Origin of the sequence: Bacillus sp. FSL P2-0069 (assembly GCF_038593315.1) — a bacterium.
Taxonomy (GTDB): Bacteria; Bacillota; Bacilli; order Bacillales; family Bacillaceae; genus Bacillus; species Bacillus safensis.
Genome location: NZ_CP151984.1, coordinates 2932039 through 3162724, shown reverse-complemented (window position 1 = coordinate 3162724; position 230686 = coordinate 2932039). Strand labels below are relative to the sequence as shown.

At 41.9% G+C, this 230686-nt stretch carries 221 protein-coding genes, 1 tRNA gene, 1 other RNA gene, 1 riboswitch and 1 other annotated feature (2 of these 225 running past the window's edge); of the genes, 183 read left to right on the top strand and 40 right to left on the bottom strand.

What is annotated here, in order from left to right; translation table 11 throughout:
• The 14 genes from NSQ34_RS16260 to NSQ34_RS16195 form a co-directional block, all read left to right on the top strand.
• On the top strand, positions 1–527 hold the 3' end of the coding sequence (locus NSQ34_RS16260; protein ID WP_034281125.1) for a SpoIID/LytB domain-containing protein. 1582 nt of this gene lie to the left of the window's left edge; only the last 527 of its 2109 coding nucleotides appear in the window; the start codon falls outside the window, past its left edge; it ends in the stop codon at positions 525–527.
• Between the two features lie 23 nt (positions 528–550).
• A complete protein-coding gene (locus NSQ34_RS16255; protein WP_034281124.1) occupies positions 551–2041 on the top strand; it encodes an N-acetylmuramoyl-L-alanine amidase in 1491 nt (496 codons plus the stop codon).
• A gap of 118 nt (positions 2042–2159) precedes the next feature.
• Positions 2160–3656, top strand: a complete 1497-nt coding sequence (locus NSQ34_RS16250) for a cell wall-binding repeat-containing protein (RefSeq protein WP_268456208.1) — start codon at positions 2160–2162, stop codon at positions 3654–3656.
• A gap of 128 nt (positions 3657–3784) precedes the next feature.
• Positions 3785–4378 (top strand): hypothetical protein, encoded by a 594-nt coding sequence (locus NSQ34_RS16245; protein WP_240491048.1) that lies wholly within the window; start codon positions 3785–3787, stop codon positions 4376–4378.
• 199 nt (positions 4379–4577) lie between these two features.
• Positions 4578–5237, top strand: a complete 660-nt coding sequence (locus NSQ34_RS16240; protein WP_024423636.1) for an exopolysaccharide biosynthesis polyprenyl glycosylphosphotransferase — start codon at positions 4578–4580, stop codon at positions 5235–5237.
• Positions 5238–5255: 18 nt separating this feature from the next.
• The gene (locus tag NSQ34_RS16235; protein WP_081124908.1) at positions 5256–6707 is read left to right on the top strand and encodes an MOP flippase family protein; all 1452 of its coding nucleotides are present in this window, start codon (positions 5256–5258) and stop codon (positions 6705–6707) included.
• Entirely contained in the window at positions 6704–7888 is a 1185-nt protein-coding gene (locus NSQ34_RS16230; RefSeq protein WP_176967170.1) for a glycosyltransferase, read from the top strand. The genes NSQ34_RS16235 and NSQ34_RS16230 overlap by 4 nt, the downstream gene beginning before the upstream one ends.
• Before the next feature lie 79 nt (positions 7889–7967).
• On the top strand, positions 7968–9305 hold the full coding sequence (locus NSQ34_RS16225; RefSeq protein WP_176967171.1) for a UDP-glucose/GDP-mannose dehydrogenase family protein: 1338 nt from the start codon (positions 7968–7970) through the stop codon (positions 9303–9305).
• A gap of 14 nt (positions 9306–9319) precedes the next feature.
• On the top strand, positions 9320–10249 hold the full coding sequence (locus NSQ34_RS16220; protein ID WP_098677692.1) for an NAD-dependent epimerase/dehydratase family protein: 930 nt from the start codon (positions 9320–9322) through the stop codon (positions 10247–10249).
• 39 nt (positions 10250–10288) lie between these two features.
• The gene (locus NSQ34_RS16215) at positions 10289–11749 is read left to right on the top strand and encodes an O-antigen ligase family protein (RefSeq protein ID WP_268456207.1); all 1461 of its coding nucleotides are present in this window, start codon (positions 10289–10291) and stop codon (positions 11747–11749) included.
• 61 nt (positions 11750–11810) lie between these two features.
• A complete protein-coding gene (locus NSQ34_RS16210; RefSeq protein ID WP_024426261.1) occupies positions 11811–12488 on the top strand; it encodes a hypothetical protein in 678 nt (225 codons plus the stop codon).
• 24 nt (positions 12489–12512) lie between these two features.
• The gene (locus NSQ34_RS16205; protein ID WP_024423629.1) at positions 12513–13268 is read left to right on the top strand and encodes a glycosyltransferase family 2 protein; all 756 of its coding nucleotides are present in this window, start codon (positions 12513–12515) and stop codon (positions 13266–13268) included.
• A 19-nt stretch (positions 13269–13287) separates the two neighbouring features.
• On the top strand, positions 13288–14484 hold the full coding sequence (locus NSQ34_RS16200) for a glycosyltransferase (protein WP_041108506.1): 1197 nt from the start codon (positions 13288–13290) through the stop codon (positions 14482–14484).
• 134 nt (positions 14485–14618) lie between these two features.
• Positions 14619–15686: an MraY family glycosyltransferase gene (locus NSQ34_RS16195; RefSeq protein ID WP_024423627.1), complete on the top strand. Its 1068-nt coding sequence runs from the start codon at positions 14619–14621 to the stop codon at positions 15684–15686.
• A 35-nt stretch (positions 15687–15721) separates the two neighbouring features.
• Here NSQ34_RS16195 and NSQ34_RS16190 read toward each other — a convergent pair whose 3' ends face one another.
• On the bottom strand, positions 15722–16813 hold the full coding sequence (locus NSQ34_RS16190) for an LCP family protein (protein WP_024423626.1): 1092 nt from the start codon (positions 16811–16813) through the stop codon (positions 15722–15724).
• Positions 16798–17466, bottom strand: a complete 669-nt coding sequence (locus NSQ34_RS16185; protein WP_012011434.1) for a YigZ family protein — start codon at positions 17464–17466, stop codon at positions 16798–16800. The genes NSQ34_RS16190 and NSQ34_RS16185 overlap by 16 nt, the downstream gene beginning before the upstream one ends.
• A gap of 220 nt (positions 17467–17686) precedes the next feature.
• On the opposite strand from NSQ34_RS16185, the gene NSQ34_RS16180 reads away from it, so the two are divergent.
• The 24 genes from NSQ34_RS16180 (at position 17687) to NSQ34_RS16065 (ending at position 39786) form a co-directional block, all read left to right on the top strand.
• Positions 17687–18862 carry a sensor histidine kinase gene (locus NSQ34_RS16180; RefSeq protein ID WP_003213166.1) on the top strand — a complete coding sequence of 392 codons (1176 nt, stop codon included), beginning with the start codon at positions 17687–17689 and terminating at the stop codon, positions 18860–18862.
• Between the two features lie 64 nt (positions 18863–18926).
• Complete coding sequence (gene degU / locus NSQ34_RS16175; protein WP_008348273.1) at positions 18927–19616, top strand: two-component system response regulator DegU; 690 nt, start codon at positions 18927–18929, stop codon at positions 19614–19616.
• Between the two features lie 215 nt (positions 19617–19831).
• Positions 19832–20674, top strand: coding sequence for a DegV family protein (locus tag NSQ34_RS16170; RefSeq protein WP_024423625.1), 843 nt, complete (start codon positions 19832–19834; stop codon positions 20672–20674).
• Positions 20675–20794: 120 nt separating this feature from the next.
• Positions 20795–22192 carry a DEAD/DEAH box helicase gene (locus NSQ34_RS16165; RefSeq protein ID WP_342500965.1) on the top strand — a complete coding sequence of 466 codons (1398 nt, stop codon included), beginning with the start codon at positions 20795–20797 and terminating at the stop codon, positions 22190–22192.
• 48 nt (positions 22193–22240) lie between these two features.
• Positions 22241–22534, top strand: coding sequence for a competence protein ComFB (locus NSQ34_RS16160; RefSeq protein WP_024423623.1), 294 nt, complete (start codon positions 22241–22243; stop codon positions 22532–22534).
• A gap of 26 nt (positions 22535–22560) precedes the next feature.
• The gene (locus NSQ34_RS16155; RefSeq protein WP_251232415.1) at positions 22561–23217 is read left to right on the top strand and encodes a ComF family protein; all 657 of its coding nucleotides are present in this window, start codon (positions 22561–22563) and stop codon (positions 23215–23217) included.
• A 56-nt stretch (positions 23218–23273) separates the two neighbouring features.
• The gene (locus NSQ34_RS16150) at positions 23274–23693 is read left to right on the top strand and encodes a TIGR03826 family flagellar region protein (RefSeq protein ID WP_176967174.1); all 420 of its coding nucleotides are present in this window, start codon (positions 23274–23276) and stop codon (positions 23691–23693) included.
• A gap of 79 nt (positions 23694–23772) precedes the next feature.
• Entirely contained in the window at positions 23773–24036 is a 264-nt protein-coding gene (gene flgM, locus NSQ34_RS16145; RefSeq protein WP_024423620.1) for a flagellar biosynthesis anti-sigma factor FlgM, read from the top strand.
• Between the two features lie 18 nt (positions 24037–24054).
• Positions 24055–24537 carry a flagellar protein FlgN gene (locus NSQ34_RS16140; RefSeq protein WP_024423619.1) on the top strand — a complete coding sequence of 161 codons (483 nt, stop codon included), beginning with the start codon at positions 24055–24057 and terminating at the stop codon, positions 24535–24537.
• Between the two features lie 15 nt (positions 24538–24552).
• Positions 24553–26073 (top strand): flagellar hook-associated protein FlgK, encoded by a 1521-nt coding sequence (gene flgK, locus NSQ34_RS16135; protein WP_024423618.1) that lies wholly within the window; start codon positions 24553–24555, stop codon positions 26071–26073.
• A gap of 9 nt (positions 26074–26082) precedes the next feature.
• Positions 26083–26991, top strand: a complete 909-nt coding sequence (flgL, locus tag NSQ34_RS16130) for a flagellar hook-associated protein FlgL (RefSeq protein ID WP_034281095.1) — start codon at positions 26083–26085, stop codon at positions 26989–26991.
• 46 nt (positions 26992–27037) lie between these two features.
• Complete coding sequence (locus NSQ34_RS16125) at positions 27038–27616, top strand: DUF6470 family protein (protein WP_024426253.1); 579 nt, start codon at positions 27038–27040, stop codon at positions 27614–27616.
• A 28-nt stretch (positions 27617–27644) separates the two neighbouring features.
• Positions 27645–28079, top strand: a complete 435-nt coding sequence (gene fliW, locus NSQ34_RS16120) for a flagellar assembly protein FliW (protein ID WP_024423615.1) — start codon at positions 27645–27647, stop codon at positions 28077–28079.
• On the top strand, positions 28073–28297 hold the full coding sequence (gene csrA, locus NSQ34_RS16115) for a carbon storage regulator CsrA (protein WP_008360181.1): 225 nt from the start codon (positions 28073–28075) through the stop codon (positions 28295–28297). Before fliW ends, csrA begins: the two co-directional genes overlap by 7 nt.
• Positions 28298–28458: 161 nt before the next feature.
• A complete protein-coding gene (gene flaG / locus NSQ34_RS16110; RefSeq protein WP_034281093.1) occupies positions 28459–28800 on the top strand; it encodes a flagellar protein FlaG in 342 nt (113 codons plus the stop codon).
• Positions 28801–28820: 20 nt separating this feature from the next.
• A complete protein-coding gene (locus NSQ34_RS16105; protein WP_034281091.1) occupies positions 28821–30350 on the top strand; it encodes a flagellar hook-associated protein 2 in 1530 nt (509 codons plus the stop codon).
• Between the two features lie 17 nt (positions 30351–30367).
• A complete protein-coding gene (fliS, locus tag NSQ34_RS16100; RefSeq protein WP_024423612.1) occupies positions 30368–30772 on the top strand; it encodes a flagellar export chaperone FliS in 405 nt (134 codons plus the stop codon).
• Positions 30769–31110: a flagella biosynthesis regulatory protein FliT gene (fliT, locus tag NSQ34_RS16095; protein ID WP_046313066.1), complete on the top strand. Its 342-nt coding sequence runs from the start codon at positions 30769–30771 to the stop codon at positions 31108–31110. The genes fliS and fliT overlap by 4 nt, the downstream gene beginning before the upstream one ends.
• A gap of 13 nt (positions 31111–31123) precedes the next feature.
• Positions 31124–31504, top strand: a complete 381-nt coding sequence (locus NSQ34_RS16090) for a hypothetical protein (protein ID WP_041115576.1) — start codon at positions 31124–31126, stop codon at positions 31502–31504.
• A 33-nt stretch (positions 31505–31537) separates the two neighbouring features.
• Positions 31538–33223 carry a methyl-accepting chemotaxis protein gene (locus tag NSQ34_RS16085; RefSeq protein WP_061110141.1) on the top strand — a complete coding sequence of 562 codons (1686 nt, stop codon included), beginning with the start codon at positions 31538–31540 and terminating at the stop codon, positions 33221–33223.
• Positions 33224–33411: 188 nt separating this feature from the next.
• Entirely contained in the window at positions 33412–33975 is a 564-nt protein-coding gene (gene raiA, locus NSQ34_RS16080) for a ribosome-associated translation inhibitor RaiA (protein WP_024423608.1), read from the top strand.
• A gap of 198 nt (positions 33976–34173) precedes the next feature.
• Complete coding sequence (secA, locus tag NSQ34_RS16075) at positions 34174–36699, top strand: preprotein translocase subunit SecA (protein ID WP_034281086.1); 2526 nt, start codon at positions 34174–34176, stop codon at positions 36697–36699.
• Positions 36700–36766: 67 nt separating this feature from the next.
• Positions 36767–37868, top strand: a protein-coding gene (prfB, locus tag NSQ34_RS16070; protein ID WP_098677688.1) for a peptide chain release factor 2 whose coding sequence is annotated in 2 segments (ribosomal slippage) — positions 36767–36838 and positions 36840–37868 — 1101 coding nt in all. Because the reading frame shifts where the segments join, the coding sequence is not laid out codon by codon here.
• Positions 37869–37992: 124 nt separating this feature from the next.
• Positions 37993–39786 (top strand): M3 family oligoendopeptidase, encoded by a 1794-nt coding sequence (locus tag NSQ34_RS16065; protein WP_046313070.1) that lies wholly within the window; start codon positions 37993–37995, stop codon positions 39784–39786.
• Positions 39787–39803: 17 nt separating this feature from the next.
• Here NSQ34_RS16065 and NSQ34_RS16060 read toward each other — a convergent pair whose 3' ends face one another.
• Positions 39804–40538, bottom strand: a complete 735-nt coding sequence (locus NSQ34_RS16060; RefSeq protein WP_120207788.1) for an alpha/beta fold hydrolase — start codon at positions 40536–40538, stop codon at positions 39804–39806.
• 189 nt (positions 40539–40727) lie between these two features.
• Here NSQ34_RS16060 and NSQ34_RS16055 point away from each other — a divergent pair, with 189 nt between their 5' ends.
• From NSQ34_RS16055 to NSQ34_RS16035, 5 genes are all read left to right on the top strand, one after another.
• Positions 40728–41576, top strand: coding sequence for a YitT family protein (locus NSQ34_RS16055; RefSeq protein ID WP_024426245.1), 849 nt, complete (start codon positions 40728–40730; stop codon positions 41574–41576).
• A gap of 48 nt (positions 41577–41624) precedes the next feature.
• Positions 41625–41954, top strand: coding sequence for a cytochrome c551 (gene cccB, locus NSQ34_RS16050; RefSeq protein WP_024423602.1), 330 nt, complete (start codon positions 41625–41627; stop codon positions 41952–41954).
• Positions 41955–42337: 383 nt separating this feature from the next.
• On the top strand, positions 42338–43024 hold the full coding sequence (gene ftsE / locus NSQ34_RS16045) for a cell division ATP-binding protein FtsE (protein WP_024423601.1): 687 nt from the start codon (positions 42338–42340) through the stop codon (positions 43022–43024).
• Positions 43017–43907: a permease-like cell division protein FtsX gene (gene ftsX / locus NSQ34_RS16040; RefSeq protein ID WP_034281079.1), complete on the top strand. Its 891-nt coding sequence runs from the start codon at positions 43017–43019 to the stop codon at positions 43905–43907. Before ftsE ends, ftsX begins: the two co-directional genes overlap by 8 nt.
• A 110-nt stretch (positions 43908–44017) precedes the next feature.
• Complete coding sequence (locus tag NSQ34_RS16035; RefSeq protein WP_268456204.1) at positions 44018–45280, top strand: M23 family metallopeptidase; 1263 nt, start codon at positions 44018–44020, stop codon at positions 45278–45280.
• Between the two features lie 49 nt (positions 45281–45329).
• Here NSQ34_RS16035 and NSQ34_RS16030 read toward each other — a convergent pair whose 3' ends face one another.
• Positions 45330–46070 carry a sulfite exporter TauE/SafE family protein gene (locus NSQ34_RS16030; protein WP_024423598.1) on the bottom strand — a complete coding sequence of 247 codons (741 nt, stop codon included), beginning with the start codon at positions 46068–46070 and terminating at the stop codon, positions 45330–45332.
• Between the two features lie 153 nt (positions 46071–46223).
• Here NSQ34_RS16030 and NSQ34_RS16025 point away from each other — a divergent pair, with 153 nt between their 5' ends.
• From NSQ34_RS16025 to NSQ34_RS16015, 3 genes are all read left to right on the top strand, one after another.
• Positions 46224–47672 (top strand): S41 family peptidase, encoded by a 1449-nt coding sequence (locus tag NSQ34_RS16025; RefSeq protein ID WP_039181746.1) that lies wholly within the window; start codon positions 46224–46226, stop codon positions 47670–47672.
• 344 nt (positions 47673–48016) lie between these two features.
• The gene (locus tag NSQ34_RS16020) at positions 48017–48370 is read left to right on the top strand and encodes a swarming motility protein SwrAA (RefSeq protein WP_007500014.1); all 354 of its coding nucleotides are present in this window, start codon (positions 48017–48019) and stop codon (positions 48368–48370) included.
• Positions 48371–48438: 68 nt separating this feature from the next.
• Positions 48439–49626, top strand: a complete 1188-nt coding sequence (locus tag NSQ34_RS16015) for a PDZ domain-containing protein (protein ID WP_024426241.1) — start codon at positions 48439–48441, stop codon at positions 49624–49626.
• A gap of 9 nt (positions 49627–49635) precedes the next feature.
• Here the strand turns inward: NSQ34_RS16015 and NSQ34_RS16010 are convergent, their stop codons facing one another.
• Positions 49636–50001: a winged helix-turn-helix transcriptional regulator gene (locus NSQ34_RS16010; protein WP_024423595.1), complete on the bottom strand. Its 366-nt coding sequence runs from the start codon at positions 49999–50001 to the stop codon at positions 49636–49638.
• A 227-nt stretch (positions 50002–50228) separates the two neighbouring features.
• Between NSQ34_RS16010 and NSQ34_RS16005 the strand changes: the two genes are divergently transcribed.
• Both NSQ34_RS16005 and NSQ34_RS16000 read left to right on the top strand, forming a co-directional pair.
• A complete protein-coding gene (locus tag NSQ34_RS16005; RefSeq protein WP_120207786.1) occupies positions 50229–50903 on the top strand; it encodes an NAD(P)H-dependent oxidoreductase in 675 nt (224 codons plus the stop codon).
• An 89-nt stretch (positions 50904–50992) separates the two neighbouring features.
• Positions 50993–51218, top strand: a binding site (T-box leader).
• A 75-nt stretch (positions 51219–51293) separates the two neighbouring features.
• Positions 51294–52643 carry an amino acid permease gene (locus tag NSQ34_RS16000; RefSeq protein WP_034281072.1) on the top strand — a complete coding sequence of 450 codons (1350 nt, stop codon included), beginning with the start codon at positions 51294–51296 and terminating at the stop codon, positions 52641–52643.
• A gap of 193 nt (positions 52644–52836) precedes the next feature.
• On the opposite strand, the gene NSQ34_RS15995 is transcribed toward NSQ34_RS16000, so the two are convergent.
• From NSQ34_RS15995 to NSQ34_RS15970, 6 genes are all read right to left on the bottom strand, one after another.
• The gene (locus NSQ34_RS15995; protein WP_034281071.1) at positions 52837–54252 is read right to left on the bottom strand and encodes a HAMP domain-containing sensor histidine kinase; all 1416 of its coding nucleotides are present in this window, start codon (positions 54250–54252) and stop codon (positions 52837–52839) included.
• The gene (locus NSQ34_RS15990) at positions 54249–54935 is read right to left on the bottom strand and encodes a response regulator transcription factor (RefSeq protein ID WP_034281069.1); all 687 of its coding nucleotides are present in this window, start codon (positions 54933–54935) and stop codon (positions 54249–54251) included. The genes NSQ34_RS15995 and NSQ34_RS15990 overlap by 4 nt, the downstream gene beginning before the upstream one ends.
• Positions 54932–55915: a YncE family protein gene (locus NSQ34_RS15985; RefSeq protein WP_061110135.1), complete on the bottom strand. Its 984-nt coding sequence runs from the start codon at positions 55913–55915 to the stop codon at positions 54932–54934. The genes NSQ34_RS15990 and NSQ34_RS15985 overlap by 4 nt, the downstream gene beginning before the upstream one ends.
• 273 nt (positions 55916–56188) lie before the next feature.
• Positions 56189–57523, bottom strand: coding sequence for an MFS transporter (locus NSQ34_RS15980; RefSeq protein WP_034281064.1), 1335 nt, complete (start codon positions 57521–57523; stop codon positions 56189–56191).
• Between the two features lie 40 nt (positions 57524–57563).
• Positions 57564–58136 (bottom strand): TetR/AcrR family transcriptional regulator, encoded by a 573-nt coding sequence (locus NSQ34_RS15975; RefSeq protein WP_034281062.1) that lies wholly within the window; start codon positions 58134–58136, stop codon positions 57564–57566.
• A gap of 90 nt (positions 58137–58226) precedes the next feature.
• A complete protein-coding gene (locus tag NSQ34_RS15970; protein WP_061110134.1) occupies positions 58227–60758 on the bottom strand; it encodes a PEP/pyruvate-binding domain-containing protein in 2532 nt (843 codons plus the stop codon).
• A 281-nt stretch (positions 60759–61039) separates the two neighbouring features.
• Between NSQ34_RS15970 and NSQ34_RS15965 the strand changes: the two genes are divergently transcribed.
• The 3 genes from NSQ34_RS15965 (at position 61040) to uvrA (ending at position 66448) form a co-directional block, all read left to right on the top strand.
• The gene (locus NSQ34_RS15965) at positions 61040–61285 is read left to right on the top strand and encodes a CsbA family protein (RefSeq protein WP_034281059.1); all 246 of its coding nucleotides are present in this window, start codon (positions 61040–61042) and stop codon (positions 61283–61285) included.
• Between the two features lie 293 nt (positions 61286–61578).
• A complete protein-coding gene (gene uvrB / locus NSQ34_RS15960) occupies positions 61579–63564 on the top strand; it encodes an excinuclease ABC subunit UvrB (protein ID WP_024423583.1) in 1986 nt (661 codons plus the stop codon).
• A gap of 7 nt (positions 63565–63571) precedes the next feature.
• The gene (gene uvrA, locus NSQ34_RS15955) at positions 63572–66448 is read left to right on the top strand and encodes an excinuclease ABC subunit UvrA (RefSeq protein ID WP_025093988.1); all 2877 of its coding nucleotides are present in this window, start codon (positions 63572–63574) and stop codon (positions 66446–66448) included.
• A 30-nt stretch (positions 66449–66478) separates the two neighbouring features.
• Here uvrA and NSQ34_RS15950 read toward each other — a convergent pair whose 3' ends face one another.
• The gene (locus NSQ34_RS15950; RefSeq protein ID WP_034281058.1) at positions 66479–66709 is read right to left on the bottom strand and encodes a hypothetical protein; all 231 of its coding nucleotides are present in this window, start codon (positions 66707–66709) and stop codon (positions 66479–66481) included.
• Between the two features lie 197 nt (positions 66710–66906).
• On the opposite strand from NSQ34_RS15950, the gene NSQ34_RS15945 reads away from it, so the two are divergent.
• The 5 genes from NSQ34_RS15945 (at position 66907) to NSQ34_RS15925 (ending at position 72882) form a co-directional block, all read left to right on the top strand.
• Positions 66907–67242 carry a hypothetical protein gene (locus NSQ34_RS15945; protein ID WP_024427655.1) on the top strand — a complete coding sequence of 112 codons (336 nt, stop codon included), beginning with the start codon at positions 66907–66909 and terminating at the stop codon, positions 67240–67242.
• 11 nt (positions 67243–67253) lie between these two features.
• Complete coding sequence (locus tag NSQ34_RS15940; protein ID WP_024423579.1) at positions 67254–68345, top strand: DUF4097 domain-containing protein; 1092 nt, start codon at positions 67254–67256, stop codon at positions 68343–68345.
• A gap of 6 nt (positions 68346–68351) precedes the next feature.
• A complete protein-coding gene (locus NSQ34_RS15935) occupies positions 68352–68546 on the top strand; it encodes a PspC domain-containing protein (RefSeq protein ID WP_024423578.1) in 195 nt (64 codons plus the stop codon).
• Positions 68547–68933 carry a phage holin family protein gene (locus NSQ34_RS15930; protein WP_024423577.1) on the top strand — a complete coding sequence of 129 codons (387 nt, stop codon included), beginning with the start codon at positions 68547–68549 and terminating at the stop codon, positions 68931–68933.
• A gap of 94 nt (positions 68934–69027) precedes the next feature.
• Positions 69028–72882: a metallophosphoesterase gene (locus NSQ34_RS15925; RefSeq protein WP_268456203.1), complete on the top strand. Its 3855-nt coding sequence runs from the start codon at positions 69028–69030 to the stop codon at positions 72880–72882.
• Between the two features lie 30 nt (positions 72883–72912).
• On the opposite strand, the gene NSQ34_RS15920 is transcribed toward NSQ34_RS15925, so the two are convergent.
• Genes NSQ34_RS15920 through nagA form a run of 3 tightly spaced genes read right to left on the bottom strand, consistent with a single transcriptional unit; the run spans position 72913 to position 75572 of the window.
• Positions 72913–73638 (bottom strand): GntR family transcriptional regulator, encoded by a 726-nt coding sequence (locus NSQ34_RS15920; RefSeq protein ID WP_268456202.1) that lies wholly within the window; start codon positions 73636–73638, stop codon positions 72913–72915.
• Positions 73639–73656: 18 nt separating this feature from the next.
• Positions 73657–74382 carry a glucosamine-6-phosphate deaminase gene (nagB, locus tag NSQ34_RS15915; RefSeq protein ID WP_268456201.1) on the bottom strand — a complete coding sequence of 242 codons (726 nt, stop codon included), beginning with the start codon at positions 74380–74382 and terminating at the stop codon, positions 73657–73659.
• Positions 74382–75572, bottom strand: a complete 1191-nt coding sequence (gene nagA, locus NSQ34_RS15910; protein ID WP_268456200.1) for an N-acetylglucosamine-6-phosphate deacetylase — start codon at positions 75570–75572, stop codon at positions 74382–74384. The genes nagB and nagA overlap by 1 nt, the downstream gene beginning before the upstream one ends.
• Positions 75573–75749: 177 nt before the next feature.
• Here nagA and hprK point away from each other — a divergent pair, with 177 nt between their 5' ends.
• From hprK to NSQ34_RS15870, 8 genes are all read left to right on the top strand, one after another.
• Positions 75750–76682 carry an HPr(Ser) kinase/phosphatase gene (gene hprK / locus NSQ34_RS15905; protein ID WP_024423572.1) on the top strand — a complete coding sequence of 311 codons (933 nt, stop codon included), beginning with the start codon at positions 75750–75752 and terminating at the stop codon, positions 76680–76682.
• 11 nt (positions 76683–76693) lie between these two features.
• Positions 76694–77518: a prolipoprotein diacylglyceryl transferase gene (gene lgt / locus NSQ34_RS15900; RefSeq protein WP_268456199.1), complete on the top strand. Its 825-nt coding sequence runs from the start codon at positions 76694–76696 to the stop codon at positions 77516–77518.
• A gap of 20 nt (positions 77519–77538) precedes the next feature.
• Positions 77539–78483 (top strand): nucleoside recognition domain-containing protein, encoded by a 945-nt coding sequence (locus NSQ34_RS15895; protein WP_024423570.1) that lies wholly within the window; start codon positions 77539–77541, stop codon positions 78481–78483.
• Positions 78480–79130, top strand: coding sequence for a pyrophosphatase PpaX (gene ppaX, locus NSQ34_RS15890; protein ID WP_268456198.1), 651 nt, complete (start codon positions 78480–78482; stop codon positions 79128–79130). The genes NSQ34_RS15895 and ppaX overlap by 4 nt, the downstream gene beginning before the upstream one ends.
• 1 nt (position 79131) lies before the next feature.
• Positions 79132–79650: an acyltransferase gene (locus NSQ34_RS15885; protein ID WP_120207769.1), complete on the top strand. Its 519-nt coding sequence runs from the start codon at positions 79132–79134 to the stop codon at positions 79648–79650.
• 69 nt (positions 79651–79719) lie between these two features.
• A complete protein-coding gene (locus NSQ34_RS15880) occupies positions 79720–80148 on the top strand; it encodes an Rrf2 family transcriptional regulator (RefSeq protein ID WP_024423567.1) in 429 nt (142 codons plus the stop codon).
• An 87-nt stretch (positions 80149–80235) separates the two neighbouring features.
• Positions 80236–80877 carry an NAD(P)-dependent oxidoreductase gene (locus NSQ34_RS15875; RefSeq protein ID WP_061110127.1) on the top strand — a complete coding sequence of 214 codons (642 nt, stop codon included), beginning with the start codon at positions 80236–80238 and terminating at the stop codon, positions 80875–80877.
• A 45-nt stretch (positions 80878–80922) separates the two neighbouring features.
• Positions 80923–81555 carry a DsbA family protein gene (locus NSQ34_RS15870; protein WP_061110126.1) on the top strand — a complete coding sequence of 211 codons (633 nt, stop codon included), beginning with the start codon at positions 80923–80925 and terminating at the stop codon, positions 81553–81555.
• A gap of 41 nt (positions 81556–81596) precedes the next feature.
• On the opposite strand, the gene NSQ34_RS15865 is transcribed toward NSQ34_RS15870, so the two are convergent.
• On the bottom strand, positions 81597–82385 hold the full coding sequence (locus NSQ34_RS15865; protein WP_176967180.1) for a C39 family peptidase: 789 nt from the start codon (positions 82383–82385) through the stop codon (positions 81597–81599).
• Positions 82386–82618: 233 nt separating this feature from the next.
• Between NSQ34_RS15865 and NSQ34_RS15860 the strand changes: the two genes are divergently transcribed.
• From NSQ34_RS15860 to NSQ34_RS15780, 17 genes are all read left to right on the top strand, one after another.
• On the top strand, positions 82619–83794 hold the full coding sequence (locus tag NSQ34_RS15860; RefSeq protein WP_034281040.1) for an ATP phosphoribosyltransferase regulatory subunit: 1176 nt from the start codon (positions 82619–82621) through the stop codon (positions 83792–83794).
• The gene (gene hisG / locus NSQ34_RS15855; protein WP_065214810.1) at positions 83787–84434 is read left to right on the top strand and encodes an ATP phosphoribosyltransferase; all 648 of its coding nucleotides are present in this window, start codon (positions 83787–83789) and stop codon (positions 84432–84434) included. Before NSQ34_RS15860 ends, hisG begins: the two co-directional genes overlap by 8 nt.
• Complete coding sequence (gene hisD, locus NSQ34_RS15850) at positions 84431–85717, top strand: histidinol dehydrogenase (protein WP_176967181.1); 1287 nt, start codon at positions 84431–84433, stop codon at positions 85715–85717. The genes hisG and hisD overlap by 4 nt, the downstream gene beginning before the upstream one ends.
• Positions 85717–86301 (top strand): imidazoleglycerol-phosphate dehydratase HisB, encoded by a 585-nt coding sequence (hisB, locus tag NSQ34_RS15845; protein ID WP_034281037.1) that lies wholly within the window; start codon positions 85717–85719, stop codon positions 86299–86301. The genes hisD and hisB overlap by 1 nt, the downstream gene beginning before the upstream one ends.
• Positions 86301–86939: an imidazole glycerol phosphate synthase subunit HisH gene (gene hisH / locus NSQ34_RS15840; RefSeq protein WP_217008726.1), complete on the top strand. Its 639-nt coding sequence runs from the start codon at positions 86301–86303 to the stop codon at positions 86937–86939. The genes hisB and hisH overlap by 1 nt, the downstream gene beginning before the upstream one ends.
• Positions 86936–87673: a 1-(5-phosphoribosyl)-5-[(5-phosphoribosylamino)methylideneamino]imidazole-4-carboxamide isomerase gene (gene hisA / locus NSQ34_RS15835; RefSeq protein WP_061110122.1), complete on the top strand. Its 738-nt coding sequence runs from the start codon at positions 86936–86938 to the stop codon at positions 87671–87673. The genes hisH and hisA overlap by 4 nt, the downstream gene beginning before the upstream one ends.
• Complete coding sequence (gene hisF, locus NSQ34_RS15830; RefSeq protein WP_034281034.1) at positions 87670–88428, top strand: imidazole glycerol phosphate synthase subunit HisF; 759 nt, start codon at positions 87670–87672, stop codon at positions 88426–88428. The genes hisA and hisF overlap by 4 nt, the downstream gene beginning before the upstream one ends.
• Positions 88425–89054 carry a bifunctional phosphoribosyl-AMP cyclohydrolase/phosphoribosyl-ATP diphosphatase HisIE gene (gene hisIE, locus NSQ34_RS15825; RefSeq protein WP_041115607.1) on the top strand — a complete coding sequence of 210 codons (630 nt, stop codon included), beginning with the start codon at positions 88425–88427 and terminating at the stop codon, positions 89052–89054. Before hisF ends, hisIE begins: the two co-directional genes overlap by 4 nt.
• A 131-nt stretch (positions 89055–89185) precedes the next feature.
• On the top strand, positions 89186–90646 hold the full coding sequence (locus NSQ34_RS15820) for a tetratricopeptide repeat protein (protein WP_061110121.1): 1461 nt from the start codon (positions 89186–89188) through the stop codon (positions 90644–90646).
• A gap of 364 nt (positions 90647–91010) precedes the next feature.
• Positions 91011–92399 (top strand): NlpC/P60 family protein, encoded by a 1389-nt coding sequence (locus NSQ34_RS15815; RefSeq protein WP_217008727.1) that lies wholly within the window; start codon positions 91011–91013, stop codon positions 92397–92399.
• Positions 92400–92633: 234 nt separating this feature from the next.
• Positions 92634–93584 carry a thioredoxin-disulfide reductase gene (gene trxB / locus NSQ34_RS15810; RefSeq protein WP_024427675.1) on the top strand — a complete coding sequence of 317 codons (951 nt, stop codon included), beginning with the start codon at positions 92634–92636 and terminating at the stop codon, positions 93582–93584.
• 357 nt (positions 93585–93941) lie between these two features.
• The gene (locus NSQ34_RS15805) at positions 93942–94406 is read left to right on the top strand and encodes an 8-oxo-dGTP diphosphatase (RefSeq protein WP_034281027.1); all 465 of its coding nucleotides are present in this window, start codon (positions 93942–93944) and stop codon (positions 94404–94406) included.
• A 39-nt stretch (positions 94407–94445) separates the two neighbouring features.
• The gene (gene rapZ / locus NSQ34_RS15800) at positions 94446–95333 is read left to right on the top strand and encodes an RNase adapter RapZ (RefSeq protein ID WP_034281443.1); all 888 of its coding nucleotides are present in this window, start codon (positions 94446–94448) and stop codon (positions 95331–95333) included.
• Positions 95334–96293 carry a YvcK family protein gene (locus tag NSQ34_RS15795; protein ID WP_034281026.1) on the top strand — a complete coding sequence of 320 codons (960 nt, stop codon included), beginning with the start codon at positions 95334–95336 and terminating at the stop codon, positions 96291–96293.
• 17 nt (positions 96294–96310) lie between these two features.
• Positions 96311–97261, top strand: coding sequence for a DNA-binding protein WhiA (gene whiA, locus NSQ34_RS15790; protein WP_034281025.1), 951 nt, complete (start codon positions 96311–96313; stop codon positions 97259–97261).
• Positions 97262–97287: 26 nt separating this feature from the next.
• On the top strand, positions 97288–97545 hold the full coding sequence (locus NSQ34_RS15785; RefSeq protein WP_024423549.1) for an HPr family phosphocarrier protein: 258 nt from the start codon (positions 97288–97290) through the stop codon (positions 97543–97545).
• Positions 97546–97583: 38 nt separating this feature from the next.
• Positions 97584–98327, top strand: a complete 744-nt coding sequence (locus tag NSQ34_RS15780; RefSeq protein ID WP_034281024.1) for an arylamine N-acetyltransferase — start codon at positions 97584–97586, stop codon at positions 98325–98327.
• 50 nt (positions 98328–98377) lie between these two features.
• Here NSQ34_RS15780 and NSQ34_RS15775 read toward each other — a convergent pair whose 3' ends face one another.
• Together NSQ34_RS15775 and NSQ34_RS15770 are read right to left on the bottom strand one after the other, a co-directional pair.
• Positions 98378–98866 carry a ribonuclease gene (locus NSQ34_RS15775; RefSeq protein ID WP_024423547.1) on the bottom strand — a complete coding sequence of 163 codons (489 nt, stop codon included), beginning with the start codon at positions 98864–98866 and terminating at the stop codon, positions 98378–98380.
• Positions 98867–99242: 376 nt separating this feature from the next.
• Complete coding sequence (locus NSQ34_RS15770) at positions 99243–100220, bottom strand: D-glycerate dehydrogenase (RefSeq protein ID WP_034281023.1); 978 nt, start codon at positions 100218–100220, stop codon at positions 99243–99245.
• Positions 100221–100773: 553 nt separating this feature from the next.
• Between NSQ34_RS15770 and NSQ34_RS15765 the strand changes: the two genes are divergently transcribed.
• Together NSQ34_RS15765 and NSQ34_RS15760 are read left to right on the top strand one after the other, a co-directional pair.
• A complete protein-coding gene (locus tag NSQ34_RS15765) occupies positions 100774–101355 on the top strand; it encodes a carbonic anhydrase (RefSeq protein WP_061110363.1) in 582 nt (193 codons plus the stop codon).
• Between the two features lie 37 nt (positions 101356–101392).
• Positions 101393–103015: a SulP family inorganic anion transporter gene (locus NSQ34_RS15760; RefSeq protein ID WP_024423544.1), complete on the top strand. Its 1623-nt coding sequence runs from the start codon at positions 101393–101395 to the stop codon at positions 103013–103015.
• A 26-nt stretch (positions 103016–103041) separates the two neighbouring features.
• Here NSQ34_RS15760 and NSQ34_RS15755 read toward each other — a convergent pair whose 3' ends face one another.
• Complete coding sequence (locus tag NSQ34_RS15755) at positions 103042–103383, bottom strand: MazG-like family protein (RefSeq protein WP_034281021.1); 342 nt, start codon at positions 103381–103383, stop codon at positions 103042–103044.
• Positions 103384–103520: 137 nt separating this feature from the next.
• Here NSQ34_RS15755 and NSQ34_RS15750 point away from each other — a divergent pair, with 137 nt between their 5' ends.
• Positions 103521–104099 (top strand): TIGR00730 family Rossman fold protein, encoded by a 579-nt coding sequence (locus tag NSQ34_RS15750; protein ID WP_041107909.1) that lies wholly within the window; start codon positions 103521–103523, stop codon positions 104097–104099.
• Positions 104100–104153: 54 nt separating this feature from the next.
• On the opposite strand, the gene clpP is transcribed toward NSQ34_RS15750, so the two are convergent.
• On the bottom strand, positions 104154–104750 hold the full coding sequence (gene clpP / locus NSQ34_RS15745; RefSeq protein ID WP_024427684.1) for an ATP-dependent Clp endopeptidase proteolytic subunit ClpP: 597 nt from the start codon (positions 104748–104750) through the stop codon (positions 104154–104156).
• Between the two features lie 253 nt (positions 104751–105003).
• Between clpP and NSQ34_RS15740 the strand changes: the two genes are divergently transcribed.
• From NSQ34_RS15740 to abc-f, 8 genes are all read left to right on the top strand, one after another.
• Positions 105004–105079 (top strand) — tRNA-Arg (locus tag NSQ34_RS15740).
• Between the two features lie 637 nt (positions 105080–105716).
• The gene (locus tag NSQ34_RS15735; protein ID WP_176967184.1) at positions 105717–106886 is read left to right on the top strand and encodes a macrolide family glycosyltransferase; all 1170 of its coding nucleotides are present in this window, start codon (positions 105717–105719) and stop codon (positions 106884–106886) included.
• Between the two features lie 120 nt (positions 106887–107006).
• Positions 107007–108647: a nickel ABC transporter substrate-binding protein gene (gene nikA, locus NSQ34_RS15730; protein ID WP_176967185.1), complete on the top strand. Its 1641-nt coding sequence runs from the start codon at positions 107007–107009 to the stop codon at positions 108645–108647.
• Positions 108648–108662: 15 nt separating this feature from the next.
• Positions 108663–109592 carry a nickel/cobalt ABC transporter permease gene (opp1B, locus tag NSQ34_RS15725; RefSeq protein ID WP_061110116.1) on the top strand — a complete coding sequence of 310 codons (930 nt, stop codon included), beginning with the start codon at positions 108663–108665 and terminating at the stop codon, positions 109590–109592.
• 5 nt (positions 109593–109597) lie between these two features.
• Entirely contained in the window at positions 109598–110485 is an 888-nt protein-coding gene (gene opp1C / locus NSQ34_RS15720; RefSeq protein WP_024423538.1) for a nickel/cobalt ABC transporter permease, read from the top strand.
• On the top strand, positions 110448–111266 hold the full coding sequence (locus NSQ34_RS15715) for an ABC transporter ATP-binding protein (protein WP_268412607.1): 819 nt from the start codon (positions 110448–110450) through the stop codon (positions 111264–111266). The genes opp1C and NSQ34_RS15715 overlap by 38 nt, the downstream gene beginning before the upstream one ends.
• A complete protein-coding gene (locus tag NSQ34_RS15710; RefSeq protein WP_226015008.1) occupies positions 111260–112030 on the top strand; it encodes a dipeptide/oligopeptide/nickel ABC transporter ATP-binding protein in 771 nt (256 codons plus the stop codon). The genes NSQ34_RS15715 and NSQ34_RS15710 overlap by 7 nt, the downstream gene beginning before the upstream one ends.
• 330 nt (positions 112031–112360) lie before the next feature.
• Entirely contained in the window at positions 112361–113920 is a 1560-nt protein-coding gene (gene abc-f / locus NSQ34_RS15705) for an ABC-F type ribosomal protection protein (RefSeq protein WP_268412869.1), read from the top strand.
• Between the two features lie 216 nt (positions 113921–114136).
• Here the strand turns inward: abc-f and NSQ34_RS15700 are convergent, their stop codons facing one another.
• Positions 114137–115546, bottom strand: coding sequence for a polysaccharide deacetylase family protein (locus NSQ34_RS15700; protein ID WP_075623629.1), 1410 nt, complete (start codon positions 115544–115546; stop codon positions 114137–114139).
• Positions 115547–115869: 323 nt separating this feature from the next.
• Between NSQ34_RS15700 and NSQ34_RS15695 the strand changes: the two genes are divergently transcribed.
• The 4 genes from NSQ34_RS15695 (at position 115870) to NSQ34_RS15680 (ending at position 119182) form a co-directional block, all read left to right on the top strand.
• Positions 115870–116898 (top strand): iron ABC transporter permease, encoded by a 1029-nt coding sequence (locus tag NSQ34_RS15695; protein WP_081372098.1) that lies wholly within the window; start codon positions 115870–115872, stop codon positions 116896–116898.
• A complete protein-coding gene (locus NSQ34_RS15690; protein WP_024423532.1) occupies positions 116895–117896 on the top strand; it encodes an iron ABC transporter permease in 1002 nt (333 codons plus the stop codon). The genes NSQ34_RS15695 and NSQ34_RS15690 overlap by 4 nt, the downstream gene beginning before the upstream one ends.
• 17 nt (positions 117897–117913) lie before the next feature.
• Positions 117914–118813, top strand: a complete 900-nt coding sequence (locus tag NSQ34_RS15685) for an iron-hydroxamate ABC transporter substrate-binding protein (protein WP_169510663.1) — start codon at positions 117914–117916, stop codon at positions 118811–118813.
• A 144-nt stretch (positions 118814–118957) separates the two neighbouring features.
• Positions 118958–119182, top strand: a complete 225-nt coding sequence (locus NSQ34_RS15680) for a phage holin (RefSeq protein WP_024423530.1) — start codon at positions 118958–118960, stop codon at positions 119180–119182.
• Positions 119183–119268: 86 nt separating this feature from the next.
• Here NSQ34_RS15680 and NSQ34_RS15675 read toward each other — a convergent pair whose 3' ends face one another.
• Positions 119269–119739, bottom strand: coding sequence for a helix-turn-helix domain-containing protein (locus tag NSQ34_RS15675; protein WP_024426096.1), 471 nt, complete (start codon positions 119737–119739; stop codon positions 119269–119271).
• A gap of 257 nt (positions 119740–119996) precedes the next feature.
• Between NSQ34_RS15675 and NSQ34_RS15670 the strand changes: the two genes are divergently transcribed.
• The 19 genes from NSQ34_RS15670 to NSQ34_RS15580 all read left to right on the top strand — a co-directional run bounded on the left by NSQ34_RS15670 (position 119997) and on the right by NSQ34_RS15580 (position 140383).
• On the top strand, positions 119997–120728 hold the full coding sequence (locus NSQ34_RS15670; protein WP_024423528.1) for a Wzz/FepE/Etk N-terminal domain-containing protein: 732 nt from the start codon (positions 119997–119999) through the stop codon (positions 120726–120728).
• Entirely contained in the window at positions 120718–121401 is a 684-nt protein-coding gene (locus tag NSQ34_RS15665; RefSeq protein ID WP_024423527.1) for a CpsD/CapB family tyrosine-protein kinase, read from the top strand. The genes NSQ34_RS15670 and NSQ34_RS15665 overlap by 11 nt, the downstream gene beginning before the upstream one ends.
• 165 nt (positions 121402–121566) lie before the next feature.
• Positions 121567–123441, top strand: a complete 1875-nt coding sequence (locus tag NSQ34_RS15660; RefSeq protein ID WP_061110108.1) for a nucleoside-diphosphate sugar epimerase/dehydratase — start codon at positions 121567–121569, stop codon at positions 123439–123441.
• Complete coding sequence (locus NSQ34_RS15655; protein ID WP_268412610.1) at positions 123407–124555, top strand: glycosyltransferase family 4 protein; 1149 nt, start codon at positions 123407–123409, stop codon at positions 124553–124555. The genes NSQ34_RS15660 and NSQ34_RS15655 overlap by 35 nt, the downstream gene beginning before the upstream one ends.
• Entirely contained in the window at positions 124548–125387 is an 840-nt protein-coding gene (locus NSQ34_RS15650; protein ID WP_073207494.1) for a glycosyltransferase, read from the top strand. Before NSQ34_RS15655 ends, NSQ34_RS15650 begins: the two co-directional genes overlap by 8 nt.
• Complete coding sequence (locus NSQ34_RS15645) at positions 125380–126510, top strand: glycosyltransferase family 1 protein (protein ID WP_098677535.1); 1131 nt, start codon at positions 125380–125382, stop codon at positions 126508–126510. Before NSQ34_RS15650 ends, NSQ34_RS15645 begins: the two co-directional genes overlap by 8 nt.
• Before the next feature lie 14 nt (positions 126511–126524).
• A complete protein-coding gene (locus NSQ34_RS15640) occupies positions 126525–127628 on the top strand; it encodes an EpsG family protein (protein WP_025094022.1) in 1104 nt (367 codons plus the stop codon).
• 27 nt (positions 127629–127655) lie between these two features.
• Complete coding sequence (locus NSQ34_RS15635) at positions 127656–128678, top strand: glycosyltransferase (RefSeq protein ID WP_342500964.1); 1023 nt, start codon at positions 127656–127658, stop codon at positions 128676–128678.
• 5 nt (positions 128679–128683) lie between these two features.
• Positions 128684–129712 (top strand): polysaccharide pyruvyl transferase family protein, encoded by a 1029-nt coding sequence (locus tag NSQ34_RS15630; RefSeq protein WP_098677537.1) that lies wholly within the window; start codon positions 128684–128686, stop codon positions 129710–129712.
• A gap of 28 nt (positions 129713–129740) precedes the next feature.
• On the top strand, positions 129741–131255 hold the full coding sequence (locus NSQ34_RS15625) for an MATE family efflux transporter (protein ID WP_098677538.1): 1515 nt from the start codon (positions 129741–129743) through the stop codon (positions 131253–131255).
• 20 nt (positions 131256–131275) lie between these two features.
• Complete coding sequence (locus tag NSQ34_RS15620) at positions 131276–131869, top strand: sugar transferase (RefSeq protein WP_029707401.1); 594 nt, start codon at positions 131276–131278, stop codon at positions 131867–131869.
• Positions 131832–132518, top strand: coding sequence for an acetyltransferase (locus NSQ34_RS15615; protein WP_098677539.1), 687 nt, complete (start codon positions 131832–131834; stop codon positions 132516–132518). Before NSQ34_RS15620 ends, NSQ34_RS15615 begins: the two co-directional genes overlap by 38 nt.
• The gene (locus NSQ34_RS15610; protein ID WP_098677540.1) at positions 132518–133696 is read left to right on the top strand and encodes an aminotransferase class I/II-fold pyridoxal phosphate-dependent enzyme; all 1179 of its coding nucleotides are present in this window, start codon (positions 132518–132520) and stop codon (positions 133694–133696) included. Before NSQ34_RS15615 ends, NSQ34_RS15610 begins: the two co-directional genes overlap by 1 nt.
• 149 nt (positions 133697–133845) lie before the next feature.
• On the top strand, positions 133846–135468 hold the full coding sequence (nikA, locus tag NSQ34_RS15605; RefSeq protein ID WP_098677541.1) for a nickel ABC transporter substrate-binding protein: 1623 nt from the start codon (positions 133846–133848) through the stop codon (positions 135466–135468).
• 18 nt (positions 135469–135486) lie between these two features.
• Positions 135487–136431: a nickel ABC transporter permease subunit NikB gene (nikB, locus tag NSQ34_RS15600; RefSeq protein WP_095409600.1), complete on the top strand. Its 945-nt coding sequence runs from the start codon at positions 135487–135489 to the stop codon at positions 136429–136431.
• On the top strand, positions 136428–137261 hold the full coding sequence (gene nikC, locus NSQ34_RS15595; protein WP_098677542.1) for a nickel ABC transporter permease subunit NikC: 834 nt from the start codon (positions 136428–136430) through the stop codon (positions 137259–137261). The genes nikB and nikC overlap by 4 nt, the downstream gene beginning before the upstream one ends.
• A gap of 4 nt (positions 137262–137265) precedes the next feature.
• Positions 137266–138081 (top strand): nickel import ATP-binding protein NikD, encoded by an 816-nt coding sequence (nikD, locus tag NSQ34_RS15590; protein ID WP_176544472.1) that lies wholly within the window; start codon positions 137266–137268, stop codon positions 138079–138081.
• A gap of 13 nt (positions 138082–138094) precedes the next feature.
• Positions 138095–138910: a nickel import ATP-binding protein NikE gene (gene nikE, locus NSQ34_RS15585; protein WP_098677543.1), complete on the top strand. Its 816-nt coding sequence runs from the start codon at positions 138095–138097 to the stop codon at positions 138908–138910.
• A gap of 147 nt (positions 138911–139057) precedes the next feature.
• Entirely contained in the window at positions 139058–140383 is a 1326-nt protein-coding gene (locus tag NSQ34_RS15580) for an MATE family efflux transporter (protein ID WP_024426080.1), read from the top strand.
• A 21-nt stretch (positions 140384–140404) separates the two neighbouring features.
• Here the strand turns inward: NSQ34_RS15580 and yvfG are convergent, their stop codons facing one another.
• Positions 140405–140620 carry a protein YvfG gene (gene yvfG / locus NSQ34_RS15575; RefSeq protein ID WP_024423509.1) on the bottom strand — a complete coding sequence of 72 codons (216 nt, stop codon included), beginning with the start codon at positions 140618–140620 and terminating at the stop codon, positions 140405–140407.
• A 70-nt stretch (positions 140621–140690) separates the two neighbouring features.
• Between yvfG and rpoN the strand changes: the two genes are divergently transcribed.
• Together rpoN and NSQ34_RS15565 are read left to right on the top strand one after the other, a co-directional pair.
• Positions 140691–141989, top strand: a complete 1299-nt coding sequence (gene rpoN / locus NSQ34_RS15570; protein WP_024426079.1) for an RNA polymerase factor sigma-54 — start codon at positions 140691–140693, stop codon at positions 141987–141989.
• 171 nt (positions 141990–142160) lie between these two features.
• Entirely contained in the window at positions 142161–142898 is a 738-nt protein-coding gene (locus tag NSQ34_RS15565; protein ID WP_098677544.1) for a FadR/GntR family transcriptional regulator, read from the top strand.
• A 30-nt stretch (positions 142899–142928) separates the two neighbouring features.
• Here the strand turns inward: NSQ34_RS15565 and NSQ34_RS15560 are convergent, their stop codons facing one another.
• Entirely contained in the window at positions 142929–144365 is a 1437-nt protein-coding gene (locus NSQ34_RS15560) for a sigma 54-interacting transcriptional regulator (RefSeq protein WP_098677545.1), read from the bottom strand.
• Between the two features lie 209 nt (positions 144366–144574).
• On the opposite strand from NSQ34_RS15560, the gene NSQ34_RS15555 reads away from it, so the two are divergent.
• From NSQ34_RS15555 to NSQ34_RS15495, 13 genes are all read left to right on the top strand, one after another.
• The gene (locus tag NSQ34_RS15555; protein ID WP_034280960.1) at positions 144575–145768 is read left to right on the top strand and encodes an ornithine--oxo-acid transaminase; all 1194 of its coding nucleotides are present in this window, start codon (positions 144575–144577) and stop codon (positions 145766–145768) included.
• 139 nt (positions 145769–145907) lie between these two features.
• A complete protein-coding gene (locus NSQ34_RS15550) occupies positions 145908–147281 on the top strand; it encodes an amino acid permease (RefSeq protein ID WP_255290997.1) in 1374 nt (457 codons plus the stop codon).
• Positions 147282–147590: 309 nt separating this feature from the next.
• Positions 147591–148628 (top strand): sugar-binding transcriptional regulator, encoded by a 1038-nt coding sequence (locus NSQ34_RS15545; protein ID WP_024423502.1) that lies wholly within the window; start codon positions 147591–147593, stop codon positions 148626–148628.
• A gap of 31 nt (positions 148629–148659) precedes the next feature.
• Positions 148660–149667 carry a type I glyceraldehyde-3-phosphate dehydrogenase gene (gap, locus tag NSQ34_RS15540; protein WP_024423501.1) on the top strand — a complete coding sequence of 336 codons (1008 nt, stop codon included), beginning with the start codon at positions 148660–148662 and terminating at the stop codon, positions 149665–149667.
• A 212-nt stretch (positions 149668–149879) separates the two neighbouring features.
• Positions 149880–151064 (top strand): phosphoglycerate kinase, encoded by a 1185-nt coding sequence (locus NSQ34_RS15535; protein ID WP_024423500.1) that lies wholly within the window; start codon positions 149880–149882, stop codon positions 151062–151064.
• A gap of 30 nt (positions 151065–151094) precedes the next feature.
• Positions 151095–151856 carry a triose-phosphate isomerase gene (tpiA, locus tag NSQ34_RS15530; protein ID WP_017359213.1) on the top strand — a complete coding sequence of 254 codons (762 nt, stop codon included), beginning with the start codon at positions 151095–151097 and terminating at the stop codon, positions 151854–151856.
• Positions 151849–153384: a 2,3-bisphosphoglycerate-independent phosphoglycerate mutase gene (gene gpmI, locus NSQ34_RS15525; protein WP_024423499.1), complete on the top strand. Its 1536-nt coding sequence runs from the start codon at positions 151849–151851 to the stop codon at positions 153382–153384. Before tpiA ends, gpmI begins: the two co-directional genes overlap by 8 nt.
• A gap of 30 nt (positions 153385–153414) precedes the next feature.
• Complete coding sequence (gene eno, locus NSQ34_RS15520; RefSeq protein ID WP_003212752.1) at positions 153415–154707, top strand: phosphopyruvate hydratase; 1293 nt, start codon at positions 153415–153417, stop codon at positions 154705–154707.
• A gap of 257 nt (positions 154708–154964) precedes the next feature.
• A complete protein-coding gene (locus NSQ34_RS15515; protein ID WP_024423498.1) occupies positions 154965–155234 on the top strand; it encodes a hypothetical protein in 270 nt (89 codons plus the stop codon).
• 58 nt (positions 155235–155292) lie between these two features.
• A complete protein-coding gene (locus NSQ34_RS15510) occupies positions 155293–156060 on the top strand; it encodes an ABC transporter ATP-binding protein (RefSeq protein WP_024423497.1) in 768 nt (255 codons plus the stop codon).
• A complete protein-coding gene (locus NSQ34_RS15505; RefSeq protein WP_098677547.1) occupies positions 156032–157429 on the top strand; it encodes a hypothetical protein in 1398 nt (465 codons plus the stop codon). Before NSQ34_RS15510 ends, NSQ34_RS15505 begins: the two co-directional genes overlap by 29 nt.
• The gene (locus tag NSQ34_RS15500; protein ID WP_098677548.1) at positions 157426–157794 is read left to right on the top strand and encodes a hypothetical protein; all 369 of its coding nucleotides are present in this window, start codon (positions 157426–157428) and stop codon (positions 157792–157794) included. Before NSQ34_RS15505 ends, NSQ34_RS15500 begins: the two co-directional genes overlap by 4 nt.
• On the top strand, positions 157791–158072 hold the full coding sequence (locus NSQ34_RS15495; RefSeq protein WP_024426069.1) for a hypothetical protein: 282 nt from the start codon (positions 157791–157793) through the stop codon (positions 158070–158072). Before NSQ34_RS15500 ends, NSQ34_RS15495 begins: the two co-directional genes overlap by 4 nt.
• Before the next feature lie 31 nt (positions 158073–158103).
• Here the strand turns inward: NSQ34_RS15495 and NSQ34_RS15490 are convergent, their stop codons facing one another.
• Positions 158104–158559 carry a GNAT family N-acetyltransferase gene (locus NSQ34_RS15490; RefSeq protein ID WP_098677549.1) on the bottom strand — a complete coding sequence of 152 codons (456 nt, stop codon included), beginning with the start codon at positions 158557–158559 and terminating at the stop codon, positions 158104–158106.
• A 15-nt stretch (positions 158560–158574) separates the two neighbouring features.
• Complete coding sequence (locus NSQ34_RS15485) at positions 158575–159039, bottom strand: hypothetical protein (protein ID WP_098677550.1); 465 nt, start codon at positions 159037–159039, stop codon at positions 158575–158577.
• A 119-nt stretch (positions 159040–159158) separates the two neighbouring features.
• Between NSQ34_RS15485 and NSQ34_RS15480 the strand changes: the two genes are divergently transcribed.
• Complete coding sequence (locus NSQ34_RS15480) at positions 159159–159791, top strand: NAAT family transporter (RefSeq protein WP_098677551.1); 633 nt, start codon at positions 159159–159161, stop codon at positions 159789–159791.
• Positions 159792–159846: 55 nt separating this feature from the next.
• On the opposite strand, the gene NSQ34_RS15475 is transcribed toward NSQ34_RS15480, so the two are convergent.
• On the bottom strand, positions 159847–160383 hold the full coding sequence (locus NSQ34_RS15475) for a GbsR/MarR family transcriptional regulator (protein WP_024423490.1): 537 nt from the start codon (positions 160381–160383) through the stop codon (positions 159847–159849).
• A 268-nt stretch (positions 160384–160651) separates the two neighbouring features.
• Between NSQ34_RS15475 and NSQ34_RS15470 the strand changes: the two genes are divergently transcribed.
• Genes NSQ34_RS15470 through NSQ34_RS15455 form a run of 4 tightly spaced genes read left to right on the top strand, consistent with a single transcriptional unit; the run spans position 160652 to position 164109 of the window.
• Positions 160652–161800: a betaine/proline/choline family ABC transporter ATP-binding protein gene (locus NSQ34_RS15470; protein ID WP_025094044.1), complete on the top strand. Its 1149-nt coding sequence runs from the start codon at positions 160652–160654 to the stop codon at positions 161798–161800.
• Between the two features lie 13 nt (positions 161801–161813).
• A complete protein-coding gene (locus tag NSQ34_RS15465) occupies positions 161814–162467 on the top strand; it encodes an ABC transporter permease (RefSeq protein ID WP_024426063.1) in 654 nt (217 codons plus the stop codon).
• A 13-nt stretch (positions 162468–162480) separates the two neighbouring features.
• Positions 162481–163398, top strand: a complete 918-nt coding sequence (locus NSQ34_RS15460; RefSeq protein WP_342500963.1) for an osmoprotectant ABC transporter substrate-binding protein — start codon at positions 162481–162483, stop codon at positions 163396–163398.
• 21 nt (positions 163399–163419) lie between these two features.
• Positions 163420–164109 carry an ABC transporter permease gene (locus tag NSQ34_RS15455; RefSeq protein ID WP_024423486.1) on the top strand — a complete coding sequence of 230 codons (690 nt, stop codon included), beginning with the start codon at positions 163420–163422 and terminating at the stop codon, positions 164107–164109.
• An 80-nt stretch (positions 164110–164189) separates the two neighbouring features.
• Here NSQ34_RS15455 and NSQ34_RS15450 read toward each other — a convergent pair whose 3' ends face one another.
• The 3 genes from NSQ34_RS15450 to NSQ34_RS15440 all read right to left on the bottom strand — a co-directional run bounded on the left by NSQ34_RS15450 (position 164190) and on the right by NSQ34_RS15440 (position 165517).
• Positions 164190–164510 (bottom strand): helix-turn-helix domain-containing protein, encoded by a 321-nt coding sequence (locus tag NSQ34_RS15450; protein ID WP_024423485.1) that lies wholly within the window; start codon positions 164508–164510, stop codon positions 164190–164192.
• 70 nt (positions 164511–164580) lie between these two features.
• Positions 164581–164982, bottom strand: a complete 402-nt coding sequence (locus NSQ34_RS15445) for a transcriptional regulator (RefSeq protein ID WP_024426061.1) — start codon at positions 164980–164982, stop codon at positions 164581–164583.
• A 130-nt stretch (positions 164983–165112) separates the two neighbouring features.
• The gene (locus NSQ34_RS15440) at positions 165113–165517 is read right to left on the bottom strand and encodes a helix-turn-helix transcriptional regulator (protein ID WP_024426060.1); all 405 of its coding nucleotides are present in this window, start codon (positions 165515–165517) and stop codon (positions 165113–165115) included.
• A gap of 154 nt (positions 165518–165671) precedes the next feature.
• Between NSQ34_RS15440 and NSQ34_RS15435 the strand changes: the two genes are divergently transcribed.
• From NSQ34_RS15435 to NSQ34_RS15390, 10 genes are all read left to right on the top strand, one after another.
• Positions 165672–165905 (top strand): helix-turn-helix transcriptional regulator, encoded by a 234-nt coding sequence (locus NSQ34_RS15435; RefSeq protein ID WP_024426059.1) that lies wholly within the window; start codon positions 165672–165674, stop codon positions 165903–165905.
• Between the two features lie 29 nt (positions 165906–165934).
• Positions 165935–166225 (top strand): AbrB/MazE/SpoVT family DNA-binding domain-containing protein, encoded by a 291-nt coding sequence (locus NSQ34_RS15430; RefSeq protein ID WP_024426058.1) that lies wholly within the window; start codon positions 165935–165937, stop codon positions 166223–166225.
• A gap of 185 nt (positions 166226–166410) precedes the next feature.
• Positions 166411–166644 carry a preprotein translocase subunit SecG gene (gene secG / locus NSQ34_RS15425; RefSeq protein WP_003212746.1) on the top strand — a complete coding sequence of 78 codons (234 nt, stop codon included), beginning with the start codon at positions 166411–166413 and terminating at the stop codon, positions 166642–166644.
• A gap of 124 nt (positions 166645–166768) precedes the next feature.
• Positions 166769–167515, top strand: a complete 747-nt coding sequence (locus NSQ34_RS15420; protein ID WP_024423480.1) for a carboxylesterase — start codon at positions 166769–166771, stop codon at positions 167513–167515.
• 19 nt (positions 167516–167534) lie between these two features.
• Entirely contained in the window at positions 167535–169877 is a 2343-nt protein-coding gene (gene rnr, locus NSQ34_RS15415; protein ID WP_041107812.1) for a ribonuclease R, read from the top strand.
• Between the two features lie 139 nt (positions 169878–170016).
• Complete coding sequence (gene smpB / locus NSQ34_RS15410) at positions 170017–170487, top strand: SsrA-binding protein SmpB (protein WP_012011279.1); 471 nt, start codon at positions 170017–170019, stop codon at positions 170485–170487.
• A 174-nt stretch (positions 170488–170661) separates the two neighbouring features.
• Positions 170662–171025: a transfer-messenger RNA gene (ssrA, locus tag NSQ34_RS15405) on the top strand.
• A 284-nt stretch (positions 171026–171309) separates the two neighbouring features.
• A complete protein-coding gene (locus tag NSQ34_RS15400; protein ID WP_176967208.1) occupies positions 171310–173322 on the top strand; it encodes a class I SAM-dependent DNA methyltransferase in 2013 nt (670 codons plus the stop codon).
• Positions 173319–174602 (top strand): restriction endonuclease subunit S, encoded by a 1284-nt coding sequence (locus NSQ34_RS15395; protein ID WP_176967209.1) that lies wholly within the window; start codon positions 173319–173321, stop codon positions 174600–174602. The genes NSQ34_RS15400 and NSQ34_RS15395 overlap by 4 nt, the downstream gene beginning before the upstream one ends.
• A 6-nt stretch (positions 174603–174608) precedes the next feature.
• Positions 174609–177599, top strand: a complete 2991-nt coding sequence (locus NSQ34_RS15390) for a type I restriction endonuclease (protein WP_176967210.1) — start codon at positions 174609–174611, stop codon at positions 177597–177599.
• 685 nt (positions 177600–178284) lie between these two features.
• Here NSQ34_RS15390 and NSQ34_RS15385 read toward each other — a convergent pair.
• Positions 178285–178662: a hypothetical protein gene (locus NSQ34_RS15385; RefSeq protein WP_342500962.1), complete on the bottom strand. Its 378-nt coding sequence runs from the start codon at positions 178660–178662 to the stop codon at positions 178285–178287.
• 312 nt (positions 178663–178974) lie between these two features.
• Here NSQ34_RS15385 and NSQ34_RS15380 point away from each other — a divergent pair, with 312 nt between their 5' ends.
• The 10 genes from NSQ34_RS15380 (at position 178975) to NSQ34_RS15335 (ending at position 190102) form a co-directional block, all read left to right on the top strand.
• Positions 178975–180576 carry a histidine kinase N-terminal 7TM domain-containing protein gene (locus NSQ34_RS15380; RefSeq protein ID WP_111926738.1) on the top strand — a complete coding sequence of 534 codons (1602 nt, stop codon included), beginning with the start codon at positions 178975–178977 and terminating at the stop codon, positions 180574–180576.
• Between the two features lie 257 nt (positions 180577–180833).
• Complete coding sequence (locus NSQ34_RS15375) at positions 180834–181289, top strand: DUF6376 family protein (RefSeq protein ID WP_034280921.1); 456 nt, start codon at positions 180834–180836, stop codon at positions 181287–181289.
• A gap of 104 nt (positions 181290–181393) precedes the next feature.
• Positions 181394–181699 carry a metal-sensing transcriptional repressor gene (locus tag NSQ34_RS15370; RefSeq protein WP_012011272.1) on the top strand — a complete coding sequence of 102 codons (306 nt, stop codon included), beginning with the start codon at positions 181394–181396 and terminating at the stop codon, positions 181697–181699.
• A 72-nt stretch (positions 181700–181771) separates the two neighbouring features.
• Positions 181772–181978 (top strand): copper chaperone CopZ, encoded by a 207-nt coding sequence (gene copZ, locus NSQ34_RS15365; protein WP_024423475.1) that lies wholly within the window; start codon positions 181772–181774, stop codon positions 181976–181978.
• An 80-nt stretch (positions 181979–182058) separates the two neighbouring features.
• Positions 182059–184494, top strand: coding sequence for a heavy metal translocating P-type ATPase (locus tag NSQ34_RS15360; RefSeq protein WP_176967211.1), 2436 nt, complete (start codon positions 182059–182061; stop codon positions 184492–184494).
• The gene (locus tag NSQ34_RS15355) at positions 184491–184625 is read left to right on the top strand and encodes a hypothetical protein (protein ID WP_258011093.1); all 135 of its coding nucleotides are present in this window, start codon (positions 184491–184493) and stop codon (positions 184623–184625) included. The genes NSQ34_RS15360 and NSQ34_RS15355 overlap by 4 nt, the downstream gene beginning before the upstream one ends.
• A gap of 373 nt (positions 184626–184998) precedes the next feature.
• Entirely contained in the window at positions 184999–186276 is a 1278-nt protein-coding gene (locus NSQ34_RS15350) for a cation:dicarboxylase symporter family transporter (protein WP_024426051.1), read from the top strand.
• An 18-nt stretch (positions 186277–186294) separates the two neighbouring features.
• On the top strand, positions 186295–187740 hold the full coding sequence (gene aspA, locus NSQ34_RS15345; RefSeq protein ID WP_024426050.1) for an aspartate ammonia-lyase: 1446 nt from the start codon (positions 186295–186297) through the stop codon (positions 187738–187740).
• Between the two features lie 116 nt (positions 187741–187856).
• Complete coding sequence (locus tag NSQ34_RS15340) at positions 187857–189173, top strand: sensor histidine kinase (protein ID WP_034623877.1); 1317 nt, start codon at positions 187857–187859, stop codon at positions 189171–189173.
• Complete coding sequence (locus NSQ34_RS15335; RefSeq protein WP_034280916.1) at positions 189170–190102, top strand: response regulator; 933 nt, start codon at positions 189170–189172, stop codon at positions 190100–190102. Before NSQ34_RS15340 ends, NSQ34_RS15335 begins: the two co-directional genes overlap by 4 nt.
• Positions 190103–190121: 19 nt before the next feature.
• On the opposite strand, the gene NSQ34_RS15330 is transcribed toward NSQ34_RS15335, so the two are convergent.
• Complete coding sequence (locus NSQ34_RS15330; RefSeq protein WP_098677558.1) at positions 190122–190727, bottom strand: TetR/AcrR family transcriptional regulator; 606 nt, start codon at positions 190725–190727, stop codon at positions 190122–190124.
• Between the two features lie 88 nt (positions 190728–190815).
• Here NSQ34_RS15330 and NSQ34_RS15325 point away from each other — a divergent pair, with 88 nt between their 5' ends.
• Positions 190816–191364 (top strand): hypothetical protein, encoded by a 549-nt coding sequence (locus tag NSQ34_RS15325; protein WP_098677559.1) that lies wholly within the window; start codon positions 190816–190818, stop codon positions 191362–191364.
• Between the two features lie 37 nt (positions 191365–191401).
• Here the strand turns inward: NSQ34_RS15325 and NSQ34_RS15320 are convergent, their stop codons facing one another.
• From NSQ34_RS15320 to NSQ34_RS15310, 3 genes are read right to left on the bottom strand one after another with little or no spacing between them, the layout of a single operon-like run.
• Complete coding sequence (locus NSQ34_RS15320) at positions 191402–192340, bottom strand: metal ABC transporter substrate-binding protein (protein ID WP_041115667.1); 939 nt, start codon at positions 192338–192340, stop codon at positions 191402–191404.
• A gap of 13 nt (positions 192341–192353) precedes the next feature.
• A complete protein-coding gene (locus NSQ34_RS15315; RefSeq protein WP_024423468.1) occupies positions 192354–193226 on the bottom strand; it encodes a metal ABC transporter permease in 873 nt (290 codons plus the stop codon).
• On the bottom strand, positions 193226–193969 hold the full coding sequence (locus tag NSQ34_RS15310; protein WP_024426045.1) for a metal ABC transporter ATP-binding protein: 744 nt from the start codon (positions 193967–193969) through the stop codon (positions 193226–193228). Before NSQ34_RS15310 ends, NSQ34_RS15315 begins: the two co-directional genes overlap by 1 nt.
• 412 nt (positions 193970–194381) lie before the next feature.
• Here NSQ34_RS15310 and NSQ34_RS15305 point away from each other — a divergent pair, with 412 nt between their 5' ends.
• The 7 genes from NSQ34_RS15305 (at position 194382) to NSQ34_RS15275 (ending at position 202653) form a co-directional block, all read left to right on the top strand.
• Positions 194382–196481 (top strand): heavy metal translocating P-type ATPase, encoded by a 2100-nt coding sequence (locus NSQ34_RS15305; RefSeq protein ID WP_025094106.1) that lies wholly within the window; start codon positions 194382–194384, stop codon positions 196479–196481.
• 141 nt (positions 196482–196622) lie between these two features.
• Positions 196623–197309, top strand: coding sequence for a DsbA family protein (locus NSQ34_RS15300; protein WP_034280910.1), 687 nt, complete (start codon positions 196623–196625; stop codon positions 197307–197309).
• A complete protein-coding gene (locus tag NSQ34_RS15295) occupies positions 197306–197719 on the top strand; it encodes a disulfide oxidoreductase (protein WP_024423464.1) in 414 nt (137 codons plus the stop codon). Before NSQ34_RS15300 ends, NSQ34_RS15295 begins: the two co-directional genes overlap by 4 nt.
• Positions 197720–197868: 149 nt before the next feature.
• Positions 197869–198480: a trimeric intracellular cation channel family protein gene (locus tag NSQ34_RS15290; RefSeq protein ID WP_024423463.1), complete on the top strand. Its 612-nt coding sequence runs from the start codon at positions 197869–197871 to the stop codon at positions 198478–198480.
• Positions 198481–198790: 310 nt separating this feature from the next.
• Positions 198791–200806: a Na+/H+ antiporter gene (locus NSQ34_RS15285; protein ID WP_034280909.1), complete on the top strand. Its 2016-nt coding sequence runs from the start codon at positions 198791–198793 to the stop codon at positions 200804–200806.
• A 62-nt stretch (positions 200807–200868) separates the two neighbouring features.
• Positions 200869–201738, top strand: a complete 870-nt coding sequence (locus NSQ34_RS15280) for an ROK family protein (RefSeq protein WP_176967213.1) — start codon at positions 200869–200871, stop codon at positions 201736–201738.
• A gap of 69 nt (positions 201739–201807) precedes the next feature.
• A complete protein-coding gene (locus NSQ34_RS15275; RefSeq protein ID WP_065215166.1) occupies positions 201808–202653 on the top strand; it encodes an aldo/keto reductase in 846 nt (281 codons plus the stop codon).
• A gap of 39 nt (positions 202654–202692) precedes the next feature.
• On the opposite strand, the gene modB is transcribed toward NSQ34_RS15275, so the two are convergent.
• The 4 genes from modB to NSQ34_RS15255 all read right to left on the bottom strand — a co-directional run bounded on the left by modB (position 202693) and on the right by NSQ34_RS15255 (position 206712).
• Positions 202693–203358, bottom strand: a complete 666-nt coding sequence (gene modB / locus NSQ34_RS15270; RefSeq protein ID WP_176967214.1) for a molybdate ABC transporter permease subunit — start codon at positions 203356–203358, stop codon at positions 202693–202695.
• Positions 203358–204137 (bottom strand): molybdate ABC transporter substrate-binding protein, encoded by a 780-nt coding sequence (gene modA / locus NSQ34_RS15265; protein WP_176967215.1) that lies wholly within the window; start codon positions 204135–204137, stop codon positions 203358–203360. The genes modB and modA overlap by 1 nt, the downstream gene beginning before the upstream one ends.
• Before the next feature lie 115 nt (positions 204138–204252).
• Positions 204253–206103, bottom strand: a complete 1851-nt coding sequence (locus NSQ34_RS15260) for an LTA synthase family protein (protein ID WP_034280903.1) — start codon at positions 206101–206103, stop codon at positions 204253–204255.
• A gap of 123 nt (positions 206104–206226) precedes the next feature.
• Positions 206227–206712 carry a metal-dependent hydrolase gene (locus NSQ34_RS15255; protein ID WP_034280902.1) on the bottom strand — a complete coding sequence of 162 codons (486 nt, stop codon included), beginning with the start codon at positions 206710–206712 and terminating at the stop codon, positions 206227–206229.
• Between the two features lie 171 nt (positions 206713–206883).
• On the opposite strand from NSQ34_RS15255, the gene NSQ34_RS15250 reads away from it, so the two are divergent.
• The 3 genes from NSQ34_RS15250 (at position 206884) to NSQ34_RS15240 (ending at position 209436) form a co-directional block, all read left to right on the top strand.
• Complete coding sequence (locus NSQ34_RS15250; protein WP_034280901.1) at positions 206884–207312, top strand: MarR family transcriptional regulator; 429 nt, start codon at positions 206884–206886, stop codon at positions 207310–207312.
• An 81-nt stretch (positions 207313–207393) separates the two neighbouring features.
• Positions 207394–207537, top strand: a complete 144-nt coding sequence (gene sspJ / locus NSQ34_RS15245) for a small acid-soluble spore protein SspJ (RefSeq protein ID WP_034280900.1) — start codon at positions 207394–207396, stop codon at positions 207535–207537.
• A gap of 121 nt (positions 207538–207658) precedes the next feature.
• A riboswitch (Lysine riboswitch) is annotated at positions 207659–207837 on the top strand.
• A 192-nt stretch (positions 207838–208029) separates the two neighbouring features.
• Positions 208030–209436 (top strand): amino acid permease, encoded by a 1407-nt coding sequence (locus NSQ34_RS15240; RefSeq protein WP_034280899.1) that lies wholly within the window; start codon positions 208030–208032, stop codon positions 209434–209436.
• A gap of 40 nt (positions 209437–209476) precedes the next feature.
• On the opposite strand, the gene NSQ34_RS15235 is transcribed toward NSQ34_RS15240, so the two are convergent.
• Positions 209477–210415 (bottom strand): iron-hydroxamate ABC transporter substrate-binding protein, encoded by a 939-nt coding sequence (locus tag NSQ34_RS15235; protein ID WP_176967216.1) that lies wholly within the window; start codon positions 210413–210415, stop codon positions 209477–209479.
• A gap of 259 nt (positions 210416–210674) precedes the next feature.
• Here NSQ34_RS15235 and NSQ34_RS15230 point away from each other — a divergent pair, with 259 nt between their 5' ends.
• The 17 genes from NSQ34_RS15230 to NSQ34_RS15150 all read left to right on the top strand — a co-directional run.
• Positions 210675–211727: an iron ABC transporter permease gene (locus tag NSQ34_RS15230; protein ID WP_176967217.1), complete on the top strand. Its 1053-nt coding sequence runs from the start codon at positions 210675–210677 to the stop codon at positions 211725–211727.
• A complete protein-coding gene (locus NSQ34_RS15225; RefSeq protein WP_176967218.1) occupies positions 211728–212750 on the top strand; it encodes an iron ABC transporter permease in 1023 nt (340 codons plus the stop codon).
• Between the two features lie 20 nt (positions 212751–212770).
• Positions 212771–213586 carry an ABC transporter ATP-binding protein gene (locus NSQ34_RS15220; RefSeq protein ID WP_041115691.1) on the top strand — a complete coding sequence of 272 codons (816 nt, stop codon included), beginning with the start codon at positions 212771–212773 and terminating at the stop codon, positions 213584–213586.
• 175 nt (positions 213587–213761) lie between these two features.
• Entirely contained in the window at positions 213762–214484 is a 723-nt protein-coding gene (locus tag NSQ34_RS15215) for a response regulator transcription factor (RefSeq protein WP_024423448.1), read from the top strand.
• Between the two features lie 3 nt (positions 214485–214487).
• A complete protein-coding gene (locus tag NSQ34_RS15210) occupies positions 214488–216242 on the top strand; it encodes a HAMP domain-containing sensor histidine kinase (RefSeq protein WP_176967219.1) in 1755 nt (584 codons plus the stop codon).
• Positions 216243–216377: 135 nt separating this feature from the next.
• Positions 216378–217817, top strand: coding sequence for a glucuronate isomerase (gene uxaC / locus NSQ34_RS15205; RefSeq protein ID WP_176967220.1), 1440 nt, complete (start codon positions 216378–216380; stop codon positions 217815–217817).
• Positions 217818–217874: 57 nt separating this feature from the next.
• Positions 217875–218885, top strand: a complete 1011-nt coding sequence (locus tag NSQ34_RS15200) for a LacI family DNA-binding transcriptional regulator (RefSeq protein WP_034280892.1) — start codon at positions 217875–217877, stop codon at positions 218883–218885.
• A 58-nt stretch (positions 218886–218943) separates the two neighbouring features.
• The gene (locus NSQ34_RS15195; RefSeq protein ID WP_176967221.1) at positions 218944–220401 is read left to right on the top strand and encodes a tagaturonate reductase; all 1458 of its coding nucleotides are present in this window, start codon (positions 218944–218946) and stop codon (positions 220399–220401) included.
• Entirely contained in the window at positions 220398–221891 is a 1494-nt protein-coding gene (locus NSQ34_RS15190) for an altronate dehydratase family protein (protein WP_061110078.1), read from the top strand. Before NSQ34_RS15195 ends, NSQ34_RS15190 begins: the two co-directional genes overlap by 4 nt.
• A 20-nt stretch (positions 221892–221911) precedes the next feature.
• Positions 221912–223327, top strand: coding sequence for a glycoside hydrolase family 28 protein (locus NSQ34_RS15185; protein WP_061110077.1), 1416 nt, complete (start codon positions 221912–221914; stop codon positions 223325–223327).
• Positions 223328–223474: 147 nt separating this feature from the next.
• Complete coding sequence (locus NSQ34_RS15180; protein ID WP_061110076.1) at positions 223475–224425, top strand: ABC transporter substrate-binding protein; 951 nt, start codon at positions 223475–223477, stop codon at positions 224423–224425.
• The gene (locus NSQ34_RS15175) at positions 224391–225449 is read left to right on the top strand and encodes an iron ABC transporter permease (RefSeq protein ID WP_061110075.1); all 1059 of its coding nucleotides are present in this window, start codon (positions 224391–224393) and stop codon (positions 225447–225449) included. Before NSQ34_RS15180 ends, NSQ34_RS15175 begins: the two co-directional genes overlap by 35 nt.
• Positions 225446–226732 carry a heme ABC transporter ATP-binding protein gene (locus tag NSQ34_RS15170; RefSeq protein WP_061110074.1) on the top strand — a complete coding sequence of 429 codons (1287 nt, stop codon included), beginning with the start codon at positions 225446–225448 and terminating at the stop codon, positions 226730–226732. The genes NSQ34_RS15175 and NSQ34_RS15170 overlap by 4 nt, the downstream gene beginning before the upstream one ends.
• Before the next feature lie 181 nt (positions 226733–226913).
• Positions 226914–227813 carry a 4-hydroxy-tetrahydrodipicolinate synthase gene (dapA, locus tag NSQ34_RS15165; protein WP_065215177.1) on the top strand — a complete coding sequence of 300 codons (900 nt, stop codon included), beginning with the start codon at positions 226914–226916 and terminating at the stop codon, positions 227811–227813.
• 7 nt (positions 227814–227820) lie between these two features.
• A complete protein-coding gene (locus NSQ34_RS15160; RefSeq protein ID WP_342500961.1) occupies positions 227821–228993 on the top strand; it encodes an iron-containing alcohol dehydrogenase in 1173 nt (390 codons plus the stop codon).
• Positions 228994–229056: 63 nt separating this feature from the next.
• Positions 229057–230463, top strand: a complete 1407-nt coding sequence (locus NSQ34_RS15155) for a sodium:solute symporter family protein (RefSeq protein WP_061110071.1) — start codon at positions 229057–229059, stop codon at positions 230461–230463.
• Positions 230460–230686 carry the beginning of a sialidase family protein gene (locus NSQ34_RS15150; protein ID WP_061110070.1) on the top strand. 949 nt of this gene lie beyond the right edge of the window, so the window shows 227 of its 1176 coding nt (coding positions 1–227); the start codon lies at positions 230460–230462; its stop codon lies off the right edge, out of view. Before NSQ34_RS15155 ends, NSQ34_RS15150 begins: the two co-directional genes overlap by 4 nt.

Here is a 230686-nt window from a genome sequence, read left to right as displayed (position 1 = left end):
CAGTCAATCCATGGACACTGAAACTTTCTAAGAAACAGCTGGGCACGACATTGACTGCCAGCACAGCAGCATCTGAGTGGTCTAAAGCAAAAGAGACAAATGCAGCTGACCTTGCCGGCCTGAAATCATGGCTGCTCAAAAACAAAGAAACTGCTGCATCTGATATGAAAATCGCATCGATCTCAAGCCTGACGTTCTCAGGGAAAACAAAAGGCCAGCGTGCGAAGACGGTATCGATCAAACTGACATACCATCTGAAAAACAAAACAGGCACATATTCGGTAAACAAAAGCACAACGGCAAGTATGAAGATGACCGAGTTTCGATCAGTCATGGGCGCAACAAAGGTGAAAAGCACGTTTGCGTCAGTCAAAAACAATACAAATGACTTCACGATTTCAGGAAAAGGGTATGGCCACGGCATTGGTATGAGCCAATACGGAGCCAAAGCGAGAGCTGAATCTGGAAACTCGTATTCTTCCATACTCTCGTTCTACTATCCAGGTACAAAACTAACAAACTATTAAAAGGTAAAAGGAGGACATAGAAGATGCGCTCATTGATGAAAACAGCCATCCTCAGCCTCATCGCCATTTTCGTTATCGTTCCAACAGCATTGGCAGACAATTCAGTCTCAAGAATTGATGGCGGGAGCAGATATGCTGTAGCGGCAAACGTAGCGAAAAAAGGATGGGGAACTGCAAGTACAGTCGTTTTAGTAGGGAAAACTGCGTATGCAGATGCAACAGCAGGAATTCCACTTGCATACCAAAAAAATGGACCAGTTCTTTACACAAACAGTAAAAGCCTTTCGGGTGATACAAAAAAAGCCTTAACTTCATTAAAAACAAAGACGGTGATCGTTTTAGGCAGCACATCAAGTGTGTCAAACAATGTGGTCAACCAAGTGAAGAAAATGGGCATCTCCACACAGCGTATTTCAGGAAAAAACCGATATGAGCTATCTGCCAATATCGCGAAAAAAATGAAAAAGCCAGCAGGCGTCGTTGTCGTTGAGGGTTCTTTCTATGCACATGGGATTGCGATTGCACCTGTAGCAGCTCAAAAAGGATTCCCAATTCTATATACAGATAAAAAGGGACTTCGTTCTGAAATCGCTTCTGTTGCAAAAGCAAGCAATGTGAAACAAACCATTGTAGTCGGCGGAGAGAATTACGTCACAAAAGCAGCTTATAACCAATTGAAATCACCAACGCGGATCAAAGGCTCGACTCGTTATGATGTCGCGGCAAATATTGTGAAAAAGTACAATATGAGTGTCAATAATACCTATGTAGGAAGAGGATTTGGTTACGCCACTTCATCTTCTGCTGCAGGCATTGCAGCGAAGCAAAACAAAGCATTGCTTCTAACGAATGAAAAGACGCTGCCAAAAGTAACGAGAGCAACAGTGAGCAGTAAGAAAATCACCAAATTTACTGTCGTAGGCAGTACAAATACAGTGACACCAACTGTTGTGAACCAGCTGAAAAATCCGGCTGTTGGGAAAAAAGTATTCATTGATCCAGGTCATGGTGCGCATGATTCAGGAGCTGTAGGATACGGATTATATGAAAAGAATTTGAATTTAGATGTAGCAAAGCGTTTAAATACGAAATTAAACAACGCTGGTGCACTTGTGACCATGTCAAGAACATCAGACACATTTGATAGTCTTCAAACACGAGTGAGCAAAGGTGCCTCAGCGAATGCAGATATCTTTATCAGTGTCCATGCGAACTCAAATGATAACAGCAGTGCAAATGGAACAGAAACGTATTATGACAAAACCTATGCGGCTGCAAACAGCCTGAAGCTGGCGCAAAACATCCAGCCTAAAATGGTCAGCGCACTAGGTACAAGAGACCGTGGTGTGAAAACAGCTGGCTTCTACGTCATTAAATATTCTAAGATGCCGAGCGTTCTTTTAGAAACTGGTTTTGTTTCCAGTCCAGTTGATTCAAACATCTTGAAATCTGCTACGTATAAAGATCGATTAGCGTCAGGCATTTCAAGCGGTGTGTCAGGTTATTTTAGATAAGAAAACACAAAACTGAGGGGTGCCTCAGATAGGCTGCTCGAGAACGTACTCGGCAGCCTTTTTTCAAAAGTCCATGAAGCATCCTGGGTGAAGGGTTCAAACCAAGGAGGTTGACTTCATGCGTTTTGATATCAAATGTATGTTACTGATTGCTGTTTCACTATGTTTATATACACCATCCGTTTTTGCCCAGCACACTGTATCGAGGATAGAAGGAAGCAATCGATATGAGGTAGCGGTAAATGCCGCGAAAAGGGGCTGGCAGGAAGCGCCTGCCGTTGTGCTTGTGGGCGGTGATGCTTATGCAGATGCCCTGAGTGCTGTGCCTTATGCCTATCAGCAAGGGGCCCCAGTCCTGTTAACGAATGCTGGCAGTCTTTCAGGTGCTGTAAAGACAGGGTTGCAGCAGCTGAAAACGAAGCGTGTAACGATTCTTGGCGGGACTGCAAGTATTTCTGAAAAAGTCGTGAAGCAGTTAAAAGCGATGAATCTATCTGTATCCCGTATTCAAGGAAAGAACCGCTATGAATTGGCGGCAAATGTGGCTAAGCACATGAAGAGTGCTAGTGCGGCTGTCGTCGTGAATGGTTCTGCTTATGCTGATGCTGTCGCGATTGCTCCGTACGCTGCCAAACAAGGCTATCCCATTTTATTAACAGATGCGAAAGGACTGCGCGAGGAAACAGCCAATCTATTAAAAAACAAAGCAGTCAAGCGGACCATTGTGATCGGCGGAGAAGCAAGTGTCAATAAAACTGCTTTTCAAAAGCTTCCCTCACCAGTCAGAATAAGCGGAGCCAATCGGTATGAGGTGGCTGCCCAAATTGCTAAAACGTATCCAATGAAGACAAGCCAAATATTTATGAGTCATGGGTATGCCTATGCAGATGCAGCCGCTGCGGCAAGTATAGCAGCGAAACAGGGACAAACCCTTCTTCTCACAGATGCACAAACGGTGCCGGATGCTATCAGAAAAGTCATTGGAGTCAAACAGATGTCAGCATTTTCTGTGGTAGGCGGAACATCAACCATTCAATCAAATGTCATCACACAGTTGAAAAATGCGGTGTTAGGCGAAACAATTTTTATTGATCCAGGTCATGGTGCGCAGGATGCTGGAGCGATAGGGAATGGGCTGCTTGAAAAGAACATCAATTTAGAAGTAGCATTAAAGCTGCGGTCGAGACTTCACCAAGCGGGTGCCCTTACTGTCATGTCAAGAACTTCTGATACATTTGACTCCTTGCAGACACGTGTCAGTAAAGGAGCGCAGGCAAGTGCTGATATATTTATCAGTATCCACGCCAACGCAAATGATAACAGCGGTGCGAATGGAACAGAGACGTATTATGATACAACATATGCGGCTGCTCATAGTGTCAAGCTGGCACAACAGGTGCAGCCCCGAATGGTCAGTGCCCTTGGAACAAAAGATCGCGGAGTGAAAACAGCAGGGTTCTACGTCATCAAATATTCTAGAATGCCGAGTATTTTGCTAGAAACCGGCTTTGTAACAAGTCCAATCGATGCGAGTATTTTAAAATCTACCGCTGCAAAGGATCGGCTGGCTTCTGGAATTGCAACGGGTGTGTCCAACTACTTTGACGTAAAATGAATCATGAATGATGTGTCAAGTTAAAAATACATTTCATTTTTGGTTATGTTTGTTATAATTGAAACATAGAAGGTGAATGGTTTACACATAAATCTTCAAACGACAGCAAACCGACAAATCATGAAGAGGTGACGATCTTGAAAAAATTAATCACAATGCCGTTTCTAGTATTGCTTCTAGGAGTATTGCTCACAGCGTGCGGCACAACAAATCAATCAAGCGATAACAAAAAGGATGACAGCAAAAAAGAAACAACTGAAGCAGCCGATCAAAACAAAGATAAGGCTGCGGACGAAAAATCAGAAGATCAATCATCAAATGAAAAAGCAGATGATCAAAGTAAAGAAACAGCTGCTCAAAAAGAAGAGCCGGCAAGTCAATCTGATGAAGAGGCAAAAGACAGCTCAAGCAAAGAAATTACAAAAGAAGAACCTGCTAAAGACCAATCAAAAGCTGACTCAAAAGGTGACTCTAAAACAAAGAAAGAATCAACGACTAGTAAGAAAAATGAAATCACCAAAGAAGGCACATATGTCGGTTTGGCTGATGGACATACAATTGCTGTCAACATTGACGGAAAAGAAGTAGCTATTCAATTCGGAAATACATTTTCTAAACAAGTGAACAGCTTAAAAGAAGAATCAAAAGTGAAAGTAACCTATACAAAAGATGCAAACGGAACACTTCGATTGAAAACGATCGAAACTGTAAAAGCAAAATAAAGAAAAGACCCGGAGACCCGCAGAATTGCGGGTCTTTTTTACGTTCAAAAGGGCATAATTTGATATAAGTGCACATTCTTAACACAGTTTTACAAGACTTAACAGCGCATTTACATTTGCTTAATGTTGCTCTGCTAAACTGACTTTCATAGAACATCTCTTTACACAACAACTACTTTGAATGGTGAGGTGCAGGTCAGTGAGTGCAGAGAAAGCGATGAATCTTTACAGAGAATATGAAGTGAGACGAAATCACTCTTTTGCCTTAACAGAACATATGGTTCGTTATTTATTTGCAAAACGTTTCATAGATTTAATGTTCTCGTTCATCGGATTGATGTTGAGTACGCCAATCATTTTGCTGTTTGCTCTTTTGATTAAGCTGGAAACACCAGGACCAGCCTTTTATATGCAGGAAAGGGTCGGGAAAGACGGTGTTTACTTTAAATTATGGAAGCTCAGATCGATGAGAATTGACGCAGAAAGCGGAGGAGCGAAATGGGCGCAAAAAAATGACCCGCGTATCACCAAAGTGGGGGCATTCATCCGTAAAACAAGAATTGATGAACTTCCGCAATTTATCAACGTGTTAAAAGGAGAAATGAGTATCGTAGGCCCTCGTCCAGAAAGACCGATGTTTACCGCAGAATTTAATCGGACGATTCCAGGCTTCACAAAAAGATTGGCAGTAAAGCCGGGGCTGACAGGTCTTGCTCAAGTAAATGGCGGATATGAAATGAGTCCAAGTGAAAAATTAACACACGACTTACAGTATATTCAAAACTTGACATTTTCTCTCGACACGAAGATTATGGTAAAAACGTTAAAAGTCATCATGACTGGTGACGGAGCCAGATAAGTAAAGTAGGGAAGAGAAATGGCAAGTATGAAAAAACGCATGCTAGGCGGGGCAAAATGGACAAGCTTGTCCGCATTGATCATCACCATTATCCAAATCGCACAGTTCGCCTTTTTAGGGAACGTGATGTCACTCAAGGAGTTTGGACTTGTTGGCATGATCACAACTGTCACAATATTTACGCAGATTTTGCTTGATCTAGGAATTGGGGCAGCGATCATTCAAAAGGAACAAACGACAGAACGTCAATTATCTACATTATATTGGATTAACCTGCTCACAGGGATTATCTTGTTTTGTCTGCTCATTCTGCTAAGCCCAATGATAGCCGCTTTTTATAACCGGCCAGAGCTAGAAGGTCTGCTCAAGCTATTATCGATCATGTTTCTGATCGCACCGATTGGCCAGCAGTACCAGTATATGATGCAAAAAGACTTAGCCTTTAAAACATTAAGCACCATTGAAACCATTGCAACCATCATATCGCTGCTCGTTTTACTCGTTTTCGCCTTCTTCATGAATCCGATTATCGCCTATGTCATTTCTCAAGTGCTGCTGCAATCAGGAAAAGGTCTCATGTATGCAGCGGCTTATTGGAAGAAGTGGCGTCCAGCACCTGTTTTTGCATTAGGAGAGGTGAAGGAATTTTTCTCATTCGGTGCATTCCAGCTCGCATCCAGACTGGTCAACCGAGCAGGATCGAATATCGACATGATTTTAATCGGCCGGTTTCTTGGAGCGGAAGCGTTAGGTATTTACAGCTTGGCGTATCAAATTGTAACAATACCCGTGCTGAAGATAAATCCGATTGTGACGAGAGTGGCTTTCCCAGTTTTCGCAAAAAGTCAGCGGGATCACTCCATGCTGCGAGAGGGCTTCCTAAGTATGACGAATATGCTCGCATTGGTTAGTTTTCCATTATTAATCGGCCTTGCTGCCGTATCAGACAGCTTTATTGAAGTCGTGTTTGGAGAGAAATGGCTAGTAGCGGTTCCGGTTCTAAATATATTGTGCATTGTCGGCCTGCTGCGTGTGCTGATGAATCCAAACGGTTCAATACTTCTTGCAAAAGGGAGAGCGGACTTAGCCTTTTATTGGGATACGGGGATGCTTATCGTATATGGCTGCGCATTATATGCAGGTGTCACTACAGGCAGTCTGCTCACAGTAGCTTGGATCTACTCAGGTGTCAGCCTGCTCAACTTTATTGTCGGCAGATGGCTCATGGCATATGTCATTCAGCTTGATATGAAGGTGTATTTAAAATCACTTGGAAAACCTGCTGTCATGACGCTGCTCATGGCTGTCTGTGCGGTAGCTTTACATCAAGGGATGAAGCTGACGACAGCAGATATTTCACTTCAATTACTACTGACTGTTTGTGTCAGTGCTGCATTGTATGGCTTGCTGCTCATCAAAATGTATCCGCAGGCTGCAGGCAAATTATTGAGAAGAGGTCGTTCGTCATGAAGGTGCTATGGCTGACAAGTGTATATCCTAGTGAAAAACATCCGAGTGAGGGCGTGTTTCATGAAACGCAAGTGCAGGAGCTGCTCAAACAAGGAATAGAAGTGACTGTCATTTGCCCAAATCCAGTGAATCCGCCGGTTTTACGGATGCTGAAGGCATCCTATCGGCAGAAAAGGGATCTGCCTGAACAGGAAGTGAGAAGCGGAGTGACGGTTTACAGACCGCCTTATCCAGCGCTCCCAGGACAGCTGAAATGGGCGCAGCCGAGTAAACGAATAGCGGCTTCCGTTCTCAGAGCAATGCAGCGTCATCAGCTGTCACCAGATTTTATCCATGCGCACTTTGCCATGCCGTCTGGCGGAGCGGCGGCTGTTATTCAGAAAGAAACGAAAATCCCTTATCTTCTGACCTTGCACGGCAGTGATGTGAACGTATATCCGAACTATAGCAAAGGGGCGAAGGCAGCCTTTGAAACGGCGGTGAGGCAGGCATCTGCTGTTCTGACAGTGAGTGAGGAGCTGGCTAAAAAGACAAATGAGATGACGAAGGTAGAAGCAAAATGGCTTCCGCTTGGTATTCCGCTCCGATCATTTTCCAGAACGGAAGAAGGTCAAGAAGGCATCAGAAAGCACTTAGGTTTACCGCTTCAAGATAAGCTCGTTGTTTTCGTCGGGCGTTTAGTGAAAGAGAAGGGCTTGCTTGAATTAGCTGATGCTGTCAGCAGCATGGATGGAGTGAAAGCAGTCTTTGTTGGAAAAGGCCCCCTTGCAAAGGAGCTCACCGAACGGGCGGGAGCATCTATTATACTCCCAGGCCAGGTGCCGAATGAGCAGGTGAGAGACTACTTAATGGCAGCTGATCTGTTTGCACTCCCTTCCTACAGTGAAGGAATGCCAACCGTCGTTCTAGAAGCGCTCGCTTTAAAGGTACCTGTCATTGCAACAAGGATTGGTGGTCTCCCATCCTTATTTTCAACCTATCAACACCTGCTCGTTGAACCGCGTTCGACGCGTCAGCTGAAAGAGGCGATTCACGCCTGCCTTTATGAAAACAGCTGGAATGAAGAAGTGAAGAACGTTCTTCATGAAATAGTTCATACAGAATATTCATCAGAACATAATGCGAAGCATCTCATTCAGCAATATGAGAAGGTGCTCAATCAATCAACATCTATCGTTTAAATAAGATGAAATGTGCAAAGAATGATAGATAGATAAACAGCTTGGAACGGACAATATGCTTTTACTGAGAGGATGAAAAATGTTGAAGAAAATTGCTGTGATTGGAACAGGTTATGTCGGGTTAGTATCGGGTACTTGTTTTGCTGATATCGGAAATCGTGTCATCTGCTGTGACATTGATGAATCAAAAATCAACAGCTTAAAAAGTGGTGTCGTTCCCATTTATGAACCAGGTTTAAAGGAATTGATTGAAAAGAATACAGAAGAAGGAAGACTGTTTTTTACAACGAATATTCCTGCAGCTATTAGGGAATCAGAGATTATCTATATTGCCGTAGGGACACCGATGACACCACAGGGGGAAGCAGATTTAACGTATGTGAAGGCTGTCGCTCAAACGATCGGTGAACACATGAATGGCTATAAAATCATCGTCAATAAAAGCACAGTTCCCGTTGGAACAGGCCGTCTCGTTCAAGCCATTGTGGAAAAGGCATCGCGCAGCAAATATCCTTTTGACGTCGTATCCAATCCAGAGTTTCTCCGAGAAGGCTCTGCGATTCAAGACACGATGAACATGGAGCGGGCAGTCATTGGTTCGACCAGCACTCATGCCTCTAGCATCATCAAAAGACTGCATGATCCGTTTCAAACAGAGGTTGTAGAGACCAACTTAGAAAGTGCTGAAATGATTAAGTATGCTGCAAATGCCATGCTTGCCACAAAAATCTCATTTATTAATGACATTGCAAATATTTGCGAAAGGGTAGGCGCTGACGTTGAAAAAGTCAGTGAAGGAGTTGGATTAGACAGCCGAATCGGGCATAAATTTTTAAAAGCAGGCATTGGATTTGGAGGTTCTTGTTTCCCGAAAGACACGATGGCTCTTCTCAAAATTGCCGAAACATCCGGGTACCGGTTCAAACTGATCGAATCTGTCATTGAAACGAACAACAACCAAAGAGCCCACCTTGTCAGCAAATTGATGAGTGTGTTCGGTGATATTAAAGGAAAAACCATTTCTGTCTTAGGCCTCGCCTTTAAACCGAATACGAATGATATGCGTTCAGCGCCTGCACTAGATATTATCCCAATGCTGAGAGAGCTGGGGGCTTTTGTGAAAGCCTATGATCCGATTGCTTATGTAGAAGCTGAACGTGAGCTTGGCCCGCAGGCGATCTTCGGCAATGATCTGTATGAAACAGTAAAAGATACGGATGCCTGTCTCATCCTAACAGAATGGGATGACGTACAGAAGATGGATAAAGACCAGATCAAGCAGCTGCTTCGTTCACCGATTGTAATTGATGGAAGGAATTTGTTTGATCCAGCAGAAATGAAAGAGAGAGGATTTATTTACCAGTCTATCGGCCGCCCGAGTGTATGGGAAGCAGAATTGGTATCGAAGGCACAATAACAGGGGGAGCTTGGATGAAGAAAGTATTGGTTACTGGGGGAAGCGGATTTATTGGATCACATACGGTAGAGGCTTTACTAGAAAAAGGCTATGAGCCCATCGTTCTTGATAACTTTTCAACTGGATCTCGAGAAAATATTGCTCATCTTTCCGTGCAATGCATGGAGGCAGATATCACAAAGCCAGCGACGATTGATTTGATCAAACAAATCGCACCGGATTATATCATTCATCTTGCAGCACAAGTAAGTGTAGCCGTTTCCGTTCAGGATTTCGTATATGACGAAGAGGTCAATATAAAAGGATCTCTGCACGTCATGAAAGCTGCGGCTGAAGCAGGAGTGGAAAAAGTCATCTTTGCCTCATCGGCAGCTGTCTATGGAGACCCGGTGTATCTGCCAGTAGACACCGCTCACCGGCTGAAGCCTGGTTCACCTTATGGCTTAGCAAAACTGACAGTAGAGCGGTATTTAGAAATGGCAAAATCACTCTATGATGTAGACTATTGTATTCTCAGGTACAGCAATGTATATGGTCCGCGCCAAGATGCACTTGGCGAAGGCGGTGTTGTCTCTATTTTCTCTGATAAGTTTGCAAAGGATGAGGCTCCTTTTATCTTTGGAGATGGGGAACAAACAAGAGACTTTATCTATGTGGGTGATCTAGCGGCAGCGAATGTTGCGGCTTTAACAGCCCAATCAAACGTTTGTTTAAATATTTCGTGTGGTGATTCCATCACTGTGAATGAACTGTTTCAAACGATGAAACGGGTAACGAGATCACAGCTTGAACCGATTTACAAGCCGCAGCGTGCAGGAGATATCGTGCATAGTACATTGGCAAATGAGGAAACGAAACAAGTCTTAGCATGGGAGCCTGTTGTGAGTTTACAGGAAGGTTTGGCTCGTACCATTTCCTACTATAAACAGGAAGTCAAGGCTTAATCCCTCAAATCGGATGGGTTGCTTAGGAGGAAAATGGGTATGAGTGTGAAACAAACAGCATGGCAAATCATGATCGGTTGTATATTATTTGCAGCAGGGCTAGGACTTGTACAAATGGCGTCTGCGCAGCCCGCCGGGTTAAAAAAGATCGTCGCCATTCCGGTCCTGCTTTTGGTTCTGACAGCTTTTCTCGTGTTGATGAAGCTATACATGAACGGTGAGCAAGTGTTCATGTCAGCCATATATCTTTTAATTGCATTGACCTTTCTCAACAACGCTTTCTTTTCAATTAGTGCCGGGTTCTTTAGTCTTTTTCTCTACCGTATCATGCTCATTGCCGCCTTTGCTTTATTTATATGGCGGATGAGAGATAAGGGAACGTACATATCGCAGTGGCAGCAGATTCGTGTAAAAGGCATTCTTGGTTTTTTCGCTGCATGGTTTCTTTACGGGCTCATCTCACTGCTGTGGGCTCATTCGGTGACAGATGGTCTTAAATATATGTCCCTTCTTGCTATGGGGATGGGTTTTGTCTTTCTAGTGGTCATGTACATTCAGCGAATGGATCAAGTGGTCACCTTTTATAGCATTTGGCTTGTCATGACTGTATTTGTCATGGGGATAGGGTTTTATAATCACTTTACTTTGAACCATTTACCAAATACTTCATTGTATCTTGGGCCGGCGTATAAACAGCACTATCCTACAGCTGTCTTTTTTAATCAAAATGACTTTGCGACGTTTTTATCGATTAGCTTTTTCTTGTATTTAGCGTGTATGCGGCAAATGAAAAATGGTTATATCAAAGCATTTGGATTATTTGGTGCCATCGCAGCACTGTATCTCATTTGGTTAACAGAATCCCGCGCGAGCCTGCTTGGCATTTTTGCAGGAGTGGCCATCTATGTGTGGCTTCTCATGCCGCGCTTTCTCAAAAAGTGGTCACTCATCACAGCAGGCGGACTTGGTGTTATCTGTATCGCTGTTTTTTCAGCCAAGATTTATTCAGTCTTTTATGACTTGTTTCTCGCTTCTCAGGTCGCGCATTCTTTTAGTGAACCACTCCCATCCAACATTGCGAGAGCGAATTTGATCAAAAATGCATGGCATTTCTTTACGGATTCATACGGGTTTGGTGTCGGAGCGGGGAATGTGTCTTACTACTTAGCCCACTTTTCGATCTTTGATACAGATCAAGTCGTTGAAGTGCACAATTGGCTGCTGGAAGTGATGACGAACTTTGGATTTGCGGTCATGCTTGGCTATATCTCCGTCTACGCTTATCTCATGTTCACGCTCTATAAACAATACCAATGGGCTGACACAAGATCAGCAAAAATGATCATTGAAGGTTTGTTTGCTGCCATGCTGAGCTTTCTCGTTTCAAGTATCAGTCCTAGTTCTGTCTCGAATTTATATTTCCACTGGGTCTTTTTAGGACTCGTGATCGCAGCGGTGAATATGTTGAAAAACAAACAGCGCTTGGTAAACCGGGTGTGATGCTGCGCTGGTATGGCTACACTAATGAAAAAGCAAATACGTCAATGTTGGGAGAATGAACATGTCTGGTTTCATATCTAGAATAGGGAAGCGAATCAAAAAGTATATTGTATGGCTTGTGCTTCTGCCAGTCGTATTAGGCGCTTTTGGATTCTTTTTTGCCAAAGGAACAGTGCAGCAGTCTAGTTACACAGCTGCCGTTACGCTTACACTTGGTAAATATGATGACGGAGTGTATAACAATATCGCAGAAGTGACATCTCTATTAAAAAGCGATGCATTTTTAAATGAAGCACTCAGTGATGTGAAAGAAGAAGAAAGGCAGGATGTGAAAAGCCGCCTCATCCTCACCAATCAATCAGATACTCAATTACAGCTGTCCTTCACAGATGCTGATAAGGATCATGCTTTAGCTGTCGTGAAGCAGGTGTCGGATACATTTCTGAAGCAAGATAAAGCATTATTTACAAAAAGGCAGCAGGTGATTGAAAGTAGATTATCTGCTCTAGAAGACGAATCTGTCAGCAACGATTCCAAAGTAGATAAAGAGCGATTTTTATATGAATTGGAGTCTACAAAGCTTGGAATGAAGCAGGCGAAGATTGTTGATCCTGCTCAAGTTCTTGATGAAGGCAATAAAGGCATGTCAGCGAAAAAGCGGGCACTGCTTGGACTTGTCATTGGCTTTAGTATCTCGCTCATGTTTGTGGTCTTACCCGAAGTGTTCAAAGAATCTTAATGATGAACTGGAGATGAGTCTTAGGTGAACAATCAACCGTTAGTATCAATCATTACACCGGCCTATAATGCGGAACGCTATTTAACGGATACAGTTCATTCCGTCCTTGCCCAAACCTATTCTAATTGGGAACTGATCATCGCAGATGATTGTTCAACAGATGGAACAAGGAAGCTGCTTGGGGACTTAAGTGAAGCAGACGACAGAATCCACGTCATTTATTTAGAGCAAAATGGGGGAGCCGCCATCGCTAGAAACGCAGCCATCAAACAGGCAAAAGGCCGCTTTATTGCTTTTTTAGATAGCGATGATAAGTGGAAAGAGACGAAGCTTGAACAGCAGGTAGACTTTATGCTGACAAACGATTATGCCTTTACATTCACGGCGTATGACATCATTGCAGAAAATGGAGAACCTTTAGAAAAAACTGTCACTGCACCAGCAAGATTAACTTATGATGAAGCTTTGAAAAATACCATTATCGGCTGTTTAACGGTGATGCTTGATGTAGAGAAGATAGGACATGTAGAAATGCCGAACATCCGCACAAGACAGGATTTAGCTACGTGGCTGTCCATATTAAAAAGAGGATTTACAGCCTATGGAATGAGTGAACCGCTCAGTGAATACCGCATCGTTGGAAACTCGATCTCTAGTAACAAGTGGAAAGCAGCGAAAAAAACGTGGTTCGTCTACAGAGAAATTGAGCAGCTTCATTTTGTCAAAGCATCTTGGTGTTTTATGCACTATGCGACAAATGCTGTGAAGAAGCGCTTATAAACAGAAGGGAAAAAAGGTGATAAAGGTGAAAGCAGACTCGATCATACATGTTATCGTAGCGACGGGAGAATGGGGACAGGACGGCTTGAGGTATAGACGGCATCGACTGGCGGAATTTCTAGCATCTGATCCAGAAACGAAAGAGGTCATCTGGGTATGCCCATCTGCATCCCGTCATACAGCTCCCTTTCAGCCCATAACCGATCGAATGAAGCAATTGACCATTCCTGATGTGCTCAAGAGCAAATTTTTCCGCTTTGGCCGATATCAAGACATGTTCTATATTCATAAATTGTCCCCTCTTCTTGAGCATTTGCGGCAGGAAGAAAAGAAGGGAATCGCTGTTTGCTTATGGTATACGTTTCCGGGCTTTCCGCTCTTATCTTCTTTATTTGAATGGAAACATATTGTTTATGACTGCAGTGACCTGTGGGGAGAGCCGATAAGCGGCAAAAATAATTTGCTTTCTTATATGAGGCAGCGTGTCATTGTGAAAGCAGAAAATCGAATCATCAAATACGCACACAGCATTACATGCTCTTCTCAATACTTACACGATCAAATCAAAAAGCGTCTTATGGGCGAACCAAAAGATGTGTTTACAGTGGAAAATGGCGTTGAGTACGATGTGTTTGCAAAAAGCAATCTTCCATGTAAGGAGGATGTGCTGCAAGGTAGAGAAGGAACTGTTCTTGGTTTTATTGGAGGCATCAAGCCGAAACTGGATTTTGACATGATAGCAGAAGCTGCCCGCATGCAGCCTGATTGGACATTTTTATTTGTCGGTCCGGATGGAACAAATGGTGATCCGTCTTTTCAGCATGCACTTAAACTGCCGAATGTGATTTGGACAGGTGCTGTTGCACCAGAAGAAGTGCCTGCGTATATGAAGCTGATTGATGTAGGCATGATGCCATACAAACAATCTCCTTACAATCAAGCCGTGTTTCCGCTCAAGCTATATGAATTTTTAGCCGCAGGAATACCGGTTGTTGGTTTAAATCTTCCGTCAACGGAAAGGCTAAAAGAGAATGATGTGTATGAATATTTAGAAGGCGAGGATCCTGCGCTCTTCGTAGAAGCCTGCCAAAAAGTGATCAGCAAAAAAGACGACATGACCTATAGACATCTAAGACAAAGCCGTGCGAAGAAAAAAGATTGGCACGCGCTGTTCACAAATATGGTGGAACTAACGAATATTAAAGAAAACGCATAATTCATCAGGGATTGTGCGTTTTTATTTGTTTCTTCTTCACAGGGGGAGCTTGTGATCATCCTCTATTCAATTGTATAATGGAAAGAGCGGCCAATATACAAAATACAGATTTCAATTTAGAAGGAGACTGACCTATGGATTACGAACGCGCCTTATTAGCGTTTTTTGTCTCTCTGGCTACAGTTTTAATTGTGACACCAATCGTCAAAAAGTTTGCAATTAAGATTGGTGCAGTGGACCAGCCGAATAAACGAAAAGTTCATGATAAAGTAATGCCTCGAATGGGCGGTTTGGCAATTTTTATTGGGGTAGCGGCTGGAGCATTAGCAGGCGGGCTGTTTCTACATAATAAAATTACAGCAATTTCAGTTGGTGCCGTACTTATCGTCATTCTAGGTATATTTGATGATAAATATAATTTAAGTGCAAGATTTAAATTTCTCGTACAAGTTCTTGTTGCTTGCCTGATTGTAAGCACAGGCTTAAAAATGGACTTTTTCTCTGTTCCTTTCTTAACAGATCGAATTGAGTTAGGCTGGATGGCATATCCCCTAACCGTGTTATGGATTGTCGGAATTACAAATGCCATTAATTTAATTGACGGCCTTGATGGACTGGCTGCCGGTATTTCTGTCATCGGTTTATCAACCATTGCCGTGATGGCATTTTCAGCTGATAAAATTTTGATTCTTTCTTTATCACTTGTTGTCATTGGCAGTACCATCGGCTTTCTCTTTTACAACTTTCATCCGGCGAAGATTTTTATGGGTGACACCGGCTCGCTTTTTTTAGGCTATATGATTTCGGTGTTGTCACTATTAGGGCTGTACAAAAGTGTCACTTTGTTTAGTGTTGTTGTCCCAGTGATCATCTTAGGTGTCCCAATTTTCGATACCACCTTTGCCATCATTAGACGAATATTAAACAAACAGCCGATTTCAGCACCTGACAAGTCTCATATTCATCATAGACTGATGGCCTTTGGCTTGTCACATCGCATGGCTGTTATCGTGATTTATATGATTGGTTTAGTCTTTAGCTTAAGTGCGATTTTGCTGACAAGCGCCACCATTTGGTTATCACTGATTATTATCTTTTTACTGGTCATGTTCATGCAGGTGATTGCAGAAGTCACAGGCTTGGTGAATGAAGAGTTTAAACCATTTACGAAATTTTATAAACGAATGGTCAAAAGACAGTAAAAAACAGCCCGTTCCTAGGAACTGGGCTGTTTTTATTATTGTCCAGGTGTGCTGGTCGATGAGTTAGTTGTATCAGTTGACCCTGTTTCACCAGAGGACGGATTGGTTTGTGAATCTGTTTCAGTTGAAGATTCAGTAGGAAGCTTTAAATGCGTCCGTAATTCATTTTGTACGTTAGCTAAATTGGTCGGATCTGGCTCAAAGTAATACGTGCGATTTGGCCCTAAATAAAGGTCTGATCCCTTAATAGAAAGAGTTTCTGTGTCGTCTCCTTTAAATCCGCTGTAGATTTGCTGAAGCGCAAGACCTTCTGTGATACGGAAATTGGTCGTAATGTGATCACTGACTTCTTTAGCAATGTTATCGACGTTCGCAATGTTATTTGGCTTCGCCATTTGATCAATCATTGCACGTAAAATTTGTTTCTGACGATCGTTACGTCCGAAATCACCGCGTGGATCTTGTTTTCTCATCCGTGCGTAAGCAAGTGCTTCTTCCCCGTTTAAATGCATATTGCCTTTTTTGAAGTAAATCTTTTTCGATTTTTTAACATCACTTTTTTCATTGAAGTCAAATGGAACATCGATATCAATTCCGCCGACTTCATCAATGACATCCTTGAATCCGTCAAAATCAACGGTTGCATACTTATCAATCGGAATATGCAAGAATTGTTCGACAGTTTCAATCGTTTCATCTTTACCACCTTTAGCAAATGCTGCATTGATCTTTTCTTTACTTCCTGTTGTATCACTTGCAAGCTGTACGCGTGTGTCACGAGGAATACTAACCATTTTCATCGTTTTGTCTTGAGGGTTAATCGTTGCGACAATGAGTGAATCTGAACGGCCATGATCACCCTTTGTGGCATAATCCTCAATTCCGACAAATAATACAGAGAAAGGTTTTTTCTTAATATCAATGACAGCATCACGAAGATTTGATTTCTCTCCACGGTTTAGTTCATCATATGTTTTGTCAGCAGCTTGAAGAGTATTGACGATTTTATATACTGCAAATCCGCCCATGCAGATGATAAGAAGCAAAAATAAGACCAGAATACGTTTGATAATTCTCTTCTTCTTACTCTTTTTCTTTCGTACACGCACTTTTACTCGTTGTGCCATTCATCTGTCTCCTTTATCGGACCAATGTCCTTTTCTAAATAAATCAGTTCGCCTTCTTTTGTAACACTCTTTCCATTTGTCAGCTCAGTCATCCACTCAATGAACTGCTCTGTTTGTGTTTCTTCGACATATGTCTCAAAAATAACATCTTCTGCATAATGGATTTCTTTTAGCTGAAAAGATGAGGCTCTAAGCTCATTCTCTACCTTTCCAAGCCATGTATAATCTATTGTTGTGTGCATTGTACGCATTAAACAGCGCTCTACCATTCCAACATGGTTGATAGCTTCTGATACAGATTTTCCGTAGGCACGAATCAATCCACCGGCACCTAGCTTGATACCGCCGAAATAACGAGTGACCACAACGACTGTATCTTTCAGCTTCCGTTTTTTTAGCACTTCAAGCATTGGCACACCTGCTGTACCGCTTGGTTCACCATCATCATTCGCTTTTTGAATCAGGTCATGTTCACCAATGAGATAGGCTGAACAATTATGTGTGGCATTCCAATGTTGTTTTTTAATGGATTGTATAAATGCTTGTGCTTCTTCTTCTGAGACAGCACGCTGTATATGACAAATAAAACGTGATTTTTCAATGACGATCTCATGCTCGCCACGACTTTTTACTGTAAGATAGCGATTCAGCAAAAGACATACCCTCCTGACAAGCAAATTGTAAGACTAGTGAAAATTTGCATTGGTTTTAGAATTTTACAGCGTATTTTGTTATGATGATAGGAGCGGAAAAAGGGTCGTCATAAAAACTTCATGATTATACGCATTCTTTCATTATAATTCGACATAAAATGCAGATCAATGACATTTATAATAAAAAAAGATGACATCACTGTTACGGGAGGGAAAAGCCATGACAACACCCAAAATGGATCCGAAATTATTGGATTCAATCATCATGAAAATGCTAAGTACAGTTGATGGCAGCAAGGACGAAGTATTTAGAATAGGCGAACAGTCCCGTCAACAATATGAAAGCCTAGTAGAAGAGCTGAAGCAAATCAAACAGCAAGTAAACGAAGTAATTGATTTTGGGGATAAGCTGGAAGTCCATACAAGACATGCTAGAAACCGCTTATCTGAGGTCAGCAGAAACTTCAACAAATTCAGCGAAGAAGAAATACGTGAGGCCTACGAAAAAGCACATAACTTGCAAGTGGAACTCACCATGATTCAGCAGCGCGAGAAGCAGCTGAGAGAAAGAAGAGACGATCTGGAAAGAAGATTATTAAGCTTACAAGACGTCATTGAACGTTCTGAAACGCTTGTGAGTCAGATTACAGTTGTTCTCAACTATCTCAACCAGGATTTACGCCAGGTTGGCGTTTTACTTGAAGATGCTCAGGCAAAACAAGATTTTGGGCTGAGAATTATTGAAGCCCAAGAAGAAGAACGCAAAAGAGTGTCTCGGGAAATTCATGACGGCCCTGCTCAAATGCTGGCAAACGTGATGATGCGTTCCGAATTAATTGAACGGATTTTTAGAGACCGCGGTACAGAAGAAGGTTTTAAAGAAATTAGAAGTCTCAGACAGAATGTGCGAAATGCACTGTACGAAGTGAGAAGAATCATTTATGATTTAAGACCGATGGCTTTAGATGATTTGGGTCTGATTCCGACACTGAGAAAATACTTAAACACAATTGAAGAATATGATGGGAAAACCAAAATTACGTTCCAATGCCTAGGTGATACAGAAAGCGAAAGAATTGCTTCTCAATTTGAAGTAGCACTGTTTAGACTAGCCCAAGAAGCTGTCACAAATTCATTAAAACATTCTGAAGCTGAAGAAATCTCTGTCAAAGTAGAAGTAACGAAAGACTTTGTGACCTTAATTATTAAAGACGATGGAAAAGGCTTTGATATGAAAGATGTGAAAACAAACAAAAACAAATCCTTCGGTTTACTTGGCATGAAAGAACGCGTAGACTTACTGGAAGGTAAAATGACCATAGACTCAAAAATAGGTCTAGGGACATTCATCATGATTCGCGTGCCACTAACATTGCAAAATAAAATTGTAAAATAGAGTCAAAAGACATATTGACCATAAAGTTCAGGTGTAGAACAATAAACATGGGGAGGCGTAGCTTGTGACTAAAGTAAATATTGTAATTATTGATGACCACCAATTATTCCGTGAAGGTGTCAAACGGATTTTAGATTTTGAACCTACTTTTGAAGTAGTTGCAGAAGGAGACGACGGTGACGAAGCTGCACGTATCGTAGAACACTATCATCCGGATGTTGTCATTATGGACATTAATATGCCGAATGTAAATGGTGTTGAGGCTACAAAGCAGCTTGTTGAGCTTTATCCCGAATCAAAAGTCATTATTCTATCTATTCATGACGATGAAAACTATGTAACACATGCATTGAAAACAGGGGCGAGAGGCTACCTGTTAAAAGAAATGGATGCAGACACACTCATCGAAGCAGTGAAAGTTGTAGCTGACGGAGGCTCTTATTTACACCCGAAAGTCACTCATAACTTAGTAAATGAATTCCGACGCCTAGCGACTAGCGGCGTTTCAGCACATCCACAGCACGAGGTATATCCTGAAATTCGCAGACCACTTCATATCTTAACTAGACGTGAATGTGAAGTTCTTCAAATGTTAGCTGACGGAAAGAGCAACAGAGGAATCGGTGAATCGCTCTTTATTAGTGAGAAAACAGTCAAAAACCACGTGAGTAACATTTTGCAAAAAATGAATGTAAACGACCGTACACAAGCTGTTGTTGTAGCTATTAAAAATGGCTGGGTAGAAATGAGATAGTGTTCCGGACAAGTACTCCTTTTTCGCCTGTTTTTATTCTCTCACATTTTAGGTGAAGGGAAATGATATACAGGGTAAGGATTCTTTTTCGGATATAGAGGGCTTGCCTATTGATTAGGCAGGCTTTTTTGATTACTATTATAAATCTAATGAAAAAATGATCATTCTTTTAAAATAAAAAAGAGTAACTTAACGAATAAGGAAGGTATTTAAGAATGAAAATAGCCGTTGTAACAGACAGTACTGCTTATCTACCACAAGAGCTGCGTGATAAACATAATATTCATATGATCCCCCTTAACGTCATCTTCGGCAGTGAATCATACCGTGAAGAAATAGAAATGGACTGGAAGACATATTATGAAGAAATCAAAAAACACAAAGATCTTCCAACAACCTCTCAGCCTGCTTTCGGTGAATTAATAGCCTTATATGAAAAACTAAGTGAAACATACGACGCCGTGATTAGTATCCACCTTTCAAGTGGAATTAGTGGAACGTATAATAGTGCGGTCTCAGCGAATGATCTAGTTGACGGGATTGATATTTACCCGTTTGATACAGAAACAAGCTGTATGGCACAAGGTTTTTATGTGTTAGAAGCTGCTGAAAAAATCCAAGAAGGTGCTTCTTTAGAAGAAGTGTTAGCACATCTAAATTACCTGAAAGAAAGTCAGCGGGCGTATTTTATGGTAGACGATTTAACTCATTTGCAAAGAGGCGGCAGATTAAATGGTGCTCAGGCTTTTATTGGAAGCCTCTTAAAGGTAAAACCTATTTTGCATTTTGACAACAAGCTAATTGTTCCTTTTGAGAAGATTCGCACACGTAAAAAAGCCATTTCACGTATTTTTGAATTATTTGATGAAGATGCATCACGTGGTGTTCCGATGAGAGCAACACTGATACATGGTAATAGAGAAGAAGAAGCAGAAGAATTAATTGCGCACTTATCAGAAAAATATCCTCATGTTGAATTTTATAAAAGCTACTTTGGTGCCGTAATCGGCACCCATCTAGGTGAAGGCTCTTTAGCTCTTGGCTGGGTGATTAGATAATTCCTAAAAAACCTCTTTTCGTATGGAAAAGAGGTTTTGTTTTTTGATTTTAACTGTTGGACGAAAGGTCATGTCTTTGCGCATAATAGCCAAACATCAATTGAAAGGTGTTTGGTGAAGATGAATATGGACAAAGCAATGGAACTAATGGGGCAGCTGCATTCACGCCATCTGCTCACCGTTGAAACAAAGTGCCCGCAGTCCAATTTAGATTGGCTGGAGGAGAAGGGCTTAGTCAATCGGTCTCCAGCCATTGAGAGGAAAGCAAATGGTTTTACATGCTGCCGGTGCGGTGTATCACACAAGCGGTATTTCGCTCATTCTCCATGTGAAGTGTGTCAAAAGGATTGTGTGTACTGTAGATCATGCATCATGATGGGAAAAGCAGCAGAATGTGGGTTTCTTTATGAATGGACAGGTCCACAAATGGTAGAAACAGGTCGAGCCGAATTAACATGGCAGGGAGAGCTGTCTAAAGGACAAAAAAGAGCGTCAGAAAGAATGATTGAAGCTATTAAAAACAAATTTGATCTACTTGTTTGGGCGGTTTGCGGAGCAGGGAAAACGGAAGTGCTTTTTCACGGAATCGAATATGCATTAAATCAAGGAATGAGTGTCTGTATTGCGACACCTAGAACAGATGTTGTGCTTGAACTCGAACCGCGGCTTAGAAAAGCATTTCAAGGGGTGATAATTACCGTACTTTATGGAGGCAGTTCTCAAAGGTTTCAAATAGCACCGCTTGTGATCACCACAACCCACCAGCTGATGAGATACAAAAATGCTTTTGATGTGCTCATTGTAGATGAAGTCGATGCCTTCCCTTATTCAATGGATGAGCGACTCCAATTTGCTGTTCTAAAGGCGATGAGAAAGAACGGAGGGGTTAGGATTTATTTAAGTGCGACACCCTCTAAAAAAATGACGAGAGAGGTTTCTCGCGGAAAACTGGAAGCGATGAAAGTTCCTTTGCGTTTTCACGAGCACCCATTACCCGTACCGACCTTTCATTGGATCGGACATTGGAAAAAGAAATTAAAAAAGAACCAACTGCCCCCTAAAGTGATGAATTGGATGCAGAGACATATTGCAAATAAGAGAAGAATATTACTTTTTGTTCCTTCAATTGCTGTCATGAAGAAGGTAACGAAGATTCTTCGAGAACAATCCTTAAACGTGGAGGGAGTATCTGCCGATGATCCGGATAGGAAACAAAAGGTTCAGCACTTTAGAGATTACGTATACGATGTACTAGTTACAACCACTATTCTAGAAAGAGGCGTAACCATTCCAAATGTTCAAGTGGGGGTACTAGGTTCGGAATCTACTATTTTTACAGAGAGTGCACTTGTTCAGATTTCTGGACGGGTAGGCAGACATCTGGATTATTGTACAGGAGATGTTTTCCTTTTTCATTTTGGTTTAACGAGAAGTATGAAACAAGCAAAGAAGCATATCGCAAAAATGAATGATACGGCTGCAAAAGAGTTTTCTGAAAAACAGTGTGGGTTCAACTAAATCATGGTACATTATATTCACAATACACAAATGGCAGGAGAGACAAATATGCTACTCAATGCAAAAGAAATACTACTCAAGGAAATTCTCAATCAATATCTCAACCAATTAAACATGATTTGTCATTGTGAAAAGTGTATGGAAGATGTATTAGCGATTTCACTGAATCAAGTGAAACCACAATATATAACAGATATCGATAAAATATCTTACAGTAAATCTGAGATGGTGGATAAACAGAAGAATACTGCGATGCTGGTCATTCTGACAGAAGCAGCTTCCAAGGTTTCCGCATTTCCAAGGTGTGAAAATCGTCTGCTGCTGAACAAGGAAACCAATTGATTTGTCAAATTTGCGAGGGACATTTTGTGCCTGCTTTTACATGGAAATCATTCCTACTATTAAATGATGATCGTCTTTGTGTAGCATGTAAGAATCACTTAGTAAAGATTGAACGTCCTATTTGTCCAACATGCGGAAGGGCGCAGTCAAATGACCAATTATGCCAGGACTGTAAGAGTTGGAATGAACGCTCTGATTCTATTAAAGTCCTTGTAAAAAATAGGTCAGTTTATACTTACAGCGAGTTGATGAAAGATGTCCTTGCCCGCTTTAAATTTCGGGGTGATACGGCTTTAGCTGAGCTGTTTAAAAGAGATGTACAAGCAGCATTTAAACATTCCTTCTGCATAAAAGACCCATTGCTGATACCGATCCCTTTAAGTCATGAAAGACTAAAAGAAAGAGGATTTAATCAGTCCGTGATAATCGCTTCTTTGCTAGATAAGCCAATATTGCAGCCACTCGTGAAAATACATCAAAGTAAGCAGTCTAAAAAAAAGAAAAATGAACGCCTAGATCAAAAAGGATTGTTTCAAATCAAGCAAACAGATGCGGTTGTTCAAAGGGATATTATATTAGTTGATGATATCTATACAACGGGAGCAACCATCTATGATGCGGCAAGAATTTTGAAAGACGCAGGTGCTAAAAGTGTTTCTTCTTTTACGTTGATACGTAGTTAAAAATCATGATAATTAACCGATAATAAGAAAAGAAAATAACGTAAGGGGTTTTGGTTATGAATCAATTGGCAAACTGTCCACAATGTAATCAGCTATTTTTAAAAACCACCATCCAAACGGTTTGTAACAAATGCTTTGAAGAAGAAGAACGTTCTTTTGATATCGTATATAAATTCTTGAGAAAACAAAGTAATAGACAATCAACTATTGCTGAAATAGTAGAAGCAACAGACGTTGATGAAGAATTAATCTTGAAATTTATTCGTTTGAAAAGACTGCAAATTAGTCAATTTCCAAATATTAATTTTCCTTGTGAAAGATGTGGCAAAGCGATCAGGAAAAACAAGCTATGCAGCCAATGTGAACAGGATATTCATTCGCAAATCAGCCAAATGAACCAAGAAGAGGAGCGTAAAAGGGAGATTGAATCTAGGAAAAAAGACACCTATTATGCCATTAATCCTAAAAACGACTGATTCCCTAAACTAAGTTGCAGTTTGGTCGATAAAATGGATAGAATCAAGACAGACTGTAACGGAAAGCGAGAGGAATCCCGTGAAAATTAATCGATATGGAACACAACCAGTAAATCCTTACAAGAAAACATATGAGAAACAAACGTTGCAATCGAATCAAGCTAAATCAACTGATAAAGTCGAAATTTCTAAAAAGGCAATCGAAATGCAAAAGGTGCCGAATATTATGAGAGAACGTCAAGATAAAATTGACCAAATTAAAAAAAGCATTGAAGCCGGAACATATCAAGTAGATACAAAAGGCATTGCAGATAAAATGCTGAATTTTTATAAACAACAATAACAAAAGGGAGCAGCGTGAATGTCAGTTAAAATAATTATTGAAGAACTGCATCGTCTCTATGGATTGCATGAACAGCTTTTAAAGTTGTCTAAGGATAAAACAGAAATGCTGAAAAGCAATGAGATTGATGCTCTTTCAGAGGTCCTGAATTTAGAGCAAAAGTATATTCAGGCCATTTCTCAATTAGAAGAAAAACGAATTGAAGCGACCGTTCAATTTTTACAAAGTGATCAATCACCAACCATCACTGCATGTATCGAAAAGGCTGAAGGTACAGATCAAGAAGAGCTCATTTCATTATATGAGAAACTAAATGACATCATGGTGGAACTAAAAGATGTAAATGAACTGAACAAGCAGCTTATTCAGCAGTCACTTCAATTTATTTCACTGACATTCGATCTCGTTAACCCTAATAAAGAAAATATGAATTACGGACAAAATGGTCTTGAGAGTTCAAAGCCTAAACAGCAAAGGGCTTTGTTTGATTCGAAGGCGTAAACAAGGAGGATACCAATGGGTTCTACATTCATGGGACTAGAAACGGCAAAAAGAGGCATCACAGCCCAGCGTGCAGGGCTTTATGTCACATCAAACAACGTCTCCAATGCAAATACGGAGGGCTACTCAAGACAAAGAGTGACCTTTAAAGCAGAAAATCCTTATCCAGTCATTTCTGTTTATGACGGCAAAACGTATGGCCAAATGGGGACAGGTGTACAAGTTGGAACCGTTGAAAGAATTCGAGACAGCTTTTTAGATCTACAATACAGAGATCATAATAATAACTTATCTTACTACTCAACGAAGTCAGATGCCCTTTCACAGATGGAAGGGGTTATGAATGATTTGACGGATGAGGGCTTGAACAGAGCTTTTGATAATCTATGGAAATCATTACAGGTCTTATCGGAATCAAAAAATGCTGATACGGCTTCTGCACGTACAGTTGTTAAAACAAGTGCACAGGCTTTAGTTGACCAATTCCGTCTGCTCAATTCTTCTTTAACAACGATACAAAAGAATTTAAAAACGGAACTCGATTCAACAGCCAAAGATGTAAACACTCTTTTATCTCAAATAGATGAAGTGAACAAACAGATTGCAGCAGTTGAGCCAAATGGATATCTTCCAAATGATCTTTATGATACACGTGATACTTTGGTCGATCAATTATCCTCACTTGTTGATATTAAGGTCAGCTACAATCCACCTGGCGGTAATGCACTCAAAATTGCTGAAGGAACTGTCAACATCGACATTATCGGTGCAAATGGACAATCTGCTGGAAACATTTTGAATGGTATTACGAACGAAAAGTCTGAACTGCAAATCTCTTACGATAATACAACGGGACTTGTTAACTCACTTCAATTCGGAACAACAACAATTGCAGCGGATCAATTACAAGTGAACGGTAAAGTAAAAGCACTTGTTGAAGCTTATGGCTACATGTCAAACGGTGCTGAAAAAGGCATGTATCCAGATATGCTTGCAGAGCTGGATGAAGTAGCAAAAGTATTCATGGATACATTTAACGATGTACATAAGCAGGGGTACACGTTAAATGGTGCAAGTGGACAAGACTTTTTTGATATCGAAAATAACAATGAGTTGAATAAAGGTTTGGCAGCTCGTATTAAAGTGAGCGATGTCATTTTAGCATCAACAGATAATATTGCTGCATCTCTCAATCAAACACAAGGTGACGGTTCGAATGCTACGAAATTAGCTAATATACAAGACTTAAAGTTACCAATCGGCGGAAATACAACGACAATTCAGGATTATTACCAAAATGTGATTGCTGAGATGGGGGTACAAGGGAAAAAGAACATGACGCTTGAAAGCAGTTCAGCTGCTCTTGTCAATTCAGCTAATGAACGTAGAATGTCGACTAGCGCTGTCTCCATTGATGAAGAAATGACGAATATGATCCAATTTCAGCATGCATATAATGCGGCTGCGAGAATTATGACATTACAAGATGAAGTATTGGATAAGGTCATAAACGGCATGGGTGTCGTAGGAAGGTAGGGATAACGGATGCGAGTCACACAAGGGATGATTTCTCAAAACTCACTTCGAAATATTAGTAAAAGCTATGAAAAACTTTCTAAAATTAATGAGCAGGCACAAACAGGCAAACGTTTTACAAAAACGTCTGATGATCCTGTTGCAGCAGTAAAAAGCCTTCAATATAGTACTGCCTTGTTTCGAAATGAACAATATAAAAATAACTTAAATGAAGCACAAAACTGGATTGATACATCTGAAACAAGTGTCACGGAAATCATTGATATTATGTCAAATATACGAGATAAAGTGCTTGATGCGGCAAATGGAACAAAGCAGCCCGAAGATTTAGCAGCTATCGGAGTGGAAATTGGCCAGATGAAGAATCAAATCATTGATGCAATGAACACTCAAATGCTAGGTAAGTTCGTATTTAATGGGACAAATACAAATGTTAAACCAGTTGTTGAGAATGCAGACGGAACGTATACATTTAACTTCGAAAATTATACAGATGCGAATGCTGTTCAAGCGAATATTTCTGATGGTATCACTTTAAATGTAAACTCAAATCCAATCTCAGCGTTTGGCGGACAGGCTAACGGTCAAAATGTCATTGAAATGCTGACTGATTTAGAAAACTCATTGAAAAATGGAACGTTTGCGAATTCTGATGATGCATTAGGAAGTATCGATCAGTTTAAAGAAGTAATGAGTGCTGAGCGATCTGACCTAGGAGCGCGTTCGAATCGTGTTGACTTAGTAGGAAGTCGTTTGACTTCACAATTTCAAGTACTGAAAAATGCTAAATCAGATAATGAAGATGTTGAAAGTGAAAAGGCAATTCTTGATCTTCTTCAACAAGAGACGGTGAATAGAGCTGCTTTAGCGACAACAGCTAAAGTCATTCAGCCATCCCTTGTTGATTTCTTAAGATAATAAAAAGCATCCGATGGGTGCTTTTTTGCATCATGGAGGTGAACATATGCAAATCCCTAGATTGTTAATGCAGCAAACCTATGCAAAACTTCAAATGTCGACAACTCCTTCCAGGCAAGAAGTAGAGCAGCCACAAGCTGATCTTGAGATTCAGCAGCCACGAGCTGTCATGAATATCAAAAGGACACCATCGAAATTAACCATTGATCAAACCGAGGCGTTTGCCGATATGGACATCAAGTCAATTTTTAGACGTTCTGAGGAATGGGCAGCTGAGGGGAAGCGTGCTGTTGGAGAAGGAATGGGTCGAAGAGCGGAAGAAGGAAGTGAACTCATCAAGATCGAGAATGGTGGGAATGCGATTGCTGAGTTTGCCAAAATCAATGGCAGTCCCCCAGCAAAACAATTCACCATTGGTGTGATACCTTCATTCTTTAGTGTGAAAATTCACTATCAGCCTTCTGAGCTTCAAATTGATGTGGAGCCGCAAAAAGCTATCATAGAGGCCACACCTCATAAACCAATCGTTAACTACCAGCCAGGTAAGGTCAATATTGATATGTTACAATACCCAGAATTAAAAATAGAAGTTGACGAAACGGGCCAAAATGGTGATAAGGTATAGTTAAGAAAAACGAAAAAGGTCGTGAATTATGATCATTCAAACAAAATACCATGGTGAAGTGACAATCAAAGAGGAGCAAATCATTCACTTCTCTAACGGGATACCAGGATTTCTGGATCAAAAACAGTTTGTCATTTTGCCTTTATCAGAAGAGTCTCCATTTTTAGTTCTTCAATCATTAAATAACTCGGCATTAGGTTTTATCGTCAGCAGCCCGTTTTTATTCTTCAATCAATACGAATTTGATTTAGACGAAACGGTTGTAGACATTCTGGAAGTAGAAGATGCCAATGATGTGGAAGTAATGGTTATTTTAACAATGGAATCATCTATTGAAAAAACAACAGCCAATTTAAGAGCGCCTATTATTGTGAACCGGAAAAACATGAAAGCCAAGCAGGTGATTTTGCATGATTCAGCCTATCATACAAAACATTTGTTAGAGGTGGCATCCTCATGTTAGTGCTGTCTCGTAAATTAAACCAGTCGATTCAAATAGGCGATGATATTGAAGTCAAGATTATTTCAATCGAAGGCGATCAAGTGAAAGTAGGGATTGAGGCTCCTAAGCACATCGATATTCACAGAAAAGAAGTGTACCTGTCAATTCAAGAAGAGAACAATCGTGCTGCGAGTTTATCCTTAGATCTCCTCTCTCAATTATCCTCACAAAAAAAGTGAGGATTTTTTTATCGCATTCAGCTGTCCTTCTCCGTGTGAAAGCGTTTCGATACAGATGTTCATGATCTATAGGAAACTTTAACAAATCGGTCCATCTATATTTAATTTGCAAATTCAAAGCCGATATAAAAGATAGATTAAAGCACAGGAGATGAATAACTATGTCTGTTGGTAAGTTGACATCGCTAGAGCCAATTATCGATGCATTTCAAACCCGTGTTTCTAATAACCAGAATGACAATGTAAACTCTGACTCACAAGCAAATGGCAGGGCTGTTTCAAAAGAAGAAATTGAAAAAACGCTTCAAGGGGCAAACAAGCTGATTGAACCTACTCAATTTCATCTTCAATTTGAATTACATGAAAAACTCAACGAATATTATGTCAAAGTCGTAGATAACCAAACAGATGAAGTCATTAGAGAAATTCCTTCCAAGGAATGGCTTGATTTCTATGCAGCAATGACAGAAATTGTCGGTTTATTTGTAGATAAAAGAATGTAAATGAAGGGAGAACATAAATAATGGTCAATCGTATTACTGGATTTTCAAATGTGTTCGATATTGATGAAATCGTATCAAAGCTGATGAAAACGGAGCAAGCACCACTTGATACAATGACGCGTCAGAAACAAACGCTTGAATGGCAAAGAGACAGCTATCGCGAGGTTAACTCGAAAATTAAAGAATTAGATGATTTGATTAACAGTTTAAACTTAACGCGTCCAAGTACATATGGCGCCAAAAAGGTGACAAGCTCTAATGAATCTGCTGTCACAGCAACTGGATCAACAAATGCGACCTCTGGCTCTATTCATGTCACTCAGCTAGCGACAGCTTCCGTCTTCAAATCCTCTGGTACATCTGGATTTACACCAACAAACGGAACGTTTACGTTTGAAGTGACGACACCAGATTCGACAAAACCAAAAACGGTGACAATCAATACTTCTGATACCGATACAATTGATGACATCGTGAAAAAGCTGAACAGCGCGCAATTAGGTGTGACGGCTTACAAAGGCCAAATCTCTGATGGCACTAACTACGTGGATACCATCGCTCTTACTTCTCGAACAACGGGTGAAGGCGTCAGTATTAAAGCAGCTGATGGCAATTCGGCTTCATTTTTAACGCAATTAGGCTTCCAAGTAGATGGAGATAACAAATTAGTTGCGACCACTCAAGGACAGAAGGCGCAATACGAGATTAATGGTCTGAAAATGGAAAATAACAACAATACATTCACGCAGGCTGATATTACGTACGAGCTTAAAGCAACCACAGATAAGCCCGTCAGCTTAAACGTTTCAACAGATGTGGATGCAATATATGATAAAATTAAACAATTTGTTGATAAATATAATGAACTCGTTGAGCAGATTAATGGAAAAGTCAATGAAAAGAAAAACAGAGACTATCATCCATTAACGGCTGAAGAGAAAAAAGCGATGTCTGAAAAAGAAATAGAGCTATGGGAAACGACCGCGAAGTCTGGCTTGCTGAGAAGTGATTCCATTTTACGATCTGGTGCCTCTAAAATAAGAAGTGATTTGTATGCTAATATTACGACAAGTGATGCGAATAAAATCCAACTCACACAAATCGGTATTTCGACATCATCCAGCTATAAAGATGGTGGGAAGCTTGAATTTATTAAGGATAGTGATGGAGTAGAGAAATTAAAAAAAGCCATTGAAGAAGACCCGGAGAAGGTCAGACAAATGTTCATCTCGGGTAGTTTAAATGTGGATTCAAAGGATAAAGACAAAGCGCAGCAGCAATATCAAGAACAAGGAATCATCTATCGTATCAAAAATTCCTTATCAGACTTTTCGAAGAGCATTCAAAAAAAGGCTGGCAGCATAACAATGGAATCAAAGGAATACGGACTTGGTAAGGACCTTGATTCTTTGACAAAACGAATGAGTACATTCCAAGATCGTTTAAAAATGGTTGAAGCCCGTTACTACAAAAAGTTTAACGCCATGGATAGTGCAATTCAAAAGCTAAACAACCAATCTGGCTACCTTTCTCAACTGCTTGGACAATAATTGGAGGTTTATAACATATGGCAATACAGAACCCTTATGCCGCCTATCAGAAAAATTCTATTGAGACCGCAACACCTGCCGAGTTGACGCTTATGCTTTATGAAGGCTGCTTAAAGTTCATCAGAATAGCGAAGCATGCCATTCAAAAAGAGGATGCAGAAACGAGAAACTTGAACCTGAAAAAGGCTCAAAACATCATTCAAGAATTAAATGTCACCTTAAATCGTTCCTATGACGTATCAAAGAGTATGGCAAGTATGTATGATTACATTTATCGCAGACTGATAGAAGCCAATCTTCAAAATGACGAAGAGATATTGAATGAAGTAGAAGAGTACGTAACTGATTTTCGTGATGCGTGGAAGGAAGTCATTCAAACCGATCGAAAAGGCCGTCACCACTCTATCGGGGGCTCTCTATGAGTATTGTGGACCAGCTGCATGATCAAACATTAAAAATGGCAGCCGAAATAGCGGAAAATCCGCAAAGTGACACACTGGTTGAAGACTTTGATGCCTTTTTAATTGAGAGAGACGAATTAATGAGAGATATACAGCATGAATTGACGGATCAAGAAAAAGAGAAAATCCGCGAAATCATCCAAACAGATCAACAGATGGCGAAGCAATTAACGGTTATCCAAAATGGAATAAAGGCAGATATTCAAGCCATACAAAAAAAGAAAACAAAACAGCTGAATTATCAAAATCCATACCAGCCCATAACAAGTGACGGCGTATACTACGATAAACGGAAATAAATAGGTGAGACCTGTGGCGTATCGTTCAAATGACTATATTTTATTAACCACATATTATGAACTTCTATACACGATAGAAGAGAGTCTAAACTATTTAGATGAAATTGAGAAGGATTTTGACAAAACAGAAGGGGATCGGATCTTTAATGATCTGATCCATGCCTTCTTTCATTTAGACACAACACATCCTCTTCTGCTTTCAATTATTGAAAATGAACACTTTGCCAAAACGATTCGTTCGTTTGATCAAATATTTTTAAGTTTTGATGTACTAGCTTTCTATACATTCCCTTCAAATCACTTCCAATCATTCCTGAAAACATACTTTATACCTGAATATAGAAAGTGGATGGATGAAATACATGCCTGTATGAGGCCGTATGTCATTCATTAATTTTTGTCCAATTCAGACCATTCGGAGGAAATTATGAGACTAAAAAATCAATTTTTATTTGGGCTTATTGTCATATGTGTATTGTTTGTCAGTATGTTAGGATTCTCAAGCTTTCTCTATTACAAAACAGATCAATCCTATAAAGCGCTATTAAGCAAGGAAGTGAAGCTTTATCAGACATCGCTTGAATTAGAAACTCTTCTGCAAAAGCAGGAAGCACAGATTAAAACATATGTCGTCGTGCAAGATGCTGAAAATTTGCAGAAAATTGAGCAAACATATGAAGATATTAATAAGAAAACAGCAGAAGCTTCTAAAATGAGTACGGTCAAACAAGCAAAAAATCTATTAGATCAAATCTCAGAAAAAAATTATCTCTACTACACCTCAACAAATCGATTATTTAATTCATTAAATATGCAAAATCAAAAAGAATTCAACACCCGCCTCAGTCAAGAATTACAACCTATCGAACAAGAAATACATACCTTTACAAAAGAATTCGCTCAAAATCAGCTAAAACAACGTGATCAAAAAATCAATCAGCTCAATCAAGATAGTAATCAATTATTGCTTACACTCATTTTGGTCAGTGCAGCGATTATTGTTGGCCTTTTGGTGATTGGGATCAGATTTGTTCATCGCATGACAAAACCAATTGTTTCTGTCACAAATGCCGCAAAAAGGATGGCAGATGGTGATCTTACCCTTGAAGAGATTGAAGTGACCTCTAAAAATGAGATTGGTCAACTCGGCACAGCCTTTAATCAAATGACGGCTCATTTGCGTCAGCTTATTTTTCAGGTGCAAAGCGGATCAAGACAGCTTGCTGATTCTGCTGCTCAATTTGAGGAAACCATCAGTCAAACGATATCGGCTAGTGAGCAGACATCCAGCTCGATTGAACAGGTCAGTGAAGCTTCACGTGAACAATCAGATGCGGTCGGAAAAGTGGCATCCGCCATTCAGGAAGTGTCGACTGGCATGCAAAATGCAGCTGTACACACGTCCGATGTTTCGGGTCACTCAATTTCAGTGACTGAAAAGGCTGAAGAGGGTGCCGCCCTTATTCAACAATTTGTGCAACAAATGAGTTCTATTAAAGAGTCTGTGAATGAACACCATTCCACAATGGCCCATGTGCAAGCGCAGTTTACAGGCATTCAAGATCTGTTAGGTCATATCCATGCCATTGCTGACCAGACGAATTTGCTTGCTTTAAACGCAGCTATAGAAGCAGCAAGAGCGGGAGAACATGGAAGAGGCTTTGCAGTTGTAGCAGATGAAGTGAGGAAACTGGCAGAAGAATCTAGTCAGTTGACAGATCAAATTAGTCAATTACTCGAGAACGTGAACAAAGATACAGAAAGGTCATCACAATCGATGACGAAGGTTGAGCGGGATGTAGCAGAGGGTGTAAAAGTATCACAATTATCTGAACAAAGCTTCCATGAAATATTGGAATCTATTCGTGATATTTCAATGAAAGCAGAAGAGCTGTCAGCCACTGCAGAACAAATTTCTGCTAGTACAGAGGAAATTTCTCAAACGGTTGGTTTCATTGAAGAAGGTGCGAAACGAAACTCAGAAGAAACAGAGTACATGTCTGCTGCTGTTGAAGAATCATTAGCGGCCAATGAAGAGATGAAAGCGGCTGCGGAGGATCTAAAATCCTTATCTCAATCGCTGAAAACATCGATTTCATCTTTTACCATTTAATGTACGCTGGTCTTTTTCAAGAATCAGCCGAATATATATTCATCACCTATCAAGCAACAGTTGAAGCACCGCAAAATTCGACAAATTTCAATAAATATTCACATTTTTTTTACGTTTGAGCAGGAGAAAAGGAGGGAAAAGTAGAAATAGGTTTACATATCCTTAATTTTAAAGGAGGCGTTCTTTACATGAATTACAATGTCAGAGGAGAAAACATCGACGTAACACCTGCACTAAGAGATCATGTCGAGAAAAAAATTGGAAAGCTGGAGCGTTATTTTGAGACAGATGTAGATGCTTCAGTCAACGTGAACTTGAAGTTTTACAACGATCAAGAATCTAAAGTTGAGGTTACCATTCCAATGACTGATCTAGCACTTCGAGCTGAGGTGCATAATGAGGATATGTACAATGCAGTAGACCTAGCAGCCAGTAAATTAGAACGTCAAATTAGAAAGCACAAAACAAAAGTAAACCGTAAATTCCGCGAGCAAGGTGCCAAAAAGCACTTATTTGCTGGAGGAAATGGTACGGCTGAAGTAGCAGTTCAAGATGACGAAGAGATTGATGAAACAGAAATCGTCAGACAAAAACGTTTCAACTTAAAGCCGATGGATAGTGAAGAGGCCATTCTCCAAATGAACATGTTAGGTCATAGTTTCTTCGTTTTCACAAATGCTGAGACAAATTTGACCAATGTGGTTTATCGCCGAAATGACGGTAAATATGGACTCATTGAGCCAAACGCTTAAATATCAGTTGATGCTGATTCAAAAACAACCTAAATAAAGTAAACCCGTTCCCTTCATAAGGGGCGGGTTTTTTGTGCGAAATTATGGCAAATTCTTTGGAAATGAAAGAAGGTATGGTATGATAAATGCAGGTAAATATGGACCTGTCAAACTTTTGGACATGCCGAAAAATTGCATGAAATAGAGGAGCGTTATTATATGCTTGGAATCTTAAACAAAGTGTTTGATCCTACGAAACGTACGATCAGCCGATATGAAAAAAAGGCAAATGAAATCGAAGCTCTCGCTCAAGATTTTGAAAAATTATCTGACGAGGCTTTACGAAATAAAACGATTGAATTTAAAGAAAAACTTGAAAAAGGACAATCGGTGGATGACCTGCTGGTTGAAGCATTTGCAACGGTTCGCGAGGCATCCCGCCGCGTAACAGGAATGTTCCCATTTAAGGTGCAGCTCATGGGGGGGATCGCGCTTCACGAAGGTAACATCGCTGAAATGAAAACAGGTGAAGGTAAAACATTGACATCAACAATGCCTGTTTATTTAAATGCTCTTTCTGGAAAAGGCGTCCACATCGTGACAGTCAACGAATATTTGGCAAGCCGTGATGCGCAGGAAATGGGCAAAATTTTTGAGTTTCTTGGTTTAACAGTCGGCTTAAACTTAAACAGCTTAGACAAAGATGAAAAAAGAGAAGCGTATGCCGCTGATATCACGTATTCAACAAACAATGAACTCGGCTTTGACTATTTACGGGATAACATGGTGCTTTACAAAGAGCAAATGGTTCAGAGACCGCTGCATTATGCCGTGATCGATGAGGTTGACTCCATTTTAATTGATGAAGCGAGAACACCTCTTATTATTTCTGGACAAGCTGCGAAATCAACAAAGCTTTATGTACAAGCCAATGCATTTGTCCGCACATTAAAAATCGAAGATGATTTCACGTATGATATTAAAACAAAAAGTGTGCAGCTGACTGAAAGCGGAATGACGAAGGCGGAAAAAGCATTCGGCATTGAGAACCTGTTTGATGTCAAACATGTCGCGCTGAACCATCACATCGCTCAGGCGCTGAAGGCACATGTTGCGATGCAAAAAGACGTGGATTATGTAGTAGAAGAAGGCCAAGTAGTCATCGTTGACTCCTTCACAGGACGTTTAATGAAAGGACGCCGTTATAGTGAAGGTCTGCATCAAGCCATCGAGGCAAAAGAAGGTCTTGAAGTGCAGAACGAAAGCATGACACTAGCAACAATTACGTTCCAGAACTACTTCCGTATGTATGAAAAATTATCTGGTATGACTGGTACAGCAAAAACGGAAGAAGAAGAATTCCGTAACATTTACAACATGCAGGTTGTCTCAATCCCGACCAACCAGCCAGTTGTTCGTGATGACAGACCTGATTTAATTTACCGCACAATGGATGGTAAATTTAAAGCAGTGGCTGAGGATGTTGCGCAGCGCTATATGACAGGGCAGCCAGTTCTTGTCGGAACAGTTGCAGTTGAGACATCTGAGCTTATTTCTAAGCTGCTTAAAAATAAAGGCATTCCTCATCAAGTGTTAAACGCAAAAAACCATGAGCGTGAAGCACAAATTATTGAAGAGGCTGGTCAAAAAGGTGCTGTGACCATTGCGACAAACATGGCAGGACGTGGTACAGACATCAAGCTTGGCGAAGGTGTAAAAGAACTTGGAGGTCTGGCTGTTATCGGGACAGAGCGTCATGAATCCCGTCGTATTGATAACCAGCTTCGCGGACGTTCTGGACGTCAAGGAGACCCAGGGATTACCCAATTCTATCTCTCCATGGAAGATGAATTGATGCGCCGATTTGGTGCAGAGCGGACGATGGCGATGCTTGACCGCTTTGGCATGGATGACTCTACACCAATCCAAAGTAAAATGGTGTCTAAAGCCGTTGAATCATCTCAAAAACGTGTAGAGGGGAACAACTTTGATTCCCGTAAGCAGCTTCTGCAATATGACGATGTGCTTCGTCAACAGCGTGAAGTAATCTACAAACAGCGTTTTGAAGTCATCGATTCTGACAACTTAAAATCAATTGTCATCAATATGATCCAATCTTCAATTGAGCGTGCGGTGGGATCTTATACGCCAAAAGAAGAGCTGCCTGAAGAATGGAAACTAGATGGTCTTGTTGAATTAATCAACACGAACTATTTAGACGAAGGTGCCATTACGGTCAAAGATATCTTCGGTAAAGAAGCAGATGAAATCACAACCTTCATCATGGATCGTATTAAAGAAAAATACGATGCAAAAGAAGAAACATTTGGCGAAGAACAAATGCGTGAATTTGAAAAAGTCATCGTTCTTCGTGCGGTGGATTCGAAGTGGATGGACCATATCGATGCAATGGATCAGCTGCGTCAAGGGATTCATTTACGTGCGTACGCACAAACGAATCCGCTTCGTGAATACCAAATGGAAGGATTTGCGATGTTTGAGCATATGGTTGCTTCAATTGAAGATGACGTGGCCAAGTATGTCTTGAAATCAGAAATCCAAAACAACCTAGAACGTGAAGAAGTGGTTCAAGGTCAAACAACGGCTCATCAGCCGCAAGAGGGCGATGAGGAGAAGACAGTGAAGAAGAAGCCGGTACGTAAAGTCGTAGACATTGGACGAAACTCCCCATGTCACTGCGGAAGCGGCAAGAAATATAAAAATTGTCATGGGAAGACAGAATAAGTAATGGAAAGAGGTGAAAACCTCTTTCTATTCATGTCAGCCCCCATACATCTATGAGGTGAAGGATATGGAATTAGTAGAAATTAGACAAGAGCTTGAAAATATGGCTAGCAGGCTAGCTGATTTTAGGGGGTCTCTTTGACTTAGAAACAAAAGAGGCCAAAATCGCAGAGCTTGAAGCGACGATGTCAGAGGCTGATTTTTGGAATGATCAGCAAAAGGCTCAAGGCGTTATCAATGAAGCCAATGCACTGAAGGATTCTGTGAATTCCTACCATGAGCTCAGTGAATCACATGAAGAGCTGCAAATGACGCATGACTTATTAAAGGAAGATTATGACGAGGAGCTTCATGCAGAGCTTGAAAAAGAGCTGAAGAACTTAACGAAGCAGTTTAACGAATTTGAGCTGCAGCTTCTTTTAAGCGAACCTTATGATAAAAACAATGCCATTCTGGAGCTTCACCCAGGTGCAGGCGGTACTGAATCACAGGACTGGGGTTCTATGCTTCTGCGAATGTACACTCGCTGGGCAGAGCGCAGAGGCTTTAAGGTCGAAACGCTTGATTACCTTCCAGGTGATGAGGCAGGGATTAAGTCTGTGACTTTGCTCATCAAAGGGCATAACGCGTACGGTTACTTAAAAGCTGAAAAAGGTGTCCATCGTTTGGTTCGTATTTCTCCTTTTGATTCTTCTGGCCGCAGACATACATCCTTCGTTTCCTGTGATGTCATGCCGGAATTCAATGAAGAAATTGATATTGATATACGGACAGAGGATATCAAGGTAGATACGTATCGTGCAAGCGGAGCAGGTGGGCAGCACGTTAATACGACGGACTCTGCTGTTCGTATCACACACATTCCAACGAATGTCGTCGTGACGTGCCAAACAGAAAGATCACAAATTAAAAACAGAGAACGTGCGATGAAAATGCTGAAATCGAAACTTTATCAAAAACGGATCGAAGAACAGCAGGCAGAATTGGATGAAATCAGAGGAGAGCAGAAAGAAATTGGCTGGGGAAGCCAAATCCGCTCTTATGTATTCCACCCTTATTCTCTTGTGAAAGACCATCGAACCAATACGGAGATGGGAAATGTTCAAGCGGTGATGGATGGAGATTTAGATTCATTTATCGATGCGTACTTACGTTCGAAATTATCATAAAAACTCGGCTTCTTGCCGGGTTTTTTTAATTGTGAGAAAATATAATGAATATAAAGGTATACATACGACATACTGATTCTATATCCTTTGTATGATGAAATTAGCAAATAAAGGGGGAAATATTTTGGGATTAACACCATTGCAAGAAACGTGGGATTTAGATGCCTTTTTTAAAGGAGGCAGTTCTTCACCAGAATTTAAGACATACCTGCAAAACATTCAGCAGCTACTAGATGAATTACGACAAAAGGTGGATGCCTTTTCAAAAGAAGATACACACATTGAAAGCCAATTAACGTCTGTCCTTGACGCGTATGAAACTACATATAAAAAATTGTCTCAAGCAAGTTCATTTGTATCCTGCCTACAAGCTCAAAATACGAAGGATATGAAGGCAGGCAGTCTTCGAGGTACGATTGCCAACCTAGAAGCTGATTTAGGAACCATCCTTGCACTGTTTGATCAAGCGCTAGCTGCTATCCCTGCAAACAAGTGGGAAGAATTGATGAATTCAGCAGCCTTTTCAGATGTCCGCTACATATTAAATGAGCGAAGAGACCGTGTGAAGGATCAATTACCTGTTGAACAAGAAACGCTGATTCAAAAGCTGGCTGTAGATGGGTACCATGCGTGGGATGAGCTTTATTCCAGCTTAGTCAATAAAATTACCATTCCGTTTGAACAGCATGGAGAAACGCAGATGATCTCTGTAGGCCAAGCAGAAAATGCTATGGATGATTCAGATCGTGAAGTCAGAAAGGCCGTTTATCACAACCTAGAGCATGCATGGAAGCAGGATGAACATTTATTTGCTAGTACGCTCAATCACCTTGCTGGTTTTCGTTTGCAAGTGTATGAAGCAAGGGGCTGGGATCACATTTTAAAAGAACCGCTTGAAATTTGCCGGATGAAACAAGAAACCCTTGATGCAATGTGGTCTGTGATTGATGAACATAAGCAGCCATTCATTGATTATTTACACCGAAAAGCTGACATGCTTGGAGTGGATAAGCTGAGCTGGTTCGATGTTGGGGCTCCTATCGGCAGTGAGACCAAAATCTATCCTTATCAAGAAGCAGCTGCTTTTATTGTGAAACATTTCGCAGGATTTGGAGAAGAGCTCGCTGCTTTTACAGAAAAAGCCTTTAATGAACGCTGGGTAGAAGCTGAGGACCGTCCAAACAAACGGGTAGGCGGCTTTTGTACAAATTTCCCTGACAGCGGAGAATCACGTATTTTTATGACTTTCTCAGGAAGTCCATCCAATGTGGCGACACTAGCGCATGAGCTTGGTCATTCGTTTCATCAGGAAGTGATGCAGGATGTTCGCATTCTGAATCGCAAATACGCAATGAATGTAGCTGAAACAGCGTCGACATTCGCAGAAATGATTGTAGCTGATGCCTCATTAAAAGAAGCGGCAAATGAAGAGGAGCGGCTCAGCCTGTTAGAGGATAAGCTGCAGCGCAGTGTAGCTTTCTTCATGAACATTCAATCTCGTTTCTTATTTGAACAGCGCTTTTATGAAGAGCGTAAACAAGGAGAAGTGCCGGCTGACAGATTGAATGAATTGATGGTCGAAGCGCAGAAGGAAGCGTTCGGTGACTCATTAGATGAATACCATCCGCATTTCTGGGCTTCTAAGCTGCATTTCCATATCACGAATGTTCCATTTTATAATTTTCCATACACCTTTGGATACATGTTCTCGTTAGGAATTTACGCAAAAGCATTGCAGGCTGGTACATCGTTTGAAGAGAAATACATTGCATTATTAAAGGATACTGCTTCAATGACAGTAGAAGATTTAGCCAAAAAGCATCTAGGCGTTGACCTTACCCAAAAAGCATTTTGGGAAGAAGCCATTCGTTTGGCTGTAGCAGATGCTGAAGAATTTTTAGAGGTGACAAAAAAATAAAAAATGAAAAGCTCCTATTATGGGAGCTTTTTTGCTGGCTTCAGCCAGTCAACCATTGTCTGGATGAGATCATTTTGCTGCGACAGGGCTGGAATGTCCGCTGGCTGATCCCCTTTTTGTTTGCCATACATGCCAAACTGCGCATGATTCCCGCCTTTTATTTCATGAAAAACGGTTTGAGACGGCAGATTTGCTTTCGATTTTTTGATTTTTTCTTGTGTTGCCAGCCCATCCTTTTCACCTGAAATAGAGAGGATTTTTAGTGACGATTGTTTCAGGTCATCTGATGCTGGATAAGATGCTAGGAAAAAGAGTCCATCGAGCTTGCTCTGATTTTTTTCTGCAAACATAGCGGCAGCTGCCCCGCCAAGTGAATGTCCGCCAATATACCAGTGTTTGATCGATTGGTGATCTTTGATGATGTCCTGCGCTTTGTTTGGATTGAAGATCGCAAAGGAAAATGGCATGTCAGGGATAAAGACAGAGTAGCCTTTTTTCATCAGCGTATCCCCGATATAGGCATACGCAAGTGGTTCCACCTTTGCCCCAGGATAGAGAATGATGCCAGTATCACTTTTTGATGCTTCAAATGTATAAACATTGTTTTTATGTTCCACTTGCTCCATGTTTACTTGTTTTTTTAATGCTTCTGATGGTCCATATGTAAAGCGGCTCCATGTATAGAAAGCACCAAAAGCTAAGATGATCAGTGCAAGTAATGTCATACCTGTTATCTTCAGTATTTTCTTCATCGCATGCCCCTTCTTTCTCATGTACATATTAAATATACCATCAATTCATCCTATGCCAACCGGCAAGTACGCTATTCCGTCTGTGTGATAAAGTATTAATCCATTAGCACTGCATTTGGCTGTTATTTACAATCGTTTTAAGAGGGATTAAAATAGGTGTGCATTCAGAAGTAACGGAGGAAGAAAGACATGAAGCAGGGACATTCACAATTTTGGATCGAAGTGAAAAATTATTTGTTCATTTTAATCGGATCTGCCATCGTGGCGATTGGTTTTAATACGTTATTATTACCGAATCAGATTGCAGCAGGCGGTGTGAGCGGCATTAGTACCATTATGCAGTCATTCGGCTTTGAAGCGGCGTATGTGCAATGGGGGCTTAATATTCCCCTGTTTATCGCTGGCTTTTATTTATTAGGCGGTACATTTGGAGTGAAAACACTCGTTGGCTCGATTTTTTTACCTTTCATGGTGTTTGTCACAAGACATATTGCACCTGTCACACATGAAGCACTGCTGGCGGCTATATTTGGCGGTGTGGTCATTGGGATCGGAATAGGGCTCGTGTTCCTTGGGAATGGATCAACGGGTGGAACAGCACTCGCTGCCAAAATCATCAATAAGTACACAGGACTCACGCTAGGCACCTGTTTAGCGATGATGGATGGCTTGATTGTTCTGGCTGCGATGACGGTCTTTGGAATTGAAGAGGGGCTGTACGCGGTCATTGGTGTGTTTATTTCTAGTAAAACGATTGATGTGGTACAGGCTGGCTTCAGTCATTCAAAAATGGCAATGATCATTACAGGGCATGAAGATGAGGTCAGACAGGCGGTTTTTGATCAAATTGACCGCGGTGTGACGAAGATCTCAGCAGTCGGAGGATATACCGATCATGACCGCCCAATTTTGATGTGTGTCGTTGGGCAGTCACAATTCACAAAGTTGAAACAAGTGGTGAAAGCAATCGATGCATCTGCATTTGTCATCGTGATGGATGCAAAAGAGGTGCTTGGTGAGGGTTTTAAAAGGGCATAAACAAGGATATAATAGCGTTGACCAAATGATTGTAAGGGAGGGAAATAGATGAAAAAAAGCGGATTAACGATGCTGTTTGCAGCGATGCTTCTTGTTCTTGCGGCTTGTGGAGGAAATTCAAGCAGCAGCGACAAAGAAGGCAGCAAAAGTGCATCATCTGTAAGCAGTGGTGAGGAGATCTATCAGCAAAACTGTATCGGCTGTCATGGGAAAGACCTATCTGGCGGAGGCGGTCCAAGCCTGAAGGAAGTAGGGAAGAAATATAATGAAAGCCAAATCGCAGATATTGCGCAAAACGGTAAAGGCTCTATGCCAAGCGGTATGGTAGATGAGAAGCAGGCAAAAGAAGTAGCAAAATGGCTTGCAGAGAAAAAATAAAACCTTTGTCTAATCGACAAGGTTTTTTTGTTTTTTTATATGTAGAAAAAGACTTTTGGATAGTATGAAAACGCATTATATTAAATTTTATTTAAAAAATAAGGGTATAAAGGCATGTTTTTCGGTTTTGATTGTTCTATTTACCTTTTATTTATAAGTTTTGAAATATAAATGTAATACCATTGCGTCGATTCATGACGTATAATTGGAGTTGTTGAAATTTAGACGATTCAATTTTTTCATCTTTTTGGATGAAAAGGACATAAATTGTTAGTAAGTATCGAAGGGTATGTGCGTGACCATACATAACGTTTTTTGACGAGAAGTGTCAAAACATCATGATAAGCTGTTAGTCAGCGAATAAGAAAAGATTAGGTGATTACATGATTCAAATGAAGGAAGTCTACAAGATCTATCCTAATGGCGTAAAGGCGATCAATGGAATCAATGTCTCTATCCATCCAGGAGAGTTTGTGTATGTTGTTGGTCCCAGTGGTGCTGGTAAATCCACTTTCATCAAAATGATGTATCGTGAAGAGAAGCCAACCAAAGGGCAAATCTTAATTAATAACAAAGATTTAGGCTCAATGAAGGAAAAAGAAATTCCTTACGTAAGAAGAGAAATTGGCGTAGTATTCCAAGATTTCAAGCTGCTCCCAACTCTTACTGTGTTTGAGAACGTAGCATTTGCTCTTGAAGTGATTGGTGAACAGCCTCATATCATTAAGAAAAAAGTGCTTGATGTTCTCGATCTGGTTCAGCTAAAGCACAGAGCGCGTCAATTTCCTGACCAGCTGTCCGGCGGTGAACAGCAGCGTGTGTCTATCGCCCGCTCGATTGTTAATAGCCCTGAGGTCGTCATTGCAGATGAGCCGACAGGAAACCTTGATCCAGACACTTCTTGGGAAATCATGAAGACGCTCGAAGAGATTAATAACCGCGGAACAACAGTGGTTATGGCGACACACAACAAAGAAATTGTAAACACCATGAAGAAACGCGTCATCGCAATCGAAGATGGAATGATTGTGCGTGACGAAGCAAGAGGGGAGTACGGAATTTATGATTAAAACTCTCTCGCGGCATTTACGTGAGAGCTTCCGTTCACTTGGAAGAAACACGTGGATGACATTTGCATCAATTAGTGCGGTTACTGTCACATTGATTTTAGTTGGGGTTTTCCTTGTGATTATGCTCAACTTGAATAACATGGCATCGAACGCTGAAAAAGAAGTAGAAGTAAAAGTATTAATCGAATTAACGGCGAATCAAAAGCAGCAGGATGAATTAAAAGCAGAAATTGAAAAGATTCCTGAAATCAGTAATGTGAAGTACTCATCTAAGGATGACGAACTGAAAGCACTGATTAAAAGCTTTGGAGAAAATGGACAATCCATGGGACTTGTTGATCAAGAAAATCCATTAAACGATGCGTTTATTGTGAAAACAACAGATCCTCACGATACACCAAAAGTAGCGAAGAAATTAGAAAACCTAAAGGGTACATATAAAGTAACCTATGGGAAAGAAGAGGTCAGCCGACTCTTCAATGTAGTTGGAGTAGCGCGTAATGTCGGCATTGTGCTCATTATTGGGCTGTTATTTACAGCTATGTTCTTAATCTCCAATACGATCAAAATTACGATTTTTGCTAGACGTAAAGAAATTGAGATTATGAAGCTGGTAGGTGCAACGAACTGGTTTATCCGCTGGCCATTCTTCATTGAAGGATTATTGCTTGGTGTATTTGGTTCCATTATACCAATTGCCCTATTGCTTGGCACGTATCAATATGCAGTTGGCTGGGTCGCACCGAGAGTACAAGGCTCATTTATTTCAATGCTTCCATACAATCCGTTTGTCTATCAAGTATCACTGGTCCTGCTAGTGATCGGTGCAATCATTGGTGTATGGGGAAGCTTAACGTCTATCCGTAAATTCTTAAAAGTATAAATATATTTTGATGGCAGCATTCGAGGATTCTATAGAAGATGTGACCGGTTGACCCGATTCATCCGGTCGGCTCTTCATGTCGACAGTTGTCATGGGAGGGGAATATCGTTTTGAAAAGAAAGCTGATGATGGCTGGAATGGCAGCGTTTATTGGAACAACGTGGCTATACATTCCAGGGAACGAGAATCGTGCATTCGCATACGAAGACCTAGATCAAAAACGTCAACAAATCGAAGAGAAAACATCGAAGACTGAATCAAGCTTGAAGAAGAAGAAGTCAGAGCTGGCAAAGCTTGAAAAGAAAGAATCAAAGCTCAAGAAAGAAATTGAACAAATTGACCAAAAGGTAAGTACTGCAACTGAAAAAGTCGCTGAAAAAGAGAAAGAAGTTAAAAAAACGAAGCAAGAGATCAAGAAGCTAAAAAAAGACATTCAAGTCATCAATGAGCGAATTGAAAAAAGAAAAGCCATTTTCAAAGACCGAATTCGTTCAATGCAAAAAAGCGGCGGTACGATCAACTATTTAGATGTGCTGCTAGGTGCTCGCAGCTTTAGTGATTTTGTCGGTCGTGTTGGGGCTGTCACAACGATTGTCGAAGCAGACAAAGACATGATTACAGAACATGAAAATGATTTAAAGCTGGTGGAGCAAAAAGAAGCAGAGCTAAATAATCAGCTAAGCGGACTTGAAACATCTCTGAAAGAGCTAGAAGCACTGAAAAAAGATTTATCTAAGAAGCACAAACAAAAAGAACACATTTTAGGTGATGTGACAGATAAAAAAAATCATGCTCATGATGAACTAGGCAAGCTTGAGAATGAACAAGAAATCCTAGCGAATCAAAAAGCGGCTGTGAAATCTGAGGAAGCACACCGACAAAAGGAAGAAGCGAAGAAAGCAAAACAAGCAGCTGAAAAAAATGGACCTGCACCTCACAGCGGCGGCTCAGATCAAGTGTCTGATACACCAGCAAGCAGCTCTGGCTTTATTAAACCAGCTGCAGGACGTTTCTCATCTGGCTTTGGCGGACGTTCTGGCGGAAACCACTTCGGATTAGATATTGCAGCAAAAGGCACAGTTCCTGTCTATGCAGCAGCATCTGGAACAGTCACGAACTCCAGCTACTCATCGAGCTACGGAAATGTTGTGTTCATTACGCACAATATCAATGGACAGACATATCAAACTGTATACGCCCACCTGTCTACAAGAAGTGTGTCAACAGGACAGAGAGTCGAACAAGGACAATTCCTTGGATATATGGGAAATACCGGCCAATCGCATGGTCAGCATCTTCACTTTGAAATTCATAAAGGATTATGGAATGGCGCAAAATCAAATGCAGTCAATCCAGCGCAATATATCCGCTAATCAAAAAGCCGATAACATGATGTTATCGGCTTTTTTGATCTAGTTAGAATTAAAATAACAGCAGTAATCCGGCAATAATAGGTGTTAACAGAACAGCTGATTTCAATAAGAGCTTCGGTGCAAGGCGTGTGAATTTCGCGCCGATAAATGCGCCTAATACGGTGCCAATTAATATTTGGATCAGCAAGATAAAATCAACATAGCCCTCTGAAATATATCCAATTCCACCGCCGATGGAAATCGGAATAATGACAAGCATGGTCGTGCCAACGGCTTGCCTAATCGACAGCTTCAGTAAAATCAAAAGTCCTACTTGAATGAATGGTGCAGACCCGATACCAAACATGCCTGACAGCATCCCAGACACAAGGCCTAAAATAATGCCTCTTGTCATCAGCTGACGAGAAGAAAGCGGCTGCTGCTCAGCCTCTTCATTAAGAACAAATAGTTTGATCATCATAAAAACAGCGGATAAAAAAAGCATCCCTGCTGTTAAATAGTGCAGACTCTCTTCTGGAATAAAAGGAGCAACCTTAGCCCCGGCAAAAGAAGCGATACAAGCAAGTGCCCCGACAATCAAACCAGATTTCAGCTGAATGTTCCCTTCCCGGTAGTGGCTGTATGCACCTGATAGTGTCGTAAATGCCATGGCGGCTAATGACGTCCCGAGTGCTGTATGGATAGGGATATCAAAAATTAACGTAAGCAATGCGATGACAAATCCTGCCCCGCCTGCTCCTACAAAACCTAATAAAATTCCTAATAAAAGCATCGTCAAGATAATATACATAGCGAAGACTCCTTCTCAATCATAACAAAATAAAAATTACACCTAATAAAATGATTCGTCAAGCCTTCACGGGAGAATGTCTTTACATGAAATCCCTTCTTCTGGCATATAATAACTCAGGTCATCAGGAAGAGTTGAAGAAGGAGGCCAAATATGAAAAAACAAATCGCATCTATTATGGCAAGTGTCGTTCTCTTAATAAGTGCAGGTGTGATGACGCATAAAGAGGGAACTCATGCGGAGTCACCGCAAGCAGCAGCTGCAATGGCTGGACAAGCTCAATCAAGTGATAAGGCGAAAGAGAATGGGATGGAAAAGATCGAGAAAGCCTATGACCTTATTTCAAATGAATATGTAGAGGAAGTGGATCGGCAAAAGCTGCTTGAAGGCGCGATCCAAGGAATGCTTTCGACTTTAAACGATCCGTATTCAGTATACATGGACAAGCAAACCGCAAAGCAATTTTCTGATTCGCTTGATTCTTCCTTTGAGGGAATTGGGGCAGAAGTGGGGATGGATGAAGGAAAGATCATTATTGTCTCCGCCTTTAAAAAATCCCCTGCGGCAAAAGCAGGTCTAAAGCCGAAAGATGAAGTCATCAGCATAGACGGTGAGCCGATGAAAGAAAAAAGCTTAAACGATGCTGTACTGAAAATAAGAGGAAAAAAAGGAACGTCTGTCGCCTTAACAATCAAACGAAACGGGATTGAAAAAGAGCTAACGTTCCATATCAAACGAGAAGAAATCCCGCTTGAAACAGTGACTTCCTCTGTAAAAGAGGTAAATGGTCATAAAACAGGCTACATTGCGATCTCCAGCTTCTCTGAAGATACGGCGAAGGATTTCACTTCAAGCTTGAAACAGCTCGAGAAAAAGGGCATAGAAGGCCTTGTACTGGATGTGAGAGGAAACCCTGGCGGCTATCTGCAAAGTGTGGAAGATATTTTGAAGCATTTTATTACGAAGGATCAGCCATATATTCAAATCGCAGAACGGAATGGCGACCGGAAACGGTATTTTTCAAAACTGAAAGAACAAAAGCCTTATCCAGTCAATGTCTTAATTGATAAAGGCAGTGCTTCCGCTTCGGAAATACTTGCTGGGGCCATGAAAGAAGCTGGAAAGTATGAAGTCGTCGGTGATGTCTCCTTTGGAAAAGGAACTGTGCAGCAGGCGGTTCCGATGGGAGATGGAAGTAATATTAAATTAACGCTGTATAAATGGCTCACGCCAAAAGGCAATTGGATTCACAAAAAAGGCGTCGTACCGACAATTGCGATTCATCAGCCGGATTACTTTACCGCAGGTCCGCTTCAGCTAAAAGAACCGCTTCAGCTTGATATGAACAATGAAGAAGTGAGACAAGCGCAGACGCTGTTAAAGGGATTGTCATTTGACCCTGGCAGAGTAGATGGATACTTTGATGAAGAAACGAAAAAGGCCGTACTTGCCTTCCAAAGCACATACAATCTCGATAAATCAGGTGTCATTGATTTGAAAACAGCGGAAATGATGAACAAAATGGTGGATGAAGTGAAATCATACGAAAAAAATGACCTTCAATTACAGACTGCACTAAAAGCACTATATCTTAAAAAATAAAGAGGCGAATAATAGCCTCTTTTTTTTGGTTCATAAGTGTCATGAACATGTAATAATTTATGATTAAAAATAAATTATATCGAGAAATATATTCATTTATTTTACAAAAAACATAACATTCCTTCAATTTTACCCGATAACATATGTATATAAGAGACTTTCTGTTGATTTAAACATGTCATGAAAATGAAACTTTTGAAAGTTGTATGTTACATAAATAATTCTTACAATAAAAAGTAGCACTCATTTTAAATATTTTATTTTTTGCGGATATTCAGCTTGAGCATGAAGCTGTACCGAGGTTTGCGCTTTTCTTAAAAGAACTAGTAAATGGGGGTACACAATTGAAAAGGGCAAGTATTGTGAGAGAGAAAAAATATTACGAGTTGGTAGAGGAACTTAAGAGTCGTACGAAAGATGTGACGTTTTCCGCTACAAAGGCATTAAGTCTGCTCATGCTGTTAAGCAGGTACTTGGTCAATTACACAACGGTAGAATCAGTCGACGAAATCGATGAAGACTGTGCTGAGATATACTTCAATTATTTAATGGATAATCATAAGAGACTTGGTATAAACTTAACCGACATCAAGAGGTCGATGCAGCTGCTCGGCGGCATACTAGATGTAGATGTCAATCACTACTTAAAAGATTTTTCACTGTCGAATGTCACACTTTGGATGAATCAGGAGAAATAAACCTGATGTCAAGCATCGATTTATTTGATAGAATAAGAGAAAATGCTTGACTTGGGCGGTGAACGATAATGAGCTCGGAGTGGATGGGAGCTGGATTAAAAGCGGTCGGTCTGTTTTTAATCCATCCTCTTTTTTATTTCATGATATTAATCAGCCTATTGCATGGCTACATCCGCGTAAAGCGGGAGAGAAAAGCGTTTCAAACAAGAATAGAAGATGTATACGATGAACTTAAATTTACATATTCAAAGGGATGGATTCTAGGGATTTGCCTATCCGTTATTTCAGTAGGCTTAGGGATTGCCCTCCCCCCTGGATTCATCGTGCTGATTGCAGCGATGACCATCGTTTTCTCTTTATTCTTTAAGGCGAGTGCGCTTTCGTCTGCATACACACTCGGTTTCAGTTTTATTGCGGCACTTGGACTGATGCATTTCCAAGTGAGTCATTCTTGGCTGCCGCAGCTCTCAATGATGAATGCATCAGCCGTTGTCATTCTGCTAGGACTTCTATTAATGACGGAGGGGATTCTAGCCTATCGAACGGCGCATTTACGTACATCGCCTGCTATGGTGATGAGTGCGAGAGGACTTTTAATTGGTCAGCAGCGGGCAAACCGTCTGTGGCTTTTACCGCTTGTTTTGCTGATGCCGGCAGGTGAATTCACTTCTTCTCTGCCATGGTGGCCGGTGCTTCAAGTACATGATCAAAGCTTTTCATTTATTTTGATTCCATATATCATCGGATTCGGTCAGAGAATTCAAGGCTCACTGCCAATTGTTAGTATTCAAATTACAGCGCGGCGTATTCTCATGCTCGGACTCGCTGTCGCCTTATTAGGTGCTGCAAGTATTTGGTTTGAACCGATTGCTTGGGGAGCTGTATTGATTGCGGTGATAGGAAGAGCCTTTCTCTCATGGAAACAGAGGGTCAATGACAATGCTGCTCCGTTCTACTTCTCTAAGCGTAATCAAGGGCTGATGGTGCTGGGGATTATTCCAAATACACCAGCGGCTGATTTAAAGCTTGAGATCGGAGAAGTCATCACAAAAGTGAATGGAATTGAAGTCAAAACCGTTTCGGAATTTTATGAAGCCCTTCAAACCAATCGTGCTCTAACGAAGCTCGAGATCATTGGCTTAAATGGTCAGACAAGATTTGAGAAACGTGCTTCTTACGAAGGGGAGCATCATCAGCTTGGCATCCTGTTTGTGAAGGATGATCCACAGCAAGAACCAACGGCAATTTCATCTTAAAAAAAGCTGCTAGAGATGGCAGCTTTTTTCTTTTGGGCGCGCTTCTTTCCCGTAGGATTCGCCCCATTCACGCATGGCGAAGATGATAGGCTTTAATGTATTTCCGAGAGAAGTGAGGGAATATTCGACACGAGGGGGGACCTCCTCATAGACTTCTCTATGGACAACGCCGTCTTGTTCAAGCTCACGCAATTGCAGTGTGAGGACACGCTGAGAAATTCTTGGCAGCAGCCGGCGCAATTCATTGTAGCGTTTTGGTCCGCAAGTCAAATGATAAAGGATCACTCCTTTCCATTTCCCTCCGATGACACTTGTCGTCACTGAAACGGGACAGCCATGATTGACAATACTGACTGGATTGGATGGTGCACTCATCTTAACACTCCTTTCTAAGACAAATTTGGTGATACACGAACAAGATGGTAACTAACGAACAAAAATGTGCGTACTTGAATCACTCGAAGCTTTTCTTATACCATAGAGATATCACATCACACATTCGGGCTGTTGTTTTTTTATCATAACAATTTCTAAATGAGAATGGAAAGAAATTGGATTGATGAAACTAACGCCCTAATTGGTTAATAGAAAGGATGAATACAATGCGAGACAAAGAGCAATTAAAAAAAGAAATCATTGAGGCGTATGAGTTCCGCCATGCGACAAAAGAGTTTGATCCAACGAAAAAAATACCAGAGGATGATTTTGCATTTATTTTAGAAACAGGAAGACTTTCCCCAAGCTCTGTAGGGTTTGAGCCTTGGAAGTTCCTCGTTGTTCAAAATGAAGCATTTAGAGAAAAATTAAAAGAGTATACATGGGGAGCGCAAAAGCAGCTTCCTACTGCCAGCCATTTTGTGATCATCTTGGCAAGAACAGACGCCCGTTATGATTCAGCATATGCAGAATACATCAACAAGCAAATCAAAGGAATGTCAGACGAAACGTTCGAGATGGTGAAGGGACGCTACCAAGAATTCCAAGAGAATGATCTTCATTTGTTAGAAAATGAACGTACGCTCTTTGATTGGGCTTCAAAACAAACGTATATTGCCCTTGGAAACATGATGACAGCTGCTGCACAAATTGGCATTGATTCATGCCCAGTCGAGGGATTCAGCTGCGATGAGATTCATCGCATTCTAGATGAAGAAGGGCTGCTTGAGGATGGTCAGTATGATATTTCTGTCATGGCAGCCTTTGGTTATCGTGTCACCGAGCCAAAGCGCGGCAAAACGCGCCGTCCAATGGATGAAGTAGCTGTTTGGATTCGTTAAAAGAGAATGTCTGAAAAAGGATGTTGACAATTGCGTGGTTAGTCAGTATATTTAAAAAATAAAATCTTTGATGAATATACAAATTGACTATAAACGCTTTGACTTGAGAATAGTAGATGAACATCCGTTTTTTTAAGAGAGCTGCGGGTTGGTGCAACGCAGTAAAACGAATCATTGAACTCGCTCAAAGAGCGGTAAGACTGAATGAATAGTAAGTCTTTACGTGTGACCTCCGTTAACGGGTTTTAAGTTGGATTCAGCTATGGCTGAATCAATTAGAGTGGTAACGCGGTTGCAAGGTCAGTCGTCTCTTCAAGGAGATGACTGGCCTTTTTATATGTTTTTATCCTATATTTGTCTGAAGATTCAAATTTAAAGGAGCTATAGAAAATGGAAAAGGAACATGTGCAGTTAAAACGAACAATGACGTCAAGGCATATTATGATGCTCGCACTTGGTGGTGCAATAGGTGCTGGTCTGTTTAAAGGAAGCAGCTCCGCTATTGATATCGCAGGTCCTGCTGTCATTTTGGCATATATGATTGGTGGTCTTATTTTATTATTTATTATGCAAGGACTTGCCGAAATGACGGTTGCACGACCTGGCGCAAGAACATTCCGTGATTTAATTGAACCGGTGTTAGGGAAATATCCGGCTTATTTCTTAGACTGGATATACTGGAAAATGTGGGTGCTGAACATTGCAGCAGAAGCAATCGTATCTGCGATCTTTATTCAGTACTGGTTCCCACAGGTGCCGATTTGGATACTTGTGTTAATCATTTCACTTGTTGTGACATTGATCAATGTTTGTTCTGTTAAAATGTTTGCTGAGACGGAGTACTGGTTAGCTTCTATTAAAATTGCTGTCATTATTTTATTTATTATCATTGGGTTAACCATGCTGTTTGTCTCATTTGGTCAGCATGCTGCACCGGGATTATCCAACTTAACCGACCACGGAGGATTTTTCCCGAATGGAACAGGCGGCTTAATTGCGGCCATGCTTGTGGTGGTGTATTCATATGGCGGGACTGAAATGATCGGGGTCACATTAGCAGAAACAAAAAACCCTGAAAAAGTCATCCCAAAGGCCATTCAAAGTACATTTGTACGAATCATCGGTTTCTATGTACTGCCGTTCTTCATCATCGTCAGCTTGATTCCCTGGAATCAAGTAAACAATGAGCAAGTGAGTCCATTCGTCACCGTGTTTGCAACGATTGGCGTGCCATACGCAAGTGACATCATGAACGGTATCATTTTATTAGCGATCTTGTCTTCTATGAACTCTGGGCTGTACGCATCCTCAAGGGTACTTTATACGCAAGCGATGGATGGGCGTGTATGGAAGGGCTTCTCAAAGCTATCAAAACAGCAGGTGCCTGTCAGAGCGATCCTAGTGTGTACATCTACATTGTATGCTGCTGTATTGATTTCTCTTTTTGTAGGAAGTCAAACCTTTAATTATTTAATGGGATCTTTAAGCTATACGGTCTTATTCATTTGGTTTATTATTGCTGTCGGGCATTTAAAATCTCGAAGTGTAGCAGAACCAGGAGGATATCGCGTGAAGCTGTATCCTTTCACAACATGGTTTTCTGTGATTGCGATCATTGCCATTTTCATCGGCGTTGTGTCAACAACTCCAATTGTCCAAACGATGGTCACAATGGGCATTTATCTGATTATTACTCTTTCTTTCTTCATCAACAGAAAGCGGTTTGAAACAGCTGTTTGATTTAAAAGCGTGCAGGACGTTCTCAAGAAGGTCTTGCACGCTTTTTTTGAGATAGTATTTCGTGAATGAAGCATTCAGCTCTCCTTTTTGAAAAATAGAATATGTGATGAAAAAGGGATTAAAAATAGTGGTTGTTAAGAAGACTGTTCAAATGTAGACAGCTGATTCTCATAGATAGTCTTCATCTCATTTGTTATTTGGTTGGCACGTCTTCAGTGAAAGGAGTATTTGGCAGCTGAATGATGGCTGTCGTACCAATGCCAGGCTCAGATTGAATGTCGAATGTTCCATGATGTTTTTTGATGATTTGATAGACAACGGCTAGTCCAAGGCCAGAGCCGCCATCCTTTCTTGTTCGTGCTTTATTTACACGATAAAATCGCTCAGAAACATGTGGAAGATCTTCTTTTGGAATACCGCTGCCTTCGTCGGTCACTTTCAATTCAGCAACACCTTGGTGAACTTGTAATTCAATCGATATTGATTTCCCAGATGGCGTGTAATGAATGGCATTGTCCAGTAAATTACGTATCACTTGTTGGAGACGGTCGCTATCACCATAAACAATACAATCCTCTTCTAGCGTTCGTTTGAAAATAATGCTTTTTTTGTCAGCGATGAATGCCATTTGATCAAGAACATCGTGGATGAGCTGTGCAAAGACGACTGGCTCCATCGTAAGTGGATAAGAGTCACCTTCTAACTGTGCAAGATCTAAAAGGTCGTGCACAAGCCGGCTTAAACGTGTGGCCTCATCTTGGATGATTTGCATCCCCTTTTTTTGATCAATGACCCCTTCTTCAATTCCTTCTGCATAGCCTTTCATATAACTTAAAGGCGTTCTAAGTTCGTGAGAGACATTCGCAAGAAATTCCCTGCGGTGCTGCTCAACTTTTTCGAGGGTTGAAGACAGTTTATTAAAGGAGCGGCTAAGCTGGTTTAACTCGTCTCCTTTTTTAGTTACGGCCATTCGTTTTGAGAAATCGCCAGATTCCATTTCCATTGCAATTTCTTTCATTTTATTTATTGTCTGTACAATGTGATTGGAGCTCTTATATCCGATTAAAAATATCAGGAGCAGAATCAATGAGATGGATATACCCAGCGTCAATCTAATTTGGACAAAGGGTTCATATACATCTGATAATGGCATGGAGAGGAAAATAGTTCCCGATAGATCATCATTGCTTGAGAAAACAGGGATGGCGATGCCAAGAATATCTTGGTGAAACTGTGGGTGTTCTCTAATTAACACGACGGTTTCACCTTGAAGGAGCTTTTGGCGTTCCTTGAACGTAATGAGATTATCATTTGTGTTCGTATCAAAAGGAAGACCACTTGAAAGCTCCATTGGATCATCTGTAAAAATAACGTTCGCCTGACTTGAGTCATTTGCCCATTTCATTCTGTCGGTAAAATACTTGTCTTTCCCGTGTGTGTGATAGATTTCTGCAAGCTTCTTACCTTGCAAACTTAAGGAATCAATCTGTTTATCAATATATAAGTGCTGGTATAAGTAAAAGGTAAGGGCAAGCGCTGAGGCTGCAACGATTCCGATCACTGCAAGAATTAAGAAGAGTACTTTCTTTTTAATCGATAATGGCTTCATTCTTCCTCCTCAAACTTATAGCCGACACCCCAAACGGTTTTAATATATCGTTCTGCTTCCTTTAACTTTAGTCGCAGCGTTTTGATATGTGTATCGACTGTTCTTAAAGAGCCGCTCATTGAATGTGATTCCCACAATTTTTGATAAAGGTGTTCTCGTGAAAACACTTGTCCTTGGTTGAGCAAAAGAAACATGAGTAAATCAAATTCTCTTCTTGTTAAATTAACGGGCTGTTGATGGAGGTAAACTTGTCTGCCATCTTGATCAATCTCCATGTCACCAATCTGTATTCGGCTGCGCTTTAGCGAAAGACCTCTAATTCGTCTCAGGGTTGTTTCAATTCTTGCTGCAAGCTCACGCAGACTGAAAGGCTTCATGATGTAGTCATCCGCTCCAATTTCAAGTCCTCTAATTCGGTCCTCTTCATAACTCCTCGCTGTTAAAAATAAAATCGGTATTTGAGATGTTTGTCGAATACGCTGACAGACTTCAAATCCATCCATGTCAGGCATCATGATATCTAATACAACAAGATCAACAGATTCCTTTTCAAGCTGATGCAAGGCATCTTTTCCATTATTCGCAGTGATAATGTGAAAGCCATGTCTCTTTAAAAAAGATCCGATTAACTCAAGCATATCAAGCTCATCATCTACGATTAAAATACGCATTTGTTCCTTCATTTCTTTTCCTCCAACACGATAGCGTAAGGTCCTGATGAGACATTCAGTTGATTTTTCATGATAAATGAGTGTTTATCGATGATGGATACTGAATTGTCATCCAAGTTACTCACATAAATTGATGACGTATCAGCAGTGATATAATTCGGATTTTGACCAGTTTCAACAGAAGCAAGCTGTTTATTTGTTTTGGTATCTACTTTGTATAGCGTATGATCTCCATGACATAGTACATATAAAGTAGAAGAATTTTTCTCTGGAAAAAATGCAACAGGCATAACGCCTAGCTTTATTTCTCGCTGTTTCTTGCCTGTTTTAGGGTCATAAGCAAAAATACTCTTATTTAAGGTGCCTTGTTTACCATGACCGCCGATCCAAATGGACTGTCCATCAAAATGAATCCCAGAAGGCCGTTCAAGTACAGAAAACGTACGTATATTTTTTTCCTTTTCAATATCTATGACGGAGACAGTATGACTTTCTGCATTTAAAACAAATAAAATACCTGACGAAGAAAGAGTCATAGAAGAAGGTAATTTTCCAGTTTTTACAGTCGATTTTATTTTTTTGCGCTCCGTATCAATAAAATAAACGACATTTTTCTGTGAGTTGGCAGCGATTAATGTATGAGAAGCTGCATCATATGTAAGGGAAGTCAGTCCTTTATCCACATTCATATAATCTGTTGCTGTCCCGTGTTTTAGATTAATTTCGATAAGGGATTCTCCCTCTTTACTAGTAGCGATGATGACGTCTTTATTGATTTGAATAAGATCAGTGAGTGGGTGTTTTAAATCCACAGAAGAGAGCATTTTATTTTTTTGTATATCAACTATTGAAAAGGAGGCTTTTTTTAATTGAGAGATGACAGCGATGGATTGAGAGCTGCCTGGCGGCGTAAATTGCTGTTCTTTTCCACAGCCTGTAACGAATAAAAGTAGAGCTGATAAACAGATCAAAACATATTTCACACGTACCATTCTTCCGCTCCTTTGCGTTCTCTATTTTCAAAATCATACCACAAAAATTGTGAAAAAAAATTGAAGTTATCTATGCTGAAAGAATGAAAAAAAGCTTTTAGGTAAGTGAGGGAGACCATTTGTACCTGAAGTTCCTTTTTTGTCTGGATCATATGCCATTTTTTCTTTCTTAAAAGATGATTTTCAGGATTTGATGGATGCACTCGCTATAGTTTACAGTGATACAAATGACGAAAACTCCCCGCTCTAAAGAAACATAGAGCAAGGGAGTCATTAGGCGGAATGTTCGGATGATGGGGAGGTGGATTTGGTTCTTACACGTTGAGATAAAAAGAAACCAAGAATGCCTGCACCCATTAATACAATAAATAAAGATTGAAAACCACTCATGATCCCAATCAATGTAGACGAAATGATACTGCCAAAATATCGAAAGGTAGAGAAAATGCCAGATGCTGAACCAGATAAGCTTTGATCAACAGACGTTAAAGAAGCCATCTGCATACTGGTCATCCCAATACCTGATGAAATTCCACCTGCGACAAGTGTCACGATAAGCAGTGGTAAGGTAGGGAACTGACTGAGTGTGATTAACATGATTCCTGATAAAGTGAGACAGAGAAATGAAAAGCCAATCATTTTTTTCGCGCCTTTTTTCGGATGGAGTCTTGCCCCTAACAAGCCGCTAATAGACATGCAAAGAGAAAATACTGATAGAATAATACCGCTTTGTGTATGAGAAAGTGCAAGTTGTTGTTCCATAAACAGCGGCATAATTAGAAGAATGGCATACATCACAAAATTACTCAGCATGATCGACAGGTTTGCATTTGTAAATGAACTGTTTTTAAAAAGCGACAAATCGATGATCGGATTCTTTACTTTTCGTACATGTTTAAAGAATAAAGGAATGACGATCAACGCTAGAATTCCATAGATCAAGTATTCATTTAGCAATTGGCTTTTAGTGCATAGAATGAGTGTGGCAATCCCGATGGTTAAGTATATTGAACCAGTGATGTCTACATTTGCTTGTAAGCGTGTATGCTTTGTTTTCGGAATGAGTAATACGCCGGTAACAAGTGTAAGGAACAAGAATGGGATATTGACAAAGAATATAGAGTGCCAATCAAAACTCTGAATAAGAATCGAACCAATAAAAGGTCCAAGTGCGGCACCAATACCGGCTCCAAATCCAAAATACCCCATTGTTTTAGACAGTTTTTCGGGGGATACTGTTGCACGAATCAATGCAATGCTATTCGGTGTTAAAATAGCACCGCCAGCTGCTTGAATGGAACGAAAAGTGATGAGAAAAGCTAGATTAGGAGCTAAAGCACATCCAATTGAGCCAATTAAAAAGAGCATGACCCCAATTAAATACATTCGCCTGTGTCCGTATATATCTCCTAACTTACCAGCGATAGGTTGAGTGACTGCCATGACAATAAGATAAATTGTGACAACCCAAGTGATGTTTGCAAGAGATTGATCATAATAAGTTGATATGGATGATAGAGCGACAGCGATCATCGTTGAATTGACGGGAACTAGTATAGCTCCAAGCAACAAAGAATAGATGACGAAACTCTCTTTTTTTAACCTCAATGTGTATACCACCTTTTGTAAAAAAGAAGAATTCCACCCTTTAAGCGGGAGAAATTCCTCTCATGAAAATGTGTGTGCATATTTCAATAAAATCTTCTTTTTGTGTGAGAACGAGTTGAAAATCTTGCTCTAGCTGCTGAATGAAAAATCCGAAATACGTACTAATGAAGATGTCTGCATAAATGTCTTCATTTCCTTTTAATACATGATGCTCGGCACCCATCTTTTTGAAATATTGTATGAGCATTTCTCTCAGTTCTTGAGGGTAAATCTTTTCATGACTGGTTAAATCCTTAAACATAGCCGGTTCTCGCATGCTGATATAAATAAATTCTTTTTTGGAAGTCAAATCTTCAAGGAAATAGGTACCGAGAAACTTCAAATCGGTGTATAAATCGCCTTTGAATTCTGCTTCTAGGATTTTTGTCGGTGTTGATTTCATTTTCATAATGGCAGCAATGACGCCGCGTTTGTTTTTAAAGTTGCGAAAAATAGTTGCTTCACTCACATTCGCTTTTGTCGCTATTTCTTTGGTTGTTGTTTTTTGATAGCCCTTTTCAGTTAATAAATCCATTGTTGCGCGAATGATTCGTTGATTTGTAGATTTTAACAAGCATACTCACCTCAGGTTATGAATGTGTTTGCAACAAAGTAAGTATACCGATAAAACCTATGACCGCCAATATCATCCAAAATGATAAGTTTATACACGCGAATGCTGCTTTAAAATCTGAATGCGTCCATTGCTGCCATCTACTGTCACAAGGTCACCGGATTGAAGTGTTTCAGTTGCTATTCTTGTACCTAAGACAGCTGGCATCATATACTCTCTTGCGATAATAGCTGAATGAGATAAAATGCCTCCAGCATCGGTGATGACTGCTTTTGCATCTCTAAATAAGCTCGTCCATAAAGGTGTGGTCGTTTTACAAACTAAAATATCATCCTTTTGAAATTGTGAGAATTCGTCAGCACATGTAATGACTTTTACTCTTCCAGAAACAATACCGCTGGATGCGCCAATTCCATGGATCACATCGTGTGTGTTGTTTTCATTTTCTCTTAATGAACCAAGCATTCTTTCTACTTGCTGCAGTTCAGCTTCAGTTGGTGTGCCAATGTAAGCCGGTGGTTGAATGTCTTCATTTTCCTTCATTTCTATCTTTCTTTGCTGGATAACCGAATTAAATGAGATAGACGTTGTGAGCGCTTTTTGTACCTCTTCATCGTAGAGATACCAAAGATCTTCTTGATGAGGAATGGCTCCTTTTTGTACAAGAAGTTCACCAATTTTTAATAGATATACCCGGGCCTTTGCATCTAACATGGCATCAATGTAGAAGTGGTGGTCATCTCGGATATTCGCTGCTTGAAGGGCAAATTGATACAGCGTCTCAAATTTTGTTTTAAACGATTCATCCTTCACTTGATTGATAAAATGTTTATACGTCTCTTGTCTTTTGATAACTGCTTTTGCAAATTCTTCATCAAAATCACAATGGCAATGGATATTATTTCTGATGATATCTAATATAAACTCTGGGTTTTCTGCCCAAGTCTCATCTGTAAGGTCATGACTTTTAATAGATCGCCAGCCGTAAACTTGGAGAAAACCCTCCAATTTCGAAATGAAATGCCTTCCTTTTTCCGAGTGATTGAGCGCATGTAACAGCTCCGAGTTCTTTTCATGATGAATAAATGCTTGGTGAAGTTCTGGATCTTGAAGGACATCCTTTGCGATATCAGATAGCACCTTGTCTGTTTCAAGAGATTTGTTCATCACACCTATCATCATTTCATGAAGCAAGACGACTTGGGTTTGGTCACCAGTATACGTGACAAGCATGTCTTCAATGATGGCTGATAGAATGACTTGTGGTATGACGATATCAAAATGATCATCATATGCTTGGATATAAAAATCCTTTAATTCTTCAAAGCCAATGATGGCTTTTTCAATGGTCATAGGTTCATTCATTTGGCGATCGAGTTTTTCGTAAAATGGAAAGAAATTTTTCTCTAGAATCTCATACATCCGTTCACTTAAATGTGGAAATAACTCAAATATACTTTCATCAAAAACGGGAGCAGCTCCCTCTTCCGCTTGTGGCAGATCCGGTGCTGAGTATAGGTGGCCTCTGTAAAGCTTAATATCTTTGATGTTCATATCAGGTACTTGATACTTTTCTCCATTTTTCTTCATCCCGCTTTTTAAGGCTGGTATGATCAGACTTGAGAAAAGAGGGCTCGTTGGACCAGGCATATGATCATCCATTGAAATCCAGAAATCCTGAAGCTCTTCTGGTTTCATTTGAAAAGAAGCACCTGCTGTTTCATTTACTGCTTTTGGAAGAGCTGTAGTAATCGGCCTTGCTTGAAGTAAATAAAACAACCCACCTGCAATTCCGAATTCGATATCGACTCCATGTCCGTAAAGTTCTTCTACTTGTTTCGTGATTTGTGTGATTTCTTTCAATTGATCATCGTTCAGGCAAAACTGGCCAGCCATTTCCTCCGATACTGGCTCCTCGATGACACCCTCTTGGAAAGGAACAATTTGCAGCTCTTTCGCCCCAAGTGTTTTTTCAATCGAAAAGTTCTCTTTATCTACAATAAACGTGTCTGGTGTCACAAGACCGGAGACAATTGCTTCTCCCAATCCGTAGCTTGCGGTCAGCATCATTTCATTTGTTTTCCCCGATACGGGATTCTCACTAAAGATGACACCGGAGACGTCAGAATGGATCAATCCTTGAACGACAACGGCCATGAGCGGCATCTCTTCCTCGTTTTCATTCATCTCTTCCTTATATTCTGTGACCCTCGCTGCAAAATAAGAAGACCAGCATTCTTTGACTGCCTGTAAAAACTCTTCATTTGTTTTGATATTTAAATAGGTCTCGTACTGTCCTGCAAATGAGGCGCCTTCGAGATCTTCAGCAACAGAAGAGGATCTGACTGCAACTGAGGGGTAAGTCTTCCGCAAGGATTGAAAGGACGAAAGCAGCTCTGCTTCCATTTGTAAAGGAAACGATGCTTCTTTGATTTTTTGAGAAAGGTTTTGTTCTGCTGGCTGCAGATTGTGATATGAAAGAAAGCTTGCAAAGCTGTTGGTTTTGATAATAAATCCATCTGGGACTGGCAGGCCGTGATTGTTTAATTTGATTAAATTCAGGCCTTTTGCCCCTGCGAGTGATGCGGATTCTTCAGCCGCATGAAATAAAACTGAATACATGGGAATGCCCCCTTATCCAAATAGCCAATGGTTTGTATGTCTCTCTATTTTTCAAAATGATAGTGCGCACTATCATTTTAATCATAGAATTGATTGGATGTTATTGTCAAAGACGGAAAGACCTATCTTTACAAAGGGGACAATCTCACTAATTTCCTTCTTCTTCTACAACAAAAGTCTCCGAACATGAAGAAAAAAGGCGAAATTGAAAACTGTGAATTGTTCAATATGCCAATCTTTACTATAATCAAGGAAGTAGACCATGAAGAGGGAGGGTTTTTGTGATTACAAAAGCCATATTTGCACTAGTTTTTCCTTTCCTGCTCGTTATTTTATTTTCAAAGGTTACTTACAATCATTACGTGGGCATTGCGTTAACAGCAGCGCTTTTATTTGCTTCGTACATGAAGGGATATACAGAAACCTACTTTATTGTGGGATTAGATATTATTTCTTTAGTAGCTGGGGCTTTGTTTATGGCTAAGAAAGAAATCGAAAAAAGAGAGAAAGCTGAAAAAAATCAATGATGTCATCGCCATCAAGAGCATGATGGCTGAAAAATGACATGTTTTAAACAAGAGCTGTGCTTACGATTTCTAGTAAGCGCAGCTTTCTTTTTCTGCTCATCGAATATCTCACTCCAAAATGTTCCATACTGAAAGGAAGGTTTTCTTAAGAGGGTTATTTGCCATGGGAGAGAGGGTATGACTGTATTGGAAATAAAAATCAAGTAAGAGCCGAACTTTAGTTCGTATTTTTGTGTTCTTTTATGATAATATATTCATTAGATAGATTTCGTAAACGAAACGGAGGCTTTGATGTGAGTGACCGCTTTGAATTAGTTTCTAACTATCAGCCCCAAGGAGATCAGCCAAAGGCGATTGAAAAGCTTGTTGAGGGGATCCATCAGGGGAAACAGCATCAAACGCTGTTAGGTGCTACAGGTACGGGAAAGACCTTTACTGTCTCCAACCTGATCAAAGAAGTGAACAAACCGACACTTGTCATTGCGCATAATAAGACACTTGCCGGTCAGTTATACAGCGAATTCAAGGAATTTTTCCCTAATAACGCTGTTGAATATTTTGTGAGTTACTATGATTATTATCAGCCAGAGGCATATGTGCCTCAGACCGATACATTTATTGAGAAGGATGCCAGCATCAATGATGAGATTGATAAGCTGAGACACTCGGCTACGTCCTCGTTATTTGAGAGAAGAGATGTCATCATCATTGCCAGTGTGTCCTGTATTTATGGCTTAGGTTCGCCAGAGGAATACAGAGAGCTTGTGCTGTCTTTGCGTACTGAAATGGAGATTGAACGCAATCAGCTTCTTCGTAAGCTGGTGGATATTCAGTATTCTCGTAATGATATAGATTTTCAGCGCGGAACCTTCCGAGTTCGAGGAGACGTCGTTGAGATTTTTCCTGCTTCACGAGATGAGCATTGTATCAGAGTGGAGTTTTTCGGTGATGAAATTGAACGTATTCGTGAAGTGGATGCGCTGACTGGAGAAATACTTGGTGATCGTGATCATGTGGCGATTTTCCCAGCATCTCACTTCGTCACAAGAGAAGAAAAAATGGAAAAAGCCATTATCAATATTGAACAAGAGCTAGAAGAACAGCTTGAAAAGCTTCGTGAAAATGGAAAATTGCTTGAAGCGCAGCGCCTTGAGCAGCGGACAAGATATGACCTTGAGATGATGAGAGAGATGGGCTTTTGTTCAGGAATTGAGAACTATTCAAGACATCTGACCTTGCGTCCTCCTGGTTCAACACCTTACACACTGCTTGATTATTTCCCAGATGATTTTATGATTGTTGTCGATGAGTCGCATGTGACGATTCCGCAAATCCGCGCCATGTACAACGGTGACCAAGCTAGAAAGCAAGTGTTGGTTGATCACGGATTCCGCCTGCCATCAGCACTTGATAACAGACCGCTCACCTTTGATGAGTTTGAAAAGCATATCAATCATATTGTCCATGTATCAGCAACGCCTGGTCCGTATGAGCTTGAGAAAACACCAGAGGTTGTGGAACAAATTATCCGTCCAACAGGATTACTTGATCCAATTATTGAAGTTCGTCCGATTGAAGGACAAATTGATGACTTAATTGGAGAAATTCATGCACGAGTTGAGAAAAATGAGCGTGTGCTCGTGACCACACTGACGAAGAAAATGTCTGAGGATCTCACAGATTACTTAAAAGAAATCGGAATCAAGGTGAATTACCTGCATTCAGAGATTAAGACCCTTGAGCGGATTGAGATTATCCGTGATCTGCGTCTCGGTAAATATGATGTGCTTGTTGGAATCAACCTTCTTCGTGAAGGACTGGATATTCCAGAAGTGTCGCTTGTGGCCATTTTAGATGCGGATAAAGAAGGCTTTTTACGCTCTGAAAGATCCCTCATCCAGACGATTGGCCGTGCAGCGAGAAATGCAGAAGGCCGGGTCATTATGTATGCAGACAATATGACGAAATCGATGGACATTGCGATTCAAGAAACGAAGCGAAGACGAGAACAGCAAGAAGCATATAACGAGAAATTCGGGATTACACCGCAAACGATCCATAAGAAAATTCGAGATGTCATTAAGGCAACAAAGATACATGAGGATTCAGAAGAATACGAAACAAAAGCAGCACCAAAGCTGTCGAAAATGAGCAAAAAAGAACGAGAAAAAGTGATCGAAAAAGTCGAGATGGAAATGAAAGATGCAGCAAAAGCGCTTGATTTTGAAAAAGCAGCAGAATTAAGAGATCTATTGCTAGAGCTAAAAGCGGAAGGATGATTGCCTGATGGCTATGGAACGAATAGAGGTGAAAGGTGCTAGAGCCCACAACCTTAAAAATATTGATGTGAATATCCCGCGTGACCAGCTAGTGGTCATTACGGGATTATCTGGTTCAGGAAAATCGTCGCTTGCCTTTGATACGATTTATGCAGAAGGTCAGCGCAGGTACGTTGAATCTCTTTCAGCGTATGCACGCCAATTTCTTGGGCAGATGGATAAACCGGATGTAGATGCCATTGAAGGTCTTTCTCCGGCGATTAGTATTGACCAGAAAACGACGAGCCGAAACCCTAGATCAACAGTTGGTACTGTCACTGAAATTTATGATTACTTGCGTCTTTTGTATGCTCGAGTCGGAAAACCTATTTGTCCTATACATGGGATTGAAATTACGTCACAAACGATTGAGCAGATGACAGATCGTATTTTAGAGTATCCTGAAAGAACGAAATTACAAGTGCTTGCGCCAGTTGTATCCGGCCGCAAAGGAACACATGTGAAAGTGCTTGATCAAATTCGGAAGCAGGGCTATGTGCGAGTGAGAGTCGATGGAGAGATGGAAGACCTTTCAGAAGATATCGAGCTTGAAAAGAACAAGAAGCATTCCATTGAAGTGGTTATTGATCGAATTGTGGTCAAAGAAGGCGTTGCTGCTCGGCTATCTGACTCTCTTGAAACTGCGCTGCGGCTGGGCGAAGGCCGAGTGATGATTGATGTGATTGGACAAGAAGAGCTATTATTCAGCGAACATCATGCTTGTCCGCATTGCGGGTTCTCTATTGGTGAGCTTGAGCCGAGAATGTTTTCATTTAATAGTCCTTTTGGTGCCTGCCCGAGCTGTGATGGGCTCGGTTCAAAACTGGAAGTCGACCCTGAGCTTGTCATTCCTAATAAGGATCTGACTTTACGGCAGCATGCCATTGCACCATGGGAGCCGCAAAGCTCGCAATACTATCCGCAGCTTCTTGAGGCTGTTTGTACACATTATGGCATCGACATGGACATTCCAGTGAAAGATATCCCATCGCATTTATTTGATAAAATTTTATATGGAAGCGGATCTGAACGGATTTATTTTAAATATGAAAATGATTTTGGCCAGGTACGTGAAAATGAAATTGAGTTTGAAGGCGTTCTTCGTAATATTGAACGGCGTTATAAGGAAACCAGCTCTGATTATATTCGTGAACAAATGGAAAAATATATGGCCAATCAGCCATGTCCGACATGTAAAGGATATCGTCTGAAAAAAGAAACGCTGGCGGTTCTCATCAATGGCAAGCATATCGGAGAAATCACCGATTTGTCTGTCTCTGATGCCCTTGATTTCTATGAAAAAATTGAGTTGTCTGAGAAAGATTTGCAGATTGCCCAGCTCATTTTACGTGAAATCAAAGAGCGTTTGTCCTTCTTAAATAATGTGGGATTAGATTATCTGAATTTGAGCCGGTCCGCTGGCACACTATCAGGCGGAGAGGCGCAGCGGATTCGCCTGGCGACTCAAATCGGCTCAAGGCTGACAGGTGTTCTTTATATATTAGATGAACCATCCATTGGTCTGCATCAACGCGATAATGACCGGTTGATCGGGACGTTGAAAAACATGCGTGACATCGGGAACACACTAATTGTCGTGGAGCATGATGAAGATACTATGCTAGCTGCTGATTATTTAATAGATATTGGACCTGGAGCAGGAGTTCATGGGGGAGAAGTGATTTCAGCTGGAACGCCAGAAGAAGTCATGAAGGACCCGAAATCCTTAACAGGACAATATTTATCTGGTGAGAAATTTATCCCGCTGCCAATTGAGAGAAGAAAGCCTGACGGCCGCTATATTGAGATAAAAGGTGCAAAAGAAAACAACCTGAAAAACGTGAATGCGAAGTTTCCTCTTGGCGTTTTTACAGCTGTGACCGGAGTATCCGGCTCAGGGAAAAGTACGCTTGTGAATGAAATTCTATTAAAATCACTTTCGCAAAAATTGCACAGAGCGAAAGCGAAGCCAGGGCAGCACAAAGAAATTAAAGGAATGGATCATTTAGATAAGGTCATTGATATTGATCAATCTCCAATTGGCCGTACACCAAGATCCAACCCTGCCACGTATACAGGTGTCTTTGATGATGTGCGGGATGTGTTTGCACAAACCAACGAAGCAAAGGTACGAGGCTATAAAAAAGGTAGATTCAGCTTTAACGTCAAAGGCGGCCGCTGTGAGGCGTGCCGCGGGGATGGCATCATTAAAATTGAAATGCACTTTTTGCCAGATGTGTATGTGCCTTGTGAAGTGTGTCACGGGAAACGTTATAACCGCGAAACACTCGAGGTCACATATAAAGGAAAAAACATTGCTGATGTGCTTGAAATGACCGTGGAGGATGCACTCCAATTTTTCGAGAATATCCCGAAAATTAAGCGGAAGCTTCAAACGATTTATGATGTGGGGCTAGGATACATTACACTTGGACAGCCTGCAACGACATTGTCCGGAGGAGAGGCGCAGCGCGTGAAATTGGCATCTGAGCTTCACCGCCGTTCAAACGGAAGGTCTCTTTATATTTTGGACGAGCCGACAACAGGTTTGCATGTGGATGATATTGCCCGTTTATTAAAAGTGCTTCAGCGTTTGGTTGAAAATGGAGATACGGTGTTGGTCATTGAGCACAACCTTGATATTATCAAGGCTGCTGATTACCTTGTTGATCTCGGACCAGAAGGCGGTGCAGGCGGCGGAACGATCATTGCCTCTGGCACTCCTGAGCACATTGCAAAAGAAGAAGCATCTTACACAGGAAAATACTTGAAGCCTATTTTAGAGCGTGACCGTAAACGCATGAAACAACTGGTTAAAGAAACGGAAAGTGTAACTTCTTCATAAAGAAAACCCCTCGATAAGAGGGGTTTTCTTTTATTGCACATCTTCCTTCGGCATTAAATTACTGAGGTGCGTTAAATCCTTTAAAATATGGGTGCTGCTGCTGTCGAGCAGTACCTTTAAATAACGGATATCACCATACTTTGGATGAGACGGATGAATGGTCTCAAGCTCCTTGATCATATCGCTGTTCATGCTTTTTTGTTTCTGTATAAGGTCTAAAAGCGTTTGAGCCGTGTGGTTTGAATTATGATGATCTGTCAAAATAATTACCCCCTATAATGATAATCACCATCTTTTCAACATATTTTAAAGGGTAATCTGTGAAGAATCTACTCTTAGGTGCAAAAAGAAATAATTTGTGTCTAAGGTCATATGTAAATCGAATGATTTTGAAACTTTTTATACGCAATAAACGTATGAGTTAGAAAGGAATTTTCGTTATGAAGGAGCGAATATATATGAATAGAGATCAGTCGATTATTGCTTCTATTTGTTATTTTAGTGTATTGTTTATGCCGTTTATCGTACCGATCGTGGCGTTTTTTGTAGTAGATCAAAAGGAAACGAAGCGGCACGCATTGCGGGCATTATGGTCACATCTTTTGCCGGTCGCAGCGTGCATTCTGTTGATTTTTGGGTCTATCCCATTTTTATTGACGACCCAGGCAGGTGACTCGCTCATTCCAGTCATGACGGTGTTCATCTTGTCTTTTTTAGTAGTCATTGGCTTTTTGATCTCTGTCATTTGGAATATCATTCAAGGGATTAAAGTACTTCAATCCATCAAATCTTAGGGGGGCTTTGTATGAATGAAAAAGAACGAATTTTAAAATTAGTAGAAGACGGAGTATTATCAGCAAAAGAAGCAATTACGCTGCTGGAAAAACTAGAAGAAGGTCAGTCAGTCTCATTAGAAAAGTCTACGGCTGATCACACCTTTCATGAAGAAAAAGCTGGAGCAGAGAGCAAAGGAAACGGCACCGAAAATCTTGGTGCAAAGCTGTTTGGCTGGTTAGACTCTGCGGTGAAAAAGGTAAAAGACGTGGATCTTGATTTGAACTTTGGACAGTCCGTTGATGTTGAGCACATTTTTCAGTTCAAGGACGCATCGCTTTCCCATTTAGATATTCAATTGGCGAACGGCAGCCTCAACGTGATGCCTTGGGACGATCGAGATATTCGAGCAGAGTGTCATGCAAAAATTTACCGTGCAGAGGATGGAGAGCAGGCAAGACAGCAATTTCTCAATCAATTGGACTGCGGGCTTGAAGGAGATAAATTTTTTATTCGAACCGAAAAGAAGACGATGAAAGTCAATGTTACATTATACGTACCGCGTATCCAATACGATAAGATCAAGGTCAAGCTGTTTAATGGACCGATTCGCGGGGAAAAGCTAAAGACAAAAGAACTTGCCGCGAAAACGACAAATGGTGTTGTCTCTTTTGCTTCGTTACAAGCAGAAAAAGTCGGAATAGAAACAGCAAACGGACAAATCAAACTGGCAGATCACGAGTGTGGTATGATTGAAGTAGAAACCATCAATGGGCTCATAGACCTTCGCGGGAAAAGTGAATCAATTGATGCTCAAAGCTTTAATGGAAATATTGCTGTTCAGCTGTCAGATGAAAAGTGCCGTTCCATCTATGCGAAAACGACAACAGGCAGTGTGGACGTTCAGATTCCGCGTGCATGTGCAGTGACCGCTGAGCTGAAAAGCAATCTTGGGTCTATCTCTCACGATTTACTTGATGCAGAGATGATTAAAGAAAAAAATGAAACATTACAAAAAGAGAAAATGATCAAAGCCAATCAACAAGCGGTGCACAGTATATCCATTTTTGCAGAAACAAAAACAGGCTCAATACAAGTAAAGCACCAATCAGACAAGGAGTGATTCTACATGAAGAAGCTTTATCGTTCAGCAACAGATAAAAAAATAGCGGGTGTTGTTGGTGGACTTGCAGAATATTTAAGTGTGGATGCATCCCTGCTTCGCATTTTAACCGTCATCATCGGATTTTTGACAGCATTTATGCCGATCTTCCTGATCTACTTCATCTGGTATTTTGTTGTTCCGGAAGAAGGCACTAAATAAATGCTTAGATGGATCGTCAGTATTTTAGTAAATGCATTACTTTTAATCGTCATTGCTGGATATTTTGATTCGGGCATTCTGCCTGGACTCGGGAGCGTGTATATTGAAGGTTTTGGCGCAGCCATTGTGGCAAGTATCATTTTGTCCTTGCTCAATATTTTAGTGAAGCCGTTTTTGATCATTTTAACGCTTCCAGTGACCGTTCTTTCACTAGGATTGTTCTTATTTGTCATCAATGCGATTACACTCATGATGACATCGAGCTTTATGGGAGATAGCTTTAACATTGATGGATTCGGAACGGCCATTTGGATGGCTGTCATTTTATCCATTTTCCATCTGTTGATACAAAAAGGAATTGTAGAGCCGTTAGCGAAAAAAAGCTAACGGTTTTTTTGTGCAAATTTGCATCGTTTCTCCGTTCCATCTGACATAAAAACGACCTTCAGGAGACACAATATCCGAAGGGAGGCGGTGCAAGATGGTGAACGTGAGCAGACAAATCATGCTTTTATGTTTTTTTATCATTCTTTTTTGTTTCAGTCAGCCTGCTTCAGCAGGACCTTTTCTTCAAACAGAAGTGAATGTACCGGACAAGCCTTTTTCGCCTTTTATCTTTGACCAATTTCATGTGGACGTCCGCCCGGTTCTAGGAAAAAGCCATGATCTACAGTTTCGTGCGTCCATTAGTGACCAAGAACAGATTTTGTCTGCGAACTTGTATTATAAACAAAGTGATGAACTGGGGTATCGCTTGATTCCAATGGAACGGCTGCCAGGGATGAAGCCAGAATTTACAGCGAAAATTCCGCCAGATCAATTATGGAATCCAACCGTTCGTTACTATACAGAGTTCCTTACGCAAAAATCAGTCATCAAAACGGCTGAGAAATCGGTTCATTTAAATGGATTTGAAGAAGATCTTTCACATATTCCGGATTTATTCATCACAGAAATTGTCGTCAATTCAAAAAACCGAAAAGGCAAAGATGCTTTTGAGTTTATTGAAGTGTATAACACGACACAGGCGCCTATCTCTCTTAAACATTATCAGCTCCGCTACCACAATCCTGCACAGGGAATTGAAATGGATGATGTATATTCCTTTCACACAAATCCAGTCACCATTTCACCTGGAAAACCTTATGTATTCTGGCTGAGAAAAAAAGGGCAGGAGCATTTAACGGCAGCGGACTTTAGTGCCATGTACAAAAGCCAATTAAAAGAGGGCGAGCATCTATCCATTATCGAGAGCAAAGGGCTGTCCAACTCAAAATCTCGTCTTGTTTCGATCACAACAAATATAGGTGAAGAGATTTCTTCTGCCGCATTTCGTTTGAAGCCATCATGGTTTAGCGAGCATAAATCCTTGCTGTTTAAGTATCCAATGGATGGTACTACGCAGACGAAGCTGATTTCGAAAATTGAGGAAGAACCCACTCCAGGTAAAGTGCTAAAAGCACAAATTCCATCTGAAAAAAAGGAAATTTCTCAAGATATCCATAAACCTGTGATTGAAGATATGACGGTAAGGAAACCGGTGAAACCCACTGAAAGTGTAGAGATTAAAGCAGATGTCCAAGATGATCAGGCCGTAAAAACCGTCAAGCTGCGCTATCGAACGAATCGAAAAGATCCGTTTAAGGAAATCCTGCTGCAAAAAGACCATAATGACCGGCTATTTCATCATATTATTTATTCACCTGAGTTGATTGGGAAAGAACAATTGGAATATCAGCTTGAAGCGTCAGACGGCGAAAATGAAGCCAAGACGTTGAAAAAAACGATTGATGTGGAGCAGGTCAGTAAAGCCCACGGTCTGCGATTCAATGTAGAAGAGGGAGATACGGTATCAGGTTTATTTTCATTAAAGGCAACGTCTGATCAGAAAAAAAGCATCGAATTACGGATAGATGGAAAACGGAATCAGCAAGTATCCTCTGCCCTTGAAGCAGATCCATATATCGCATTTGATGTCAAAGGAACAAATTTATATTTTAAAAATGGTGTGTCTATAGGTAGGCGTTTACTTTCTATTTTTGATGATTCGACAAAAGTGTACCGTACCTATACAATGCCAATACCCGAAGAAGAGATAAAAAAGGCAGGTCTCCAAACGATCTCTTTTCACGCTGGTACAAAGTCTTCTCCGGTGGACCGGCTGCCTGGAGAGAATCATGATGATTTTGAATTGAAAAACGTCAGGATGATTTTATCAAATGGAACACAAATTCCGCCAATCAATGCGAAGCCGCTAAAAGAATGGAGAATGGGAGACAGCGGGAACGCAAAAAAGGTGAGAACGTTTCAATTTGAGATTCCAAAAGAGGCGTATGTCTCAACCTATATAAAGTGGGACACAAAAAGGCTGAAAGAAGGGCCGCACCTGATTGAGGCCAAAACCTCAGACGAGTACGCTTCAGTACGTGTGAAAGTTGATAACACTGGGCCGAGAATTAAGACCAACGTACAAGCAAAGGATCAATATAAAGGCGCCTTTACATTAAAAGCAAAAGTAACGGATCGCTGGAGTGACATAGAGGAGTTGAAGGCATATGTAGATGGCAAACCAGTTTCTTTGCCATATCAGACGTCCTCTAGTGAATTAAAGCCTGGAAAGCACACGTTTACAATTAAAGCAAAAGACGCTGCCGGGAACATGTCGACGTTGAAAAAAGAGTTCAAGACGGTACATGAGCATCCTGAAACACCAGAGCGGGTGGCAGATAAGACGAAAATGAAATCATCAAAACAAACTGTGCTAACCAAGGATCCAACGAATGATAAGTTAGATTACTCTTTTTATCGTGCCTATCAATATACATCGCTGCATCCTTCAATGAAGATTTTTAAGTATGCAGCAGAGACAGAACCGCCTAAGAGTTATCTCCAAAAAGGAGAAATGATTTTTTCTGATCAAGAAAGGAACCGCATTGCATTTGTTGATGGGAAGTCAGTTGAAACGAAGGATTTACAGCGCTTTCCTTATCATCGTTTTCAAATTAAGGTTCATCATGATGTACGTGAAAAGGATGTCGTCGAAGCTGTATGGAAAGGGAGTTCCTTGTCAGGGAGAAAGGTGACAATGTACGCGTGGAATCACCAGCAGGAAAAGTGGGATAAAATCACTCATCACTTTGCCAAGGATCAAAAGGAATTTTACCTGAAAGGGCTGCTGTCAGTGAGACAGTACATGAAGAATCAAACGTTTGATTTGCTAGTACAGGATGAAATCAGCAAATCGCAAAAGCCATATAAGATGGTATGGATGTCTGACACTCAATATTATGCAAAGAGCTATCCTCATATCTTTAAACAAATGGTTGAATGGATCAGAGATCAAAGAGAAAAATTAAACATTCAATATGTGTTCCACACAGGCGATATTGTGGATGATTCAAAGGATAAGCAATGGCACCGTGCTGATACATTTATGCGTGTATTGGATCAGAATCACATTCCCTATGGGGTTTTAGCAGGAAATCATGATGTTAGACACAAGGACGGTTTATATGCGGAATACGGGAAATATTTCGGGGAAAAACGCTTTGCTGATAAGCCTTACTATGGTGAATCCTATCGAAACAATAAAGGTCATTATGATCTCATCTCTGCCGGCGGCAATGATTATATGATGGTGTACATGGGCTGGGGGATTAAGCAAGATGAAATTGATTGGTTAAACCGTGTAATTTCTGAGCATCCAGATCGTATCGTCATTTTAAATTTCCATGAGTATTTGTTAGTGAGCGGCAACCGGAGCCCGATTGGCGACCTCATCTTCCATCAAGTGGTGAAACGCCATCCTAATATTGTGGCCGTATTTAGCGGCCATTACCATGGAGCAAGCAGGAAAGTAGATCAGCTTGATGATGATCATGATGGAAAAGTCGACAGGAAAGTATATCAAATACTCGCCGATTATCAGTCAGGACCTGAAGGTGGTCAAGGGTTTATGAGGGTCATAACAGCCGATCAAGAAAAAAATCAACTTCATTTTACGACATACTCTCCTTACTTGAATCAAGAGCATTTTTATGATCCTAAAACGTATGGAGATCAGGATGAATTTTCAATCGATGTAGATTTGACACCGAAAATGAAATCTGTCAAAACCAATTATTTTGAACTCAATGTGTATACGAATGTTCTTCTAGGAGAAGCGCGCGGCGTAAAAAGCGGCAAAAAAGCAAGCTTTGAGTGGAAGGGCTTAAAGCCAAATGAAGATTATTATTGGTACACTGTAGCAAAAGATCGTTTTCAAGGAAAAGCCATTTCACCAATATGGAAAATTCATACAAAAAATGATGACGAAACAAAATTTCTTAGGAAATAAAAAAACAGTGCTCCGTGTCAGGGGCACTGTTTATCTTTCCATTGTATGAATGAGCTTGTAACGATCCCCTCTATAAACGGAAACAACATACTCAAATGGAATGTCTTGTTGAAAAAAAGTCGTTCTTGTTATGGACAGCACAGGGTCTCCTGCTAGAATAGACAGCAAGTGTGCTTCTTCCTTTGAGGCAACATTGGCTTCAAGCTCCTGTTTGGCATGAGCAATAACTTGGCCAGTGTGAGTTTCTATATATTCATATAAAGAGCCAGTTAAATGTTCCTTTGTTAAATCTCCTGCAAATCTTTCAGGTATATAGCTCGTTTCAATCGCCATCGGTTCATCATTTGCAAGGCGTATCCGTTTGAGCTCAAATACAGCATCACGATTTGACAGATGTAAGACTGGCAGCAAGTGCTCTGGACATGCGATTTTTTTAAAGTCAATCAGCTGGCTTGATGCTTTGAGTCCACGCTGGCGCATATCCTCTGAAAAGCTTGTTAAGCCTTGAAGCGGCTGTTCAAATTTTTTTCGGCTTACAAAGGTGCCTTTTCCTTTTTGGCGATACAAATATCCTTCGTTCACAAGATTCGATAAGGCTTGTCTGACAGTCATTCGACTAATACCAAAGCGTTCGGCATATTCTCTTTCAGAAGGAATGAGTGTATCAGGTGCTAATGTTCCATCCTCAATCTGTTTTTTCAGGTTCTCCATAATCTGATGGTACATCGGAATAGGTGACTGCTTATCAATAAACATGTGAAAATCCTCTCGTTTTTAGCGTAGTGATCCAGCTTCTCGATCAATCAAGATCGTTACATCTTCATGAAGTTTCAGTGCAGACGCTGGAAAGTCTGGATGAATTTCTGCCTGTTCTAAATATTGTATCACTTTCGCTTTTGATTTTCCCGAAGCAAGAAGGAGAATCTTTTTACTTGAAAGAATGCTCGCAATTCCCATTGTGATGGCATGTGTAGGTACCTCATCAATAGAAGAAAAGTATCTTGCGTTAGCCTGTCTCGTGTTTTCATCTAACTGCACGACATGAGTCTTTGAGTTGAAAGGGGTACCAGGTTCGTTAAAACCGATATGCCCATTTTGACCGATTCCAAGGAGCTGAAGATCGATGCCGCCTACATCCTCAATGAGCTGGTCATATCTTAAGCATTCCTTTTCTAAATGAGCTGCATTGCCATTTGGAAGAAAATACTGATCGTGAGGGAGATCAATATGGTCAAATAAATGACGTTTCATGTAGGTCATATAACTATTTTCGTGTTCTGGATCAAGTCCTGCATATTCATCTAAATTGATTGTTTTTGTTTGCTTGAAAGACAATTGACGCGCTTGATGAAGTTGAATTAACTCTTTGTAAGTTTCAATAGGTGTACCGCCCGTTGCTAGGCCGAGTACGGCATCAGGTTTAGCAGCTATTGTCCTTGCAATAATGGCAGCTGCTTCTTTTCCTAATTGATCTTTGCTTTCAAATTCGATGATGTTCATTAGTGGTTGGCCTCCTTTTTTTCAAAGACGATTTGTCCACGGCAGATCGTCATCATCAGTTCACCAGATTCATCCCAAATCACCAGATCTGCTAGTTTTCCAACTTCGATGGAACCGAGCTGTTGATCAAGTCCCAGCTGAGCGGCCGCATTGGTTGAGGTCATCTTCGCAATCTCTGTCCAATCACAATCAGTGAGCTGTTTCATCCGTCTGACGCCATCTTTCATTCGCAAAATCGATCCTGCAAGTGTACCATCGTCCAGCAATGCTTTTTCGCCGCTGACTGTGACCGTCTGACCGCCAAATTCATACGTTCCATTCCCAAGCCCTTTTGCACGCATCGAGTCTGTGATCATGATTAAACGATCACTTCCTTTTGCCAAATACGCAAGCTTGATGGAAAGAGGATGGGAGTGAATCCCATCTGTGATCAGCTCAGTATGAAGATTCTCGTTCGTAAGAGCAGCACCTACAGCGTTCGGTTCACGGTGCTGAAACGAACTTATTGCGTTATAAAGGTGCGTTACATGGCGTGCACCATGCTTAGCTGCTAAATTGATCATGTCATGATGGGCATTCGTATGTCCAATAGAAGGGATAATGTTCTTTTCCTGTAATAGAGAAAGAAATGCAAAATCTGTGTCTTCCTCAGGTGCAAACGTGACAATTCGAATGAGCTGATCAGAAGCATCCAGCCATTTTTTAAAAAGCGGGATGTCCGGCTGTTTAATCCATTGAACAGGCTGTGCTCCTGCCTTATCTTTAGAAATAAATGGACCTTCGAGGTGGATTCCTATACATTGTGCCTGATTTCCTGCTTGTGCTTCATTACTTTGTTTCCACTGAGCGACATTTTTAAGTGCATGCTCAATCTCATGATGGTTTTGTGTGATGGTTGTCGCTAAAAAACTTGTCGTTCCTTCGGACGGAAGGTTGTCAGCGAGCGTATTCATTGCTTCTGCTGTCGCATCCATCATGTCTGCACCATATCCGCCATGGATGTGAATATCAATCATTCCAGGGAGTAAATAAAAGTTTTCCCGGGAAATATATACTTTTTCATAATTTCCTGTCGGTGGTGATGTTGAAATATAGTCAATCTTGCCATCGCGTAAACCGACAAAACCGTTTTCAATGATCTTTGTCTTTGTCACAATATGAATGTTGGAGAGCAATAAAGAACCGCTCATGTTTGAGCCCCCTTATTCGTTATCTTTCATTTAAGTTTACTCTTTTTAAGTATAGTTGTCTATACCAGTTAGGGCAGTGAAACAGGAACAGGATAAAATACTGTTTTGGGTTCATCATTGAAAGTGATAAAATAGAGCTGTATTTCTGAATCGCCTGTGATAAAAGGAGGAAGAAACGTGCCGAAAGTTCGTACGAAGGACATAATGGAACAATTTCATCTTGAACTGGTAAGTGGGGAAGAAGGGATTAATCGTCCCATTACAATCAGTGATCTTTCCAGACCAGGTATTGAAATGGCTGGTTATTTTACATATTACCCAAAAGAAAGAGTTCAACTTTTAGGGAAAACAGAGCTTTCTTTTTTTGAACAGCTCCCAGAACGCGAACGAAAGCAGAGAATGATGTCTCTTTGTACAGATATTACCCCTGCCATTATTTTGTCACGAGATCGTGATGTCCCGAAGGAATTAATCGAAGCATCAAATGAAAATGGCGTGCCTGTTTTACGATCTAGCCTAAAAACGACAAGACTTTCGAGTCGATTGACCAACTTTTTAGAAAGTAAGCTTGCACCAACGACTGCCATTCATGGTGTGCTCGTAGATGTATATGGTGTAGGTGTGTTGTTAATTGGGAAAAGCGGAGTAGGAAAAAGTGAAACAGCCTTAGAATTAGTGAAGAGAGGACATCGGCTGGTCGCAGACGATTGCGTGGAAATCCGTCAAGAGGATCAGGATACGTTAGTCGGGAGCGCACCTGAGCTGATTGAACATCTTTTAGAAATCCGCGGGTTAGGCATTATTAATGTGATGACCTTATTTGGAGCAGGCGCTGTCAGAAGCTATAAGAGAATTACGATTGTAATGAACCTTGAGCTTTGGGAACAAGGCAAACAGTATGATCGTTTAGGACTTGAAGAAGAGAAAATGCGCATCATCGATACAGATGTGCCGAAGCTGACGATCCCTGTGCGGCCAGGACGAAACTTAGCGGTCATCATTGAGGTGGCTGCGATGAACTTCAGGCTGAAACGTATGGGACATAATGCAGCGGAACAATTTACAAGTAAACTTGCCGATGTCATTGAAGACAATGGCCAGGATGAATAGGAGTTGACTATATGAACGAAGCAATTCAGCCAATTGATCCGATTGCTTTTCACCTCGGACCTATTTCGGTTCATTGGTATGGTGTGATTATTGGGGTCGGGGCCTTGCTTGGACTTTGGCTCGCCTTGAAAGAATGTGAAAAAAGAGGAATCAATAAAGATACGTTCATTGACTTAATCTTATTTGCCATTCCAATAGCGATTATTTGTGCTCGAATTTATTATGTATCCTTCGAATGGGATTACTATCAGCAGCACCCAAACGAAATCATTAAGATTTGGAATGGTGGAATTGCGATTCACGGGGGGCTGATCGGTGCCGTGCTGACAGCCATCATTTTTACAAAAGTGAGAAAGGTATCCTTTTGGAAAATAGCTGACGTCGCAGCACCTAGTATTTTACTAGGGCAGGCAATTGGACGCTGGGGGAACTTTATTAACCAAGAAGCACACGGTGAGGCGGTTTCAAGAACCTTTTTAGAAAATTTGCATCTGCCTGAGTTTATCATTAATCAAATGTATATTGATGGTACCTATTATCACCCGACGTTCTTATACGAATCATTATGGAATCTTGTTGGTGTTGTCATCTTGATTTTATTACGCAGAACCTCGCTGCGCAGAGGCGAAATCTTCTTGTCTTATTTAATTTGGTATTCAATCGGCCGTTTCTTCATTGAAGGGATGAGAACAGACAGCTTAATGCTGACAGAGCATCTTCGAATCGCACAGATGATTTCGATTGCGATATTCGTAGTGGCTGTTCTACTGATTTTCTTTAGAAGAATGAAAGGATACGCATCGATTCCGTATAAAGAGAACAACTCATCGAATTAAGCAGGGGGGATCAGAAGAAGATGGGAGAGACATGGAAAAACGGCTTGAAAGCAGGGCTGTCGACAACTTGGACACTTGGTAAAGTCATCTTTCCAGTGACCATTCTCGTCAGTATCTTGCAGCATACGCCTGTCATGGATTGGATCATCCGATTCATTCAGCCATTTATGGGGCTGTTTGGTCTTTCGGGGGAAGCGGCTATTCCGCTTGTATTAGGAAATATGCTGAATTTGTATGCGGGGATTGCTGCCATTTTGACATTAGAACTTCCTGTGAAGGAAGTGTTTATTTTGGCAGTGATGCTGTCCTTTTGCCATAACTTGATCATCGAATCAACAGTGGCAGCAAAGGTTGGACTGAGGGTATCTGTGATTTTGCTGGTCAGAATCAGTCTTGCTGTTATTTCTGCTATTGTCATTCATCTCGTTTGGCAGGGAGGCGAGGAGCCGGCGCAATATGGACTGCTTAGTGCAGCTCAGGCGGCGGATGTGCCTTCCAGCTGGTACATGATCGTCCTTCTTGCTTTACAAAAAGCAGTACTCGGTGTGCTGCAGCTTGCCTGTATCGTTATCCCGCTCATGATCATCATTCAATTCATGAGAGATTTAGGCTGGCTCCATACACTGTCTAAGTGGCTGTCACCTTTTACTAGAATGCTTGGAATGAAAGAAAATACGTCTATGACGATGGTGGCTGGATTAACGATTGGTCTCGCTTATGGAGCCGGTGTGATGATGAAGGCAGTGGAAGAGGACGGTGTGAGTAAAAAGGACTTAACCCTTGCCTTTATTTTCCTTGTTGCCTGCCATGCGGTGGTCGAAGATACGCTGGTTTTTATTCCACTTGGTATTCCGGTATGGCCGCTTCTTGTGATCCGCCTGATTTCTGCAATTTTATTGACAGCTGCCATTAGCTATATTTGGCGGAAGCGGGAACATGCAGCTGTTAGAAAGGAAGCCATATGAACGAATCAACGATCAACACAGTGCTATTTGATTTAGATGGTACATTAATCAATACAAATGAATTAATTATTGCTTCATTTCAGCATACGCTGGATCATTATTATCCTGGTCAGTACAGCCGTGAGGATATTCTTCATTTCATTGGTCCGTCCTTGTTTGATACATTTTCTGCGATGGACCCTGATTTGACAGATGACATGATTCAGATGTACCGCACGTTTAATCATAAGCAGCATGATCTGCTTGTGACTGAATATGAGACCGTTATCGACACATTGAAAGTCCTGCAGGATCGAGGATTTAAGCTCGGTATTGTCACAACGAAGATACGGGATACGGTTTTAATGGGATTGAAGCTGGCCGGTTTAGAGCCGTTCTTTGAGGTCATTGTGACGCTCGATGATGTCCAAAATGAGAAGCCGCATCCGGAGCCTGTTCAGCTGGCATTATCAAAGCTCGGCAGTGATCCGCATGAAGCGGTGATGGTCGGTGATAATTATCACGATATTTTGTCTGGTCAAGCGGCAGGGACAAAAACGGCAGGTGTTGCTTGGTCTATTAAGGGAGAAGAGGCGCTTTTAAAGCATCGCCCTGATTTCATGCTGAAGAAAATGAGTGATCTCCTGGCGATTGTTGGAGCTGATTAAGTTGAGAAAAACAGATCGTTATCCTGTAAAAGGGGTCAATTCACTGCGGCAAGTCTATCGGACAGTTCCCTTTTTCAAAGTGGTGAAAAACTTCATTTTTATTCAAATGGCAAGGTACACGCCTTTTATGGGAATGAAAAATTGGATATACCGAACCTTTCTTCGTATGAAGGTCGGCGAGGATACGGCGTTCGCCTTAATGGTGATGGTTGATCTGATGTTTCCTGAGAAAATCACTGTCGGTCGAAATAGTGTGATCGGCTATAATACGACCATCTTGTCCCATGAGTATTTGATTAAAGAGTACAGACTTGGGGAAGTCTATATTGGTGATGACGTTTTAATTGGAGCTAATTCAACTATTTTACCTGGTGTGACCATTGGGGATGGTGCGATCGTATCGGCTGGTACACTTGTTCATAAGGATGTGCCAGCAGGCTCATTTGTTGGAGGAAATCCAATGCGCATGATTTATACGAAAGAAGAAATGGAAGCACGTCAATCTACGTCTGCTGAGTAGCTCGGCAGACTTTTTTGTTGACAATGTGACATGGTGTAACTATAATGATTACAACAGAGGTGAGAAAACATGAAAATCAGCAGCAGATTTACTGTCGCTGTCCATATTCTGGCCTTGCTATCACTTGAAAAAGGATCATTACAGACATCGGAGGATATCGCAGGAAGTGTGAATACAAACCCAGTGGTCATCCGCCGCATTATGAGTAAATTAAAAAAAGCAGGCCTAATCTCAACGAGTCTTGGCAAAGGCGGTTCTCAGCTGAACCGCAGTGAAGACGACATCACACTGCTCGATGTGTATAAAGCGGTTGAAGTCGTGGATGAGGGAGAATTGTTTCAAATTCATGAAAGCCCAAATCCTGACTGTCCGATCGGTGCAAATATTCAAGCGGTGCTTGAATTAATTTTATGCCGCGCTCAAAGTGCGATGGAGCAAGTACTTGCTGAGATCAAATTAAGTGAACTAACGCATGTGCTAATCAAAAAAATTGGATGATCTATTCAATTTTTTTTACCTCTGTTGTAACCGTATTAGTTACACCTTTCTTTATCAACATAAAACCATATTGCAGGAGGAGTTAACATGAAAATTGGAATTATTGGCGCAACAGGTAAAGCAGGACAAGAAATTGTGAAAGAGGCTCAATCAAGAGGACATGAAGTAACGGCGATCGTCCGAGATGCACAAAAGGTGACAGATTCATCACTAGCTGTTCTTGAGAAGGATGTGTTTCACTTGCAAGCAGAAGACATCAAAGGCTTTGATGTGATTGTAAATGCATTTGGCGCACCTGCTGGAAAAGAGCACCTTCACGTAGAAGCTGGGAAAAAGCTGATCGATATTTTAAAAGAGGCACCTGAGACTCGTTTGATCGTTGTGGGCGGAGCAGGAAGTCTATTTGTAGATGAGGCGAAAACAACAAGACTAGTGGACACACCAGAGTTTCCTAAAGAATATGCTGCTACGGCTTCACAGCAAGGAGAAAACCTAAAAGATCTTCAACAGACAGAGGGATTAAAATGGACCTTCCTCAGTCCAGCTGCGTTCTTTAATCCAGCTGGCAAACGTACAGGTTCTTACGTGAAAGGGAAAGACCATCTGATTGTCAATTCTAAAGGTGACAGCTATGTGAGCTATGCTGACTACGCCATTGCGCTGGTTGATGAGGTGGAGCAGGCAGCCCATGTTGGAGAACGTTTTACCGTTGTATCTGAAGCTGAATAATCAGTTTCATGACCGCCTAAAAATGATAAATGGGGAGTCTAACGTATGAATGAGCAAGAATTGTCTTTCATCTATGTATGGGATGCGTATTGTGGCTGGTGTTATGGATTTTCAAACAGTATCCGCACTTTGCATGAAAATCATCCGGAGATATCATTAACACTTGTGTCGGGTGGTTTATTTGTAGGGGAAAGAAGTCTTCCAATAAAGGATTATCCACACATCTCAGAAGCAAATCAGCGTATTAGTCAGCTGACTGGTGTCGAGTTTGGTGAACGTTATCAGGAGCTGCTAGCAAACGGAACGTTTCTTTTAGACTCTGAGGCTGCGGCCATTGGTTTTTCTGCATTAAGATCCATCGCACCTGAGCGCGCATTGCACTTGGCTTCATCGATGCAAAAGGCTTTTTATCAAGACGGAAAAAGCCTGAGTGATGAAGAAACGTATCGGGAGATCGCTTTGGCGCATCATCTTGATCCTGACGCAGTCATTGAACGCATGAAAACAAAAGAAGCGATGAATGATGCGTATGCCGACTTTGCGAAGGTTCATCAACTTCATGTGAACGGCTATCCTACACTTTTATTAAAAAGAGGGGATGAATACTTCAGCCTGGGCGGAGGTGCGATGACAGCTGAAAAGCTTGAAGACCGCCTGAAGGAATTATTAGAAAAATAAATCATTCAAAAACAACCTCTATGCGGATAGAGGTTGTTTTTTTACGCTTTAATGATAATCGCCTGACTGCCCATCTGTTCCCAAGAATCTTCAAACTGATCACGGTCGACTTTTTGATTCTTTTCTCCATAGGGGTTATTCAAGTAGACATGCTCCTTGTCATAGCCTGTGATGACCACGCTATGCATATTAAAGCTTACATTTATTTTGCCATTCGGTGTATTCCAAGTTTCGATGTTATCTGTTTTGTCAAAGGTGGATGTCGTAATCACCCAGACAGGATAGCCCTTTTCAAGTGATTGATAGATGGCCTTTTTAACAGGCTTTCCGGTTAAGTCGACAACTTGATCGCCTGCATATTTTTTCGCAAGCTGATAAATCGGTTCGTGGTAAACACCAAGACCCGGCCCATTCTCCATATCGCCTACAAACCCGTCATGAGGGTCTCCTTTTAAGCCATTTTCATAATTGAGCGGAACACGTTTTACTTCATTTGCCAACTTGTTTTTCGTTACATGCTCATAGCGGTTGTAATGAAGCAGCATCGCTAAGCTCGTGACTTCGCATCCGTTATAAAGCCTTGGCGCATCCATTTGATTGTAGAGGATGACGTCCATGGCTTTTTTGCTTCCTTTTAATGAATGATGTGTGGTTTCTGCTTTTTTCGTTGAACGAGTTTCTTCAGCTGCAAGTGCCGTATCGTTTTCTTTTGCTGCTTTTTGCGGCGAAGCTGTTTTCTTGACTTGATCGATTTGCGAAACGTATATAAAGCCGAAATAAACAAGACATGCGCACAACAAAGTTAAGATGAATGTCTGGATGAACTTCACTGTTAATCTCCTGTGTTATTCAATATTTTTAAGTATTATAGCACGTTCTTTCTTCGAACATACAGAAAAGGCACAGGTGTCACTTGAATGTAATAATTCCAGAATATGTTGATGAAAATAGGGGGAAATAAAAATGATTGATTTAATCGCTTTATTTTGTTAGCATATTATCATATTAGCGAACTAAAGGATTCGGAATTTTTTGTTTTAATGTGTTGGAGGTGCGGAAGAACATGTTTATGTTTGAGAAACCATATGGTATGCGAGATTCATTACCTGGATTGTATGAGACGAAGAAAAAAGTGAGACATTCTTTAACAGAGGTCATGACTGGTTGGGGTTTCCGTTTGATGGAGACACCAACGCTTGAATTTTACGATACAGTCGGTGTTCAATCGGCAATTACAGATACACAGCTCTTTAAGCTGCTTGATCAAAACGGGCAAACCCTTGTACTGAGACCTGATATGACGGGGCCGATTGCAAGAGTGGCGGCTTCCAAGCTTCACCAGCAGGCGTATCCGCTTCGTGTTGGGTATGCAGCCAACGTGTTCCGAGCGCAGGAAAGAGAAGGCGGAAGGCCGTCAGAATTTGAGCAGGTCGGAATTGAATTGATTGGTGATGGTTCGATTAGTGCAGATGCTGAAGTCATCGCACTTGCCGTATTTGCCTTAAAAAATGCCGGGCTAAGGTCCTTCAAAATCGCGATCGGGCATGTCGCTTTAGCAGAGACGTTATTTGTCGATGTACTCGGAAATACAGAGCGTGCAAATGTCCTTCGCCGCTTCTTATATGAAAAGAATTATGTGGGATACCGTCAGCATGTGAAACAATTACCGCTCTCCTCCATCGATAAAACGAGGCTGTTACAGCTTTTAGAGTTAAGAGGCGGCCAAGAGGTTATAGGGCGGGCAGAGGAAATCGTCGTTTCACAAGAAGGAAAAGAAGTGCTCGCACAGTTAAAGTCGCTTTGGGAGACACTTGAAGATTACGGCTGTACAGAATATATCCGTTTAGATTTAAGCATGGTGAGTCATATGAGCTATTATACGGGTATTTTGTTTGAAGTATTTGCAGATCATGTTGGGTCGGTCATCGGAAGCGGCGGGAGATATGATCAATTGCTTGCTCATTTTGATGCACCTGCACCAGCTACAGGGTTCGGACTTCGACTAGACCGTCTTCTTGAAGCGCTCGATGCAAAAGAAATTGTTGAGCCGCAGGAGGCTGTGATTTTTAGCAAAGAACAAAGACTGGAAGCTTTTGCTTTTGCAGAAAAGGAGCGGTCAAAAGGGAAAAAGATCGTCCTGCAAGACTTAGCGGGGATTGAAAATATTGACGCGATGACCAAGGCATTTGAGCAGGTGACTTATTTTATCGGTGCTAGAAAGGAAGAGCAAAATGGGTAAAGTGTTGACGATGGCGATGCCAAAGGGCCGGATATTTGAAGAAGCAGCAGGGCTGTTAAGACAGGCGGGGTACCAGCTGCCAGAGGAATTCGAGGATTCAAGAAAATTAATCATTGATGTACCAGAAGAAAACCTCCGCTTTATTTTAGCCAAGCCAATGGATGTGACCACCTACGTAGAGCACGGCGTGGCGGATGTTGGCATTGCAGGGAAGGATGTCATGCTTGAAGAAGCTCGTGATGTGTACGAAGTGCTCGATTTAAACATCAGTAAATGTCATTTAGCTGTTGCTGGCTTGCCAGGAGCGAGCTGGGGGGGTGTCGCACCGCGTGTGGCGACAAAGTACCCAAATGTTGCATCGTCCTATTTTAGAGAGCAAGGGGAGCAGGTGGAGATCATTAAGCTGAATGGTTCCATTGAATTAGCACCGCTCATTGGGCTTGCCGATCGCATTGTGGACATTGTCTCCACAGGTCAAACACTAAAGGAAAATGGCCTTGTGGAAACGGAGCATATTTGTGATATCACGTCACGTTTTATTGTCAATCCTGTGAGCTATAGGATGAAGGATAACGTGATCGATGAAATGGCGCAGCGTCTTGCAAGAATCATTGAAGGAGAAGGGGAGGAATCATCATGAACATCACCTGCATACAAGAAGGTGAGACAGATACTCTCTCACTCAAACGGTCTTTAGATACAGGAACAGAAGAGCAGCGTCAGGCTGTTCAGCGCATTATACAAGAAGTGAGAACAAATGGTGATGAAGCTGTACGGTCTTTTACAAAGCAATTTGACGGGGTGTTGATTGAAGATCCACTTGTCACAGAGGAGGAAATGGCAAAAGCCTGCGACCGCTTGGACAAAGAGATGGTTCAAATTATTCAAACGGCTATCAAGCATATTCGCACATACCACGAGCGCCAGCTGACGTCCTCTTGGTTTTATCACCAAAAGGACGGCTCAATGCTAGGACAAAAGGTAACACCGCTTGATACAGTAGGTGTGTATGTCCCCGGTGGAACAGCTGCCTATCCATCATCTGTATTAATGAATGTGATCCCTGCGCTAGTCGCAGGCGTTGAACGAATCGTTCTTGTGACACCCCCTGGGAAAGATGGCTGTCTCTCTGACGCTGTCTTGGCTGCGGCGAAGGAGCTTGGTATTTCTGAGATGTATAAAATGGGCGGTGCACAGGCGGTTGCGGCACTTGCCTATGGAACGGAAAGCATCAAACCTGTTGATAAAATCACAGGTCCAGGCAACATTTATGTCGCGCTGGCAAAGCGGGAAGTATTTGGTCAGGTAGACATTGATATGATTGCAGGCCCAAGTGAAATTGCAATCCTAGCAGACGAAACAGCAGTCGCGCATGAGGTAGCGGCGGATTTACTTTCGCAGGCAGAGCATGATGCGCTGGCATCTAGTATTTTGGTGACACCGTCTAAGACACTTGCTGAAAGCGTGCAGGCTGAAGTAAGAAAGCAGATTGATAGTTTACCGAGAAAATCAATCGCAGCAAAATCTATACAAGATCATGGCCGTATTTACGTGACAGAATCAATCGATCGTGCAGTAGACGTCATCAATCAATTAGCACCAGAGCACTTAGAGGTGCTGACAGCATACCCAGAATCACTTCTTGGTCAAATCAAGCATGCTGGTGCGATTTTCTTGGGACGATATAGTCCAGAGCCGGTGGGCGATTATTTTGCAGGGCCGAATCATGTGCTGCCAACAAACGGAACAGCTCGATTCTCCAGTCCGCTTGGTGTGACTGATTTTCAAAAGAAAACGAGCATTATTTCATATAGTCAAGAAGCCTTTGAAACACACCGGGAAAGCATTGCGGCTTTTGCCAGATTAGAAGGGCTTGAAGCACATGCAAGGTCGATTGAAGCGAGAAAGCGGGAGGAATCGTAATGAGACAGGCGGAAACATCGAGAAAAACAAATGAAACAAACATTTCATTAGCGCTAGAAATTGATGGAGAAGGAAAAGCGGATATTCAAACAGATGTCCCTTTTATGACGCACATGCTCGATTTATTTACGAAGCATGGACACTTTAATTTGACCGTCGATGCGAAAGGAGATACGGATGTTGATGATCACCACACAACAGAAGATATCGGCATTGTACTTGGGCAAATGTTTAAGGAAGCGTTAGGCGATAAAAAGGGAATTAAGCGGTATGGATCAAGCTTTGTTCCGATGGATGAAACACTTGCCCAGGTCGTGGTCGACTTAAGCAATCGTCCTCATTTGGAAATGAGAGCGGCCTTTCCAAGTCAAAAGGTTGGTACCTTTGATACAGAGCTAGTGCATGAGTTTCTGTGGAAATTTGCACTTGAAGCCCGGATCAACCTTCATGTCATTGTTCACTACGGAACCAATACACATCATATAATTGAAGCCATTTTTAAAGCGATGGCACGTGCCTTAGATGAAGCAACAACCATTGATCCACGTGTGAAAGGAATTCCTTCAACAAAGGGGATGCTCTAATGATCGGAGTCATTGATTACGGAATGGGAAATTTGTTCAGCGTATCAAAAGCACTGGAACGAGCGGGTGCCCGCTATATCGTCTCCTCTGATGTAGAGGAGCTGAAAAAAGCAGATGCTTATATTTTGCCTGGGGTCGGTTCGTTTCATGATGCAATGCAGCTGTTAAAAGAGACTGGACTTGAGGCGTTTATCCATCAAGTCGTAGAGGAAGGAAAGCTGTTATTCGGCATTTGCCTTGGCATGCAGCTGTTATTTGAAGAAAGCGAAGAGGCAGGACACACAAAAGGATTGGGTCTGTTAAAAGGGCGTGTCGTTCTTTTAAAGGATTGTGATCAGGACGGGCAAAGGCTGAAGGTACCTCATATGGGGTGGAATGAGCTCACGTTTCATCAGCCCTCCCCATTGTTTGACGGTGTGCCAGAAGGATTTGCGTACTTTGTTCACTCTTATTATGTGAGTGATATGAATCCAGATGAGCAATTAGCAAGCGCGGACTATGGTGTTCAAGTACCAGCTGTTGTTGGCAAGGGAAATGTGCTTGGAGCACAGTTTCACCCTGAAAAAAGCAGTACAACGGGAATGGCGCTGCTCAAACAATTTATTCAATTAGCAAACGAACAGAGGGTGAACAAATGAGTGAGTTTACATTATATCCAGCGATTGATATGAGAAATGGCAAATGTGTACGTCTTGTGCAAGGAGATTATGATCAAGAAACCATTTATGGAGATTCACCGCTCGACATGGCCGCGCAATTTGTAAAAGAAGGAGCTAAATGGATTCATCTTGTCGATCTAGATGGTGCAAAAGCAGGGAAACGTGTCAATCATGAGCATGTGCTGGCGATTGCTTCCTCCTTAGATGTGAAGGTACAAATCGGCGGCGGTATTCGGACGGAAGAAGACGTTGCCTTTTATTTAAAGAGCGGCGTAGATAGAGTGATTCTCGGCAGCTCAGCTGTTTCGAACCCAGTCTTTGTGAAAAAAATGCTGGCGCAATATGGAGAGAAAATCGCAATTGGGATTGATGCGCGAAATGGCTTTGTATCAACTGAAGGATGGCTTGAAACGTCTAAAGTGAAGGCAGAGGAACTCGGCAGGGAATTGGCAAAGGAAGGCGCAGAGGTCTTTATTTTTACCGATATTCAAATGGATGGCATGCTGTCTGGTCCCAATGTAGAAAGCACGGTTCGCTTAGCAGAAGCAACCGGCAAACAAGTGATTGCTTCAGGTGGTGTCAGCGCAGTAGCTGATCTTCAAAAGCTGTCAGCGCAAAAACAGTCTGGTGTGTCTGGTGCGATCGTTGGAAAAGCACTTTACACAAAGCAGTTTACTTTAGCAGAAGCATTTGAAGGGCTTGACCGCATATGATGACAAAACGAATCATCCCATGTCTTGATGTGAAGGAAGGGCGTGTTGTCAAAGGGGTGCAATTCCTAGGCTTAAAGGATGCTGGTGATCCGGTCGAATTAGCGCAGATCTATGATGAGGAAGGGGCGGATGAACTTGTCTTCCTTGATATTTCCGCTTCTCATGAAGGCCGGAAAACGATGGTGGATGTGGTCAAACAAGTCGCGTCCACTCTTGCGATACCATTTACGGTGGGAGGCGGGATTAACCACCTTGATGACATGAAGCGTATATTAAGAGCGGGTGCAGACAAAGTATCTGTCAACACAGCAGCTGTGTTAAGGCCGGAACTGATTTCAGAAGGTGCTGACTTTTTTGGCTCCCAGTGTATCGTTGTTGCAATTGATGCAAAATACGATGAAGAGAAAAAAGCATACATGGTCTATACACACGGAGGACGCCGTCAAACAGATTTAGAGGTCAGCGACTGGGCGAAGGAAGCTGTGCAGAGAGGGGCAGGAGAGATTTTGCTGACAAGTATGGATGCCGATGGTGAAAAGACAGGCTTTGACCATCGATTGACAAAGCTTGTATCAGAGGCAGTCAATGTGCCAGTTATTGCTTCTGGCGGCGCTGGCAATGCCCAGCATATGCTCGAGGCCTTTACAAAAGGAGAAGCTGATGCAGCATTAGCAGCATCTATTTTCCATTATAAAGAAACCTCCATTCATGAGGTGAAGACATATTTGAGAGAACACGGGGTGAAGGTCAGATGAAACAGGCAAATGAATTAACCTTTAATGAGGCAGGCCTGATTCCTGCGATTGTACAGGATGCTCAAAGTAAGGAAGTATTGACGCTTGCGTATATGAATCAAGAATCCTATGAAAAAACGCTGGAGACAGGTGAAACATGGTTTTATAGCCGGTCGAGAAACGAGCTTTGGCACAAAGGCGCCACCTCTGGACATACCCAGCAAGTGATTTCTATTCGATATGACTGTGACAAGGACGCTCTGCTTGTCCTTGTCGCGCCAAGCGGCCCAGCCTGCCATACTGGCAGCTATAGCTGTTTTTCGGAAGAAGGCGTGAAGCGCCAAAGCGAAGAGCAGGATCGTTTTGCGATATTAAATGAACTTGAACAGGTCATTGCAAAGCGTCAGGCGGAAATGCCAGAAGGGGCTTATACAACCTATCTATTTGAAAAAGGGGTCGATAAAATCCTGAAAAAGGTAGGGGAAGAGGCGTCTGAGGTGATCATTGCAGCGAAAAACCGGGATCAAGAAGAATTGAAATGGGAAACTGCTGACCTCCTCTATCATCTTCTTGTATTATTACGCGAACAGCAATTGCCGCTTGATGATGTATTAAAGGTATTAAAAAAACGTCATCAAGGTGAATGAAAAGCCGGGGGATATCCCTGGCTTTTTTATTTTAAATGAAAAACAAATCCTTCCTTTCTTTTTGTTCTATGTGACGACTGGTGAAGTATGTTATACTACACACGGTACACTGTTCGAAATGGAGGGTATCGGTGAGTAAATACACTTCTCAAAATAATCACACACAAGTCGTCCAGCTATTTCAAGATGGGCATTACTTTTTTCATAAAGGTCTTAAAGCATATAGAGAAAGAAATCTGTCCAGAGCAAGTAAGCTGATACAGCGGGCCATCGTACTTGAGCCTGAAAATGTAGAAATGCTGTCACAGCTTGCCATTATTTATACTGAAATGGGTCATTACCAGCAATCAAACGAACTGCTTGATTTTATCCTTGAACACATCGATGAAAACATGTCTGAGTGCCACTATTTTAAAGCCAATAATTATGCGAATCTCGGACTGTTTCAAGAGGCATATAAATCAGCTACTGCTTATGCCGCGCTGGAAGAGAACGGGGAATTTGCGGATGAAAATGAAGACCTTCTTGACCTGCTCGATATGAGCGACGAAGAGGACGAAGATTTTCCTTATGATCAGGATGACCTGATTGTGAAGCAGGATCAAGCAAACCATTTGCTAGAAAGCGGCAGACTCGATGAAGCCATTGAGATGCTGGAACAGATGATTGTTGAGTATCCAGAATTTTGGTCAGCGTATAATAATCTTGCTTTGGCCTATTTTTATTCTGGCCGAATCCATCAGGCGAAAGAAATGTTGAACCGGGTCCTTCTTGAAAATCCCGGTAATCTGCATGCCCTTTGCAATCAGCTTGTCTTCTACCATTATGAGAAAGAAGAAGAGAAGGTCAACATGTTAGCGAAGCAATTAACGCACGTGTATCCAATACTAAGTGAACAGCGTTATAAGCTTGGCGCAACATTTGCCCTTGTGGGAGAATTTGAATGGGCCTTTAAATGGCTTTATTCTTTGTACAAAACAGGTTTTCAGGGAGATAGTACATTTTTATACTGGCTTGCAAGCGCAGCCTATCATACAGGCCACAAAACGCTCGCCCAAACGGTTTGGGATAAGATGGTTGAAGAAGATATCGACGCAGATGAAATCAAGCCGTGGCAGGATAAACCTGAGGAGACTGAGCCAATGGTCTCGATTGAGGAACGGCTGACTGCGTACTATGTCAGTAAACAAAAAGGGGAACGTGACGTACTGCAGTCTGTCCTTGATGCACGCGCAGCGAAAACGGCCTTTGAACAGCAATTTATAGAACTGCTTTTGTATGAAGACGAAATGAAAGAAAAGTCTTTTTCAGAAGATGCTGTTTTTGCAAAACAGGCGGCATCCAGTCTGGAGGAAGCGGTTCAGCCTGACAGCCATATGCCTTATTTTTGGTTATTCCATATTATTCAGCAGGCACGTGCTTCTGGTATTGATAAGAAAAATGCGCCTGCCTGGGCAGCAGCATCTTATTATCTATGGATGAATGAACAAGAAGAAGCAGCTGTCAGCAAAAAAGACGTTGCGTCCGCTTTTCAGATCAGTGTTCAAACACTGTCTAAATACGAACGAGAGATCTGTACGTTAATAGATTAAATAGGTAAATAGATTCAGAACATCCCAGCATGGCCGAAAAGGTCATGCTTTTTTCTTGGATAAAAAGGTGTGATTTGCAAGGAATTGGCGAAGTATGACAATCACGACATGTTTTTGAAACATAAATGTAATAAAAATATTAGCTCATTTTGTCGATGTCTCATGTATAATGAAAATCGTGGATTAAAACAAAGATAGATATTTAAATATTTTACTATACATAATGAAACACCTAGTGATAGAAACAATCTGGTCAACATCTGACTGAACAATCAGGAAGAAAGACATAGAGAGCACAGATTGGTCGCAGAGAATTTGCTGCTTTCTAATGTCGCTTGGGAAATTGTCAAAGGAGGAACTATTCGTGAAAAAGTTTATTACTTTCGGTTTAGCTTCGGTGATCGGAGCAAGCGGTTTATTTATTCCATTTACGCATGAAGCAAACGCACAGAACTTTGAACAAAAGAAACAAGAACTAGACAGCAAGCAATCTGAGGTAAACAAGAATCTTCAAAAGAAAAAAGAAGAGCTTTCAAAGCTTGAAGCAAAACAAGAGGCACTTGCACAAAAGCTTAAGGATATTGATGAGAAAGCTTTAAAAACAAGTGATCAAATCGAAGAAAAACAAAAAGAAAATGAAAAAACAAAAAAAGAAATCAAAGCACTGAAAAAAGAAATTGCTGATACAGAAAAACGTATTGAGGATAGAAACAAATTCTTGAAAAAGCGTGTACGTGCTCTTCAAGAGAGCGGCGGTTCTACGAAATACATAGATGTATTACTAGGAGCAAAAAGCTTTAGCGATTTCATCAGCCGTGCAGGTGCAGTATCTACACTGATCAACGCAGACAGTGAAATCATTAAAGAGCAGGAAAAAGACAAAGCAGAACTTCAAAAGTCTGAAAACGAATTAAACACAAAGCTTGAAAATGTGCAAAACACACTTGCAAAGCTTGAAACGCTTCAATCAGACTTGAATAAACAGCTTGATGAAAAAGACAAGCTATTCAAGCAAGTGAAAAAGCAAAAAGGAAGTGCTTTTTCTGAAATCAGCGAGTTAAACAGTGAGGCTAACAGCATTGCATCTGAAAAAGACGCAACAATCGCTGCACAAAAACAAGCTGAAAAAGAAGCAAGAGAAGCAGCTCAAAAAGCAAAAGAAGAAAAAGCGCAAAGACAACAGCAGCAGCGTCAAGCTAGTGTCCAAGCGGAAGACAACAGCTCAAATAACGATAGCAGCCCGTCTTCAAGTAACAGTGGATCATCTAATGACAACAACAATAATAACAACAGCAGTTCACCAAGCAAGAAGCCATCTTCTCGCGGCGGATCACCTGTCAGCAGTAACGTAGGCGGAATTGAAGGTGCGATCAGCACAGGTTCTAGTATTGTTGGACAATCTCCATATAAATGGGGCGGCGGCAGATCACAAGCCGATATTGACGCACGTCGTTTTGACTGTTCTTCATTCGTTCGCTGGGCATTCGCATCAGCAGGCATCAACCTTGGGCCAGTTGGCGGTACAACAACCGATACGCTTGTAGGTAAGGGAAGAGCTGTAAGTGCATCTGACATGAAACGTGGAGACCTTGTGTTCTTTGATACGTATAAAGTAAATGGACACGTTGGTATTTACTTAGGAAATGGTACATTCTTGAACGATAACAGCTCTCATGGTGTTTCGATTGATTCAATGAATAACTCTTATTGGAAAAGATATTTTAATGGCGTTGTAAGAAGAGTCGTTGAATAAATCATTACTTTTTATATAACCGTAAACAGGCTTCCTTAAACAGCAGTTTAAGGAAGCTTTTTCTTTTTTTGAAGATATGAGCAAATGATTCGCTTATTCCCCGCAGATTTAATAGGATATGGGTAAGGAATAAAAGCTAAGAGTGGAAATGATGCTCTCTGTCATGAATGGAAGCATCACCCAAGGGCATTCTAATAAGAAATGCGAGCAGCAATTGAAGAGGGAGTGACAGTTGTGTCAGAAGAAAAAATCTACGATACGATCATCATTGGAGCGGGTCCTGCCGGAATGACAGCCGCTGTTTATACATCACGGGGAAATCTTTCAACATTAATGATTGAAAGAGGAATTCCAGGCGGACAAATGGCGAATACGGAAGATGTCGAGAACTATCCTGGCTTTGAAAGCATTTTAGGGCCGGAACTTTCAAATAAAATGTTTGAGCATGCGAAGAAATTCGGTGCAGAGTATGCATATGGCGATATTAAAGAAATCGTGAACGGTGAAGAATATAAAATCGTCAAAGCCGGCTCAAAAGAATACAAAGGACGCTCTGTCATTATCGCGGCAGGGGCTGAATACAAAAAAATCGGTGCACCAGGTGAAAAAGAACTTGGCGGCCGCGGCGTATCATATTGTGCAGTATGTGACGGGGCATTCTTTAAAAACAAAGAGCTTGTCGTCATCGGCGGCGGTGATTCTGCGGTAGAAGAGGGTGTGTATCTCACACGCTTCGCTTCTAAAGTAACGATTATTCATAGACGCGATAAACTTCGTGCACAAAGCATTTTACAAGCACGCGCCTTTGATAATGAAAAAATTGACTTCAAGTGGAACAAAACCGTCAAACAGATCAATGAAGAAAACGGGAAAGTCGGCAGTGTGACATTGGTTGATACGGTGACTGGTGAAGAAGAAGACTTTAAAACAGACGGCGCCTTTATCTATATCGGCATGCTGCCACTGTCTAAACCATTTGAAAATCTCGGCATTACAAATAAAGAAGGCTACATTGAGACAAACGAAAGAATGGAAACAAGAGTGGAAGGTATTTTCGCCGCTGGTGACATTCGTGAAAAAACACTTCGTCAAATTGTGACAGCAACAGGTGACGGAAGTATTGCAGCACAAAGCGCACAGCATTATGTAGAAGAGCTTGCTGAAAAACTCAAAGCAACGAAATAAAAGGCTGTCGTAAATCCTTAATATAGCGTCATGGGCTTTTAACTGGAATGTAACACGGGTGAAATAATTTTCCGTTATGATGAAACTAGTAATTGACCCCCTTTTATAAGGAATACATGTTTGGCACGGATGTGAATCCGTGTCCTTTTTTTTGCCTGAAATCAGAAATTCACTAGATGTTCACAAATGACGCATGGAGAACCATTAGATGCTGTAAAATAAAGAGTAGAGAAATTGCCCGTTACACGATTCAAACGAAAACCGGTCTGTTTTCGGGGAAGAACGGGCATGTTCATTGTGGGAGTCAGGTTGAACCTGTATAATAAGTTAAAGACATAAAAGAGTAGGTGACAGCTGATGCAACGAGTAACCAATTGTGTGCTGCATCACGAAGATCAAGTTCTCTTGCTGCAAAAGCCAAGACGGGGCTGGTGGGTAGCACCGGGCGGCAAAATGGAAAGCGGAGAATCGGTCAAGGATTCAGTCGTTCGAGAATATAGAGAAGAAACAGGTATTTATATTTTAAATCCGCAGCTGAAAGGTGTTTTTACCTTTATCATAAAAGAAGGCGATCAAATCGTTCAAGAGTGGATGATGTTCACCTTCATGGCAGATTCATTTACCGGAAAAAACGTAACAGAGTCAGAGGAAGGCGTTTTAAAATGGCATGACGTAAAGGATGTGCCTGATTTGCCGATGGCCCCAGGAGATTCCCATATTCTTGATTTCATGCTTAAAGGAAAAGGACTACTGCACGGCACTTTTACGTATACACCCGACTTTGAGCTGATTGCTTATCGGTTAGATCCTCAGGGAGAATAATACATGAACCGTTTTCATAAAGAAGGAGAGGAAGCAGGCATGAATACACACAAACAAGAAGATATTCAGCTTGTGATTATTACAGGAATGTCAGGTGCGGGGAAAACCGTCGCCATTCAAAGCTTTGAAGATTTAGGCTACTTTTGTGTTGATAACCTGCCGCCATCACTTTTACCGAAGTTCTTAGAGCTCATGAAGGAATCGAATTCCAAGATGAGCAAGGTCGCTCTTGTGATGGATTTGCGCGGACGCGAATTTTTTGACAGCTTAATTGCCGCCTTAGATGAAATGAGTGATCTTGACTGGATCACGCCAAGAATTCTATTTTTAGATGCAAATGATAAGGTGCTTGTCTCAAGATACAAAGAAACGAGACGTTCGCATCCCCTTGCGACAACAGGTTTGCCGCTCGAAGGAATTGAAATGGAGCGCGAGCTGTTAGAGGAGTTAAAAGGCCGGTCTCAAATGATTTTTGATACATCGGATTTAAAACCGAAACAGCTGCGAGAAAAAATTGTCACGCATTTTGCCACCAATCAAGGACAGGTGTTTACAGTAAATGTGATGTCCTTTGGTTTTAAATACGGCCTGCCGATTGATGCTGATCTTGTCTTTGACGTGAGATTCCTGCCGAATCCTTACTATATTGAGAGCATGCGTCCACAGACTGGAAACGATGAAGAAGTGCGCTCCTATGTGATGAAATGGAGTGAAACGCAAAAATTCACAGAGAAATTAATCGATCTCCTCAGCTTTATGCTTCCGTCCTATAAACGGGAAGGAAAAAGCCAGCTTGTGATTGCCATCGGCTGTACAGGCGGACAGCATCGATCTGTGACACTGGCCAACTATTTATCGGAGTATTTTAAAAACGATTACTATACACATGTCACTCACCGGGACATTGAAAAGAGAAGCAGAAAATAGATGACGACACTACCAAAGGTGGTCATTCTTGGCGGGGGCACTGGCTTATCTGTTTTGCTCAGAGGGCTTAAAACGAAGCCAGTGGACATTACCGCTATTGTAACGGTTGCTGACGACGGAGGCAGCTCAGGCAGACTGCGGCATGATTTGAATATTCCCCCTCCAGGAGATATTCGAAACGTCCTTGCGGCTCTCTCTGATGTGGAACCGCTAGTAGAAGATCTATTTCAGCACCGTTTTAACAAAGGGAATGACTTAACAGGCCACTCACTCGGCAACCTCATTCTTGCGGCCATGACAAATATAACCGGTGATTTTTTTCATGCCGTCACTGAAATGAGTAAGGTTTTAAATGTGAGAGGAAAAGTATTGCCAGCAGCAAATTCAAGTGTTGTTCTTCATGCTGAATTAGAAAATGGGCAAATGGTGACAGGAGAATCGAAAATTCCCACCTATGGTGAGCGAATCAAACGAGTGTTCCTCACACCCGATACGATTGAACCACTGCCAGAATCCATTCAAGTCATTCGTGAGGCGGATTTGATCGTCATTGGGCCCGGCAGCCTGTATACAAGTATTTTACCAAACTTGCTTGTCCCGCATATTGGAGAAGAAGTGATTCGCTCTAAGGCGAAAAAAGTATATATTTGCAATGTCATGACGCAGCCGGGGGAAACGCTTTCCTACAGTGCAGCTGATCATGTTCAGGCATTAAATGATCATATGGATCGTCCATTTATCGATACGATTTTTGTGAACAATAAAGAAATTCCAGAAGAAATCAAAGCAAAATATGCAGAAGAACAGGCACAGCCTGTCCAATTCGACACAGATGCACTGAAAGCAATGGGACTAGAAGTGATTCCTGGAGAAATCATTACATATGACCAGCATGTCATTCGTCATGACACGCTGAAAGTAGCCTCGCTGCTTGTCGACCTGCTGCATCAGAAAAAATAGGAATGGGGGTGGCAAGGATGTCATTTGCATCCGAAACAAAAAAAGAGCTGACTAATCTGGACGTGAAGGACTGCTGCACAAAAGCAGAGCTTTCTGCCCTCATCCGTATGAACGGTTCATTATCTTTCTCTAATCGAAAATTGATTTTAGATATACAGACAGAGAACGCAGCCATTGCAAGACGGATTTATACGCTGCTCAAGAAGAAATACGATGTGACAGTCGAACTGCTCGTCCGTAAAAAAATGAGATTGAAAAAGAATAACGTGTATATTGTCAGACTGGTAGAACGAGCGAGAACCATTTTAGAGGATTTAAAAATATTAGGTGAGCAATTTGTATTTGAGCGCAATATTTCAGAAGAGCTTGTGAAGAAAAGATGCTGCAAGCGCTCCTATATGAGAGGTGCTTTTTTAGCAGGCGGTTCTGTGAATAACCCAGAAACGTCCTCCTATCACCTTGAAATTTTTTCACTATATAAAGAACATAATGATGCCCTTTGTGAGCTGATGAATCAATTTCATCTCAATAGTAAAACACTTGAGCGCAAAAAAGGGTACATTACGTACATGAAGGAAGCAGAAAAAATCACGGAATTCTTAAGTGTTGTGGGCGCTCATAACTCACTGCTCCGCTTTGAAGATGTGCGGATCGTCCGAGATATGAGGAACTCCGTCAACCGGCTCGTCAATTGTGAAACAGCAAACTTGAATAAAACGATTGGTGCATCACTGCGTCAGGTCGAGAACATTCAATTCATTGATGAAAAAATTGGACTTGATGCCCTGCCGGAAAAGCTTCGTGAAATTGCCAAACTGCGAGTCGACTATCAAGAGGTCACGCTGAAGGAACTTGGGGAAATGGTAGAAAGCGGCAAGATCAGCAAGTCAGGGATTAACCACCGTTTAAGAAAGCTAGATCAAATCGCAGAACAATTACGAAACGGACAAGCTGTTACACTCAAATAGGAGAATGAAAAAGGGAGGCAGATCATATGGTGGAAAAAACGGTCACCATCCAGCTGAAAACAGGCTTGCAGGCACGTCCAGCTGCTTTGTTCGTACAAGAAGCCAATCGCTTTGGTGCTGATATTTTTCTAGAGAAAGATGGGAAAAAAGTCAATGCGAAAAGCATTATGGGTCTCATGAGTCTTGCGATCAGCTCTGGGGTTACTGTCACACTGATCGCAGATGGTGCGGATGAGCAAGAAGCCATTGAGGCGTTAACGGATTTTATCAATCAAGAAAACTGAGTCTCTTCAAAGGCTCAGTTTTTTTAGGAGGGAATGTCATGATTCAATCAGCTTTTTTACAGAAGATCGAATATGAAGGCCAGTCCATCACCTTTGATGACTTGCCTGTAGTATTAAAAAAAATGGCCTTTACCTTTCCGTTTGAAAATAGAGCTGTTCTGAACAAACAATCCTACGCTTTGAATCAAGAAGGGTTGAAGCAGCATCTACTTGAAGGAAACAGAGGAGGTCTTTGTTACGATCTCAATCCTCTCTTATACTATGTGTTAAAAGAGGCAGGGCTCTCTGTACAGCTTCTTCAAGGCACAGTGTATAACAAAGAAGCGGGTACGTGGGCAATTGATGGCACGCATGTAGCCATCATGTTGAAGCATCACAACGAACGCTTCCTCATTGATGCGGGATTTGGTGTGAATTTACCTCTTCAACCTGTGCCTTTTACAGGAGATTGGGTGGAAGGAGGGTCAATGCGGTTTCGCGTCAAAGCTGAGGAAACCGAAAAAGGGACACATCTGCTCCAATTAGATAAGGGAGATGGCGCTGAAACAGGCTATGCTTTCACATTGAACGAGGTGGACGAGGCTGTATTGGCCCAAATGAGACACGAGATTTATGAAAATGAATCCTCTCCATTTAACAAAAGACCGCTTGCCTCAAAGCTCACGCCAACAGGACGTGTGGTCGTTACTGAGGATCATGTCACCACACATGAGCATGAAGAAGTGTCGAAAAAGCCGCTGCCGATTCCTTTTGAGGATTACGTGAAAAACCTGATACCGTAAACCACCATACGAAAAGACAGCCCCAGATCAAATAGGGCTGTCTTTTTTGATTATCGAATACGGGTGAAAGTCGCATAATGGTCTGTTGTTTTGTAAATGAGCCAGTCGCTTGAATACACAAGACGGTCAGCATTGCGGAAGCCTGAAACGTAGTTGATGTCTGCCTCACGCCATGTTCGGCCGCTTGCTGAAGGAAGACGTCCCTCCCGGTTTGAGAAAATATCTCCACCAATGCTTTTACCTGGCGCCACCTCGGCTAGATTTCCCTTAGATGCCACCCATCCGAGAGCACTTGCTTGTGATTTCGTAATGTAGTTATCAGGCAGTCGTTTGTAGCGAATTAAATAATCTGCTACACCATCAAACGTATTAATGACGGCAAGGGTACGCACATCCGGCGTGAGCTGAATAGAAGCAGTTTCAGTTGTGGCTGTTGGTGTAAGAGGTGTTTCTGCATGAGCTTGCTGCGGGACAAATCCAGAAAACAGAATAGCAGCGATCAGAGCGAACATAGTAAAAACCGAACTTAATCTTTTCATCTTCATCCTCCTATTAAGGAAATCGGTTGCCGTCCTCTTGATGCTTGTCTAGCTCATATTATAGCACCCGAACATAAAGGAAATGTAAAGAATCAGGATATTTGCTAAAATGAGTCTTTTCTCCTGATGTCTCCTAAAAGAAATAAATAAAAAGACGCAGTTTCTGCGTCTTTCAGCGTGTAGACAAACCCTCGCATTCTTTGTCAGTCCTGCGCGCTGGTGCTCACGAATGTCAAATTCGCTCCGCAAAAGTAGCCGTTCTTCCTAGACTGCAAAGGTTTTCTATCACGCTGAAAAGAAGACAAAGAGCTAAAATAAAGATCATTTTAGCCCTTTGTCAACAATCTGAAAGACGCAGTTTCTGCGTCTTATCTGTTCAAGATGAAGCAAGCTCCTTCACAACATCAACAGGCGCCTTCCCATCTATTCCATGAATCACATTATGAATGGCTCGTTTCAGCATGAGATCCCTTGTTGTTTCAGTAGCGGAACCGATGTGAGGGGCTAAGGTGACATTATTCATCTCTTTGAAAGGATGATCCTCTTGAAGCGGTTCCTGCTCATACACATCAAGACCAGCGCCTTTGATCCATCCCTCCTGAAGTGCTTGAATGAGGCTTTTTTCATCCACTGTTTTCCCGCGGGAAATGTTTACAAATAAAGCCGTTTGCTTCATTAACTTCAATTCTCGTTTCCCTATCATATGATATGTTTCCTCGGTCAGCGGTGTAATCAACACGATGATATCAGCTTGTTTTAAAAGATCATCAAGTGCACAATAGACAGCGCCATACGCCGTTTCAGCCTTTTCATTCCGGCTTCGGTTATGATAAAGAACGTTCATATCAAAACCATGTGCTGCCCGTTTGGCCACTTGTTCTCCTATACGTCCCATGCCAATAATACCGAGCGTTTGGTGATGTACGTCGATGCCAAAGATCTCTTCCTCCTGTACGAATTTCGTCCATTTTCCTTCACGGATAAAACGGTCAAGCTCGGCGATTCTTCGCGCAGAGGAGAGAATGAGCGAAAAGGCAAGGTCAGCCACGGTATGATCGAGGGTATAAGGAGTGTGCGTACCAATCACGCCTCTTTGCCTCATCGCTTCTATATCGAAATTGTCATAGCCGACAGAGTTATTACTCACCACCTTGAGTTTTGGTGCGTGATCTAACAGCTCTTGATCGATTTTTGTTCCAGACGTTAAAAGACCATCAGCGTGCTGCAGCTTCTCAAACAAAATGTCTCTTGGAATAGGGTCTTTGGATTGCCATATCTCGTATGTACAATGTTCCTTTAGCATTTCTTCAAAAGAGGCAGGTAAGGGTTTGGCGACAAAAATGTGTGGTGTCACAGTCAATTCGCTCCTTTCACATGGTCATCTTACTCCTTTTATTATATAGCAACGATTTCGGCAGAACACGTTTGAATGTTAGCAGCTCAATATTTAATATACTGAAATAACGGTAAAGAAAGACATTTTCTTAGTGAAAAAGTAGATTCTTATGCCATCTGATGCATTTTTTATCTATATAAAAATAAGCTGATAGTAGATTATACATGTGAAATTGCAAAATTTTACGAGAGATTATCTGACAAACTGGAAAATAGATCGAGACTTTTTGGTAGAAAATTTATTATATTTGAAATGTATTAAACGGGATGGTCATTTTCTACTAAACCATTTTATTGTCTTTTGGTGTGATGAGAACAATAGATTGAAAACAAACCCGCGAAGCCGTTGGGATGCAGCGTAAAATAGAGAAAATGATGATATTTCTTCTCATCGTTTTCTCATTTTTTTCTTTTTTTTCTATCATTTTTCTTCTCTATTCTTGAGAACACAAGAAAGAAAAGGAGGACAGGCACGAGCTTACGTTACTTAAAAAAAGATGGGAGATGGCAAAATGGAGTCAAAATTAGAACAGATTCTTCGGCACAATTCAGAGTTTGTGAATAAGAGACATTATGAGCCTTACAAAGCGGGGAAATTTCCTGAGAAAAAACTGGTTATTTTAACGTGCATGGATACCCGTCTTTTGGAATTATTGCCGCAATCTATGGGACTGCGCAACGGGGATGCAAAAATCATTAAGAATGCAGGCGCCATCGTGACACATCCGTTCGGCAGTGTGATGCGGAGTATCCTGCTAGCCATCTATGAACTAAAGGCAGAGGAAGTATGCATTGTAGGGCATCATGAATGCGGAATGGCAGGTCTTGCGGCGGACCCTTTACTTGAAAAGGCGAAAGCACGCGGAATCGAAGAGAAATGCTTAAGCATTGTGAAAAACTCAGGAGTTGATTTAAAGGGCTGGCTGACAGGCTTTGATTCAGTTGAAGAGAGCGTGGCCCAAAGTGTGAAATTAGTGAAAGAGCATCCACTGATGCCAAGTGATGTGGCTGTTCATGGACTGGTGATTCACCCAGCAACAGGAAAGCTGGATGTCGTTGTGAAAGATAAACTGATTGACCCGCAGTATACCTAAATCATCTACACATACTTGAAGGAGGCCAACACATACCATGCGTTTTTATGGAAGATTTGAAGGGTACAATTCATCAAAGTTTAGACGCGATTTAATCGCTGGGCTTGTCGTGGGGGTTGTGGCAATTCCTTTAGGCATGGCATTTGCCATAGCATCTGGTGTCGGACCAGAATATGGATTATATACAGTCATCGTTGCCGGCATTTTGATTTCATTGTTTGGTGGTTCAAAGTATCAGATCGGCGGGCCGACCGGGGCGTTTGTTCCCATTTTATTCGGGATCGTCAGCCAGTACGGTATTGAAAACTTGCTCATTGCCGGTTTTATGGCAGGCTGTATGCTTGTATTATTCGGAATATTCAAACTAGGAAAGCTCATGAAATTTATTCCTCGTCCGGTTATCATCGGTTTTACTGCTGGCATTGCTGTCATTATTTTTTCAGGACAGATTGCCAACTTCCTCGGATTAAAGGGTGTTGAAAAACATGAAAGCTTTTTCCTCAATATGAGAGAAATCGTGGTCCATCTTGGTACCACAAACAGTCTCGCCATTATCACAGCCGTCATCGGGCTCATCGTGATTTTGGCGGCACAAAAATACATTCCCAAAATACCTGGTGCTCTATTAGGTCTATTGGCTTCTACGTTTCTAGCCGTTCTCTTTTTTCAAGGACAAGTTGAAACGATTGGCTCTGCATATGGTGAAATCCCTCGTCAGCTGCCAACCTTCGCTTTTCCTGAATTGACGATTGAAAAAATGATATACCTCCTGCCTCCAGCAATTGTCATTGCGCTTTTAGGCGGCGTGGAATCGATTTTATCCGCAATGGTCGCTGATAATATGAAAGGCTCTAAGCATGACAGCAATAAAGAGCTTGTGGGGCAAGGAATTGCCAATATGGCGGCACCGCTTTTCGGAGGAATTCCAGCGACGGGAGCTATTGCCCGAACGGCCACGAACATAAAAAATGGCGGGGCAAGTCCGATTTCTGGTGTGGTGCATGGCGTTGTCGTCTTGCTGATCTTAATGGTATTTGCGCCGTATGCGTCGATGATTCCACTTGCTGCAATGGCACCGATTTTAATGTTTGTTGCTTGGAATATGAGTGAGAGAAAAGAGTTTATCAATATTTTGAAAGTGAAAAATGCTGATTCGCTTGTACTGGTCGTGACCTTCCTGCTCACAGTCATCGGTGATTTGATTATTGGCGTCACTGCTGGTCTCATTTTAGCGTTTATCGCCTTTATCAAAAAAATGAGCCAGACGACCAATATTCATACCAATGTCGCTGTTCCTCAAATGGAAACAGCAGCTGCTTTAGAAAAACAGACAGAGGAGAAAGGGATCAGTATGTATTCCATTGAAGGGCCGCTCTTTTTCGGAACAACAGATTCATTAGAAAATTCGATATTGGATCATGTCCAAACAAAACCGAAAACGCTCATTCTGCTTATGAATAAAGTCAATTATATGGACACATCGGCAGAAGCGGTTCTAATGAATATCTCCAATCGGTTAAAGCATCATAATGGAAAGCTGATGATCGTTGGACTTCAATCACAGCCTAAGGAGCTTTTGCATCGAACAGGTCTATTCCATCATATCGGAAAACAGCATTTCTTTGAACGAACGGATGACATCTCACCACAGCATCTTTAAGGCGTAAAAAACACGTGACAGCTTGGTCACGTGTTTTTTACTGGCTCTTTTTCTCCAGAAAAGCGTTTGTTGAGTTTTTGTTGATGAGCGCTGAAGACCTCTTCTACTGTGACATCATATTGATCCGCTAAAATGAGGAGATTTGCTAAAACATCTCCCATTTCTTCAATGAGTTCTTTCTTAAGCTCAGATGATTCCTGTCTCTGCTCATCAGGCCGGTCTCGTCCGATTTCTATTGCTCTAACAGCGCGAGCGAGTTCTCCCGTTTCTTCCATTAAGAAGCCTAACCGGATAAACGGTCCGTATTCTGTCCAGTTTCTCGTTTGATAAAAATCCTTGATCCACTTCTCCATCTCAGTTGTTTGCATTCTCTCTATACAGCTCCTTATATGGTGTTCACTCTTTTGATTTTACACTATATATAGAAGAAACGGCTGTTTCTTTACAAATCATTATAGTAGAATGAGTGGGTGAAGAAATCATAGAGAGAGATGGAGCTGTTTTGATGAAAACGATTTGTGTGTTTGCTGGTTCGAATCCAGGTGTAAATGATGTCTACAAACAAAAGGCTGTAGAGCTGGGTGCTTATATGGCGAAGCAGGGCATTCGTCTTGTTTACGGCGGATCGCGTATTGGGTTAATGGGCGCGATTGCCGATGAGGTCATGAGACATGGCGGGCAAGTGATCGGGGTCATGCCTAAGGGGCTTTTTAGAGGAGAAGTCGTGCATCAAGAGCTGACAGAGCTAATTGAGGTAACAGGCATGCATGAACGAAAAGCGAAAATGAGCGAGCTGGCCGATGGGTTTATTGCGATGCCAGGCGGCTTTGGTACATATGAAGAATTATTTGAGGTGCTGTGCTGGGCACAAATCGGCATCCATCAAAAGCCGATTGGATTGTATCAAGTGAATGACTACTTCAACCCGCTCATAGACATGGTGAAATTCAGTGTACAGGAAGGTTTTTCGAATGAATCTCACCTTCAATTGTTACATGCTTCGAGTGAACCGGAGGAATTAATCACGCAGATGGCTTCTTATCAAACACCGTCTCTTCAGCAGAAATGGACGGAGCTGTCTTAAAGTATGATGAAAAAAAACCGTCTGTTCAGGAACAGACGGTTTTTGTTGTGATGATTATTTTTGGTCTTCTGTATTACGGGTTAAGACTTTGTCAATGAGTCCGTATTGAAGTGCTTCTTCCGCTGTTTTGAAGTTGTCACGATCTGTATCGCGCTCAATGACTTCAATTGGCTGACCAGTACGTTCAGCAAGTACTTGGTTCAGTTTATCGCGTAAAGAAAGGATTCGTTTTGCGGCAATTTCAATTTCAGTTGCTTGACCTTGGGCACCGCCTAGTGGTTGGTGAATCATGACTTCACTGTTTGGAAGAGCATAACGCTTACCTTTTTCACCAGCAGCAAGCAGGAACGCACCCATAGATGCAGCCATACCAATACAAATAGTTGATACCTTTGGTTTAATAAATTGCATCGTATCGTAAATGGCCATACCAGCTGTGATTGAACCGCCAGGGCTGTTAATGTAGATAGAAATATCTTTTTCTGGATCTTCAGCTTCTAAGAAAAGCAGCTGTGACACGATGGAGTTGGCAACATTGTCATCGATCGCAGAACCAAGCATGATAATACGGTCTTTTAAAAGACGAGAATAAATGTCGTAAGCTCTTTCCCCACGATTTGTTTGCTCAATGACTGTAGGTATTAAATTCATAATGTTCCTCCTTCACCTTTTAGGTAAGTATGTAATTCAATGATACATTTTTGGTCAATAAAGGTCAAACAAAACGCTGACCTAAATTCAAATACCCCTATCCATTTTCCCCAAAATCATTCCACTTCAAACCATCATATTAGTGTATGAATACAAAGTAAGAAAATACATCATCATGACGAATGATTAATCATTGCTTTCTCGCAGCATTTCCCTTATAATTTGATATGCTGACGTTCAAAAAACATATCGTGCGCTCGTAGCTCAGTTGGATAGAGCGGTGGTTTCCGGTACCATGTCTGCCGGGGGTTCGAATCCCTCCGAGCGCGTACTTGACCTTGCTTACGATGTTAAAGGTCTTTCATGAACCCCTCTTCATATGGAGAGAGGTTTTTTTTTGTTTTCATTCGGGTTTATCGTTCACTAGGGTGAGGGAAGTGAAAAAATGATCTGGTTGCAAGCCAGCAACATCTATCCGAATATAATAAAATAACCCCCACTCTTAACATAAGAATGGGGGTTATTGCTATAAAGGAGTTACCTGCCTTTCTGGCCTTTCCTGTAAATAGCCGCAGGTATAATTGTAAGAAGAACAATGACAAATCCAATCACGGATACAGTATTTTTTATTGTATTGTCATTCACGGTGAAGTTTGTCACAATCATTGCCGCTAGACAAAGAATGATAATTAAATAACTGTATTTCTCCAAGACTTTCACAAAATATCCCTCCAATATGAATCTATAAATAATATACTAATTATACAAAAATGAATAATAAAGGGTTATGTTGGATGTTCGTATAAGAAGTGCATTATATGCTTCGTAACAATCTTATCAGGTTCATGTCCCTCCATGAAATACTGGACATAAGACTCATTTCTTCCCTTTTCAGGCGTATTTGTTGAGCCAGTTCGCTGTATATGATTAACATGGAAGGGAATTGACAATGAGGAGGAATTTCTTGTGGCGAAGATTTTATTGATTACGTTTCCAGCTGAAGGACATGTGAACCCTATGTTAGGAATGATTAAAGCATGGGCGGATCGAGGCGATGAAGTGCATGCGGTCACAACTGTACATTATGAGGAAAGAATCAAACGCTTAGGCGCTCACGTACATATACATCCAGACTATATTCGGACATTACATGTGGAAGAAGGAGATTTAGATTCTATGCAGCCGTTCTTTCATGCCATGCTGCAAACATCCTATGATATTTTAGAGGTGGTGGAAACACTTTCCGGGAAACATTCATTTGATTTGGTCTACTTTGATATGTTTGGGGCAGGAGAGCTTGTTCGAGATTACTTGCACATTCCGAGCATCGGTTCCAACCCATCTTTTGTGCTGCAAGATGCGCATTTTGATACACCGTTATACAGAAAGGATGAGAAAGCCGATCATCTGTTAGAAAAGATACAAGAGCGTTTTGGCGTTCAGCCAACGCGTTTGATGCAATTCATGAAAAACCGTGGAGAACTGAATATCGTCTATACGAGTGAATATTTCCAGCCGTCTGTTGATTCATTAAACGATTCGTTTGTTTTCATTGGACCGAGCTTTCTAAAAAGAGCTGACCAGCATGATTTCCCGCTGGAAGCACTTGAGCAAGAAAAAGTCGTTTTTATTTCCATGGGCACCGTTCTTGGGGATACAGAAGCATTTTTTAATATGTGTATAGATGCTTTCGAAGACTTTGACGGAAAAGTGATTATCGCAACAGGTGAAAAAGTGGATCGTTCTCTCTTAAAAGAGGCGCCTGCTCATTTTCTGATCGAGCCTTATGTGCCGCAGCTTGAAGTGCTCGAACTGACAAATGTGTTTATAACGCACGGCGGGATGAATAGTGTCAATGAAGGTATTCATTACCACGTTCCGATGGTCGTCATTCCAGTCGATAAAGATCAGCCGATGGTGGCACAAAGACTGACCGAATTATCTGCTGCCTGTACACTTGATAAAGATCAGCTGACACCAAAGCAGCTAAGAGAAACTGTTGAGAAGGTTTTAGGCAGTGACACGTACCGTGCGGGGATTGAGAAAATTGAAGAAAGCTTCCAAGCGGCAGGTGGAACAGAAAAAGCATTAAAGGTGATCGACCAATTTATACAAGCGAAACAGACTCAATTATGAGTCTGTTTTTTTTATGAAAAGACGTTGTATTTCCCATTTCTGTATGCTAATATTCAATTCGTAATCATTTCGATTAATAATCGTAATGATTACGATAATGTTGAATTGGGGGAAGTACATATGAAGGATCAACCTGTTTACATAAAAAAGAAATATGAGAAAAGGCATCCCTATGTGACATACACCTTGATGCTGTTTTCAGTGATGGCTTGTTTTTTATTGGCATCATGCTCTGAAAACAAAGCATCTTCCAGCAATGATAGAGAAGAAGATGAGCTCGTGTATGCAAGTACAAAAGATATCAGGGACATCAATCCCCATCTATACGGTGGAGAGATGGCTGCTCAAAATATGGTGTTTGAATCGCTTGTCGTCAATACAAAGAAGGGCGTTCAGCCTGCCTTAGCGAAAAGCTGGGACATATCAAAGGATGGAAGGACCTACACCTTTCATCTTCGAAAAGGTGTGACTTTTTCAGATGGTGAGCCTTTTAATGCAAAGGCAGTGAAATTGAATATTGATGCTGTCGTCAAAAATATTGAAAAGAACGCTTGGCTTAATCTCGTATCTGAAATCAAATCCACAAAGGCGGTAGATGACGATACATTTGTTCTCACGTTGAAAGAGCCTTATTATCCTGCGTTAGAAGAGCTGGGCTTAACACGCCCCTTCCGTTTTATTTCTCCAAAAAGCTTCATTGCTGGAACGACTGCAAAAGGAGTTAAAAGCTATGCAGGTACAGGTCCTTATGTACTAAAGGAACATAAGAAAAATCAATATGCCGTTTTTGAAATGAATGACCACTATTGGGGGCAAAAGCCGAAAATTTCAACTGTGAAATGGAAAGTCATGCCGGATCACCAAACCATCTTACTTGCGCTTCAAAAAGGAGAGATTGATCTTTTATTTGGAGCAGATGGTGACATGATTGATGGAGACTCATTCCAGGCTTTAAAAGAAGCAGGGCAATATGGTGTTACCGTGAGCCCTCCTGTTGGTTCAAGATCGATTGTGATTAATTCAAACCAGCCAATCACAAAAGATCCGAAAATAAGAGAAGCTTTTCAATACGCCATTCAAAAGGACATGATCACAGAAGGTATTTTAAATGGAACGGAAAAGGTGGCACACACATTGCTTGCTCCTTCTGTCCCTTACGCAGATATTCCACTGAAAAAGAAAACTTATCAAAAGAAGAAAGCAGAGGCAATATTGGATGAGGCAGGCTGGAGGATGAAAGAAGACGGGTATCGCTATCAAAATGGCAAACTGCTGAGTGTGGCTATTTACTATAATTCCGATAATGCAGGGGAAAGAACGATCAGTGAATCGATTCAACAAGACTTCAAGCAGGTGGGGATCAAGCTGGATATTAGAGGAGAAGAAAAACAGGCATTCTTAGATCGCCAAAAAACAGGAAAGTTCGATCTGATGTACTCGCTGTCTTGGGGGCTTCCTTATGATCCACAAACTTATGTCTCTTCATTCCGTGTAGCATCCCATGCTGATTATCAAGCTCAATTAGGACTGAAAAAGAAAAAGTGGCTGGACGAGACGATTACGGAAGTATTAGTAGAACCAGATGAGCAAAAGCGGAAACAAATGTATCAAGAAATATTAACGTATATCCATGATGAAAATGTCTACCTCCCAATCTCTTATTCTGTGACAAAGGCTGTTTATAATAAGCGCCTGAAAGGCGTAGGTTTTCATGTGTCTCAGTATGAAATCCCATTTGACCGTATGTATTTTGCGTCATAAAACGGAGGTAGAGACATGACTCGCTATCTCTTAAAACGAATACTGATGCTTTTCCCGCTTATGATCTTCATCACCTTCTTTGCTTTTGTACTGCTGACGATGCGGGCAAGTGATCCAGCAGAGGTCGCTTTGCGGGTGAATCAAGTCACTCCAACAGAAGAAATGATTGAATCGATGCGGCAGGAGTTAGGCTTAGACCAGCCATTTTTCATCCGATATGCGACATGGCTTAAAAATGGATTAACAGGTGATTTTGGCAGGAGCTATGTCACGCAGGAGCCCGTTTTTGATCTTATCATGGAGGCGCTGCCTGCGACATTGCAGCTTGCAGGAGCAGCGCTCTTTTTTATCATAGTGCTCAGTTTATTGTTCGGGGGGATCTGTGCATATGCTGCTCACACTTGGGTGGACCGTTTATTGAGAGCCTTTGTGTTTATAGCCGCTTCAATGCCTAGTTTTTGGCTGGGAATTTTGTTGATTTGGCTTTTTTCTGTCAAATTCAATTGGGTTAATACGAGTGGAATGGAAGGGTTCAAATCGATTCTTCTTCCAGCTGTCACATTATCATTAGGCTACTTATCGACCTATGTGAGACTCATACGTAATCAAATTCTAAAATTTCAGCACGAGCCCTTTGTTTTTTATGCAAGAGCACGTGGTTTAAAGGAACGAACCGTTCAACTGAAAGTCATGAGGCATGCCCTGCAATTAGCGGTAACAGCACTTGGCATGTCTATTCCAAAGCTCATTGCGGGAACTGTTATTATTGAAAACCTTTTTGCTTGGCCAGGGGTTGGCCGGTTGTGTGTAACGGCTATTTTCCATGCGGACTTCCCTATTATTCAAGCCTATTTGTTTGTGATGGGGTTCCTGTTTGTTATGTGCAATCTCATCGCTGATATGATGCAAATGACCATGAATCCGCAATTGCGAAAGGAGGTATGACAACAATGATAGGGTGGCATCAATTAAGAAAAGACCGTATGGCGATTCTTTCAATCTGGCTGTTAGCGCTTGTCGCATTAGCTGGACTGTTTGCTCCAATGTTAGCACCACATGATCCAACAAATACGAACATTCTCCAAAAATATGCCGGTATCAGTCTTACTTACCCACTCGGAACGGATCATCTAGGGAGATGTGTATTATCGCGGCTTTTATATGGCATTCGGACAACAATGCTTGCAGCTATGCTGACCATGTGTATCACGATGCTCATTGGCAGCGCACTTGGACTCATGGCAGGCTTCTTTCGAGGAAAGGTGGATGGGGTTTTGATGAGGCTGTGTGATGTCATGCTGTCCTTTCCAGCAGAGGTGATGATTCTTGCGGTTGTTGGAATACTCGGACCTGGACTATTCAATATTATTTTGGCGAATGTCCTAGCGAAATGGGCCTGGTATACAAGAATGATTCGGTCGTCTGTCCTTCAATATGCGAATGAACCTTCTGTTCAATTTGCAAAGGTGACTGGCGGCAAACCCTTTTACATATTGAGGAGACATCTATTTCCTCGCATCTCAGGAGAAATTGCTGTTTTTGCGACACTTGATGCGGGCTGGGTGATCTTAAATATATCAGCACTGTCTTTTCTAGGATTAGGTGTGAGTGCACCTACACCAGAATGGGGCATGATGCTCAACGAGGCGAAGAATGTCATGGTGACACATCCAGCCCATATGCTTGCGCCTGGACTTGCCATCTTGTTTGTGGTCATGGCGTTGAGCTTTTTAGGAGACAGCCTTCAGCATGCCGCGAATCCTGCCATGCATCATACCAGAAAGAAAGGGGTGAGGCCATTTGCCTTTAATCGACGTAAAAAATCTGTCCGTACATGATCCACAGCAGCAAAAGAATATAGTGTCGAATATCACATTTTCTTTACATCAACAACGCTGTTTAGCCGTCATTGGAGAAAGTGGCAGTGGAAAATCAACTGTCGCCAAAGCGTTAATTGATCTTGTCGCCCCTTCGCTAGAAGTGGAAGGAACGATCATTTTTGACGGCAAAACATTAACAAATCAAGAAGCGCATCAATGGCGGGGGAAACGAATAGGTTTCATCTCACAGGATGTCATGAATGCATTCAACCCTATCGAAACGATAGGTCATCAAATGGTGGAAACATTTCAGCAGCATTTGGGCTTACGAGGGAAAGAAGGGAAAGCACATGCTATGGCTGGGCTTACACGTGTCCATTTAAAAAATCCATATGATTTGATGAAAAAGTATCCGTATGAACTGTCTGGAGGAATGCTTCAGCGTGTGATGATTGGCATCACGATGATGCTTTCTCCAGACGTGATCATTGCAGACGAGCCAACTGCATCACTTGATGCCTTTAATGGGCGTGAAGTCATCAGACAATTACACAGTCTAAAGGAAGAAACTGGTGTTACCTTGATCGTCATAACGCATGATTTAGGCGTCGTTCAGGCAATTGCTGATGAGTTGATGGTCATGCACCAAGGAGTAATGCTTGAGCATGGGTCAGCCAAGGAAGTGTTCACATCACCCGAGCATCCCCAAACAAAGCATTTACTTGAGACGAGGCTTCGATTATCTGCCCCTACTGAAGCACTGCGGCAGCAGAAGAGAGTGGAGGCGTTTCCATGTTGATCACAGCTTTCGATCTAGTCAAACACGGTGAGAAGAAAGGTCTTTTTTCAAATCAAAAGAAACCAAAAGACCGCCTATCAAATGTTTCGTTTCAAATCGAAAAAGGACAATGTGCCGGATTAGTCGGTGAGAGCGGAAGTGGCAAAAGTACATTGGCACGTATCCTGCTCGGTTTAGAAAAAATAGATGGAGGCGAGGTACAGATTGATGGTATGACAGCTGACAAATGGCGAAGGATGAACCGGGGGAAAATGAGTGTTGTCTTTCAGGATTATCTATCTTCTGTTCATCCCTCTTTTAAGGTGAAAGAGATCATAGCAGAACCGATGCGTTTGTTAAAGCAGAATCAGAATCTGGATCAGAAGGTTTTGTCATTACTTGAGCAAGTCAGACTGCCCTCGTCTGTGCTGAATCAATATGCTCATCAGCTAAGCGGCGGTCAGCTCCAGCGAGTGTGCATCGCACGAGCGATATCGACGCATCCAGCCATTCTTATACTAGATGAAGTCTTGAGCTCACTGGATGTCTCTGTTCAAGTACAAATATTGGAGCTGCTTGAGACATTAAAACAAGAGCTAGACATGACCATGCTTCTCATTACTCATGATGTAGAAGCAGCGGTGTATCTATGTGACCGCCTCCTATTTTTACATGAAGGAAGCCTAGTGGAAGAATGCAAAAAGGACGAACTGTTTGAAGTGTCCCATCCATTTACACTCCAGTTAATCGACTCACTTATGCCATTTCAGCTTGACAAAAAATAACCAATCTTTTATCGTATACGTAACAAACGACGGAAGGGTGACCCAATGCAATGAAGTACTAATCCTATGACCTGTAAGCAAAATGAACGAACGAAGGCAGTGAGCAAACGATCCGTTTGCCATGTTTGCTGCGTTTTCATTTTTTAGCTTCGGAATAGGATGGTACAGCTTGGGAATCAAAAAATGAAGTGATTGATACGTGGAGTGTGTGTTCAAATAGGAACAGCACACCATACTGGATCAATCCGCTTATTTTTGTACACCATTTTGCCTCCTATTCTGAGAATGGGAGGCTTTTTCATGTCTCCTGATACGAAAGGAGAGGATTGGATGTTATTAAAAGCCAATCAGTTAAAGGTATTTCGAAAAGATCGCTTGTTATTTGATATTGAGGAGCTCGCCATCCATCAAGGTGACCGCATTGGTCTTGTAGGGACAAATGGCAGCGGAAAAACGACTTTATTGCATGTGCTGGCAGGACAGGAAACACCAGACAGCGGCACGGTTGCCGCCACAGCGGTCTGTACGCTGCTTCCTCAATTGAAACAAGGAGACGGCAGACAGAGTGGCGGTGAAATGACCCAGACTTATATTGAAAGAGCATTAAGCCGGCCGTCTGCCCTTTTATTAGCAGATGAACCGACCACTCATTTGGATACGGAGCACATTGAGTGGCTGGAAGAAAAGCTGCGTCATTATCAAGGAGCTCTCATTGTTGTTTCGCATGATCGTGCTTTTTTAGATGCAATATGTACGGAGATTTGGGAGCTGGATCATGGGAAGCTACATCATTACAAAGGCAACTACACGCATTTTGCACAGCAAAAAGAGCTGGCACATCGTCAGCAGGTGGAAGCGTATGAAGCTTATACACAAAAGAAAAAACAGTTAGAGCATGCACTGGAAAAGAAAAAGAAAAAGGCGGACAAAGCGACAAAGCCCTCCCAAAAGGTGAAATCCTCAGGACCTAAAATTGCAAAGCCCTACTATGCAAATAAGCAAAAAAAGTTGCAAAAAACAGCCAAATCCATTGAAACAAGGATGGAGAAATTAGAAAAGGTGGAGAAGGTAAAGGACATTCAGCCCATTCAAATGACTCAGCATACGATGAAGGAAACAGCAAGCCGTACCATTTTGCGAGTGGAAAATGTAGTTGGCAAGGCGGGCGATAAAGTGCTTTGGAAGCAGTCGAATGTGGAAGTGAGGGGCGGAGACAAAGTTGCCATTATCGGAAAGAACGGGAGCGGCAAAACGACATTTCTCCGTATGTTAGTGAATGGACATCCCGGAGTTACTCGTTCAGAGGCTGTCAAGCTAGCCTATTTTCGTCAGGATCTGTCAGGATTGAAGGTAGATGAATCGATTTTACAAAATGCGCTGAAAGAGGCGGTTCAAGATGAAACAGTGGTTCGAACGGTTTTGGCGAGACTAGGATTTAGAGGGGATGATGTGCACAAGCCTGTTGAGGTATTAAGCGGGGGAGAACGGGTGAAGACGATGCTTGCGTCCTTACTCGTCAGTGATGCCAATGTTCTCATGCTGGATGAACCGACGAACTTTTTAGATCTGGCGGCAGTTGAAGCACTTGAAGGTCTATTGAAGGATTACCCAGGTACCGTTGTGTTTGTTTCCCACGATCGCAGGCTGATTGAAGAAGTTGCCACTCGTATTTTTCATATTCACGAGGAACGTATTGAAGCTTTTGAAGGCACATATGAAGCCTATAAACAAAAGGAAGAAAAACCAGCTGTGACAAATAGAGAAGAGGAGCTTCTGTTAATTGATATGCAGCTGTCTGAAGTGCTCAGCCGTTTAAGTATTGAGCCGTCGCAAGAGCTTGAAGAGACATTTCAAGCATTATTGAAACAAAAAAAGTCTTTGGAGTCATAAAAGAAAACCCCTGTTTACTCTACAGGGGTTTCAGCGCGCGGACAAACCCTCGCATTCTTTGTCAGTCCTGCGTGCCGGTGCTCACGAATGTACAATTCGCTCCGCTCCAGTACTCGTCCTTCCTAGACTTCAAAGGTTTTCCATCACGCTGAAAAGAAGACAAAGGGCTAAAATAAAGATCATTTTAGCCCTTTGTCAACAATCTGAGACCCCTGTTTACTCTACAGGGGTTTGTTCATGTCGTTCTTTTTTTAATTGTTCAAGTTCACTCACTGTGACGAGCTGGTAGCCTTGTTTGGTGAGTTCATGGATGATCTTTACTGCTGCTTGGGCTGAGCTTTCATAAATATCGTGCATTAACACTGTTCTGCCATCTGCTGCATGTGAGAGTACGCGGTTTGTGATTTGCTGGCTGTTGCGGATCTTCCAATCCTCAGGATCAACATCCCACAAAGTGACCTTCATCCCAATTGCATGATTGATATCTTGATTTGTACCGCCATATGGCGGTCTAAAGTGCGTAGGTGTATATCCGCTTGCTTTCTCAATCAGCTGCTGGGTGTCCTTCACTTGTTTCACCGCTTCTTCTAAAGGCAGTCTTGTTAATAAAGGGTGATTGTAGGAATGGTTTCCGATCTCATTCCCGCCTTTTAAAATATCGGCAAGCATTCCAGGGTAATATTGCACCCTGCTGCCTAATACGAAAAAGGTGGCATGACCTTTATTTGCCTTCAGCGCATCTAAAATTTTTGAGGTTGTCGCTGGATTCGGACCATCGTCAAATGTGAGTGCGATGGCTTTTTTATTCGGGTCAAGCTTTGATTTTTGCGGCAGCTTGACGGCTTTTCTTTTTGGATTCGGTTCTTTCATTTCATTTTTATTTTTGAGTTTATCCATATAATCTGGCTTTAATATGTCCTTCAGCAATGTCTTTTTGATTGCGAGTGTTTGCGGCCCAAGATCCTCTGCTGCTACTTGAGATGCAGGGAAATAAAATTCTACATATTTGTCTTTCAAGGCAAATTGACTGAAGTTTTGAGCATCAGGGGCTGTTCCCTTCTGAAGGAGAGGCTGATCCTTAGATAAGGTTTTATCCTTTCGAAGCTCTGTATATGTAATATAGGATAATTTCTTTAAATAATTGGTTTTAGGCAGAAATAAATCTTTGGTGTCAAGAAAGGTTTTTTTCTGAAAATCAAAGTTAATCGTGAGATGATTGGTGGTTCCACTTTGCTGGCCAGTATACGTATAGGTCGTAAAGCGGATGGCAGCAGACTGCTTCGCATAATGCACCATTTCATAATCAATATTCAGTTCATAGCGTTTATTTTCATCAATATCCTTTGCTTCACTGAATGTTTTTTTGAAATGCTCTAATGCTGAATTGGCATAGCTTTGAATCTTGTCATCTAGCTCTTTTTGATGAAAAAGAGGATAGTTGACTGCATATCTCATAAATTTCCCGTCATTTACGAGAGTGACAATTTCTACGTTTTTATAGTTCGTATCCTGCTTTACATTTTTCTTCTCTGTACCGCTTGCTTGTTGATTTTGAAAGAAAGCAACTGCTCCAATGACGACTGCAAGCGCAAATAGGACGATACTCCATTTTCCCTTTACTGACACAACTTTCAAATCTCCTCTCATGACGGGTCATTCTTTATTAGTTTGACATCTGTTTGTAATATTTTTATAACATTTGACTTACTTTTGTAATTTTAGGGGATATTCATGTGAACTGTCAACTATTTTCCTATTAAACTAGGAGAAAAAATGATAGGCCGTACTGAGCGGCAAAAAGAACCTCCCACCCCGATGCTCCGCATATACCTTCATTAATTAAAAAAAGGGGTGTACATTGATTTTTTAGAGGCTGACGGCTATAATTTTGTTGATTATGATTCTCATTTTCAAACTGACTTTTAATGAAGAAAAGGATGACACCGATTTTGCAGGATAAGCGAAAACCGCAACAAAAACGATCATCACATATTCTGTTCTTTTTGATATTTTTTCTCGCCGTCATTGGTTTAGCGGCTGCCATGTTTTTTGCTGTGTCATACGGTGCAAAAACATTGTCTCTGCAAACGGTTTGGACAGCTGTATTTGACTACCAGTCAAATGTCACAGAGCAGCAGATCATCCATGAATTAAGACTTCCACGTGTTTTAGGGGCAGCTCTAGTGGGAGCGGCGTTTGCCGTAGCGGGTGCTCTTATGCAGGGCATCACAAGAAATCCACTGGCAGATGCGGGGATTTTGGGCATTAATGGCGGTGCGATGTTTGTGGTCGCTCTCTGTTTTGCTTTTTTCCCGGGAATACCTTATTCAGCACTGATGTTTTTTTCCTTTATTGGTGCTGTGCTCAGTACGCTGCTGATCTTTGCGATTGGAGCGGCTGGCGGTGTATTGACACCGCTGCGCCTCACTGTGGCAGGAGCGGTTGTAGCCGCATTGCTTCATGCGCTCAGCTCTGGGATCGCGATTTATTTTGATCTGAGTCAGGATTTGGCTTTTTGGTATGCAGGCGGGGTAGCTGGTGTGAAATGGCCGCAGCTGACGATTCTCGCCCCGGTTATTCTGATTGTGATCGTATGGGCCATGCTATTAGGCCGGTCACTTTCCTTACTATCGCTCGGTGAAGATACAGCGGCAAATTTAGGGGTGAAAACACGGCAAGTGCGAATACTAGGAATGACTGCTGCTGTGTTATTAGCAGGGGTTTCTGTTTCAGCAGTCGGATCGATTGGGTTTGTCGGTCTCGTCATCCCGCATATCGCACGAAAGCTTGTTGGTGTAGACTATCGTTTCGTCATTCCGATGTCAGCGATACTAGGCGCAATGCTGCTTGTCTTTGCAGACCTTGCCAGCCGTACAGTCAATCCGCCAAGAGAACTTGCCATTGGCGTGATGGTGGCACTTGTTGGTGTTCCTTTCTTCTTATACATTGCCAGAAAAGAAGGGAGGAACCTGTCATGAGAGAGAAACAGCGTGCTCTTGTCGTGACACTCGTTTTGCTTTGCCTGAGTGCGGCTGTGGTGCTGTATAGTTTAAATACCGGTACGCTGAAACTAAGCCCTGTCATGGTCGTCAAGACGTTATTTGGCTTTGGAGATTTCCAAAGTGAAACGGTGCTGTTTGACTATCGTCTGCCTCGAATTGTGGTGACGATGTTAGCTGGTATTGGTCTTGGCATTGCTGGCGGCATTTTGCAGAGCTTATCCCGTAACCCGCTGGCCGATCCTGGGATTATTGGATTGAATGCAGGGGCAGCCTTTGGCTTAATTGTGTTTGTGACATATTTTCACGCACTTGAAGGCAATCCGTCTCTTCTTATTCCGCTCTTTACGTTTGGCGGCGGACTGCTTGCGGCAGCTGTCATCGTGCTTCTTGCATATGACCGGCATGAAGGGCTTGTTCCTATCCGGCTGATCTTAGTTGGCATTGCGGTTGCTGCGGGATTTAGTGCACTCACCTTATATTTGTCATTGAAGCTGGATGAAGATACATACACGTTTGCTTCAAGGTGGCTTGTGGGCAATGTATGGGGGAGAGACTGGATTCATGTGCTGGCGCTTCTGCCTTGGATTGTATGCCTTGTGCCGCTTACGCTGATGCAGACGAACACGCTCAATGCATTGACATTAGGAGATGCTGTCGCCTCAAGTGTAGGTGTACGTGTCCAGCGTAAACGTCTTCTCCTCTTGACTTTAGCGGTAGGCCTCGCGAGTGCAAGTGTTTCAATGACAGGTGGTATTGGCTTTATTGGCCTCGTCGCCCCGCATTTGGCTAGGAGGCTTGTCGGTTCACTGCATCAGTATTTTTTACCAGTTAGTGCGCTGCTTGGCTTGTTGATTTTGGTCAGTGCCGATACAATCGGACGTTCCATCTTTGCTCCAAATGCCATACCGGCGGGTGTGGTCGTGGCCTTTATCGGTGCCCCGTATTTTCTCTATTTATTAACTAAAACGAAATAAATATGAAAGAGGAACTCATCATGAAAAAACTACTAGTAATTGGATTAACGCTCTGTTTCTTGCTGCTTGCCGCTTGCGGACAACAGGAAACAAAAAATACAACAAATGAAAAGACCAATGGCACACCAAAGATTGCTTCCTTGTCTATTCATTTAACAAATGACTTGTTAGCACTCGGTATCAAACCGGCGGGCTCTGTTGTAGGAGGAGACTTAAAAGATTTCCTTCCACATGCGAAAAAGCAGCTGAGTCAGACGAAGAAGCTCGGCATTGCATCTGATCCAGATATGGAATCACTGCTTGCGTTACAACCAGATGTCATTTATGTTGATGAAGAATTAGCCGGTCAAGACTTATCGAAATATAAGAAGATCGCCAAAACAGAAGTGTTTAATTTAAATGATGGCACATGGCGGGATCATTTGAAAAAAATCGCCAAACACGTCAATAAAGAAAAAGAAGCGGATCAATATATTAAGAATTACAATCAAGAAGCAAAAGAGGTCAAATCGCTCATCAAGAAAAAGATTGGAAACGGAAAAGTCATGGCGATCCGTGTGACAGCAAAGGAGCTTCGCGTATTTAGCATGAAGCGCCCAATGGGTCCTATTTTATACGAGGATTTAGGCCTGACACCTGTCGATGGTGTGAAAAAGCTGGACAGCAAGCGCCCATTTGAAGTGATTTCTCAAGAGGTTCTTCCTGATTATGATGCTGATGCAATCTTTGTCGTTGTCAACCGTGATGATAAAGCGCAGCAGGCATTCAAGCAATTAGAAAAGACTCCGATTTGGAAGGGTCTAAAAGCAGTGAAGAAAAACCAAGTCTATCCGATTGCCGATCAGCCTTGGCTCGATTACTCAGCTCTAGGCAATAAAATGGCATTGGATGAAGCAAAAGAGATGTTTTCTAAATAAATAGCTAATGAAATCAGGCATCATTCCGCATATAGGAATGATGTCTCTTTTTTTGATTCGTTCTTCTATTCATTCGGCTGATGCATACATATGAGAGAGAACGAGCAATACCGCCCGTGAGAAGAGGAAAGGGAGGGGTTACAGTTGGAGGTTCAAAAAATTAGTGCAGGTACGATTGCAAGGCTTGTGCTGCTTTTACTGGCGCTTGTTAACAGTGCGCTAACTGCTGCGGGAAAAAGCCCAATTCCTATTGATGAAGAAGGCGTTCAGCAATTCATCACACTGGCCTTTCTGGGAATTACATCACTATGGGCCTATTGGAAAAACAATGATATAACGAAAAAAGCACGAACAAAAAAAGAAGAATAACAGAAAAAAGAGCCTTTCATGAATCAAAGGCTCTTTTTCATCGAAGCGTCAAACGCCTCTCCCCGCAATCATTCTTCCTGAAAGGCTTACGCCCGGCGTTCTCCCATGTTGTTGAGGAAAGCTTTTACTTCCTCAATGCTTAAGCCAATTGCCTTTGCTTCACTCATTAGACGCTTCCACTCTGCGATATTTGAATCAGTCAGCTTTCTATGGGTGACATGTAACGACTTCTCTTCCTGCTCCTTTCGGTACGTTTGGAGCAGCTGATAGAGCTCTTCTTTAGGCATGCCTGATTGGACGGCACTTACGATATGCTCCCGCCATTCGTGTTCACCACCCTCAGCGTAATGAAACATCATCGTCTCTGCATCAAACAGCTCTTGTAAATCAATCTCTAGTGAAGAGGATACCTTTTTTAAGAACTGGACAGATGGATTTCTGTGGACACCACGCTCAATTTTGCTCAAATATGACTTAGAGACATGAGCATCCTCAGCCAGCTGCTGAATCGAGTATCCTTTTCTCTTTCGGTAAATGCGTATCACCTTGCCTATCATTCGATCAATGATCTCCCTTCTCACCGGCGAATAGTTCTGCGACCTTTTCGTTCATTATAAGAAATAAATTGTTCTTTATAAAATTCAAAAACGTAAGAATCAGGAAGTAAACAAAAGAAAACGAACGATTTCGTTCTTTAAAAAGAACTATAAGACCTATTATGACATTTTTCTTTGCGGGTATTATCTTTTATAATCCAATCATTAACAAAAAGAAACCATATATAACCTTTTTATGATGAAATCGGGAGGTATCTATGAATGAGAATATAGGTTTTAAGCAGCTGTTTTCTGTCATTAAAGAGAAAATGGCCCTTCTGATCCTGATTGTCCTGATCGTAACGGGCATTTCAGCCTATTATCAGTTCTATGTCTCGACTCCTGTATATCAGGCAACCACTCAAATTCTTGTTCATAAACGCAGCAATGACGCACAAGCAGATTTAAACGATATTCAGATGAACCTTCAATATACACGTACCTTTCAAGTTTTATTAAAAAGCCCAATCGTCATTGAAAAAGTAAAAGAAACACTCCATCTCACAGAATCAGCAGAAGGACTAAAACACAAAATTGCCACAAGTACAGAAAATGAGTCTGAGGTCATCAATATTTCTGTACAAGATGAGGATCGCGCGAAGGCAGTCGCCATTGCGAATACCGCAACAGAGGTGCTGCAAGAAGAAATCAAAAAAACAATGAATATGGATCGCATTAATGTTTTGTCTGAAGCCAAGCTGTCCAACACGATTCTGATGAATTCAAGGAAGTTCGTTCATATCGTTCTGGCACTAGGCGCCTCTTTATTAGGGGGCATGACACTCATTTTCTTAATGAATTTACTCGATGATACTGTAAAACGAACACATCAAATAAGAGAAGAGATCGGATTGCCGTCGCTTGGCAGTGTCTATCAGATGCAGGCAGACAGGAGGGCCAAAAAAGACAAGCAGTCCGTCATAACGGGAGGACAGAACATTGATCTTTAAGAGGAAGAAAAGAGAAAAGAGAGATTTATCCTGTATTTCTGTATTAAATCCTCACTCTGTCATTGCGGAACAATTCCGTACGATCCGAACAAACATCGAATTCACATCGATCCAAACAAGGCTGAAATCGATATTAGTGACCTCCTCCTTACCGAAGGAAGGGAAATCATTTACGGCTGCAAACTTAGCAGCTGTTTTTGCACAGCAGAACAAGCGGGTGCTGCTCATGGATGCTGATTTGCGAAAGCCGGCCGTCCATGAATATTTTGACTTGAGTCATCATACCGGTTTGACGAATGTGCTATTAAATAATTGCAGCTTGGAAGAAGCCATTTTACCGACACCGATTGAGCATTTAGAGCTGCTTCCGAGCGGAACCATTCCGCCGAATCCAGCTGAGCTGCTCTCCTCTTCTGTAATGAAGCAGTTATTTTATGAGATTGAACAGCAATATGACATGGTGATTGTTGATTCCACGCCGCTTCTGCCAGTTGCAGATGCAAAGATCTTGGCGAACCGGACGGATGGGAGCATTCTCGTTGTCTTAAGCGGCAAAACAAAGATTGCTGCTGTGAAGAAATCAAAAGAAGTATTAGAAGGAACAACAAGTAAACTGCTTGGAGCTATGCTAAATGGCAAGAAAGAGAAAAAGGGCAGGCTGTATATGTATTAAAAAGATTGATAGGTGATGTCTCCTAATCTTTAACAATGGAGGCACTCGATCCTGCTGTGGGCATAACCGGTGCCTTAGATGCTCGTCATCAGTAGTGGGATGTGAGGACGGGTTTGATGCCCATGTTACGTAAGAATAGTGATGCTTTAAAAAGGGGGAGGAGCGTTGACTTACGCCCAAAGATTATCAATCATCGTAGCACTAGATTCATATCTCATCTTAGTTGCCGTCTTTTTTGGTTTTCAATTTGTCCAAGAGGCGGCTTTAACCGTTTATACATTTGAAATGCTCGCCATTTCTTCACTCAGTCTGCTCATTGGGCACCATATATTTGCCTGCATGTTTCATGTGTACAAGCAAGTATGGGCTTATACAGGAGTAAGAGAGTTATTTTCTTTAATGAAGACCTTTGTGTGTTCTTTTTTATTTTCGATGACGATGCTGTACCTTTTCGTGCAGACATGGCCATTTCGGTTTTTATTCATCGTGTGGCTTTTTCATATCTTATTCATCGGTGCATCTCGTATGGCTTCTAGGCTATTTCATGATGGGGCAAAACGGCTTCAAGCAGAAAAAGAGCGGGCATTAATTATTGGCGCCGGATCAGCGGGGACCATGCTCGTTCGTCAGCTTCAGCAATCGAGTGATGTACATATTGAGCCAGTCGCCTTCATCGATGATGACAAGACGAAACATCGGCTTGAAATTATGGGTCTGCCTGTCATAGGAGGAAAAGAACAAATTCAAACAGCTGTCGTCATGATGGATATTCAGAAGATCATCATCGCCATTCCGTCCAAAAGCAGCCACACCTTAAAAGGGCTGTATAAGGAATGTGTCGCGACCGGAGTCAAAACACAGATCATGCCGGAAATGGAGCAGATTTTAAAAGGAACCCATGCGCTGAATCAATTACGGGATGTACAGCCAGAGGATTTACTAGGGAGAGAACCGATTCAATTAGATACGAGCCGTCTATCTGCTCATTTAAAGGGAAAAACAATCATGGTCACAGGGGCAGGCGGATCAATTGGATCAGAAATCTGCCGTCAAATTTGTGTGTTTGCTCCTCAAGCGATTGTACTTGTGGGACATGGAGAATTTAGCATTCATTCTATTTTACTAGAGCTGAAAGAATTATATGGAGGCAGCATCAGACTCTATCCACAAATTGCGGATATTCAAGATAAACAGAAAATGAGTGAAATCGTTGGTCAATTTCAGCCGGATATGATTTATCATGCTGCGGCACATAAGCATGTCCCGCTCATGGAGATCAGTCCGAAAGAAGCTGTGAAAAACAATATTATCGGGACAAAAAATGTCGCAGAAGCCGCACACGAGCACGGCATTGAAACATTCGTCCTCATCTCATCTGACAAAGCGGTCAACCCTGCCAATGTGATGGGAGCCACAAAGCGGTTTGCTGAGATGCTGATCATGCAAATGGGGGCAAGCAGCGAAACAAAATTTGTTGCCGTTCGATTTGGAAATGTACTCGGAAGCAGAGGGAGCGTCATCCCTATTTTTAAGAAACAAATCGAGCAAGGCGGGCCGGTGACGGTCACGCACCCAGCCATGACAAGATATTTTATGACCATCCCAGAAGCATCAAGGCTTGTGATTCAGGCAGGTGCACTGGCAGAAGGAAGACAGATTTTTGTTTTAGATATGGGGGAGCCAGTGAAAATCGTGGACCTCGCAGAAAACCTCATTCACCTCTCAGGCTACACCACAGACCAGATTCCGATCACTTTCACAGGCATTCGTCCTGGAGAGAAAATGTACGAGGAATTACTCAACCAGCATGAAAAAGCACAGGAGCAAATCTTCCCGAAAATTCATATCGGCCATGCGCTGGATGGTGACCCATATGTGCTGAACCGCTTTATCCATGAATTTGACATGATGAGCGAAGAGCAGATGAGACAAGCATTATTTGCTGCCATTGAGTCACATGATATGTTGTCCGAACAGATGAAACGAGAGGAGGAGCCGCTTGTCAATGAAGAAAAAAGTCTTGTTTTGCGCAACGGTTGATTATCACTTTAAAGCCTTTCATCTTCCGTATTTCCGGTGGTTTCAGGAACAAGGATGGGAAGTGCATACAGCGGCAAACGGCCAGCTGAAGCTGCCCTATGTGAATCAAGCTCACTCAATTCCGATTCAGCGCTCTCCTTTTCATGTACGCAACCGGCTTGCGTATGTAGAACTGAAGAACCTGTTAGCAAAAGAGCACTATGATTTCATCCATTGCCACACACCAATGGGAAGTGTCATTGGCAGGCTCGCAGCCAAAGGTACGCGCAAAAAAGGAACGAAGGTTCTCTACACGGCACATGGCTTTCACTTTTGGCAGGGGGCGCCGCTTCAAAACTGGCTGCTCTATTATCCAATAGAGAGATTTCTCGCCCGCTATACAGACGCTCTGATCACCATTAATGGAGAAGATTTTAAAAGAGCCGACCGTCTATCCAAAGAGCGGACATCTGTTTATTATGTGCCCGGTATGGGTGTGGATATGAAGCGGTTCGCACCTGTCGATGAAAAAGAGAAGCAGAGCCTTCGCGCAGCCTATGGCTTTTCCTCGGAAGATTTTATCGTGCTGTGTGCTGGTGAATTAAATACGAATAAAAATCAAGGGATGCTCATCAAAGCATGTGCGCAGCTGTCTAGGAAAATACCAAATATAAAAATCGTGTTTGCGGGGGAAGGGACAATGAGGCCGAACTATGAAAAGCTTACCCGCCAGCTCCATCTTGAAAATCATGTCCACTTTGCTGGGTTCTGCAAACAAATAGAGGAATGGATGCATATGAGCGATGTATGTGTTTCCACCAGCTTGAGAGAAGGGCTCGGCATGAACCTGCTTGAAGCGATGTCGGCAGAAAAACCTGTGATTGCAACGGAGAATAGAGGACATTGTGAGCTTGTCAAACATGGCGTCAATGGTTTTTTAGTTAAACCGCAAGATGTGAATAGTTTAGCTGATTACTTGCAGCAGCTCTACGACAAAAAAGATCAGCTGCCCCTCATGGGGAAAGCGGGACGTTCTATGGCTCATGCATTTGCACAGGAGCAGACGGTCAGTGCAATGGAAGAAATTTATACAATCTATATGGATCAAGCAGAGAAGGTGATACAGCATGCATAAACCAAAGGTGTCTATGATCATGGGCGTCTACAATTGCCAAGAGACAGTAGAAGAAAGCATTGAATCCATTCTTCATCAAACATATGAAAACTGGGAGCTCATCATATGTGATGACGCATCAACAGATGGCACTTATGAGAAAGTGCTGTCTTATACAAAACGACATCCTGAAAGAATTCGCCTGATCCGTAATCAACAAAATCAAAGACTCGCTGCCAGTCTCAATCGCTGCCTGGCTGAAGCGAGGGGAGAGTTGATTGCAAGGCAGGATGGCGACGATCTATCAGTGCCTGTTCGTTTAGAAAAACAGGTTCATTTCCTCGATACATATCCTGAATATGATGTGGTCGGTACGGCAATGACGGTTTTTGATGAAACGGGAACAAAGGGTGTGCGGGCACTTGTTTCAGAGCCTGATCGGAAGGTGTTGGCAAGAGGGACTCCTTTTTGTCATGGAACCATTATGATGAGGGCTTCTGCTTACAAGGCTTTACAAGGCTATCGTTCTGTAAAAACAACAAGGCGGATGGAAGATATCGATCTTTGGATCCGCTTTTTTGCTGCTGGGAGGAAAGGTTTTAATTTACAAGAGCCGTTATATCTGGTGAGAGAGGATGAAGCGGCCTTTCAGCGGCGAAAGTTTCGATATTCGATGGATAATGCCTGGCTCGTTTTGAAAGCATGCTGGCTATTAAAGCTGTCGCCGCTTGACTATTTATTTGCTCTAAAGCCGGTGGTCCGTGCCTGCTTGTCACCGAAGATCATGAAGCTTTATCATCGCCGGAAGCTGTCGGCGTCTATGCTGAAGAGGAGGGCGGTTCAAGATGAGTGAGCCAAAGCGCGTGCTTCATATTGTGGGCGGAATGAACCGAGGCGGAGCTGAAACGATGATTATGAACATCTATCGTGCACTCGACAGGAATGTCCTTCAATTTGATTTCATTACTCACCGGCAGGACGTCTGTGATTATGATGAGGAAATTCGCCGGCTTGGGGGACGCATCTTTTACGTCCCAAGTATTGGGGCGTCCTCTCCGGTTGCTTTTGTGAAAACATTGACCAAGACAATTAGGCAAACAGGGCCCTATCAGGCAGTGCATGCACATACGGATTTTCAGACGGGTTTTTCCGCACTTGCTGCCAAACTAGCGGGTGTAAAGGTGCGCATTTGCCATTCACATAATACAGCGTGGAAGCAGTCGCCAAACTGGCTGGATCATATGATGCTCAAAGGATTTCGCCAGCTGATCTTTGCATTCTCTACACAGCTAGTTGCATGCGGCGAGGATGCCGGTGTCTTTTTATTTGGACAGAAAAAAATGCAGAACGGGCAAGTTGAGGTGCTTCCAAATGGGATAGACTTATCCCTTTTTTTTCAGCCTGATCCAGACGAAAAGGCAGAGATGAAAAAGCAGCTCCATCTTCGCGAAAAAAACATGGTCATCGGTCATATTGGGCGGTTCCATGAGCAAAAAAATCATGTTTTTTTTATGGAGCTGGCACAGACCTTAAAGAAGCAAGGGGTTTCATTTCAGCTTGTCCTCGTAGGAGATGGACCGCTGAAGCAAGTAGTCGAATCGTATGCAGAGAAGGCAGGCTTGATGGAGGACATTGTCTTTACAGGCGTCGTATCAGACGTTCCACAGTATATGAAAGCATTTGATGTATTTGTGATGCCTTCCTTGTTTGAAGGTCTTCCGCTTGTATTAGTGGAAGCACAGGCGTCTGGTCTGCCTTGTGTGATTTCAGATCATATTACAGAGGAAGTAGATTTAGGCTGCGGGCTTGTGAAAAGGATGTCCCTGCGAGATTCCGCGCATGAATGGATGCAGGCGGTGCTTGAAGCATATCATGCAGAACCTCCTCTTCAAGAGATCATTACCTCTCAGCTTGAACAAAGAGGATTTGATGTGAAACAGAATATTACACGTGTGATGAATCTATATGGACTGTAAGGAAGGAAGGGCAGATGGCAGTTTATTTGGTGAACATGATCATGGTCTATTTATGGTCGAGCTTTGCCGCATTTTACGGCAGGCGTGATGATACCATTCAAAGCGGATGGCGGCCTAATAAGCTTCTGGTGTTTTTTCCGTTTCTGTTTCTTTGTATCGTAGCTGGTATTCGGTATAAAGTAGGAACCGATTTTGTCACATATGGCCAGATGTATGAGTTCTCCATCAACTACGAAAAGCCTTGGCATATATTCGGATTCGGTGTGGATAAGGCCGCAACGGATCCGGGGTTTACATTTATTTTATGGATGCTTAATCAACTGTCTCATGATCCGCAAATCATGTATATCTCAGTCGGAGCCATTACTTATTTTTTTATCATCAAGACGCTTATTCAATATGGCCGTCCATTTGAGCTGAGTATGCTGCTTTTTCTTGGGACCTTTCATTATTATGCGTCATTTAATGGCATGCGCCAGTATATGGTGGCAGCGATTCTTTTTTATGCCATCCGGTTGGTGATCAATGGACAGTGGAAATTGTATTTTCCGCTCGTCCTTGTATGTTCATTGTTTCATTCATCCGCTCTCATCATGATTCCTGTGTATTTTATTGTGAGAACAAAGGCTTGGTCTTGGATGATGCTGGTCTTATGCCTGGTGTTCTTAGGCTTAACCGCTCTTTATGACCGTTTTGTCTCGGTGTTTGTCGTGATGCTGCAAGGCAGTTCATATGGTCATTACGAGGAGTGGCTCACAACGAATACGAATGGAATGAATGTGACAAAAATCGGTGTCTTGATTTTACCGCTTCTGCTTGCTTTTTTTTATCGAAAACGACTTCGTGAGCTGACGCCTGAGAGTGATTACATTGTGAATTTTTGTTTGCTTGGTTTCTTGTTTGGCATCCTTGCAACGAAGGATGTCATTTATGCAAGATTTCATATTTATTTTGGCTTGTATCAGCTCATTTTACTGCCATATTTCACACGCATTTTTGATCAGCGGTCTAATGTGTTTATGTATGTAGGGATTGCTGTTTGCTATATTCTGTACAGCATCATGCTGATGCCGTTCGATTCTTCGGTTTTGCCGTATAGAACGATATTTAATAAGTAGATTTGAAGAAAGGTGGGACATGCTGTAATGCCAGCTATCAGTCTATTGGTCGCAGTTTACAATACGAGTCAATATGTGGAGCAATGTCTTCAATCAATTGCAGATCAAAGTTTTTCCGATATAGAAGTCATTCTTATCAATGATGGATCGACCGACCGCAGCGGTGAATGGCTTGAAGCATTTGCTGAGCGTGATGAGCGATTCCGGGTAATCCATCAATCCAATCAAGGGTTAGGCGCTGTGAGAAACCGGGGCATCGAGGAAGCGAAAGGGACGTATCTCGCCTTTGTGGATTCAGATGATATTCTCGCTCCTCATTACTGTGAAGCTATGTATGAAAAAGCCGAAATGACCGGGGCAGATCTTGTTGTGAGCGAGTATTGGATTCAATTTGAACAGTCAAAGCGAACGATAGCAACGACGCTGTTAGACAAGCGCTCAGCCGAAAAAACGGATGTAATCAAAGCGTTATTACACGGAGACTTGACTGGATTCTCATGGAATAAGCTGTATCGGCGTGCCTTTATGGAAAATCACTACATTCGATTTCCGCTGCGGGGTGAGCTAGAGAACATTGAAGATCAATATGTGACGCTGCGCTGTTTTTCTTTAGCACGCAGTATCGCTTTTGTTCATGAGCCTCTTTATTATTACAGGGTTCATCTGTCATCTATTGTACAGCGATATCAGAAGCAGTATTTTCATCATGGACTGACCTTTTATCATGCACAGCGCTCTTTTTTAAAAGAGCATGATGACATCTCTCTGTATGAGAAGGCATTAGACTTTTTTATCGTCAATCATACGCTTCATTGTATGCTCAACGAATGGAAGAGCCAAAATGATCTCTCTATTCAGGAAAAGCTTGATCACATGCGTGAAATGGTCACACATGATGCCTTTCAGCATGCCGTCAAACAGGTGGAACTATCGAAGCTCACGGTTCGAAAGCGAATGATTTTATTTCTTGCTAAGTGCCGATTGGTTTACCCGCTTTCTGCCGCGGCTTCTAGCTATCAAAAATGGATCGAATATCAGACAAGGAAATAGGGGTGATGGGATTGACAGTGCAGCAATTGAAGGCAAAAACCGCAGAGTGGCTGCTCTTAAAGGTCAAATATCCGCTTGAGTATAAACTGAGCCGCCAAAGGCTGCCAGAGCTGAGTCATCAGAAGAAAATCATTCTCACGCTGCTGCCGGGCCATGATAATTTAGGGGATCATGCGATTGCCTATGCGAGTTATTGTTTTTTAAAGAAACACTTTCCAGCCTATGACATCATAGAAGTGGACATGAAAGAGATCTATCGCCTTGCCCGTCCGCTAAAGCGCAGCCGGCATCCAGAAGACATCGTCTGTATGATCGGTGGGGGCAATATGGGGGATTTATACCGGTACGAAGAATGGACGAGACAATTTATCATCAAGACCTTCAAGTCCTATCCCATGATCCAGCTGCCTGCTACTGTACATTTTACAGAAACAAAGAGAGGGAAACGAGAGGAACGCCGCGCTATTCACACGTATAGTCAGCATTCAAGACTGCTCCTCATGGCAAGAGATCAAACAACCTACGAATGGATGAAGCTTCATTTTCCTGATCAAGATGTGTGGAAACAGCCTGATATGGTGCTGTCATTAGATGAATCATCAAAGGATGAAACACGTGAAGGGGTTCTGCTTTGTCTGCGTGAGGATCAAGAAGCATATCTCACAAAGGAGGAGCGCCAGCAGCTGCAGCAGCATATCCAAGAGACATATGATCAAGTCGGTTTGATCACAACGACAATTGGCAGACGAGTCGATCGAACAACTCGCTTAGAGGAGTTAACGTCTTTGTGGACGGAGTTAAAACAAGCGCAGGTCGTCGTGACAGATCGTCTGCATGGCATGATCTTTTGTGCGATCACTCATACACCGTGTGTTGTCCTTAGATCGTTTGATCATAAGGTGATGGAAGGATTTGAGTGGGTGGCTCACCTTCCGTTTATGACCCTTTTAAAAGAACCAAATGAGGCCGCTGTGAAAGAGGCCGTTCATCAGCTGATGAAAACAAGCGGTCAAAAGGGAGAGGAAGCTGGATGAGGGCTCTTAAACGCTGCGTGAAAGCACAATGAATCGAGCGTTTCTTTATAATGCCAGTGCGAACTTAATCACGTTTGTCCTGATGATGCTTATGTCTGTTTGTTTAACACCTTATATTGTTCATACGCTTGGAGTGGAAGCATTCGGCTTAATCCATCTGACGCAAAATATGATCAACTATTTATCGGTCATTACGGCTTCGTTAAGTGCGGTTGTTGTGCGGTTTTTTTCTGTGGCGGCTCATAAAGGAGAGGTGGAGAAGGCGCAGCGCTATCTCGCTTCCTATTTCGTCAGTTCGTTTTTACTATCTATTAGTCTCTTTTTGCTTTGTCTTTTCGTGTCTCATCAGCTGGTTGAATGGCTTCATGTACCTGTTCATCTCGTGAAAGACACACAGACCGCCTTTATTTTAGGGGGTCTTTTATTTATGCTCAATTTCGTCATGTCTGGCATTGGGGCTGCACCGTTCTATGCGAATAAGCTCTATGTATCAAGTGTTGGACAGGCGATTCAAATGTTTTTGAGGGCGCTGATGATTGTCCTCCTGTTTACATGGACGACACCAGCCATTTGGCATATCCCGCTTGCGGCCGTCATAGGAAGCTTAGCTGCTATGGGAATCGGTATCTATTATTTTAAGAAACTCATCCCTTGGTTTTCGTTTAAGTGGCGGCACGTCTCATTATCGTCTAGTCTCACTCTTGTTCGATCAGGGGTCTGGCATTCATTTGAGCAAATGGGGATATTGCTGTTTTTACAAATTGATTTATTGATGACCAACTTGCTCATTGGAGCGGAAGCGACGGGCCAATATGCGGCAATTTTACAGTTTCCATTATTATTACGCACACTGGCAGGAACACTGGCCGTTGTGTTTGCACCAACGATCACGAAATTTTATTCGAATCAGGACAAAGAGGGACTCATTCAATATGCTGCAAACGCCATTAAGTGGAGCGGCTTATTTGTTGCGTTCCCAGCCGCACTTCTAGGAGGTCTCGCTGGTCCGCTCATGCTTTTATGGCTTGGGCCAGCCTTTGAGGAGCTGAAATGGCTTCTCATGATTCATGCGGCTTATTTATGTTTGACCTTGATGTTTTTACCGCTCACATATGTGCCGACCGTGTTTAATCGATTGAAAGTTCCTGCAGTTGTCACCCTTATATTAGGTGTGTCTAATGTGCTTTTTGCCTATGGATTGACTCATCTGCTGCAACTTGGTTTATATGGCATTGCATCAGCGGGGGCAATGGTTTTATTGATTAAAAATATTGTGTTTCTGCCATTTTATACGGCCAGGATCACGAATCAGAAACGCACTATCTTTTACAAGCATACACTGGTTCCACTTGCTGGAGGGCTATTTATTTGGGGCATCTGTGCGGGGATTCAGGCGGTATATAACGTGACTTCATGGTGGGAGCTGTTTTGTATTGGAGGGCTTTGTTTCATTCTCTATATGGGCTACTTGTATCTGTTTGCAGGAACGAAACGAGAGCGGATGCAGCTGATGCGTAAGGTAAAACATGCGGTCTCCCGCTAATATGAAAAGGAGATGCAATGATGAAAAGAATGATAGATGTGATGGTGGCATTGACGCTGCTCATCGCAGGCAGTCTTCTTTTTCTTCTCATCTATGGACTGATTAGATGGAAAATTGGAACGCCTGTGGTGTTTCGGCAGAAGCGGCCTGGTTTGTATGGCCGGCCTTTTATGCTATATAAATTTCGGACGATGACCGATGAACGCGATGAACATGGGGTGCTGCTGCCAGATCATCTGCGATTAACAAAAACCGGTGCCTTGATTCGAAAGCTTAGTCTTGATGAATTGCCGCAGCTTGTCAATGTACTCAAAGGAGAGCTTAGTCTTGTCGGGCCAAGACCGCTTTTAATGGAGTATTTGCCTATGTATACAGAAGAACAAGCAAGGCGTCATCTTGTGAAGCCCGGCATAACAGGATGGGCACAGGTGAACGGCCGGAACACGCTTTCCTGGGAGGAGAAATTCACCTATGACCTTTGGTATGTCGAGCATCAATCGTTTTGGCTCGATATGAAAATTTTATGGATGACCTTGCTGAAAGTCATGAAAACAGAGGGGGTGCAGCAGCCGGATCATGCCACAGCTGAAAAATTTAAAGGAACCGATATGTAAGAAGCAAACCATTGGTTTAATTGGGGCCGGAGGACATAGCAAAGTCATTCAAGATCTCATTTTTGCACATGCCGATTACTCATTATATGCGGTATTAGATGATCATTTTGAAGAGGCGGTCACTCAAAGCGGGATTTTGTATGGACCGATCTCCATGAGTGAGCAGCTGAGAGAGACAATGCCTCATATGAAATGGCTGATTGCGATCGGACAAAATGAGATCAGACAGCTCATGAAGGAACGCCTCTCATTTGAAGACACAGCATATGCCACACTCATTCACCCAGAGGCGGTCATGAGTCCGTCATCTGTCATTGGAAGGGGGACTGTTGTGATGGCAAGGGCAGTGGTTCAAGCAGATGCAGCCATCGGTGAGCATACGATTATAAATACAGGGTCTATCACCGAGCATGACTGTATACTCGAATCGTTTGTGCACCTGTCACCAGGCGCGGTGCTGACTGGCGGTGTATCCGTGCGGGAAGGTGCCCATATTGGGGCTGGTGCCGTGGTGACACCGGGTATAACGATCGGAAGCTGGACGGTCATTGGCGCTGGAGCGGCAGTGACAAGAGATATACATGATCAGAAGGTCGCTGTAGGAATTCCTGCAATAGAAATCAAAGATCGGAGAGAAGGTGGGAAGTGATGAAAGAAAGGAAGCGAATTTACTTATCCCCTCCGCATATGAGCGGAAAAGAGACTTTCAAAATAGAGGAAGCTTTCAAGAGCAACTGGATTGCGCCGCTTGGACCGCTTGTGAATGAATTTGAACAGGCAGTGGCGGACTATGCAGGAGTGAAGACAGGAGCGGCTTTATCCTCAGGAACAGCAGCGATTCACCTTGCTTTAAAGCTGATAGGTGTGCAAAAAGGAGACATTGTCTTTTGTTCCACCCTCACGTTTGTTGCAACGGCAAATCCGATTTTATATGAACAAGCAGAGCCCGTTTTTATTGATTCTGAAAGGGAGACATGGAATATGTGCCCGCTTGCTTTAGAGAAAGCCTTAGTTGAATCAAAACGTCTTGGGAAAAAACCTCGTGCGGTCATCGTTGTCCATTTATATGGGCAAAGTGCAAAAATGGACGAGATCATGGCTCTGTGTGAAGCATATGATGTACCAGTCATTGAGGATGCCGCTGAATCGTTAGGTGCGCTTTATAAAGGAAGAAAAAGCGGCTCAATGGGCAGGTTCGGTATCTATTCTTTTAATGGAAATAAAATCATTACAACATCAGGGGGCGGAATGCTTGTGAGTGATGATGAAGCTGCGATTGAACGATGCCGCTTTCTTGCTTCACAGGCCAGAGAACAAGCGATGCACTATGAGCATCAAGAGATGGGATACAACTATCGTATGAGCAACCTCTTAGCAGGAGTCGGGATTGCTCAAATGGAAGTGCTGGACGAGCGTGTTGAACAAAAGCGCCGCATTTTTCAGCGTTATCAGGACGCTTTATCAGAAGTAGAGGGTGTTCATTTGATGCCAGAATATCAAGAAACGAAATCCAACCGCTGGCTGACGGCATTGACCATTGATCGTGACACACAATTGTCTCCAGCAGATATCATTGGTGCTTTAGAAAAAGAACAAATCGAAGCAAGGCATGTATGGAAGCCGCTGCACCAGCAGCCGCTCTTTCGTCACTGCCCTTTTTATACTGCGGAAAAAGGCACTCCTGTATCTGAGCTGTTATTTGAGCGGGGGCTTTGTCTTCCGTCTGGAACGAGCATGACAGATGCAGATCAGGAGCGTATCATCCATATACTCCATGACATGCTGCGAGAAAAAACATTTACCTCTTCACAGGCTGCTCATTCGTAAGCAGCCTGCCTCTCTTTCTATCAAATCCCTCAATTTATGGAATAAATCGGAATAAGTATTGTCATTTCGTTTCAAATATGATATTGACAACGGCTTCCTTCCTCCTTAAAATGAAAATGATTATCAGCATCAATTAGGAGGAGCAACTTATGTCTATTTGGAGAAATTTTCCGAAAATTAAAATAAATTCAGTATTACCATTCCTGCTTATTTTCTTTTTACTAGTAGGATGCTCTCAAACAAACAATGGAGCAGAAGGCAATAAGGATCATCCTGATATGATCACAATGGCGTGGCCAAGAGATATTGGTGAAATGAATCCACACGTATACAACCCGTCACAATTATTTGCGCAATCAATGATTTATGAGCCATTGGTCAGCTATCAAAAGAATGGTAAGCTGAAACCTGAATTAGCGAAATCATGGGATGTTTCAAAGGATGGCAAGGTGTATACGTTCCATTTAAGAGACGGAGTGACTTTCTCAGACGGCTCTGAATTTAATGCGGACATTGTCAAAAAGAACTTCGATACAATATTAAAAAATAAAGATTTACATAGCTGGTTAGGTGTCATTAAGAAAATCAAAAAGACAGAAGCCGTTGATAAAAAGACATTTAAACTCACATTAACAGCACCATATTATCCAACTGTGCAAGAATTAGCCGTTGTTCGTCCAGTTCGTTTCTTAGGTGAAGCAGGTTTCCCTAAAAACGGAGATACGTCAAAAGGAATTAAAAAACCAGTGGGGACAGGCCCTTGGGTTTTAAAAACATATAAGAAAGATGATTATGCCATTTTCGAACGAAACGATCATTATTGGGGAGAAAAACCAAAGGTAAAAGAAATCAAGGTAAAGGTCATCCCAGATGCGGAAACGAGAGTCATGGCTTTTGAAAAAGGTGATGTGGATTTACTTTACGGAGAAGGAACCATTAGCCTTGATTCTTACAAACAGCTGGAAGCAAGCGGCAAGTATGAAACGAAAATGTCAGAGCCTGTTGCAACGAGACAGCTTGTTATGAACACAAAAGTGGATCAGCTGTCAGATGAGAAAGTGCGTCATGCCCTTCAATATGCCTTCAATAAAAAATCAATGGTAGAAGGGGTCACCTCAGGTTTAGAGGATGAAGCAGATCACATCCTGCCGACTAACATGCCGTATACGTCACACATTCAAGTGAAGTCTTTCAAATATGATGTGGACAAAGCCAAAGCATTGCTGGATGAAGCGGGCTGGACACTTCCAAAAGGAAAATCCGTTCGTGAAAAAGATGGGAAAAAGCTTGAGTTTAGTATGATGTATGACTCAGCGGAATCGATTCAAAAAGCGATGGCGGAAACGCTGCAAGCAGAATGGGCAGCCGTTGGTGTCGGCGTCAAGCTTGAGGGTGTGGATTTGGCCACACAGGTTCAACGCTTTAAAGCCAATAAGTTTGATATGAACTTCTTTAGCAACTACGGAGCGCCGTATGATCCGCATACATTTATGAACGTTCTTTCATCAGATGGTTTTGGATTCAAAGAAGCCATTTCAGCCTATCCAAATAAGGAAAAGCTGATCAAAGAAATGACGGAAATTCCATCCACAACAAATGAAAAGAAACGCAAAGCACTGTATTCGTCTGTCTTATCCTCTTTACAGGATCAAGGGGCAATTGTGCCAATCTCTTATTTTAAAAAGACAGCCGTTTATCAAAAAGCTGTGAAGGACTTTGAATTCCCTGCAAATCGTGATGAACATCCTTTCACAGGCATTAAGCTGAAGTAACAGAAGGAAGGTAAGGAAATGGGCCGCTATATCGTCAAACGAGTGCTATCAATTATTCCTGTATTTTTATTAGCCACACTGCTCACAACTGGTATGATTCACCTCTCGCCAGTTGACCCGGCTGAGGCATATTTAGCAGCGGCTCATATCCAGCCTACAGATGAAATATTAGCGCAAAAACGAAGTGAATTCGGCTTAGACGAGCCGTTTTATATGCAGTATCTTCATACCATTGAAAAAGTCATTCACCTTGATTTCGGCCGGTCGTATATGTCCAATCAGCCTGTCGTTGATGAGGTGATTTATCGAATACCGGCGACAATTCAATTGGCGCTTACCAGTCTGCTGATCGCTATATGCGTCAGCATTCCGCTCGGCTTTTTCAGCGGCATGAGGAAAAATGGTGCCGTGGATCATGTGAGCCGGCTCATTTCTTTCTTAGGAGCATCTATCCCGACGTTTGTCTTGGGGTATTTGCTCATCTTCTTTTTTTCAGTGAAACTTGACCTCTTACCAGTTGAAGGGATTGGAACATGGGAGCATCTCATTCTGCCCTCGATCACACTTGCAGTCCCTTTAATTGCTACTTATACAAGGCTGTTACGGTCAAGTGTGAGTGAGGCGCTTCAAGAGCCTTTCGTTCAATATGCGAGAATCAGAGGTTTGAAGGAACAATCGATCATGTTCAAGCATGTGTTCAGAATTGCGATATCGCCGATGCTGACCGGACTAGGGGTGAACCTTGGCAAGCTGTTAACCGGAACCATTATTGTAGAGGCCGTTTTCTCATGGCCAGGGTTTGGCCGCTTTTTTATTGAAGCGATCTTTAACAGAGATCTGCCTGTCATTCAATTTTATGTCCTCATGTCAGCCTGTATTTTTATCGTGAGCAGCTTGATCGTTGACTTAGTTCAGCTGATCATAGACCCCCGTATTTCTAGAAAGGAAGGCCGCCAGCAATGATGACAAAAGTAAAACATCTCTTCGTTCATCAAAAGATGATCTCGATCTGCGCTTTGCTGCTCGGTCTCCTGCTCATTGTCACAATATGTGCACCATGGATCGCTCCACATGATCCGGCTGCTGTCAATCTAGCAATGAAGCTAAAGGGATCTTCGTGGGAGTATCCTCTTGGAACAGATCAATTAGGGCGGTGCAATTTATCTCGTATTTTATATGGTGCGCGTGTTTCGCTCGGCTGTGCGTTATTAATCTTTCTTTCTTCGTTATTCATTGGTTTAATTGTCGGCCTCTTTTCAGGATACAAAGGCGGCTGGATCGATCATGTTTTGATGAGAATCTGTGACGGCGTCATGGCATTTCCCAACCTGGTGCTGATCCTTGGATTAGTCGGCATCTTCGGTCCGGGACTTCCTCAAGTCGTACTTGCTTTGATGCTTGTGCAATGGGTATATTATGCCCGCGTCTTCCGAGGAATGGTGCTCAGTTTAAAAGAACAGAACTTTATTGCAGCTGCAAAAATCAGTGGGACCTCGCATTGGAACATTATGAGAAAGCATATGATTCCCAATGTCCTGCCGCCATTAGCAGTCATTGGAACACTTGAAATGGGCTGGGCGATTATGGACATTTCTGCGATGTCTTTCCTCGGATTAGGGGTTCAGCCTCCTATGCCTGAATGGGGAGCGATGATTCATGAAGGGAAATCTTACATTCAAACGAATCCTCAGTTAATGCTGTACCCAGGTCTTATGATCATGGCTGTGGTGGTTCTGTTTAATTTACTAGGAGAAGCCCTTTCAGAGAAATATGGCATCAAACGCCGTGTGTAAAGGAATGATCAATGTGCAAGAGTCCATTTTACAAGTAGAGAACCTGCATGTGCAGACGAAAACACCTCAAGGGACAACCCCTCTTATTCAAGAAGTATCGTTTGAAGTAGGGCGCGGTCAAATCCTTGGATTAATTGGTGAGAGCGGCTGCGGGAAAACAGTGACAAGTATGTCGATCTTGCGTATGCTTGATCGAAAAACAGCGGAAGTCACTGGCAGTATCACATTACAGGGACGAGAATTGATCGGTATAAGTGAAAAGGATATGCGTTCCATTCGGGGCAAAGACATCTCGTATATTATGCAAAATCCAATGAACAGCTTTACGCCGGTATGGACAATCGGCCATCAGCTGGTTGAAACGATCCGCCGGCATACGGCTGTCAGTAAAAGGCAGGCACGATCACAGGCAATAGATGCGTTAGCGAAAATGAATCTGCCGCAGCCAGACCAGCTGTTCAATAAGTATCCTTTTGAATTAAGCGGAGGGATGCTACAACGTGTCATGATCGCCATGGCTGCCTGTATGCACCCGCCCCTCATCATTGCAGATGAGCCGACAACTGCATTAGATGTACACAATCAGAAACGGGTCCTTCAGCATCTGAACCAAATTCGTCATGACTATGGAACGGCCATTTTACTGATTACCCACGATCTTGGTGTCATTGCTGAAATGGCAGATCAAGTTGTCGTCATGAAACAAGGAGAAATTGTTGAAAAGGCAGGAGTTCTTGAGATTTTTGAACAACCAAAACATGATTATACAAAAAAACTATTAGCAGCTCGTCCATCGATTCCAGCTGTTTGCCCGATTTGAGGTGAGAAGGCCCTTGCATTTATTAGAAGTGAAAGCAGTCAGTCATGCATACAACAGCCGGTCGTTTCTAATGAGAAAAAAAGGCGCAGCCCCTGTCCTGAAAAGCGTCGATTTAACTATTGAAGAAGGCACCTGCCTTGGGCTGCTAGGGCAAAGCGGCGCAGGGAAAAGTACACTTGGCCGCATCATACTTGGTCTAGAGAAACCAAGAGCTGGGCAGGTGCTTTTTGAAGGTCAGGATGTCTATCATGCAGATCAGCAAACACGTAAGCATTTTCGCCGGCATGTGCAAGCGGTGTTTCAGGATTCCTATTCGGCGGTAAATCCAAGATGGACAGTCGAACAAATTTTATCTGAGCCGCTTGAAAACTACGAATCCATAAGCCGAAAGGAACGTAAAAATGTATTGATTCACTGGCTGGAAAGAGTCGGGCTCGGTGAAAAGGATTTGTCTAAATATCCACACCAATTCAGCGGCGGCCAGCTGCAAAGGATCAACATCGCTAGAGCCTTATTGCTCCAGCCAAAGCTCATTGTATTGGATGAATCTGTCAGCAGCTTAGACATGGTGACGCAGGCTGTCATTTTAGATTTATTAGTAGAATTAAAGAAGGAGCTGGGTGTGGCTTACTTATTTATTACACATGATATAACAGCAGCCTATCACTTATGTGATCAATTGGCGATTCTTGATCAAGGAGAGCTTGCTGCCCAATTTCAATCAAAGGATGACTTCTTTTCATCAGAAGAGGAAGCGGTGCGGAAAATGAGAGATGCAATGCTCGCAGACCATCCTTTGTCACGAACGATTGGCAGACCGGTTCGGTAAAACTTCATTTTATCAATGCCTCAGCGTGCAGCCAAAGCGTCGCATTCGGTAAAAAGCAAAGAGCGAAAGCCCCAGTTTAGCCCCTTTGCAGACAATCTGCGCCTCTTTTAGGAAAGAGGCTATTTTTCATGAAAGGCAGGTGGCATCGTGAACCATCGAGCGTATTTAGCTTTGGCCATTCCATTAACGATTTCAACGATGACCACCCCATTACTTGGAGCTGTTGATACAGCGGTCGTCGGTCAGCTCGCAAACCCCGCTTATATTGGAGGCGTTGCGGTCGGCAGTCTCATTTTCAGTACATTATATTGGCTGTTTGGTTTTTTGCGGGTAAGTACATCTGCTTTTGCCGCCCAGGCAAACGGTGCACAGAATGAGGAGCAGGGCGTTCTTGCTTTTCTAAGACCTTTTTTCGTCGCCATCATCGTCGGACTTTGTTTTATTGCCCTGCAATGGCCGATCATTCAATCTGCTTTTCTAGTGATCTCTCCTGATGCTGATGTCCGTCAATTTGCCGCAGACTATTTTCATATTCGCATTTGGGGAGCGCCATTTACTTTAATGAATTATGTTATATTGGGCTGGCTGATGGGGATGGCTAAAATGAAAGAAGCTCTTTCATTACAAATCTTGATCAATGTTATGAATATGGCGCTCGCATTTCTGCTTGTTCATGTGTTTTCGTTTGCGGTCAAAGGAGTTGCGGCGGCAACATTGATATCTGAACTAACCGCTTTTGTGTTAGGGGCATGGATTATCCTGAAGCATTCGTCAAACGGATTCCAGATGCCTTCCATCAAGAAAATCATGGATACTCAGGCAGTGAAGAAAATGTTTCATGTGAATAAAGATTTGTTCATTAGGACGATCTGTCTGCTAGTGGTCATCAATATGTTTACGGCAAAAGGTGCTTCTTTTGGTACAGAGCTGCTGGCAGCCAATGCCATCTTATTTCAAATTCACTACATCATGGCTTATTTGTTCGATGGTTTTGCCAATGCGTCCAGCATCCTTGTTGGCAGGTCGGTTGGTGCAAATGACCGCACCCTTTATGAAAAAACCTTAACCCTTTCGAGGCAGTGGGCACTTGTGATGGCATGTGTCATTGCGGCGGTTTATTTTTTATTAAAAGAGCCGATATTGAGCTTGTTTACAAATCTCCCTCAGCTGCTTGATGTGACATTACACTATGCAGACTGGCTTGTTCTTTATCCATTTGCAGCTTGTTTCGGATTGGTCATTTACGGCGTATTTACAGGTGCAACAGAAATTGCCCCTGTTAGAAATTCGATGCTGTTTGCGATGATTTTGTTTATCGTCGTTCAAACCGCAGTCACGCCCATTTGGCACAATCATGGCCTATGGTTTGCCTTTATCATCTATACTGTAGGGCGGTCTGGCTTTTTAATGATGTATAAATCGAGGCTGGATCAGAAGCTTTTTGCATATGATAAACACCCTTTGCCATCTTGACAAAAGGGTGTTCTTTTTCGTTCATTCGCTTTCTTTTTTCACCTTTTGATAGGCTTCATCAAGATGCTGAATTCGCTTCAATACAACCGCATTTTTGGTCAGCTGGTCTTGAACAAGCGTTGACACTACTGAGCGGTAATAGGCATTCATCGCATGAACCTTGTCTTCATTTTGGTTCATGGCGATGTGCTGCTTCAAGTTGTCGACAAAGTATGGAACGGAAAAAAGTTCAGACATAGAAATCACTCCTATTTCGTATATACGGTCCGTCAATCTTCATGTAAAATGATGAGAGGGAGGGGAGACAATGAGCCTTAAACTGCAACAAGAACAGGTATTAAAGCAGGTGCTCACACAAGAACTTAGGCAGGCCATTACGCTGCTGCAGCTGAATTGCGCAGAGCTCGGCGAGTATCTTGACCAGTTAGCGCTTGAGAACCCTCTGATTGAGCGGAAAGACACGGACAGCTATCAACCAGTTTATCATAAAAAATCACAAGATCGAATGACAGAGCCGTATCGAACGCATCAAAAAGAAAGCCTGCAAATGTTTTTAAAAAGACAGGCGATTGATTTGAATTTAAGTGAAAAGAATCAAAGAATCTTTTACTTTATGATTGAGTCCATTGATTCCAATGGCTATCTAAATGAACCGATTGACGCAATGGCAGCTGTCTTAGAGGTGCCAGCTGAAGAAGTAGAAGCTGTCCTTCATCAGCTGCAATCGCTGGAGCCTGCCGGGATTGGCGCAAGATCATTGCAGGAATGCATCCTCCTTCAGCTGAGAAGGAAAAAGAAGCGCTGGTATGAAGCCGAGCTGATCATCGAAGAGCATTTCTTTCTTTTTGCGAGAAAGGCTTGGAAGGAAATTGCGGCCAAAACAGGTGTTTCAATGAAAACACTCCAGGCGGTACAAGATGAAGTGTCTCAGCTTGAACCAAGACCAGGCCTTCATTTCTCATATGATGAAGAGCATGTGTATATAGAGCCTGATGTGACAATTACTGTGGTGCAGGATCACATCACATTTGAGCTGAATCAGCGCGCTTTTCCAGACGTAGAAATGAATGAAGGCTACTTCGCCATGATTCAAGACCAAAAGCGGCATGAAGCATATGCGTATTTAAAGGAAAAAGAGCAGCAGTACAATTGGCTTGTCCAAGCGCTGAAGCAAAGAAAGCAAACGATGACTCATGTCGTTCGTGAGATTATCTCACATCAGACCGATTTTTTTCTAACAGGGAAACATAAAATGAAACCGCTTACGATGAAGCGGATCGCAGATATACTGCAAGTCCATGAGTCAACAGTCAGCCGGACTGTAAAAGGGAAAATGGTGCAAACCCCTTATGGTCTTATGGAAATGAAACAATTTTTCCAAGCGAAATTAGAAGGGCATTCGCTAGAAGAGGCGTCCAGCTACACAGTCAAAACGCACATTGCAGAGCTCATCCAAACGGAAAATAAGAAAAAACCGTATTCAGATCAGCAAATTATGACGCTGCTTCAGCAAACCTTTGGCATCCGCGCGTCGCGCAGAACCATTGCAAAATATCGTGAACAAATGAATCTTCCGTCCTCTACGCTGCGGAAGCGATACGATTAAAAAGAAGTACTTGCCAGAACATGGCACGTGCTTCTTTTTTGTTGAAAGCAAGGCAGCTCGAAGATTTCTTGAAAATTAAAGAGGGGAGACGTGTGATCGGAAATTTTGGGGTAAAGTATAAGATAGGGCATGAGCCGATAGGGATAGACAACAGTGATGAGGTGAGACCAATTGAAATATAAACAAATCAAAACGAAAAAAATATATGAAGAAATTGCGGATGCATTAATTGAATCCATTCGTACAGGTGAGCTTCTTCCAGGGGAAAAATTAGATTCGGTTCAAGCGCTTTCAGAAAGCTTTCAAGTCAGCCGTTCCGCTGTAAGAGAGGCACTGTCTGCTCTCAAAGCGATCGGATTAATAGAGATTAAGCAAGGGGAAGGCACATATGTGAAGCAGTTTGATCCTGAGCAGCTCACATTTAGCCTGTCTCCTGCATTTTTGATGAAGCAGCATGATGTCACACAGCTCCTTGAATTAAGAAACATAATTGAGACGGGTGCTGTTAAAAAGGCAGCGCTCATGCGAACGGACGATGACCTTCATCAGCTGCGTGAGGCACTCGAACAAATGAAACTCGCAGAAGCACATAAAGAAACTGGTGAAGAGGCAGACCTCGCATTCCATCTCGCTTTAGCCAAAGCCTCAAAGAATGATTTATTAAAAGCGTTAATGAATCAGGTCTCCACCTTGCTGGTAGAAACGATGCGGGAGACGAGAAAAGTCGTCTTATTTTCAAGAAAAGCCTCCATTCGGCAGCTTTACAAAGAACATGAACATATTTACAAAGCCGTCATGGCAAGACAGCCAGAAGAAGCAGAAAGAGCGATGCTCACGCATTTAAAAAATGTAGAAAGACTGCTGAGTGATGTGAGTCAAGAACCGGCAGGACAGTCAGAACCACAGTAAGCTGTGCCGAATGAGGGCACAGCTCTATTATTAACGAGAAATATGCAGTTTTTTCATGCGATATTGCAGACTTTGCCTGCTCATGCCCAATAACTTTGCAGTCTGTGAAATATTATCGTCCATTTTTTCTAAGTAATGGACGATGTATTGTTTTTCGAATCGTTCCATTTGGGTTTGAAAATCAGTCGTATGTTCTGGGCTTGTATAAATAAACGTGTCAGCTGCGGTATGCTGCAAAGGGTTCGTCTGTAATTGCGCTGCAGGACGGCTTTCCCTATGTTTAAATCTAAAATGATATGGAAGGTGATGCATGCATAAGTAATCCTCATCCATCATCATATTCATCCCCGCTTCAATCACATGCTCCAGTTCTCGTACATTACCCGGCCAATCATACGCTTGAAAAAGGGCTAGTACCTCTTCATCAGCCGCCTTCACCTTCATTTGAAACAGCTCATTATATTTTTGAATAAAATGACTGACAAATGTAGGAATGTCTTCTTTTCGTTCAGAAAGCGGCGGAATAAATAGGGTGACAATACCCAGCCGGTAAAATAAATCCTTGCGCATGCGTCCGCCTGCGATTGCATCTACAGGATCCTCATTCATATTGGCAATGACTCTTACATCAACAGCGATTTCTTTTGTGCTGCCAAGCCTTCTCACACGTTTCTCCTGTAATACACGCAGCAGTTTTGCTTGAAGACCAGGATTTAATGAGTTGATCTCATCAAGCAGCAGTGTACCTCCCTGCGCCTGTTCAAATAAGCCGGGCTGATCAGTTGCGCCTGTAAAAGCCCCTTTTTGTGTACCAAAGAGCAGACTTTCAATGAGATTATCAGGCAGTGCCGCGCAATTTTGGGTAATAAATGGTCCAGATGATCGGCTGCTGCCGTTATGAATACTTTGCGCAAATAGTTCTTTTCCTGTCCCTGTTTCTCCAACAATGAGCACATAGGAAGAGGTGCGTGTCGCTCGTTTTGCATGCTCAATCACCTCTAAAAACGCAGGGCTTTGTCCAATAATGGAATCAAAGGTAAAGCGCGTGCTTCCTTTTTTCTTCATATTGTGATGAATCAACCGTTCCAGCTTCGTCACATCATTCGAAATTTCAACCGCTCCTTGGATGAGGCCGTCTCGAACGAGCGGGTATGTATGATTAATCGTTGTGATTTCTTTTCCGTTGTAATTATGATACGTCTGCTTTGCATGAACGGTTTGTTTCCCAGTACGCAGCGCTTGGACAAGCGTACTGTGCATGTCGTCTTGGAAGACGAAGAGGTCTAATACATTTTTATGGAGAACATCAGAGCGTTTCAAAGACTCAATCTCCATCATTTTTTTATTATAGACAACAGTGTTGCCATTCTCGTCAATTGCATGAACCCCGACATCTATTAAATCGAGCATTTGTTTATACAGATCAATCTCATTTTCGAGCTTTGCAGTATACGAATCTTCTTTCATTGCGCCACCTCCAGACGTTACCTCTATTTTACATGAAAAATTTTGCGGTTTCCTCTAAAAAATTTGGCAGATGCAAAAATATTTTGCATAAAAAACCAGATCAATCACCGCCATAATGCAGGCAGAAAGTTGGCACGATCCTTGCATATCATATGTGTGTAGATGAACCTAATGAAAAAGAGGCTAGCTTATAGAAGGAGGAATAGACGATGACACAGACAAATGAATTGATTCAACAAACCGAACAATACGGTGCGGCAAACTATCATCCGCTGCCAATTGTGATTTCAGAGGCTGAAGGAGTTTGGGTGACAGACCCTGAAGGCAATCGATATATGGATATGCTGAGTGCATATTCCGCAGTGAACCAAGGGCATCGCCATCCCCGCATTATTGAAGCGCTCAAAAAACAGGCAGACCGGGTAACACTGACTTCAAGAGCTTTTCACAATGATCAGCTTGGTCCTTGGTATGAGAAAATTTGTCAACTGACGAATAAAGAGATGGCACTCCCGATGAATACTGGAGCTGAGGCTGTAGAAACAGCTGTAAAAGCAGCAAGACGCTGGGGCTATGACGTCAAGGGAATCGAAGACAATCGCGCAGAAATCATTGCGTGCGTCGGTAACTTCCATGGCAGAACGATGACGGCTGTTTCTCTTTCTTCTGAAGCAGAATATCAAAGAGGTTTCGGTCCAATGCTTCCAGGCATTAAACTGATTCCTTACGGAGATATTGAAGCGTTACGTGAAGCCATCACACCACAAACAGCGGCTTTTCTGATCGAACCTATTCAAGGAGAAGCGGGAATTGTCATGCCGCCAGAAGGCTTCTTGAAGGAAGCGAAGGCGCTTTGTGAAAAGGAACATGTGCTGTTCATTGCGGATGAAATTCAGGTCGGATTAGCACGAACAGGAAAGATGTTTGCATGTGACTGGGAAGACATTGAGCCAGATATGCTGATTCTTGGGAAAGCTTTAGGCGGCGGTGTATTCCCAATCTCGTGTGTGGTCGCAAACCGCGATATATTAGGTGTGTTTAACCCTGGATCTCACGGCTCTACCTTCGGTGGAAATCCTCTTGCGTGTGCGGTATCGCTGGCTGCACTGGATGTCTTAATCGACGAAAACCTTGCAGCGCGTTCTATGGAGCTTGGCGAATACTTAAAAGACAAACTCACGCGCATTCAAAGTCCTGTCATCAAGGAAGTGCGCGGCCGCGGATTATTTATCGGCATGGAGCTGACAGAGGCAGCGAGACCTTATTGTGAAAAGCTGAAACAAGCAGGACTGTTATGTAAGGAAACCCATGAGACCGTCATCCGCTTTGCACCGCCTCTCACGATATCTAAAGAAGATTTAGACTGGGCGATTGGTCATATTGAAGCATTATTTCAAGCATAAATGTCAAAGGGGGAGAAACCTTCACTTTCTCCCTTTCCCTTTCAACGAACAGCGAATTTTGTCAAAGGATGATGAATAGAAGAGTGAAAGTGGGGAAGCGGATTTGAACCAAGAACAGCATAATGAACTAGAACGTTCCATGAAAAGCAGGCATCTCTTTATGATTGCCTTAGGCGGCGTCATTGGTACTGGTCTTTTCCTTGGGTCAGGACTCATTATCCATCAGGCTGGACCCGGGGGAGCCATTCTATCCTTTATCATTGGCGGATTGTTAATGTATTTGGTGATGCTCTGTCTTGGAGAATTAGCAGTGGCGATGCCGACAGCGGGTTCCTTTCAGGAGTATGCAACCAAATATATAGGTCCGTCCACAGGCTTTATGATCGGCTGGCTTTATTGGTTTAGCTGGGCATGTACAATAGGACTGGAGTTTACGTCAGCAGGCATTTTGCTCCAAAGGTGGTTCCCAGATATCCCTGTTTGGCTGTGGTGTCTTGCGTTTAGCGTGATTTTATTTGCCGTGAATGCCATCTCAGCTCGCAGCTTCGCTGAAACCGAGTTTTGGTTTTCAGCCATTAAGGTCGCTGCCATCCTATTATTTATTATCATTGGAATTGGCGCAATTTTCGGAATGATTCATCTGAAAGATGGAGAACCAGCCCCTCTATTTCGTCATTTGACGGATCATGGCGGACTATTTCCTAACGGCGTTTTTGCTATTTTATTAACCATGGTCACGGTCAATTTCTCCTTTCAAGGAACAGAACTTGTAGGAATTGCCGCAGGAGAGAGTGAAAAACCTGAAAAAACATTGCCTCGTTCTATACGAAATATTATTTGGAGAACGATGGTCTTTTTCGTTTTATCCATTGCGGTTCTGGCCGCACTTCTTCCGTGGCAGACAGCAGGCACCGTCGACAGCCCGTTTGTCGTCGTGCTGGATAAGGTCGGTATACCGTATGCTGCAGATATCATGAATTTTATCATCATCACAGCTGTCTTATCTGTAGCAAACTCTGGATTATATGCATCATCACGTATGCTTTGGGCGCTGTCGAAAGACGGGAAAGGACCTGACTTTACGAAAAAGCTGTCCAAGCGTAAAATTCCGATCAATGCACTATTGGTCACAATGGGCGTATCTGCACTATCTCTGCTGACAAGTGTTGTGGCACCAAAAACGGTGTATGTGTGGCTCATTTCTATTTCTGGTATGGTTCTTGTTGTGGTGTGGATGTCTATTTGCTTGTCCCAGTATTTCTTTAGAAAACAATTCATAAAGGCGGGCGGAGATGTAAAGGATCTCGTCTTCCGAACACCGCTCTATCCATTTGTCCCATTAGCAGGCTTTATCGCATTTGGCATTGTCCTCATCAGCTTGTTTTTTATCGAGGATCAGCGGATCGGTCTTTATTGCGGAATTCCGTTCATGGCTGCCTGTTACATCATTTATTATCTCAAAATCAAACCGAAAGAAGAGGCAAAACAGTTTGGAACCATCACAAAAACATAAGCAGGTCCTGAAAAAAATGTGCATGCTCATATCACCAGCATGCACATTTTCCATCGTGAATACATTCTATATAAAAGAAAATAAATATTTTGAAAAGAAATATCATCGCAAGAACCTTGATGACAAGCAGGCTATCGGTGAAAATGTGTCTATTTTTTGTCTAAATGTGTTTGTAAGAGTTGAAAATGCAAGATTATCCTGTTAAAATAATTAAAGAAAGCAGGGATTGATTTTTTTTGGCTGTGGCGGGACGTTTTTTGTCACAGTGGGACGTTTTTAGTCCAACGTGAAAAGGAAGGGTCGTTAGCCATGAATCGTTTATTGGAAGCTCAAAAAAAATTATTGCCAGATCTTCTCATTGTTATGCAAAAACGCTACGACATTTTGCAGTACATCAGATTAGCTGAACCGATTGGCCGCAGAAGTCTTGCGACAAGTCTTGGTCTCAGTGAGCGCATCTTACGTGCTGAAGTTCAGTTTTTAAAAGAACAAAATCTGCTGGATGTGAAAACGAGCGGTATGATGCTGACGAGTGAGGGTCACGCTTTGCTTGAAATGCTTGAAGGAATGATGAAGGACGTTTTAGGTTTAACCTTTTTGGAAAATACATTAAAGAGAAAGTTAGGCCTGGAAGAAGTCATGATCGTTTCTGGAGACAGTGACGAATCCCCGTGGGTGAAGCAAGAAATGGGAAGAGCTGCTGTCCAATGCATGAAAAAAAGGTTTACTGGAAATAATATCGTCGCCGTCACTGGCGGAACGACGATGGAAGCCGTTGCCGAAATGATGACCCCTGATGCCAAAAACCGCGATACGATGTTTGTCCCTGCGAGAGGCGGTCTTGGGGAGAATGTAAAAAATCAGGCAAACACCATTTGTGCCCACATGGCTGAAAAAGCTTCCGGTACTTACAAACTGCTGTTTGTTCCAGGGCAGCTGTCAGAAGGTGCTTACTCTTCCATTATTGAAGAGCCGTCCGTCAAAGAAGTGCTTCAAACGATTAAATCGTCCACAATGCTTATTCATGGTATTGGTGAAGCAAAAACAATGGCGATGAGACGAAATACACCAGCTGAAGATTTAAAGAAGATTGATGAGCATGACGCAGTGACAGAGGCCTTTGGCTATTACTTTAATCGTGATGGTGAGGTCGTACACAAAGTGCACTCCGTCGGCATGCAGCTAGATGATCTAGAAAGCATTCCACACATCATTGCTGTTGCAGGTGGATCATCAAAGGCGGGGGCGATTGAAGCTTATTTCAAAAAACCGCGCCGAACGGTTCTCGTCACAGACGAAGGAGCCGCAAAAGAGTTATTAAGGGAGTCAATTGATCCCTCAATATAAAACATTGTGACCTATAAAAGGAGGAAACATCATGGCAGTAAAAGTCGGTATTAACGGATTTGGACGTATTGGACGTAACGTATTTCGTGCAGCATTAAATAATCCTGAAGTTGAGGTAGTAGCGGTTAACGATCTAACAGATGCTAACATGCTTGCACACCTTTTACAATATGACTCTGTTCACGGAAAACTAGATGCAGAGGTTTCTGTAGACGGTACAAACTTAGTAGTGAACGGTAAAACAATCGAAGTATCAGCTGAGCGTGACCCTGCGAAATTAAGCTGGGGTAAACAAGGCGTAGAAATCGTTGTTGAATCTACTGGATTCTTCACAAAACGTGCAGACGCTGCGAAACACTTAGAAGCTGGCGCTAAAAAAGTCATCATCTCTGCTCCTGCTAACGAAGAAGATATCACAATCGTTATGGGTGTAAACGAAGACAAATACGATGCAGCTAGCCACGATGTCATCTCTAATGCATCTTGTACGACAAACTGCTTAGCTCCATTTGCAAAAGTACTTAACGATAAATTTGGTATCAAACGCGGTATGATGACAACTGTTCACTCATACACAAATGACCAGCAAATTCTTGATCTTCCGCACAAAGACTACCGTCGTGCTCGTGCAGCTGCGGAAAACATCATCCCAACTTCTACAGGTGCTGCGAAAGCTGTTTCACTTGTATTGCCTGAACTTAAAGGTAAATTAAACGGTGGCGCTATGCGTGTTCCAACACCTAACGTTTCTTTAGTTGACCTTGTTGCTGAATTAAACCAAGATGTAACAGCTGAAGACGTAAATGCAGCACTTAAAGAAGCAGCTGAAGGAGAACTTAAAGGAATCCTTGGCTACAGCGAAGAGCCATTAGTATCTGGTGACTACAATGGTAATCCAAACTCTTCAACAATCGATGCTCTTTCTACAATGGTAATGGAAGGCAGCATGGTGAAAGTAATCTCTTGGTACGATAACGAGAGCGGATATTCTCACCGCGTTGTTGACCTTGCAGCTTACATTGCAAAACAAGGTCTTTAATTTCTCACACTGAAGGAACTCACTTGGTTCTTTCCTAGAGACACGATATAATGAAGACGGACAAGGGAAGGGGAAGCATCCCTTTCCCTTTTTCTCTGTTTTTATCCGTTCTGCACGATTTCTCGTTTTGATGAGGGCAAAATGGGAAAAGGATAAAGAGAGTCTTGTCCAATGCTAAGGAAACCAGAATAAAGGAGGATCTCCTGACGAGCATGAATAAGAAATCAGTAAAAGACATTGACGTAAAAGGTAAAGTTGTGTTCTGCCGCGTAGATTTTAACGTTCCGATGAAGGACGGAGAAGTGACGGATGATACTCGTATCCGCGCAGCATTACCAACAATTGAGTATTTAACAGGACAAGGCGCAAAGGTACTGCTAGCTAGTCATTTGGGTCGTCCGAAGGGTCAAGTTACTGAAGAACTGCGTCTGACACCTGTGGCAAAACGTCTGCAAGAGCTTCTTGGAAAAGAAGTGAAAAAAGCAGATGAAGCTTACGGCGACAACGTGAAAAAGCAAATCTCTGACTTAAAAGATGGAGATGTGCTAGTGCTTGAAAACGTTCGTTTCTATCCTGGTGAAGAAAAGAACGATCCTGAATTATCAAAAGCATTTGCTGATTTAGCCGATGTGTATGTCAATGATGCGTTCGGTGCTGCACACCGTGCACATGCATCGACAGCTGGTATTGCAGCTTATCTTCCGGCTGTTTCAGGCTTCCTCATGCAAAAAGAGCTTGAGGTTCTAGGAAAAGCCATTTCAAATCCTGATCGCCCATTTACAGCGATTATCGGCGGCGCAAAGGTAAAGGATAAAATCGGTGTAATTGAAAGTCTTCTTGATAAAGTGGACAACCTCATCATCGGCGGCGGACTTGCTTACACATTTGTGAAAGCACTTGGCCACGAAGTAGGGAAATCTCTATTAGAAGAAGATAAAGTCGATTTAGCGAAATCGTTTATGGACCGTGCAAAAGAAAAAGGCGTGAACTTCCTGATTCCAACAGATGTTCTGGTAGCCGACGACTTTTCAAATGATGCAAATACAAGCATTGTGCCAATCTCTGAAATTCCAAGTGATCTAGAAGCACTTGATATTGGAACAGAGACAAGAGAAAAGTATGCTGACGTTATTAAAAACAGCAAACTTGTTGTCTGGAACGGACCAATGGGTGTATTTGAAATCGATGCATTCGCTAAAGGAACAAAAGCTATCGCAGAAGCACTGGCAGAAGCAAAAGATACATATTCTGTCATTGGTGGTGGAGATTCAGCAGCAGCAGTTGAGAAATTTGGTCTTGCCGATCAGATGAGCCATATTTCTACAGGCGGCGGCGCTTCACTTGAATTTATGGAAGGCAAAGAACTTCCTGGTGTTACTGCATTAAACGATAAATAAGACCAAAACTGCTATAAGGAAGTGTCAATCATGAGAAAACCAATTATAGCTGGGAACTGGAAAATGAACAAAACACTTGGCGAAGCAGTCAGCTTCGTTGAAGAAGTCAAGTCATCTATTCCATCTCCTGACAAAGTGGAATCCATTGTCTGTGCGCCAGCTCTTTTCCTTGAAAAGCTAAACAGCCTATCAAACGGAACAGACCTTAAAATTGGTGCACAAAACATGCACTTTGAAGAAAATGGTGCATTCACTGGGGAAATCAGCCCTGCTGCTCTAAAAGATTTAGGCATCGGCTATTCAGTGATTGGGCATTCAGAGCGCCGTGAATTTTTTGCTGAAACAGATGAAACAGTGAACAAAAAAGCACATGCTGCATTCAAGCATGGCATCGTTCCAATCATTTGTGTAGGTGAAACGCTTGAAGAGCGTGAAGCTGGCAAAACAAATGAACTTGTCGCTGATCAAGTGAAAAAAGCACTAGCTGGTTTAACGAAGCAGCAAGTTGCTGAATCTGTGATTGCATATGAGCCAATCTGGGCTATCGGTACAGGAAAATCTTCTACAGCGAAAGATGCAAACGACGTTTGCGCACACATCCGCCAAACCGTTGCAAGCGAATTTGGTCAAGAAGCGGCAGACAGCCTTCGCATTCAATATGGCGGAAGCGTGAAGCCGGCAAATATTAAAGAATATATGGCAGAATCCGATATTGACGGTGCTTTGGTAGGCGGCGCAAGCTTAGAACCTCAGTCTTTCGTTCAATTATTGGAGGAAGGTCAATATGAGTAAGAAACCAGCTGCATTAATCATCTTAGACGGGTTCGGTTTAAGAGGCGAAACAGTCGGTAACGCTGTCGCACAAGCAAAAAAGCCGAACTTTGACCGCTACTGGAACGAATTTCCGCATCAAACCTTAACGGCTTCAGGTGAGGCAGTAGGTCTACCGGAAGGTCAAATGGGGAACTCTGAAGTTGGGCATTTGAACATCGGTGCAGGACGCATTGTGTATCAAAGCTTAACAAGGGTGAATGTTGCCATTCGTGAAGGGGAATTTGAGAAAAACGAAACGTTCCTAGATGCAATGACGTATGCAAAAGAGAATGACAAGGCGCTTCATTTATTTGGACTCTTGTCAGACGGCGGTGTGCACAGTCACATCCAGCATCTTTTTGCCCTGCTGAAGCTGGCGAAAAAAGAAGGCTTAACAAAGGTATACATTCATGGTTTCTTGGACGGACGTGATGTTGGTCAGAAGACAGCCAAAGTGTACTTAAAACAGCTGGAAGAACAAATCAAAGAAATCGGTGTCGGTGAAGTGGCAACACTTTCAGGACGCTATTACTCAATGGACCGTGACAAACGCTGGGATCGTGTGGAGAAAGCGTACCGCGCGATGGCATATGGTGAAGGGCCAAGCTATCAAAACATCTATGATGTCGTTGATGACTCCTATGAAAATGGAATCTACGATGAATTCGTTATTCCATCTGTCATTACGAGAGAAAATGGTGAGCCGGTTGCCAAAGTAAACGACGGAGACTCTGTGATTTTCTATAACTTCCGTCCAGACCGTGCCATCCAAATCTCGAACACTTTCACAAATGCAGATTTCCGCTCGTTTGACCGCGGAGAAGCTCATCCGAAGAATTTACACTTCGTCTGCTTCACACACTTCAGTGAAACGGTTGATGGCTATGTTGCCTTCAAACCAGTGAATTTGGATAACACAGTAGGAGAAGTGCTTTCTCAAAACGGATTGAAACAGCTGCGGATTGCTGAAACAGAGAAATATCCTCATGTCACGTTCTTTATGAGCGGTGGACGTGAAGAAGAATTTCCTGGTGAAGACCGCATCTTAATCAATTCACCAGATGTAGCAACCTATGACCTCAAGCCGGAAATGAGTGCTTATGAGGTAAAGGATGCACTTGTTGCAGACATCAATGCTGACAAGCATGATGCGATCATTCTGAACTTTGCTAACCCGGATATGGTTGGTCATTCAGGTATGCTCGAGCCAACAATCAAAGCCATTGAAGCAGTAGATGAGTGCTTAGGAGCTGTAGTCGACGCAATCCTGGCAAAAGGCGGACATGCCATCATCACGGCAGACCACGGTAACGCAGACGTGCTGATTACCGAAGAAGGAAAGCCGCATACTGCACATACAACGAATCCTGTACCAGTCATCGTGACGAAAAAAGGTGCGACGCTTAGAGAAGGCGGCATTTTAGCTGATCTATCTCCAACGCTTTTAGACTTACTTGGTCTTGAAAAACCAAAAGAGATGACAGGAACATCATTAATTCAGAAATAAAAAAATTGATTCAAAAGGAGAGAAATAACGATGCCATACATTGTTGACGTATATGCACGCGAAGTATTAGACTCTCGCGGTAACCCAACAGTTGAAGTAGAAGTTTACACAGAATCTGGCGGCTTTGGCCGTGCGCTTGTTCCAAGTGGTGCTTCTACTGGTGAATATGAAGCAGTAGAACTACGTGACGGAGACAAAGACCGTTACCTTGGAAAAGGTGTTCTGACAGCTGTAAACAACGTAAACGAAATCATTGCACCAGAGCTTTTAGGCTTTGATGTAACAGAACAAGTAGCAATTGACAAAATGTTAATCGAACTTGACGGAACAGAAAACAAAGGGAAATTAGGCGCAAACGCAATCCTTGGCGTATCTATCGCTGTAGCGCGTGCGGCTGCTGATTTCTTACAAATTCCACTTTATCAATACCTTGGTGGATTCAACTCCAAAACGCTTCCAGTACCAATGATGAACATCGTCAACGGCGGAGAGCATGCGGATAACAACGTAGACATTCAAGAATTCATGATTATGCCTGTAGGTGCACCGAACTTCCGTGAAGCACTTCGCATGGGCGCTCAAATCTTCCATAGCCTGAAATCTGTATTAAGCGCAAAAGGCTTAAACACAGCTGTAGGTGATGAAGGTGGATTCGCTCCAAACCTTGGTTCTAACGAAGAAGCACTTCAAACAATCGTTGAAGCGATCGAAAAAGCTGGCTTCAAACCAGGTGAAGAAGTGAAGCTTGCTATGGATGCTGCATCTTCTGAGTTCTACAACAAAGAAGACGGTAAATATCATTTATCAGGTGAAGGTGTTGTGAAAACATCTGCTGAAATGGTTGACTGGTATGAAGATATGGTATCAAAATACCCAATCATCTCTATCGAAGACGGCCTTGATGAAAACGACTGGGAAGGTCACAAACTATTAACTGAGCGCCTTGGCAGCAAGGTTCAGCTAGTAGGAGACGACTTGTTCGTTACAAATACGAAGAAGCTATCTGAAGGAATCAAAAACGGCGTTGGTAACTCAATCCTGATCAAAGTAAACCAAATCGGTACATTAACTGAAACATTTGATGCAATCGAAATGGCAAAACGCGCAGGATATACAGCTGTTATCTCTCACCGTTCTGGTGAAACTGAAGACAGCACGATTGCAGACATCGCTGTTGCAACAAACGCTGGACAAATCAAAACAGGTGCTCCGTCTCGTACGGACCGTGTGGCGAAATACAACCAATTACTTCGCATCGAAGATCAATTGGCTGAAACAGCACAATATCACGGCATTGCAACATTCTATAACTTGAATAAATAATGTCAGCTATGCGCTGCGTTCCGCTCTTTCATGAGAGCGGGGCGCAGCGTTTTTTTGTGTTAAGCGAAATCCGCTGGCTGATTCATTTGGCTTATCCTATTTCTGTAAAAAATCCTTCTTCAGTTAGAGAAGAAGGCAAAATCCCCTCCATTTATAAGCACTAAATCATGAAAAATCGACTAAAAATATGATCTGAAATGAACTTATGCTTTCTGTAAGGGGGTGGTATCATTTTACATATATTAGGGGGTGATGAGATGCTGAATCCTTTTAGCCTTCGTTTTCCAGTAGGTGTATATATGTATGTTCTTCACCTATTGGCGGCATATGATGAAAGGAAGCAACGAATTCTAACTTCTAAGAATGTACAGAAAAACGCATTTTGGATTTATGTCCTTGCCGCTATATTGGGCATTATTTCACTTGGAGCATTGATCTGGGCATGCAAGACCTTTGGACGAGGCTCCAAATTTTTAGGTGAGTTCAAATTATTAGGCATGTACGTTAAAATCCAGTGCGGTTTTTAACAGGGATGAGAACAGATGCAAGGGCATCTGTTCTATCTGAAACAAACGGAGGGATATGATGCTGACATTACGATTAAAAGAAAAAACATATAGCCGCACCTTCTCTCTCCGCAATATTCAAATGAATGTCGAGAAAGGGCAGATGCTGCTGCTTTTGGGGCATAATGGTGCGGGAAAGACGACGATAATCCAATCCATGTTTGGGCTGACGCCATTTAAAGGATGCGTCACTTTACATGGTAAACAGCTGAACCTTCAATCCTCAGAACATATCTCCTTATTGAAAAAACATGTTTCCTATATTCCTGACGAGCATTCATTGTTCGATTATTTATCACCGAGGGAATACTTTCAATTACTTCAGCTGCCAAATGAGCAAGATGTCACACGGGAAGAGACGTTCATCGATCTGTTTGAGCTGGGTTCTTATATGGATCAGCCTATCGCTCAGCTGTCTCATGGCAATCAAAAGAAAACGCAGATCATTTCACAGCTCCTCAGGCCATGTGATTATTATGTGTTTGATGAGCCAACGAACGGACTTGATCCAGATATGATGATCATCTTAAAAAAGGTGCTCATGAAGCTGAGAGATCAAGGCGCTGGCATTCTCATTTCAACCCATCATTTGAGCTTTGGTGATACGCTTTATGATCATCTCATGATCTTAAGAAATGGGGACGTCAAGCTGGATATGTCCCGCCAAGAAACGACTCAGACATTTCCTCATCAGGCACTTGAAGAGATTTATAAAGAAATGAATCGAGATTACTATATGCAGGTGGAGAGGTTACTCAATGATTTGGACACGACACGTTCTTCATAAAATAGAATGGGGGATGCTGACAACGAAAGGAAAGCAGCTTGCCAAAAAGTACCCTATACAGCTTCTCGCAGCCGCGGTTTTTTTCTTGCTCATGTATGCGATATACGTCGTCATCAGCCTGCGCTTTTTTATGCAGGCAGGAGAAACTGAGCCGGCTGCTATTTATCTTCAATTGATGAAAATGACGCTTTTACTTTTAGGCGCAGGTATTGTGTTATCCCGCAATAAATTAAAGCGCCAAGAATATCAATTCTACTTTTTGAATAGTGCGATACAAAGTGTGCCATTTGTCCTTTGTGTGTATTTCTTTCCGATGCTCTTTTGTTTTCTCATGGTAGGACTGCTTTTTTTACCGATTGTCTTAGGCCTTTTGATCAGCGGTGTTACGCCATCTTTGTATTGGATAACGGCTGTATGCATGACTTGCTGTGTACTCGCGCTGCTTGCACTTGCTTCTTGGATGGTGATGCGGATTGCTGTGAGCCGTTTCGTCTCAAAAACAAAAGAGCATTTACTGCTGCAAACGCTCGGCTTTGCGGTGCTGAATCTATTGGTGTTTCTCCTTTTGAAAAAAGCAATGGAAATGATCCGAGTATGGCCATCAGTCTATCTCATATTTCTCGTGCTCCTTCTAAGCGCTGGCTGGCTATGGCTGAAGGGGTTAGCGGCTTCTTATGTCCATCAGATGTTTTTGCAGCTGAAAACAGAGGTAAAGTCGTTTTCTTACAAGAAAATTAGAACGGAATCTTCCTTTCTGACGCACCTGCGGCAGGAATTGGTCTATTTCAGCCGGTCAGCTGTTTTTAAAGAACAGGGCATTTTGTTTTTATTTCTCGTTTGTTTGACTGCGGGGTTGCCTATTGTTTTTACACCTGTAGAAACCGGCTGGATGTATGCCTTTATTGTGCAGTATGCATTAAAGGAAATATTGATCATGCTTCCACTGATGATTGGCAGAGAATATCATATGAATCAAAGGGCCATCTTTATGTTAAATACATCAAAGGGTGCTTATTTATTGTCGAGAATTTTATTTTATTACGCTATTAATTTGTTGATATATTTTGTGTTTATTGGGTTTGCATCTATGGTGATAGGTATTGAAAGTGAAGGTCATGGCCTCGCAAGTTTGTCCATTTTGTTGATCACTGCCATGGCGGCCTGTACAGGGTTTATCGTGAAGATCAGTGAGTTTAATAAACTGTTTGTCATCGTGATGATGATTGCTGTATTCAGCTTCATCGATATGCTTTTATTGAAGTGGCTTTCAGCAGATGTGTATCTTCTCGCCACCGCCTATCTGTTAGGTTCACTTGCATTTTATAGCTGTATATATACGGTCATGTTAAAGAGGCCTGTCTTGCGATGATAGAACTTGTGTGTAGTTTCCTAGCGGTTGTGATGATACATGAACTCGGTCATATGCTGATGATCATGTTGTGTAACAAGATCGAAAAAAGGCCGCTCTTTGATTTTGTGATCACGATTGATTGGAAGCATGTGGCGGTCGTCCATGAGAAATTTGTCCGGCCGAGCTTCAATATGATAGTGGCACTTGCAGGCCCGCTCTTTCCAGTGCTTTGTTCGCTTGTGCTTTTTATGATATGGAAGCATCCTGTAAGTCATCAGCTGCTGTTTTTTTCTTTACTGAATACGGTGATGCTGCATCCAGCTTGCCCTGACGGAAAAAATATCACAGCCAGTTTAAAAGAGATGAAGGAGAGAAAGAGATGATCAAAGTATTTCATTCGTTTTCCAGCGGTATAACACTTGCGATGCTGTATGTATTTGCTGTGTTTATGACCCCTGTTTTTTTACTGCTGCTAGAGGTCAATCATGTTGAATCAAGCCCAACATTGTTTGGCATGCCATTTTATATCATGAAAATTGAAGAGTATCAATTCAGCTCAGAGGCGACGCTCTTTGGATGTGTGGTCTGCTTTTTAGCTGGCGCCGTGCTTTATTTCTTCATTCAATATGTGAAGCATGTGGTAAAAAAGCGCAGAACATAAAAAAAGCAGACGGAACAAAACATCAGTCTGCTTACAAAGTGAGTGACAGCCGTACCATATCCATACACTGAATGCCATTTTCAAAAATCGGTTCATCATAATGCTTAAGAAAGAAATCGTGGTCGATAGATATCATGCGGAAGCCGCATTTCTGATAAAGTGCGAGTTGCTGAATGCTCGAGTTGCCTGTGCCGATTTCAACCGTGTGAAAACCTGCGGCTTTCGCTTCAGCAATGGCATGGCGGATCAGCTGCTTCCCAATTCCTTTTCCTTGCCATGATTCCTTCACGGCGACATTGATGATTTCGACTGTCTGCTGAGACAGAGATAAAAGCACATAGACACCAATCACGTCCCGATCATGATACGCGGCATAACAAGAGCCGGATTGCACATAAGTAAGAACCTTTTCCTTTGAAGGATCAGCTAAGAGTAAAAGATCCATAGGGACGGATTGATCACCTGACAATGGCCGAATGTGTATCATGTTTTTTCATCCTTTCTATTCTTTAATATATCCTTGTTTCACACCCCAATCATATTGATCCTGTACCCATTGTGAGGGCGGATTGTGAGTGACATTTGGGTCTTTTTTAACAGTTGGTTGCCTTGTAGCCTGTGCGCTCTGTTTATTCGCTTGAGCAGTGGCTTTCGCTGCTGTCAGCTCTTTTTGAAGCTGGTCAATTTTTGCCTCAAGTATTTTACGCTGCTTGACTTCTTTTTGATAGGCTTTCTTTTCGTTTTTGAGCTTTTTGGTGATGGTAGACAGTTTCTTTTTTTGATCTTCGTTTTCATGCTTCATATCCGCTTGATCTGATGTTAACTTCGAAAGCTGCTCGTCGTTCGTTTTGCTTTCTTGCTGATGTTTTTCCTCAGCTGCTTTGATGGTCTGCTGCTGCCAAACCATCCAGCCGGCTGCTCCTAAAACCGCAACAGATAGAAGGATGATGGTGATCGTCTTCTTCATGTGTCATTCCCCTTTCTATAAAACCTTTATTATCATCGGTTAAATATAGACAGGTTTTAACATCACAAGGGAATATTCACATCAGATTGGCAGACACTATGAAAAAAGGAGGGTGTCTGTTGATTTCCTTTATGATTCATGTCGTGGTCTCATTATTTGCTGTATCAAACCCTATTGGAAACGTGCCTCTTTTCATCACTTTAACAGAGGGATATACAGAGAAAGAACGCTCCCAGACAGCCAAAAAAGCCATTGTGGTCTCTTTCATTATTCTGGTTGCCTTTCTATTGGCTGGGAGGCTCATTTTCAAATTGTTTGGGATCGATATTCATGCACTCCGTATCGCCGGAGGTATTTTTATTTTTGGTATCGCTTACAATTTACTGAATGCCAAGGAGTCACATGTCCAAAATCCTCATTCTGAGGAAAAGGCAGAAAGCATAGAAAAGGCGGATGTTTCCGTTACGCCGCTGGCGATTCCGATCATCGCTGGTCCCGGTACAATCGCTACAGTGATGAGTTTAACCCCGGGAAGTCAAGGGATGCTTCACATGTTTACGATTTTAATCGGCATTGTCATCGTTCTGGCAATGACCTTTTATGCCTTTCATTATTCAAGTTTCATTATGCGGAAAATGGGGAAAACAGAGATGAATGTCGTGACGCGGTTAATGGGATTAATTCTTGCTGTAGTGGCAGTTGAGATGATCGGCGCAGGCTTAAAAGGGATGTTTCCAATGTTTATGTCATAAGTGTATATAAAAAAGCTGTTTTTTTCTACAATGATGTAAAATAAAACAGCTTTTTTTAAGGTTTCGGCACATGCTTAAACACTTCTTCACTTTCAAAGAATTCAATTAAGCGGCTAATCCAATCATAATAATCAAGACTTTCCTTGATTTCTGAAAGAAGCAGATTGATTTTATTCTCTGTCTCTTCTGGCAGGTCGTCCTGTTCAAGCAGCTCCAGCAATTCCTTGCACGTTTTCTTATGTGCCTTGCGGTTTTTGCTGACAACTCGGGACCAATTGGCTGCAAACAAGGAAATAAACGTTTGGTATTGATCTTGCTCAACGTCATATAGATCTTTACGTATTCCTTTTTCATAAACCTTTTCCGCAATATTCAAATCAAGCATTTCTCGAACGACTTGACTCATTCTCGTTTTGCTCATGCCTGTCGCCTCTGATAGCTCTCCAAGCGTCATTGGTTTACGGTTCATGTGAATGATACCAAGCACTCTACCCACTGTAGAAGAAAGACCAAAGGCATTCATGTTCTCGGCAGCTTTTTCAATATAATGATCCTGTGCTTTTTGAATGGCACCTAACGCTTGCTTGTCCACTCCCCGATTCATCCCTTCACGACTGACAATTTGTAACACAATATATCATATACCTGTTTGTTGATGAAAACAATAAATATTGAGTATTTGCTCGTAATTTGGAGGAAAAAGGAGAGATCTCTATCTAGCAGGCCGTTAACTGAAAATTTTAAATAAATGTTATGCAATACAAACACATCATAAACTTTTTATTTTATAAAGTTTGCACTATAATAAATAAGGTGTAAATTTTCTGAAAATATTGATCCGACTAATGGAGGTGTCTCATTTGCTGAAACTAGAGAATGTATCTAAGACGTATAAAGGCGGAAAAAAAGCTGTCAAAAATATTGATTTAGAAATAGCAAAAGGAGAATTTATTTGTTTTATTGGACCGAGTGGCTGTGGTAAGACAACAACCATGAAGATGATCAACCGACTCATCGAACCTTCCTCAGGAAAAATCTTCATCGAGGGAGAAAACATTATGAAAAAAGACCCAGTTCAATTAAGAAGAGAAATTGGCTATGTGATTCAGCAAATTGGACTGTTCCCCCATATGACCATCGCACAAAACATTTCACTTGTTCCGAAGCTGTTAAAATGGCCGGAAGAAAAACGAAAAGAACGGGCACGTGAACTGCTGAAGCTTGTCGACATGGGACCGGAATATTTAGAGCGCTACCCTCATGAACTCAGCGGAGGACAGCAGCAGCGCATCGGTGTTCTTCGCGCACTAGCAGCGGAACCCCCTCTGATCCTAATGGATGAACCGTTTGGCGCACTTGATCCAATCACACGAGATTCATTGCAGGAAGAATTTAAGAAACTGCAAAAAACGTTAAATAAAACCATCGTATTCGTCACACATGACATGGACGAAGCTATTAAACTAGCTGATCGAATTGTGATTTTAAAAGATGGAGAGATTGTCCAAGTAGGTACGCCTGACGATATTCTGCGGAACCCAGCCAATGAATTCGTAGAAGAATTCATCGGCAAAGAACGTCTGCTTCAATCAAATCCGAATATGGAACGTGTAGAACAAATGATGAACACGTCACCAGTCACCGTTACAGTTGAAAAAACATTAACAGATGCCATCTACATCATGAGAGAAAAGCGGGTCGATTCCTTGCTTGTAGTAGATGAACATCATGTGCTAAAAGGCTATATCGATATTGAAACAATCGATGCGAACCGCAGAAAAGCAGCTTTCGTTGGTGATATTTTAAATACAGAGTTCTATACCGTACAAGAAGGTGCACTTCTAAGAGACACTGTCCGGAAAATCTTAATACGCGGCATTAAATATGTACCGGTTGTGGATGCAGAAGGGCACTTAAAAGGCATTGTGACACGTGCAAGTCTTGTAGATGTTGTGTACGACTCCATTTGGGGAGACGATACGCCGGCGGCTGTCACTGAAATGAAGTAAGGGAGGTGTACACATGGATCAAATCATCGACTTTCTAGAGAAAAATGGTGGGGAACTCCTCACAAAAATGTGGGAGCATTTATATATTTCCTTAATTGCTGTTGTGCTTGGTATTATCGTTGCCGTTCCTTTAGGTGTGGTACTCACACGAATGAAGCGAGGCGCAGGTTTTATCATCGGTGTTGTGAATATCTTTCAAACACTCCCTAGTTTAGCGATTCTTGCCTTTTTTATTCCTATTTTGGGGGTTGGGAAAATACCTGCAATCGTTGCTCTCTTTTTCTATTCGGTTTTACCTATTTTAAGAAATACGTATGCCGGGGTCCAGGGTGTGAACAAAAACTTGCTTGAATCCGGTAAAGGAATCGGGATGACAACTTGGGAACAAATTCGTCTTGTTGAACTCCCGCTTGCTGTACCGGTCATTATGGCAGGTGTCAGAACGTCAACGATATATTTGATTGGCTGGACAACACTTGCAGCCTTTATCGGTGGAGGCGGTCTAGGTGACTACATTTTGATTGGACTTCAGCTGTATCAGCCGGAATTTATTATTGCGGGTGCGATACCAGTCACAATTTTAGCAGTCATCATCGACCTATCATTAATGAAGCTGGAGAAAAAAGTAACACCAGAAGGCTTAAAAGGATTGAAGGAAGTTTCATAAGGAGTTGGCTTATGTGAAGAATCGAAAAACAACATGGATCAGTGCACTGCTTGCCGGATGCTTGCTATTGATAAGCGGCTGTTCACTTCCTGGACTAGCCGGCTCCTCAGGGGGCACGCTGCGAATTGGAGCACAAAACTTTACCGAATCAGAAATTATGGCCTATATGGTTGGCGATATGATCGAACATTACACAGATAAAAAGACGACTATTGTGAAAAACCTAGGCTCCAACACTGTGCAGCAGAAAGCAATGGAAAACGGAGATGTCGACATTTCTGCGACAAGATATTCAGGCACGGATTTAACAAGCACGCTTGGAATGGATGCGGAAAAAGACCCGGAGCGTGCCATGGAGATCGTCCAAAAAGAATTTAAAAAGCGATATGATTACAAATGGTTTGATTCTTATGGATTTGATAATACGTATGCCTTTGCTGTGACGCAGAAGATGGCGAAGGAAAACAAGTTAGAAAAGGTCTCTGATTTGAAAAAGAATGCGACCAATTACCGATTTGGGGTCGATAATATTTGGCTCAAAAAGAAAGGCGACGGCTATGACGGGTTCGTGAAAACATACGGAATCAAATTTGGCAGCACATATCCGATGCAGATTGGTTTAGTCTATGATGCATTAAAAAATGAAAAAATGGATATTGTGCTTGCCTATTCAACAGATGGACGAATCAAGGCCTATAACCTTAAAATCTTAAAAGATGATAAACGGTTCTTCCCGCCGTATGATGCATCACCAGTAGTCCCGGAGAAAGTCTTAAAAGAAAATCCAGGGCTTGATAAGGTGATCAACAGGCTGATCGGAAAAATCGATACAGAACAAATGCAAGAGCTGAACTATCAAGTCGACGGGGAGCTTCAAGAACCAGCAACCGTTGCGAAGAATTTCCTGAAAAAACACAATTACTTTGAGTAAGATGGGGAGGTGTCACGGCTGATGGACACACTGCAGCAATTATGGACGTATTATCAGCAGAACGGGTCATATGTGTTAGAAGAATTTTATCGCCATTTTCTCATGTCGGCGTATGGGGTGTTGTTTGCGGCAATTGTCGGGATTCCAGTAGGCATCTTTGTCGCGCATTACCGCAAGCTGAGCAATTGGATCTTCGCCGTTACCAACGTCATTCAAACGATACCGGCATTAGCGATGCTTTCCGTATTGATGCTTGTATTAGGACTTGGCGCAAATACAGTCATCCTATCACTCTTTCTGTATTCGCTTCTGCCGATCATCAGAAACACGTATACGGGCATTGTCAGCATTGAACATGCTTATTTAGAATCAGGTAAAGCGATGGGCATGACGAAATGGCAAGTGCTGAGAATGGTTGAATTACCGCTTGCTTTATCAGTCATTATGGCTGGTTTAAGAACCGCACTGGTCATTGCCATCGGTATTACAGCGATTGGAACATTTGTGGGCGCGGGAGGACTTGGTGATATCATCATCAGAGGATCAAACGCCACAAACGGAACAGCTATCATTTTAGCAGGTGCGATTCCAACTGCGCTTATGGCTATTATGGCTGACCTCGTCATGGGCTGGCTCGAACGCTATTTAAGCCCGACAAACAAGAAAAAGGAAAGAAAAGCGTTAGCTGAAAAAAACATCACATCTGCTTAAGCGGTTGAAAAGACAAAACCTCCCTTACATCTGTAAGGGAGGTTGTTTTATGATGATCAGGTGGTCCGCATGCTGGTATTTTATGATTCAAGCGTGATCCATTCAGAGGACCACTTCGCAATTTCCTCAAAAACGGGTGCAAGTGAACGCCCCATATCTGTTAAAGAATACTCAATGCGCACGGGTGTTTCAGCAAAAACCTCCCGTTTTACAATACCTGCTGCCTCCAGCTCTTTTAATCTCTCAGATAAAACTCTTCCACTTAAATTTGTCAGAGCCGCCTCAATTTCACTAAAGCGCTGCTGACCTGAGAGAAGCTGAAAAACAATCAGTGCCACCCAGCGTTTACTCAATAACTCAACTGCTTTTTCAAACCGCGGGCACATATCAGATTGATTCATCTTTCTTCACTCCAATCTGAACCCATTATACCGTAAATCTGTCATAAATCGGCGCAAAAAGCTTAAACATTTATGAGGACGAACGGCTGTTTAACATAAATAACAAATAGCGGTTGAGGTCCTCTATTTCTTTTTTCGAAAGGGTTGACCATATGTTACCATCAAATATTTCGAGATCATCAAGTTCATATTGCGCTGCGGCTTCCTTTATTTTGGATAAAGAAAGATCATCTTCCTCGTGCTGATGGACAGAAGAGGCCTCCTCAATATAGCCCGCAGCCTGCATCATGTCTTCATAAGGTACCTTTAACGCACCAGCTAGCTTTTTAATCGTAGGAGGTTTCGGAATGCCGCGTTTCCCGTTTTCAATACGAGATATACCGGCAGCGCTGACCTCAGAATACATCGCTAATTGGTTCACCGACAGCTTCTTTTCCTCACGTAATGCTCTTAAATATGCACCAAAGTTCATCAACGCAAAACCTCACATGGTTATAGATTCGATATGTCTATTTTACTTGATTTGTTGACTATTGGCAATAAGCACACCATGAAAATATTGACATTAGTTAATGGTGGATGTACATTAGGTTTATGCCCCGCTATTTGTTCGCCTTTTTTTGGTCGATGAGCGTGAGAAAGTATTCATTCAGCTGGCTGATGTCTTGTGCGGAGAGCCTTTCCCATTTGTCTCCGTCAAAAATGGGGAGATGTTCTACATCCTTTTGAAGCGCCGTTTGATAGATTTTTAACATGGACTCATATTTCGGTTTCATTTCATGAACTTGTTCCTGTTCAATATGACCGGCAAGCAGCATTAAATCCTCATAAGGCACCTTCAAGGCGTGTGCTAATTTTTTTATGGTTAAAGGCTTTGGCACACCGCGCTTTCCATTTTCAATACGAGAAATACCAGCAGCGCTTACACCTGAATACATGGCAAGTTGATTGACCGACATTTTTCTATTTTCTCTTAAAATGCGTAATTGTTCACCAAAGTGATTCATGACATCGAACCTCACATTTCAGTATATGACTTATTTTAGTATGATCATTGACCAAAGGAAATAGCAGAGGGGTAAAAGTGTTGACATAAGTTAATGAATCTGCTTGATGTGAGAGCCTTACATGTTGTACATAATGATTCCATAGGAGGTTGTAATGATGGTCGAAAAGATTCAGATCAGGCGGGCTTTTGTCATGCAGTATATGATCGAGAACGATATGTCGTTAAATCAGCTCGCTGATGAAATTGGCATCTCTCCTGCCACACTTAGCAGGGTATTAAATGGTCACCGAAAACCAGGACAGCTTGTCATTGGCAAAATGATTCATTACTTTGATAAAAAATTTGAAGATCTATTTTACTATGAAGATATTGACAAAAGTCAATAAATGATATCATCATCAAGGAGGAAATGTCATTGAAAAGGACTGGGATGGTCAGACACATTGATTCTCTCGGCAGAATTGTTCTGCCCTCAGAAATGCGCAAGGTACTCAATATTAAAGAAGAGCAGCTGTTAGAAATTTTCATTGAAGATCAAACCATTATGCTGAAAAAATATGATGCAGATAAGAGCTGCCTGTTAACGGGACAAGTGACGAAGTACAACAAAAGCTATGGAAATGGGAGCGTGATGCTGAGTCCTGAAGGAGCTGAACGTTTGTTAGTAGAATTAAAACAGCTATTGAAGGAAGAAGCAACTCATTAAAATGTGTTTTTAACCGATAAATTTCATATAAAAATGCTGCAATCAGCACTTTGGAACGAAATTGTATCAAAATAACGAATCAAGTCGACAATATATAGGAAATCTTTATTTTGATGTTTCGTGACATGCACCTTGTTTTCATGTAAAATAAAGTTATGTGTACCAGTTTGTCTGGAGGTGTTTTCATGCACGCATTTGTTATCACATTACTCGTAATTGTCAGTATCGCACTTATCATCGTTGTATTACTACAATCAAGTAAAAGTGCTGGACTGTCAGGCGCTATTTCAGGTGGAGCCGAGCAGCTTTTCGGTAAGCAAAAAGCGAGAGGCCTTGACTTGATTCTTCACCGATTAACGGTTATTTTGTCAGTGCTTTTCTTCATCTTAACACTTGCATTGGCATATTTAGGCGTGTAAAGCGCGAGTAACAGAAGGTCTGATCTTTTTTCAGACCTTTTTTTATTATCAGCACTCTTTTGTGTTTGTTTCATACATACAAGTGGAAAATATAAACCATATCAGAAGGAAAGGAAGTCACATCATGAAAGTTGTTACACCAAAACCATTTACGTTTAAAGGTGGAGAAAAGGCGGTGCTTCTTCTTCACGGTTTTACTGGGAATACAGCCGATGTTCGAATGCTTGGCCGTTATTTGAACGAAAGAGGATATACATGCCATGCACCTCAATATAAAGGACACGGTGTGCCGCCAGAAGAGCTTGTCCATACAGGCCCGGCTGACTGGTGGAAAGATGTAGAAGAAGGCTATCAATTCTTAAAAGATGAGGGCTATGAGGAGATTGCAGTTTGCGGACTATCCCTCGGAGGAGTTTTTTCATTGAAATTAGGTTACACTGTACCTGTAAAGGGAATTGTACCTATGTGTGCACCTATGTACATAAAAAGTGAAGAAGTCATGTACCAGGGTGTACTAGATTATGCCCGTAACTATAAGAAATTTGAGGGTAAGTCAGAGGACCAAATTGAACAAGAAATGGAAGCGTTCAAGAAAACACCAATGGATACACTGAGGAGCCTGCAAGAACTGATTGCAGATGTCAGAAACAATGTCGACATGATCTATTCACCTACTTTTGTTGTGCAGGCACGTCACGATCATATGATTAATACAGACAGTGCGAATATCATTTATAACGAAGTAGAGACAGATGATAAGCATTTGAAATGGTATGAAGAATCAGGCCATGTCATCACGCTTGATAAAGAGCGGGAGAAGGTTCATCAGGATGTCTATGCATTCTTAGAATCACTTGATTGGTCAATTTAAATATATAGGGGGTTAGAGTGTGCAAAAAGAAGAATTTATGGATGAATTACTCGCTTTTATGAAAGAAGAAGCGTATAAACCGTTAACTGTTCAAGAGCTGGAAGTCATGATGGAGATTACCAATCCTGATGATTATAAAGAGCTCGTCAAAGCACTTGTGACGCTGGAGGATCAAGGACTCATCGTTCGCACGCGCAGCGACCGTTACGGTGTACCAGAAAAAATGAATTTGGTAAAAGGAAAGCTGTCTGCTCATGCAAAAGGATTTGCATTTGTAACGCCTGAAGAGTTTGGACAGGATGATATTTTCATTCCGCCAAATGAGTTAGGCACAGCGATGAATGGCGATACCGTCATGGTTCGTGTCAGCCACAAATCAAACGGCACGAAAAAAGAAGGAACGGTCATCCGCATTCTGGAGCGCAATACTCAGACGGTTGTCGGTACCTATACAGAAACGAAAAGCTTTGGCTTTGTCATTCCTGATGATAAAAAAATCACAAACGATATCTTCATTCCGAAATCCGCTAAAAACGGTGCGGTCGAAGGTCATAAAGTCGTTGTGACGCTGACAAGCTACCCTGAAGGAAGAATGAGTGCAGAGGGTGAAGTGACTGAAATCCTCGGTCATAAAAATGACCCTGGCATTGATATTTTGTCGATCATTCATAAACACGGTCTGCCAGGTGAGTTCCCAGAAGAAGCACTTCAGCAGGCAGTAGACACACCGGAAACGATTGATGAAAAAGACCTTGAAGGCAGACGCGACTTGCGCAATGAAACGATTGTGACGATTGACGGTGCAGATGCAAAGGACTTAGATGATGCCGTAACCGTGCAAAAGCTGGATGATGGCAAATATAAGCTTGGCGTGCACATTGCAGACGTTTCTCATTATGTCACAGAGAATTCGCCGATTGATCAGGAAGCTTATGAACGTGGAACGAGTGTGTATCTCGTCGACCGCGTCATCCCGATGATTCCGCATCGTTTGTCAAACGGTATTTGTTCATTAAATCCAAAGGTCGATCGTCTCACACTGTCTTGTGAAATGGTCATTGATCGAAACGGAAAAGTCGTCAAACACGAGATTTTCCAAAGTGTGATCAAAACGACGGAGAGAATGACCTATTCTGATGTGAATAAGATTTTAGTCGACCAAGACGAAGAGCTTTTAAACAAATATGAGCCGCTAGTGCCGATGTTTCAAGAGATGGAGAAGCTTGCAGAGATTCTTCGTGACAAACGAATGGAGCGCGGAGCTGTAGACTTTGATTTCAAGGAAGCAAAAGTACTTGTAGATGATGAAGGCGCAGCGAAAGACGTTGTCATTCGTGAGCGTTCCGTTGCAGAGAAATTAATTGAAGAATTCATGCTTGTTGCAAACGAAACGGTTGCAGAGCATTTCCACTGGATGAATGTTCCGTTCATTTACCGAATTCACGAAGAACCAAACCCTGAGAAGCTTCAGCGCTTTTTAGAGTTCGTAACGACATTTGGTTACATTGTGAAAGGGACGTCAACGAACATTCACCCGCGTGCACTTCAAAGTGTCCTCGATGCTGTCAGGGATCAACCAGAAGAAGTCGTCATTCAAACTGTGATGCTTCGCTCTATGAAACAGGCGAAGTATGATCCAGAAAGCATTGGCCATTTTGGATTATCAACGGAATTCTATACACACTTCACATCACCGATCCGCCGTTACCCGGATTTAATCGTGCATAGGCTGATTAGAACCTATTTGATTCAGAAAAAGACAGATGAAGCGACTCTAGAAAAGTGGGGCCAGCTGCTTCCTGAAATCGCAGATCATGCGTCCACGATGGAGCGCCGCTCAGTCGATGCAGAGCGTGAAACAGATGATCTGAAAAAGGCAGAGTTTATGCTAGATAAAATCGGTGAAGAGTTTGATGGCATGATTAGTTCTGTGACGAACTTTGGACTATTCGTTGAACTGCCGAATACGATAGAAGGTCTTGTCCATGTCAGCTACATGACAGACGACTATTATCGCTTTGATGAACAGCACTTTGCCATGATCGGTGAACGTACAGGGAATGTCTACCGTATCGGTGACGAAATCACTGTCAAAGTTGTTAATGTTAATAAAGATGAGCACTCAATTGATTTTGAAATCGTCGGGATGAAAGGCACTCGCCGTAAATCTCCAAAAGATTTCAAGTTCAAAAAACGGACAGATCCACCAGCGAAAAAAGGGCGTGGAGGTCAAAAAGCCTCTGGGGAAAAAGGCAAAGAGGATAAAAGCGGAAGTGACTGGTTCACAAACCGTAAAAAGAAGAAAAAGAAAAAACGCGTATTTGAAAACGCACCGAAACAAAAACGCAAAAAGAAAAAGTAACGTGCCAAAAAGCAAATAGGGCATCCCGCTCTATTTGCTTTTTGACCACATGGCGTCAGCATTGTCGAAAGCTGGATTGTTTGATAAAATAATCCGTACGATTTGGACCGTGTTTGTGTCAAAAGGAGGGTGTACGCCAATGCCAAAGGGAGAGGGAAAAGTTGTTTCCCAAAACAAAAAAGCAAATCATGATTACTTTATAGAAGAAACATACGAAGCCGGCCTAGTATTACAAGGAACTGAAATCAAATCGATTCGTGCTGGAAAAGTGAATTTAAAAGATTCCTTTGCCAAAATCGAGCGAGGAGAAGTGTTTCTTCATAATATGCACGTGAGCCCATACGAACAGGGGAACCGTTATAACCATGATCCGCTGAGAACGAGAAAGCTGCTGCTTCATCGCAAGCAAATCAGCAAATTGATTGGTGCGACGAAGGAAGAAGGCTATTCACTTGTGCCTCTGAAACTCTATTTGAAAAATGGCTTTGCCAAAGTGCTGATCGGAATCGGAAAAGGGAAGAAGAAATACGATAAGCGTGAAGATCTGAAGAAAAAAGATGCAAAACGTGAAATCGAACGTGCCTTCCGCGATCGTCAAAAGCAATTCTAGCCTGATGCTGATGGCTTGCTGAGAGCGGAAGCATTATGCTACAATATGTTATGCAGTAAACAATCATCGCTGTTTTGACAGAAACCACCAGTTGTTTCGAGCGATGAGATTGTTATAATAGTTATATACGGAAGCAGTGAAGCTGAACTTCCATCCCGTATATCCCTTTTACAAGGGGACGTTACGGATTCGACAGGGATGGTTCGAGCTTAGGCTGCGAGCCGAGAGGCGATCTCGTTAACACGCACTTAAATGTAACTGGCAAAACTAAAAGTTTTAACCAAAACTTAGCACTAGCTGCCTAATAAGCGCAGCGAGCTCTTCCTGACATCGCCTATGTGTCTGTGAGGAGCCCAATGAAGTAGGCTACGCTTACGTTTCCGTCTGAGGACGTAAGAAGAGATCCATCAGACTAGCTCTCCAAGCGCCCGTCAGCAGGCATGAGGATGAGTGAACACGTAAATATGTTGACTACGCTCGTAGACGCTTAAGTAATCGATGTCTCTGGACGTGGGTTCGACTCCCACCGTCTCCATACATATGATTTCGGAGGAAATCAATGAGGTCAAAGTCCTTTCATATCAGGGGTTTTGGCTTTTTTCTATTGTCGGTGATTTATAAAATTTACAATGTAGAGAGCTAATAATAAGAGTTCTTTATATCAGGTTGATCTGAAGAGTTACTAATTCCAATGTCTTTGGTTAAAGTTTCTATTTTTTGCAGTTACGTTTTGTTGTTGGACCATTTATAATTGAATGTAATATTGCATTATTTTTACAAGAATTATTATCGAGAAAATAAATTTAAAATGAGGTACATAACATGATCAACTTCCAAGATAAAGTAAGCTTCATTTGGTCAATTGCAGAGATTTTACGTGGGCCATATAAGCCAGAAGATTACGGTGAAATTATTTTGCCATTAGCTGTAATACGCCGTTTTGACTGCGTATTAGAAAGCACAAAAGAAGAAGTGTTAGTGAAAGCAGAGCAGTATCCAAATATGACAGATGAAGCACGTGAGCAGATTTTAAATCGTGTTTCTAAGCAAAACTTTCACAACATAAGTAAGTATGATTTTAACAAGCTATTAACAGACGCTGATAATATCGCTGATAACTTACGTGACTATATAAATGGTTTCTCAAAAGTGGCTCGTGATATCATGGAGCATTTCGATTTCGATCGCCAAATCGATAAGCTTGATCAAAATGACTTATTATACTTAACGATTAAACGCTTTAGTGAAATCGATTTACATCCAGAAAGAGTTTCAAACATTGAGATGGGTTATGTATTTGAGGAACTAATCCGTCGTTTTAATGAGTATGCAGAAGCAGGGGATCATTACACGCCACGTGAAGTTATTCGTTTAATGACACATTTATTATTTTTACATGATGATGCTAGCATTTTAACGAAGCCAGGTTTAACACAAACATTGTATGACTGTGCAGCTGGTACAGGTGGTATGGGTTCAGTTGCCCAAGAATATTTACTTAATCAAAATCCAACAGCACATTTAGAATTTTTCGGTCAAGAGATTAACCCTGAGTCCTATGCGATTTGTAAGGCAGACTTACTTATTAAAGGTGAAGATGCACGTAACATTCGTTTAGGAAATACGTTATCAAACGATCTATTCCCACATGATACATTCGATTACTTAATTTCAAATCCACCGTACGGAGTGGACTGGAAATCGTATGAAAAGGCGATTAAAAACGAACATGAGAAACAAGGTTTTGATGGTCGTTTCGGACCTGGTACGCCTCGTACAAGTGACGGGCAGCTATTATTTCTCATGCACTTAATCTCAAAAATGAAACCAGTCACAGCAGAAAATCCACAAGGCTCTCGGTTAGCCATTATTATGAATGGTTCGCCGTTATTTACAGGTGATGCAGGTTCTGGTGAAAGTGAAATTCGAAGGTATGTGCTTGAAAACGATTTAGTAGAAGGTATTGTCGCATTGCCGAACGATCTTTTCTACAACACAGGCATTGCAACGTACATTTGGATTTTAACAAACAATAAAGCACCTCTTTATAAAGGGAAAGTACGGTTAGTCAATGCTGTAGACTTCTCGAAAAAAATGAAAAAGTCGATGGGGAGCAAACGAAACGAAATTACAGAAGAGCAAATGAATGAGATTGTTCGTTTATACGGCGATGCACAGCCAAACGAGTACGTGAAGATTTTTGAGAATGAAGACTTTGGTTATTCGAAAATTACAGTAGAACGTCCATTACGTTTAAACTTCCAAGTAAATGAAGAGCGCTTGGCACGTGTTGTAGAGCAAAAAGGCTTTGCGAACTTAGCAACATCGAAGAAAAAAGGTGATGCAGGTCACTTTGAAATTGAAGAGGGTAAGAAGCTGCAAACGCAAATTTTATATGTTTTACGCATGTTAGAAAGCGATACAGTATATAAAAATCGTGACGAGTTCACGAAAGTACTAAAAGATGCGTTGGAGCAAGCGGGTATTACTATTGGGGCACCTGTATTAAAAGCAATTTTAGCTGGTCTATCAGAAAAAGATGAAACAGCTGATGTATGTATGAAAAATAAAACAGACATCGAGCCAGATACAGACTTACGTGATACTGAAAATGTACCTTTAAAAGAGAACATTCATGACTATTTTGCACGTGAAGTATTACCACATGTACCAGATGCATGGATTGATGAATCAAAAACAAAAATCGGCTACGAAATTCCATTTACTCGGCATTTCTACAAATACACAGCATTACGCAGTTCAACTGAAATTATGGACGAGATTCGTGCATTAGAAGCAGAGATTGCTGAGCAATTGAAGAAGGTGCTGGGATGAGGAATAAGCTATGGCCAAAGAAAAAAATATCATGGTTATTCGATGTAATAGGTAGTGGTACTACACCTTCAGCATCAAATGAAATGTATTATGACTCGCCTGATATGGCTTGGTTAAACACAGGTGATTTAACAGATAGTTATATAGAAAAAACATCTAAATACGTGTCTCAGCAAGCACTAGATAAATTTTCAGCTTTAACTATTTTTCCTAAAGACTCTTTAGTTATGGCAATGTATGGTGCAACCATTGGTAAACTAGGCATAACTAAATATGAAACTACTACTAATCAAGCATGTTGTGTGTTATCAAAACCTAGAGGAGTTATTACTAAATTTATTTTTTATTGGTTAATGGGACATCGTACAGAAATTATTAATCTTTCTCATGGTGGAGGACAGCCAAATATTAGTCAAGGTATTATTCGAAATATCAGAATAGCTATTCCACCTTTAGAATTGCAAAGTAAAATAGTAACTTTTGTTGATAAGAAATTTGAAGAAACTAATCAATTAATTAATAAAAAAGAAAAGATGATTAAGCTTTTAGAACTACAACGCCAATCAATCATCACAGAAGCTGTTACAAAAGGTTTAAATCCGAATGTGAAAATGAAAGATTCAGGTGTTGAGTGGATTGGTGAGATTCCTGAGCATTGGGGTACTAAGAAAATAAAATATTTAATACAAGAGAAATTATTGTACGGAGCAAATGAGTCAGCAGAGTTAGATGATGAAAAGTTACCACGCTATATTCGTATTACTGATATTGATGAATTAGGTAATCTGAAGAATGAAACTTTTAAATCTATACCATTAGATATAGCTAATAAATATGTTGTGAAAAAAGGAGATATTTTGCTTGCTCGTAGCGGTGCAACTGTAGGGAAATCGTATATTCATAAGGAAGAAAAAGAGGCAAGTTATGCGGGTTATTTAATTAAATTAAGGGTAAGAACATTAGAATTGGCTGAGTATATTTATTATTTTACAAACTCTAGTTTATATAAACAATGGATAAACTCAATTCTAATTCAGGCTACTATTCAAAATGTAAGTGCTGAAAAATATGCTAATCTTTCTATACCTGTACCGAATGATGAAAATGAGATTAAAAGCATTTTGTTAAATATTAAATTTAAAGAAAAAGAGATACTTGAAGTTATCAATAAATTAAAAGAGCAGATTGAAAAACTAAAAGAATACCGCCAATCCCTTATCTACGAAGCAGTAACAGGCAAAATCGACGTACGTGATATGGAACTTGATGAAGTGAGGTGAATGGTAATGGCGATCGATACGACAGAAACAGGTTTTGAGACAAATATCGAATTAGCATTAATCACGAATGGCTATAAAAAGCGTGTGTTACAAGGTGAGGCAAGTAGCTCTTTCAAGCAGCATGCAATCGACGTAGAAGAGCTATTTGCATTTTTAGAAGATACGCAGGAAAAGCGGATGCGTACGTTAGAAAAATCGTATGGTCCTACTTATCAAGAACAAGTGTTAAAGCGCATTAAAGGTCAGCTACATAAACAAGGTTTGATTGAATGTTTACGTAAAGGGATTAAAGACCGTGGTGTCACATTACAACTTGCGTATAACCAGCCACCGACCGATATGAATAAAACATTAAATGAGCAGTATAGGAAGAACCGTTTTAATGTTGCTCGCCAAGTGTTTTACAGTGATAAACATAACAATAGCTTAGATATGGTGCTGTTTTTAAACGGTTTACCACTTGTAGTGATGGAGCTGAAAAATCCATTAACAAATCAAACAGTTGAAGATGCGATGAAACAATTAAAGAATGACCGTGATCCACGTGAGCAGCTATTTAAATTTAATGAGCGTGTTGCTGTTTACTTTGCCGTTGACCCAGATGAAGTGTTTATGACAACAAAGCTTGATAAGAGCAAAACATACTTCCTCCCATTTAACAAAGGCAATAATGGTGGGAAAGGCAATCCGTTAACTTACGGTGACAACTATCGAACGCATTATTTATGGGATGACATTTTAGCACCTGATAGCTTGCTCGATATTATATATCGCTTCATCTTTATTAAGAAAGACGACATTAAAGATTCAAACGGTGAAACAATAGGTGAGCGTCAAATGCTCATTTTTCCTCGTTTCCATCAGCTTGATGTTGTACGTAAGTTAGAAGCAGATGTAGCACATAAGCTTGTCGGTCAAAATTATTTAATCCAGCACTCTGCGGGATCTGGTAAGACGAACTCGATTTCGTGGCTTGCACACCGTTTAGCTAAGCTACATAACGAGGAAAATGAATCGATCTTTAGTAGTGTGATTGTGATTACCGATCGCCGAGTGTTAGACAAGCAATTGCAAGACGCAGTGTATCAGTTAGAGCATAAAGCAGGAATGGTGGAGCCAGTCGATAAAAATTCAGAGCAATTAGCACGTGCTATTAATAGTGAAACACGCATTATTATTACAACGCTCCAAAAGTTCCCGTTTATTTTGGAAAAAGTAGCGGGCTTAGAGCGAAAAAAATATGCAGTTATTATCGATGAAGCGCACTCATCTCAAGGTGGTAAAGCATCTACTGCCTTAACAAATGTTTTATCAGATAAGACGTTAGAAGCAGCATATGAGGAAGACCGGATTGATGAAGAAAACTTAGTTGATGTAGACGAGAAAATTGTAGAAGCCATTTTGAAAAGTGGGAAACAGGATAACGTATCGTTTTTTGCATTTACAGCGACTCCAAAGCCCAAGACGTTAGAGAAGTTTGGTACAGTTGGTATTGATGGTAAGCCAGAGGCCTTTCATCAATACACAATGCGTCAAGCAATTGAAGAAGGGTTTATTTTAGATGTACTTGAAAATTACACAACGTATAAAACGTTCTGGAAAATTGCCAAGACTGTCGATGATGATCCGGAGGTATCGAAGAAGCAAGCCACCAAAAAGCTTGCTCAATACGTTTCATTGCATCCGCACAGCATTGAACAAAAAACAGAAATTATCATTGAACATTATCGGAATTTTGTACAGCGGAAAATTGGTGGACGTGCCAAGGCAATGGTCGTGACAGCAAGCCGTTTACATGCAGTACGTTATAAAATTGCTTTTGATAAATATATTCATGAAAAGGGATATCACGATTTAAAAACAGTTGTGGCATTCTCAGGTACTGTAAAAGACGGTGGAATAGATTATACGGAGCCGGACATGAACAGTTTCTCTGAAAAAGAGCTACCTGATAAATTCAATTCTGATGAATTCAAAGTATTGCTTGTAGCTGAGAAATATCAAACGGGATTTGATGAACCACTGTTGCATACGATGTATGTAGACAAGCCATTAAGTGGTATTAAAGCGGTGCAAACCCTATCTCGTTTAAATCGTACTTGCCCAGGTAAAGAGGACACATTCGTACTCGATTTTGTAAATGAACCAGAGGTTATGAAAGCTTCGTTCCAACCATATTACGAATCAACAAGTCTATCTGAAATTACGGACCCTAATATCCTTTATGATATTCAGGCTGATATCGAGCCTCATCAAGTATTTAAGGAAGATGAGGTGCAAAGGGTTAATGAACTTGAAGTAACAGACGGAGTGAAAAAATCAACTAGGGCGCAAACAGAGTTAAATGCAATTCTTGACAAAGGTGTAGAGCGATATAAAAAGCTTTCAGAAGAAGAACAGGTTGATTTTAAACAAGCTGCAACAAAATTTATTCGTACGTATAGTTTCGTGCTACAAGTTGTAACGTTTATTGATCTAGGCTTACACAAACAGTATATTTATTTAACATACTTGTTGCGCAAACTACCTCGTACAACTGGTGATAAGGACGTTTATTTAGCTGATGATATTGCACTTGAATACTACCGCAATCAAAAGGTATTCGAAGGAAGCATCGAGCTGGAAAAAACGGGAGGCATTGAACTTGATCCACAGAAGCATGGTGCTGGTGGTGCAGTTGAAGATGAGAAGGTGCGATTATCAAGCGTGTTAGAAAAGTTAAATGAACGCTTTGGTACACAATTTACAGATACAGATTTTCTTTCTCGTGAACAGGTGAAAGAGGACATGTTGAATGATGATGATCTCCGTCAGAAAGCGAAAAACAATACAAAAGAAAACTTCAAATTTGCTTTCGAAAAAACATTTATGAATTTTGTTATCGACCGAATGAGTAGCAATCAGGAGTTCTTTATGAAGATTTTAGAGAACGATGAATTTAAGTCGTACATTATGGAGGATATGTTGAATGAGGTATATGGAGAAGTGAATCGCTGATGATTCTATCGAAATATCAGTCTAAGTCCTATAAAAAAAAGATGACAGTCCGTCATCTTTTTTTGTAGTAATCACTGTTCAGTTTTTTGAGAAGGTTTAAGGAATCGAATAAACAAAGGGCTAACTACGAAAATAGCTATAATAAGTAAAAGTTTATTTGATACAAATTTCATAAACGTTGTATTAATAATATACAATGAAATGAGTAATAAATAACATACTAAGAATAATAAACCAGACTTTCTTTTTTGAAACGGTTTATCTAAAAGAATGAGCATAAATAAACCTGCCATGATAATGATGAAGGTCATTTTTTTACCTCCCTATATTTATTGTGGAAATACACCAGATGGAACTGCTGCATAACCTAATCCAGTAAATCTTATTCTTACGCCATGTCCTTCATGTTCATCTTGAATCATTTGACCAAATCCCACAAGCCCTCCACCAATTACTCCAGCAATAGCACTAGCTAGTTGAGTAGGAGGAACTGGTATGAATCTAGAAATGGCTGCGATTCCACTAGTAGCGCCACCTCCAGCTTTGAAAGACTGATATAAAGATCTGGTCTCATTGCAATCAAAGTACAAGTTATATCCCCACCAATAAACATTGTGACCGTTCTTACCGCATCCTTTAGATAATGTTGATACCTTATGATCAAGTGAATCAGTGTTAGATTCATCTAGCATTTTAATACTAAAATCAGGTTGAATAACAGCTTTTTTTCAAGTACTAATTGGTTGCTATACTTCAGCCATGTCTTTACTGCTTTAATTATTGTATGATCTAGATTCAAATCAGTATAATCTGGTTTTAAAATAAGTGTTCCTTTTTTAGATAAATATAGATATGACTCTATTTTCTTTATGTCTTTCATACTGACTTTTGTCTTTTTAACATCTTTTTGTTCAGAATGAAGTGATTGATTTTTTTCAGAGTTGCTATCATCTGATTTTTTCACTTCCGCATAGCTTACATTGGAAAAAAACGTTGTGGATATGATAATTGTTAACAAGCCTATAAATAGTTTAGAAATCTTACTACGATTGTTTTTGTTCATTAAGTTTTCCCCTTCCATTTAATGTTGTCATCATTGTACTGTAAAAAAAATCTGGTGTGGTAATTATGATAAAAAAGGGTAAAAAAGTAGGTTTTATATTGAGCTGGAAGTTAATTTTCGGCGAATTTTTAATTAGTTAAAAAGGTGTCTTAAGACCCTTGTGGGGTGTTTTGTAAAAAAAGAAGAATAAACAAATGTCATAAAGATTTTAAAAAACCTCCAACCAATTCAAAATCACATCTTCCCATTTGAGACGTCCTCATATATAGTAAGATTAGACTAGTTCTAAATAACTGAAATTGGGGCGTTTACATGGATTCGATTGTTTTACATTTTATTGTGATCATGAGTGTTTCTGGCATTCTGTCCGTGATATTATCAATCATTGCTCATGCGAACCGCCACCGGTATATTGGCTGTCAATTGTTTATGTACATGTCTGGAGCAACTGCGATTTATATCTTTGGGCATACGTTTGAATTATTGGCTCGTACCCCTGAAGAAATCATGTTCTGGGTTTGTTTTCAATACATAGGTCTTCCGTTTATCGCACCGCTCAGTCTGCTGATTGTGCTGCAATTTACGGGGTTCCATCAATATTTCACAAAGCGCCGCGTGCTTCTCATCTTATTGATTCCAACTCTCACAACCATTATGGTGTTCACCAACTCTTTACATTCACTCTTTTATCGAAGCATCACGATGAATCCAGTAGATGGGTTTTTATTGGCTGATTTTACGATTGGCTATTGGTATATCATTCATGGCGTTTATACGTTTGGCTGTTCGATGCTTGCTATTTTTATGCTGCTTTGGTTTTTACGTGTCACAAAAAAAGAATATTTAAAGCAGATTCTGATACTGTTAGTGGGAATGTCCTTACCAATTTTGACTTCTTTTATTTATTTACTAGGCGTTACACCCCTGCATATTGATCCGGTTCCTGTGGTGATGTTTATTACCAACGCACTCTATTTATGGGCAATTATGTCGTTCCAGCTGTTTAAGCTGTCTCCCATTGCAATGGAGCGTGTGTTTGAGCATATGTCTGAAGGGGTTTTGATTTTAGATCGATATCGGACACTCATTGATTACAATCCCGCTGCTGCATCGATCATTCCAGCACTTGCGAATAAAAAGGGAATTGGCTATAAGATCGACGATATTTTCTCAGCAATCATCAAAGATTCAGCGTTCATTCAATGGCTGCGCTCTCCGCAGGATCATTCGCAATATGATTTAATGTGGAAAAAAGAAAAAGACCAGTCCTATTATTATCATCTGACCGCTTCGTCTCTATTTAATAGAAGAGGAGAGATTGAGGGCAGGCAAATAGTGATCAGTGATGTTACAGAGCAGCGTTTGCTGCAGGAAGAGCTGGAGCGTCGTGCGTATATCGATGGTTTGACGAATATTTTCAATCGATCTTCTTTCATCGAACGAACGCAGTTGATCCTTGAAGAGGATGCGCAGGATACCGCTGTTATGCTGTTTGATATTGATTTCTTTAAACAAATCAATGACACACACGGACATCATATCGGGGATGAAGCGCTGCGTCATGTTGTCTCTATTTGTCAGGAGCATTTACAAATGGATGATTTATTTGGACGATATGGGGGAGAAGAGTTTGCCATTTGTCTGCCTCATCAGTCATTTAAAGAGGCATGTCATATCGCGGAGCAAATAAGACATTCGTTTGAAGCAAGTTTCTTTACGAATGATAAGGAAAAAGTGCGAGTGACAGCGAGCTTTGGAATTGCTCACACAGCCAATGATCCTTGTGTATTAGAGACACTTCTATTTGAAGCGGATCAGGCCTTGTATATGTCAAAACGCCAAGGACGGAACCGGATTTATGCATCCACTGGTAAGGGCCATGTTCTGTATCAAGAGCAGGATCTTCTGCATTGACTGTTGTCCTGACATTCGATATGATAAACATAACATTTGAACAGTTTCCTAAAGGGGAGTAGCTTTTACGGTTTTGGTCGTCACTACAGAAACATTCGTTGTTTCTCGGCCATTCCGGCATGAACAATGTTAGCCAGACCTTTGCCTATCACACATGAGGCAAAGGTCTGGCTATTTTTAAGGTCTTTTTGCATCTGTGTGATAGGGAAGCGGAACAAATGATGCTTTTAATCCTACAGATGAAAGGATGATCGATCTTGAAAAAATACGTGATGGCTTGTCTATTTTCCGGAACGCTTGTATTAAGCGGTTGCTCCGGCTTGCTTGATCAGGTCAACGATACAACGACGTATGTCACTGAGGCAAATGACTATGTGACGGACATTCAGCAATTTACAGAGGAATTTCCAAAGCTCGCTGAAGAAGCTGTGCAAAACGCCGCCAAAAAGGCGGAATTAACGCAGCAGCTTGAATCGTTGAAGGCAGACATTCAAGATTTTAATGAAGTCACAGCGCCAAAAATGGCAGAAGACCTTCATGCACAAATCATTGAAAAAAATAAAGTGCTGTCAGAGGAGATCCAAACATATATACAGCAATTGAAAGCAGGCGATATCGATGTTGCCGCCATACTGGAGGATCAGCAGGGATTGATGAAACAGCTTCAGCAATCCGTCAATCTTTTGCAGGATATCGAACAATTAACAAATTAGGACAAACAGCTTTATATGCGGTGCTCAGCATATCTTTGCCTTTTTCGGTGGAGATATGCTTTAATTTAGGTAAAGACAAGTCATAATGAAAAAAAGGTGATCACATGACAGAACATGAAGAAAGACATATGGCTTCGCCTAGAGCCGAAAAGGAAAAAGACCAATTGATCAATCGCTTGAAACGAGTGGAAGGACAAGTTCGCGGGATCCAGCAAATGATTGAAAACGATCGTTACTGTATAGATGTTGTGAATCAAATCTCTGCAGTCAATGCGGCTTTGAAAAAAGTCAGTCTTCATTTGATGGAAAAGCATACACATCATTGTGTTGCAGATGCTATCAAGAGCGGCAATGGGGATGAAGCCATTGAAGAGTTAATGACGGTCTTTACGAAACTGACAAAATCGTAGCATTTATGTTTACATCCATACCCTACTAGGGTATAGTAAATTGTAGAAAATGATTGATGGAGGCGATGAGAAGTGGAACAAGCAACACTTCAAGTGCAGGGCATGTCTTGCGGACATTGCGTGAAAGCAGTCGAAGGAAATGTAGGAGAATTAGCAGGTGTGGAATCTGTGAAAGTCCATTTAGACAAAGGACAGGTGGAGGTTTCATTTCATCCGGATCAAGTCACGTTACACCGTATTTCTGATGTGATTGAAGAACAGGGATATGATGTCGTATAAATAAGTATACGTGCTGCAGTACAGCACGTATTTTTTTCAAAAAATAATACCCCCATGGAGTATATGGAGAGGTGAGATCAATGAAAAAGGAAATTGACTTTCAAATTACGGGGATGACCTGTGCTGCTTGTGCAGGCCGTATCGAAAAGGGATTGAACAGGCTGGAAGGTGTGGAGGATGCCAGTGTGAATTTGGCGCTTGACACTTCCCATATTGTCTATGAAACAGAGAAACTAACACCAGATGATTTAAAGCGAAAAGTTCAATCGCTTGGCTATGATGTGGTGATGGAGCAAGCAGAATTTGATATAGAGGGAATGACGTGTGCGGCTTGTGCAAACCGAATCGAGAAAAAAATTAACCGAATGGACGGTGTCGATCACGGGTCTGTAAATTTTGCGCTTGAGACACTTCAGGTCACATATCATCCGGGCCAAACGTCTGCAAATGACATAAAAGATGCGGTGCAGTCTATTGGGTATTCTTTAATAGAACCAGATGCAGATCAAGCGGAGGAAGGAAAAAAAGATCACCGGCAAGCTGCAATAGAAAAGCAAACGGCACGCTTTTTATTCTCGATGATTTTATCACTGCCGCTTCTTTGGGCAATGGTCAGCCATTTTTCTTTTACATCCTTTATTTGGCTGCCAGAAGCGTTTATGAATCCATGGGTACAGCTGGCGTTAGCAGCGCCGGTGCAGTTCATTGTCGGCTGGCCCTTTTATGTAGGTGCGTATAAGGCTTTAAGAAATAAAAGTGCCAATATGGATGTTCTTGTCGCACTTGGGACATCTGCCGCGTTTTTCTATAGTTTATATGAAAGCATTCAGTCAGCGATTAGAGGCACACATGAGGCAGCCCTCTATTATGAAACAAGTGCTGTCCTCATTACGTTGATCGTGCTCGGAAAATTAATGGAAGCAAGAGCAAAAGGAAGATCATCAGAAGCGATTCAAAAGCTGATGGGCTTACAGGCGAAAGAAGCGGTTATCGAGCGAGATGGCAAACAGATGACTGTGCCTATTTCTGACGTGAAAGTGAATGATCTTGTGTTTGTCAAACCCGGGGAAAAAGTGCCGGTAGATGGAGAAATCATAGAGGGGACAACCGCAATAGATGAGTCCATGATTACAGGAGAAAGTCTGCCTGTTGATAAAACAGCAGGAGATATGGTCATTGGGGCAACGATCAATAAAAATGGATTCATCAAAATAAAAGCGACTAAAGTCGGGAAAGAGACCGCTCTTTCACAGATTATCCGAGTCGTAGAACAAGCGCAGGGCTCAAAGGCACCGATTCAAAGAATGGCAGATCAAATATCAGGGATATTTGTTCCTATTGTTGTAGGAATTGCTGTGCTCACATTCCTCATATGGTTTTTCTTTGTTGATCCAGGAAATGTGACGTCAGCACTTGAAACCTTTATAGCCGTCATTGTCATCGCATGTCCGTGTGCGCTCGGCCTTGCGACACCAACCTCTATTATGGCTGGCAGCGGCCGTGCGGCTGAATCAGGCATTCTGTTTAAAGGCGGAGAGCATTTAGAAGTGACTCAATCACTCGACACGGTCGTGTTAGATAAAACAGGGACTGTGACAAAAGGAGAGCCTAGTCTGACAGATGTACTGGCATATGCCAACTGGACAGAAGATACGCTGCTGCAGCTAGCAGGCTCGGCAGAACAGCAGTCGGAACACCCGCTTGCCCGGGCGATCACAGACGGTATGAAGGAACGAGGTCTTGAAGCGGTCGAGGTTGAAGCGTTCCAAGCAGATCCAGGTCATGGAATTGAAGTAAAGGCAGCAGGACACAAGCTTTTGATTGGAACGCGTAAGCTATTACAGAAACATCATATCCAATATGAGCAAATTGAAGCTTCTGTCACAACACTGGAGGAGCAAGGAAAAACGGCTATGCTTGTTGCGATTGACGGTGAAGTCGCCGGCATTGTCGCGGTCGCAGATACAATCAAATCATCCTCTCCACAAGCCATCGCTCGTCTAAAAGAGCAGGGGATTCACGTTGTGATGATGACAGGTGATAATAAACTAACAGCAGAGGCGATTGCGAAACAGGCGGGCATTGATCATGTCATTGCTGAAGTGCTGCCTGAAGAAAAAGCGGCTCACATTGCAGCGCTTCAGGAACAGGGAAAGAAAGTCGCCATGGTCGGAGACGGTATCAATGATGCCCCAGCCCTTGCAACAGCGAATATTGGGATGGCTGTGGGAACAGGGACAGACGTTGCCATGGAAGCAGCAGATATTACGCTCATGACGGGAGATCTCCATGCCATTGCAGATGCGCTGGAATTTAGTAAAAAAACAATGAGAAACATTAAACAAAACCTATTTTGGGCGCTTGCCTATAACTGTATTGGGATACCGATTGCTGCATTTGGTTTCCTTGCGCCATGGCTTGCAGGAGCAGCAATGGCCTTTAGTTCCGTGTCCGTTGTGCTGAATGCGCTCAGATTGCAGCGATTGAAGCCAATTAGAGAGGGAGTGGCAGAATGAAGCTGAATGTCAAATGGATTTGGACCGTTAGTGCATTGTTCTACGTTGCTCTTGTGCTCATTGGATATACGATTTATGATGAATTTTTTCCAAATCAACATACACCAAGTGAACAGATGCAAAATCATTAAGACTTCGCCAAAAGCGAAGTCACAGCGTGTAGACAAACCCTCGCATTCTTTGTCAGGTCTGTGCGCCAGTGCTCGCGAATGTCTATTCGCTCCGCGCTGGTGCTCGACCTTCCTCGACTTCAAAGGTTTTCTATCACGCTGAAAAGAAGACAACGTGTTAAAACAAAATCATTTTAACACGTTGTCTATATATTCTAAGACTTCGCCAAAAGCGAAGTCTTTTTTTTACAATATTGTGGAAAAACCCACCTTTTTAAAGATTTTTCATAAAAAATTCACTTCTTTTTGTTCCTTTTTGTCGTTTTTTGTAGGTTCGTCGTTAAGATGCGATTAAGCAACAAAGAAAGCGTTATCAAAAAAAGGGGGTTCACGTATGAAAAAGTTAGGGTTAGCTTCTCAAATACTCATTGCACTTGTTCTGGGTGTTGTCGTAGGAGCGCTGTTTTATCAAAATGAAACCGTTATTAATGTGTTAACGCCGATTGGCGATATATTCATCCATTTAATTAAAATGATCGTTCTTCCAATTGTTATTGCTGCATTGATTGTAGCAGTTGCAGGTGTTGGAGATATGAAAACGATCGGAAGACTCGGCGGAAAAACCATTCTTTATTTCGAGATTGTGACAACGATTGCATTAGCAGTTGGACTGCTTGCAGCAAACTTGTTCCATCCTGGTACAGGAATTGATATGAGCAACATGGAGAAAGGTGATATCTCTAAATATGAAGAGACATCTAAGGCTTCTTCTGAAAAAGCGACTTTCTCTGAAACGTTGGTGCATCTTGTACCGACAAACGTTTTCCAATCCATTGCAGAAGGTGATCTATTACCAACCATCTTCTTTACAGTCTTATTCGGATTAGGAATTGCCGCAGTTGGAGACAAAGGAAAACCAGTATTAGGATTCTTTGAAGGTATACTCGAAGCCATGTTCTGGGTGACCAATAAAGTGATGAAGTTTGCACCATTTGGTGTATTCGCCCTCATCAGTGTGACGGTGATCAAATTCGGGGTCGGAGCGCTTCTCCCGCTAGGCAAACTGGTACTTGTCGTTTACGGTACAATGGCATTCTTCGTCATTGTTGTACTTGGCATTATTGCGAAAATGGCTGGAACAAGCGTCTTTACACTATTTAAAGTATTAAAAGAAGAAATCATTCTTGCATTCTCAACAGCAAGTTCAGAGGCTGTACTGCCTAGATTAATGGACAAAATGGAGAAGTTCGGCTGCCCGAAAGCGATCACGTCGTTCGTTATTCCAACAGGCTACACCTTTAACTTAGATGGAAGTGCCATCTATCAATCCATTGCTGCGATATTTGTTGCACAAATGTACGGCATGCCTCTTTCCATCTATGAGCAAATTACGTTACTATTAATTTTAATGCTGACATCTAAAGGAATGGCTGGTGTACCAGGTGCATCGATCGTTGTTGTCATCACAACTCTTGGTGCTATGGGACTGCCGCTTGAAGGACTTGCCTTCATCGTTGGGATCGACCGACTTCTTGACATGGTTCGTACAACAGTGAACGTATTTGGTAACTCACTTGCAGCCATTGTCATGTCTAAGTGGGAAAAAGTATTTGATCAAGAGAAATCGAAGAAGTATATTGAGGAATTAAAACAACAAACAAAAGCAGCGTAAAAAAGGAGATCTTTTCAAATGACGAAGCTACAGGACAAGCAAGTTCGAATCGAACGTGACTTTCTAGGTGAAAAGGAAGTAGACACTCAAGCATATTATGGAATTCAAACATTACGTGCAGTGGAGAACTTTCCAATTACAGGCTACCGTATTCATGAGGAACTCATCAAAGCATTAGGGATTGTCAAAAAGGCAGCCGCACTTGCAAATATGGATACACAGCGACTATATTCTGGTCTTGGAGAAAAAATTGTTCAAGCCGCAGATGAGGTCATCGAAGGAAAATGGAACAATCAATTTATTGTCGATCCAATTCAAGGCGGGGCTGGCACTTCAATGAATATGAATGCCAATGAAGTCATTGCAAACAGAGCGCTTGAACTACTAGGAAAGGAAAAAGGCGCTTATACTGAGCTAAGTCCAAACACGCATGTGAACATGTCGCAGTCAACAAACGACGTTTTCCCAACAGCGATTCATATTTCAACATTGAATATGATTGAAAAACTACTTTATACGATGGAAAACATGCATCAAGTCATGACCGAAAAAGCGCAGGAATTCGATCATGTTATCAAAATGGGACGCACGCATCTTCAGGACGCTGTTCCAATCAGACTTGGACAAGAGTTTAGTGCGTATGCAAAAGTTCTTGCTCGTGATATTAAACGTATCAAGCAGTCTAGACAGCATTTATATGAAGTCAATATGGGTGCAACAGCAGTCGGAACTGGATTGAATGCAGATCCTAAATATATTCGCCAAGTGGTTGGCTACCTATCTGACATTAGCGGATTACCGTTAGTTGGCGCTGAAGACTTAGTCGATGCAACGCAAAATACGGATGCTTATACAGAAGTATCGGCTGCACTTAAAGTATGTATGATGAACATGTCCAAAATGGCGAACGATATTCGTCTGATGGCTTCAGGTCCAAGAGCAGGCTTTGGTGAGCTGCACCTGCCGCCGAGACAGCCAGGTTCATCCATCATGCCAGGGAAAGTCAACCCAGTTATGCCTGAGGTCATGAACCAAGTGGCATTCCAAGTCATTGGGAACGATCACACAATCTGTCTTGCATCAGAGGCTGGCCAGCTTGAACTAAACGTTATGGAACCAGTGTTAGTGTTCAACCTGCTTCAATCTCTCAGCATGATGAAAAATGTATTCGAGTCCTTCGTGGACAACTGCTTGCGTGACTTAAAAGCAGATGAATCTAGATTAAAAGAATATGTAGAAAAGAGTGCCGGTGTCATGACGGCGGTGAACCCGCACATTGGTTATGAAGCGGCTGCACGAATTGCAAGAGAAGCCATCCTTACAGGCGCATCTGTACGTGAGCTTTGTCTGCAAAATGATGTGTTAACAGAGGAAGAGCTTGATGTCATCTTAAATCCTTTTGAAATGACAAAACCAGGTATTGCTGGCGCATCACTTTTAGAAAAGGATCGTTTAGAAGATTAAGCGGCATCATGAAAAGCGCACACCGGCAAAGTTCCGGTGTGCGTTTTTTCATGGAGGTTTGTTTTTCTTTAGCTCACATAGTATACTATCGTCAATTATTAGGGATGTGACTGCGTTTGAATCTACTGAAAAAATGGCTGAATACAGAGCCTTATTTAATTGTGCTGCTCATTGTACTGACGCCGATTGGCGGAGAGTTTAAATTTTATCCGTTTGAGGACAGCTTTCGGGTCAGCTTTGGAACCGTTGTCTTTTTCTTTATCCTGCTTCAAATGAAAAGATTTCCGGCATGGGCAAGCGGCATCATCGCTGGGATATCTGTTTTTGTGTTTCGCGTGCTGCTTGATACAGCTGTGACAGGGCATCTTCCGCTTGAAGAGGCAGTTTCATTAAGATTTCCTTCCCTGCTTTATTATGTTGTCTATGGCACACTCTTTTATTTATTGAAGGTCAGACGTTTCCGCGATCAGCCATGGCTGATTGGAGCAACAGGCATCGTCATGGAGCTGTGCGCAAGCGTTGTTGAAATCATCGCACTTCGAGGCACGATGGATGAAATTTTAACGGTGAGGACGCTGTTTCAATTATTTGTTTTGGCGATTTTCAGAAGCTTTTTCGTGTTGGCTTGTTATACAATGATTCGCTTATATGAAGAGCAGGCGAGAGAGCGTCAGATGAAAAAGGAAAAGGAACATCTGCTGATGCTTCTGTCTAACCTTTACACAGAATCTACATATTTTCATAAAACACTCGCACATGCTGAGCATATTACGGCTACATCCTATCAATTGTATCAATCCCTTCACCACGCAAAGGATGCGGAATCATTGGATTTGAAAAAGCTCGGTAAAACCGCCTTGCAGATTGCAGGAGAGGTGCATGAAATCAAAAAGGATAACCAGCGCATTTTTTCTGCCTTATCAAAGCTGATTCATGAGGAAAACTTCCAGGCTTATGAGAGTCCTTCTCATATCGCTGGGCTTGTCATTCGCATTCATGAAAATTATGCAGAATCTCTTAAAAAAAACATCGTCTTTCATTATGATGAAGATGGAAAGCATCCCGCCTATCACGTGTATACCATTCTATCTTTGTTAAATAACATCGTATCCAACGCTGTGGAAGCCATTCCTGTAGAAGGAGAGGTGTCACTTTCTATTTCACAGAAAGAAAACCACGTGATTTTTCAAATCAGCGACAACGGGCCTGGCATAAAAGAACGTAATCATCATGTGATTTTTAAACCGGGCTTCACTTTAAAATACGATCAGGCTGGGAATCCATCGAGCGGTATCGGGCTTGCCTATGTAAAGGATACAGCGGAGAAGCTTGGCGGAAGTGTTGAGATGAAGAGTATCCCAAATGAACAAACGATTTTCACATTAACGATACCAGTAGATCAAGTCAGTAGAAAAGAGGGGATTGGGAGATGAGATTTTTTATTGTTGATGATGATGAAGCCGTTCGTTCTTCGCTGGCTCAGCTCATTGAAGATGAAGAGCTTGGCATTGTGGCCGGGGAAGCAGAGGATGGCGCAGAGTTAACAGCCAGCTACTTAAATGATTTGCACATTGATATCTTATGTATTGATCTATTGATGCCGGAAAGGGACGGGCTTGAAACGATTCGAGCGATCAAGGATGAGTTTCATGGGAAATACTTAATGCTGTCACAGGTTGAAACAAAGGAATTAATCGGACAGGCGTATACGCTTGGCGTCGAATATTATGTGACAAAGCCGATCAATCGTGTAGAGGTCTTAAGTGTCCTCCATCTGATGATTGAACGTCTTCATTTAGAGCATTCAATTGAAAATATTCAGCACTCACTCAAATCGGTCATGCAATTTCAGCAGCGCGGTCAGACGAAAACGAAGCAGCGGGGGAAAAGTCTTGCAGAGGCAGGTCAGTTTTTGCTGGCGGAGCTTGGTATTGTTGGTGAGAAGGGGTCTAAAGATTTATTAGATATGATTCTGTTTACAGACCAGTATTTAGCGCTGCATGCTGATCATCATGATTCCTTTCCTTCTTTAAAAATCATTTTCACTGGGATTACGGAGGATAAGTTAAGTGAGCCCTACACATCGGCAGACATCGCAAGAGAAGCAAAGGCAGCCGAACAGCGGGTAAGGCGTGCGATCAATCAATCATTGAAACACATCGCATCACTTGGGCTAACCGATTTTTCCCATCCAACGTTTGAAAATTACGCATCTAAATTTTTCGATTTCACCATCGTACGAAAGAAAATGAGCGAATTGACGAAAGAGATGAGCGGAAGAGAAGAACACACCCGTATCAATGTGAAGAAATTTGTGCAGGTGCTTTACTACGAAGCGAAACGTATTTTTATGGAAGATTAAAAAAAGACATGCTCTCCAATTAAGGAGACATGTCTTTTTTTGTGATGGATTGCAGGTGCATCTGCAGTACGGAGCGTATGAGCTGAGGCGGTATACGTTCGGGCTGCACGATTCCATTCAATGCAAGCCCATTGATGACCGCATAAAGCCGTTCGGTTTCTAATAAAGGATCGATATCATTTAGCAGCAGCCCATCCTCTTTCAATTTCATTAAACAATATTGGACCGTTTGGAAAAGCTCGTCATACATCTTTGCATTGAGCGGCTGTAGATCTGGTTCAGTCAGCGCCTTGACTGCAAAAGCCTGCCACACCTCCATTTCAAATTTTCTTTCTTCATCAAGTGGAAGAAGCTGCTCCAATAAAGTGAGGACATTTTCCTCCGTTGAACCGTTTAATGAAAGCCCTGTAATCCGCTCCTTGACTCTTTCTTGAATTAAATTCATAGAGAATAGAAATAACTCTTGCTGTGTGGAAAAATAATGACGCATAGAGCCGGCTGAAATTCCAGCTTCGACTGCTATTTTTCGTACAGAAGCGTTTTCCAATCCCTCTTGTTTAATCACTCTCATTGCAGCTTGAGCGACCTTTTGTTTTTGTTTATGGTGATCGACGATTTTTGGCATACATTGATTTTAGCATAGCTGTTGTTTTTTTAACACAGATGTGTTATTTTTTATTTAATACAATCGTATTAAAAAGGATGTGGAGAAATTGGTCGGGTTATTGATTGTGGCATGTGAAATTGGTTTTTGGCTGTTTATTCTAATGGGCTTAACGCTGCGTTATGTGTTTAAACAGAAAAAGTGGGGTGCTTTCTTTCTTGTCTGTACGCCGATTTTGGATATCATACTTCTTGCGGCTACTTATATAGATTTAAGGCAAGGGGCTGTAGCGAGTGTCATCCACGGGCTTGCGGCTGTTTATATTGGTGTGAGCCTTGCCTTCGGACATCAAATGGTGAAATGGGCAGATGCTAGGTTTGCCTATCGATTTGCAGGAGGTCCTAAGCCAAAGGGAAAACCAAAGTACGGGAAAGAGCGGTCTGTGTATGAAATGGTCGGCTGGGCGCGGCATTTCATTTCTTATGTTATTGGAGCGGGGCTGTTATATGGATTAACCTATCTCATCCAAGCACCAGAGCGGACGGAAGCACTGATGCAGCTTGTCAATACATGGGGGATGATCTTAACTATTGATTTCATCATTAGCATCAGCTACGTCATTTGGCCGAAAAAACATCCAGAAAATATAACAGGCTGACAAAAAAGACAGGCGGATTCACTCCACCTGTCTTTTCTTATGATGACAGCCCTTTGTAAATGGTGTCGATATTCCATTTCATCATCTTATAGTAGCTGTCTCCATCTTCACCTTCTTTTCCAATAGAGTCAGTGAAGACTTTTCCTTTGATCGGAACCCCGGTTTCCTCAGAGAGGCTTTCAAGGCTGCGTTTATCAACACTTGTTTCAAGAAAGAGCGCAGGAACTTGATGATCTTTGACAAAATGAATAATGCGCTTCATTTGTCCTGGTGTTCCTTCACTTTCTGTGTTGATCTCCCAAATATAGCCGGCTTTCAATCCATACGCCTCTGCAAAATACTTGAATGCCCCTTCACTTGTGACAAGGAGCTTTTTATCTTTTGGCAGCTGATCAAACTTGTCTTTTGCTTCATCGTGAAGCGCTTGAAGCTTTTTGATGTAGACTTCTGCATTTTTTTCGTAATCCTCTTTATGCTCAGGGTCTGCTTGAATGAGCGCATCTCGGGCATTTTGGGCATAAATGATCCCGTTCTCGACATTCAGCCATGCGTGCGGATCCTGCTGGCTTTCAAGGCCTTTTGATGACAAATGCTTCACTTTGACGCCTTTACTCAGCTCGGCTACAGGTGCATCATCCCCGTCCTTGCCGCTCGATTCAAGCAGCTTTTGAAACCAGCCGTTTCCTGTTTCAAGGTTCAAGCCATTATATAGAACAAGGTCTGCATCCGTCGTATACTGAACATCCTTTGGCAGCGGGTCAAATTCGTGTGGATCTGTACCAATGGGAACAATGCTGTGAATAGAGACATGCTGCCCGCCTACTTCCTTCACAATGTCATAAAGAATGGAGTAGGTCGTGACAACTTTTAATGTGCCGTCATCTTTACCGGAATTACTTTGCTGGGTTGAACAGCCTGCGATGATCATAAGGGCAATGAATACTGCGGTCAAACGGATAGCAAATACCTTCTTCATATATGTCCTCCTTTTACATAGACGCTTCCTTTTTTAAGTGCGTTCGTTTTCGTTTAGATTTTAATGATCTCCATAGAATGCCTTGCTTTGGTGAAAAGATAAAGGCACTGCCGAATAAAATAGTCGCGACCAGCACGATGGAAGCGCCTGATGACAAGTTATACGTAAAACTAAGCCCTAGACCTACGACAGCAGAAACAGCACCGAAAAAAGCAGATAAATAAATCATGATCCATAGCCGGTCCGTTAAGAGATAAGCGGTGGCTGCCGGCGTAATCAACATGGCAACGACAAGAATAATCCCAACGGTTTGCAGTGATGCAACGGTCACAAGGGTCAATAAGGTCATGAGAAAATAATGAATCATACGATTCGGCAAACCGTAAACCGAAGAAATCACCGGATCAAATGAACTAATGAGCAGTTCCTTGTAGAAAACAATGACGGCTAGCAAAATAAAAATACCGATTCCCAGTGTAATCCACATATCAGATGATCGAACAGCTAGAACGTTTCCAAATAGAATATGATATAGATCACTTGAACTTTTCAAAAATGTGATCAAAATAATTCCGATTGAGAAAAAGGCTGTAAAGACAATGCCGATGGCAGAATCATTTTTTATGCGGCTGTTTTGACTCACATAACCGATCCCAATCGCTGTTAACACGCCAGTTAAAACGGCCCCGAAGAAAAAGTTAATTCCAAGCATATAAGAGATGGCGACACCTGGCAGTACGGCATGAGAAATGGCGTCTCCCATCAGAGCCATGCCGCGTAAAATGATAAAGCAGCCGATAACGCCGCAAATGATGCCTACCATGACGGATGTAAATAGCGCTTTTTGTAAAAAAGCATATTCAAAGAGTCCGGTTAAAAATTCCATTACACGTCTCCTCCTGCTGATTTTAAGAATGGCAGCTGTGTTTCATATGCTTCCAGCATGATCTCTGGGCGAAGGATGTCATGTACAGGCCCTGCTTTGATGAGCTTTTTATTTAACAGAACAAGATGGCTGAAATAATCATCTGCCTTACTCAAATCATGATGGACAACCAAAATGGTTTTCCCTTCATCTCGTAATTCCTTCAAAATGCGCACCATCGTTTCTTCACTTGCCATATCAATCCCGACAAATGGTTCATCCAAACAGAAGAGCTGTGCGTTTTGAGCAAGTGCCCTTGCAAGGAAGACACGCTGCTGCTGTCCGCCGGATAACTCACCGATTTGTCTTTTGGCAAAGTCCTGCATCCCGACTTTTTCTAAACAGTGATACGCATATGCCCGGTCTTCTTTTTTTGGACGTTTGATTAGTCCGAGCTTCGGATATGTTCCAAGTAGTACGGTATCCAGTACATGAATCGGAAACGTCCAATCTAAATCATTTCTCTGCGGTACATAGGCGATCTGTTTTCTGACGTGTTTAAAGGGCTGTTCAAAAAAACGAATATCCCCTTGGTCTTTTTCAATGAGATCCAAACATGCCTTGAGTAACGTCGATTTACCAGCACCATTTGGACCGATGATTCCTGTCATTGTCCCTTCCTGTATGGAAAGAGAGACATTCTCTAATGCATCCTGTCCGTGATACGAGACATGAAGACGGTCGATTGTTAAAGCATTTGACATCTCTTGCGGCCCCTTTCAATCATCATTGCGCTTCCTAAAGATATATGCATACATTAAATAATTTTGACTAAAGGATGAAATGATTCTCTAATGCTAATTTGTTTCCTTAGGGAAACTTTTATTTTATTCTAAGCGTCTGTCCTTCTTTTGTAAAGAGAAAAACTGCAAACGATCGTTTTTATGTTATGCGGGGGGCGGGGGACATGAGCTTGGTTTATTGAAAATCCGTGTGACAGAATTGGACACAAAAAACCAATGATTTCTTCAGAAATGATTGACAGAAGACAAGAACTCCTCATATAATAAAGGTAATCCAATATATGAATATATGCTCATATATAAAGTTTTTGATTTTTAATAGGTTTCATCGATCCAGGGAACGTTACTTATCATATAGAAAAAAGGTGAGAACATGAAAAAAATGAAGGATGAATACGTATTAAGTGGTCTTGATTGTGGAAACTGTGCACGTAAAATTGAAACAGGTGTCAGCAAAATGGATGGCGTTGAAGCTTGTTCCGTTAATTTTGCGACAGGGACATTGACTGTCACACATGCAGATAAGCAAGAAACGATGTCAAAGCGTATTGAAAAAACGGTTCAGTCCATCGAACCTCATGTGAGTGTATCACCAAAAGAAGAAGGGCATCACCACGATCATGATCATGGGACAAAAAATTTAAAAGCGATTGTGCTCAAATTAATTGGCGGTGCAGTCATTGGAACAGCAGCTTATTTTATACCAGAAGATGGCTTACTGAAATTTATTACGTTTTTCGCAGCGTATTTACTAGTCGGCGGCGATGTGGTTTTTAAAGCGCTGAAAAATATCGTGCGCGGCCAAGTATTTGATGAAAACTTCTTAATGACCATTGCAACAGCTGGCGCTTTTGTCATTCAGCAATATCCAGAGGCTCTGGCAGTGATGCTGTTTTACCAAATTGGAGAGCTGTTCCAAGGAGCAGCAGTGAATCGTTCAAGACGATCCATTAGTGAACTAATGAATATTCGCCCTGAATATGCGAATCTCAAAGTAGGAAATGAAACGAAAAAAGTGAAGCCGGAAGAAGTAAAAGTCGGTGACCGTATCGTCGTAAAACCGGGCGAAAAAATTCCACTTGATGGTCTCGTCATTGAAGGCTTTTCACTCGTGGATACCTCTGCATTAACAGGTGAGTCTGTGCCGCGGGATGTAGAAGCAGGGAAAGAAGTTCTTGCAGGATTTGTGAATCAAAACGGTATTCTTGAAATTGAAGTGCAAAAAGGGCTAAGCGAATCGGCAGTGACGAAAATTTTAGATTTGGTTGAAAATGCGAGCAGCCGAAAAGCACAGACAGAAAACTTTATCACAAAGTTTGCAAAATACTATACACCGGCTGTCGTTGTATTGGCATTGCTGCTTGCCTTTGTGCCGCCGCTTCTCATTCCATCAGCTCAATTGTCTGACTGGGTTTACCGGGCACTCGTTTTCCTTGTGATTTCTTGTCCTTGTGCCCTTGTCGTGTCCATCCCATTAGGGTTCTTCGGAGGAATTGGGGCAGCTTCTAAACGAGGCATCCTTGTAAAAGGCAGTAACTATCTAGAAGCACTAAACTCTGTGAGCTATGCTGTATTTGATAAGACGGGCACACTCACAAAAGGGAACTTTACAGTGACCAATATCGTGACAACGAGCGACAAGTGGTCAGAAGAAGAGCTGCTTTCTTTTGCAGCTTTAGCAGAAGCCCACTCCTCACATCCGATTGCTGAATCAATTAAAGCGGCATATGGTTCGCCGCTTGATGAAAGCAAGATCGAAGCATATGAAGATATTGCGGGACATGGAATTAAAGCAACCATCAGTGGTTCCCAAGTGTTAGCGGGTAATCATCGCTTGATGGAACGAGAAGGCATTTCATATGAAAAAGAAAAACGAAGCGGAACGGTTGTGTACATGGCCATTAACGGTGAGTTTGCCGGATCGATCTTGATTGCAGATGAATTAAAGGATGATGCAATTGAAGCCGTCTCAGCTCTAAAAGCATCTGGCATTCAAACAGTCATGCTGACTGGTGATGCTAAGCAAGTTGGAACAGCGGTCGCCCAGCAAATTGGCATTGATGAAGTACATGCCGAATTATTACCGCAGGATAAAGTAACGAAATTAGAAGAAATTGATCAGAAAAAAGCGCCTCAAGAAAAATTATTATTTGTTGGGGACGGCATTAATGATACACCGGTATTAGCAAGAGCAGACATAGGAATTGCGATGGGCGGACTTGGTTCAGATGCAGCGGTAGAAGCGGCTGATATCGTCATTATGACAGACCAGCCGTCAAAAGTAGCAGAAGCCATCGCTGTCGCTAAACGAACAAGAAGAATTGTATGGCAGAATATTGCTTTTGCTCTTGGGGTTAAAGGGGTTTTCCTATTACTCGGAGCATTTGGAATTGCGACCATGTGGGAAGCCGTCTTCTCGGATGTCGGTGTGACTGTACTCGCTGTTTTAAATGCCATGAGGGTAATGAAATAAAATTGTTAGGAAAAATTCATGAATACCATCTTTCATAATGAATCCCCTCTTGTTAAAATAGAAGAAGTTGGATAATGGCATTATTCTAAGCTATTATCCTTTTTCTTTTGAAGGAATGAAAAAGATAAGGTAGGTGCTTATGTGAGTAAAAAAAATAATCAATCATCATCCATTAAATTTGCTGTCATTTTAACCATTATCGCAGCTCTTCTCATCGGATTATTCGTCGTCATTGGAAATAACAACAGCAAAGAAGCACAAACGGTTGACAGTAAGCCTTCTATTAAAGGACAGCCTGTCATGGGAGATAAAAACGCAGCCGTACAAATCGTCGAGTTTGGGGATTATAAATGTCCATCATGTAAATCATTTGAAACAGACATTTTCCCAAAGCTGAAAGCGGACTACATAGATAAAGGCGATGTATCATTTTCGTTTATTAACTTGCCACTTCCTGTTCATGGAGATGGCGCAGTGCTGGCAGCACTAGCTTCTGAAGAAGTGTGGAAAGAAGATCCGAAAAACTTTTGGGCATTTCATGAAGCTGTCTATCAAGCACAGCCAGATAGTGAAGCAGAATGGGTCACGCCTGCTAAGCTGACAGAGCTAGCGAAAAAGACAACAAAAATAGATACGGACAAGCTTAAAGATCATCTATCAAAGAAAACATATCAGCCGCAGCTGAACACAGACGATCAGCTTGTGAACCAATATAAAGTGAATGCAACACCAACTCTTTTCATTAACAATAAACAAGTCGAAAACTTTTATGACTATGATGAAATCAAAGAATTAATTGATCAAGAGCTCAAAGGGAAAAAATCATGAAGAATAAGCTTGTTTACTTATACAGTGCTTGGATCGTTTCTATCGTTGCGACGATGAGCAGCCTGTATTTAAGTGAAGTAAAGAAGTTTATCCCATGCGATATGTGCTGGTTTCAGCGCATTTTCATGTACCCGCTTGTGCTTTTACTTGGAATTGCGACATTCAGAGGCGATGTGAAAGTGAAATATTACGTTCTGCCTTTGGCTGTGATTGGCGCTTGTTTTTCTATCTATCATTATATGGAACAAAAGATACCTGGCTTTGCATCGATTCGCCCTTGCCTGAGCGGTATTCCTTGTTCCGTTGATTATTTGAACTGGTTTGGTTTTATCACCATTCCACTGCTAGCCCTTATTGCATTTATTCTCATCATCATTAGTATGCTGCTGTTAAATGCAAAAGAAGATTGAAAGAGATAGCCTGCTTATAAGCGGGCTATTTTTTATTTTTGCAAAAAGATAAAATTTAAAGAAAATTTGTATTGCTTTTCACCTGTGTCAGATATACATTAAGGGAGTAGTGTTAGATGATCAGATAAAGGTAAGGAGATAAGCGGAAAATGGCATGGGAAGTCTTAAGTATCATTGGCATTGTCGCATTCGCTATTAGTGGTGCGATTGTGGCAATGGAGGAAGAGTACGATATTCTTGGTGTGTACATTTTAGGGATTGTGACAGCATTTGGCGGTGGAGCGATTCGGAATCTATTAATTGGTCTTCCGGTGTCTGCTTTATGGTCACAGGGCAAAATGTTTACGATTGCCCTTGTATCCATTACGATTGTGTTTCTTTTTCCAAAGCTTTTGCTCAAGCACTGGAGCACATGGGGAAATTTCTCGGATGCGATCGGTTTAGCAGCGTTTGCGATTCAAGGCGCATTATTTGCTGTGCAAAGAGAACTCCCGCTCAGTGCAGTCATTGTGGCAGCCATATTGACTGGAAGCGGCGGCGGAATTGTGCGTGATTTATTAGCAGGGCGAAAGCCGCTTGTGCTAAAAGCAGAGATTTACGCCGTATGGGCAGCCCTTGGCGGCTTATTCGTTGGACTCGGCTTAGCGCAAGGAGAGCTTGCTTTATATTTGCTGTTTGTCATCCTCGTCGTATGCAGGGTTTGTTCCTACTTATTCAAATGGCGCCTTCCCGCCAGGTCTTATTTTTTAAATAAAGGGTAAAACGAAAAAGGGCGATTCCGCTCTTTTTTTTTGTGTTTAATAAGAGCTGAATATCAGCAGATGATGGAGTTTTCGTGTAAAATAAAAGCAGGGTCTTTTGTTCATCATTTGAACAATACATATGATGAAAATTTTGTCAGCAGGCTGAATATCTGGATTCAGCCTTTTTTTGCCTAGATGGATTGTTATGTGTTGGTTTCACTTTTTGCGGAATACTAAAGAAGCACTTCTGAGCGGACGGATGTAATGAACACATCTTTGCATGTAAGCAAAACTTGACGAAAAATATACATAGGAGGGACATGTACTAGTGGAGATTTTTTTGGCAGTGCTCGTACTACTGGCACTCATTGCAGCATCTAATATTATCAATCGTTTTGTCCCCTTTATTCCCGTTCCGTTAATTCAAGTGGGCTTAGGAATATTGGTGGCAGCTTTTCCTTCAGGTTTACATATTTCTTTAAATCCTGAACTCTTCTTCGTTCTATTTATTGCGCCGCTGTTATTTAATGACGGGAAGCGTACCCCAAGGGACGAGCTATGGAAATTAAGAGCACCGATTCTTCTTTTAGCGCTTGGTTTAGTGTTTGCGACCGTCATTGTAGCGGGATATACCATTCATTGGATGATTCCAAGCATACCGCTTCCAGCCGCATTTGCGCTTGCAGCAATTTTATCACCGACAGATGTGGTGGCAGTAAGTGCTTTATCCAGCCGTGTGAATATGCCAAAGGGCATCATGAGACTGCTGGAAGGCGAAGGGCTGATGAACGATGCATCAGGACTTGTCGCCTTTAAATTTGCCATTGCTGCAACGGTGACCGGAGCTTTTTCAATTGCTCAGGCATCCTTTAGTTTTGTACTGATTGCAGCAGGCGGGTTATTGACTGGATTTATTCTATCCTTTTTTATCATTCGTTTTCGCTATTTCCTCCGCCGTTTAGGAATGGACGATGTCACAATGCATATCATCCTGCAAATCCTTACACCATTTGTGATTTATTTAGTAGCGGAAGAAATCGGTGTATCCGGCATTTTAGCTGTTGTGGCTGGCGGTGTGACACATGCCATTGAGCAAGACCGAATGGAAGCGAATTTAGCCAAGCTGCAAATTGCTTCATCAAACACCTGGAATATTATTTTATTTATTTTAAACGGCCTTGTTTTCGTCATACTTGGACTGCAGATTCCGGATGTTTCCACAGTTATTTTCCAGGATGAAGCCTTTAACAACATGCAGGTGATTGGCTACATCTTAATTATTACACTATGTCTCATGGTGCTGCGGTTCTTATGGGTATGGCTGTTCTGGGCAGGAAAATGGAGTGCAACGAAAAAGCAAAATGTGAAAAAGCCGAAGCTTCGCGCCTCGATGCTCATGACATTCTCTGGTGTCCGCGGGGCTGTGACATTGGCCGGTGCCTTCTCTATTCCATTTACGCTTGCGGACGGATCACCATTTCCAGAGCGGCACTTGATTATTTTCCTCGCAGCTGGTGTGATTTTATGTACGCTCATTTTAGCCAGTGTGTTACTGCCTCTTTTATCAGAGAAAAAAGACAAGCAAGTCGACGTGGACTTGGATACAAAGATTCAGCATGCAAAACGAAAGCTGCTGAGAAGTGCCATTAAAACCTTAAAAGAAGGAATGAATGAGGACAACAGGGAAGTGTCTCTTTCACTCATCAATGATTATAGAATGAAGCTGAGAAATATCCAGCGTGAACCATACCAATTCGGGATGAGAAAACAAGAGCGAAAAATCAGACTGCACGGTATCAAAGCAGAACAGATGAAACTTCAACAATTAATTGAGGAAGAGAAAATTGACAAGGAAGAAGCCTATGAACTGCAAGAAAGATTTCATGAGCTGGAAATGCTGTATTCAAACTCCTTCAAAATTCGCTTTTCAAAGGTGAAGTTTCTGCGCTTGCTTCAATGGCTGCAATTATGGCGGCCGAATCAGCACATTTCAAGCGGCATTTTAGAAAACGAGGAATCGTACAAACAAATCCGTAAGAAAACCGCTGAAGCTGCAGTAGATTCGATCAAACATCATATGACAGATGAAAACCAACAAACGTGCCACCAAGTCATTGGTTTTTACAATCAAGTGATTTTCCGCTGTGAACACGGTCCAAGCTTCTTCCAGCAAAAAGACCGTTCATTTGACCGGAAGAAAAAAGAGCTGAACTTCCAAGCTGTACAGACGATTCGAAATGAAATTCAAACCTTATATGAAGACGGTGAGATCAATCGTGATATTGCCCATCATTTAAGGGAGTATATCAATGACATGGAGGCTGTTCTGCTCACCAATACGTGATGTTGTCATCTTCTCCCCCATGTTTTATGATGAAGAAAGAGAACAAGCAGGGGGGATCAATGATGGCGTATTATGGAGCAATTGAAGCTGGGGGTACAAAATTTTGTTGTGCAATCGGCAATGAGCATGGAGACATCTTAGAGGAAATGACGATTCCGACAGAGCACCCGGAGAAAACAATACAAAAGCTCATTCCATTTTTTGAGCAGCATGACATTGCAGCATTAGGGGTTGGCTCCTTTGGACCCATTTGTGTTCAAAAGGATGATCCTTCATACGGTTATATTATGAACACGCCGAAAGTGGAGTGGAAGCATTATCCGTTCATTCCCGAGCTTGAGAAGCAATTAGGTGTCCCAGTATCCTTTACAACAGATGTCAATGCCGCAGCACTAGGTGAATTAACAAAAGGGGCAGCCAAAGGGCTAAGCAGCTGTTTGTATATCACGGTCGGTACAGGCATTGGTGCGGGTGCTGTTGTGAAAAATGAGCTTCTACACGGCCATTCACATCCTGAGATGGGACATATCCTTATCAGACAGGATGAATCAGATCCGTTTGCAGGTGTCTGTCCGGCACATGGAAATTGCTTAGAAGGGCTGGCAGCTGGACCAGCGATTGAGAAAAGGTGGGGAAAACCCGCCAAAGAGCTTACGCAGGAAGAAGCGGTTTGGGCACTTGAAGCGGATTATTTAGCGCAGGCGCTTATGCAGTACTCACTCATTTTAAGCCCAGAGCGCATCATCATGGGCGGAGGCGTCATGAAGCAAAAGCAGCTATTCCCACTCATTCGAGAGAAGCTGGCTGCTTATGTCAATGATTATGTGGATCTGCCGCCGCTTGATACATACATTGTCTCCCCCGGGCTTGAGGACAAGGCTGGCATGACAGGTGCGCTGCTCTTAGCCATCGAAGCCAAGAGAAACGCCTGATAATAGAGTTTTGAAGCACAACATGAGATAATGAAAGAGATGGAATCTATAAAAAAGGTGGTTGTTAAAATGGTCAAAAGCTTGAATGATACCGTAACATTGAATAACGGAGTCGAAATGCCTTGGTTTGGTTTAGGTGTATTCAAAGTGGAGGACGGCAATCAAGTGGTAGATGCCGTAAAAGCAGCCATACGAAACGGATATCGCAGCATTGATACGGCAGCTGTTTATAAAAATGAGACAGGCGTAGGAAAAGCGATTAAAGAATCTGGCGTGAAACGAGAAGACTTATTTATTACGTCTAAAGTATGGAACACAGATCAAGGCTATGACAAAGCGCTTGAAGCGTTTGACGCAAGCTTAAACCGATTAGGTCTTGATTACTTAGACCTCTATTTGATTCATTGGCCTGGACCAAATGCAGATACATTTAAAGACACATGGCGCGCACTTGAGAAGCTTTATAAAGACGGGAAAGTCAGAGCCATTGGAGTCAGCAATTTCTACATTCAGCATTTAGAAGAGCTGTTAAAAGATGCTGAGGTTGTTCCAGCTGTGAACCAAGTTGAATTTCATCCGAAACTGACACTTGTTGAACTGCGTCAATATGCAAAGGAAAAAGGCATTCAAATTGAGGCATGGTCTCCGCTGATGCAAGGGAAGCTATTAGATCATGACGTATTGAAAGACATTGCTGCACGCTACAACAAATCTGTTGCTCAAGTCATCTTGCGCTGGGATCTGCAAAGCGGTGTTGTGACAATTCCTAAATCAATCAATGAAGAACGCATTAAACAAAATGCAGACATCTTTGACTTCGAGCTTTCCAAAGAAGACATGGGAAAAATCGATGCATTAAACAATAACGAACGCGTCGGCTCAAATCCAGAGACAATGACGGTTGGGTTTGAATAAATAATAGAATCCTCTTTCTTATATGAGAAAGAGGATTTTTTACGTACTGCTTCGGCGCACAGCCAAGAGCATGATAAAAGATAACATCACAATACAAATCGTCCAGGCCCAAGCGAGCTCCATTCGTCCAGAATCAATCGCTACATAGATAGCGGTTGGGAGAGTTTGCGTTTTTCCTGGGATGTTGCCGGCAAACATTAAGGTCGCCCCAAATTCTCCAAGGGCTCTGGCAAAGCTGAGGACGCTGCCTGACAAGAGGGAAGGCAGGGCAAGTGGTACTGTAATATAGGCAAAGACTTGGAATGAATGAGCACCATCTACTTTTGCAGCCCCTTCAATATCTGACTCAATCGTAGAAAATCCAGCTTTTGCTGATTGATACATAAGCGGGAATGCCACAACCGTCGATGCAATAACTGCCGCCCACCATGTAAAAATGACCGGCTGGTGGAAGATCCATTCAATCGCGCCCCCGATCATGCTATGCCTTCCGAATATGACGAGCAATAAAAACCCTACAACCGTTGGCGGGAGGACAAGCGGCATCATCAAGAGTGTTTCTACGATCATTTTCCCCTTAAATGATGTTCGCGCCATCCAATAGCCAATCATTGTACCAAAAACAGTTGCCAGCAGCCCGCTCACAACGGCAACTTGCACGGACAGCCAGATGGGAGATAGAAATTCTTCAGTCAGCATGGGCATTATGTTACTTGAAAACCGTACTTTTTAAAAATGGAATTGGCTGCTTTTGATTGTAGAAATTGAAAAAAGGACTTGGCTTCCTCTAAATGTTCTGTCCCTTTTACGATCCCTACCGGGTAAATGATCGGGGAATGCATGTCCTGATTGGCTTCAGCCGCAATCTTTACTTTTTTGGAAACGAGGGCATCTGTCTTATACACAACACCTGCTTCCACATTTCCTGTTTCTACGTAGCTTAAAACCTGCCGTACATCCTTGCCGTACACAGTATTCTTTTTCACTTGATCCCAGATGTTCAGTTTTGTAAAAATCTCTTTGCCGTATGTACCAGCAGGAACGGATTCAGGTGTGCCAAGAGCAACCTTTCCTTTTATGTGCTCGACATCTTGAAAGCTTTTAATAGAGGAAGAGTGATCTTTTGGCACAATGAGTACAAGCTCATTGTGGATGGCATCCTTGATAAAATGTTGATCGATGTCTCCAGATTTCACAAGCTCATCAAAGGGCGCTTCAGCTGCAGAGAAAAAGAGATCCGCCTTTGCCCCTTGCGCAATTTGCTGCTTCAATGCGCCGGATGACCCGAAATTATTTGTTAATGTCACATTCGGATGCTCATCGTTAAAGGCAGATTCAATTTCTTTAAGTGCATCCTGAAGACTTGCCGCAGCTGAAATGACAAGCTCTGTTTTTTTGGTTGTTGTATCCGATGACTTCATCTCTGTTTGACACCCGCTCAGGAGCAAACAGATGGCGATGAAGGCGAAGAACGTATACTTCATGTTCACACCTCTTATTATTCAATATCATCTGTATCCTTTATTATAAGCAAACTTATTTGCCCATTCATAGGCTTTCAGTAAAAAGAGAAAAGAAAAAGCCGCCAGAAGGCGGCTTTTATTGCTGATAAAAACGGAGCAAATTCCCATTGATCACTTTGTCTGATAAGGAAAGCTCTTTATTGGCTTTTTCGATATAAGGCTGACACACCTCATCCTGTTCAACAGGTTCTTTTGTTTTTTGATCATAGCAGGTGTTCTTTGTATAGAGATAATCATCTGTAATAAAGTTCCCGTTTCTCAAAACAGCAAAAGGCGTCCGTTCGTTTGAAAATAAGTCATTGCCAAATTGAATGGCATCCTTCGTTTCAATACCGAGTAAGTGCAGGAGTGTCGGCTTCACGTCGATTTGCCCAGCTGTTTCAGAGATTGTCTGCGGTGCTTGATCTGTGACTCCCGGAATGTAAATCAAAAATGGAACACGCTGCAATTTCACAGCATCATACGGTGTAATCTCATCTTTTTTGAGCAGCTCTGCCATTGCCTGATGATGTGCCTCGGAGATGCCATAGTGATCTCCCATGAGAACAAACATTGTATTGTCATACAGTCCTTCTTCTTTCATACGGTCAAAAAAGTTCTTAATGGCTTCATCCTGATAGCGGACGGTCGTCACATAGCGGTTTAAAATGGCGCTGGACGAATCATATTCATCAATCAATTGATCCTTTGGATCGATTTCAAATGGAAAGTGATTGGTCAAGGTAATGAACGTGCTGTAATAAGGCGCCTTCAACTTTTTTAAATAATCAATGGATTGGTCAAAGAAGTCGTTATCCTTTAAGCCCCAGCCAGTTGAATTCTGTTCATTGACCTGATACGAATCGACATCATAAAAGCGGTCAATCCCAAACGATTCATACATCACATCACGATTCCAAAACGTTTTATTATTCGCATGAAATTGGACGGATTGATAGTTCTCTTTTTTCAACTGCTTGTATAACGTGTCGTATTCGTTGTCACTAGCTGTGAAAAAGACAGCGCCGCTGCTAGATGGATAGAGGGAATTTGCGACAATAAACTCTGAATCTGACGTCTTTCCTTGCTCAGTCTGCTGATAAAATTCATCAAAATAAAAACTCTTTTTAGCGAGTTGATTTAAAAAGGGGGTGATGTATTGTCCATTCACCTTTTGATCAACGACAAATTGCTGGGTTGATTCGAGTGAAATGAACACAACGTTCTTGCCTTTAGCAAGTCCAAAATACTCTTCGTTTGGTGCACTGTAATCAGCCTTTGTGTAGTTTGCTACGGTTGAAAGTGTATCTTCATCTGCAAAGGCTTTTTGTCCAATACGCGCTGTTTGGGCAGCGCCGTCATACAGGTGGAACTGGAACAGCCCAAGGTTTCGAACAATCACTTCTCGATCATAAGAGCTTGTCAGAAAGCGAGGGTGATCCAGCATGGCTGAACTGACATGAAACAATAGAAAGCTGCAGCACACGGCATAATATGTTTTGATCGTCTTGAAGGAGGCTTTTGGCGCTAAAGGTTTGCGCTTTAACAGCCAAGCCAGCACCACGAAATCAATGAGCATCAGCAAGAACAGCGGGTGGAATAATTCTGTCATACTGCTGCCCATATCTCCCATGTTTTTCGCTTGGAATAATACAGGGATCGTAATGAAATCAATATAAAATCCATAAAAAATCGTATTCGATATGAGAATCGCCGTCAAAATCAAATTTGCGGTCAATAAAAAAACCTTTTGCTTCGTTTCATTTAAAAAAAGAGCAATCCCAAACAAGGGGAGCAAAAAGCTAAGTGGATTGATCAAAAGCAGCCATTCATGAAACAGATTGGCTGTTCGTATGTGAAATCCGAATTGATAAATGATGTATGTTTTCATCCACATGAAGAGGATGGAGTACACTAAAAACCAGTGATCTTTGAAAAACGCTTTCATTTATGTAGCTCCTCACCATTCTGTATTCAGCTGCAAGGCAAAAACACTTATCTTAAACCTACTAAAAAAATGAGGAATGATCAATTCATATCCTGTGTTTTTCGGAAATCTCTTTTTGATTCATTAGAATGGGATGGATATGCCGCAGATAACAGCGATGTAATAGCAGGTAACGACGGTAAGAGCAGCCAGTACGACTTGTTCTCCTGCGCTGCCTGTTTTGACATAGAAGGGAAGACGCACTTTAATGGAAGCTGGAAATAAAAATTTAATCCCGTTCACTGTTCCTGCATCCAGGATGAGATGGCTTGCCATCCCGACTAGTAAACCGATACTTAGGCTGTCATTTGGAATGTATGTGGTCGCTAGAAAATAAATGATCAGCAAAAATAATAAACTGTGTGTAAACGTGCGATGACCGAACACACTGCTGATCAGTGCCGAGAGCAGCGGGAATTTTCTGCCGATTTTACTTTTTGTATGGCAAAGGTCAGGGATCAGGGCACCTGCTGATCCAGCGGCAGCCATTATCACTGGGTCGAATCCATAATAGTAGGCAACGGCTGTGGAGGCGGCAATTCCGCCCATGATGTGTGTTTTTCCTGTCATGATGCGTACTCCTGTTCTATCTTTAGTTCAAGTACTCACTATATCAAGGGTGGATTCATTCAGCAAGGCTTATTTCTAAAGAAAAAGAGGCCAAAAGGGTTGGCTGAATGGAAAAACATTCTATAATAAGGGGGAAGTCATGTTGATACTAACGATAAGGATGCGATTCGGATGGGTAATGCAGACATTTTAAAAGAAATTGTTCTTGTACATTATGAAGTCAGCCGTAAATTAAACCGCAAGTTACTTGAGTTAGAGAAAGACATCACGCCGCCGCAGATATATGCTCTTTCTATTTTGATACAAGGCAAAGTATCACATGCCGAAGAGCTGAAGCAAAGACTCTCATTAAACCCAGGTGCAGCCTCTATTGCGCTCAATAAATTATGTGAGCAGGGTTATATTCAGAGAGAACGGGACAAGGACGATTCATCACTTGTTCGTTTAGAAGTCACGGAAAAAGGGATGGCGATTTATGAAAAGCATACACGTCTTTTCGGAAAAGTGATTCAGCATATGATGTCAGACTTCACAAAGGAAGATTTAAAAACCTTTCTGTCGTACTTGCAAAAAATGAGACAGACCTTTCATGATGATTGAGCCTCTTCCCTTGAATAAGTCTGAGCGCTGTAGCACAAATTAAACAGGCAATCGCATTTTATGAAAAGGGAGGAAACAGCGATGTCATTTTTCCAAAAGGATAAAAAGGCGAAAAGTGAGAAAGACCATCAGCAGGTAGATCAGCTGTTAGAGGAAGCAAGTAAAGAGCTAGCAGGCGACCCGCTTCAGGAAGCTGTACAAAAGAAGAAAAACAACCAACAATAAGCAGGTAAAGGGCAGAGAAACACTTCTCTGCCTTTTTTCTATGTTTTTCCCTTTGACAGATGTGAGAATGTTTGATAACCTTCGTGTAGTAAAAATGAATAGAAATCCTCACGCTATGTCTCAGTGAGGTAGAGGTTGCGCGGATGATGAGTCACTCATAGGAGAGATGGAATCGTAGATCATGAGAAAAAAGGCATCAGCGCCGAAGTGTAAAGAGAGCTCCAACTTTCTTTATGCTGGGTCTGCATTGAATAAATGCAGGACTGCCACGTCTTTAAAGCGTGGAGGGCTATCCGGAGATCAAGGTGTATGTTTTGAAAAGCATGGACTTTTGTTCAGGCTTTTTTTTATGTTCTGAGTAACAAAAATAAGGGTATGCTGTTAAAAAGGTAATCCATGATGAACATAAAGAATGCAAGTCATTGCTTCACAAATATATCAATGAAGATACTGCCGGGTCTGGTCCAAAGTGAATAAAACGGAGGTACGGAAATGGAACAGACAAAAAAATGGGGTTTTTGGTTATTGACGGCCTTTGTCGTCGGAAATATGGTAGGTTCAGGCATCTTTATGCTGCCAAGTACGCTTGCCCAGCACGCCAGTCCTTTAGGTGTGACGATGGCATGGCTTGTCACAGGCGGCGGTGTGCTGATGATTGCGCTTGTATTTGGGCATTTGTCCATTCATAAGCCGCAGCTGACGGCTGGACCACAAAGTTATGCAAGGGCGCTTTTTAAAGATCCGAAAAAAGGGAAAGCGGCCGGTTTTACAATGGTTTGGGGATATTGGGTGGCAAGCTGGATTAGTAATGTCGCGATTATTACAAGCCTTGCTGGTTATTTAACGACTTTTTTCCCTATTCTCACCGTGAAGACTGAGGTTTTTACCTTTGGAAAAGAAGCGGTCACACTTGGCCAGCTCATGACGTTTATCGTATGTACTCTTCTTCTATGGGGAACACATACCATTTTAATCACAAGCTTAAGTGCTGCGAGTAAATTGAATTTTATTACAACCTTTTCGAAGGTGCTTGGATTTGTCCTTTTTATTGTTGCGGGATTATTTGCTTTTCAAACGGCATTATTTGAACATTATTACTTCCCGGTTGAAACAGGCGGGGAAGGAGTGCTCGGACTTGGAGGCCAAATTCATCATGCGGCTATTTCCACACTATGGGCATTTATTGGGATTGAATCAGCTGTCATTTTATCAGGAAGAGCATCCTCACAGCGTGATGTGAAACGTGCGACGATTACAGGTCTTTTAATCGCACTTTCGATCTACATGATTATCACATTGATTACAATGGGCGTTCTGCCGCATGATCAACTGCAAGGCTCTGACAAACCATTCGTGGATGTGCTTCAGCTTATTATTGGGCCGGCTGGCGGAATTGTCATGGCACTGCTGGCGATTATTTGTTTGTTTGGTTCGATGCTTGGCTGGATTTTACTTGGTTCAGAAGTACCGTATCAAGCAGCAAAGGCTGGTGATTTTCCAGCAGTATTTGCAAAAACAAACAAAAAAGGAAGCCCTGCTTTCGCTTTGACTGTTACAAATATTATGTCACAGCTGTTTATCTTCTCTGTGATGTCACGTACGATTAATGAAGCTTTTACCTTTTTAACCACATCAGCGACACTTGCGTATCTTATTCCGTATATTGTGTCTTCCATCTACAGCTTTAAGGTCATCATGCAAGGTGACACATATGAGCTTCAAAAAGGAAATCGAACAAGAGACGGCATCATTGCACTTGTTGCGATGGGGTATTCGGCTTGGGTCATTATTTCAGGAACAGCCGACTTGAAAACTTTTGGTCTTGGAATCGGTCTATTCTTAGTGGGTATTTTGCTTTATCCATTCATGTCAAAAGGATTTGCCAAAGAAACGGTATAAGATAAGGAAGACGTTTCTCCAGAGATGGAGAAACGTTTTTTTATGACGCAGATGTCAATCGGTCCACAATGAACTCTAGCTGACCTTCTAGTGACACTGGGTCATTAAAGAAGTAACCGACTGGATCTATTTCAAATACACGTTTATTTTTGACGGCAGGAAGTGATGACCAAATGCTGCTTTGATAGACTTGGTCACCATTACTTTTTGAGCCGCTCCATGGACCTGTGAAAATATAGTCGCCTGCGAATTCTGGCAGCTTCTCAAGAGAAATGTTTGCATAGCCGACACCGCTGTCGATCGCTTCTTTTTTGACGACTTTCGGTGCTTTTAATTTCAGCTCGTCATAAATGATTTCTCCCCCGCGGCCAAAGGTGTTTCCAAAGATATAAATACCTTTATCAAATGGCGATACGATCGAAACCGTTTTGCTGCCGACAGCTTTTGTTACCTTTGGTTTCACCTCAGCAATTTTAGTATCCCATTTCGTGATCCATTCTGTTGCTTTTTTTGGTGTACCTGTCATTTTACCGAATTCTTTTAGCTGGTCTTTGAAGGAATATTGGTTGTATTTAACCGCTACAGTTGGGGCGATTTTTTTGTATTGGTCAAACTTCTCGTCTTCTCCCCATGCAATAATCATATCTGGCTTCAAAGCGGCTACCTTTTCGACTGATGGGGTCCTTCCGAGATTCTTCACTCCATCTGTTTTCCCTTTATAAAAAGGGTTTTTAAAGATGGGTGATGTCGTAGCAACCGGCGTCTTGCCGAGTGTGACGAGGTCCCCGTAATAGCTTTCTGCAAGAAGCACTATTCGCTTCGGATTTTTCGGAAGCTTCACTTCTCCATTGGCATCCTGATATGTGATCATGTCATTCTTTTTCGCTGCAGATTGTTTATTCGAAGTGCTGCCGCAAGCGGCTGTAAAGATCATAAGGATGGATAAAGAAATCAAAAGAAATCCAGTTCGTTTTTTCACAAAAATTCTCTCCTATTCACTTTCCATTGATAATGATTCTCATTTTCAATTTTATCGTACCATGATAGGATTAAAAATGCATCGGCTAATTTAGAACCAAAAGAAAAATGATGAAATTCTCACAGTTTTTTGCGGAAAATAAAGAAATTTATCAGAACAGTGATTTCAAAAAGAAAAGAAAGTGATATACTAGACTTCGAGATTGATAATCATTATCACTAATAGAGAATAGACATGAACGGAAAGGAAGAGACTGGTTTTGGGCTCACAATCGAATAAACAGCTGCCAGCCAGCGATGATACGATCGATATTGTCACGAAGCCTTTTGGAACAGCAGCTGTTATCATCATAGGAATGATCGCTTTAGCATTTGGTCTTTTTTTATCAGTATCATTAGGAGCGGCAAACATTCATCTACAGACTGTATGGGAAGCCGTTTTTCATTTTGATTCACATCAAACTTCACATCAAATCATTCGGGAATTGAGGCTGCCGCGTACAGTTGGAGCTGCTCTCGTCGGTGCCTTTTTAGCCGTATCAGGTGCCATTATGCAAGGAATGACGAGAAACGCGCTTGCGTCACCTGAGATTATGGGTGTGACAAATGGCTCCGCATTTGCGATTGCCATTGCATTAGCATTTTTCCCTGGCCAATCTTCTTTTACATTAATTCTTTGGTCATTTGTTGGAGCCGCACTCGGTGCCTCTATTGTATTTGGTGTTGGTACTATGTCAAAGGGGGGGCTGACTCCTGTAAAGCTTGCACTAGCTGGTACAGCGGTTGGAGCACTTTTGAGCTCCATCTCCTCAGCCATTGCCATCCGTTTTGACGTCGCTCAAGATATGAGCTTTTGGTATGCTGGCGGAGTGGCAGGTGTGAATTGGAGTAACATTCATATCATCATTCCAGTTGCCATTGCAGGACTAATCATTGCAATGATCCTTGCCCGTTCGATCACGGTTTTAAGCTTAGGTGAAGAACTGGCGAAAGGACTTGGACAGTATACAAAAACGGTCAAGGTGCTTGGTATATTGGTTGTTATTCTTTTAACGGGTGCTGCCGTGTCGGTAGCAGGCTCTATTGGTTTTATTGGGCTGGTGATCCCTCATGTCACTCGGTTCTTGGTTGGAGTGGACTACCGCTGGATTATCCCATGCTCCGCTATCTTAGGGGCCACTTTGTTAATTTATGCAGACATTGCTGCAAGACTGGTCAACGCTCCGTTTGAAACGCCAGTCGGTGCCATTACAGCGATTATAGGCGTTCCTTTCTTCTTATACTTAGCTAGACGTGAAAGGAGCGGGATTTAAATGGAAATGGTGCAGCAAGCAAAGAAAAAGAAATATCAACGAACGATGCTCATGATTTTTTTCGCGATCGTAGCTGTGTTTCTCATTAGTTTAAATACCGGAGAAATTCGGATCTCTCCGATGGATACATTGAAAACACTTTTTGGATTCGGGAGTGAAATGGATGAACTCGTATTATTCGAGTTCAGGCTTCCAAGAATGGTCATCGCTTTACTTGTCGGCGCTTCTATCGCTGTATCAGGAGCGATTTGGCAAGGTGTTTCTCAAAATGGTTTAGCTGACCCAGGTATTCTTGGTGTCAATGCCGGTGCAGGCTTTGCCGTTGTGCTATTTATCTTTGCATTTCAAGGCACGATGACAAATTTAGGTGATCTTACGATTTTTATACTGCCGCTTTTCGCGTTCGTAGGTGCAGGCTTTGCTGCATTTCTCATCTATGTGTTAGCGTGGAAAAAAGGCATCACACCTGTTCGATTGATTTTAACTGGTATTGGTGTGAATGCTGCGTTTTCAGCAGCAATTGTGGTCATCCAGTTGAAAATGAGCCCAAATGATTTTAACCAAGCTATCGTGTGGTTATCTGGAAGCATTTATGGCTCGAGCTGGACGTATGTCCTATCTGTTCTGCCATGGATGCTGATTTTCCTTATATTAGCGCTTGTCAGATCATGCTACTTAAACATTATGAATTTAGGTGATCAGCTGTCGTATGGATTGGGCATTTCTGTTCATAAAGAAAGAAGTCTTCTCATGCTGATTGCCGTTGCATTAGCAGGTGCGAGTGTTGCTGTTGCAGGAAGTATCTCTTTCCTAGGATTAGCCGCACCGCACTTGGCTAGAAAGCTTGTTGGGCCAAAGCATCAAGGAATGATACCGGCCTCCGCGCTGATTGGCGCGCTGTTATTATTACTGGCAGATACAATTGGCCGCGTCATCCTTGCACCATCAGAAGTGCCAGTTGGCCTTGTCGTTTCTGCTTTAGGCGCACCTTACTTCATTTACTTATTGATGAAATCGAACTAATGAGGAAGGAGAGACAACATATGAAATCGCTCGAAACAGAAAAGCTTTGTATCGGTTATCAAGACCGTTTGATTGTAGAAGATTTGAATGTCAGCATCCCAAAAGGCAAGGTAACAACACTGATTGGACCGAATGGCTGCGGGAAATCAACCATTTTAAAAACGATGTCTCGTATTATGAAGTCCAATCGAGGAGCTGTTTACTTAAATGGCAAGGCTATCCATGAGACGCCGACAAAAGAAATTTCAAAACAAATGGCGATCTTACCGCAAACGCCCGAAGCACCAAGTGGATTGACAGTGTATGAGCTCGTGTCATATGGACGTTTCCCGCATCAAAATGGGTTTGGCCGTTTATCAAATGAAGATAAACGAATCATTAGGTGGGCACTTGAGGAAACGGGAATGATTGCTTTTCATGATCGGCCAATTGAAGCACTTTCCGGCGGACAGCGTCAGCGTGTATGGATTGCGATGGCACTTGCCCAGGAAACAGAGCTGCTCCTATTAGATGAACCTACGACGTATTTGGATCTTGCACATCAGCTCGAGATTCTTCAGCTGTTAGAACGCTTAAATAGAGAGCAGGGCCGAACTGTGTTGATGGTCATCCATGATTTGAATCATGCGGCGCGTTTTTCACATTACATGATTGCCCTCAATCAAGGGAAAGTCATAAAAGATGGTACGCCTCATGAGGTCATGACCAAAGAGGTACTCAGTCGGGTATTCCATATTGATGCAGAAATTGTGCTTGATCCAAGAACGAATAAGCCGATCTGTTTAACCTATGACTTAATGAATCATGAACGAAAGCTAGAAGCTGTGAATGGATAATAGATGTAAAGGAACCCGGTGCAGCTGCCGGGTTTTTTTGCATGTTTGAAACTTCCTCGTGCTGCCATTTTCTCCAGTTGATATTTTTTCGCTTTTATGCGGAAAAGAGGTACTTTTTTACTTTAGACAATGGTAATATACGGTTAGAGATCATAGCTAGAAAGGAAAGAGATGCGTGGAAACAGCAAAAATATTGATTGCAGATGACGAAGAAGCAATTGTGAAAATGGTTGAACGCGTATTAAAAAAAGAAGGATTTAAGCATATTTATAAAGCCTACCATGCAGATGAAGCATTAGATATTGTCAAAAACGAGGACATCCACCTCTTACTTCTAGATGTAATGATGCCCGGTAAGTCTGGTTTTGACGTTCTGCCTGAAATCAGAAAGTTAACGAAAGTGCCTATTTTCTATTTAACTGCAAGAACTTCAGATGTCGATAAACTGACGGGCTTTGCACAGGGGGCAGATGATTACATCACAAAGCCATTTAACCCGCTTGAGCTAGTGGCTAGAATTAAGGCTCACCTAAACCGAACTTATATCTCCTTACAGGAGGAGCAAGAAGACACTCAAAGCCAATATCATTATGCCCATTTCTCCTATCATCCTCATGCAGCCGAATTGAAAGTAAGAGGAGAGGTGACGGCATGTTCTGCTCAGCTTCTTTCTTTGCTGAAGTACTTTTGTGACCATCCGAATGTGGTTCTCTCAAAAGATCAAATCTATGAGAAAGTATGGGGCGTCCCATCATATGGTGATAACAACACTGTCATGGTTCATATTCGAAAGCTGAGGGAAAAGATTGAATTAGATCCGAGTCAGCCAGAATATATTGTGACGATCCGTGGTATGGGATATAAATTTATACCGCACCCTGCAAAGGTCCTTCAATAATTTATGAATTTACGAGCAAAACTTTTCTTTCACTTTGTCGGACAAATGTTTATTGTGATTGCCATTCTGACGATCGGCAATACGTTCTCTGAGAACTTATATTTAAATAAATACTATGAGAACATGACCGAAACTGGTTTAACAAAAGCTGATGGAGATACACTCATGAGCTGGCTTTATTTTAACGAGGATGGAAAAATGGAAGCCGACGATCAGCTCAAGCAAGCAGTGGAAAAAAGAGACGGCTGGCTGCAAGTGATTGATTCAAAGAAGAATACCGTTTATAGCTATCACCGCCCTAAATCAATTCCAACGTCTTATCAAAAGGATGAAATGATCAAGATCTTTGAAAAAAGAGAATTTAAAGATTACAAGATGTACTTCTGGCCAATTGAGATTGATCAAGAAAGTTTTACTGTGTTATATGGGTTCAAAACGAACAGCACAAAGGTAGCCAATTATCTGAAACAGCACGAGAAAAATTTGGCTGCATTATCTCAATATTCGGTTGAAACGAAAGAATTCTTGAAGAGAATGAATGGATCGGTTCATTTGTTCAATGAAGAAGGAAAATATTTAAAAGGCATTCGGGCCAACACTAGTTTGAAACATAACGTAACAGATGTTGAATTGCTCAAGTATCAATCGAAGCCTTGGGAGTTTAGAAGTGACCTCACTTATATGAAGGTGAATAAAAACCTGTATATCATCGTCTCGGTACCAAATAAAGTATACAGCCCAGACGAGCTTTACGATAAAGAGAGAGACGCTTTAAATCAATATACAACCATCTTAATTGCAGGTCTTGCACTCACTATTATTATTGTCATGACATTGTGGTATTCGTATCGTTATGGGCTGCCAATTTATCACATTATTCGCTGGCTGATTTTCTTATCAAAAAATAAATTGCAGGAACCAACAAATAGAAAGGGAATTCCAGTCAGTAAAAATAAAAAAGGCCGTATTAAGCGGGAATACCGATTATTTGAGGATATCCTAAAAACAATGGATCAGCTCACGCTTACATTAAAAGAGAATGAAGCAAACCGAAGAAAAATTCAAACCACAAGGGAAGAATGGATTGCAGGATTGTCTCATGATTTGAAAACGCCTCTAAGTACGATTTACGGCTATGGACTCATGCTTGAATCCGATCAATATCAATGGTCCAAAGAAGAAGTCATGGAAATGGGACAGGTGATTCGTGAGAAATCAGAATACATGTCGACACTGATTGAGGATTTAAACCTCACGTACCGATTGAAGAATGGTGCCCTGCCTATTAATCGGAAACCGGTTGAACTCAGTGAATTTTTAACTTCCATTATGGACGAGTTTTCAAGAAGCTCTTCATCTGAGGATTATCCATGCTCCTTTGAAGATCAAACAAATGGTGTCATATTTGAGATCGATAAAGCATGGTTCAGACGAGTGATTGAGAACCTGCTGGCGAATGCAGTGAAGCATAACGAAAAAGGCACTCATATTACAGCAGTTTTATCTGAAACAGAGGAAGAAGTTCGGATCGAAATGAAAGACAATGGCCGCGGAATGGCACAGGAAACGGTGGATCACCTATTTAACCGCTATTACAGAGGAACAAATACAAATGATCCAACGAACGGAACAGGTCTCGGGCTTGCGATAGCAAAAGAGCTCGTCTTGCTGCATGACGGTGATATTCAAGTTGAAAGTGAACTAGGCACTGGAACAACTATTGCGATTATCTTAAAAAAATCATCACCTGTAAAATAGCCAAAAAACGATTTTCTTTTCTAAAGGAGATCGTTTTTTCCTGTTTTAGGATTGAAATCAATTTTGTAAACGATTACAATAAAATTGTTAACGTGAACAAATTATTTTTATCTATAAGAGAAATGGGGGAGTTTGATGAAAGCCTTTTTAGATGAACAGTTTTTACTCAACAGTCAGACGGCGGAAAAGCTATACCATGAGTTTGCTAAGGACCTTCCAATTATAGATTACCATTGTCATTTAAGCCCCAAAGAAATCTATGAAAATAAAACCTTCCATAATATCACCGAAGCATGGCTTTACGGAGATCATTACAAATGGCGTGCCATGAGAGCAAATGGCATACCCGAATCGCACGTCACAGGGGATGCCTCAGACTATGAGAAATTTCTGGCGTGGGCGAAGACCGTTCCCATGACCATTGGAAACCCGCTCTATCACTGGACTCATTTAGAGCTGAGACGATATTTTGGAGTTGAAGAACTTTTAAACGAAAAAACCGCACACATCATCTGGCAAAAAGTAAATGAAAAGCTGCAAGGAGAGGGTTTTGGTGCAAGAGACTTCATTGTGAAATCGAACGTTGAAACAGTCGTGACAACAGATGATCCAGTCGACTCGCTTTGCTATCATCAAAAACTGCGGGAAGAAGGATTCACTGTGCAAGTACTGCCCGGATTTCGGCCTGATAAGGCACTTGATATAACGAATCACCTATTTATAGCGTATGTTCACGAACTGGCAGAGGCTTCATCTACTCCAATCCAATCCTACCAAGACTTTTTGAAAGCACTCCGTACAAGAATTGATTTTTTCCATAAACAGGGCTGCCTGATCTCAGATCATGCCATTAACGAAATGACGTTTGAAGAAACGACGGAAGAAGAAGTGGAAGCCATCTTTCATAAAAGAATGTCTGGGCATTCATTGACGGAAAAAGAGAAGATCAAATTTAAAACACAAACATTCATAAAGCTAGGTCAGGCTTACTATGAGCGGGGCTGGGCGATGCAGCTTCATATCAATGCGCTTAGGAACAACAATACGAAAATGTTTGAGCGGCTTGGGCCAGATACAGGGTATGATGCGATGAATGATGAAGACATTGCCAAGCCGCTTTGCAGAATATTGGACCGTTTAGAACAAGAACAGGCACTGCCAAAAACCATTCTTTATTCCTTGAATCCTAGGGATCATGTTGTGATTTCCACATTGGCTGGAAGCTTTCAAGACGGGACGACACCTGGGAAGATCCAGCACGGCACAGCTTGGTGGTTTAATGATACGAAACAAGGGATGACAGAGCAGATGATGGCTCTATCCAGTATTGGGCTGATCAGCCGTTTCATTGGGATGCTGACAGATTCACGAAGCTTTTTGTCGTATACAAGACATGAATATTTTCGAAGACTGCTTTGCGATATCATTGGAGATTGGGTAGAAAAAGGAGAAGCCCCTTATGATCTTGAGCTGTTAGGGGGAATCGTGAAAGGAATCAGCTATGAAAATGCCAGACAGTATTTCCAATTTGACCGGGCAAATCAGCTCAAGCATCACCCAAACAAAATGACATAAAGAAAATGAAAGCGGTTTTATGATAAGATGGTAAAAAATCATAAAAGGCGGAATAGCATGACAGTCACAATTAAAGACATAGCAAAATTGGCAAACGTCTCTCATACCACGGTATCAAGGGCTTTGAATAACAGTCCTTTTATTAAAGAGAAGACAAAACAAAAGATTTTGTCGATTGCAAAACAGCTGAATTATTCACCGAATGTCCATGCGAGAGGCCTAGTATCACAAAAATCATTCACAATTGGTCTGTTTTTTACGAGTTTAACAGAAGGCACATCTTCAAGCTTCTTTGTGGATGCGTTAAAAGGTGTCAACAGCGTCATGACAGAGTATTATAATCTCTTTGTAAGAGGAATTGACGACTTTCACGATTACACAACCATTCATAAACAACGCTACGATGGCATTTTGCTCATGAGTCAAAGTGAACACGATGAAGCATTTATCCATCATGTGAAGAAACAGGGCATTCCCATCATTGTGCTGAATCGCCGTGTAGAAAGTCATGAGGTCATGAATATATTAGCAGATGATAGTCAAGGAGCTTACCAGGCTGCACACCATTTCATTCAGCAAGGTCATGAACAAATCGCCATCATTGAAGGGAAAGAAGGCTTTAAATCAACTCAAGAAAGAAAAGCTGGTTTCCTGCAAGCGTTAATTGATCACCAAATACCTATGAAGAAAGAATATATGATGAAAGGCGACTATCATATGAAAAGCGGCTATGAATCAATGGAATCGCTGCTGGCCCTTGATGATCCGCCAACAGCGCTCTTTTGCTCAAACGATGACATGGCGATTGGTGCAATGAATGCATTATTTGCAAAAGGCAAAACGTGTCCAGGTGATATTTCTATTATTGGTTTTGATGATATTGCCTTTTCATCCTATACCACACCTGCATTGACAACGGTGAAAAAACCGATTGAAAAAATGTGTGCACTTGGAGCAGAAGCTATCCTTTCAGTGATAAACGGTGAAGAGCAAGAAGAAGATCATATGGAAAAAGTGTATGTCCACACAGAGCTGATGATCAGAGATTCAGTCAAAAAGGTGCAGTAATCTGCACCTTCTTAGAAAAATGTTCACGTGTGCATAATGCTTGGAGAGGGGAATCCATTTGAAACGATTATCAAAAGCCATATACCCAGCACCTGAGTATCCGGAAACGATTTTGCAGATTGGTGAAGGAAATTTTATGCGAGGATTTATCAATTGGCACATCCAGAAGCTGAACGACTGCACAGATTTTAAAGGAAGAGCGGTTGTTGTTCCTCCTCGAAAAGGATCAGTAGCAGCATTAAATGAACAAGATGGCTTGTACACATTATGTATTCAGGGATATCATGACCAGCAAGAAATGAATGAACGTATGATCATCCAATCGATTAGCAGAGGAATTAGTACGTATACGGATTACGAGGAATTTTTACACGTAGCGGAAAACCCGGATCTCCGCTTTGTTTTCTCAAACACGACAGAGGCAGGACTTGTGCTCAGAAAGGAGGATCGTTTGGAGGATCGGCCGCAAGCCAGTTTTCCAGGAAAGCTGACAGCGTTCTTGTATCACCGGTTTAAAGCATTTGCTGGAGATGAGCAGAAAGGACTGATCATTCTGCCTTGTGAATTGGTTGAACAAAATGGTGATCGATTGAAGGAATATGTGATCAGTATGGCAGCTGAGTGGGAACTGCCGCCTGCGTTTTTTACATGGATTAAGGAAGCCAACACGTTTTGTAATACGCTTGTGGACCGGATTGTCCCTGGATTCTCTAAGAAAGCGGCTGACATCGTACGAAAGGAAGAAGGGTATATCGACGAATTGCTTGTCACGGCAGAATATTATCATCTTTTTGTCATTGAAGCGCCCGCTTTTGTGAAAAAGGAGCTCCCCTTTCAAGAAGCAGGATTAAATGTACTTTTTGTAGAGGATATTGCGCCTTATCGTATGAGCAAGGTACGAATTTTAAATGGTGCACATACGGCGATGGTGCCGATTGCCTATTCATGCGGTTTAGAAACTGTAAAGGAAGCTGTGGATGATGAGCATGTTGGTCCGTTCGTCCGGCGTATGCTGGAGGAGGAAGTATTGCCAGGGCTTGAACTCCCTGAAGATGAGCTTCTTCTTTATACACAATCCGTTTGGGATCGTTTTTGCAATCCATTTGTAAAGCATCAATTGCTGGATATTGCGCTGAATGGGGTATCCAAATTCCGAACCCGTAATCTTCCGTCATTGCTTGATTATGTCGAGCGAAAGAAACAGCTGCCAATGAAACTTGTGTTTTCACTTAGCAGTCTCATTTATTTCTACAGAGCACATGCAGGAAGGGTAAAGGATGATGAAACTGTGCTAACGCTCATGAAGGAAGCATGGGACGAGGAAAACCATTCTAATGAAGGAGTTGCAGCGAAAATTCTTTCATGCGAGTCATTATGGGGCAGAGATTTAACAGATATAAATGGATTGAGTCAAGCTGTAGCTGATCAGCTTACCCTCATACAGACGCATGGGATGAGAGCAGCTGTTCATCGAATGATGCTTCATCAATATGAAAGTCAGGGGGAGAAAGCATGAAAGACTTTATTGTCATCCACCCTTCAGATAATGTCGGTATTGCTTTAAAAGGACTTGAGCAAGGGGAGGAGCTGCAGCATCAAGGACATACGATTATCTTAAAAGAGACCGTCGCCAAAGGTCATAAGTTTGCATTGGCTGAAATCAAGCAAAGAGAGAATATTATCAAATATGGCTATCCCATTGGTCATGCAGTGACTGCCATTTCTGCTGGAGAATGGGTGCATACGCATAATATCAAAACCAATCTATCTGGCAAGCTGGAATACGAATACCAGCCTTCATTATCAGAAAACCCCTATGAAAAAACGAATCTTACATTTAAAGGGTATAAACGAAAAAATGGCGGAAGCGGAATTCGCAATGAGCTTTGGATTGTTCCTACCGTTGGATGCGTGAATGGCATCGCCGATCAAATGATCCAAATATTCACCGCTGAAATGGGTGGAAACATCCATCCTTTTGAAACAGCCCTTGTATTAAAGCACAATTATGGCTGCTCACAGCTTGGGGACGATCATGAAAATACCAAAACCATTTTACAAAATGCGGTGAAGCACCCTAATGCTGGAGGAGTACTCGTTCTTGGACTTGGCTGTGAAAACAATGACATTGAAGATTTTCAGTCCACATTAGGTGAATATGACCGTACGAGAGTGAAATTTTTAAGAAGCCAAGAAGTAGGAGATGAGATTGAGACGGGAGTCGCTTTACTCAAGGAAATTTATGATGCGGCGAAAGAAGATCATCGTGAAGACATTCCGTTATCTGAGCTGAAAATTGGCTTGAAGTGCGGAGGATCAGATGGATTCTCTGGTATTACCGCAAATCCGCTTTTAGGCAGACTGTCCGATTTTCTTGTCGCGCAAGGCGGAACAACTGTGCTGACAGAAGTGCCCGAAATGTTTGGTGCTGAAACGATTTTAATGGAGAGAGCAGCATCAGAAGCGACTTTCGACAATATTGTGCAAATGATCAATGACTTTAAACAATACTTCATGGATCATCGACAGCCGGTATATGAAAATCCTTCCCCGGGAAATAAAGCAGGTGGAATTTCGACATTAGAGGATAAATCTCTTGGCTGTACACAAAAAGCAGGTACTTCTGATATTAAAGATGTATTGAAATATGGAGAGCTGCTGAAACAAAAGGGATTGAACCTATTAAGTGCACCTGGTAATGATTTGGTTGCTTCATCTGCACTTGCTGCTTCTGGCTGTCAAATGGTGCTTTTTACAACAGGCAGGGGGACACCCTTTGGTACGTTTGTGCCAACAATGAAAATCTCGACCAACACAGCCTTATATGAAACAAAAAAGCACTGGATTGACTTTAATGCCGGAGAACTGCTTGAAGATGTACCGGAAGATGTTGTATTAGAAAAATTCATTTCAACTGTCATTGATGTGGCGAGCGGGAAGCTGTTAAATCATGAAAAAAACAATTTTAGAGAGCTGGCTATTTTCAAAACAGGTGTCACACTTTAAGGCGACTGGGGGATGAGTACGTGTCTAAAAAACGGGATTTGATGTATATCGCAGCAGGAACGGTACTAACTGGAGTTGGAATTGCTCGTTTAGCAAAGCAAGGGAAGAAAGATAAAAAAGTAAACGGAATTGATCAAGTGCTAAAGCAGATAAAAGCACCGCAGTTCCCAGATCGTGAATTGAATGTGGTGCATTATGGAGCAGATGCGGAAGGGCAAGAGCTTTCTACAAATGCTATTCAGTCTGCCATTGATGATGCCCACCGGTTGAAAGGGGGACGGGTGCTGATCCCAGCAGGGACATTTATGACAGGTGCTTTAGAATTGAAAAGCAATGTAGAACTTCATCTGCATGAGAAAGCCTATGTGACATTCAGCCAAGACCCAAAGGATTACTTGCCTCTTGTACTGACAAGATATGAAGGGGTTGAACTTTATAATTATTCACCTCTCATTTATGCACACCATGCAGAAAACATCGCTATAACTGGAGCCGGAACCCTTGATGGCAGAGGGGATGAGCATCATTGGTGGCCTTGGAAGTATGGGACAAATGGCCAGCCCTCTCAGGATCGGGATCGCCAGCTTTTGTTTGAAATGGCGGAAAAGAGAATACCGGTAGAAGAAAGGGTATTTGGAGAAGGTCATTATTTAAGGTCGAGCTTTATTCAGCCATACCAATGTCAGCATGTGCTAATCGAAGGAGTGACAGTGAAGGATTCACCGATGTGGCAAATTCATCCTGTGTTAAGTGATAACGTCATCGTCCGCGGCGTTAAAATCATTGGGCATGGACCAAACACAGATGGTGTCAATCCGGAATCTTGCCGGAATGTGCTCATTGAAGATTGTTATTTTGATAACGGAGATGATTGTATTGCCATCAAATCGGGCAGAAACGAGGATGGACGGAGAATAGGGATTCCATCTGAAAACATTGTCATTCGTAGAAATGAGATGCGGGATGGACACGGCGGTGTGACGATCGGGAGCGAGATCTCTGGCGGGGTAAAGTATGTTTATGCAGAAAATAATGTCATGGACAGTCCGAACCTTGACCGGGCACTGCGTATTAAAACCAACTCTGTCAGAGGCGGCACCATTGAACATATTTATTTTAAAAACAATACAGTCAAAAGTCTAAAGCATGAAGTGGTCTGTATCGACATGATGTATGAGGAAGGAGATGCTGGTCCGCATCGTCCTGTTGTACGTCATATTGAAGTGGAAGGACTCAAAAGCAGCGGCGGACGATATGGTGTGAAAATAGCCGCATATGCACATTCTCCTGTGACTCACTTTAAAATGAAAGATTGTGTCATAGATGATGTGGCGTATCCATTATCTTTAGAGCATGCCGTTTCTCCTGCTTTTGAGAAAGTCGCCATCAATGGAGAACAAATCAATTCATTGAAGAGTGAAAAACAGTCTTTTTAGAGGCTGTTTTTTTGTTTTATGAACAGAAAAGACGCTTTTAGAAATCACATATACAACCTATCTGCACTGTAGTATAATATTCCCGAAATTAGAAAAGAATTGACGAAAGAGATTTCGTTAAGCAGTACATAAACCAGGGGGTTACTCATGAAAAAGTTAACAGCTATTTGGCTATCGTTATTGCTTGTGATGGGTGTTTTAGCAGGATGTGCAGGCGCTGAGACAGATCACAAAGCAAAAGGGTCACAAAATAAAGAAACGGCCACTGCGGCATTTCCCGTATTGATAAAAGATGCAGCTGGCAAAACAGTCGAAATCAAAGAACAGCCTAAACGAATTGTTTCGTTAATTCCAAGTAATACGGAGATTGCTTATGCACTCGGTCTTGGAGATAAAATGGTTGGACGATCAGACTTTGACAATTATCCAAAGGAAGTCGAAAAGGTAGAGAAGATTGGCGGACTTGAATTCAATGTCGAGAAGGTCATTTCCTTAAAGCCAGATCTTGTCTTAGCACATGCATCTCAGATGGGATCAAAAAATGGATTTAAACAGCTTGAAAATGCAGGGATCCAAGTGCTGACTGTAAATGATGCAACATCCTTTAAGGATGTGTACAAATCAATCAATATGATCGGTGAAGCAGCCGGCGTGAAAGAAGCATCAACAAAGCTTGTAGACGAAATGAAAACAAAGCTGAATGACATCAAGAAACAAGCAGAGGGGATTTCGAAAGACAAGCAAAAAACAGTCTTTGTCGAAGTATCAGGTGCACCTGAAATCTATACAACTGGTAAAAATACATTTATGGATGAAATGCTTTCTGTTATCCATGCCAAAAATGCTGCAGGTGATCAAACTGGCTGGGTGCAAATGACGGAAGAATCGATCATCAAGCGAAATCCTGATGTCATCGTTACAATTGATGGATCAGGCTTAGCTGATTTGAAAAAAAGAGACGGCTGGAATGCAATGAAAGCAGTGAAAGAAAAACAAGTCTTTCAATTGAATACGGATCTCGCATCAAGACCGGGACCGCGATTGGTTGAAGGAGTCGAGGCTCTTGCGAAAAACGTCTATCCTGACACGTTCAAATAAATTGATCATCGCATATACACTAAGTGTTTTACTTCTTGTGATGAGCATTGGAATGGGAATCTCCTTTGGAAGCTTAGGGATTCCCATTCCTTCTATTCTTCGTATATTTGTTCATGAACTATTCGGAGTGCAGTTTGGAACCATTGATTCCATCGATCGCAATATTATGATGAACATTCGGCTGCCAAGAGTCATATTAGCGGCATTAGTCGGAGCAGCACTTGCGTTATCTGGTGCAGCTTTTCAAGGTTTATTAAAAAATCCTCTCGCTGACCCTTATACGCTGGGGGTATCTCAAGGGGCATCAGTTGGAGCCGTAGCGACCCTGTTTTTCAGCTTGCAGCCCCCGCTTTTTGGCAGCTTCACACTGCCATTATTCAGTATGACAACAGCGCTTGTGACCCTCTGTCTCGTTCTCTTTTTTGCGCGTCTTGTTCATCGGGGGATGAGCATCTCTTCTTTGATTTTGACAGGAGTGATTTTCAGCTCTTTTTTGGGTGCGCTCATTTCATTGATGATTGCTTTAACAGGTGATGATCTAAAAGAGATCATTCATTGGCTGCTTGGCAGTGTGTCCATGAGGGGCTGGCGTTATATTGTGCTTTTTCTTCCTTTCTTTCTTATTGGGACCTTTGCGTTAATGTTGATGGGGCGGGATTTGAATGTGATGACGTATGGCGAGGAGAAGGCAAAGCTATTAGGTGTTCATGTGAAAAGGAGCAAATATATTGTGCTGCTGGCGGGCTCGATCCTGACCGGAAGTGCAGTAGCGGTATCAGGGACGATCGGTTTTGTAGGACTTGTGATTCCGCATTTTATCCGCCTCTTAACTATCACAGATCATCGGCATCTGCTGCCTTTATCTATGCTGAACGGTGCTTCCTTTCTTGTATTAGCAGATGTGTTATCCCGTACCATCATTGAGCCGACTGAATTACCGATTGGCATCATTACTGCGTTAATTGGTGCACCTGTATTTGGCATCATCCTCATTCGTAAATATAGAGGTGGGACGCACGTATGATTCAAGTGAAGGAAATCAGAGGTGGATATGGAGAGAAAGAGGTCATTCGAGGCATTAATCTTGAAGTAAAGCAAGGAGAATTTCTCGGTATACTCGGTCCAAACGGGAGCGGTAAGACGACCCTTCTTAAAATGATGGCAGGGATTTTAGCACCTAAGAGCGGAGAGGTGCGTCTCGGCGGTCACCTTATTCAATCCTATCAGCCAAAGGCGCTTGCGCAAAAGATGGCCGTTCTGCCGCAGAAAACGGACCAAGCTTTTTCATTTACGGTGGAAGAAACCGTCCAATTCGGTCGTTATCCATATCAAAAAGGGTGGCTGCAATCTGTCACGCGAGAAGATGTGCAGGTCGTCAGCAAAGTAATGGAACAAACGGGTGTTGCACAGTTTAAGAATCAATCCATCCATGAGTTAAGCGGAGGAGAACAGCAGCGTGTATATTTAGCACAGGCATTGGCGCAGCAGCCTGAATATTTATTGCTGGATGAACCAACGAGTTTCCTTGATTTAGCCTATCAAAAAGATTTGCTTGATTTAATTAAAGAAGAAACTGATTCCTCTAGGTTAACGGTCATTGGTGTATTCCATGATGTGAACATCGCTAGTTTATATTGTGATCGGCTGCTTCTGCTTCATGAAGGAAAGACAGACATGTTAGGACTGCCGCATCACGTCTTGACCACTGAACGAATCAACCGTGTGTATGAAACAAATGTGACACCGCTCCAGCATCCATTTAGGGCTAACCCCCAGCTGATGGTTGAGCCTGCAGCCCCTTCAAAAGCATCAATTGTAAACATAGCCGATGGCTGGAGGACTTATAGCTCAGAAGGAATGACGTTTTCCATTAATCAGCCTCTTCGCATCCTTTCCTCACATAAGAAAAACGGCGGGTTCTTTTGGAAAAGGTCTATTGGAACGGGAACGAAGACGCTTCATGAGCAGCTAGAGTCATCTGAAGATATGCTGTTTTTCGAGCAAGCTAACGGATTAGCACAATTTGCCGCAGAAGACGCCGAAGACGATATGATCCTTTGCGGCATGCTTCAGCAAGAAGAGTTGGCCATTTGGCTTATCCTGAAACGATCTTTATCAGACGGAGCAGCTGTTCAGCTCATGGGGCAGCTTATGCACATCATGAAGCAAGAAACAAGCATTCCAATCCATCATCTTTGTATTGCTACACCCAATACGCATGAAACGGAAGATGCTGACCTTTTACACGAAAGATTAGGACAAAAGGTGCATGGGCTTCTTCAAAAGTTGAATGCCATTCAAAAGTGAACCAAAATGGTTCGCTTTTTTTGTTGAAAACATCAACAGCTGCATAAGAAATGAACTTAATATAACGAAAAATCAAAAAAAGTGTTGCTAATTAAATCACAATCCTTTTATAATAAAAAATATGAAAGCGCTTAAAATATGACGTGTTTAAAAATGCAACACATAAGAAAGGGAGGATTATTTGGACATTCAAGGGATTATACCAGCTATTTTGACACCGCTTACTGAGGAAGAACATTTTCATCCCGAAGTGGCAACGCAATTAGTGAATCGTTTGATCGACTCAGGTGTACACGGCATCTTTGCTTTAGGCACAAATGGAGAGTTTCATTTGTTTTCAGAGGAAGAAAAGCTTCAAATTGCTGAAACTGTCGTGAATGCTGTTGGCAGACGAGTGCCGGTATTCATTGGAGCAGGTGAAAATAGTACGGAGGCAACCATCAGGCTGTCAAACAAACTGGCAGATCGAGGGGTAGATGTTCTGTCTATCATTACACCTTACTTTGTTGCACCAACCCAAGAAGAGCTGTATGAGCACTTTCGTCACATATCTGAGAATGTGAATATTCCGATTCTGCTTTATAACATTCCATCTAGAACAGGAGTATCTCTAGCACCAGAGACGGTTGCTCGGCTCAGTGCACTGCCGAATGTGCTAGGCATTAAAGATAGCAGTGGAAACATTGAAAATATCAAGGCATATCTGGATGTCACAAAAGATGAAGATTTTGTTGTCCTTGCAGGTACGGACTCACTCATTTTGGATACCTTGAAACTCGGCGGAGCAGGGGCGGTCGCAGCAACTGCAAATGTACTTCCTGAAACTGTCGTTGGACTCTATGAATCTTTTCGAAAAGGGAAGCTTGACGAAAGTGAGCACTTCCAGAAGCAGCTGCAGCCATTAAGAGCAACATTCGGTTTAGGGACATTACCAGCGCCTTTGAAAAAGGCAGCAGAGCTTTATGGAATTCCGGTTGGCCCGCCCAAAAGCCCTGTAAAAGAGCTGTCAGGTGAGGCATTGGAAGCTGTGGCACAAATGGTTGAAGACTATCGCAAACAAGGAAAAGCGGCAAAGGAGTAGTGAAGAGATGACGATCACGCATTATCACTTTCAGACGGCATCACACATTGTATCTGGCGCAGGTTCTTTAGACCTTCTTGGGGAGAAATTAGATAGTTTAGGGCTTAGCAGACTCACATCCATTTTTATATTAACGCAACCATCTATCGTATCACTTGGTTATGCAGATCACATCAAAAGAGAACTTGCGAAAAAGGGGATAGCAAGTGAGATAAGTACAGAAATCAAACCTGAACCAACAGAAGAAAATATCGAGGACGTATTCCACACCTTTTTAAGAGGAGAGCATGACGCCATTATTGGAATTGGTGGCGGGAGTGTCCTTGATGCTGCAAAAATTTTAGCTGTTCTTAAGACAAACGATCAGCCGATTTCTGCTCTCGTTGGCACAAATCTTGTGGAAAAAAGGGGAGTGCCAACGATTCTCATTCCGACAACATCTGGTACGGGATCTGAGGTGACACCAAATGCAATTGTGACTTTTCCAGAAAAGGAATTGAAAATTGGAATGGTTAGTCCGCATCTTTTGCCAGACCTTGTCATCTTAGATCCAGCACTTACTCTCAACTTGCCGAAATCTATTACCGCAGCTATAGGTATGGATGCTTTTACGCATGCGCTTGAATCTTATATTTCAAATAAAGCCAATCCATTCAGTGATATGTTTGCACTGGAATCGATGCGGCTGATTTCAGGAAGTATTCAGGAGGCATATCATCACGGGGAGAACTTGAAGGCAAGAGAAAATATGCTTGTTGGTGCAATGTATGGAGGAATGGCGCTTACAAGTGCCGGAACTGCTGCTGTTCACGCTATGGCTTATCCATTAGGGGGGAAATACAAGATTTCTCATGGTGTTGCTAATTCCATGCTGCTTCCGCATGTCACTGCTTTTAATGCAGATCATATCATTGATCGGCTTGAACATGTGGCAAGAGCAATAGGACTAGCGGGAGCTCACACAAAGCAGGAGCTTGCAGAGCGTGTGATTCATCAAATTGAAGAATGGACAGCGGATTTACACATTCCACAGCAGCTCAAAGCTTTTGGCGTGTCCAAGGAGGATGTACCGGCACTTGCTCAAGCAGCTTCAGAGGTGAAGAGATTAATGGACAACAATCCAAAGCCAATGTCTGTTTCTGATATTGAACAGGTATACATGAAACTGCTCGACGCTTAACGCTTCATTGGGATGGGAATGAGAAGTTGCTTCACACGGCTTGCACACAAAGGGGGATTTTAAATGAATGTCTTAAGCAGTTCTGTCATCACATTTATTTTGATCGTCATTATTCTCTATATACTATTTACGACTTGGCTGACGATGCGTTTCCGCAGTAAATCCAATTCAGAATTTAACAATGCTGCTAAGTCACTTCCAGCCATTGTAGTCGGTATTTTGCTCATGAGTGAATTCATTGGAACGAAATCCACTGTTGGAACTGCAGAATCTGCCTTTACGCATGGGCTTTCTGCTTCATGGTCTATTGTGACCGTCGCTATCGCCTTTTTTATCTTTTCCTTTTTCTTAGTAGGCAAGTTTTATCGAACAGGGCAGTACACCATTTCGGGTATTATCAATCAGAAGTTTGGAAAATCAACGAAGCTAGTTGTTTCTGTTATTATGATTGCTGCATTACTGCTTGTGAATCTAGGAAACTATTTAAGTGGGTCAGCTGCTATTGCATCTATTTTGGGGCTTCCTTTAATGACCTGTGCGATCATTACGGCCGTTGTGAGTACATTTTATTTTACATTCGGAGGAATGAAAGGAGTTGCATGGGTCACGATCCTTCATTCGATCGTGAAGTATGCGGGGATTTTAATTACACTAGGGGTAGCTCTTTACTTAACAAAAGGCTTTGAACCAATGAAACAAACGATGCCTGATCATTTCTTTACATGGGACGGGACAATTGGATGGGGGACGATAGGAGCTTGGTTTATAGGAAACATGGGTGCCATCTTTGCTACGCAGTTTATCATTCAAGCAATCACTTCGTCGAAAAGTGAGCGTGAGGCAAAGAAATCAACGCTTTATGCGGCTTTGCTTTGTTTGCCGCTCGCAATTGCAATCGGTGTGATTGGCGTAGCTGCACATTATTTGTATCCAGACATTGATCCTATTTATGCCTTCCCTGTCTTTTTACAGCATATGAATCCAATTTTGAGTGCCATTGTGGCAACATCGCTTGTGGCATCCATCTTTGTCGGTGTGTCGACGGTTGCGCTTGCGACAACAACCTTAATTATGGATGATTTTTATGTACCGAAAATGAAACCAACACCGGAGCAGAGAATGAAAGTCACGAGGTATGTGGCTGTACTCGTTGGAATTGTGCCTCTTGTAGGAGTAGCACTTGCGCCGGAGCTGCTGTCCCTTTCCTTTTTTACAAGGGCGCTTCGAACATCGATCGCTGTTGTAGCAGCAATGGGCTTTTACTTGCCGTACTTTAATTCAAATAGAGGGGCGACCATTGGCCTTGCTGCTTCAGGTGTTACCACGACGGTTTGGTATTTACTCGATAATCCATTCGGAATCGATAATATGTATATTGCCATTATCATTCCTTTCCTTGTGCTGGTAATCGATCGACTTTTCAGTCCGCCTGCTAAAAAGGATCAACCATTGAAAGGAGAATTGTCATGAAAAATGAAGAGACTGTGATAAAAATAGATGGAATTTTGCGACAAAATGAACAAGATACAGAGAGAAAAGAAGCCTTTCTGCCAACAGACTGCGTGCAGAATCATGCGGCGAATCTACTTGAGCTGGATAATGGAGATGTATTATGTGTTTGGTTTGGCGGAACGCAGGAGGGAATACCTGATATCTCAATCTATATGTCGAGACTCAAACGGGGAAGTAACAA

Excerpts from the sequence above, each read along its gene's own strand:
- csrA (WP_008360181.1), top strand. The coding sequence starts at position 28,073 with ATGTTAGTGCTGTCTCGTAAATTAAACCAGTCGATTCAAATAGGCGAT.
- NSQ34_RS15450 (WP_024423485.1), bottom strand. The coding sequence starts at position 164,510 with ATGAATCAATCTGATATGTGCCCGCGGTTTGAAAAAGCAGTTGAGTTA.
- NSQ34_RS15870 (WP_061110126.1), top strand. The coding sequence starts at position 80,923 with ATGAATGAGCAAGAATTGTCTTTCATCTATGTATGGGATGCGTATTGT.
- NSQ34_RS15305 (WP_025094106.1), top strand. The coding sequence starts at position 194,382 with ATGAAAAAAATGAAGGATGAATACGTATTAAGTGGTCTTGATTGTGGA.
- opp1B (WP_061110116.1), top strand. The coding sequence starts at position 108,663 with ATGACTCGCTATCTCTTAAAACGAATACTGATGCTTTTCCCGCTTATG.
- NSQ34_RS15645 (WP_098677535.1), top strand. The coding sequence starts at position 125,380 with ATGAGTGAGCCAAAGCGCGTGCTTCATATTGTGGGCGGAATGAACCGA.
- NSQ34_RS15505 (WP_098677547.1), top strand. The coding sequence starts at position 156,032 with ATGATTTGGACACGACACGTTCTTCATAAAATAGAATGGGGGATGCTG.
- NSQ34_RS15935 (WP_024423578.1), top strand. The coding sequence starts at position 68,352 with ATGAAGAAGCTTTATCGTTCAGCAACAGATAAAAAAATAGCGGGTGTT.
- NSQ34_RS15860 (WP_034281040.1), top strand. The coding sequence starts at position 82,619 with ATGTTTATGTTTGAGAAACCATATGGTATGCGAGATTCATTACCTGGA.
- raiA (WP_024423608.1), top strand. The coding sequence starts at position 33,412 with ATGAATTACAATGTCAGAGGAGAAAACATCGACGTAACACCTGCACTA.
- NSQ34_RS15350 (WP_024426051.1), top strand. The coding sequence starts at position 184,999 with ATGAAAAAGTTAGGGTTAGCTTCTCAAATACTCATTGCACTTGTTCTG.
- fliS (WP_024423612.1), top strand. The coding sequence starts at position 30,368 with ATGGCAATACAGAACCCTTATGCCGCCTATCAGAAAAATTCTATTGAG.
- nikD (WP_176544472.1), top strand. The coding sequence starts at position 137,266 with ATGATCAATGTGCAAGAGTCCATTTTACAAGTAGAGAACCTGCATGTG.
- NSQ34_RS15615 (WP_098677539.1), top strand. The coding sequence starts at position 131,832 with ATGCCACAGCTGAAAAATTTAAAGGAACCGATATGTAAGAAGCAAACC.
- clpP (WP_024427684.1), bottom strand. The coding sequence starts at position 104,750 with ATGAATTTAATACCTACAGTCATTGAGCAAACAAATCGTGGGGAAAGA.
- NSQ34_RS16225 (WP_176967171.1), top strand. The coding sequence starts at position 7,968 with ATGTTGAAGAAAATTGCTGTGATTGGAACAGGTTATGTCGGGTTAGTA.
- NSQ34_RS16060 (WP_120207788.1), bottom strand. The coding sequence starts at position 40,538 with ATGAAGAAAATACTGAAGATAACAGGTATGACATTACTTGCACTGATC.
- hisD (WP_176967181.1), top strand. The coding sequence starts at position 84,431 with ATGAACATCACCTGCATACAAGAAGGTGAGACAGATACTCTCTCACTC.
- NSQ34_RS15750 (WP_041107909.1), top strand. The coding sequence starts at position 103,521 with ATGAAAACGATTTGTGTGTTTGCTGGTTCGAATCCAGGTGTAAATGAT.
- eno (WP_003212752.1), top strand. The coding sequence starts at position 153,415 with ATGCCATACATTGTTGACGTATATGCACGCGAAGTATTAGACTCTCGC.
- NSQ34_RS15620 (WP_029707401.1), top strand. The coding sequence starts at position 131,276 with ATGAAAAGAATGATAGATGTGATGGTGGCATTGACGCTGCTCATCGCA.
- NSQ34_RS15490 (WP_098677549.1), bottom strand. The coding sequence starts at position 158,559 with ATGATACACATTCGGCCATTGTCAGGTGATCAATCCGTCCCTATGGAT.
- nikC (WP_098677542.1), top strand. The coding sequence starts at position 136,428 with ATGATGACAAAAGTAAAACATCTCTTCGTTCATCAAAAGATGATCTCG.
- NSQ34_RS15200 (WP_034280892.1), top strand. The coding sequence starts at position 217,875 with ATGACAGTCACAATTAAAGACATAGCAAAATTGGCAAACGTCTCTCAT.
- NSQ34_RS15355 (WP_258011093.1), top strand. The coding sequence starts at position 184,491 with ATGAAGCTGAATGTCAAATGGATTTGGACCGTTAGTGCATTGTTCTAC.
- NSQ34_RS15210 (WP_176967219.1), top strand. The coding sequence starts at position 214,488 with ATGAATTTACGAGCAAAACTTTTCTTTCACTTTGTCGGACAAATGTTT.
- modA (WP_176967215.1), bottom strand. The coding sequence starts at position 204,137 with ATGAAGTATACGTTCTTCGCCTTCATCGCCATCTGTTTGCTCCTGAGC.
- nagB (WP_268456201.1), bottom strand. The coding sequence starts at position 74,382 with ATGAACATCATCGAATTTGAAAGCAAAGATCAATTAGGAAAAGAAGCA.
- NSQ34_RS16170 (WP_024423625.1), top strand. The coding sequence starts at position 19,832 with ATGAAAATAGCCGTTGTAACAGACAGTACTGCTTATCTACCACAAGAG.
- ftsX (WP_034281079.1), top strand. The coding sequence starts at position 43,017 with ATGATTAAAACTCTCTCGCGGCATTTACGTGAGAGCTTCCGTTCACTT.
- NSQ34_RS15795 (WP_034281026.1), top strand. The coding sequence starts at position 95,334 with ATGACGACACTACCAAAGGTGGTCATTCTTGGCGGGGGCACTGGCTTA.
- NSQ34_RS15370 (WP_012011272.1), top strand. The coding sequence starts at position 181,394 with ATGACAGAACATGAAGAAAGACATATGGCTTCGCCTAGAGCCGAAAAG.
- NSQ34_RS15805 (WP_034281027.1), top strand. The coding sequence starts at position 93,942 with ATGCAACGAGTAACCAATTGTGTGCTGCATCACGAAGATCAAGTTCTC.
- nikA (WP_176967185.1), top strand. The coding sequence starts at position 107,007 with ATGAAGGATCAACCTGTTTACATAAAAAAGAAATATGAGAAAAGGCAT.
- NSQ34_RS15535 (WP_024423500.1), top strand. The coding sequence starts at position 149,880 with ATGAATAAGAAATCAGTAAAAGACATTGACGTAAAAGGTAAAGTTGTG.
- NSQ34_RS15500 (WP_098677548.1), top strand. The coding sequence starts at position 157,426 with ATGATAGAACTTGTGTGTAGTTTCCTAGCGGTTGTGATGATACATGAA.
- NSQ34_RS15630 (WP_098677537.1), top strand. The coding sequence starts at position 128,684 with ATGGGATTGACAGTGCAGCAATTGAAGGCAAAAACCGCAGAGTGGCTG.
- NSQ34_RS15650 (WP_073207494.1), top strand. The coding sequence starts at position 124,548 with ATGCATAAACCAAAGGTGTCTATGATCATGGGCGTCTACAATTGCCAA.
- flgL (WP_034281095.1), top strand. The coding sequence starts at position 26,083 with ATGCGAGTCACACAAGGGATGATTTCTCAAAACTCACTTCGAAATATT.
- NSQ34_RS15675 (WP_024426096.1), bottom strand. The coding sequence starts at position 119,739 with ATGATAGGCAAGGTGATACGCATTTACCGAAAGAGAAAAGGATACTCG.
- NSQ34_RS15225 (WP_176967218.1), top strand. The coding sequence starts at position 211,728 with ATGGAAATGGTGCAGCAAGCAAAGAAAAAGAAATATCAACGAACGATG.
- ftsE (WP_024423601.1), top strand. The coding sequence starts at position 42,338 with ATGATTCAAATGAAGGAAGTCTACAAGATCTATCCTAATGGCGTAAAG.
- NSQ34_RS15970 (WP_061110134.1), bottom strand. The coding sequence starts at position 60,758 with ATGTATTCAGTTTTATTTCATGCGGCTGAAGAATCCGCATCACTCGCA.
- cccB (WP_024423602.1), top strand. The coding sequence starts at position 41,625 with ATGAAAAAAAGCGGATTAACGATGCTGTTTGCAGCGATGCTTCTTGTT.
- NSQ34_RS15515 (WP_024423498.1), top strand. The coding sequence starts at position 154,965 with ATGCTGAATCCTTTTAGCCTTCGTTTTCCAGTAGGTGTATATATGTAT.
- NSQ34_RS16140 (WP_024423619.1), top strand. The coding sequence starts at position 24,055 with ATGTCAGTTAAAATAATTATTGAAGAACTGCATCGTCTCTATGGATTG.
- NSQ34_RS15655 (WP_268412610.1), top strand. The coding sequence starts at position 123,407 with ATGAAGAAAAAAGTCTTGTTTTGCGCAACGGTTGATTATCACTTTAAA.
- NSQ34_RS16015 (WP_024426241.1), top strand. The coding sequence starts at position 48,439 with ATGAGCTCGGAGTGGATGGGAGCTGGATTAAAAGCGGTCGGTCTGTTT.
- rapZ (WP_034281443.1), top strand. The coding sequence starts at position 94,446 with ATGAATACACACAAACAAGAAGATATTCAGCTTGTGATTATTACAGGA.
- NSQ34_RS15330 (WP_098677558.1), bottom strand. The coding sequence starts at position 190,727 with ATGCCAAAAATCGTCGATCACCATAAACAAAAACAAAAGGTCGCTCAA.
- NSQ34_RS15560 (WP_098677545.1), bottom strand. The coding sequence starts at position 144,365 with ATGAAAGAAGATTCGTATACTGCAAAGCTCGAAAATGAGATTGATCTG.
- NSQ34_RS15310 (WP_024426045.1), bottom strand. The coding sequence starts at position 193,969 with ATGTCAAATGCTTTAACAATCGACCGTCTTCATGTCTCGTATCACGGA.
- NSQ34_RS15435 (WP_024426059.1), top strand. The coding sequence starts at position 165,672 with ATGATGGTCGAAAAGATTCAGATCAGGCGGGCTTTTGTCATGCAGTAT.
- NSQ34_RS15220 (WP_041115691.1), top strand. The coding sequence starts at position 212,771 with ATGAAATCGCTCGAAACAGAAAAGCTTTGTATCGGTTATCAAGACCGT.
- NSQ34_RS15320 (WP_041115667.1), bottom strand. The coding sequence starts at position 192,340 with ATGAAGAAGGTATTTGCTATCCGTTTGACCGCAGTATTCATTGCCCTT.
- flgK (WP_024423618.1), top strand. The coding sequence starts at position 24,553 with ATGGGTTCTACATTCATGGGACTAGAAACGGCAAAAAGAGGCATCACA.
- NSQ34_RS16025 (WP_039181746.1), top strand. The coding sequence starts at position 46,224 with ATGAAAAAACAAATCGCATCTATTATGGCAAGTGTCGTTCTCTTAATA.
- hisIE (WP_041115607.1), top strand. The coding sequence starts at position 88,425 with ATGAAACAGGCAAATGAATTAACCTTTAATGAGGCAGGCCTGATTCCT.
- NSQ34_RS15930 (WP_024423577.1), top strand. The coding sequence starts at position 68,547 with ATGCTTAGATGGATCGTCAGTATTTTAGTAAATGCATTACTTTTAATC.
- fliW (WP_024423615.1), top strand. The coding sequence starts at position 27,645 with ATGATCATTCAAACAAAATACCATGGTGAAGTGACAATCAAAGAGGAG.
- NSQ34_RS15280 (WP_176967213.1), top strand. The coding sequence starts at position 200,869 with ATGGCGTATTATGGAGCAATTGAAGCTGGGGGTACAAAATTTTGTTGT.
- NSQ34_RS15510 (WP_024423497.1), top strand. The coding sequence starts at position 155,293 with ATGCTGACATTACGATTAAAAGAAAAAACATATAGCCGCACCTTCTCT.
- NSQ34_RS16085 (WP_061110141.1), top strand. The coding sequence starts at position 31,538 with ATGAGACTAAAAAATCAATTTTTATTTGGGCTTATTGTCATATGTGTA.
- NSQ34_RS16195 (WP_024423627.1), top strand. The coding sequence starts at position 14,619 with ATGGATTACGAACGCGCCTTATTAGCGTTTTTTGTCTCTCTGGCTACA.
- NSQ34_RS15545 (WP_024423502.1), top strand. The coding sequence starts at position 147,591 with ATGAATCGTTTATTGGAAGCTCAAAAAAAATTATTGCCAGATCTTCTC.
- hisH (WP_217008726.1), top strand. The coding sequence starts at position 86,301 with ATGATCGGAGTCATTGATTACGGAATGGGAAATTTGTTCAGCGTATCA.
- NSQ34_RS15610 (WP_098677540.1), top strand. The coding sequence starts at position 132,518 with ATGAAAGAAAGGAAGCGAATTTACTTATCCCCTCCGCATATGAGCGGA.
- uxaC (WP_176967220.1), top strand. The coding sequence starts at position 216,378 with ATGAAAGCCTTTTTAGATGAACAGTTTTTACTCAACAGTCAGACGGCG.
- NSQ34_RS16005 (WP_120207786.1), top strand. The coding sequence starts at position 50,229 with ATGCGAGACAAAGAGCAATTAAAAAAAGAAATCATTGAGGCGTATGAG.
- nikA (WP_098677541.1), top strand. The coding sequence starts at position 133,846 with ATGTCTATTTGGAGAAATTTTCCGAAAATTAAAATAAATTCAGTATTA.
- NSQ34_RS16030 (WP_024423598.1), bottom strand. The coding sequence starts at position 46,070 with ATGTATATTATCTTGACGATGCTTTTATTAGGAATTTTATTAGGTTTT.
- nikB (WP_095409600.1), top strand. The coding sequence starts at position 135,487 with ATGGGCCGCTATATCGTCAAACGAGTGCTATCAATTATTCCTGTATTT.
- NSQ34_RS15990 (WP_034281069.1), bottom strand. The coding sequence starts at position 54,935 with ATGAAGGAACAAATGCGTATTTTAATCGTAGATGATGAGCTTGATATG.
- rpoN (WP_024426079.1), top strand. The coding sequence starts at position 140,691 with ATGAGCCTTAAACTGCAACAAGAACAGGTATTAAAGCAGGTGCTCACA.
- NSQ34_RS15335 (WP_034280916.1), top strand. The coding sequence starts at position 189,170 with ATGAGATTTTTTATTGTTGATGATGATGAAGCCGTTCGTTCTTCGCTG.
- NSQ34_RS15710 (WP_226015008.1), top strand. The coding sequence starts at position 111,260 with ATGTTGATCACAGCTTTCGATCTAGTCAAACACGGTGAGAAGAAAGGT.
- NSQ34_RS15250 (WP_034280901.1), top strand. The coding sequence starts at position 206,884 with ATGGGTAATGCAGACATTTTAAAAGAAATTGTTCTTGTACATTATGAA.
- NSQ34_RS15880 (WP_024423567.1), top strand. The coding sequence starts at position 79,720 with ATGAAAATCAGCAGCAGATTTACTGTCGCTGTCCATATTCTGGCCTTG.
- NSQ34_RS16250 (WP_268456208.1), top strand. The coding sequence starts at position 2,160 with ATGCGTTTTGATATCAAATGTATGTTACTGATTGCTGTTTCACTATGT.
- NSQ34_RS15445 (WP_024426061.1), bottom strand. The coding sequence starts at position 164,982 with ATGAACTTTGGTGCATATTTAAGAGCATTACGTGAGGAAAAGAAGCTG.
- yvfG (WP_024423509.1), bottom strand. The coding sequence starts at position 140,620 with ATGTCTGAACTTTTTTCCGTTCCATACTTTGTCGACAACTTGAAGCAG.
- NSQ34_RS15260 (WP_034280903.1), bottom strand. The coding sequence starts at position 206,103 with ATGAAAGCGTTTTTCAAAGATCACTGGTTTTTAGTGTACTCCATCCTC.
- NSQ34_RS16055 (WP_024426245.1), top strand. The coding sequence starts at position 40,728 with ATGAAGCAGGGACATTCACAATTTTGGATCGAAGTGAAAAATTATTTG.
- flaG (WP_034281093.1), top strand. The coding sequence starts at position 28,459 with ATGTCTGTTGGTAAGTTGACATCGCTAGAGCCAATTATCGATGCATTT.
- NSQ34_RS15455 (WP_024423486.1), top strand. The coding sequence starts at position 163,420 with ATGGACACACTGCAGCAATTATGGACGTATTATCAGCAGAACGGGTCA.
- NSQ34_RS15640 (WP_025094022.1), top strand. The coding sequence starts at position 126,525 with ATGGCAGTTTATTTGGTGAACATGATCATGGTCTATTTATGGTCGAGC.
- NSQ34_RS15760 (WP_024423544.1), top strand. The coding sequence starts at position 101,393 with ATGCGTTTTTATGGAAGATTTGAAGGGTACAATTCATCAAAGTTTAGA.
- NSQ34_RS15385 (WP_342500962.1), bottom strand. The coding sequence starts at position 178,662 with ATGAACAAAAACAATCGTAGTAAGATTTCTAAACTATTTATAGGCTTG.
- modB (WP_176967214.1), bottom strand. The coding sequence starts at position 203,358 with ATGCCCATGCTGACTGAAGAATTTCTATCTCCCATCTGGCTGTCCGTG.
- NSQ34_RS15495 (WP_024426069.1), top strand. The coding sequence starts at position 157,791 with ATGATCAAAGTATTTCATTCGTTTTCCAGCGGTATAACACTTGCGATG.
- NSQ34_RS16150 (WP_176967174.1), top strand. The coding sequence starts at position 23,274 with ATGAATCAATTGGCAAACTGTCCACAATGTAATCAGCTATTTTTAAAA.
- NSQ34_RS16105 (WP_034281091.1), top strand. The coding sequence starts at position 28,821 with ATGGTCAATCGTATTACTGGATTTTCAAATGTGTTCGATATTGATGAA.
- NSQ34_RS15440 (WP_024426060.1), bottom strand. The coding sequence starts at position 165,517 with ATGAATCACTTTGGTGAACAATTACGCATTTTAAGAGAAAATAGAAAA.
- hisG (WP_065214810.1), top strand. The coding sequence starts at position 83,787 with ATGGGTAAAGTGTTGACGATGGCGATGCCAAAGGGCCGGATATTTGAA.
- NSQ34_RS15255 (WP_034280902.1), bottom strand. The coding sequence starts at position 206,712 with ATGACAGGAAAAACACACATCATGGGCGGAATTGCCGCCTCCACAGCC.
- NSQ34_RS15555 (WP_034280960.1), top strand. The coding sequence starts at position 144,575 with ATGACACAGACAAATGAATTGATTCAACAAACCGAACAATACGGTGCG.
- tpiA (WP_017359213.1), top strand. The coding sequence starts at position 151,095 with ATGAGAAAACCAATTATAGCTGGGAACTGGAAAATGAACAAAACACTT.
- NSQ34_RS15160 (WP_342500961.1), top strand. The coding sequence starts at position 227,821 with ATGACGATCACGCATTATCACTTTCAGACGGCATCACACATTGTATCT.
- hisB (WP_034281037.1), top strand. The coding sequence starts at position 85,717 with ATGAGACAGGCGGAAACATCGAGAAAAACAAATGAAACAAACATTTCA.
- lgt (WP_268456199.1), top strand. The coding sequence starts at position 76,694 with ATGAACGAAGCAATTCAGCCAATTGATCCGATTGCTTTTCACCTCGGA.
- NSQ34_RS15985 (WP_061110135.1), bottom strand. The coding sequence starts at position 55,915 with ATGGTACGTGTGAAATATGTTTTGATCTGTTTATCAGCTCTACTTTTA.
- NSQ34_RS15170 (WP_061110074.1), top strand. The coding sequence starts at position 225,446 with ATGATTCAAGTGAAGGAAATCAGAGGTGGATATGGAGAGAAAGAGGTC.
- abc-f (WP_268412869.1), top strand. The coding sequence starts at position 112,361 with ATGTTATTAAAAGCCAATCAGTTAAAGGTATTTCGAAAAGATCGCTTG.
- NSQ34_RS16235 (WP_081124908.1), top strand. The coding sequence starts at position 5,256 with ATGGCAAGTATGAAAAAACGCATGCTAGGCGGGGCAAAATGGACAAGC.
- uvrA (WP_025093988.1), top strand. The coding sequence starts at position 63,572 with ATGGCTATGGAACGAATAGAGGTGAAAGGTGCTAGAGCCCACAACCTT.
- NSQ34_RS15780 (WP_034281024.1), top strand. The coding sequence starts at position 97,584 with ATGATTCAATCAGCTTTTTTACAGAAGATCGAATATGAAGGCCAGTCC.
- NSQ34_RS15390 (WP_176967210.1), top strand. The coding sequence starts at position 174,609 with ATGGCGATCGATACGACAGAAACAGGTTTTGAGACAAATATCGAATTA.
- NSQ34_RS15180 (WP_061110076.1), top strand. The coding sequence starts at position 223,475 with ATGAAAAAGTTAACAGCTATTTGGCTATCGTTATTGCTTGTGATGGGT.
- NSQ34_RS16255 (WP_034281124.1), top strand. The coding sequence starts at position 551 with ATGCGCTCATTGATGAAAACAGCCATCCTCAGCCTCATCGCCATTTTC.
- NSQ34_RS15380 (WP_111926738.1), top strand. The coding sequence starts at position 178,975 with ATGGATTCGATTGTTTTACATTTTATTGTGATCATGAGTGTTTCTGGC.
- NSQ34_RS16000 (WP_034281072.1), top strand. The coding sequence starts at position 51,294 with ATGGAAAAGGAACATGTGCAGTTAAAACGAACAATGACGTCAAGGCAT.
- NSQ34_RS15690 (WP_024423532.1), top strand. The coding sequence starts at position 116,895 with ATGAGAGAGAAACAGCGTGCTCTTGTCGTGACACTCGTTTTGCTTTGC.
- fliT (WP_046313066.1), top strand. The coding sequence starts at position 30,769 with ATGAGTATTGTGGACCAGCTGCATGATCAAACATTAAAAATGGCAGCC.
- NSQ34_RS16210 (WP_024426261.1), top strand. The coding sequence starts at position 11,811 with ATGTCTGGTTTCATATCTAGAATAGGGAAGCGAATCAAAAAGTATATT.
- NSQ34_RS15550 (WP_255290997.1), top strand. The coding sequence starts at position 145,908 with ATGAAAAGCAGGCATCTCTTTATGATTGCCTTAGGCGGCGTCATTGGT.
- NSQ34_RS15315 (WP_024423468.1), bottom strand. The coding sequence starts at position 193,226 with ATGGAATTTTTAACCGGACTCTTTGAATATGCTTTTTTACAAAAAGCG.
- NSQ34_RS15190 (WP_061110078.1), top strand. The coding sequence starts at position 220,398 with ATGAAAGACTTTATTGTCATCCACCCTTCAGATAATGTCGGTATTGCT.
- NSQ34_RS15875 (WP_061110127.1), top strand. The coding sequence starts at position 80,236 with ATGAAAATTGGAATTATTGGCGCAACAGGTAAAGCAGGACAAGAAATT.
- NSQ34_RS16160 (WP_024423623.1), top strand. The coding sequence starts at position 22,241 with ATGCTACTCAATGCAAAAGAAATACTACTCAAGGAAATTCTCAATCAA.
- opp1C (WP_024423538.1), top strand. The coding sequence starts at position 109,598 with ATGATAGGGTGGCATCAATTAAGAAAAGACCGTATGGCGATTCTTTCA.
- NSQ34_RS15400 (WP_176967208.1), top strand. The coding sequence starts at position 171,310 with ATGATCAACTTCCAAGATAAAGTAAGCTTCATTTGGTCAATTGCAGAG.
- NSQ34_RS15295 (WP_024423464.1), top strand. The coding sequence starts at position 197,306 with ATGAAGAATAAGCTTGTTTACTTATACAGTGCTTGGATCGTTTCTATC.
- NSQ34_RS16125 (WP_024426253.1), top strand. The coding sequence starts at position 27,038 with ATGCAAATCCCTAGATTGTTAATGCAGCAAACCTATGCAAAACTTCAA.
- NSQ34_RS16230 (WP_176967170.1), top strand. The coding sequence starts at position 6,704 with ATGAAGGTGCTATGGCTGACAAGTGTATATCCTAGTGAAAAACATCCG.
- NSQ34_RS15920 (WP_268456202.1), bottom strand. The coding sequence starts at position 73,638 with ATGTTTATTGATAAGCAGTCACCTATTCCGATGTACCATCAGATTATG.
- NSQ34_RS15290 (WP_024423463.1), top strand. The coding sequence starts at position 197,869 with ATGGCATGGGAAGTCTTAAGTATCATTGGCATTGTCGCATTCGCTATT.
- NSQ34_RS15155 (WP_061110071.1), top strand. The coding sequence starts at position 229,057 with ATGAATGTCTTAAGCAGTTCTGTCATCACATTTATTTTGATCGTCATT.
- NSQ34_RS15635 (WP_342500964.1), top strand. The coding sequence starts at position 127,656 with ATGCCAGCTATCAGTCTATTGGTCGCAGTTTACAATACGAGTCAATAT.
- secG (WP_003212746.1), top strand. The coding sequence starts at position 166,411 with ATGCACGCATTTGTTATCACATTACTCGTAATTGTCAGTATCGCACTT.
- nagA (WP_268456200.1), bottom strand. The coding sequence starts at position 75,572 with ATGAGCGGTTCTTTATTGCTCTCCAACATTCATATTGTGACAAAGACA.
- NSQ34_RS15485 (WP_098677550.1), bottom strand. The coding sequence starts at position 159,039 with ATGAAGAAGACGATCACCATCATCCTTCTATCTGTTGCGGTTTTAGGA.
- NSQ34_RS15420 (WP_024423480.1), top strand. The coding sequence starts at position 166,769 with ATGAAAGTTGTTACACCAAAACCATTTACGTTTAAAGGTGGAGAAAAG.
- NSQ34_RS16010 (WP_024423595.1), bottom strand. The coding sequence starts at position 50,001 with ATGAGTGCACCATCCAATCCAGTCAGTATTGTCAATCATGGCTGTCCC.
- NSQ34_RS15785 (WP_024423549.1), top strand. The coding sequence starts at position 97,288 with ATGGTGGAAAAAACGGTCACCATCCAGCTGAAAACAGGCTTGCAGGCA.
- hisF (WP_034281034.1), top strand. The coding sequence starts at position 87,670 with ATGATGACAAAACGAATCATCCCATGTCTTGATGTGAAGGAAGGGCGT.
- NSQ34_RS15995 (WP_034281071.1), bottom strand. The coding sequence starts at position 54,252 with ATGAAGCCATTATCGATTAAAAAGAAAGTACTCTTCTTAATTCTTGCA.
- NSQ34_RS16165 (WP_342500965.1), top strand. The coding sequence starts at position 20,795 with ATGAATATGGACAAAGCAATGGAACTAATGGGGCAGCTGCATTCACGC.
- NSQ34_RS15775 (WP_024423547.1), bottom strand. The coding sequence starts at position 98,866 with ATGAAAAGATTAAGTTCGGTTTTTACTATGTTCGCTCTGATCGCTGCT.
- ppaX (WP_268456198.1), top strand. The coding sequence starts at position 78,480 with ATGAACGAATCAACGATCAACACAGTGCTATTTGATTTAGATGGTACA.
- NSQ34_RS15925 (WP_268456203.1), top strand. The coding sequence starts at position 69,028 with ATGGTGAACGTGAGCAGACAAATCATGCTTTTATGTTTTTTTATCATT.
- gpmI (WP_024423499.1), top strand. The coding sequence starts at position 151,849 with ATGAGTAAGAAACCAGCTGCATTAATCATCTTAGACGGGTTCGGTTTA.
- NSQ34_RS15945 (WP_024427655.1), top strand. The coding sequence starts at position 66,907 with ATGAATAGAGATCAGTCGATTATTGCTTCTATTTGTTATTTTAGTGTA.
- NSQ34_RS15765 (WP_061110363.1), top strand. The coding sequence starts at position 100,774 with ATGGAGTCAAAATTAGAACAGATTCTTCGGCACAATTCAGAGTTTGTG.
- whiA (WP_034281025.1), top strand. The coding sequence starts at position 96,311 with ATGTCATTTGCATCCGAAACAAAAAAAGAGCTGACTAATCTGGACGTG.
- NSQ34_RS15395 (WP_176967209.1), top strand. The coding sequence starts at position 173,319 with ATGAGGAATAAGCTATGGCCAAAGAAAAAAATATCATGGTTATTCGAT.
- NSQ34_RS15940 (WP_024423579.1), top strand. The coding sequence starts at position 67,254 with ATGAATGAAAAAGAACGAATTTTAAAATTAGTAGAAGACGGAGTATTA.
- NSQ34_RS15625 (WP_098677538.1), top strand. The coding sequence starts at position 129,741 with ATGAATCGAGCGTTTCTTTATAATGCCAGTGCGAACTTAATCACGTTT.
- NSQ34_RS15670 (WP_024423528.1), top strand. The coding sequence starts at position 119,997 with ATGAATGAGAATATAGGTTTTAAGCAGCTGTTTTCTGTCATTAAAGAG.
- NSQ34_RS15755 (WP_034281021.1), bottom strand. The coding sequence starts at position 103,383 with ATGCAAACAACTGAGATGGAGAAGTGGATCAAGGATTTTTATCAAACG.
- NSQ34_RS16220 (WP_098677692.1), top strand. The coding sequence starts at position 9,320 with ATGAAGAAAGTATTGGTTACTGGGGGAAGCGGATTTATTGGATCACAT.
- secA (WP_034281086.1), top strand. The coding sequence starts at position 34,174 with ATGCTTGGAATCTTAAACAAAGTGTTTGATCCTACGAAACGTACGATC.
- NSQ34_RS15360 (WP_176967211.1), top strand. The coding sequence starts at position 182,059 with ATGAAAAAGGAAATTGACTTTCAAATTACGGGGATGACCTGTGCTGCT.
- smpB (WP_012011279.1), top strand. The coding sequence starts at position 170,017 with ATGCCAAAGGGAGAGGGAAAAGTTGTTTCCCAAAACAAAAAAGCAAAT.
- sspJ (WP_034280900.1), top strand. The coding sequence starts at position 207,394 with ATGTCATTTTTCCAAAAGGATAAAAAGGCGAAAAGTGAGAAAGACCAT.
- gap (WP_024423501.1), top strand. The coding sequence starts at position 148,660 with ATGGCAGTAAAAGTCGGTATTAACGGATTTGGACGTATTGGACGTAAC.
- NSQ34_RS16215 (WP_268456207.1), top strand. The coding sequence starts at position 10,289 with ATGAGTGTGAAACAAACAGCATGGCAAATCATGATCGGTTGTATATTA.
- NSQ34_RS16180 (WP_003213166.1), top strand. The coding sequence starts at position 17,687 with ATGACAACACCCAAAATGGATCCGAAATTATTGGATTCAATCATCATG.
- NSQ34_RS15275 (WP_065215166.1), top strand. The coding sequence starts at position 201,808 with ATGGTCAAAAGCTTGAATGATACCGTAACATTGAATAACGGAGTCGAA.
- aspA (WP_024426050.1), top strand. The coding sequence starts at position 186,295 with ATGACGAAGCTACAGGACAAGCAAGTTCGAATCGAACGTGACTTTCTA.
- NSQ34_RS15895 (WP_024423570.1), top strand. The coding sequence starts at position 77,539 with ATGGGAGAGACATGGAAAAACGGCTTGAAAGCAGGGCTGTCGACAACT.
- NSQ34_RS16190 (WP_024423626.1), bottom strand. The coding sequence starts at position 16,813 with ATGGCACAACGAGTAAAAGTGCGTGTACGAAAGAAAAAGAGTAAGAAG.
- hisA (WP_061110122.1), top strand. The coding sequence starts at position 86,936 with ATGAGTGAGTTTACATTATATCCAGCGATTGATATGAGAAATGGCAAA.
- NSQ34_RS15240 (WP_034280899.1), top strand. The coding sequence starts at position 208,030 with ATGGAACAGACAAAAAAATGGGGTTTTTGGTTATTGACGGCCTTTGTC.
- NSQ34_RS15465 (WP_024426063.1), top strand. The coding sequence starts at position 161,814 with ATGGATCAAATCATCGACTTTCTAGAGAAAAATGGTGGGGAACTCCTC.